At 62.7% G+C, this 230,686-nt stretch carries 191 protein-coding genes and 6 pseudogenes (1 of these 197 cut by a window edge); 114 read left to right on the forward strand and 83 right to left on the reverse strand.

Annotated features, from left to right (window positions below; genetic code table 11):
• The coding region (locus TRP66_RS00005) for an IS3 family transposase (protein ID WP_333399869.1) at window positions 1–94 on the forward strand (94 nt) is incomplete at its 5' end.
• Between the two features lie 659 nt (window positions 95–753).
• Here TRP66_RS00005 and TRP66_RS00010 read toward each other — a convergent pair.
• Genes TRP66_RS00010 through TRP66_RS00020 form a run of 3 tightly spaced genes read right to left on the reverse strand, consistent with a single transcriptional unit; the run spans window position 754 to window position 3,276 of the window.
• The gene (locus tag TRP66_RS00010) at window positions 754–1,467 is read right to left on the reverse strand and encodes an ABC transporter ATP-binding protein (protein ID WP_333399270.1); all 714 of its coding nucleotides are present in this window, start codon (window positions 1,465–1,467) and stop codon (window positions 754–756) included.
• Between the two features lies 1 nt (window position 1,468).
• Window positions 1,469–2,314 (reverse strand): ABC transporter permease, encoded by an 846-nt coding sequence (locus TRP66_RS00015; RefSeq protein WP_333399271.1) that lies wholly within the window; start codon window positions 2,312–2,314, stop codon window positions 1,469–1,471.
• Window positions 2,314–3,276: an aliphatic sulfonate ABC transporter substrate-binding protein gene (locus tag TRP66_RS00020; protein WP_333399870.1), complete on the reverse strand. Its 963-nt coding sequence runs from the start codon at window positions 3,274–3,276 to the stop codon at window positions 2,314–2,316. The genes TRP66_RS00015 and TRP66_RS00020 overlap by 1 nt, the downstream gene beginning before the upstream one ends.
• A gap of 527 nt (window positions 3,277–3,803) precedes the next feature.
• Here TRP66_RS00020 and TRP66_RS00025 point away from each other — a divergent pair.
• The 5 genes from TRP66_RS00025 (at window position 3,804) to TRP66_RS00045 (ending at window position 10,299) form a co-directional block, all read left to right on the forward strand.
• Window positions 3,804–4,487, forward strand: a complete 684-nt coding sequence (locus TRP66_RS00025) for a hypothetical protein (protein ID WP_333399272.1) — start codon at window positions 3,804–3,806, stop codon at window positions 4,485–4,487.
• 62 nt (window positions 4,488–4,549) lie between these two features.
• Window positions 4,550–5,167: a transcriptional repressor LexA gene (lexA, locus tag TRP66_RS00030; protein WP_333399273.1), complete on the forward strand. Its 618-nt coding sequence runs from the start codon at window positions 4,550–4,552 to the stop codon at window positions 5,165–5,167.
• Window positions 5,167–5,784, forward strand: coding sequence for a translesion DNA synthesis-associated protein ImuA (gene imuA, locus TRP66_RS00035; RefSeq protein WP_333399274.1), 618 nt, complete (start codon window positions 5,167–5,169; stop codon window positions 5,782–5,784). Before lexA ends, imuA begins: the two co-directional genes overlap by 1 nt.
• A gap of 7 nt (window positions 5,785–5,791) precedes the next feature.
• Window positions 5,792–7,207 carry a Y-family DNA polymerase gene (locus tag TRP66_RS00040; protein ID WP_333399275.1) on the forward strand — a complete coding sequence of 472 codons (1,416 nt, stop codon included), beginning with the start codon at window positions 5,792–5,794 and terminating at the stop codon, window positions 7,205–7,207.
• On the forward strand, window positions 7,204–10,299 hold the full coding sequence (locus TRP66_RS00045; RefSeq protein WP_333399276.1) for an error-prone DNA polymerase: 3,096 nt from the start codon (window positions 7,204–7,206) through the stop codon (window positions 10,297–10,299). Before TRP66_RS00040 ends, TRP66_RS00045 begins: the two co-directional genes overlap by 4 nt.
• 14 nt (window positions 10,300–10,313) lie before the next feature.
• Here the strand turns inward: TRP66_RS00045 and TRP66_RS00050 are convergent, their stop codons facing one another.
• The 4 genes from TRP66_RS00050 to TRP66_RS00065 all read right to left on the reverse strand — a co-directional run bounded on the left by TRP66_RS00050 (window position 10,314) and on the right by TRP66_RS00065 (window position 14,887).
• The gene (locus tag TRP66_RS00050; RefSeq protein WP_333399277.1) at window positions 10,314–11,573 is read right to left on the reverse strand and encodes a metal-dependent hydrolase family protein; all 1,260 of its coding nucleotides are present in this window, start codon (window positions 11,571–11,573) and stop codon (window positions 10,314–10,316) included.
• A complete protein-coding gene (locus TRP66_RS00055) occupies window positions 11,570–12,892 on the reverse strand; it encodes an MFS transporter (RefSeq protein WP_442965144.1) in 1,323 nt (440 codons plus the stop codon). Before TRP66_RS00055 ends, TRP66_RS00050 begins: the two co-directional genes overlap by 4 nt.
• A 182-nt stretch (window positions 12,893–13,074) precedes the next feature.
• Window positions 13,075–13,971 (reverse strand): LysR substrate-binding domain-containing protein, encoded by an 897-nt coding sequence (locus tag TRP66_RS00060; RefSeq protein WP_333399279.1) that lies wholly within the window; start codon window positions 13,969–13,971, stop codon window positions 13,075–13,077.
• Window positions 13,972–13,981: 10 nt separating this feature from the next.
• Window positions 13,982–14,887, reverse strand: a complete 906-nt coding sequence (locus TRP66_RS00065) for a LysR substrate-binding domain-containing protein (protein ID WP_333399280.1) — start codon at window positions 14,885–14,887, stop codon at window positions 13,982–13,984.
• A 182-nt stretch (window positions 14,888–15,069) separates the two neighbouring features.
• Between TRP66_RS00065 and ydiJ the strand changes: the two genes are divergently transcribed.
• The gene (ydiJ, locus tag TRP66_RS00070; RefSeq protein WP_333399281.1) at window positions 15,070–18,120 is read left to right on the forward strand and encodes a D-2-hydroxyglutarate dehydrogenase YdiJ; all 3,051 of its coding nucleotides are present in this window, start codon (window positions 15,070–15,072) and stop codon (window positions 18,118–18,120) included.
• A 118-nt stretch (window positions 18,121–18,238) separates the two neighbouring features.
• Entirely contained in the window at window positions 18,239–18,976 is a 738-nt protein-coding gene (locus TRP66_RS00075) for an SDR family oxidoreductase (protein WP_333399282.1), read from the forward strand.
• Window positions 18,977–19,574: 598 nt separating this feature from the next.
• On the opposite strand, the gene yghX is transcribed toward TRP66_RS00075, so the two are convergent.
• The 3 genes from yghX to TRP66_RS00090 form a co-directional block, all read right to left on the reverse strand.
• On the reverse strand, window positions 19,575–20,465 hold the full coding sequence (gene yghX, locus TRP66_RS00080) for a YghX family hydrolase (RefSeq protein WP_333399283.1): 891 nt from the start codon (window positions 20,463–20,465) through the stop codon (window positions 19,575–19,577).
• A 92-nt stretch (window positions 20,466–20,557) separates the two neighbouring features.
• Window positions 20,558–21,931, reverse strand: coding sequence for an MFS transporter (locus TRP66_RS00085; RefSeq protein WP_333399284.1), 1,374 nt, complete (start codon window positions 21,929–21,931; stop codon window positions 20,558–20,560).
• A gap of 68 nt (window positions 21,932–21,999) precedes the next feature.
• Window positions 22,000–22,938: a 2-hydroxyacid dehydrogenase gene (locus tag TRP66_RS00090; protein ID WP_333399285.1), complete on the reverse strand. Its 939-nt coding sequence runs from the start codon at window positions 22,936–22,938 to the stop codon at window positions 22,000–22,002.
• A 118-nt stretch (window positions 22,939–23,056) separates the two neighbouring features.
• On the opposite strand from TRP66_RS00090, the gene TRP66_RS00095 reads away from it, so the two are divergent.
• The 5 genes from TRP66_RS00095 to TRP66_RS00115 all read left to right on the forward strand — a co-directional run bounded on the left by TRP66_RS00095 (window position 23,057) and on the right by TRP66_RS00115 (window position 26,659).
• Window positions 23,057–23,962: a LysR family transcriptional regulator gene (locus tag TRP66_RS00095; RefSeq protein ID WP_333399286.1), complete on the forward strand. Its 906-nt coding sequence runs from the start codon at window positions 23,057–23,059 to the stop codon at window positions 23,960–23,962.
• Window positions 23,963–24,106: 144 nt separating this feature from the next.
• Window positions 24,107–25,159: a M20/M25/M40 family metallo-hydrolase gene (locus tag TRP66_RS00100; RefSeq protein WP_333399287.1), complete on the forward strand. Its 1,053-nt coding sequence runs from the start codon at window positions 24,107–24,109 to the stop codon at window positions 25,157–25,159.
• A gap of 77 nt (window positions 25,160–25,236) precedes the next feature.
• Window positions 25,237–26,082, forward strand: a complete 846-nt coding sequence (locus TRP66_RS00105) for an MBL fold metallo-hydrolase (RefSeq protein WP_333399288.1) — start codon at window positions 25,237–25,239, stop codon at window positions 26,080–26,082.
• A 26-nt stretch (window positions 26,083–26,108) separates the two neighbouring features.
• Window positions 26,109–26,423, forward strand: a complete 315-nt coding sequence (locus TRP66_RS00110; protein ID WP_333399289.1) for a hypothetical protein — start codon at window positions 26,109–26,111, stop codon at window positions 26,421–26,423.
• 80 nt (window positions 26,424–26,503) lie between these two features.
• Window positions 26,504–26,659 (forward strand): hypothetical protein, encoded by a 156-nt coding sequence (locus TRP66_RS00115; RefSeq protein WP_333399894.1) that lies wholly within the window; start codon window positions 26,504–26,506, stop codon window positions 26,657–26,659.
• Window positions 26,660–26,676: 17 nt separating this feature from the next.
• Here TRP66_RS00115 and TRP66_RS00120 read toward each other — a convergent pair whose 3' ends face one another.
• Window positions 26,677–27,576, reverse strand: a complete 900-nt coding sequence (locus TRP66_RS00120) for an AEC family transporter (RefSeq protein WP_333399290.1) — start codon at window positions 27,574–27,576, stop codon at window positions 26,677–26,679.
• Window positions 27,577–27,749: 173 nt separating this feature from the next.
• Here TRP66_RS00120 and TRP66_RS00125 point away from each other — a divergent pair, with 173 nt between their 5' ends.
• The 11 genes from TRP66_RS00125 (at window position 27,750) to TRP66_RS00175 (ending at window position 41,088) form a co-directional block, all read left to right on the forward strand.
• Complete coding sequence (locus TRP66_RS00125) at window positions 27,750–28,670, forward strand: LysR family transcriptional regulator (protein ID WP_333399291.1); 921 nt, start codon at window positions 27,750–27,752, stop codon at window positions 28,668–28,670.
• Window positions 28,671–28,784: 114 nt separating this feature from the next.
• Window positions 28,785–29,708, forward strand: coding sequence for an N-carbamoyl-D-amino-acid hydrolase (locus TRP66_RS00130; protein ID WP_333399292.1), 924 nt, complete (start codon window positions 28,785–28,787; stop codon window positions 29,706–29,708).
• 15 nt (window positions 29,709–29,723) lie between these two features.
• The gene (locus TRP66_RS00135; RefSeq protein ID WP_333399293.1) at window positions 29,724–30,578 is read left to right on the forward strand and encodes a D-amino-acid transaminase; all 855 of its coding nucleotides are present in this window, start codon (window positions 29,724–29,726) and stop codon (window positions 30,576–30,578) included.
• A gap of 121 nt (window positions 30,579–30,699) precedes the next feature.
• Window positions 30,700–32,298, forward strand: a complete 1,599-nt coding sequence (locus TRP66_RS00140; protein WP_333399294.1) for an ABC transporter substrate-binding protein — start codon at window positions 30,700–30,702, stop codon at window positions 32,296–32,298.
• A 21-nt stretch (window positions 32,299–32,319) separates the two neighbouring features.
• On the forward strand, window positions 32,320–33,261 hold the full coding sequence (locus TRP66_RS00145) for an ABC transporter permease (RefSeq protein ID WP_333399295.1): 942 nt from the start codon (window positions 32,320–32,322) through the stop codon (window positions 33,259–33,261).
• 8 nt (window positions 33,262–33,269) lie between these two features.
• Window positions 33,270–34,145 carry an ABC transporter permease gene (locus TRP66_RS00150; RefSeq protein ID WP_333399296.1) on the forward strand — a complete coding sequence of 292 codons (876 nt, stop codon included), beginning with the start codon at window positions 33,270–33,272 and terminating at the stop codon, window positions 34,143–34,145.
• Window positions 34,142–35,791 carry an ABC transporter ATP-binding protein gene (locus tag TRP66_RS00155; protein ID WP_333399297.1) on the forward strand — a complete coding sequence of 550 codons (1,650 nt, stop codon included), beginning with the start codon at window positions 34,142–34,144 and terminating at the stop codon, window positions 35,789–35,791. Before TRP66_RS00150 ends, TRP66_RS00155 begins: the two co-directional genes overlap by 4 nt.
• Complete coding sequence (locus TRP66_RS00160) at window positions 35,788–37,242, forward strand: N-acyl-D-amino-acid deacylase family protein (protein WP_333399298.1); 1,455 nt, start codon at window positions 35,788–35,790, stop codon at window positions 37,240–37,242. The genes TRP66_RS00155 and TRP66_RS00160 overlap by 4 nt, the downstream gene beginning before the upstream one ends.
• Before the next feature lie 34 nt (window positions 37,243–37,276).
• Window positions 37,277–38,524: a D-amino acid dehydrogenase gene (locus tag TRP66_RS00165; RefSeq protein WP_333399299.1), complete on the forward strand. Its 1,248-nt coding sequence runs from the start codon at window positions 37,277–37,279 to the stop codon at window positions 38,522–38,524.
• A 72-nt stretch (window positions 38,525–38,596) separates the two neighbouring features.
• Complete coding sequence (locus TRP66_RS00170; RefSeq protein ID WP_333399300.1) at window positions 38,597–39,817, forward strand: pyridoxal phosphate-dependent aminotransferase; 1,221 nt, start codon at window positions 38,597–38,599, stop codon at window positions 39,815–39,817.
• On the forward strand, window positions 39,817–41,088 hold the full coding sequence (locus TRP66_RS00175; RefSeq protein WP_333399301.1) for a Zn-dependent hydrolase: 1,272 nt from the start codon (window positions 39,817–39,819) through the stop codon (window positions 41,086–41,088). The genes TRP66_RS00170 and TRP66_RS00175 overlap by 1 nt, the downstream gene beginning before the upstream one ends.
• A gap of 4 nt (window positions 41,089–41,092) precedes the next feature.
• On the opposite strand, the gene TRP66_RS00180 is transcribed toward TRP66_RS00175, so the two are convergent.
• The 5 genes from TRP66_RS00180 to TRP66_RS00200 all read right to left on the reverse strand — a co-directional run bounded on the left by TRP66_RS00180 (window position 41,093) and on the right by TRP66_RS00200 (window position 44,876).
• Window positions 41,093–41,806, reverse strand: coding sequence for a GntR family transcriptional regulator (locus TRP66_RS00180; RefSeq protein ID WP_333399302.1), 714 nt, complete (start codon window positions 41,804–41,806; stop codon window positions 41,093–41,095).
• Window positions 41,807–41,944: 138 nt separating this feature from the next.
• The gene (locus TRP66_RS00185; RefSeq protein ID WP_333399303.1) at window positions 41,945–42,739 is read right to left on the reverse strand and encodes a transporter substrate-binding domain-containing protein; all 795 of its coding nucleotides are present in this window, start codon (window positions 42,737–42,739) and stop codon (window positions 41,945–41,947) included.
• A gap of 39 nt (window positions 42,740–42,778) precedes the next feature.
• Window positions 42,779–43,435 (reverse strand): amino acid ABC transporter permease, encoded by a 657-nt coding sequence (locus tag TRP66_RS00190; protein ID WP_333399304.1) that lies wholly within the window; start codon window positions 43,433–43,435, stop codon window positions 42,779–42,781.
• A complete protein-coding gene (locus TRP66_RS00195) occupies window positions 43,432–44,238 on the reverse strand; it encodes an amino acid ABC transporter ATP-binding protein (protein ID WP_333399305.1) in 807 nt (268 codons plus the stop codon). Before TRP66_RS00195 ends, TRP66_RS00190 begins: the two co-directional genes overlap by 4 nt.
• Window positions 44,235–44,876, reverse strand: coding sequence for an urea carboxylase-associated family protein (locus TRP66_RS00200; RefSeq protein WP_333399306.1), 642 nt, complete (start codon window positions 44,874–44,876; stop codon window positions 44,235–44,237). Before TRP66_RS00200 ends, TRP66_RS00195 begins: the two co-directional genes overlap by 4 nt.
• A 123-nt stretch (window positions 44,877–44,999) precedes the next feature.
• Here TRP66_RS00200 and TRP66_RS00205 point away from each other — a divergent pair, with 123 nt between their 5' ends.
• The 4 genes from TRP66_RS00205 (at window position 45,000) to TRP66_RS00220 (ending at window position 49,018) form a co-directional block, all read left to right on the forward strand.
• Entirely contained in the window at window positions 45,000–45,935 is a 936-nt protein-coding gene (locus tag TRP66_RS00205; protein WP_333399307.1) for a hydroxyacid dehydrogenase, read from the forward strand.
• Window positions 45,936–46,158: 223 nt separating this feature from the next.
• Window positions 46,159–47,184, forward strand: a complete 1,026-nt coding sequence (locus tag TRP66_RS00210; RefSeq protein ID WP_333399308.1) for a TRAP transporter substrate-binding protein — start codon at window positions 46,159–46,161, stop codon at window positions 47,182–47,184.
• An 8-nt stretch (window positions 47,185–47,192) separates the two neighbouring features.
• Window positions 47,193–47,726 carry a TRAP transporter small permease subunit gene (locus tag TRP66_RS00215; RefSeq protein ID WP_333399309.1) on the forward strand — a complete coding sequence of 178 codons (534 nt, stop codon included), beginning with the start codon at window positions 47,193–47,195 and terminating at the stop codon, window positions 47,724–47,726.
• The gene (locus TRP66_RS00220; protein ID WP_333399310.1) at window positions 47,723–49,018 is read left to right on the forward strand and encodes a TRAP transporter large permease; all 1,296 of its coding nucleotides are present in this window, start codon (window positions 47,723–47,725) and stop codon (window positions 49,016–49,018) included. The genes TRP66_RS00215 and TRP66_RS00220 overlap by 4 nt, the downstream gene beginning before the upstream one ends.
• Window positions 49,019–49,092: 74 nt before the next feature.
• Here the strand turns inward: TRP66_RS00220 and TRP66_RS00225 are convergent, their stop codons facing one another.
• Entirely contained in the window at window positions 49,093–49,866 is a 774-nt protein-coding gene (locus tag TRP66_RS00225; RefSeq protein WP_333399311.1) for a LamB/YcsF family protein, read from the reverse strand.
• Between the two features lie 158 nt (window positions 49,867–50,024).
• On the opposite strand from TRP66_RS00225, the gene pxpB reads away from it, so the two are divergent.
• The 6 genes from pxpB to cycA all read left to right on the forward strand — a co-directional run bounded on the left by pxpB (window position 50,025) and on the right by cycA (window position 56,917).
• A complete protein-coding gene (pxpB, locus tag TRP66_RS00230) occupies window positions 50,025–50,756 on the forward strand; it encodes a 5-oxoprolinase subunit PxpB (protein WP_333399312.1) in 732 nt (243 codons plus the stop codon).
• On the forward strand, window positions 50,753–51,718 hold the full coding sequence (locus TRP66_RS00235) for a biotin-dependent carboxyltransferase family protein (protein ID WP_333399313.1): 966 nt from the start codon (window positions 50,753–50,755) through the stop codon (window positions 51,716–51,718). The genes pxpB and TRP66_RS00235 overlap by 4 nt, the downstream gene beginning before the upstream one ends.
• A 28-nt stretch (window positions 51,719–51,746) precedes the next feature.
• Window positions 51,747–52,553 carry an N-formylglutamate deformylase gene (hutG, locus tag TRP66_RS00240; RefSeq protein WP_442965145.1) on the forward strand — a complete coding sequence of 269 codons (807 nt, stop codon included), beginning with the start codon at window positions 51,747–51,749 and terminating at the stop codon, window positions 52,551–52,553.
• Between the two features lie 43 nt (window positions 52,554–52,596).
• Window positions 52,597–53,115: an RNA 2',3'-cyclic phosphodiesterase gene (gene thpR, locus TRP66_RS00245; RefSeq protein ID WP_333399314.1), complete on the forward strand. Its 519-nt coding sequence runs from the start codon at window positions 52,597–52,599 to the stop codon at window positions 53,113–53,115.
• Window positions 53,116–53,223: 108 nt separating this feature from the next.
• Window positions 53,224–55,362: a hybrid sensor histidine kinase/response regulator gene (locus tag TRP66_RS00250; protein WP_333399315.1), complete on the forward strand. Its 2,139-nt coding sequence runs from the start codon at window positions 53,224–53,226 to the stop codon at window positions 55,360–55,362.
• A 148-nt stretch (window positions 55,363–55,510) separates the two neighbouring features.
• Window positions 55,511–56,917, forward strand: a complete 1,407-nt coding sequence (gene cycA, locus TRP66_RS00255) for a D-serine/D-alanine/glycine transporter (RefSeq protein WP_333399316.1) — start codon at window positions 55,511–55,513, stop codon at window positions 56,915–56,917.
• A 95-nt stretch (window positions 56,918–57,012) separates the two neighbouring features.
• Here cycA and TRP66_RS00260 read toward each other — a convergent pair whose 3' ends face one another.
• Window positions 57,013–58,170: a zinc-dependent alcohol dehydrogenase gene (locus TRP66_RS00260; protein ID WP_333399317.1), complete on the reverse strand. Its 1,158-nt coding sequence runs from the start codon at window positions 58,168–58,170 to the stop codon at window positions 57,013–57,015.
• Between the two features lie 211 nt (window positions 58,171–58,381).
• On the opposite strand from TRP66_RS00260, the gene TRP66_RS00265 reads away from it, so the two are divergent.
• From TRP66_RS00265 to TRP66_RS00275, 3 genes are all read left to right on the forward strand, one after another.
• Window positions 58,382–59,749: an erythromycin esterase family protein gene (locus tag TRP66_RS00265; protein ID WP_333399318.1), complete on the forward strand. Its 1,368-nt coding sequence runs from the start codon at window positions 58,382–58,384 to the stop codon at window positions 59,747–59,749.
• A 138-nt stretch (window positions 59,750–59,887) separates the two neighbouring features.
• Window positions 59,888–64,459, forward strand: a complete 4,572-nt coding sequence (locus TRP66_RS00270; RefSeq protein WP_333399319.1) for an AAA domain-containing protein — start codon at window positions 59,888–59,890, stop codon at window positions 64,457–64,459.
• 79 nt (window positions 64,460–64,538) lie between these two features.
• A complete protein-coding gene (locus tag TRP66_RS00275) occupies window positions 64,539–65,447 on the forward strand; it encodes a LysR family transcriptional regulator (protein ID WP_333399320.1) in 909 nt (302 codons plus the stop codon).
• On the opposite strand, the gene TRP66_RS00280 is transcribed toward TRP66_RS00275, so the two are convergent.
• From TRP66_RS00280 to TRP66_RS00305, 6 genes are all read right to left on the reverse strand, one after another.
• Window positions 65,433–66,209: a substrate-binding domain-containing protein gene (locus TRP66_RS00280; RefSeq protein WP_333399321.1), complete on the reverse strand. Its 777-nt coding sequence runs from the start codon at window positions 66,207–66,209 to the stop codon at window positions 65,433–65,435. The two genes, TRP66_RS00275 and TRP66_RS00280, sit on opposite strands and share 15 nt — an antisense overlap.
• Window positions 66,210–66,219: 10 nt before the next feature.
• Complete coding sequence (locus tag TRP66_RS00285; protein ID WP_333399322.1) at window positions 66,220–67,518, reverse strand: MFS transporter; 1,299 nt, start codon at window positions 67,516–67,518, stop codon at window positions 66,220–66,222.
• A gap of 126 nt (window positions 67,519–67,644) precedes the next feature.
• Window positions 67,645–68,124, reverse strand: coding sequence for a thioesterase family protein (locus TRP66_RS00290; protein ID WP_333399323.1), 480 nt, complete (start codon window positions 68,122–68,124; stop codon window positions 67,645–67,647).
• 10 nt (window positions 68,125–68,134) lie between these two features.
• A complete protein-coding gene (locus TRP66_RS00295) occupies window positions 68,135–69,100 on the reverse strand; it encodes an L-carnitine dehydrogenase (protein WP_333399324.1) in 966 nt (321 codons plus the stop codon).
• 16 nt (window positions 69,101–69,116) lie between these two features.
• Window positions 69,117–70,001, reverse strand: coding sequence for a 3-keto-5-aminohexanoate cleavage protein (locus TRP66_RS00300; protein WP_333399325.1), 885 nt, complete (start codon window positions 69,999–70,001; stop codon window positions 69,117–69,119).
• A 67-nt stretch (window positions 70,002–70,068) separates the two neighbouring features.
• The gene (locus TRP66_RS00305; RefSeq protein ID WP_333399326.1) at window positions 70,069–71,013 is read right to left on the reverse strand and encodes a choline ABC transporter substrate-binding protein; all 945 of its coding nucleotides are present in this window, start codon (window positions 71,011–71,013) and stop codon (window positions 70,069–70,071) included.
• Window positions 71,014–71,160: 147 nt separating this feature from the next.
• On the opposite strand from TRP66_RS00305, the gene TRP66_RS00310 reads away from it, so the two are divergent.
• Window positions 71,161–72,114 carry a GlxA family transcriptional regulator gene (locus TRP66_RS00310; RefSeq protein ID WP_333399327.1) on the forward strand — a complete coding sequence of 318 codons (954 nt, stop codon included), beginning with the start codon at window positions 71,161–71,163 and terminating at the stop codon, window positions 72,112–72,114.
• Window positions 72,115–72,213: 99 nt separating this feature from the next.
• On the opposite strand, the gene TRP66_RS00315 is transcribed toward TRP66_RS00310, so the two are convergent.
• The 4 genes and pseudogenes from TRP66_RS00315 to TRP66_RS00325 all read right to left on the reverse strand — a co-directional run bounded on the left by TRP66_RS00315 (window position 72,214) and on the right by TRP66_RS00325 (window position 75,271).
• Complete coding sequence (locus TRP66_RS00315; protein WP_333399328.1) at window positions 72,214–72,975, reverse strand: carbon-nitrogen hydrolase family protein; 762 nt, start codon at window positions 72,973–72,975, stop codon at window positions 72,214–72,216.
• Window positions 72,976–73,050: 75 nt separating this feature from the next.
• Complete coding sequence (locus TRP66_RS23490; protein WP_442965152.1) at window positions 73,051–73,584, reverse strand: methyl-accepting chemotaxis protein; 534 nt, start codon at window positions 73,582–73,584, stop codon at window positions 73,051–73,053.
• 12 nt (window positions 73,585–73,596) lie between these two features.
• Window positions 73,597–74,427: pseudogene (locus tag TRP66_RS23495) on the reverse strand (PAS domain-containing protein); the annotation flags it as partial.
• Between the two features lie 136 nt (window positions 74,428–74,563).
• Window positions 74,564–75,271 (reverse strand): FadR/GntR family transcriptional regulator, encoded by a 708-nt coding sequence (locus TRP66_RS00325; RefSeq protein WP_333399329.1) that lies wholly within the window; start codon window positions 75,269–75,271, stop codon window positions 74,564–74,566.
• Window positions 75,272–75,475: 204 nt separating this feature from the next.
• On the opposite strand from TRP66_RS00325, the gene denD reads away from it, so the two are divergent.
• Together denD and TRP66_RS00335 are read left to right on the forward strand one after the other, a co-directional pair.
• The gene (gene denD / locus TRP66_RS00330; protein ID WP_333399330.1) at window positions 75,476–76,432 is read left to right on the forward strand and encodes a D-erythronate dehydrogenase; all 957 of its coding nucleotides are present in this window, start codon (window positions 75,476–75,478) and stop codon (window positions 76,430–76,432) included.
• A 62-nt stretch (window positions 76,433–76,494) separates the two neighbouring features.
• On the forward strand, window positions 76,495–77,901 hold the full coding sequence (locus TRP66_RS00335; protein ID WP_333399331.1) for a GntP family permease: 1,407 nt from the start codon (window positions 76,495–76,497) through the stop codon (window positions 77,899–77,901).
• Window positions 77,902–78,034: 133 nt separating this feature from the next.
• Here the strand turns inward: TRP66_RS00335 and TRP66_RS00340 are convergent, their stop codons facing one another.
• The gene (locus TRP66_RS00340) at window positions 78,035–78,928 is read right to left on the reverse strand and encodes a LysR family transcriptional regulator (protein WP_333399332.1); all 894 of its coding nucleotides are present in this window, start codon (window positions 78,926–78,928) and stop codon (window positions 78,035–78,037) included.
• Window positions 78,929–79,086: 158 nt separating this feature from the next.
• Between TRP66_RS00340 and speB the strand changes: the two genes are divergently transcribed.
• From speB to TRP66_RS00385, 9 genes are all read left to right on the forward strand, one after another.
• Entirely contained in the window at window positions 79,087–80,046 is a 960-nt protein-coding gene (speB, locus tag TRP66_RS00345) for an agmatinase (RefSeq protein ID WP_333399333.1), read from the forward strand.
• Window positions 80,043–80,444, forward strand: a complete 402-nt coding sequence (locus TRP66_RS00350; RefSeq protein ID WP_333399334.1) for a nuclear transport factor 2 family protein — start codon at window positions 80,043–80,045, stop codon at window positions 80,442–80,444. Before speB ends, TRP66_RS00350 begins: the two co-directional genes overlap by 4 nt.
• A gap of 129 nt (window positions 80,445–80,573) precedes the next feature.
• Entirely contained in the window at window positions 80,574–82,085 is a 1,512-nt protein-coding gene (locus TRP66_RS00355; RefSeq protein ID WP_333399335.1) for a purine-cytosine permease family protein, read from the forward strand.
• Window positions 82,086–82,127: 42 nt separating this feature from the next.
• The gene (locus TRP66_RS00360) at window positions 82,128–82,988 is read left to right on the forward strand and encodes a sugar phosphate isomerase/epimerase family protein (protein ID WP_333399336.1); all 861 of its coding nucleotides are present in this window, start codon (window positions 82,128–82,130) and stop codon (window positions 82,986–82,988) included.
• Complete coding sequence (locus TRP66_RS00365; RefSeq protein WP_333399337.1) at window positions 82,985–84,022, forward strand: isopenicillin N synthase family dioxygenase; 1,038 nt, start codon at window positions 82,985–82,987, stop codon at window positions 84,020–84,022. Before TRP66_RS00360 ends, TRP66_RS00365 begins: the two co-directional genes overlap by 4 nt.
• Window positions 84,023–84,054: 32 nt before the next feature.
• Window positions 84,055–84,852, forward strand: a complete 798-nt coding sequence (locus TRP66_RS00370) for a transporter substrate-binding domain-containing protein (protein WP_333399338.1) — start codon at window positions 84,055–84,057, stop codon at window positions 84,850–84,852.
• Between the two features lie 137 nt (window positions 84,853–84,989).
• Entirely contained in the window at window positions 84,990–86,507 is a 1,518-nt protein-coding gene (locus tag TRP66_RS00375; protein ID WP_333399339.1) for an amino acid ABC transporter permease/ATP-binding protein, read from the forward strand.
• Entirely contained in the window at window positions 86,504–88,105 is a 1,602-nt protein-coding gene (locus TRP66_RS00380) for a 5-guanidino-2-oxopentanoate decarboxylase (RefSeq protein WP_333399340.1), read from the forward strand. The genes TRP66_RS00375 and TRP66_RS00380 overlap by 4 nt, the downstream gene beginning before the upstream one ends.
• Window positions 88,106–88,135: 30 nt before the next feature.
• On the forward strand, window positions 88,136–89,563 hold the full coding sequence (locus TRP66_RS00385) for an aldehyde dehydrogenase family protein (RefSeq protein WP_333399341.1): 1,428 nt from the start codon (window positions 88,136–88,138) through the stop codon (window positions 89,561–89,563).
• Window positions 89,564–89,639: 76 nt separating this feature from the next.
• Here TRP66_RS00385 and TRP66_RS00390 read toward each other — a convergent pair whose 3' ends face one another.
• Window positions 89,640–90,593, reverse strand: a complete 954-nt coding sequence (locus TRP66_RS00390) for a GGDEF domain-containing protein (RefSeq protein WP_333399342.1) — start codon at window positions 90,591–90,593, stop codon at window positions 89,640–89,642.
• Window positions 90,594–90,968: 375 nt separating this feature from the next.
• Between TRP66_RS00390 and TRP66_RS00395 the strand changes: the two genes are divergently transcribed.
• The gene (locus TRP66_RS00395) at window positions 90,969–93,620 is read left to right on the forward strand and encodes a GAF domain-containing hybrid sensor histidine kinase/response regulator (protein WP_333399343.1); all 2,652 of its coding nucleotides are present in this window, start codon (window positions 90,969–90,971) and stop codon (window positions 93,618–93,620) included.
• 113 nt (window positions 93,621–93,733) lie between these two features.
• On the opposite strand, the gene TRP66_RS00400 is transcribed toward TRP66_RS00395, so the two are convergent.
• Together TRP66_RS00400 and TRP66_RS00405 are read right to left on the reverse strand one after the other, a co-directional pair.
• On the reverse strand, window positions 93,734–96,448 hold the full coding sequence (locus TRP66_RS00400; protein WP_333399344.1) for a beta-glucosidase: 2,715 nt from the start codon (window positions 96,446–96,448) through the stop codon (window positions 93,734–93,736).
• 461 nt (window positions 96,449–96,909) lie between these two features.
• Complete coding sequence (locus tag TRP66_RS00405) at window positions 96,910–97,962, reverse strand: tyrosine-type recombinase/integrase (RefSeq protein ID WP_333399345.1); 1,053 nt, start codon at window positions 97,960–97,962, stop codon at window positions 96,910–96,912.
• Between the two features lie 100 nt (window positions 97,963–98,062).
• Here TRP66_RS00405 and TRP66_RS00410 point away from each other — a divergent pair, with 100 nt between their 5' ends.
• From TRP66_RS00410 to TRP66_RS23500, 3 genes and pseudogenes are all read left to right on the forward strand, one after another.
• Complete coding sequence (locus tag TRP66_RS00410; protein ID WP_333399346.1) at window positions 98,063–99,067, forward strand: DNA-binding protein; 1,005 nt, start codon at window positions 98,063–98,065, stop codon at window positions 99,065–99,067.
• An 888-nt stretch (window positions 99,068–99,955) separates the two neighbouring features.
• Window positions 99,956–100,729 carry a PAS domain S-box protein gene (locus TRP66_RS00420; protein ID WP_333399348.1) on the forward strand — a complete coding sequence of 258 codons (774 nt, stop codon included), beginning with the start codon at window positions 99,956–99,958 and terminating at the stop codon, window positions 100,727–100,729.
• 20 nt (window positions 100,730–100,749) lie between these two features.
• Window positions 100,750–101,940: pseudogene (locus TRP66_RS23500) on the forward strand (hybrid sensor histidine kinase/response regulator).
• A 60-nt stretch (window positions 101,941–102,000) separates the two neighbouring features.
• Here the strand turns inward: TRP66_RS23500 and TRP66_RS00435 are convergent.
• Both TRP66_RS00435 and TRP66_RS00440 read right to left on the reverse strand, forming a co-directional pair.
• Window positions 102,001–102,444, reverse strand: a complete 444-nt coding sequence (locus tag TRP66_RS00435; RefSeq protein ID WP_333399349.1) for a GNAT family N-acetyltransferase — start codon at window positions 102,442–102,444, stop codon at window positions 102,001–102,003.
• 229 nt (window positions 102,445–102,673) lie between these two features.
• Window positions 102,674–105,088 carry a DUF3772 domain-containing protein gene (locus TRP66_RS00440; RefSeq protein WP_333399350.1) on the reverse strand — a complete coding sequence of 805 codons (2,415 nt, stop codon included), beginning with the start codon at window positions 105,086–105,088 and terminating at the stop codon, window positions 102,674–102,676.
• A gap of 997 nt (window positions 105,089–106,085) precedes the next feature.
• On the opposite strand from TRP66_RS00440, the gene TRP66_RS00445 reads away from it, so the two are divergent.
• Entirely contained in the window at window positions 106,086–107,387 is a 1,302-nt protein-coding gene (locus TRP66_RS00445; protein ID WP_333399351.1) for a tyrosine-type recombinase/integrase, read from the forward strand.
• Window positions 107,388–107,406: 19 nt separating this feature from the next.
• Here TRP66_RS00445 and TRP66_RS00450 read toward each other — a convergent pair.
• Window positions 107,407–108,576 (reverse strand): annotated as a pseudogene (locus tag TRP66_RS00450) (XylR family transcriptional regulator); the annotation flags it as partial.
• A 164-nt stretch (window positions 108,577–108,740) separates the two neighbouring features.
• On the opposite strand from TRP66_RS00450, the gene xylA reads away from it, so the two are divergent.
• The 4 genes from xylA (at window position 108,741) to TRP66_RS00470 (ending at window position 113,998) form a co-directional block, all read left to right on the forward strand.
• Complete coding sequence (gene xylA / locus TRP66_RS00455; RefSeq protein WP_333399352.1) at window positions 108,741–110,057, forward strand: xylose isomerase; 1,317 nt, start codon at window positions 108,741–108,743, stop codon at window positions 110,055–110,057.
• Window positions 110,058–110,205: 148 nt separating this feature from the next.
• Window positions 110,206–111,207, forward strand: a complete 1,002-nt coding sequence (gene xylF / locus TRP66_RS00460) for a D-xylose ABC transporter substrate-binding protein (protein ID WP_333399353.1) — start codon at window positions 110,206–110,208, stop codon at window positions 111,205–111,207.
• Between the two features lie 97 nt (window positions 111,208–111,304).
• The gene (gene xylG / locus TRP66_RS00465) at window positions 111,305–112,861 is read left to right on the forward strand and encodes a D-xylose ABC transporter ATP-binding protein (RefSeq protein ID WP_333399354.1); all 1,557 of its coding nucleotides are present in this window, start codon (window positions 111,305–111,307) and stop codon (window positions 112,859–112,861) included.
• A complete protein-coding gene (locus TRP66_RS00470) occupies window positions 112,862–113,998 on the forward strand; it encodes a sugar ABC transporter permease (protein WP_333399355.1) in 1,137 nt (378 codons plus the stop codon).
• Window positions 113,999–114,483: 485 nt separating this feature from the next.
• Here TRP66_RS00470 and TRP66_RS00475 read toward each other — a convergent pair whose 3' ends face one another.
• Window positions 114,484–114,639 (reverse strand): DUF2986 domain-containing protein, encoded by a 156-nt coding sequence (locus tag TRP66_RS00475; protein ID WP_333399356.1) that lies wholly within the window; start codon window positions 114,637–114,639, stop codon window positions 114,484–114,486.
• 141 nt (window positions 114,640–114,780) lie between these two features.
• On the opposite strand from TRP66_RS00475, the gene TRP66_RS00480 reads away from it, so the two are divergent.
• Window positions 114,781–115,527: a phytanoyl-CoA dioxygenase family protein gene (locus tag TRP66_RS00480; protein WP_333399357.1), complete on the forward strand. Its 747-nt coding sequence runs from the start codon at window positions 114,781–114,783 to the stop codon at window positions 115,525–115,527.
• Between the two features lie 90 nt (window positions 115,528–115,617).
• Window positions 115,618–117,027, forward strand: a complete 1,410-nt coding sequence (gene mapR / locus TRP66_RS00485) for a GntR family transcriptional regulator MpaR (RefSeq protein WP_333399358.1) — start codon at window positions 115,618–115,620, stop codon at window positions 117,025–117,027.
• A 249-nt stretch (window positions 117,028–117,276) separates the two neighbouring features.
• On the opposite strand, the gene TRP66_RS00490 is transcribed toward mapR, so the two are convergent.
• Entirely contained in the window at window positions 117,277–118,218 is a 942-nt protein-coding gene (locus tag TRP66_RS00490) for a LysR family transcriptional regulator (RefSeq protein ID WP_333399359.1), read from the reverse strand.
• 251 nt (window positions 118,219–118,469) lie between these two features.
• Between TRP66_RS00490 and TRP66_RS00495 the strand changes: the two genes are divergently transcribed.
• From TRP66_RS00495 to codB, 6 genes are all read left to right on the forward strand, one after another.
• Window positions 118,470–119,789, forward strand: a complete 1,320-nt coding sequence (locus tag TRP66_RS00495; RefSeq protein ID WP_333399360.1) for an MFS transporter — start codon at window positions 118,470–118,472, stop codon at window positions 119,787–119,789.
• Window positions 119,786–120,970 carry an L-rhamnonate dehydratase gene (gene rhmD, locus TRP66_RS00500; protein ID WP_333399361.1) on the forward strand — a complete coding sequence of 395 codons (1,185 nt, stop codon included), beginning with the start codon at window positions 119,786–119,788 and terminating at the stop codon, window positions 120,968–120,970. The genes TRP66_RS00495 and rhmD overlap by 4 nt, the downstream gene beginning before the upstream one ends.
• 31 nt (window positions 120,971–121,001) lie before the next feature.
• Window positions 121,002–122,375: an MFS transporter gene (locus TRP66_RS00505; protein ID WP_333399362.1), complete on the forward strand. Its 1,374-nt coding sequence runs from the start codon at window positions 121,002–121,004 to the stop codon at window positions 122,373–122,375.
• Between the two features lie 75 nt (window positions 122,376–122,450).
• The gene (locus TRP66_RS00510; RefSeq protein WP_333399363.1) at window positions 122,451–123,260 is read left to right on the forward strand and encodes an HpcH/HpaI aldolase/citrate lyase family protein; all 810 of its coding nucleotides are present in this window, start codon (window positions 122,451–122,453) and stop codon (window positions 123,258–123,260) included.
• Window positions 123,261–123,281: 21 nt separating this feature from the next.
• Window positions 123,282–124,715 (forward strand): aldehyde dehydrogenase, encoded by a 1,434-nt coding sequence (aldA, locus tag TRP66_RS00515; protein WP_333399364.1) that lies wholly within the window; start codon window positions 123,282–123,284, stop codon window positions 124,713–124,715.
• Between the two features lie 216 nt (window positions 124,716–124,931).
• The gene (gene codB, locus TRP66_RS00520) at window positions 124,932–126,197 is read left to right on the forward strand and encodes a cytosine permease (protein ID WP_333399365.1); all 1,266 of its coding nucleotides are present in this window, start codon (window positions 124,932–124,934) and stop codon (window positions 126,195–126,197) included.
• On the opposite strand, the gene TRP66_RS00525 is transcribed toward codB, so the two are convergent.
• From TRP66_RS00525 to TRP66_RS00545, 5 genes are all read right to left on the reverse strand, one after another.
• The gene (locus TRP66_RS00525; protein WP_333399366.1) at window positions 126,198–127,799 is read right to left on the reverse strand and encodes a hybrid sensor histidine kinase/response regulator; all 1,602 of its coding nucleotides are present in this window, start codon (window positions 127,797–127,799) and stop codon (window positions 126,198–126,200) included.
• A 271-nt stretch (window positions 127,800–128,070) separates the two neighbouring features.
• A complete protein-coding gene (locus TRP66_RS00530) occupies window positions 128,071–129,828 on the reverse strand; it encodes an ABC transporter ATP-binding protein (RefSeq protein ID WP_333399367.1) in 1,758 nt (585 codons plus the stop codon).
• Window positions 129,829–130,974 (reverse strand): family 1 glycosylhydrolase, encoded by a 1,146-nt coding sequence (locus tag TRP66_RS00535; protein WP_333399368.1) that lies wholly within the window; start codon window positions 130,972–130,974, stop codon window positions 129,829–129,831. It abuts the gene before it with no gap.
• A 2-nt stretch (window positions 130,975–130,976) separates the two neighbouring features.
• A complete protein-coding gene (gene glf, locus TRP66_RS00540) occupies window positions 130,977–132,149 on the reverse strand; it encodes a UDP-galactopyranose mutase (protein ID WP_333399369.1) in 1,173 nt (390 codons plus the stop codon).
• Complete coding sequence (locus TRP66_RS00545; protein ID WP_333399370.1) at window positions 132,137–133,294, reverse strand: glycosyltransferase family 1 protein; 1,158 nt, start codon at window positions 133,292–133,294, stop codon at window positions 132,137–132,139. Before TRP66_RS00545 ends, glf begins: the two co-directional genes overlap by 13 nt.
• A gap of 392 nt (window positions 133,295–133,686) precedes the next feature.
• Between TRP66_RS00545 and galE the strand changes: the two genes are divergently transcribed.
• The 4 genes from galE (at window position 133,687) to TRP66_RS00565 (ending at window position 137,485) form a co-directional block, all read left to right on the forward strand.
• Window positions 133,687–134,715 (forward strand): UDP-glucose 4-epimerase GalE, encoded by a 1,029-nt coding sequence (galE, locus tag TRP66_RS00550; RefSeq protein WP_333399371.1) that lies wholly within the window; start codon window positions 133,687–133,689, stop codon window positions 134,713–134,715.
• Between the two features lie 100 nt (window positions 134,716–134,815).
• Window positions 134,816–135,325, forward strand: coding sequence for a ferritin-like domain-containing protein (locus TRP66_RS00555; RefSeq protein WP_333399372.1), 510 nt, complete (start codon window positions 134,816–134,818; stop codon window positions 135,323–135,325).
• Window positions 135,326–135,437: 112 nt separating this feature from the next.
• Window positions 135,438–136,316, forward strand: a complete 879-nt coding sequence (locus TRP66_RS00560) for an SRPBCC family protein (RefSeq protein WP_333399373.1) — start codon at window positions 135,438–135,440, stop codon at window positions 136,314–136,316.
• Window positions 136,316–137,485, forward strand: coding sequence for a zinc-dependent alcohol dehydrogenase (locus tag TRP66_RS00565; protein WP_333399374.1), 1,170 nt, complete (start codon window positions 136,316–136,318; stop codon window positions 137,483–137,485). Before TRP66_RS00560 ends, TRP66_RS00565 begins: the two co-directional genes overlap by 1 nt.
• Window positions 137,486–137,702: 217 nt before the next feature.
• Here TRP66_RS00565 and TRP66_RS00570 read toward each other — a convergent pair whose 3' ends face one another.
• From TRP66_RS00570 to TRP66_RS00580, 3 genes are all read right to left on the reverse strand, one after another.
• Complete coding sequence (locus TRP66_RS00570; protein ID WP_333399375.1) at window positions 137,703–138,251, reverse strand: cupin domain-containing protein; 549 nt, start codon at window positions 138,249–138,251, stop codon at window positions 137,703–137,705.
• A 73-nt stretch (window positions 138,252–138,324) separates the two neighbouring features.
• Window positions 138,325–139,137 (reverse strand): OBAP family protein, encoded by an 813-nt coding sequence (locus tag TRP66_RS00575; protein WP_333399376.1) that lies wholly within the window; start codon window positions 139,135–139,137, stop codon window positions 138,325–138,327.
• A gap of 78 nt (window positions 139,138–139,215) precedes the next feature.
• Window positions 139,216–139,464, reverse strand: a complete 249-nt coding sequence (locus TRP66_RS00580; protein WP_333399377.1) for a metallothionein — start codon at window positions 139,462–139,464, stop codon at window positions 139,216–139,218.
• 302 nt (window positions 139,465–139,766) lie between these two features.
• On the opposite strand from TRP66_RS00580, the gene TRP66_RS00585 reads away from it, so the two are divergent.
• Window positions 139,767–141,917, forward strand: a complete 2,151-nt coding sequence (locus TRP66_RS00585; protein WP_442965153.1) for a TonB-dependent receptor family protein — start codon at window positions 139,767–139,769, stop codon at window positions 141,915–141,917.
• A gap of 19 nt (window positions 141,918–141,936) precedes the next feature.
• Here the strand turns inward: TRP66_RS00585 and TRP66_RS00590 are convergent, their stop codons facing one another.
• Window positions 141,937–142,485 (reverse strand): cupin domain-containing protein, encoded by a 549-nt coding sequence (locus TRP66_RS00590; protein WP_333399378.1) that lies wholly within the window; start codon window positions 142,483–142,485, stop codon window positions 141,937–141,939.
• Between the two features lie 174 nt (window positions 142,486–142,659).
• On the opposite strand from TRP66_RS00590, the gene TRP66_RS00595 reads away from it, so the two are divergent.
• Window positions 142,660–143,217, forward strand: coding sequence for a sterol desaturase family protein (locus tag TRP66_RS00595; RefSeq protein WP_333399379.1), 558 nt, complete (start codon window positions 142,660–142,662; stop codon window positions 143,215–143,217).
• On the opposite strand, the pseudogene TRP66_RS00600 reads toward TRP66_RS00595, so the two are convergent.
• The 5 genes and pseudogenes from TRP66_RS00600 to fni all read right to left on the reverse strand — a co-directional run.
• Window positions 143,138–144,064 (reverse strand): annotated as a pseudogene (locus TRP66_RS00600) (phytoene/squalene synthase family protein); the annotation flags it as partial. The gene TRP66_RS00595 and the pseudogene TRP66_RS00600 sit on opposite strands and share 80 nt — an antisense overlap.
• Window positions 144,061–145,551, reverse strand: a complete 1,491-nt coding sequence (locus tag TRP66_RS00605; RefSeq protein ID WP_333399380.1) for a phytoene desaturase — start codon at window positions 145,549–145,551, stop codon at window positions 144,061–144,063. The gene TRP66_RS00605 and the pseudogene TRP66_RS00600, both read right to left, overlap by 4 nt.
• Window positions 145,548–146,720, reverse strand: a complete 1,173-nt coding sequence (crtY, locus tag TRP66_RS00610; protein WP_333399381.1) for a lycopene beta-cyclase CrtY — start codon at window positions 146,718–146,720, stop codon at window positions 145,548–145,550. The genes TRP66_RS00605 and crtY overlap by 4 nt, the downstream gene beginning before the upstream one ends.
• Window positions 146,717–148,027, reverse strand: a complete 1,311-nt coding sequence (locus TRP66_RS00615) for a glycosyltransferase (protein WP_333399382.1) — start codon at window positions 148,025–148,027, stop codon at window positions 146,717–146,719. Before TRP66_RS00615 ends, crtY begins: the two co-directional genes overlap by 4 nt.
• Complete coding sequence (fni, locus tag TRP66_RS00620; RefSeq protein WP_333399383.1) at window positions 148,024–149,067, reverse strand: type 2 isopentenyl-diphosphate Delta-isomerase; 1,044 nt, start codon at window positions 149,065–149,067, stop codon at window positions 148,024–148,026. Before fni ends, TRP66_RS00615 begins: the two co-directional genes overlap by 4 nt.
• 234 nt (window positions 149,068–149,301) lie before the next feature.
• Here fni and TRP66_RS00625 point away from each other — a divergent pair, with 234 nt between their 5' ends.
• Window positions 149,302–150,207, forward strand: a complete 906-nt coding sequence (locus TRP66_RS00625; RefSeq protein ID WP_333399384.1) for a polyprenyl synthetase family protein — start codon at window positions 149,302–149,304, stop codon at window positions 150,205–150,207.
• 12 nt (window positions 150,208–150,219) lie between these two features.
• Here TRP66_RS00625 and TRP66_RS00630 read toward each other — a convergent pair whose 3' ends face one another.
• A complete protein-coding gene (locus tag TRP66_RS00630; RefSeq protein WP_333399385.1) occupies window positions 150,220–150,684 on the reverse strand; it encodes a hypothetical protein in 465 nt (154 codons plus the stop codon).
• A 165-nt stretch (window positions 150,685–150,849) separates the two neighbouring features.
• Here TRP66_RS00630 and TRP66_RS00635 point away from each other — a divergent pair, with 165 nt between their 5' ends.
• Window positions 150,850–151,686 (forward strand): AraC family transcriptional regulator, encoded by an 837-nt coding sequence (locus tag TRP66_RS00635; protein ID WP_333399386.1) that lies wholly within the window; start codon window positions 150,850–150,852, stop codon window positions 151,684–151,686.
• Window positions 151,687–151,735: 49 nt separating this feature from the next.
• Window positions 151,736–152,329 (forward strand): LysE family translocator, encoded by a 594-nt coding sequence (locus tag TRP66_RS00640; RefSeq protein WP_333399387.1) that lies wholly within the window; start codon window positions 151,736–151,738, stop codon window positions 152,327–152,329.
• A gap of 72 nt (window positions 152,330–152,401) precedes the next feature.
• Here the strand turns inward: TRP66_RS00640 and TRP66_RS00645 are convergent, their stop codons facing one another.
• A complete protein-coding gene (locus tag TRP66_RS00645) occupies window positions 152,402–154,348 on the reverse strand; it encodes a putative bifunctional diguanylate cyclase/phosphodiesterase (RefSeq protein WP_333399388.1) in 1,947 nt (648 codons plus the stop codon).
• Window positions 154,349–154,557: 209 nt separating this feature from the next.
• On the opposite strand from TRP66_RS00645, the gene TRP66_RS00650 reads away from it, so the two are divergent.
• A complete protein-coding gene (locus TRP66_RS00650) occupies window positions 154,558–155,391 on the forward strand; it encodes a DUF1206 domain-containing protein (RefSeq protein ID WP_333399389.1) in 834 nt (277 codons plus the stop codon).
• Between the two features lie 55 nt (window positions 155,392–155,446).
• On the opposite strand, the gene treS is transcribed toward TRP66_RS00650, so the two are convergent.
• The 4 genes from treS to TRP66_RS00670 form a co-directional block, all read right to left on the reverse strand.
• Complete coding sequence (gene treS, locus TRP66_RS00655; protein ID WP_333399390.1) at window positions 155,447–157,507, reverse strand: maltose alpha-D-glucosyltransferase; 2,061 nt, start codon at window positions 157,505–157,507, stop codon at window positions 155,447–155,449.
• A 147-nt stretch (window positions 157,508–157,654) separates the two neighbouring features.
• Entirely contained in the window at window positions 157,655–158,224 is a 570-nt protein-coding gene (locus TRP66_RS00660) for a LysR substrate-binding domain-containing protein (RefSeq protein WP_333399875.1), read from the reverse strand.
• Entirely contained in the window at window positions 158,221–158,520 is a 300-nt protein-coding gene (locus TRP66_RS00665; RefSeq protein WP_333399391.1) for a LysR family transcriptional regulator, read from the reverse strand. The genes TRP66_RS00660 and TRP66_RS00665 overlap by 4 nt, the downstream gene beginning before the upstream one ends.
• A 158-nt stretch (window positions 158,521–158,678) precedes the next feature.
• On the reverse strand, window positions 158,679–159,284 hold the full coding sequence (locus tag TRP66_RS00670; protein ID WP_333399392.1) for a DJ-1/PfpI family protein: 606 nt from the start codon (window positions 159,282–159,284) through the stop codon (window positions 158,679–158,681).
• Between the two features lie 132 nt (window positions 159,285–159,416).
• On the opposite strand from TRP66_RS00670, the gene ftrA reads away from it, so the two are divergent.
• From ftrA to TRP66_RS00685, 3 genes and pseudogenes are all read left to right on the forward strand, one after another.
• Complete coding sequence (gene ftrA / locus TRP66_RS00675; RefSeq protein WP_333399393.1) at window positions 159,417–160,370, forward strand: transcriptional regulator FtrA; 954 nt, start codon at window positions 159,417–159,419, stop codon at window positions 160,368–160,370.
• Window positions 160,371–160,607: 237 nt separating this feature from the next.
• Window positions 160,608–160,742, forward strand: a pseudogene (locus TRP66_RS00680) (acyl-CoA dehydrogenase family protein); the annotation flags it as partial.
• Window positions 160,743–160,752: 10 nt separating this feature from the next.
• Entirely contained in the window at window positions 160,753–161,853 is a 1,101-nt protein-coding gene (locus tag TRP66_RS00685) for a sigma-54 interaction domain-containing protein (protein WP_333399394.1), read from the forward strand.
• A gap of 41 nt (window positions 161,854–161,894) precedes the next feature.
• Here the strand turns inward: TRP66_RS00685 and TRP66_RS00690 are convergent, their stop codons facing one another.
• Window positions 161,895–163,124, reverse strand: coding sequence for an acyl-CoA dehydrogenase family protein (locus TRP66_RS00690; protein WP_333399395.1), 1,230 nt, complete (start codon window positions 163,122–163,124; stop codon window positions 161,895–161,897).
• 828 nt (window positions 163,125–163,952) lie between these two features.
• Here TRP66_RS00690 and TRP66_RS00695 point away from each other — a divergent pair.
• Together TRP66_RS00695 and TRP66_RS00700 are read left to right on the forward strand one after the other, a co-directional pair.
• Window positions 163,953–164,195: a hypothetical protein gene (locus tag TRP66_RS00695; protein WP_333399396.1), complete on the forward strand. Its 243-nt coding sequence runs from the start codon at window positions 163,953–163,955 to the stop codon at window positions 164,193–164,195.
• Window positions 164,192–166,882, forward strand: coding sequence for a beta-glucosidase (locus TRP66_RS00700; RefSeq protein WP_333399397.1), 2,691 nt, complete (start codon window positions 164,192–164,194; stop codon window positions 166,880–166,882). Before TRP66_RS00695 ends, TRP66_RS00700 begins: the two co-directional genes overlap by 4 nt.
• Before the next feature lie 18 nt (window positions 166,883–166,900).
• On the opposite strand, the gene TRP66_RS00705 is transcribed toward TRP66_RS00700, so the two are convergent.
• Together TRP66_RS00705 and TRP66_RS00710 are read right to left on the reverse strand one after the other, a co-directional pair.
• Entirely contained in the window at window positions 166,901–167,485 is a 585-nt protein-coding gene (locus TRP66_RS00705; protein WP_442965154.1) for a TetR/AcrR family transcriptional regulator, read from the reverse strand.
• A 100-nt stretch (window positions 167,486–167,585) separates the two neighbouring features.
• Window positions 167,586–168,941, reverse strand: coding sequence for an MATE family efflux transporter (locus TRP66_RS00710; RefSeq protein ID WP_333399399.1), 1,356 nt, complete (start codon window positions 168,939–168,941; stop codon window positions 167,586–167,588).
• A gap of 227 nt (window positions 168,942–169,168) precedes the next feature.
• Between TRP66_RS00710 and TRP66_RS00715 the strand changes: the two genes are divergently transcribed.
• Both TRP66_RS00715 and TRP66_RS00720 read left to right on the forward strand, forming a co-directional pair.
• Window positions 169,169–169,660 (forward strand): GNAT family N-acetyltransferase, encoded by a 492-nt coding sequence (locus tag TRP66_RS00715; protein WP_333399400.1) that lies wholly within the window; start codon window positions 169,169–169,171, stop codon window positions 169,658–169,660.
• A gap of 76 nt (window positions 169,661–169,736) precedes the next feature.
• Window positions 169,737–169,946, forward strand: coding sequence for a DUF2945 domain-containing protein (locus TRP66_RS00720; RefSeq protein WP_333399401.1), 210 nt, complete (start codon window positions 169,737–169,739; stop codon window positions 169,944–169,946).
• A 194-nt stretch (window positions 169,947–170,140) separates the two neighbouring features.
• On the opposite strand, the gene TRP66_RS00725 is transcribed toward TRP66_RS00720, so the two are convergent.
• The 4 genes from TRP66_RS00725 to TRP66_RS00740 all read right to left on the reverse strand — a co-directional run bounded on the left by TRP66_RS00725 (window position 170,141) and on the right by TRP66_RS00740 (window position 174,747).
• Window positions 170,141–171,787, reverse strand: coding sequence for an acetolactate synthase large subunit (locus TRP66_RS00725; protein WP_333399402.1), 1,647 nt, complete (start codon window positions 171,785–171,787; stop codon window positions 170,141–170,143).
• 180 nt (window positions 171,788–171,967) lie between these two features.
• Window positions 171,968–172,627 carry a TIGR02466 family protein gene (locus tag TRP66_RS00730; RefSeq protein WP_333399403.1) on the reverse strand — a complete coding sequence of 220 codons (660 nt, stop codon included), beginning with the start codon at window positions 172,625–172,627 and terminating at the stop codon, window positions 171,968–171,970.
• 66 nt (window positions 172,628–172,693) lie between these two features.
• A complete protein-coding gene (locus TRP66_RS00735; protein ID WP_333399404.1) occupies window positions 172,694–173,356 on the reverse strand; it encodes a response regulator in 663 nt (220 codons plus the stop codon).
• A complete protein-coding gene (locus TRP66_RS00740; protein ID WP_333399405.1) occupies window positions 173,353–174,747 on the reverse strand; it encodes an ATP-binding protein in 1,395 nt (464 codons plus the stop codon). Before TRP66_RS00740 ends, TRP66_RS00735 begins: the two co-directional genes overlap by 4 nt.
• Window positions 174,748–174,898: 151 nt before the next feature.
• Here TRP66_RS00740 and TRP66_RS00745 point away from each other — a divergent pair, with 151 nt between their 5' ends.
• From TRP66_RS00745 to TRP66_RS00755, 3 genes are read left to right on the forward strand one after another with little or no spacing between them, the layout of a single operon-like run.
• Window positions 174,899–176,083, forward strand: a complete 1,185-nt coding sequence (locus tag TRP66_RS00745; protein ID WP_333399406.1) for an efflux RND transporter periplasmic adaptor subunit — start codon at window positions 174,899–174,901, stop codon at window positions 176,081–176,083.
• A 10-nt stretch (window positions 176,084–176,093) separates the two neighbouring features.
• A complete protein-coding gene (locus tag TRP66_RS00750; protein ID WP_333399407.1) occupies window positions 176,094–179,225 on the forward strand; it encodes an efflux RND transporter permease subunit in 3,132 nt (1,043 codons plus the stop codon).
• Complete coding sequence (locus tag TRP66_RS00755) at window positions 179,225–180,616, forward strand: efflux transporter outer membrane subunit (protein WP_333399408.1); 1,392 nt, start codon at window positions 179,225–179,227, stop codon at window positions 180,614–180,616. The genes TRP66_RS00750 and TRP66_RS00755 overlap by 1 nt, the downstream gene beginning before the upstream one ends.
• Window positions 180,617–180,680: 64 nt before the next feature.
• Here TRP66_RS00755 and TRP66_RS00760 read toward each other — a convergent pair whose 3' ends face one another.
• Both TRP66_RS00760 and TRP66_RS00765 read right to left on the reverse strand, forming a co-directional pair.
• Complete coding sequence (locus TRP66_RS00760; protein WP_333399409.1) at window positions 180,681–181,961, reverse strand: Y-family DNA polymerase; 1,281 nt, start codon at window positions 181,959–181,961, stop codon at window positions 180,681–180,683.
• Complete coding sequence (locus TRP66_RS00765; protein WP_333399410.1) at window positions 181,948–182,379, reverse strand: LexA family protein; 432 nt, start codon at window positions 182,377–182,379, stop codon at window positions 181,948–181,950. The genes TRP66_RS00760 and TRP66_RS00765 overlap by 14 nt, the downstream gene beginning before the upstream one ends.
• Window positions 182,380–182,489: 110 nt before the next feature.
• Here TRP66_RS00765 and TRP66_RS00770 point away from each other — a divergent pair, with 110 nt between their 5' ends.
• From TRP66_RS00770 to TRP66_RS00805, 8 genes are all read left to right on the forward strand, one after another.
• Window positions 182,490–183,233, forward strand: coding sequence for an SOS response-associated peptidase family protein (locus TRP66_RS00770; RefSeq protein ID WP_333399411.1), 744 nt, complete (start codon window positions 182,490–182,492; stop codon window positions 183,231–183,233).
• Between the two features lie 261 nt (window positions 183,234–183,494).
• A complete protein-coding gene (locus TRP66_RS00775) occupies window positions 183,495–185,882 on the forward strand; it encodes a TonB-dependent siderophore receptor (RefSeq protein WP_333399412.1) in 2,388 nt (795 codons plus the stop codon).
• An 80-nt stretch (window positions 185,883–185,962) separates the two neighbouring features.
• Window positions 185,963–186,697, forward strand: coding sequence for a response regulator transcription factor (locus tag TRP66_RS00780; RefSeq protein WP_333399413.1), 735 nt, complete (start codon window positions 185,963–185,965; stop codon window positions 186,695–186,697).
• Complete coding sequence (locus TRP66_RS00785) at window positions 186,694–188,031, forward strand: HAMP domain-containing sensor histidine kinase (protein WP_333399414.1); 1,338 nt, start codon at window positions 186,694–186,696, stop codon at window positions 188,029–188,031. Before TRP66_RS00780 ends, TRP66_RS00785 begins: the two co-directional genes overlap by 4 nt.
• A 162-nt stretch (window positions 188,032–188,193) precedes the next feature.
• A complete protein-coding gene (locus TRP66_RS00790; protein WP_333399415.1) occupies window positions 188,194–190,425 on the forward strand; it encodes a FepA family TonB-dependent siderophore receptor in 2,232 nt (743 codons plus the stop codon).
• A gap of 57 nt (window positions 190,426–190,482) precedes the next feature.
• On the forward strand, window positions 190,483–190,770 hold the full coding sequence (locus TRP66_RS00795; protein ID WP_333399416.1) for a DUF3649 domain-containing protein: 288 nt from the start codon (window positions 190,483–190,485) through the stop codon (window positions 190,768–190,770).
• Complete coding sequence (locus TRP66_RS00800; RefSeq protein ID WP_333399417.1) at window positions 190,767–192,344, forward strand: PepSY-associated TM helix domain-containing protein; 1,578 nt, start codon at window positions 190,767–190,769, stop codon at window positions 192,342–192,344. The genes TRP66_RS00795 and TRP66_RS00800 overlap by 4 nt, the downstream gene beginning before the upstream one ends.
• A complete protein-coding gene (locus TRP66_RS00805) occupies window positions 192,344–192,679 on the forward strand; it encodes a DUF3325 domain-containing protein (RefSeq protein ID WP_333399418.1) in 336 nt (111 codons plus the stop codon). Before TRP66_RS00800 ends, TRP66_RS00805 begins: the two co-directional genes overlap by 1 nt.
• Window positions 192,680–192,789: 110 nt before the next feature.
• On the opposite strand, the gene TRP66_RS00810 is transcribed toward TRP66_RS00805, so the two are convergent.
• A complete protein-coding gene (locus tag TRP66_RS00810; protein ID WP_333399419.1) occupies window positions 192,790–193,698 on the reverse strand; it encodes a LysR family transcriptional regulator in 909 nt (302 codons plus the stop codon).
• A gap of 136 nt (window positions 193,699–193,834) precedes the next feature.
• Here TRP66_RS00810 and TRP66_RS00815 point away from each other — a divergent pair, with 136 nt between their 5' ends.
• On the forward strand, window positions 193,835–194,236 hold the full coding sequence (locus tag TRP66_RS00815) for a RidA family protein (RefSeq protein ID WP_333399420.1): 402 nt from the start codon (window positions 193,835–193,837) through the stop codon (window positions 194,234–194,236).
• Between the two features lie 156 nt (window positions 194,237–194,392).
• Here TRP66_RS00815 and TRP66_RS00820 read toward each other — a convergent pair whose 3' ends face one another.
• The 3 genes from TRP66_RS00820 to TRP66_RS00830 are packed head-to-tail and all read right to left on the reverse strand — an operon-like array spanning window position 194,393 to window position 197,013.
• Window positions 194,393–195,067 carry a hypothetical protein gene (locus TRP66_RS00820; protein ID WP_333399421.1) on the reverse strand — a complete coding sequence of 225 codons (675 nt, stop codon included), beginning with the start codon at window positions 195,065–195,067 and terminating at the stop codon, window positions 194,393–194,395.
• Entirely contained in the window at window positions 195,067–196,539 is a 1,473-nt protein-coding gene (locus TRP66_RS00825; protein WP_333399422.1) for a M48 family metallopeptidase, read from the reverse strand. The genes TRP66_RS00820 and TRP66_RS00825 overlap by 1 nt, the downstream gene beginning before the upstream one ends.
• 33 nt (window positions 196,540–196,572) lie before the next feature.
• Window positions 196,573–197,013, reverse strand: a complete 441-nt coding sequence (locus TRP66_RS00830) for a hypothetical protein (RefSeq protein WP_333399423.1) — start codon at window positions 197,011–197,013, stop codon at window positions 196,573–196,575.
• A gap of 177 nt (window positions 197,014–197,190) precedes the next feature.
• Here TRP66_RS00830 and TRP66_RS00835 point away from each other — a divergent pair, with 177 nt between their 5' ends.
• Complete coding sequence (locus TRP66_RS00835; protein ID WP_333399424.1) at window positions 197,191–198,144, forward strand: AraC family transcriptional regulator; 954 nt, start codon at window positions 197,191–197,193, stop codon at window positions 198,142–198,144.
• Between the two features lie 115 nt (window positions 198,145–198,259).
• Window positions 198,260–199,366, forward strand: a complete 1,107-nt coding sequence (locus TRP66_RS00840) for a Gfo/Idh/MocA family protein (protein ID WP_333399425.1) — start codon at window positions 198,260–198,262, stop codon at window positions 199,364–199,366.
• A 49-nt stretch (window positions 199,367–199,415) separates the two neighbouring features.
• Here TRP66_RS00840 and TRP66_RS00845 read toward each other — a convergent pair whose 3' ends face one another.
• The gene (locus TRP66_RS00845) at window positions 199,416–201,170 is read right to left on the reverse strand and encodes a glycoside hydrolase family 15 protein (protein ID WP_333399876.1); all 1,755 of its coding nucleotides are present in this window, start codon (window positions 201,168–201,170) and stop codon (window positions 199,416–199,418) included.
• Window positions 201,171–201,448: 278 nt separating this feature from the next.
• Between TRP66_RS00845 and grxB the strand changes: the two genes are divergently transcribed.
• Both grxB and TRP66_RS00855 read left to right on the forward strand, forming a co-directional pair.
• Window positions 201,449–202,081: a glutaredoxin 2 gene (gene grxB, locus TRP66_RS00850; protein ID WP_333399426.1), complete on the forward strand. Its 633-nt coding sequence runs from the start codon at window positions 201,449–201,451 to the stop codon at window positions 202,079–202,081.
• A 24-nt stretch (window positions 202,082–202,105) separates the two neighbouring features.
• Window positions 202,106–202,858 (forward strand): SDR family NAD(P)-dependent oxidoreductase, encoded by a 753-nt coding sequence (locus TRP66_RS00855; RefSeq protein ID WP_333399427.1) that lies wholly within the window; start codon window positions 202,106–202,108, stop codon window positions 202,856–202,858.
• A 160-nt stretch (window positions 202,859–203,018) separates the two neighbouring features.
• Here TRP66_RS00855 and TRP66_RS00860 read toward each other — a convergent pair whose 3' ends face one another.
• Window positions 203,019–203,399: a RidA family protein gene (locus tag TRP66_RS00860; protein WP_333399428.1), complete on the reverse strand. Its 381-nt coding sequence runs from the start codon at window positions 203,397–203,399 to the stop codon at window positions 203,019–203,021.
• A 141-nt stretch (window positions 203,400–203,540) separates the two neighbouring features.
• Between TRP66_RS00860 and TRP66_RS00865 the strand changes: the two genes are divergently transcribed.
• The 3 genes from TRP66_RS00865 (at window position 203,541) to TRP66_RS00875 (ending at window position 205,850) form a co-directional block, all read left to right on the forward strand.
• On the forward strand, window positions 203,541–204,161 hold the full coding sequence (locus TRP66_RS00865; protein WP_333399429.1) for a LysE family translocator: 621 nt from the start codon (window positions 203,541–203,543) through the stop codon (window positions 204,159–204,161).
• A gap of 17 nt (window positions 204,162–204,178) precedes the next feature.
• Window positions 204,179–204,577, forward strand: a complete 399-nt coding sequence (locus TRP66_RS00870) for an ester cyclase (RefSeq protein ID WP_333399430.1) — start codon at window positions 204,179–204,181, stop codon at window positions 204,575–204,577.
• Between the two features lie 94 nt (window positions 204,578–204,671).
• Entirely contained in the window at window positions 204,672–205,850 is a 1,179-nt protein-coding gene (locus tag TRP66_RS00875) for an MFS transporter (protein ID WP_333399431.1), read from the forward strand.
• Window positions 205,851–205,873: 23 nt separating this feature from the next.
• On the opposite strand, the gene nikR is transcribed toward TRP66_RS00875, so the two are convergent.
• Window positions 205,874–206,293, reverse strand: coding sequence for a nickel-responsive transcriptional regulator NikR (gene nikR, locus TRP66_RS00880; RefSeq protein ID WP_333399432.1), 420 nt, complete (start codon window positions 206,291–206,293; stop codon window positions 205,874–205,876).
• Between the two features lie 89 nt (window positions 206,294–206,382).
• On the opposite strand from nikR, the gene nikA reads away from it, so the two are divergent.
• The 9 genes and pseudogenes from nikA to TRP66_RS00925 all read left to right on the forward strand — a co-directional run bounded on the left by nikA (window position 206,383) and on the right by TRP66_RS00925 (window position 216,972).
• Complete coding sequence (nikA, locus tag TRP66_RS00885) at window positions 206,383–207,969, forward strand: nickel ABC transporter substrate-binding protein (protein WP_333399433.1); 1,587 nt, start codon at window positions 206,383–206,385, stop codon at window positions 207,967–207,969.
• On the forward strand, window positions 207,969–208,910 hold the full coding sequence (gene nikB, locus TRP66_RS00890) for a nickel ABC transporter permease subunit NikB (protein ID WP_333399434.1): 942 nt from the start codon (window positions 207,969–207,971) through the stop codon (window positions 208,908–208,910). The genes nikA and nikB overlap by 1 nt, the downstream gene beginning before the upstream one ends.
• On the forward strand, window positions 208,907–209,749 hold the full coding sequence (gene nikC, locus TRP66_RS00895) for a nickel ABC transporter permease subunit NikC (protein WP_333399435.1): 843 nt from the start codon (window positions 208,907–208,909) through the stop codon (window positions 209,747–209,749). Before nikB ends, nikC begins: the two co-directional genes overlap by 4 nt.
• A complete protein-coding gene (locus tag TRP66_RS00900) occupies window positions 209,746–210,519 on the forward strand; it encodes an ATP-binding cassette domain-containing protein (RefSeq protein ID WP_333399436.1) in 774 nt (257 codons plus the stop codon). Before nikC ends, TRP66_RS00900 begins: the two co-directional genes overlap by 4 nt.
• Window positions 210,516–211,319, forward strand: a complete 804-nt coding sequence (locus TRP66_RS00905; protein WP_333399877.1) for an ATP-binding cassette domain-containing protein — start codon at window positions 210,516–210,518, stop codon at window positions 211,317–211,319. The genes TRP66_RS00900 and TRP66_RS00905 overlap by 4 nt, the downstream gene beginning before the upstream one ends.
• 106 nt (window positions 211,320–211,425) lie before the next feature.
• Window positions 211,426–211,929 carry an RNA polymerase sigma factor gene (locus tag TRP66_RS00910; RefSeq protein ID WP_333399437.1) on the forward strand — a complete coding sequence of 168 codons (504 nt, stop codon included), beginning with the start codon at window positions 211,426–211,428 and terminating at the stop codon, window positions 211,927–211,929.
• Window positions 211,926–212,876 carry a FecR family protein gene (locus TRP66_RS00915; protein ID WP_333399438.1) on the forward strand — a complete coding sequence of 317 codons (951 nt, stop codon included), beginning with the start codon at window positions 211,926–211,928 and terminating at the stop codon, window positions 212,874–212,876. The genes TRP66_RS00910 and TRP66_RS00915 overlap by 4 nt, the downstream gene beginning before the upstream one ends.
• Before the next feature lie 69 nt (window positions 212,877–212,945).
• On the forward strand, window positions 212,946–215,342 hold the full coding sequence (locus TRP66_RS00920; protein ID WP_333399439.1) for a TonB-dependent receptor: 2,397 nt from the start codon (window positions 212,946–212,948) through the stop codon (window positions 215,340–215,342).
• A 475-nt stretch (window positions 215,343–215,817) separates the two neighbouring features.
• A pseudogene (locus tag TRP66_RS00925) lies at window positions 215,818–216,972 on the forward strand (alpha/beta hydrolase).
• On the opposite strand, the gene surE reads toward TRP66_RS00925, so the two are convergent.
• The gene (gene surE, locus TRP66_RS00930; protein ID WP_333399440.1) at window positions 216,958–217,746 is read right to left on the reverse strand and encodes a 5'/3'-nucleotidase SurE; all 789 of its coding nucleotides are present in this window, start codon (window positions 217,744–217,746) and stop codon (window positions 216,958–216,960) included. The pseudogene TRP66_RS00925 and the gene surE overlap by 15 nt on opposite strands.
• 273 nt (window positions 217,747–218,019) lie before the next feature.
• Between surE and TRP66_RS00935 the strand changes: the two genes are divergently transcribed.
• Window positions 218,020–218,550, forward strand: a complete 531-nt coding sequence (locus TRP66_RS00935) for a glyoxalase superfamily protein (protein WP_333399441.1) — start codon at window positions 218,020–218,022, stop codon at window positions 218,548–218,550.
• A 52-nt stretch (window positions 218,551–218,602) separates the two neighbouring features.
• On the opposite strand, the gene TRP66_RS00940 is transcribed toward TRP66_RS00935, so the two are convergent.
• Entirely contained in the window at window positions 218,603–221,467 is a 2,865-nt protein-coding gene (locus TRP66_RS00940; RefSeq protein ID WP_442965155.1) for a PAS domain-containing protein, read from the reverse strand.
• Window positions 221,468–221,735: 268 nt separating this feature from the next.
• On the opposite strand from TRP66_RS00940, the gene TRP66_RS00945 reads away from it, so the two are divergent.
• Together TRP66_RS00945 and mqo are read left to right on the forward strand one after the other, a co-directional pair.
• Window positions 221,736–222,062 (forward strand): hypothetical protein, encoded by a 327-nt coding sequence (locus TRP66_RS00945; protein ID WP_333399442.1) that lies wholly within the window; start codon window positions 221,736–221,738, stop codon window positions 222,060–222,062.
• Window positions 222,063–222,307: 245 nt separating this feature from the next.
• The gene (gene mqo / locus TRP66_RS00950; protein WP_442965146.1) at window positions 222,308–223,972 is read left to right on the forward strand and encodes a malate dehydrogenase (quinone); all 1,665 of its coding nucleotides are present in this window, start codon (window positions 222,308–222,310) and stop codon (window positions 223,970–223,972) included.
• Window positions 223,973–224,201: 229 nt separating this feature from the next.
• Here the strand turns inward: mqo and TRP66_RS00955 are convergent, their stop codons facing one another.
• The 8 genes in view from TRP66_RS00955 to TRP66_RS00990 are tightly spaced (at most 18 nt apart) and all read right to left on the reverse strand, a layout consistent with a single transcriptional unit that may run on beyond the window.
• Window positions 224,202–224,552 carry a RidA family protein gene (locus TRP66_RS00955; protein ID WP_333399880.1) on the reverse strand — a complete coding sequence of 117 codons (351 nt, stop codon included), beginning with the start codon at window positions 224,550–224,552 and terminating at the stop codon, window positions 224,202–224,204.
• Between the two features lie 18 nt (window positions 224,553–224,570).
• Window positions 224,571–225,743: an NAD(P)/FAD-dependent oxidoreductase gene (locus tag TRP66_RS00960; protein ID WP_333399443.1), complete on the reverse strand. Its 1,173-nt coding sequence runs from the start codon at window positions 225,741–225,743 to the stop codon at window positions 224,571–224,573.
• Window positions 225,736–227,112 (reverse strand): FAD/NAD(P)-dependent oxidoreductase, encoded by a 1,377-nt coding sequence (locus TRP66_RS00965; RefSeq protein WP_333399444.1) that lies wholly within the window; start codon window positions 227,110–227,112, stop codon window positions 225,736–225,738. Before TRP66_RS00965 ends, TRP66_RS00960 begins: the two co-directional genes overlap by 8 nt.
• Entirely contained in the window at window positions 227,102–227,461 is a 360-nt protein-coding gene (locus tag TRP66_RS00970; RefSeq protein WP_333399445.1) for a (2Fe-2S)-binding protein, read from the reverse strand. The genes TRP66_RS00965 and TRP66_RS00970 overlap by 11 nt, the downstream gene beginning before the upstream one ends.
• Window positions 227,451–228,593 (reverse strand): NAD(P)/FAD-dependent oxidoreductase, encoded by a 1,143-nt coding sequence (locus tag TRP66_RS00975; protein ID WP_333399446.1) that lies wholly within the window; start codon window positions 228,591–228,593, stop codon window positions 227,451–227,453. The genes TRP66_RS00970 and TRP66_RS00975 overlap by 11 nt, the downstream gene beginning before the upstream one ends.
• Entirely contained in the window at window positions 228,590–229,387 is a 798-nt protein-coding gene (locus TRP66_RS00980; RefSeq protein WP_333399447.1) for an ABC transporter permease, read from the reverse strand. Before TRP66_RS00980 ends, TRP66_RS00975 begins: the two co-directional genes overlap by 4 nt.
• 6 nt (window positions 229,388–229,393) lie before the next feature.
• Window positions 229,394–230,266: an ABC transporter permease gene (locus TRP66_RS00985; protein ID WP_333399448.1), complete on the reverse strand. Its 873-nt coding sequence runs from the start codon at window positions 230,264–230,266 to the stop codon at window positions 229,394–229,396.
• A protein-coding gene (locus tag TRP66_RS00990; RefSeq protein ID WP_333399449.1) for an ABC transporter ATP-binding protein crosses the window boundary here: on the reverse strand, window positions 230,253–230,686 show its final stretch. It continues 640 nt past the right edge of the window; only the last 434 of its 1,074 coding nucleotides appear in the window; its start codon lies off the right edge, out of view — the gene reads right to left on this strand; the stop codon is at window positions 230,253–230,255. The genes TRP66_RS00985 and TRP66_RS00990 overlap by 14 nt, the downstream gene beginning before the upstream one ends.

Below are 230,686 nucleotides of genomic sequence, written 5' to 3' on the forward strand. Positions count from 1 at the left end.
GGATTACATCCACTACTACAACCATGAACGTATCAGCCTCAAGCTCAACGGCCTGAGTCCGGTACAATTTCGAACACAGGCGATGAATTTTTAACGTTTCTCGTCCAACTTTTGGGGGTCAGTCCAGCCATTGCTCCTGGCTTGGCCCTTCGGGTTCCCTCACTCCGGCGACGCTCCACCGGGCCGCACCCTGATGTGGATTGGGTGTGCCGTCCATGCGCCATTGGCGCCAGCCGGCGTCCTGCCTCGCTCCCCGGTTCCGCGTCGCCTGCGTTCGGCCTGCGCCCAAGTCGCGTTCGGCGGCGTCTGTGAGTCGTGCGTAAAAAGATCAAGATCAAGAGCTTTGGCTTTGGTTTGCCTTTTTCACGATGGTGCAGACGCCGCCAATCGCGACGTTGGTGCAGGCCGAGTGGAGGCGTTGCGCAGGGGGGAACGAGGCAGGAGCCGAGTTAGCGCCGCAGGCCATGGACGGCCGTTCGGCGCGACCCCCGGAGCAACGCCGGAGGGAGGGAACCCCGCAGGGGCCCAGCCCGGAGCAATGCCTTTGCCTACTTTGGGCGAAACCAAAGTAGGCCGGCCGTAAGGGCCGGAACCAGGAGGTCCAGCACACGCGGTAACGGATATGCCCGCAAGCCCAGGTCTAGCCGCCTCGAAGAACCAGCGTTGCCGCCATCATAGCCAAGTGAGATGACCATGTTTGCTGCGCGACAGCGCGGCGCCAGGGCGGCGGGTGGTCTCCTACAGGATACGTCGTTAGATGAGATGGGCCTGATGCAACTGCGTAAGCGCGCGGGTTTTGAGTGAACCCAGGCGGGGGTCGAGGCGGTCTCGGGGCCGGGGCAGGTCAACCGGCAGTTCGTGAGCGACGGTGCCTGGGTAATGATTCATCACCAGCACCCTGTCGCTCAGATACAACGCCTCATCGACGTCATGGGTCACCACCAGCAGCGTGATTGAATGACGCGCAGCCAATTGCAGCAGCAGGTCTTGCAGTTTCATGCGGGTCAACGCGTCCACGGCGCTGAAAGGCTCGTCCAGCAGCAACACTTGCGGGTGCGAATACAGGCCTCGAGCGATGGCGACGCGTTGGGCCATGCCGCCGGACAAAGCTTTGGGCAGGGCGTCGGCGAAGCCGCTCAGGCCGACTTCCTCGATCAGCTGTCGCACCCAGGTCCTGTCGTAACCCAGGTCATCGCTGAAACCGATATTCTGTTCGACCGTCAGCCACGGCATCAGCCTCGGTTCCTGGAAAACGAAAGCCACCTGACTGGCGGTACGCTGGACGCTGCCGCTGAAATCCTTTTCCAGCCCGGCGGCGATACGCAGCAGCGTGCTCTTGCCGCAGCCGCTGGGGCCCAGCAGACTTACGGTCTCCCGTTCTCTGAGGGTCAGCGAGACATTCTGCAGCACGGTCGTCCGGGCAAATGCCTTGCGTTCTACCAGTATCTCCATCAATGCAGGCGTCATCTCAATCCTCCCGGCCCTGGCCGCTGAAAGTGTCTCGCCAGGCGAGAAAGCGCCGCTCCAGCCCGGCCAGCAGGCCGTCGCAGGTCTTGCCCAACAAGGCCAGTACGATGATTGCCGCCAGCACGATGTCCGGCCGCGAGGTCTCGCGCCCATCGCTCAACAAATAACCAAGCCCTTTGGTCGCGGCAATGAGTTCAGCAGCGACCAGAAACATCCAGGCCAGGCTCATCCCGCTGCGCAAGCCGGTGAACAGGCCGGGCAGCGCGGCTGGCAACAGAATGCGGCGGATCAGCCGGCCGCGGCCGAACCCATACATCTGGCCGACTTCGACCCATTTGCGGTCGATCCCGCGAATGGCCGCGACCCCGTTGAGGTAGACCGGAAAGAACGCACCGATGGCGATCAGCACGACCTTGGAGGTTTCGCCGATACCCAGCCACAGCAGCAACAGCGGCACCCAGGCCAGGCTCGGGACCGAACGTAAACCGGCGAAAGTCGGCTCCAGGTAAGCTTCGGCTTCACGGCTTAGCCCGACCCAGGCGGCGAAGATCAGCCCAAGGCCGGTCCCGACGACAAAGCCGCTGAGGACCCGCAGCAGACTGGCGCCGATGTGTTTCCAGAGCGCGCCGTCGGCCAGCTCCGCGAGGGTCAGCGCAACTTCGCTAGGCGCCGGCATCTGGTAGGACGCCAGCCAGCCGATCCGCACGACGATTTCCAGGAGCACAACGATCACGACCGGCAAGGCAAGACCCTTCAAGGAAAGGCCATTGATGCGTCTTTTCAGGATGCCGGCGGTCGAGGCAGAGCGAGCGTTAACCGGCCAGGCCTTGCTTTTGCTCGTTTCCATCAGCGACCGATCACCTTCTGGGCGAATGAAGGGTCGATGAGCTCATCGACAACTTTCGACACGTCCACACCTTTGCGCACCAGCCCTTCGGACACCAGGATCGGGGCGGCGGCCTTGGAGGAGGCGACGTCCTTGTCGGTGAGACCGGGGTTGTCCAGGTCGGTGCGGGTCAGTTGCAGTCGTGCGACTTCCAGCGGCAGGCCGGATTCGGTCGCCAGCAACCGGGCGAGCTCTTCCGGGTGCTCACGCGACCAGTGGCGTGCCTGCTCATAGGCTTTGAGAACCGTAGCCACGGCTTGCGGGTGTTCCTCGGCATAGGCCTGGGTCACGCTGACCACGCCGTAGCTGTTGAAGTCCTTGTTGCGATACAGCAGACGCGAGCCCGCCTGGATTTCGCTGGCTGCCATGTGCGGGTCGAGGCCGGCCCAGGCGTCAACGTCGCCTTTTTCCAGAGCGACCCTGCCATCGGGATGCTGCAGGTGAAGCAGTTCGACGTCGTCTTTCTTCAGGCCCGCCTGTTGCAGCGCGCGCAAGGTGAACAGGTAAGGGTCGGTGCCCTTGGTGGCGGCGATTTTCTTGCCCTGGAGATCCGCCACGGTTTTCAGCGGCGAATCCTTGGCAACCACGAACGCCGTCCACTCGGCGCGGCTGTAAACGTAGACCGATTTGATCGGGCTGCCGTTGGCCCGGGCTAGCACGGCGGAGAGGCTCGCTGAGGATGCGAAATCGACGCTGCCGCTGTTGAGGTATTCCAGTGAGCGGTTGCTGCCCTGACTCAGGACCCAGGTCACTTTGGCTTGTGGAAGCGCATTTTCCAGCCAGCCGAAATGACGCAGCGCCAGGCTCACCGGCGAGTAGTAAGCGTAGTCCAGACGCACCTCCGATGGCGGGGCTTCGGCCGCCTGGGCCGCGCTGTGTGCGCCGAGTACGAGGGCGCAGGCCGTGGCAATCCGGCGGGCCATGCGTAGGGACGAGGTGAAATTCAATGCAGCAAGGGAAGCATTCATCAGGGACGGTCCGGATCAAAAGTGACAGGGCTGCTCGGTCCGCTTTTTTATATCTGAAAAGATTGGGAATGCGATGCGGACCCGCTGAAAAGGCATAATGCAGAGCTCGTGCCAGACCGGCATGCCTCCTATTTCGCACGGGATTTCAACCTGTTAGAGGAGAGCGGGCTGCCTTGGGCAAATCATTTTGTTGAAGTGCTGTTGTCCGGCAAACAGTGCAGTGGGCATGCACACCCAGACACATCCGCTCACATCTCACGCCAGCTTTATCAGCCAGCCATGCAACATCGTCGGATTTTGCTACTCATATCGTCGGATTCTTCATACCGAAACATTGGCGGACTAGCCTTTCGTGGTGATCAAGGGACTTGTAATCGATTGATCCTCAAGGAGACAGGGGCCGCGAACCCGCACATGGCAGGCACTCTCGCACGCGCGACTGCTGACTTCCGTCAACCGCAAAAAAACGGGTTCACAACACAATGACTTCAGACACTTCCGATATGGGACAGCGGCAACGCCGACTGGCCTGGCTGTTCTTTCCAGTACTGTTGATCGCTTCAGCGCTTTTCTGGTTTTCCATGGGGGGCGGCGTGCATGCCGAGCCCAAGGACGGAACCCAGACGCTGGTATTCATTCGCCATGCGGAGAAGCCGCAGATGGGGCTCGGGCAGCTCAACTGTCAAGGACTCAACCGCGCCTTGCAGTTGTCCGAATACCTGCCACGCGCATTCGGCAAGGCCGATTTCATTTTCGCCGCCGATCCCGGACGTCACGTGGAAGAGGGTGAGGGTGATCATTCCTACAGCTACGTAAGGCCGTTGATGACGGTAGGGCCGAGTGCGATCAAGCTCGGCTTGCCGGTCAATATCGATTTCGGCGCCAACGATACCGATGACCTGGCCGAAGAACTCATGCGCGACAAGTATCGTAACGCGACCGTTTATACCGCCTGGTCCCATGGGTATCTGCCGGAACTGATCAACGCCGTCGCCAAGGAGGCATCTGGGAAGTCGATGAAGCTGATCGATGACTGGACGGGCGAGGACTTCGACTCGGTGATCGTCGTGACCGTCAAATGGCAGGACGGCAAGGCACATGTTGACTACAGCAGCCAGAAACAGGGGCTCGACGACGGCGCGCAGCACTGTCCGAGCGCCGCTTGAGGTAAGGGATCGGGTCTTTCTCGACAAGCAGGGCTAGCCAAAGAGTACGTCATGGAGTACAAATGTACTCCATGAGCACATTATCTCCTCGCCGTAGCGCCATTCTCGACTTCATTCGCGAACGCATCGTGAATCAGGGTCAGCATCCCAGCCTCGCTGATATTTGCGAGGCTTTCGGCTTTGCGTCCCGAAGCGTTGCCCGCAAACACATTGTTGCCCTGGCCGACGCCGGCCTGATCGAAGTCATCCCCAATCAGGCCCGAGGCATTCGCCTGGTACAGGCCGGACCGCGTCCCGAGCTGCTGGAAATACCGGTCCTGGGCCGGGTAGCGGCAGGTGCGCCCATCGGGCCGGACCTCGATTTGCACGACACGTTGTTGCTGGATCGCGGGACATTCTCGCGGGTGCCCGACTACCTGCTGCGGGTGCGCGGGGATTCGATGATCGAAGACGGCATTCTCGACGGCGATCTGGTGGGGGTTCTGCGTAACCCCAACGCCCATGACGGGCAGATCGTCGTCGCGCGTCTGGATGGCGAAGTCACCATCAAGCGTCTGCAACGCAGCGCCGACACCTTCACCCTGCTGCCGCGCAATCCGGCTTACGCGCCAATTCTTGTCAGGCCCGATCAGGACTTCGCCATCGAAGGCGTGTTCTGCGGGCTGGTCAGGCGCGAGTGATGGCCGCCGTTGTCAGTCTTGATGCCCTGCTCGATGAACGCAGGGTCTGGAAAGGGCGCGCGACCGCAACGCCGGTCAGCCCCAATCCCACCGGCCACTCCCTGCTTGACCAGGCCTTGCCGACCGGTGGCTGGCCGGCTGCTGCCCTGACCGAGATTCTGCTGCCGGCCAATGGCAGCGGGGAACTGCGCCTGCTGTGGCCGACCCTGGCGCGATTGTCGGCCAGCGGCGAACGTGTGGTGCTGATCGCGCCTCCCTATGTGCCTTACCCCGATGCCTGGCATGCGGCAGGCGTCGACCTGAAATGGCTCGCCATGATCGAGGCCGGTCCGCGTGATGCGTTGTGGGCCGCCGAACAGTGCCTGCGCTCGGGCAGTTGCGGGGCGGTCGTCTGCTGGCCGGGCATGGCCGACGATCGTGCCATGCGCCGCTTGCAGGTCGCCGCCGAAACCGGCCAGACCCTGGCGTTCGCTTGTCGGCCCAGTCAGGCAGCCGCCAATCCTTCACCGGCGGCACTGCGCATCATGGTCGATACCTCGCCACAGCAACTCCGGGTGCTCAAGTGCCGCGGAGGACTCGCTCCCCATTCACCCATACCGTTCAAGACCGACTCCTGAGGTTTCTATGCTGTGGGCCTGTGTCTTGCTGCCGCAACTGGCGCTCGACGGTGTCATGCGCCGCCATCCCGACCCCGAACAACCGCTGGCGCTGATCAGCGGCAGCGCGCAGCGCCGGGTCCTGCAGACTGTCAACCCGGCGGCCCGCAAACTGGGGCTCAAGCCGGGCCAGAGTCTGACGGCGGCCTTGACCCTGGCACCGCAGTTTCTCGCGGTCGAATACGATCCAGCCGAGACCGACCGGCACCAGCAATTATTGGCCGCCTGGGCCTATGGGTTCAGTTCCCACGTAAGTCTTGAATACCCTCGGGTGCTGCTGATGGAAATCGAGTCAAGCCTCAAGCTGTTCGGGCCCTGGCCGGTCTTCGAAGCCAGGTTGCGCAAGGAGCTGACAGGGCTGGGGTTCAGTCATCGCATCGTGGTCGCGCCCAATCCGGTCGCGGCGCGCATGCTCGCCAATGCTCACGACAGCCTGGCGGTGGAGTGTGCGCAGGATCTTCGCGTCATTCTCGGGCAGATGCCGCTGGACCGGATCGGGCTTGGCAAAGAGGTGTCGACCGCACTGGCGCGGATGGGCCTGCATCGATTCCACGAAGTGCTGGCCTTGCCGCGCAGCACCCTGGCTCGACGTTTTCCCGCCAACGTACTGCGACATCTGGACAGATTGCTTGGCGAGCGCCCTGTGGCGATGGAGTATTACACCCCGCCGGACCGATTCGATCTGCGCATTGAACTGAACTACGACGTCGAGTCCAGCCAGGCACTGCTATTTCCCCTCAAGCGTCTGATCGCCGACCTGGCCGCGTTCCTTGCCGGGCGTGACAGCGGGGTGCAGCGCTTTGTCGTGCACCTGGAGCATGTAGAAGGTGCGCCGACGCTGATCACAGTGGGGTTGTTGAGCGCCGAGCGCGACGCGGGCATGTTGTTCGAGCTGGCCCGTGGCCGACTGGAGCCGGTGCAGGTCACCTCGCCGGTGCGCGCGGTACGACTGGCGGCCGAGGATCTCCCCAGGTTCGTGCCGACCCACCGGGAGTTGTTCGACGAGCGTGCGCACCAGACATTGCCCTGGGAGCAGTTGCGGGAAAGACTGCGCGCCCGTCTGGGCGATGAAGCGGTCAATGGGCTGTGCGCCGTGGCGGATCATCGGCCCGAGCTTGCCTGGCGTGCCGGTCCGGATGCCGGTGCCTCGACGCTTGCGGCCGGCATTCCGCGTCCCGGCTGGCTGCTGCGCGAACCTGAGGTGCTGCCCTGGCACAGCGCACAGATACTGGCCGGCCCGGAGCGTATCGAATCGGGATGGTGGGATGGCAATGACGTTCGTCGCGATTACTACCTGGTGCAGACCCTGGGCGGTCAACGCGGCTGGGCCTATCGAGAAGTAGGCGACGACGGCGAACTGCGGTTGCATGGCTGGTTCGCATGAGCACCGAGTACGCAGAGCTGCACTGTCTTTCCAATTTCAGCTTCCAGCGCGGTGCATCCAGCGCGCGGGAGTTGTTCGACCGCGCGAAACTGCATGGTTACACCGCGCTGGCGATCACCGACGAATGCACCCTGGCGGGCATCGTTCGGGCCTGGCAGGCGTCTCTCGATACCGGGCTGCCGCTGATCGTCGGTAGCGAGATTGCCTTGGAACAAGGTCCCAAAGTGGTCCTGCTGGTGGAATCACTGGCCGGCTATCAGGCGCTGTGCCGGCTGATCACACTGGCCCGGCGGCGTGCTCCCAAGGGCGAGTACCATTCGCTGCGCACCGATTTCATGATGTCGCTGGAAGGGCTGCTGGCCGTGTGGCTGCCCGATCCGGGACAAGACCCGCTGGACGTGCATGAGCAGGGTGAATGGCTGGGGGACATGTTCGGCGACAGGCTGTGGCTGGGCGTCGAATTACACTGCGGGCCGGATGATCAGCAGCGTCTGTCCCGGCTGCAGACCCTGGCGCGCAACCATGGCATCGCGGCCGTTGCCATGGGCGATGTGCATATGCATGCCCGTGGTCGGCGCGCCTTGCAGGACACCATGACCGCCATCCGTCATCATCTGCCTGTCTCGGAAGCCGGGCATCGCCTGTTTCCCAATGGCGAGCGTCATCTGCGCCAGCTGTCCGCGCTGGCCCGGATCTATCCTGCGGATTTGCTGGCAGAATCGGTGCGTATTGCCCGGCGCTGCCAATTCGCTCTGAGCCAGTTGCACTACGAATATCCTCACGAGCTGGTGCCCAAGGGACACACGCCCAGCACCTGGCTGCGTCAGATGACCGAGCAGGGCGCGCGTCGCCGCTGGCCTGAGGGTATGTCTCCACAGACTCGTGCGCAGATTGAAAAAGAGCTGTCACTGATCGCGGAAATGAAGTTCGACAGCTATTTTCTGACCGTGCACGACATCGTCGAATTCGCCCGCAGTCGGCATATCCTCTGCCAGGGCCGGGGATCGGCGGCCAACTCGGTGGTCTGCTACGCGTTGGGCATTACCGAGCTGAACCCGGAGAAGTGCAATCTGCTGTTCGAGCGCTTCATCTCCAAGGAGCGCAACGAGCCGCCGGACATTGATGTGGACTTCGAGCATGACCGCCGCGAAGAGGTCCTGCAGTATATTTTCAACCGCTATGGTCGGGGCAGGGCGGCGCTGACGGCCGTCGTCAGCACTTACCATGGGGCGGGAGCAGTCCGGGATGTCGCCAAGGCGCTGGGCTTGCCGCCTGACCAGATCAACGCCCTGGCCGACGCTTTCAGCCGCTGGAGCGACAAGCTTCCCGACGACAGCCGGCTTCGCGATGCAGGTTTCGACCCGCAGACCCCGATTCTGCGACGGGTGCTGACCCTGACCGGTGAACTGATCGGCTTTCCCCGGCATTTGTCCCAGCACCCCGGCGGGTTCGTGATTTCCGAGCACCCGCTGGACACCCTGGTTCCGGTGGAAAACGCGGCCATGGCCGACCGCACCATCATCCAGTGGGACAAGGACGACCTGGATCAGGTGGGGCTCCTGAAAGTCGATATCCTGGCCCTGGGCATGCTCAGCGCCTTGCGCCGCACCTTCGAGCTGGTCAAGCGCTACCGGGACGATCATTGGGAGCTGGCCACGCTGCCCCATGAAGATCCGGCCACTTTCGAAATGATCAGCCGCGCCGACACCATCGGCGTCTTTCAGATCGAGTCCCGGGCGCAGATGGCCATGCTCCCGCGCTTGCAGCCCAAAGAGTTCTACGATCTGGTGATCGAAGTGGCCATCGTCCGGCCCGGCCCGATCCAGGGCGACATGGTCCATCCCTACCTGCGCAGGCGCAAGGGCGAGGAACCCGTCACCTATCCTCCAGCGCTGGAAAAGGTGTTCAAACGCACGCTCGGGGTGCCGCTGTTTCAGGAGCAGGTGATGGAAGTCGCGATTCTGGCCGCCGACTACAGCCCCGGCGAAGCGGATCAGTTGCGTCGCTCGATGGCGGCGTGGAAGCGCCATGGCGGTCTCGAACCCCATCGCGAACGACTGGCGGCCGGCATGAAGCGCAATGGTTATACCGAAGCCTTCGCCAACCGCATCTTCGAACAGATCAAGGGCTTCGGCAGCTATGGCTTCCCTGAGTCTCACGCTGCCAGCTTTGCCTTGCTGACCTATGCCAGTTGCTGGCTCAAGTGTCATGAGCCGGCCGCCTTCACCTGCGCGCTGATCAATAGCTGGCCAATGGGTTTTTATACTCCGGATCAGCTGTTGCAGGACGCTCGCCGGCACCACATCGATATCCATCCGATCGACATTCGTTACAGCGACTGGGACTGCACGCTGGAGCCGGTGGATCATCCTGACTATCGGCGCAATCTGGCGATCCGGCTTGGCCTGAGGATGGTGCGCGGTTTTCGCGAAGAGGATGCACGACGTATCGAGGCGGCTCGCGCCGCAAGGCCTTTCAGCGATGCCACTGACCTGGTGCAGCGCGCGGGTCTGGACTCGCGGGCAGCGGAAGCGCTGGCCGATTCCGGTGCGTTGCGCGGGTTGATCGGCCACAGGCACCGCGCCCGCTGGGCGGTAGCAGGGGTGGAGGTGCAGCGTCCGTTATTTGCCGACCTGCCCGAAGACGAGCAACAAGTGGCGCTGCCGCTCCCCAGCATTGCCCAGGACATGCGTGCCGACTACGACATGCTCGGCACCACCCTTGGCCCGCACCCGCTGACGCTGCTGCGTCGTCAACTGGCCGCCCGGCGCTTTCGCAGCTCTCGCGACCTGCTGGAACTGCAGCACGAATGCACCTTGAGCGTGGCCGGCATCGTTGTCGGACGGCAACGCCCCGGTACCGCCAGTGGCGTGACCTTCGTGACCCTTGAAGATGAGTTCGGGATGATCAACGTGGTGGTGTGGCGCGATCTGGCCGAGCGCCAGCGCAAAGTGCTGGTGGGCTCGCAGCTGATGCAGGTCTTCGGGCGCTTTGAATCGAAGGAGGGCGTGCGTCACGTGATCGCCCGACGCCTCTACGACCTGACCCCGATGCTGGCGGGGCTGGACGTAAAGAGTCGGGATTTCCATTAGTCAGGTTGTGGAGTTCAAGCCAAGGTATTCTTGCGCACCTGCCCGGCCTGCAGAATCATCACCAGTTTTTCGCCCTGACCGACCAGGCAGGAAATGTCGGCCAGAGGATCGCCGTCGACCACCAACAGATCGGCCAGCGCTCCGGGTGCGACGCAGCCCAGTTCGCCTTCTCGTTGCAGGATCTGCGCCGCGACGCTGGTGGCGCTGCGCAGCGCAGCCAGATTGCCCAGCACTTCGGCGCGAATTTTCAACTCGTGGCTCTGGTACTCGTGCATCTCACCCAGCAGGTCCGAGCCATAGCCCATCGGCACGCCCGCGTCGGCGAACAGCTTCAAGGCGTTGCGTCCCGCCTGGCGGACGTCCTCGATCTTGGCAACCGAGTCGGCCGGCAGCCCGAAGCGCTCGCCATATTCGGCGAGCATCTCGTAGGTCACCTGGGTCGGCACCGCGAAGGCGCCTTTTTCAGCCATGAGTTGCGCGGTTTCAGCGTCCACCAGATTGCCGTGCTCGATGGTCCGCACCCCGCACTCGATGGCGCGGCGGATGGCCCGCGCTGTATAAGCGTGCGCCATGACGTAGGTATTGGCCGCTTGCGCCTCATCGACGATGGCGCGGATTTCCGCCTCGCTGTACTGAGTATTGGCGATCGGATCGGTCGGCGACGACACGCCACCGGAGGCCATGATCTTGATCTGGGACGCGCCTTGTTGCAGTTCCTCGCGTACCGCCAGGCGAACGTTGTCGACGCCATCCACCACTCGGGCGATGGCGCCGGCGCGGAAGCAGCACGAGCAGGGCTCGTTGAGCAGCAGTTCGCCACGGGCGCGCATGTCGCCATGGCCACCGGTCTGCGACAACGCCTTGCCCGAGGCGAAGATGCGCGGGCCGGGAATCAGCCCCAGCTGAATCGAGCGCGCCAACGCCCAGTCGGCGCCGCCGGCGTCACGCACGGTGGTGAAGCCGCGTTGCAGCATCGCCGCCAGGATCGGCAGCGCCCGGTACATGGTGATGGCGTTGGGTTGCAGCGCGTTCAGACCCAGGTTCGCATTGGAAGCCAGCACGTGCACGTGGCAGTCGATCAGGCCCGGCATCAACGTCATGCCGCCCAGATCGATGACCTGAGCGCCGGCCTCGGCCTGCGCGGAAGCAGGGCGGACCTCGACGATACGTTCACCTTCGATGACGACTTCCTGTCCGCTCGTCAGCTCGCCGGCTTCCAGGTCCAGCAAGCGCCCGTTACGCAGAATCAATCGGTCAGAAACAGCAGTGTTCATTGATAGGCTCCAGTCAAAGGACGGCTGACGACGGCGTTCCGGTCGCGAAACAGCATCGCGCCGGTGCCGCTGATCAAGGCGGCGAGCATGATGTAGAACGCCGGGGCGACATTGCTGCCGGTCGAGGCGATCAGCCAGGTGATGGTAAAGGTGGCGAAACCGCCGAACAGGGTGACGGCGAAGTTGTAGGCCACTGACAGGCCGGTCGACAGCACATGGGTGGGCAGCAGCTCGCCGAAGGCCGCCAGAATCGAACCGATGTAGCCGGAGATCATCAGACCCAGCACCAGCTCGAACACCAGCAGCGAAAACAGTCCCGGCATCTGATTGATGAACAGGAACATCGGATAAGCGCTGAAGAAGATCGCAATGGCCGATCCCAGCAGCCAGGGTCTGCGGCCATAACGGTCAGCCAGCGCGCCAACGATCGGCGTGGCGATGATCAACACAGCGCCGCCCATCATGCCGGCGCTGAAGCCCATCCAGGATGGCAGCCCGAGTACACGCTGCGCGTAGGAGGGGATGTAGAACAGGATTGCGTAGGTGCAGACCGTCCAGAGCACCACCAGCGAAAAGCTGATCAGCGTTTGGCGGGGATAGGTCTTGATGACCTCGCGCAGCGGCGATTCAACCGGCTTGGCAGCGCTGTAGGCTGGCGTTTCGTCGACACGGCTGCGGATATAGAAACCTACCGGGCCGATCAGGGTGCCGATCAGGAACGGAATCCGCCAGCCCCAGCTTTCCAGTTGAGCTTGGGTCAGGTAACTCGATAGCGCGGCGCCAAGCGCCGAACCCAGCAACACCGCGACGCCGATACTGGCCTGAATCCAGCTGGAGTAAAACGCCTTCTTGCCTTCCGGAGCGTGTTCGGTCAGAAACGCAGTGGCACTGCCCATCTCGCCACCCGCCGAAAAGCCTTGCAGCAGGCGCGCCAGCACGATCAGCACCGGCGCCATCAGACCGATCTGCGCGTAGCTCGGGGTCAGGGCGATGATCAGGGTGCCCAACGCCATGAGCAGGATGGTCAGCGACAACGCCGCCTTGCGCCCATGCTTGTCGCCATAGATGCCCAGCACGATGCCGCCGACCGGCCGCATGAAGAAGCCGACGCCGAAGGTCGCGAGTGCCATCAGGTAAGAGGTGAGTTCGCTGCCGCTGGGAAAAAAAACCTTGGCGATGATCACCGAGAAAAAGCTGTAGACCGTGAAGTCGAACCATTCCAGGCCATTGCCGATCACCGTGGCGGTGACCGCACGACGCGCCTGGCGATTGTGGCTCTGGCGGGGGTCAAGCGAAGTGTCTTGTTGTGTAGTGCTCACATTCGTCTCCTGCATGCGACACACGCAGGGACAACCCTGCATAGGACATGGGGGGCAGAGTTGAAGGGGTGAAACATCTCGCGGGTCTCGTGCCCGCTGACGGCGACATTACGAGCTGTGACGAAAATGTGAAAACGCTCTTTGCGAAGGTTTGCATGCTTGCCGCGCATGCAAGACCGAGGTCAACCAGGGACCTGCTCGGTCAGCCATTGCTCGAAGGCGCGGGCAGCGCGGCGCGGCAGCTGTCCGTTGGGCGTCAACAGGTGATAGCCGCCCTGATCGTCGACGCTCGCCTGGCAGGCCCGCACCAGCGCGCCGGACCGCACGTGCCGGTCGATCATCGGCGACCAGCCCAGCACCACGCCGTGTCCGGCAATCGCCAAATCCACCAATACGGGGTATGAATTGACCGTCATGCGCTTGCGAATGGTCGGCGCATCCACGCCCTGCCGGGTGAACCAGTCATGCCAGGACAACCACTGGCGCTGGCCGTCTTCCAGCATTAGCAGGCATTCGTCGAGCAGACGCGCCGGCTCCAGCAGGCGGCCGCCCAGATAGCCCGGCGCGCAATAGGCGCTGACCGACTCGGGAAACAGCAGGCGACTGTCGAGCCCTGCCGGCGGCGAGCCGCGCATGAAGTACACCGCCAGATCGAATTCGGCGCGAATCAGCGAATCCAGCCCGTCGATGACCCGCAGGCAGGTGTCGACGCCTGGAAATTCCTCGCGATAGCGCCCCAGCAGCGGGCCGAGCCACAGCGCCGCGACGCCGCTGGAGCAGGCCAGGGTCAACTGCTGTTCGCCACTGTGGGTGATGACTTGAGCGGTGGCTTCCGCACACAGGGTCAGGACCCGATGAATCTGCTCGGCATAGATCTGCCCGGCCACTGTCAGATGGATGCGCTTGTGCTCGCGGCGGAACAGGGCGCGGCCCAGAAATTCTTCAAGCTGGGCCACCTGACGGCTAATGGCGCTCTGGGTGAGGTGCAGCTCGGCGGCTGCGCGGGTGAAACTGCCGTGGCGGACGGTCGCTTCGAAGGCGATCAGGTTCGGCAAAGGTGGAAGCGGTTCGATGCGCACAGAAGCTCCGTCACAGACTGTCGGAAAAGGGGGTCGCTATCAGCCAGTCCCGGAATACACACAGTGCCGGAAGGTTCTGGAAGCGCGTGGCGTAGGCCAGCCAGTAATCCCGGCCGCTGTCCATGGGTTCGAACAGCGCCACCAGTTCTCCGGCGGCGAGCTCATCGCGGACCAGCACCCTTGGCACGAGCGCAATGCCGATGCCCGCGGCCACCGCCTGGATCAGGTGAGACGTCAGCTCGAAGCTGGGACCAGGGCGCATGGCATGATGGTCCAGCCCGTTGCGATCGAACCAGTCGGACCACGCAGCCGGCCGGGACACCACGCTGAGCAGCGAGTGCTGGGCGACCTGCGCGAGGGTCATCGAAGCATGGCCCGGCAGCGCGGTCGGGCTGGCGATCAGCACCAGCTTCTCGCTGAACAGTCGGTGCGCAATGTAACCGGGCCAGTTGCCGTTGCCGGCGCAGATGATCGCGTTCATTTCGCTGGCGGCCGGGGTGAGATCGGCGTGGACGATACGTGAATGAATATGCACCACGTAGCCGGGATGCCGAGCGTAGAAATCGTTCATGCGCGGCAACAGCAACTTGGAGCCGAAGGTCGGCAGCACCGCCAGATGCAGAGTGCCGCCCTCGGCCTTGTGCGCGATGGTCTGCAGGGTCGCGCTGCGGATTCGTCCCAGCGCGGCCGCCAGCTCATGCTGATAGAGCGCGCCGGCGGTGGTCAGCTCGATACGCCGGCCGTCACGCTTGAACAGTTCGACTTCCAGCTGGGCTTCCAGCGCTTGAACCTGGCGACTGACCGCGCTCTGGGTCAAGGCCAGTTCATCGGCGGCCTTGGTGAAGCTGACATGCCGGGCGGCAGCCTCGAAGGCGATCAGAAGCGACATGGAAGGCGTGAGTCGGCGAGGGTTCATTCATAAAACTCATGAAAAGATAACGGCTTTTGCGTTTGCACTCAGCGCCGGCACAGCCAAGAATCCGCATAAGCCTAGAGAAACGCGAGGCTTCGACGCGATTCGAAGCATACGTGTTCTGCATACTAAAAGCCCAGCGTCAGCCTGTTCTGATGTATGGACGCCGAGTTCTGGAAACCGCCATGATTGCCGTCTTGAAACCCACCGCCGAACCGGCGAACGCCTACAACCAGTTCCTGGAAGCTCTGACCGCCGCCGGTTTTGCTGGCGAAATCGCCCGCGATCACGGCTCGCGAACCGTGCTGGCCACCGACAACTCGATCTACCAGCGCCTGCCTCAAGCCGCGGTATTCCCCACCGGCAGCCACGACGTGGCGATCCTTGCCCGGCTGGCCGCCGAGCCGCGGTTCAAGCAGGTGGTCCTGACCCCGCGGGGCGGCGGCACCGGCACCAACGGCCAGTCTCTGACCGACGGACTGGTGGTGGATCTTTCGCGGCACATGAACCGCATTCTGGAAATCAACGTCGAAGAACGCTGGGTACGGGTGCAGAGCGGTGTGGTCAAGGACCAGCTCAACGCGGCGCTCAAACCCCATGGCCTGTTCTTCGCGCCGGAACTGTCGACTTCCAACCGGGCGACCATCGGCGGCATGATCAACACCGATGCCAGCGGGCAGGGCAGCTGCACCTACGGCAAGACCCGCGACCATGTGCTGGAGCTGTCCACGGTGCTGCTGGGCGGCGGATTCATCCAGAGCCACGCCATGGGCGCCGGGCAGGTCGCGACCGAGCAGGCCCGTGTCGACCGCGCCGGCGAGGTCTACCGCTGTGCGCAGGACATCGCCGACAGCCAGGCTGAGCTGATCGAGCAGACCTTTCCGCCGCTCAATCGCTGCCTGACCGGTTATGACCTGGCGCACCTGCGCGAGGCTGACGGGCGCTTCAACCTCAACAGCGTGCTGTGCGGCTCGGAAGGCTCGCTGGGCTTCATCGTCGAAGCCCGGCTCAACGTGCTGCCGATCCCCAGACACTCCATTCTGGTCAACGTGCGCTATGCCGGATTCATGGATGCGCTGCGCGACGCCAAGGCTTTGATGGCCCTTAAACCCTTGTCTATCGAAACCGTCGATTCCAAGGTACTGATGCTGGCGATGCAGGACATCGTCTGGCACGGGGTTGCCGAATATTTCCCGCAAGACCCGCAGACGCCGACCCTGGGCATCAACCTGATCGAGTTCAGCGGCGACGAACTGGCCGACGTCGAAACACGGGTGCAGGCCTTCATCGAACACCTTCAAGCCGACACCTCGGTGGTGCGTCTGGGGCACACCCTGGCGGTGGGCGCCGCAGCCGTGAACCGGGTTTACGCCATGCGCAAACGCTCGGTGGGTCTGTTGGGCAACGTCAAGGGCGAAGCCCGGCCGCAGCCGTTCGTGGAGGACACGGCCGTGCCGCCCGAGAATCTGGCGGATTACATCCAGGAATTCCGCGCCTTGCTGGACAGCCACGGCCTGCAGTACGGCATGTTCGGCCATGTGGATGCCGGCGTGCTGCATGTCCGCCCGATTCTGGATATGAAAGACCCGGCGCAGGCGGCGTTGATCCGCCCGATCTCCGATGCCGTCGCCGACCTGACCCGCAGGTACGGCGGGCTGTTGTGGGGCGAGCACGGCAAGGGCCTGCGCTCCCAGTACGTACCCGAGTATTTCGGCGAACTCTACCCATCGTTGCAGGCACTGAAAGCCGCATTCGACCCTTTCAACCAGCTCAACCCCGGCAAGATCGCCACCCCGGCCACATTGCCCGAGGCGCGTTTGACCCTGGTCGACGAAGTTCGCCTGCGCGGCGATCTGGATCGCACCATCGACGAACGTGTCTGGCAGAGCTATGACACCGGCATGCACTGCAACGGCAACGGCGCCTGCTACAACTATGATCCCGACGACGCCATGTGTCCGTCGTGGAAAGCGACCCGCGATCGGGTCCATTCGCCCAAGGGGCGGGCTTCGTTGTTGCGCGAGTGGCTGCGCCTGCAAGGCGATCAGGATGTAGACGTACTGGCCGCCAGCGCACGCGCCCGCAGTGCCAACCCGTTGAAGAGCCTGGCTGTCCGCACGGTCAATACGGTCAGCCGCGCCAGAGGTCAGGAGGACTTTTCCCATGAAGTCTACGACGCCATGGCCGGTTGCCTGGCGTGCAAATCCTGCGCGGGACAGTGCCCGGTCAAGGTCAACGTGCCGGAATTCCGCTCGCGTTTCCTTGAGCTTTATCACAGCCGCTACCTGCGCCCGCTCAAGGATTACCTGATCGGTTCGCTGGAGTTCAGCATTCCATATCTGGCGCGCTTCCCCAAAACCTACAACGCGGTCATGAGCGCGGCGCCGGTGCGCTGGCTGCTGGAACATGTGGCGGGCATGGTGGACAGCCCGCTGCTCGGCCTGACTGACTTCCGCGCCGCTTGCGCGCGCTGGAACGTGGGCATGGCGACTCCCGAGCGGCTCGCTGCGCTGAGCGCCGAGGAGCGCAAGCGCACGGTGGTGCTGGTGCAGGACGCCTTCACCCGTTACTTCGATACGGCGGTGGCCGCCGATTGGCTGGAATTGCTGACCCGCCTGGGTTATCAGGTCTACCTGGCGCCGTTCGCGCCCAATGGCAAGCCGTTGCAGGTCCAGGGCTTCCTGACCGCTTTCGAAAAAACCGCGCTGTTCAACAGCCAGGCACTGCGCAAACTCCAGGACAGCGGCATTGCGCTGGTGGGCCTGGATCCGGCCATGACCCTGGTCTACCGCCAGGAGTACAGCAAAGCGCTGGGCAGCGACAACGTGCCGACAGTGCTGCTGCCTCAGGAGTGGCTGGCAGCCGAGCTGGCCGAACGCGACGCGCTGCCGGGCGCCGATGCCACCTGGTACTTCCTGCCGCATTGCACCGAGAAGACCAACGAGCCGGGCAGCGTCGCGCTCTGGCAAAAAGTCTTCGCACGCCTGGGCATGAAGCTCGATGTACTGGCCAGCGGCTGCTGCGGCATGTCCGGGACCTACGGCCACGAGACCCGCAACGCTGAGAACTCACAAAAGATCTACCAGCAGTCCTGGCAGCCACTGGTCGCCCGGCATGGCGCGGATGATCGTCTGGTGGCGGACGGCTATTCGTGCCGCAGCCAGGTCAAGCGTCAGGATGGCAAGCATGTCCGCCATCCGCTGCAGGTTCTGCTGGAGCGGGTAAGGGCGGGCTGATTCCGGAGGATCGTGCAAGCGCTTCGGCGTTATGGATTATCGCGCCCCGACAAAGAGCTTCTAACCTTGAGTCACACCTTGAGGCACAGGGCCTCACTCTCGGAAACAGGAGCTCTTTATGCAAGCGATCCAGGACAAGGTCATTGCCATCACCGGCGCCAGTAGCGGCATCGGCGAAGCCACTGCCAGACTGCTGTCGGAGCAAGGTGCGCGGCTAGTACTGGGGGCGCGCCGAACCGACCGGCTCGAAGCGCTGGTCAGTGAATTGCGCGAGGCAGGCGGGGTTGCGGACTTCCGCGCGCTGGATGTGACCGACGCTGCCGACGTCCAGGCTTTCGTCGACTTCACCGTTGCCACCCATGGGCGTATCGATGTGCTGGTCAACAATGCGGGCGTGATGCCACTGTCCCGGCTCGACGCGCTGAAAGTCGACGAGTGGAACCGGATGATCGACGTCAATATTCGCGGCGTGCTGCATGGCATCGCGGCTGCGTTGCCGATCATGCAGTCGCGGCGTTCGGGGCAGTTCATCAACATCACGTCGATCGGTGCCTATGCGGTCAGTCCCACGGCGGCTGTCTATTGCGCGACCAAGTACGCGGTTCGGGCCATTTCCGAAGGGCTGCGTCAGGAAGTGGGCGGGGATATCCGGGTGACGACCATTGCGCCGGGCGTGACGGAATCGGAGCTGGCCGACAGCATTTCCGACGAGGGCGGGCGCAAGGAAATGCGCGAATTCCGCCGCATTGCCATCCCGGCCACGGCCATTGCCCGTGCGATTGCGTATGCCATCGGGCAGCCGGTGGATGTGGATGTCAGCGAACTGGTGGTGCGGCCTACGGCGAGTCCGTATTGAGGCGATCGCCAGCAAGCTGGCTCCCACGGGATATGTAGGAGCCACCTTGGTGGCGATTCAAGACGCCGCCTATATGCCAAACGAATCGCCAGCAAGCTGGCTCCTACGGGATATGTAGGAGCCACCTTGGTGGCGATCAAGGGCGCCGCCGATATGCCGAACGAATCGCCAGCAAGCTGGCTCCCACGGGGTGTGTAGGAGCCACCTTGGTGGCGATTCAAGACGCCGCCGATATGTCCAACGAATCGCCAGCAAGCTGGCTCCCACGGGATATGTAGGAGCCACCTTGGTGGCGATCAAGTGCGCCGCCGATATGCCGAACGAATCGCCAGCAAGCTGGCTCCCACGGGGTGTTTAGGAGCCACCTTGGTGGCGGTTCAAGACGACGCCGATATGCCAGACGAATCGCCAGCAAGCTGGCTCCCACGGGATATGTAGGAGCCACCTTGGTGGCGATCAAGGGCGCCGCCGATATGCCGAACGAATCGCCAGCAAGCTGGCTCCCACGGGGTATGTAGGAACCAGCTTGCTGGCGATCAAGGATGCCGCCGTTTCCCTGATCGCCACCAAGCTGGCTCCTACAGGTCCTGCGCAAGCTTCAGCCTCGGAGATACCGCCGAAACCACCCGATGGTCCTGTCCCACGCCAGCTTCGCATCCGCTTCGTCATACCGAGGCGTGGAATCGTTATGGAATCCGTGGTTCGCCCCCGCATAGATGAAGGCTTCGTAGGGGGTGCCGGCGGCCTTGAGCGCCTGCTCGTAGGCTGGCCAGCCTTCGTTGATTCGGGTGTCGAGTTCTCCATAGTGGATCTGCACCGGTGCCTTGATGCGCGGCACGTCCTCGGATCTGGGCTGACGACCATAGAAAGACACTGCCGCGCCCAGTTCTGGATAGGCCACGGCTGCCGCATTGGCGACGCCCCCGCCATAGCAGAAGCCGACGATGCCGACTTTGCCGGTCGAAGCGTCATGCTTCATCAGCCATTCGATGGCCGCGAAGAAATCGTTCATGAGCTTTTCCGGATCGACGCCTTGCTGCAATTCGCGGCCCTTGTCATCGTCACCGGGATAGCCGCCTACCGAGGACAGCCCGTCCGGCGCCAGGGCGATGAAGCCGGCCTTGGCAACGCGCCGGGCCACGTCTTCGATATAGGGATTGAGGCCCCGATTCTCGTGAACGACGACCACAGCCGGCAGTTTGCCGGTGGCTTTGGCCGGGCGGACCAGATATCCACGCACCTGGCCGTGTCCGTTCGGTGACGGGTAGTGGACGTACTCGGCGGTAATGTCAGGGTCGCTGGCAGGCACTTGCACGGCCAACGCGTAATCGGGAAGCAGCGCGCCGACCAGGGTGCCGACGGCAATGCCGCCCAGTGTCAGCCGGGCGGCACGGTCGAGAAACTCGCGGCGATTGATATGACCGTGTACGTAGAAGTCGTACAGTTCGAGCAGTTCTGGCGGGAAATCCTGTGCGGTGAGACGTTGCATCGAGCGGCTCCTCTGAATCGGGCGGTCAGGCGTCGGAGGTCAGTAAAGCAGATCTGCCTGCTCCTGCCCCCCGGCGCCTGACGTGCCTGTTGTCAGAGAGCGCTGCGCTCAGGCGCGACAGGGGCGATCTCCACTCGTTCGAAGCGTCCGGCCAGGACCAGATAGGCGAATATGCCGATCAGACCGTGGGCGGCGACGAACCAAAGCGCTGAGTTGAACGAGCCGGTCGAAGCGACGAAGAAGCCGATCACCACCGGGGTCACGATGCCGGCGATGTTGCCGATGCCGTTGAACACGCCGCCGCTCAGACCGACCATGCCTTTGGGCGCGGTATCGGACAGCACGGCCCAGCCCACGGCGGCCAGTCCCTTGCCGAAGAAGGCCAGCGCCATCAGCGCGATCACCATCCAGTTGGCGTCGACGAAGTTGGCAGCCACCAGTGTAGAGGCCAGACCCATGCCGACCACGAACGGCGTCTTGCGCGCCCGGGACGGATGCACGCCCTTGCGGATCAGATAGTCGGACACCATTCCGCCCAGCACGCCGCCCGAGAAGCCGCAAATCGCCGGCAGCGCCGCAACCCAGCCGGCTTCCATGATGGTCATGCCGCGGCCCTTGATCAGGTAGATCGGGAACCAGGTGATGAAGAAGTAGGTGAGGGCGGTGATGCAGTACTGACCCAGGTAAATCGCCCACAGCGTGCGGCTGGTGAACAGCTGCTTGACTTCACGCCACTGGGTCTTGGGTTTATTGGACTTGCGCTCGGACTCCAGGTCCACCAGCGCGCCACCTTCGCGCATCAGCTTGAGTTCGGCTTCACCCAGGCGCGGCGCGCTCAGCGGGTCGCGGTACAGGGCGAACCAGAAGAAAGTCGCGACGACGCCGAGTGCGCCCACCCACAGGAACACATGTTCCCAGCCCCAGGCGTGGGTCAGCCAGGCCATCAACGGCGCGAAGACCACGACCGCCATGTATTGCGCCGAGTTGAACAGTGCTGACGCGGTGCCGCGCTCGCGAGTCGGGAACCAGCAGGACACGATGCGGTTGTTGGCCGGAAACGCTGGCGACTCCACCAGCCCCAGCATGAAGCGCATGGCGAACAGCGCAATGGCGGCGCTGGCGCCTGCCAGACCCATCCAGCCGACGGTGCCCTGGAGCATGGTGAAGATCGACCACAGCAACAGGCTGCAACCGTAGACGCGACGCGCGCCGAACTTGTCCAGCAGCCAGCCGCCGGGTACCTGACCCAGCGCATAGGCCCAGGCAAAGGCCGAGAAAATCATGCCGAGCATCACCGGGTCCAGCCCCAGGTCCTTGACCACGCCGGTGCCGGCGATAGACATGGTGGCGCGGTCGGCGTAGTTGAGCACAGTGACGACGAAAATCAGTCCGAGGATGACGAAGCGGTGCCGGCCGACGCGGGTGTCGGCGACAGGCACGGCCATTGAAGCAGTCTTGGCGTTCATGGCGTTCTCCGGCCTTCCTCATGGGAAGGCTTTATTGTTGGAAGAGTCGGAACAGGAGTCGGAACGGGTCAGCAGGCGACGGCGGTCGGCAGCGGGGCGCCAGCGAAACAGGCCTCCAGGTTGGCGAGCACGATTTCGCCCATTTCCAGGCGGGTCTGCTCGGTGGCGCTGGCGCGGTGCGGTTGCAGTACCACATTGTTCAGGGCGCGCAAGGCCAGCGGCACGTTGGGTTCGTCGACAAAGACGTCGAGCCCGGCGCCGGCGATGGTCCGGGAACTCAGGGCAGAGATCAGCGCCGGCTCGTCCACCAGCTTGCCGCGTGCCACGTTGATCAGGTAACCCTGCGGGCCGAGCGCCTGCAACACCGGCGCGGTGATGATCGTCTGACCGTGATCGGCGGAAGCGGCCAGCATCAGCACGTCACATTCACGCGCCAGATCGATCAGATCGGCAAAAAAGGTGTAGCCGCTTGCGGGCTGTTCGTGCAGGTCGGTGTAGAGAATCGACATATTGAATGCCTGAGCACGACGGGCGATGGCGTGTCCCACCCGACCCAGACCGACGATGCCCAGCTTGATGCCGGTGACCTTGCGCGCCAGCGGCTGCGCCACCGCGCCCCATTGGCCGGAACGCACGATGCGCTCGCCAGTGGCGAGGTCGCGCAGGGTCATGATCAGCAGCCCCATGCCCATGTCGGCCACATCGTCGGTCAGCACGCCCGGAGTGGTGGTGACCTGCACGCCACGGCGCGCCGCATGCTTGAGGTCCACTGCGTCGGTACCGATGCCACTGATGGCGATCACTTGCAGCGCCGGCAAGCGATCCATGATCGAGTTACTCAAGCCCTTGGCCCCGCCGGTGACCACGGCCCGAATGGAGGCGCCATGGCGGCTCAGGAAGGCATCCTGATCAGGCATTTCATAAAGACGGTGAACGATGTACAGCGCTTGCAGACGCTGGTCGATGGGAGCGGGAACGGGTTGGGTCAGAAGAATATCGATGCTCATTGGGCCTTCCTAAATTGTGATTGTTCTATCAAGCAGGCTTGTCGATGGGGCTAGAGTAGGAAATACATCGATACCGGTCTAACATTGTTACTGAATCGGTCCATACAAGAATTGAATCGTGGAGCTCCACCAACTTCGTTGCTTCGTCACGGTCGCCGAGGAATTGCACTTCGGCCGCGCCGCCAAACGCCTGTTCATGACCCAGCCACCCTTGAGCCGGCAGATTCAGTTGCTGGAGCGTTCTCTGGGGGTGGAGTTGTTCGATCGCAGCAATCGCCAGGTCCGGCTGACCCTTGCCGGCCAGCATTTCCTGCGTGACGCCCGCCATGTGTTGACCTACACCGATCAGGCGGGCGCTTCGGCGCGGCGCCTGGCCCGTGGCGAGACGGGACAGTTGCTCTTGGGTTTTACGGCGGTCAGCGGCTACAGCCTGATTCCCGGCCTTTTGGAACACGCGGCGCGGGCTTTGCCCAATGTGGGTGTGGAGTTGCTGGAGATGGTGTCCGGCGCGCAGATGGAAGCGCTTGCCGCCAGCATGATCGACATCGGATTCGTGCGTCGCGCGGTATCGGGTGCCGGTCTGGATTACCGGCTGGTGTGCAGCGAGCCCCTGATGGTCGCCATGAGCGAGCGTCATCCGCTGGCGTTGCAAACCGACGTGGCGATCCGCGATCTGGATCAGCAGCCGTTCATCATGTATTCCCCGGATGAGGGTCGGTATTTTTACGACTGCATCGTCGGCCTGTTCGCCATCGCCGGGGTTTCGCCGCGTTATCTGCACCATCTGGGGCAGACGCATTCGGTGCTGGGGCTGGTGCGCGCGGGGCTAGGCGTTGCGATCGTGCCGGAGGCGTCGCGGGATCTGTATCCGGATCACTTGCAGTTCCGACCCCTGCGCGATGCCAGCCCACGGGCGGAGATCTACATGGCGACGCGCAAGGATAACGACAACCCGGCGCTCGGGCCGTTCTTGGAGATGGCCTGGGGTTATTTTCTCCAGCGCGACCGCTCTTTAGACCTGTAGGAGCCACCTTGGTGGCGATCGCTCTTGGGGCCTATCGCCAGCAAGCTGGCTCCTACGGCGGGATGGGGTGTTTGCACAACCCGTCTGAATGAACCCGCCACAATCCGGTCACAGCTTTATCTCTACCGTCGCATGAGGTATCGCATGACCGAGGTATCGCTCCTGGAACGCCTGCTCTACGCCCGTGGCCCTGGCGGTGAGGAAGATGAAGTTCGCAAGATCTGCCGGGCCGAGGTGGAAAAGCACTGTGACAAGATCTGGGCAGACGATGCGGGCAATCTCATCGGACTGATCGAGTCGTCACGCCCGGACGCCGGCCCGGCGACGCTGGTCATGGCCCATCTGGACGAAATCGCCATGGCCGTGCAGCTCATCAACGACGACGGCACGCTTCAAGTGACTGCGCTGGGCGGCATCAATCCGGTCAATTTCGGCATGTGCCCGGTCGATATCCTTGGCGATACGCAGGCCTGCCCCGGCGTGCTGTCGTTCGGCAGCATGCATTGCACCGCGCGCACACGGCAGGGCGCGGACGTGCAGAGTGGCAACGTGCATTGGGAAGACGTCCATGTGGTGACGCGTCGGTCCCGTGAAGAGCTCGCCAAGGCCGGCGTCCGCCCCGGCACACGAGTGGTGATGAGCCAGCACTGGCGCAAGCCGTTCGCCCTGGTGGACGCGACCGCCGCGCATTTTCTCGACGACCGCGCGCCCATTGCCGCTGTCCTGAGGGCGGCCCAGGCGCTGGCGTCCCGCAAGGCCGAACTGGCCGGGGACGTGTATCTCGCGTTTACCACCATGGAGGAGGAAACCAACGCTGGCGCGCTGTTCGCCGCGCGCCATCTGCCTTGCCGGACAGCGATTGCCGTCGAGGTCGGGCCTACCGCCGCCGAGTACGGCACAGAGCTGTCGGTCAATCCCATCGTCATCGCCGGCGACGAGAAAGGGCATTACACCCGGGCAGTGACGGACGATTTGATCGCGGCGACGCGCCAGGCTGGTTTCGAGCCGCAGGTGGCCTTGCCCATCGATTTCGCTTCGGACGCCAGCGCGATCCTCAGCGCCGGCGTGCTGGGGCGGACTGGCTGCATTGCCATCCCCACGGAGAACACCCACGGCTACGAAATAGTGCTCAATGACGCGATCGGCGCTTGCGCCGCTGCCCTGACGCAGTATCTGCTGGCTGGAAGCGATCGATAGCGCGCCGCCGGTCGCTCTGCCGGATCGATAAAGGCCGATGACAGTCGGTAGCTATGAATTCCAGCGGAGCGACTGCGATGCGCGTACATCATCTGGACTGCGGCTGCATGTGTCCGGTCGGCGGAGCACTGTTCGACGGTTTCAGCCGGGGCCTGACGGCTCATCTGACCTGCCACTGCCTGTTGATCGAAACCGATGCCGACGGCCTGGTGCTAGTGGACACCGGCTTCGGCATTCGCGACGTCGAACATCCCGAGCAGCGCCTGAGCCGGTTCTTTCGATACTTCAACAACATCCGTCTGGAGCATCGCTATACCGCCCTGGCGCAGATACGCGCGCTGGGTTTCCGGCCCGATGATGTGCGCCATATCGTGCTGACCCACCTGGACTTCGATCATGCCGGCGGCCTGGAGGATTTTCCCGGCGCGCTGGTCCACGTCATGCGCTCCGAGATGGACGCCGCCGCGAACGCCGCAGGATGGCGCGACACCCGGCGGTTTCGCGCCCGGCAGTGGGAGGGCGTCACGAACTGGGCGTTCTATGCGCCCGACGGTGAGAAGTGGCAGGGGTTCGATGCCGTTCGCACGCTGCGCGGCGGCAGCGACGACGACATTCTGCTGGTCCCGCTGCAGGGGCATACCGCCGGGCATGCGGGCATTGCCGTGCGCACAGCGGATGGCTGGCTGCTGCACGCTGGCGATGCGTATTTCTACCGCGGCGAAGTGGGCGAGGCGACACGCCGCTGCACGCCCGGCCTGCGGTTCTACCAGCGCATGATGGACCACGATCATCGGCAGAGAATGGCCAACCAGAACCGGCTCCGGGTCTTGTCGATGGCCGCGGATTTCAAACTGCGAATGTTCTGCAGCCATGACGTCAAGGAACTGGAGATGGCGCGCGGCAGCGCGGTGGTCCGGCCCTGAACCTGTGAGATTCAAGGAGTACTCGCATGCACTTGATAGAGATCTTTCTGCCGTTGGCCGACAACCAGGGCCAGCGACAGCCTTCGAAACTGTTCGAACAGGTTCGCCATGAACTGACCGAACAATACGGCGGCCTGACCGCCTTTACCCGCAGCCCCGCCAAAGGGGTGTGGCAGGACGACGGTGATAACCGGCAACAGGATGACATTGTGATTTACGAGGTCATGAGTCAGGCCCTCGACCGAGGCTGGTGGTCTGACTACAAGGCTGGGCTTGAGGCACGTTTCAAGCAGAAGGAACTGGTGATCCGGGTCCATCAAGTCGAGATTATCATCGATTGATCCTGACGCGACCGGCCTGAACGATCGTCTCCAGCGCTACTCGAATCCTGTGAATCCTCTATCAACGACCACAGGAGATCATGACCATGATCAGTGAGACCGAAGGCAACGAAGAGAAGGGGCCGAACCGCGTGCCTTTCATCAATGACCCGGCAAAACCTGCCAATCCGGAGCAAATCCGTGAGCAGGCCGAGGATGACGAAGAAATGCCGGACGACAGTTACCGGGACGCCTGACGTCTCGAACCGGTCGTTCAGATATGGTTGTTGATCCACATCCATAGCGGCAGCGTCGCCGCTGACAGGATCGTGGTCAGGCAGATCGCCGAGCTGGTCTTCTGGCTGTCTTCGGTCGAACGCGCGAACCCCAGGACGTTGACGCCACTGGGGTTGGCAGCCATCAGCACCAGCACTGCACGTGGCATCCCGCTCAGGCCGGTCATCAGGCAGGCCACCAGAACCAGCACCGGCAAAGCGACCAGCTTGGCGACGGTGATGCCGATGGCGTACGCGCTGGGTGTCAGCCGGTAACCCGAAAGATTGGCCCCCAGCACGATCAACGCACAGGGCAACGCAGCCTGGGCCAGCCAGTTCGCCAGTTGCAGGCTCCAGCCGGGCAGAGCCAGCCCGCTCAGATTTACGCCCACGCCCAACAGCAGACCTACAATCATCGGATTGGCAAGACTGCCGACCAGCGTCGAGGGCTTGAACGGCTCGCTGCCGGCGAAGCTGTTGTACAGGCTTTGAAAGCTGAACAGCAGCAAGCTGTGCACCGCCAGTACCGTAAACAGCAGGACTAGCCCGCTGGGGCCGAACAGCCCGGCGACGATGGGAATGCCCATCAAAGCGTTATTGCCGAAGGCCGCTGTCAGTCCAAAAGGGGTCGGACGACCGATGAAGCGATGAGTCGCCAGATTCACCACCGCGAAGACGATCAAGGCCGGCACGAAGTAGACGACCAGCACGGTCAGGTCCAGCCCGTCATGCAACGGCGCGTTGACCATGCCGGTGAACAGCACCATGGGCATGAACAGTTTGAAGGCCAGGTCAGTCAGCGCCTTGCGGGGTTCAGCGCTCAGCACGCCGCGTCGGGCCAATACATAACCAATGATGATCAGCAGGAAGATCGGCAAGATGATTTGCGGAACAGACACGGCGCGCCTCCTTGAAAGTGCGCGCATTATTACTGTCTGTTTCACGAATTGTCAGTCTAATCTTGCAGAAATTTCTACACTGGCACATAAATTGCTTAGCGCTTGCTATAGGTCGATAACACCAGGTTAAGGTCTGTGGGGTCTTGACCACGAATCGCAGGAGGGCAAGCGCAGTGCAGTCGTTGAATCTGCGGCAGATCGAAGTGTTCCGAGCGGTGATGATCACCGGTTCCATCAGTGGCGCCGCGCAGTTGCTGCTGGTTTCCCAGCCTGCGGTGAGCCGCATGCTGTCCCACACCGAGCTCCGGATCGGGTTCCAGTTGTTCGAGCGCATCAAGGGCCGGCTATACCCGTCGCCCGAGGCCAGACGGCTGTTCGGCGACGTCGAATCGGTGTATCGCGACATCCAGCGGGTCAATACGACCCTGCACGATCTGGTTCAGCAACGCCACGGCGTGCTGCGCATCATGAGCAGCCCGAGCCTGGGTCATCAGCTGGTCCCTGACGCCATCGCGGCGTTCCGGCGCGCCAACAGCGATATCCGCGTCAGCCTGGAATGCCTGCGTCACGTCTCACTGCGCGATCGCTTGCTGGACCTGCAGGCCGACCTTGGCATTTCCCTGTTTCCCATCGATCACCCGAACCTGCGAGCCGTGCCGGTCAGCGATATCCGGGTACTGGTGGTGTGCCCGGTCGACCATGACCTGACCAGGCTCTCGACGCACGAGCTGCCCCAGGCGCTGGCCGAGACGCCGTTCATTGGTTACCCCGCCGAAACGCCGTTCTGCGGTTTCGTGAAGCCGGCGTTCGAACGCGTGGCGTTGCCGTACCGGCCGGATATCCATGTCGATTCGCCGCACCATGCCTGTGCTCTGGTCAAGAACGGTGCAGGCTTTTCGGTCGTCGACGAAATTTCCTACGGGGCTTCCGGCGCCGAGCGCATGGCGGTGTTGCCGATTCTGCAAGAAGAACGCCTGACGGTAAGCCTGGTGCATTTGCGTCGCGAACCGCTGGCACAGTTTGCCCAGGGCTTTGTCGAGCAGTTGCGCAGTACCTTGGCCGATAACGGATTCAAGTTGCTGAACAGCGATTAACACCAGGTTAATGAGCGCCGACGTATTCGCATACGACAGCGGTCGACCGACCTTCCACAATGACCGGGACAGCAGGGGCACTGGCACCTGGCCGGACTTGGGGAAGACATCAGCATGCGGGAACTCATCATCGGCGGCGCGCAGCTGGGCGCCATTCAGAAAAGCGAATCCAGAGCGTCGGTCGTGCAGCGCATGCTGGCATTGCTGGAACAGGCTCGTGAGCGAGGCTGCCAGCTGGTGGTGTTTCCCGAGCTGGCGCTGACAACTTTCTTCCCGCGCTGGTACATGACCGATCAGGCCGAAGTCGACACCTGGTTCGAGCGTGAGATGCCAAGTAATGCGACCCAGCCATTGTTCGACTACTCCCGCGAGCACGGCATTGCCATTTCGTTTGGCTACGCGGAGCTGACCCCGGAAGGCCGACATTTCAATACTGCGATCCTGACCGACCGCCAGGGCAATATCGTTGGCAAATACCGCAAGGTGCACTTGCCCGGTCATGTCGAATTCGACACCGAGCGGGATTTCCAGCATCTGGAAAAACGTTACTTCGAGCCGGGCGACCTAGGTTTTCCCACCTGGGAAACACATGGCGCGGTGATGGGCATGTGCATCTGCAACGACCGACGCTGGCCCGAAACCTATCGGGTGATGGGCCTGCAGGGCGTCGAACTGATCACCCTGGGCTACAACACGCCGTCGATCAACTCCCAGAACCGGGGCGAAGGTGAAGAGCACCGCCTGTTTCACTCGGAGTTGTGCATGCAGGCCGGTGCCTACCAGAACGCAACCTGGGTGGTCGGCGTCGCCAAGGCCGGGGTCGAGGACGGTTTCCCGTTGATGGGCGGCAGCGTCATCGTCGATCCGAACGGCTTCGTCGTTGCCCGAGCCGTGGGGCAGGGCGACGAGCTGATCGTGCATGCCTGCGATATGGATATGTGCAACTTCGGCAAGACCACGATCTTCGATTTCGCCCGTCATCGACGCATCGAACATTACGGCATCATCACCCGCCAGACCGGCGTCGAACGCCCCTGACCTGGAGTCGTGCTCATGCGCACCCTATACCTCAACGGAAGCTTTGTTCCGGAAGACCAGGCGAAGATCTCGGTCTTCGACCGTGGCTTCATGTTCGCCGACGGCATTTATGAAGTGACCGCCGTGCTGGATGGCAAGCTGGTGGACTTCGATCTGCACATGGCGCGTCTGGCGCGCTCGCTCGACGCCATGGCACTCGACGCGCCACTGGACCGCGACGCCTTGCTGGCGATTCATCGCGAACTGATCGCCCGCAACGACCTGCAGGAAGGGCTGGTGTACTTGCAGATCACCCGTGGGGTCGAGGACCGCAACTTTCTGTTTCCGGCCAGCGGCAGTCCCTTGACCATCGTGCTCTACACCCAGGCCAAGGTCGTGCTGGAAAGCCCGCTCGCCAGACGCGGCATGAACATCATCGGGCTGCCGGACTTGCGTTGGGGACGCAGCGATATCAAGACCACTCAGCTGCTCTATGCGTGCATGGCCAAGGAGCAGGCGAAAGCGCAAGGCGCCGACGACGCCTGGCTGGTGAAGGACGGACAAGTGACCGAAGGCACCTCCAACAATGCCTTCATCATCACCCATGACGGGGCGGTGGTGACACGCGGGCTTTCGCCTGCGCTATTGCCCGGCATCACCCGGGGCGCGCTGATTTCGCTGGTCAGGGAACAGAATCTGCGCCTCGAAGAACGACCATTCACCCTCGAAGAAGCCGCGCAGGCCGCCGAGGCGTTCATCACCTCGTCGACTTCCTTCGTGTACCCCGTGGTAACGCTGGACGGCCAGGCGATCGGCGACGGTGCTCCGGGTCCGCTGACCCGCCGCTTGCGCGAACTCTATATCGAGCACGCCCGACAGGTTGCGCTCTAGCGAAAACCTCGCGCGCACAAGGCCCAGGCGTTCAGAGAAACGCCGGGCCCGCGACCCGCTTTTTTACGCTTCACAGCTGACTGCCAACACCCCACCTGGCCACTTGCAAGGACTGTTGCGCATGAACTCACGTCTGTTCCGAACACCAATCGCTCGTCTGCTGATGCCCCTGGGTCTTGCTGTCGCGCTCAACGCCCCCATGGCGTTCGCGGCCGAGAAAACGCTGCACGCTGTGATGTCTTCGTCGCTGCGGGTCCTCGATCCGATCTCGACCACCGCGCAGATCACCCGCAACCATGCGTACATGATCTATGACACGCTGATCGGCATGGACGAGCATTTTGTGCCCAGGCCGCAAATGGCCGACTGGACGATCTCGCCCGACGGACTCACCTACACCTTCAAATTGCGTGACGGGCTGCTCTGGCATGACGGCAAGCCGGTGACCGCAGCTGACTGCGTGGCGTCGCTCAAGCGCTGGGCGCGTTTCGACGTGGGCGGGCAGTTGATGATGAAATACACCGCCGGGATCGTCGCCAGCGACGACAAGACCATCACTCTGACGCTGTCGAGCCCTTTCGGCTATGTCCTGGAATTGCTCGCCAAGCCGTCGTCGGTGGCGGCGTTCATGATGCCGGAACGGGTGGCGAACATTGCCGACGGCCAGACCATCAGCGATTACACCGGCTCCGGGCCCTACGTTTTCGTCGCCAGCGAGTTCGATCCGGGCAACCGCGTGGTATACGAGAAATTCAAGCAGTACGTGCCTCGCGCCGAGCCGGCCAGTGGCACGGCCGGTGGCAAGGTGGTCAAGGTCGACCGCGTGGAATGGCTCAACATGCCGGACCGGATGACCGCGCTGAATGCGCTGTCGTCCGGCGATATCGACTTCATCGAACAGGTGCCCGTGGACCTGTTGCCGATGGTCGAGTCGGACGAACGCTTGAAGTCGGGCGTGCTGGGCAAGCTGGGGCTGATGACCGGCGGGCGCATGAACTTTCTCTATCCACCGTTCGATAACCCCGAAATCCGCCGTGCCGCCTTGCTGGCGATGAACCAGAAAGATGTTCTGGACGCGCTGGTGGGCAACCCGGAGTACTTCAAGCAATGCGCCTCGGTATTCGGCTGCGGCACCGTGCTGGAAACCGAAGCGGGGGGCGAGTCCCTGACCCATGGCGGCGATCTGGAACAGGCCCGTGCCTTGCTCAAGAAAGCCGGCTACGACGGCACGCCGGTGGTGATCATGCAACCGACCGACGTTCCCAGCCAGGCGCCGCAACCGGTGGTGGCGGCACAGGCCCTGCGCAAGGCAGGTTTCAAGGTCGACCTGCAACCCATGGACTGGCAGACTCTGGTGTCGCGCCGCGCCAGCCAGAAAACGCCGGCCGAAGGCGGCTGGAACCTGTTCTTCACCTACTGGAACGCCGAAACCATCTGGAACCCGGTGGTCAACCCGATGCTTGACGGAAATGGGCAGAAAGGCGCCTGGTTCGGCTGGCCGACCGATCCTGTCATCAACCAGCTGCGCGTCGATTTCGCGACCGCCACCGAGCCCGCGCAGCAGAAGGCGATTGCCGTGGACATCCAGAAGCGTGCCATGGAGCAGGTTGCCTACATCCCGTTGGGACAGTACTACGACGTCGCGGCCTGGAACAGCCGCATCAGCCACCTGATGACCGGACCCTCGACAGTCTTCTGGAACGTCGAGAAAGCCGACTGACGCCTGCCTGCGGAGATGTCCATGCTGGGTTATTTCTTTCGCCGGGTGCTGGCGGCCGTTCCGGTCATGCTGGTAGTCGCGCTCTTCGTGTTCCTGCTGCTGCGCCTGTCGCCGGGCGACCCGGCGGCGATCATCGCCGGCGACATGGCCAGCCCCGAGCAACTGGCCGCGATTCGTGAAAGCCTGGGGCTGAATCAGCCGTTGTACCGCCAGTTCTTCGTGTGGATCTGGCAGTTGCTGCAAGGCGATTTCAGCATGTCGCTGATGGCCCACACCCCGGTGCTGGGCATGATCGGTCAGCGTGTGGAACCCACTTTGAGTCTGGCGCTGGTGGCCATCCTGTTTACCGTGCTGATTTCGGTGCCGCTTGGCGTGCTGGCGGCCTGGAAGCATGGCAGCTGGATCGACAATCTGGTGATGTCCAGTTCGGTGCTGGGCTTTTCCGTGCCTGTGTTCGTGATCGGCTACGTGCTGATCACGGTCTTCGCCCTGGAGCTCAAATGGCTGCCGGTGCAGGGCTTTCGCAGCATCGGCGACGGCATCGGGCCATTCGCCCAGCGCATCGTGCTTCCGGCGCTGACGCTGTCGACGGTGTACGTCGCGCTGGTGGCGCGCATGACCCGGGCCAGCATGCTCGAAGTGCTGGGCGAGGACTACATCCGCACCGCCCGGGCCAAGGGCCTGGCCGAAACACACGTGCTGTTTCGGCACGCGCTGCGCAACGCGATGATTCCCATTCTGACAGTGATCGGCACCGGCTTCGCGCTGATGATTTCCGGCGTCGTGGTCACCGAAAGCGTGTTCAACATTCCGGGGCTGGGCCGGCTGATCGTCGACGCCGTGCTGGCCCGCGACTATCCGGTGATTCAGGGCATGATTCTGCTGACCAGCGGCGTCTATGTCGTCATCAACCTGCTGATCGATCTGTCGTACGCGATCAGCGATCCACGCATTCGCTACTGAGGCCCGGCATGAACGAACCGGTTTCACTGACCGTCCCCGGACCCCGACAGCGCTGGCTGCGGCTGCCGCGCATGCCGCTCACCTCGACGCTGGCGCTGCTGGTGCTCGTGATGATCCTGTGCATGGCGATCTTCGCGCCCTGGCTGGCCCACCATGACCCGGTCGCCCTGGCGCCCGCGGCGCGGCTCAAGCCGCCGAGCGCGGAATTCTGGCTGGGCACCGATGCCTACGGCCGCGACCTGTATTCGCGGATCGTCTATGGCGCGCGCATATCCCTGACCGTTGGGCTGGGCGTGACGGTGCTGAGCATCCTGATCGGACTGCCGCTGGGGCTGTTGGCCGGCTATTTCCGGCGTCTGGACGCCTTGTTGATGCGCGTGATGGATGGCCTGATGGCGATTCCCGGCATTCTTCTGGCGATTGCCATCGTGTCGCTGAGCAGCGCGGGGATCTGGACCGTAATGGTTGCAATCATGATCCCGGAAATTCCCCAGGTTGTGCGGCTGGTGCGTTCACGAGTGCTGTCGACCCGGGAGGAGCCGTTCGTCGAAGCCGCAGTGCTGTCCGGCACCTCGACCCTGCGGATTCTGACCCGGCATCTGATGCCGGGCACTCTGGCGCCGCTGATCGTGCAAGGCACCTATATCTGCGCCTCGGCGATTTTGACCGAGGCGATCCTGTCATTTCTCGGGGCGGGCATCGGCACCGAAATCCCCACCTGGGGCAACATCATTTCCGAGGGCCGGGTGTACTTTCAGCTCAAACCGTCGCTGGTGCTCTGGGCGGGCCTGGCGTTGTCACTGTGCATCCTGTCGATCAATCTGCTCGGCGACGCCGCGCGCGATGCGCTGGATCCTCGCATGAAAAAAAGGAGTGCGTCATGAACGCATTGATCTCCCAGACGCTGTGTGTCGACAACCTGAGCGTGGCGACCGCCGAGGGGCGGGCGATCCTGCAGAATGTTTCGTTCGAGATTGCCCCCGGCGAAACCCTGTGCCTGGTGGGCGAGAGCGGTTCCGGCAAATCCGTGACCTCGCTGGCGACCCTCGGCCTGTTGCCGGGTAACGCCCTGAATGTTACCGGCGGCAGGATTCTGCTCGGTGGCGAAGATGTGCTGCGGGTCAGTGCCGGGCGGCTCAAGGCGCTGCGCGGCAGCCGGATGGCGATGATCTTCCAGGAACCCATGACCGCGCTCAACCCGGTGCTGACCGTCGGCCGGCAGATCGACGAGGTGTTGCAGACCCATACCGGGCTGGGCGCTGCCGAGCGTCGCGCCCAGGTGATGAATGCCCTGGCGCAGGTACATCTGCCCGATATCGAGCGGGTTCATGATGCCTACCCGCACCAGCTCAGCGGCGGCCAGCGTCAGCGGATCATGATCGCCATGGCCTTGGTCCTGGAACCGCGCCTGCTGATCGCCGACGAACCGACCACTGCGCTGGACGTCACCACGCAACAGCAGATTCTCAAGCTGATTCGCGAACTCCAGCACAAGCACGGTACCGCCGTGTTGTTCATCACCCATGACATGGGCGTGGTCGTGGACATTGCCGACCGCGTATGCGTGATGCGTCAGGGCCAGGTCGTCGAGTCCGGGACGGTCGAAGCAGTTCTGTCGCGCCCCCAACAGGATTACACCCGCGCCTTGCTGGCCGCCGTGCCGGATCTCAAGCCACGCGCCGCGCGCGACGAGGCAGTCGGGGCGCGCGTGGTGCTGGACGTGAGCGAACTGAGCAAGGTCTATCCGCCCGCGGGCGGCAGCTGGCCCTGGCTGGGCAAGCGCCGCGCCGGCACCCATGCGGTGCAGGCGGTGTCGTTCAGCCTCAGGCGCGGGCGGACCTTGGGAATCGTCGGCGAAAGCGGCTCGGGCAAGTCCACGGTGGCGCGCTGCGTGATGCGCTTGCTGGCGCCGACCCAGGGCGCGGTCCGGGTCACCGGCAAGGATATTTCCGAGTTGTCGGCAGCCGGGCTCAAGCCCCACCGCAAACGCATTCAGATGATCTTCCAGGACCCCAATCGCTCGCTGAACCCGCGCATGAGCATTGGCAAGAGTCTGATCGAAGGGCCGATGAATCATGGCGTGCCCTTCGCCCAGGCCTGGGAACGCGGCCAGCAACTGCTCGAACTGGTCGGACTGCCTGCCGACGCCATCGACCGCTATCCGCACCAGTTTTCCGGGGGGCAGCGGCAGCGCATCGCCATTGCCCGGGCCTTGGCGATGGAGCCGGATGTGATCGTGGCCGACGAAGCCGTCTCGGCGCTGGACGTTTCGGTTCAGGCGCAAGTGCTGCAACTGCTCGATGACATCCAGCAGCGTACCGGCGTGGCTATCCTGTTCATCACCCATGACCTGCGGGTCGCCGCGCAAGTGTGCGACGACGTGCTGGTGATGCAGCGCGGGCAGGTCGTCGAGTACGGCCCGGCCGGGCAGGTTCTGGCCGACCCCCGGCAAACCTACACCCGACAGTTGATGGATGCGGTTCCCGGTAAAGGCTGGAACTTCAGTACAGGCCAGAGGATTTCCCCATGAGTTTCGATCTATTGTTTCTGGGCGTGACCATCGTCGACGGCACGGGCGCGCCGCCTTATGTCGCGGACCTGGGCACCCGCGGCGACCGCATCGTCGCCATCGGCGACCTGGCCGGGCAGGCCGCTCACCAGGTCATAGACGGCCACGGTCGCTGCCTGATGCCGGGCTTCATCGATGTGCATACCCACGACGACACCCATGTGATTCGCTCGCCTGAGATGCTGGCCAAGATTTCCCAGGGCGTCACTACCGTCATCGTCGGCAACTGCGGGATCAGCGCTTCCCCCGTAACCCTGCCGGGCGTGCCGCCGGACCCCATGAACCTGCTGGGCGACCGGGAAGCGTTCGTTTACCCCAGCTTCGAGGCCTATGCCGCTGCGGTGGAGCAGGCGACGCCCAGCGTGAATGTCGCGGCGCTGATCGGCCATACCGCGCTGCGCGCCAACGTCATGGATCGCTTTGACCGGCCGGCCGAAGAAACGGAGTTGCAAGCCATGGCCGATACCCTGGAGCGCGCTCTGGATGCCGGTGCCATCGGCCTCAGTACCGGCCTTGCCTACACCAATGCCCGGCAGGCGCCGACCGAGGAGGTGCAACGGCTGGTGGATGTGGTCGGCCGCCACGGCGCGCTCTATACCACGCACATGCGCAACGAGCATGACGGCCTGCTGGACTCTCTTGAAGAATCCTTCAGCACGGCCCGCAACGCCGGCGCCGACCTGGTGATCTCCCATCTCAAATGTGCCGGGGCCGGTAATTGGGGCCGCGCGCCGCTGGCGCTGGACGCACTGGAACAGGCCGCCGCCCGGCAGTCGTGCAACTGCGACTGTTATCCATACTCCGCCAGTTCCACCACGCTGGACGCCTGGCGGGTCGATGGTCAGATGGAGATTTATATCACCTGGTCCGATCCCCATCCCGAGATGGCCCGCCAGACCCTGGCGGCCATTGCCGAACAGTGGGGCGTGGACCAATGGCAGGCTACCGAGCGCCTGCGGCCGGCGGGTGCCATCTATCACATGATGAGCGAGGACGACGTGCGCCAGATTCTTGCCCACCCGTTGTCGATGGTCGGGTCCGATGGTCTGCCCAGCGATCCTAATCCGCATCCCCGGCTATGGGGCACTTTTCCGCGGGTCCTGGCCCATTACTGCCGGGACCTGAAGCTGTTCGACCTGCCCGAAGCGGTGCGCAAGATGACCGGTCTCTCGGCCCAGCGTTTCCGGCTGCACGATCGTGGCGTGCTGCGCGAAGGCGCTTTTGCCGATCTGACCCTGGTCGACATGGAGCGCATTCAGGACGTCGCGACCTACAGCGATCCGTGCCGACAGGCGCCGGGTATCGATCTGGTGGTGGTCAACGGCGTGATCGGCTATCAGGACGGGCAGCTACGCCAGCGTCAGGGCCGTTTGCTCAAGCGCCGGTCGAACGCGGGTCAGCCTTCGGCATGAATAGCGATCACACAACCGATAAAGGGAGAGGACTGTGCAGGTAGTCGTGATAGGCGCGGGCGTTGTGGGGCTTACCAGCGCCTGGTATCTGGCCAGACAGGGATTGCAGGTCACGCTGGTGGATCGGCATGCGGAGGTCGCCCAGGAAACCAGCTTCGCCAATGGCGCTCAGCTCAGCTATGACTATGTCACCCCGTTGGCCGGTCCCGAAGTGATCGGCAAGCTGCCGCAATGGCTGTTGCGCGCGGACTCCCCGTTGCGCTTCCGGCCGCGCATGGACCCGGTCCAGTGGCGCTGGTGCCTGCGCTTTCTGCGCGCCTGCAACCGGGCCATGGTGCAGCGCACCATTGGCGAGATGTTGAGCCTGTCCTACTTGAGCCGTGACGCGCTGGACAGCTTGCTGAGCGAGCATCCACTGGAATTCGAGCTGACCCGGACCGGCAAGCTGGTGGTGTATCGGGACCCGGCCGCGCTAGATGGCGCAATGCCCATGGTGGAATGGCAACGCGCGCTGGGCGCCGACCAGCGCATGCTTGACACCAGGCAATGCCTGGCGCTGGAGCCGACCTTGTCCGGCATGGGCGGGCAACTGGCCGGCGGGGTCTACACCCCCGGCGAGGCTACGGGTGATTGCCTGCGCTTCTGTCAGGGCATCCGGCAACTACTCGGGCAGATGCCAAACGTGCGGCTCGCGCTCGGTACTGAAGTTCAGGCGTTGGTCAAGGAGCGGCGACGCGTGGTGGCGGTGCGCAGCTCCCAAGGCGACATCGCGGCGGACGCAGTGGTGGTCGCCGCCGGAATGTTCAGCGTGCGACTGCTCAAGCCGCTGGGTATTGCCTTGCCGCTCTACGGCTTGCGTGGTTATAGCCTGAGCGTTGCCATGGACCGGTCCATGCGGGCGCCGCAGCTGAGTGTCACCGATGCTGCGCGTAAGGTGGTCTATGCGCCGCTGGGCAATCGACTGCGCATTGCAGCCATGGTCGACATGGGCGTGGACCGCGCCGATGTCGACCCGACCCGCATCGCTCTGCTCAAACAGCAGGTGACCGAGGTATTCCCACAGCTGGATCTCGCCCAGGCCAGCGCCTGGGCCGGGCTGCGCCCCAGCACGGCGGACAGCAAGCCGATTATTGGCAGGGCGGATGGCTTCGACAATCTCTGGCTGAATGCCGGGCAGGGTGCCTTGGGCTTTACACTGGCGCCCGGCTGCGCGGCACTGCTGACGGCGCAGATGACGGATCAGCCAGCGCCGATTGACCCGGCGCCGTTTCGGCTGCGCTGAATGAATCAACAGTAGGTGAATCGTATTCCGTTGGTATACCATCAGTATTCACCGAAATCGAGAGCCGTTGCCATGCCTGCTGCGTCGTCCGAACCGAGACTGTCCAAAGCCGTATCCCGTATTCGTCCGTCTTCCACCGCAGCCGTCGCTGAAGCGGCTCGCCGCCTGGCGCAGGAGGGCCGCAAGGTCATCAGCCTGAGCACCGGCGAACTGGATTTCGATACCCCCGAGCACATTCAGCAAGCGGCGATAGACGCGATGCGGCAAGGGGATACGCGCTACACCAGCGTCGCGGGCACCGCGGCCCTCAAACAGGCAATCATCGCCAAGTTCCAGCGCGACAACGGCCTGGAGTACACGCCTGACCAGGTGATCGCTTCTACCGGCGCCAAGCAGATCATTTTCAATGCGCTGCTGGCGACGCTGGAACCGGGCGATGAAGTGGTCTTCGCCGCGCCCTATTGGGTCTCCTATCCGGAAATGGTGCTGCTGGCCGGGGCCGAGCCGGTCGCGGTCACGCCCGGCGCGGCCGATGGATTCAAGCTCACTCCCGAAACCCTGGCCGCGGCACTGACACCCAATACTCGCTGGCTGCTGCTCAATTCACCGGGCAACCCGTCCGGCGCGCTGTACAGCGCCGAAGAGCTTCGGGCCCTGGCCGCCGTTCTCCAGCGATACCCACGGGTGCTAGTGATGTCGGACGACATCTATGAACACATCGTCTTCGACGGCCGCTTTGCCTCGTTCGCCCAGGCCGTGCCGGAGTACTTCGAGCGCACACTGACCATCAATGGTGTCTCCAAGAGCCACGCCATGACCGGCTGGCGTCTGGGCTTCGCCGGCGGGCCGGCGTGGCTTATCAAGGGCATCGAGCTGTTGCAGTCGCAGAGCACGAATAACCCGTCGTCCATCAGCCAGGCCGGGGCGGTCGCGGCGTTGAACGGCCCGCAGGATTTCATCGCCGACTGGTGCCGGCAACTGCGCAAGCGCCGCGACCATGCGTTGAGCGTGTTCGCCGAGGCCCGCCCGCTGCTCAAGGTCGAATGCCCACCGGCTTCCTTCTATCTGTACGTGGAATGTGGCGCGCTGATCGGGAAGAAAACCGCGCAAGGACAGCTCATCGAATCGGACGTCGATGTATGCGGCTACCTGCTGGAAGAGGCGGGGGTAGCCGTGGTGCCGGGCACCGCTTTCGGTCTGCCCCCGTATTTCAGGGTGTCCTATAGCGTGAGCGATGAACAGCTGGCGAACGCCTGCGCGCTGATTGTCGATGCGTGCAGGGCGTTGCGCTGATGAATGCCCGCAAAGTCCCGGAAGCGGACTGGGCGCTGGCCGACCGGCTGTTCGCCGATTTGCACGCCCTGAGCTTCGACGGCGTGGGAATCACCCGCGACAGTTATGGACCGGGCGAGCAACGCGCCCACCAGTTGTTTCGACGCTGCGCCGAAGAAGCAGGCTTGCTGGTCAGCGTCGATGCCGCGCTGAACCTGTATATGACGCTGCCCGGCGCCATCCGGAATACCGGCGTGGTCATGACCGGCTCGCACCTGGATTCGGTGCCCCGTGGCGGCAATTACGACGGTGCGGCTGGCGTGGTCGCCGGGCTGGCGGTGCTCAGCGGCTGGCGCCGAGCCGGCCATCAGCCCCGGCACGACGTAACCGTCATGGCGGTTCGCGCCGAGGAAAGCGCCTGGTTTCCGGTTTCGTACGTCGGCAGCAAGGCCGCTTTCGGCTTGCTGCCCCCCGAGGCGCTCGACGCACGCCGCGCCGATTCCGGGCGGACTCTTGGCGAGCATCTGCGGGAATGCGGCGGTGACCCCGAGGCCGTCGCTGGTGGCACGGCGGCGCTGCTGCCGGCGCGCGTCGACAGCTTCATTGAGGTTCACATCGAACAGGGACCGGTGTTGATCGAAGCCGGTGTTCCGCTGGGCATTGTCAGCGGCATCTGCGGCAGTCTGCGCTATCGCAAAGCGAGGGCGACCGGCTGTTACGCGCACTCCGGCGCAACGCCCCGCACCCATCGGCGCGACGCAGTGGTCGCGGTCAGTCGGCTGGTGATTGCCATGCAAGCGATATGGGCCGATCTGGAGCGGGCCGGGCATGAGCTAACCGTGACCGTAGGGCAGTTCTGGACCGATCCGGTCCAGGCAGATTTCAGCAAGGTCGCCGGTGAGGTGAATTTCTGCATCGACCTGCGTTCCCGGAAGCCATCGACCCTGGCGCTGATGGACGAGCACTTGCAGGCAGCTCTGGGCGAGATCTCGACGCAATCGGGAGTAAGCTTCGAGCTGGGGGAGCGCACCGGGAGCACAGCGGGCGTGATGTCCGCCGAAGTGGTCGACCTGTTGGGCGAGGCGGCTGGCGAGGCCGGCGTACAAACGCTGTCGATGCCCAGCGGCGCGGGTCACGACGCGGCGCTGTTTGCGGGGCAGGGCATCGACACTGCGATGCTGTTCATCCGTAATGCCAACGGCAGCCATAACCCCGACGAAGCGATGGATATGCAGGACTTCCGCAGCGCCGTTCAGGTGCTGGGCGTGGCGCTGGCGAAGCGCGCGGGGTAAGGCTTCAGAGCGCGCTGAACCGGTTGATGATCCCTTGACGCACGCTGTCGATATGCGCGGCGGCGGCTTTCTGGGCTTGTTCCGCATCACCCGCGCGCAAGGCGGCAATGATCGCCAGATGCTCGTGATAACCGACCTTCAAGGCCTGCACAATGGCCAGGTGTTCCTGGTGGGCGCTCTCGAAACGTTCGGGGGCCACGCTCAGGTTGAACATGCGGGTCTTGAGCCGCAGGGTTTCGATGTACTGGTTGAGCAGCAGGTTGCCGCTGTAATGCGAGACCATCTGATGCAGCTGGCTGTCCACCAGCCAGTCTTCCTCGGCGTTCGGCACTTCGGCTTCGAGCAGCCGGCGCACGCTGGCTTCCAGGTCGTCGAGTTCGGCGGCCGGCACCCGCCCCGCGGCCAGACGCGCCGCTTCGGCCTCCAGGGTGCGCCGCACATGCAGGGTTTCCACCAGTTCGCGGATCGAGAACTGCCGCACGACCAGGGTACGACCGGCTGCCCGGCTGACCAGCCCTTCGTTTTCAAGGCGCGTCAGCGCATCGCGAACCGGCGTGCGGGAGATGTTCAACAGCTCGGCGAGCCTGCGTTCCTGCAGGACAGTGCTGGGCGGCAGTTCGCGACGGATCAGCATCTGCAGTATCGCGTCATAGGCCTTGGCACTGAGGTTCTGTTCCCGCTCGCCGAGAAACTCGGCCGTGGATTTGATCGGTTCCATAAGTCACTCACGCCAGGGTGTATCAGACAATAGGGAGGCGGCAGTCAGAGAGGCCGCCGGAGACTGCGGCGGATTTTACGCTGTGTCGCCGCCCGGGCGATAGCCGGGATCAGCGGGCGCCGCAGCGCCCGGGGATCGTCACTGGGGCAGGGAGCGGACCGGGTCCTCGGGCGCCGGGTCATAACCGATCAGATCGGTGGTCAGCGCCGCGTAAGTGCCGTCGGCCTTCATATCGGCCAGCGCCTTGTTCACGGCTGCCACCAGATGCGGCTTGCCTTTCTTGAACGCGAAACCTTTTTGAATGTGGCTCACGTAATCGTCGGTCATGGCAATCGGCAATCCGACATGCTTGATCAGGTAGGCGCCAGTAATGGAATCGGTGATGACTGCATCGACGTTCTTGTTCGCCAGATCCTGAATGGTGTCGGCTTCGGACTTGTAGCTCTTGACCATCGCACCATGCTCTTCGGCCAGGACCGCGTAGGTGGACGACACCTGAGTGCCGACGCGCTTGCCCTTGAGGTCGGCGGCCGATTTGATCGGCGACTCGGGCGGCGTGAGGATACGCGCCCCGGACTCGATCCAGCCGTCCGAGAAAATGATCTGTTTCTGCCGGGCCGGCGTGATGTCCATGGCGGCGGTGCTGACGTCGAACTGGTTGGCTTCCAGCGCCACCAGCAGCGAGTCCCACTGCACCAGCACGGGTGCGTATTCCAGGTTCAGTCGCTTGGCGATCTCTTTCATGACCCGGATTTCCAGACCGTCGAGCTGACCATTGGGGCTGCGCATGGTGAACGGCGGGAAGGTGCCCAGGGTGGCGACCTTCAACTGGCCGGGCTTGAGCAGCTCCAGTTCTTCGGCGGCTGTGGCCTGAGCGCCGACGGACAGGGCCGACAGCAGGGCGAACGCTTGGACGATACGTTTGAAGTTCATGGCGGTTACTCGCAGGTGATGAAGGCCGTTGATAAAGGGTCAGCTCAGGCGCAGCTGGCGACGTTCCATCCAGGACGCCAGTTGGGTCAGCAGGGTGGTCAGCACCAGATAGATCAGCGCGGTGGCGATGAAGAACTGGAACGGGCGGAATGTGGCGGAGATGATGGTCTGGGCATAAAGCGTCAGGTCGACGACGGTGATGGTCGAAAGCAGCGAAGTGTTCTTGAGCGCCGCGATGGCCTCGTTGGTCAGCGGCGGCAGAATGATGCGGAACACCTGTGGCAGCACGATGCGCCCCATGGTTTCCTGATGGCTCATGCCCAGCGCCTGGGACGATTCGAACTGACCCCTGGGAATCGCCATCAGCCCCGAACGGATGATCTCGGCCACGTAAGCGCCGCTGTTCAGGCCCAGAGCAATCACCCCGGCCATGAAAGGTGAAGGATTGAGCCCGATCTGCGGCAGACCGAAGTAAATGATGAACACCTGAATCAGCGCAGGCGTGCCGCGAATGAACCAGACGTAGAAGCTGCCGACGGCGCGCAGCGGCAAGAACTCCGAACGTTTGGCGAGCACGGCCAGCAAACCGAACACCCAGCTCAAGGCAATGGTGGAAACGGTGATGCCCAGCACCAGCCACGCCGCTTCGAGAAATCCCGGCCCATAAAGGACGATGTCGTTGTACAGCTGGCTCATACCTGAGGCTCCACGGCTTGAGAGGTGATGTCCTCGTGCAGAATGCGCTGGAGAAACTGGCGCAGACGCTCGTTGCGGGGGTTGCGCAGCACCTCGGCGGGCGGGCCATCCTCGGCGATGCGGCCCTGGTCGAAATACAGCACGCGGGTCGACACTTCTCGGGCGAAGGCGATTTCGTGGGTCACCAGCAGCATGGTCATGCCTTCTGCGGCCAGCGACGCGATCAGCGCCAGGACCTCGCCGACCAATTCGGGGTCCAGCGCAGAGGTGGCTTCGTCGAACAACATGACCTTGGGTTTCATCGCCAACGCGCGGGCAATGGCGACCCGTTGCTGCTGGCCGCCGGACAGCTTGCCGGGATACTGGTCACGCTTGTCGAACAGCCCGACCTTGCCCAATAGCGCTTCGGCTTCGGCGATGGCCTGGGCCTTGGGGATTTTCAATACGCGCATGGGCGCTTCGATGACGTTCTGCAGCACCGTCTTGTGCGGCCACAGGTTATAGCTCTGGAACACCATGCCGATCTGGGCGCGCAGCGAGCGCAACTGTTCGGTGGTCGGTTGCGCGCGGGCGCCGTCGCGGAAATCGAAAGAGAACTCCTGGAACTGCATGAAGCCGTGCTGTGGCATCTCCATCACATTCAGGCAGCGCAGAAAGGTGCTCTTGCCCGAACCACTCGCGCCGATGATGGCGACCACCTCGCCCGGATACACGTCCAGCGCCACATCCTTGAGCACATGCAGGTCGCCATAACTCTTGCTCAATTCCTTGATGCGCAGCATCGGTTGGGCGGCGGTGCTCATCGTTCGGTCTCGCCGGCCACGGGATGGACCTGCCAGGCCACGTCGCTGGGCTGGCATCCTTTGCCATTGATCGGCGTGATGTCCTGCGGGCAGGCCGACAGCACCACCCATACGTCCATTTCCGCCAGCAGGGTCACGTAGTCGCCTGGCTTTGAGCGGGGCGGCGTGCGCTGCACGCCGCCGTCTTCGTTGACCGGCACAGGCATGAACAGGTTGAGCGATGCAGGGGTGTAACTGCAGCTCACGCCATGTTTGGCGAGTGCTTCATGGAAGTTGTCGGTGCAATTGCGGTGGTACTCGGTGCAGCCGAGTTGCTCGTAGATCGCAGCGTTGCAGGGGCAGAGCAGGGTGTCATGACGGCCAGGAGAGGTGTCCTCGATCAGGCGCAGCATCGGCCGGCGAAGATTGCTGACGATCGCCATGCCCGGTTCCACGAAGATGTGGCTGTTGATCGAGCGGGTATGTTCCAGGGCGATGCATTCAGTGGTGTCGTGGACATTGACCGCCCAGGCATCCACTACCTGATTGCCGTGCAGGTTGATCACGCTGATGGCCTCGCCCTTGCACAGCTTGATGGCAGCGCCACGCGTGGCTTCGAGAATCTGTCGGGCATCTGCGTCAGTTGCGTAACCGGTCATTTTGTTTCTCCTGGCTGGAACTCTTCGCAGAGCGCGCATCGTTCTGGTAGATTTCGGGTATACCAACGGAATGCAATGTAAATGCCATTGCGGATAGTTGTTCCGAAAACCAGTGAGGACGCCATGCAACAGTGCCTGATGCCGCAACCCATCCACCCCGACGGAATCGCCAGATTGCTGGCTGCGGGGATCGAACCTGTAATCGGCGATCACGCGCTGGATCTCGCCGACCCGCAACGGACGGTCGCCGGGATTTTTCGCAGCACGCCGTTTCGGCGCCCCGAGATGGAGCGCTTCCCCAACCTGCGCGTTATCGGGGTGCATGGCGCCGGCTTCGATAATATTGAGCTGCCAGCCGCCCGGGCTCTGGGCGTCAAGGTGTTCAACATTCCCGGCCGCAACGCTCACTCGGTGGCCGAGCATGTACTGAGCCTGATGTTCGCGCTCAGCAGACAATTGTTTGCCAGCGACAGCGCGGCCAGGGCTGGAAACATGGCATTCCGCTTTGGCGCACGGCTGCATGAATTGCGCGGCAGGACGCTGGGCCTGGTGGGTTTTGGCGCCATCGGACGGGCAACCGGCACCCTGGCCGTTGCGCTGGGGATGAGGGTCAAGGTTCTTGCTCGTAGCGTGACGCAGGAGCAGTTGAGCACTTTGGGGATGGAGCGGGTCGAATCACTCGAATCGTTGCTACGAAGCAGCGATATCGTCTCGCTGCACCTGCCGGCCGTGCCTGAGACTCGTCATCTGATCGGGCCACTGCAATTGAGCTGGATGAAACCGGACGCGCTATTGATCAACACCGGCCGCGCCCCGTTGATCGACGAACCGGCTCTGATCGAGGCCTTGCAGGCCGGCGTCATCGCCGGGGCGGGGCTGGATGTGTACGCCTTCGACGAGATGCCAGCGGATTATCCGTTGCTGCATATCCCTAACGTGATCCTCACGCCGCATACCGGCGGTTCGACCCAGGAAGCCCTGATTCGCATGGCTGCCGACGTTACCCAAGGCGTTCTGGATGTATTGGGTGGAGCGGAGCCTTCCGACCGACTGGCGTAGCTAGAGGACAGCACAAAATCCATGGCCACCGAATCGGCGTGTTGACAATATTCCATTGGTATGCCGAGACTATACCGGCGCGTGATGACCGTCCGCAGAGGCGAAAACCTGCGTCGCGAAACCCCCTGTAGTTTTACCTCCAGCTGCACCTTTCAGCTGTACCTGCCCGCTGCAATCTGCCGTATTCAGTCGCACCTCTACGACCAGAGAAAAGGATCAGGACATGCTGGAATCACGCCGTTTCACGCTTTCGCTCAACAAGATCGCGCTGGCCCTGGTGGTCAGCTCCGCCTGCGCGGCGCCAGCCATGGCCGAAACCCGGCTCACGCTGGTGTCCGTGTGGCCGGAAGCCAACTTTCACGTCAAGAACCTGCGCACCTTTGCCGAGGAGGTGAAAAAGGTCACCCAGGGCGAAGTGGTCATCGACGTTCACAGCGGCGGTGATCTGGGCATGAAAGGGCCAGAGCTGCTGGCCTCGGTGCGCGACGGCATCGTCGACATGGCCGACCTGCTGATGAGTCAGCAGGTCGGCGAAGAGCCGTTGATGGGCCTGCAAGGCTTGCCCTACCTGGTTCGCAACGCCGATGAGCAGGCAGCCATGGGCAAGGTGGCCGGGCCGTATTACGCGAAGATCGCCGAGCGCAACAACCAGAAATTTCTCTACACCGTGCCATGGCCGGGACAAGGCCTGTACACCAAGACCCCGGTCTTGACCCAGGCCGATCTCAACGGCTTGAAGATTCGGACAGTGGAGAAGAATGGCACCGACTTTTTTGGCGCTCTGAAGGCATCGCCGATCCAGATGCCCTGGGGCGAGGTGATTCCCGCGCTGGCGTCTGGTGCCCTGGATGGTGTCACGACATCCAGCACCTCCGGCGTGGACGGCAAGTTCTGGGAATTCACCGGTTTCTTCAACCAGATGAACTGGCAATCGGCACCGGACGTGGTGTCGATCAACCTGGATATCTGGAACGACCTGTCCGCCGCCCATCAGCAAGCGATTGCCGACGCCGCCCAACGCCTGCAGCCGCAATTCGAGGAGGTCTCGCAGCAGGAAGATCGCCAGGCCGAAGCCCTGTTGTTATCCAAGGGACTGAAGATTTCCCGCCCGACAGCGGCCTTCAACGATGAGCTGAGCCAGGCCGCCACGCCGATCTGGAAAGCTTTCATCGAGCAGGCCGGACCCGACGCGCAAGTCGTCATCAAGGCGTATCTGTCCCAGACCGGCCGCGCTGCCCTGATCGAGTGAGGTGAGTGATGAACACCGTATTCCTGAGGTCCATCGACACCCTCAGCCGCGTAACCGGCTGTATCGCCGGGGCCGGCATGGCGCTGTTGTTTCTGCTGATGATCGGCGAGGTTTTCTATCGCAACCTGACCGGGCGCAGCCTGGGCTTCACCTGGGAGCTGAGCGGCTATCTGTTTGGCGCCATCATTTTTCTGGGCAGCGCCTGGACCCTGCGCTGCGGCGGGCAGATTCGCATACGTTTCATGCTCGACATTTTGCCGCCGCGCTGGGCGCGGTGGCTCGACGTACTGGCCTGTCTGTGCGGCCTGTTCATCGCCGGCTATCTGTTCTACGCGTTGTGGGGCTTCACGCTGCAGGCCTGGAGCCGGGGCATCGTCTCCGGCACACCGGAAAAATTTCCCCTGGTGTACCCCCGCGCCTTGCTGACGCTGGGCTCAGGCATGCTCTGCTTGCAGATCCTCGCCCAGACCGTGTCCCTGGCGACAGGCCGTGAACCCTCCACATCCACACCCACCTCCGCCGCGAGTGTACAAGCCTCATGAGCATCGTCATTGGCGTAACCCTTATGTTGATGGTGCTGCTCTTGTCCATGGGCGTGTGGGTGGGCATTGCCTTGGGCGGGGTCGGCATCGTCACGCTGGAGATCTTCCGCAACATGCCGGTGGAGAAGCTGCTGGCCCAGACTGTGTCCAATGTGTCGATGTCGCCGGAACTGGTGGCGCTGCCCTTGTTCATCCTGATGGGCGAGATCCTGTTCCGCACCAAACTCTCCAAACTGCTGTTTGATGGTCTGTCGCCGTGGACCCGACACATCCCCGGCCGGCTGCTGCACACCAACGTGCTGGGCTGCACGCTGTTCGCCGCGATATCCGGCTCGTCGGCGGCGACCACCGCCACCGTCGGCCGGATCACCTTCAAGGAGCTGACGTCGCGCGGCTATGATCCGCGCATCGCGGCCGGATCGCTGGCCGGGGCAGGGACCCTGGGCTTTCTCATCCCGCCCAGCACCTTGATGATCGTCTACGGCGTACTGGCCCAGGTTTCGGTGCTGAAAATGTTCATGGCCGGCATCATCCCGGGGCTGCTGCTGGCGCTGGCGTTCATGATCTACGTCGCAGTCTGGTCGCTGTTCAACCCGGACCGCCTTCCGGCGGATGCCAGGCGCACCTCCTTGCGTGAACTGGCGACGGGGCTGCTGCAACTGGGACCGGTGGTGCTGCTGATCGGCTTCGTGGTCGGCTCGATGATGTTCGGCTTTGCCACCCCGACCGAAGCGGCGGCCATGGGCGTGCTGGGAGCCTTGCTGATCTGCATCGTGCAGCGCTGCTTCACCTGGCGCGGGCTGTGGGAAGCCCTGATGGGCGCGATGCAGACATCGAGCATGATCGGTCTGATCATCCTGGGCGCGGTGTTTCTGTCGGTGGCGATGGGCTTTCTGAAAGTGCCGGCTACCATCGCCGAATCGATCGGCGCGCTGGGCTTGTCGCCGTTCGCCCTGATCATGCTGCTGATCGTGTTCTACGTGCTGCTGGGGGCCGTGCTGGAAGGCATGTCGATCATCGTCATGTCACTGCCGATCACCTTGCCGCTGATCATGGCCGCCGGTTACGACCCGATCTGGTTTGGCGTGTTCCTGATCCTGGTGGTGGAGATGGCGCAGGTCACGCCGCCGGTGGGCTTCAACCTGTTCGTACTCAACGGGCTGTCGGGCATGCCATTGTCGACGCTGGCACGCGCAGCGCTGCCATTTTTCCTGATCCTGGTCGCCTTCACCGTGCTCATCACGGTCTTCCCGGAAATCGTGCTGTACCTGCCACGCACGCTGGAAAAATGAGCGGGGCCAACCACAGCGTTTGCCCTGTCACGGATACGGCCTGCTCGTATCCGTGGAGGCGAGCAACAGCACGATCAGGCGGCAATCACCGTCGCCATGGGCGCGATGCTGACGCCGCTGCCTTCGAGCAGGTTGCGCAATTGGCGCGCCATGGTGGTCGCGCCGGGGGTGTCGCCGTGGACGCAGACAGTGTCGATGCGCACCGGCATGCGCACGCCGTCGATGGTGGTGATGGCTTGTTCTTCGATCATTCGCAGCACGCGAGCGGCGGCGAGTTCACTGTCGTGAATGACCGCGCCTGGCAGCTTGCGCGATACCAGGTTGCCGTTGGCGGCATACGCCCGATCGGCGTAGATCTCCCGCGCCATGCGCAGCCCGAGCGCTTCTCCCGCGCGTTCGGTTTCCAGGCCTGGCATCACCACGAAGATCAAGTCCGGATCGACCGCCTTGATCGCCCGCGCCACCGCCAGCGCCAATTCAGCATCTTCATTGGCCATGTTGCCCAGCGCGCCGTGGGTCTTGACGTGTTGCAATGGCAGTCCGGCGGCCTCGGACAAGGCTTTGAACGCGCCGATCTGATAGATCAGCTGGCGCTCGATCTGCGCCGGGGAGTCGCCACGAATCTGCCGACGCCCAAAGCCGTGCAGGTCGTAGAAGCTCGGATGGGCGCCAACGGCGACGGATTTCTCAAGGGCGAGGGCGGCGGTGCTGAACATGATGTCCGGATCGCCGGCGTGAAAGCCGCACGCCACGTTGGCGGAGCTGACGATGTCGAGCATCGCGCTGTCATCGCCCATGGTCCATGCGCCGTAGCCTTCACCCATGTCGCAGTTCAAATCGATCAGCATAAGGTCACCCGCGAGGCGCTTGACGCCACTGTCTGATTAGTAGGCTCCGGCAGTATGCCGGGACGTTTAAGCCGTGCAAGAACTATTCTTGCCCCGGCCATAGTGACAGAATACCTCTGGTATTCCAAAAGCATTCCTGGATTTGGAGAGTAAGACTTGTGGTAACTCAAGCGCCGGAACCGGCTTACCGGATTGCCCCCATTGGCGATCACGCGATCTATATCGACTTCGGGGAAGTGATCGACATTGCGGTCAATCAACGCGTCACGGCGCTTGCCCGGCGGGTGGGCGAAGCGGGCATCCCCGGTGTGACCTGCCTGGTTCCGACCTACCGTGCGCTGACCGTCGCCTATGACTGCACGCGCATCCGCCAGTCACGCCTGCGCCAGCATCTGGAACGCCTGCTGGCGGAACCGGATGCCGAGGCAGGCCCGGTACGCCAGTGGGAAGTCCCGGTGGCATATGGCGGCGAGCATGGCGTGGATCTGGAGTGGCTGGCCGCTCAGCACGATCTCGATGCGCAGGCAGTGATCGCACTGCACAGCGCCGCCCGCTATCGGGTCTACATGATCGGCTTCATGCCCGGTTTCGCGTATCTGGGCGGACTGGACGAGCGCCTGCATACCTCGCGTCGCGAGTCGCCACGTCTGAAAGTGCCAGCCGGCACGGTCAGCATCGGCGGCATGCAGACGGCGGTCGCCTCCATCGAAGCGCCCAGCGGCTGGCACCTGATCGGTCGCACCCCGGCGCGCAGTTTCCGACCGGGCGGTGACGACCCCTTTCTGTTTCGGGCTGGTGACGAGATCCGCTTCGTCCCCATCGAGTCAGCCGAATTCGACGCCCTGGCGGCACAACCCGACTTCATCCCGCAATGGACCTGGCGCACATGAGCAGTTTGTACGTAGTAAACCCCGGGCTGCTGACCACACTCCAGGACCGTGGCCGCACCGGCTATGAAGACTGCGGTGTGCCGCCTTCCGGCGCACTGGATGAAATGAGTTTTGCCCTGGCCAACGCGCTGGTCGGCAACCCGGCCGGCACCGGCGCGCTGGAATTTACGTTGTTGGGCGGCACGTTCGAGGTCGGGGCGGGCGGTTGCGTGATCGCCGTCACCGGCGATGTGGAAGTGTTCATCGACGACCAGGCGGTCGCGGGTTATCAATGCCATGTGCTGCGCTCCGGCGGGGTTCTGAAGATCGGCCGCGTTCTGAGCGGCGCGCGGGGCTATCTGGCAGTGGCTGGCGGTTTCGCGGCGCTGCCGGTGCTGGGCGGCGTATCGACTCTGACACGGGCCGCGCTCGGCGGCTTCGCCGGAAGACCGCTGGCCGTTGGCGACGAACTGCCGTTGGCAGCGCCGTCCCAATACCTGCCGCTGGCGGCCAGGGCGCCGGCCCAGCGCTTCCTGCCGCAACGCGAACTGCGTCCGCTGCGCGTCGTACTCGGGCCGCAACAGGACTATTTCAGTGAGGTCGAGATCAGACGTTTTCTCAGCGAAACCTTCGAGGTTTCTCCTCAGAGCGACCGCATGGGCTACCGTATGACAGGGCCTGCCATTCGCCATCTGAAAGGTTTCAATATCGTCTCCGACGCCATCAACACCGGCAGCGTGCAGATACCGGGCAGCGGTCACCCGATCATCGCCATGCACGATCGGCAGACCACCGGCGGTTACCCCAAGATCGCGACTGTCATTCGCGCGGATCTCGCCCGGCTCGGGCAGCTCAAGCCGGGCGACCGCGTCGGGTTCGAGGAAGTGACCGTCGAGCAGGCCGAAGACCTCTGGTGCGAGCGCCAGCTGTTGATGGGCGCCTACCTTGACGAACTGCTGGCGCGCTATCGCCGCCGCGCTTGAAATGTCATTCACCGTATAAGGAATTTCCATGATCACGTCGCCCGTCAGCATTCTCCAGGGGCACACGCCGCTGGTGATCAGTATTCCCCATGCCGGTACGCGCCTGACCCCGGCCGTACAGGACGGGCTGGTGCCGGAAGCCCGGGATACGCCCGACACCGACTGGCACATCCCGCGTCTATATGAGATGGCGACCGGGCTGGGCGCCACGGTAGTGGCGGGGCAGTACTCGCGGTTCGTCATCGACCTGAACCGACCCGAGGACGATCAGCCGCTGTACAGCGGCGCAACGACCGGGCTTTATCCCGACGTGCTGTTCGACGGCGCGCCCTTGTATGTCGCTGGAAAACAACCTTCCGCCGCCGAGCGAGCGCTGTATCTGGAGCAGATCTGGCGCCCTTATCACCAGGCTCTGCGCCAGGCGCTGGACGCGACGCGGGACAGGTTCGGCTACGCACTCCTCTGGGACGCGCATTCAATCCGCTCACGGCTGCCGATGCTGTTCGAAGGCGCCTTGCCGGACTTCAATCTGGGCACGTTCAACGGCGCCAGTTGCGCGGCAGAACTGGCGCAACGCCTGGAGTCGATCTGCGCGCAAGCCGCCGGCTATACCCATTCGCTCAATGGCCGTTTCAAGGGTGGCCATATCACCCGTCACTACGGCAAACCTGAAGCCGATATCCATGCCGTGCAACTGGAACTGGCCCAGTGCACCTACATGGATGAGACCCGACCCTTTGCTTATCGCGAGGATCGCGCAGGTTCCGTGCAGGCCGTCATCGAACGTCTGCTTCGCGAGACACTCACATGGGGAAGCGAGCGGTACGGCGTCTGAAGCGGCGTCTACCGTCGAGACAAACGAACCATGAGACACGGAAATGAACGATCAGCCGTTCAAACGACTGTTCTTCGCCCTGGAATGCGCGCCGGAGCAACGGCGCGCCATTGCACGCTGGCGCGGCGAGCTGGCACTGCGCACCGGACGTCCGGTGCCTTCCGAGAACTTCCACGTGACCCTGGTCTTCCTCGGCGCCGTAGAAGTCGCGCAGATCGCCGAACTGTGCGCGGCGGCGGCGAAGGTGCGCATGCCCACCGGAACGATCAGCGTGGCGCTGGACAAGCTTGAAGCCTGGCGCCAGGCGGGCGTGCTGGTGCTGACTTCACAAGAGACGCCCCCGGGACTGCTGCGTCTGGTCTACGCCCTGGAACAGGCAATCCTGCCGTTCGGCTTCGCGCAAGTGTCTAGAGAATACCGGCCGCATTTGACCCTGATGCGGGACTACCAGGGACAGCCACCCGAAGCGGGCACCGCACCCGAGTTCTGGCTGCGCGCCAGCCGGGTCGTGCTCTACGAATCCCATAAAGGTCGCTACCGGGAGTTGGCGAGTTGGTCATGAATACTGTCGTTCACGTGCTTGAGTCATCAAGCCTCATGAATATCTTCGCCTTGCTCGACTGTGCAGGTATGCTCGGCGCCAATTGTCAGACGGAGCCCGAGATTGAGCATGGATCGAGATAGCCCTGAGTCGCCCGAAGGGAAGGCGGACACTTCGCCAGAGGGTCAGGCTCTGGAGTTTCCGACCCATACTTCCGAACGCCTGCAGCTTGCGCTCGACGCAGGAGCCATTATCGGCACTTGGGTCTGGGACATTCCGGATGACTGCGTAACCGCGGACGAGCGTTTTTCGCGTTCGTTCGGCCTGCCGGCGGAAAAGTGCAAGGCCGGGATTCCGATTGCCGAAGCCTTTTCTTCCATCCATCCCGAAGACCTCGACCGGGTCGCCTCGGAAATCCGGCAGACCATGGCCCGCGGAGGCGCGTTTCGGTGCGAGTACCGGGTGCGCCAGCACGATGGTCATTATCGGTGGGTGGAGGCCAACGGCCACGCCGAGCTGGACGCAGGCGGGCAGGCAGTACGCTTTCCGGGCGTGCTGATGGATATCGAGTCCCGACGGGCCGCGGAAGCCGAACGGGATCGGATGTCAGCGCTGTTGCGTACGTTTACCGCGGCGGTCCCCGGCGTGGTGTACGCCAAGGATCGGCAAGGGCGGATGCTAGTCGCCAACCGTGGCACGACCGAGCTGATCGGCAAGCCGCCGGAATTCTACCTGGGCAAGACCGATATCGAGTTTCTGGAGGACAAGGACCAGGCACGCCAGGTCATGGAAACCGACCAGCGCATCATGCGCAGCGGCAAGGCCGAACAGGTCGAAGAACGGGTCGACATGCCTGACGGGTCCGCGGCGCTGTGGCTGTCGGCCAAGGCGCCTTTGTTCAGCGACACGGGGGAGGTCATCGGTCTGATCGGCTCCTCCATCGACGTGACTGCCCGGAAAACAGCCGAAATGGCGCTCGTGGAACTCAACCGCACGCTCGAAGCGCGTATCGAGCAGGCCCTGGCTGAAAACGAGGCTGCTCAGGCCGCGTTGCGCCAGTCGCAGAAGATGGAAGCGGTGGGCCAGTTGACCGGTGGCATCGCCCACGACTTCAACAACCTGCTGGCCGGGATCACCGGCAGCCTGGATCTGATCAAACTGCGCTTGAACCAGGGCCGTACCGCCGACGTCGAGCGCTACGTCGCGGTGGCCTATGGCGCCGCCGAACGAGCCGCGGCACTCACCCACCGGCTGCTGGCATTCTCTCGTCGGCAGACACTGCTTCCGGTCCACACCGATGTCAATGCGCTCATCGGCGGGATGGAGGAGCTGATCCGGCGCACGGTAGGGCCTGCCATCGATTTGAAGGTCGAGCTGACGGCGCCGCTGGGCACCTGCCTGGTCGATCCGGCACAGGTTGAAAATTCGCTGCTCAATCTGTGTATCAATGCCCGGGACGCGGTCGCCGGCAGCGGCAGCATTTCCGTCAAGACCTTCAATCAGACCCTGTACCACGGCCCGGAGCTGGATCCGGAGCTGGCCGCGGGTTCCTACCTGACCATCTGCGTCAATGACGACGGCACAGGCATGGACGCCGAAACCCTGGCCAAAGCGTTCGAGCCGTTCTTCACCACTAAACCCGTGGGGGCAGGAACCGGACTCGGCCTGTCGATGGTTTACGGTTTCGCCCGACAGTCGGGCGGACAGATCAAGATCGAGTCCGAACCGGGCCAGGGCACCAGCGTCTATCTGCAGCTGCCCTGTCAACAGCAGCAAACCTCAGCGCCCGCCGGTGAACCGGCGCAGACCGACCGGTCGATATCACAGAGGGTGTCGTCTGGAGAAGTGCCGCTTCACTTGCCAGCCTCGCAGAACGAGACGGCGCAAACAACCGGGCCGCGTGGCACGGTGCTGGTGGTCGACGACGAGTCGTCGGTGCGCATGTTCGTCACCGAGACGCTGGAAAGCTTCGGCTATCGGGTCATCGAGGTGGCCGACGGCCTGGCGGCGTTGCAGATTCTGCAGTCCGACACACCCATCGACCTCCTGATCACTGACATCGGCCTGCCGGGCGGGCTGGACGGCCGGCAGCTGGCGGCGGCCGGGCGCGAATGCAGGATCTTCCTGCCGGTGTTGTTCATGACCGGTTATGCCCGGCCTTCCGTACTGGACGAGTACGCATCGCAACCGTCGACGGCGCTGCTGACCAAACCGTTCGCGCTGGAAGCGCTGATCCCGGTGCTGGACGACCTGCTCGGCACCGCCTGAGAGTTCCAAGACAGCCATTGGCCTCACATCAATGCTGGCAGACAGGTATTATTGAACGCGGCAAGACCGACTCCTCGCCTGGACACCAGCCAGGCGGGGAGTTTTCTTTTGGTATCGAATTGTTTTCACAAGATCAGGATGTTTTTTAATGGTGGTGCAAAAAAACCTGTCCCCAGGTGAGCCGGGTGATCAACATTTACAGCGTAATCTGTCCAACCGACACATTCAGCTGATTGCCATCGGCGGCGCGATCGGCACAGGTCTGTTCATGGGCTCGGGCAAAAGCATCAGCCTCGCCGGACCTTCCATCCTGTTCGTGTACCTGATCATCGGATTCGTGCTGTTTTTCGTGATGCGCGCGCTGGGCGAGTTGCTGCTGTCCAACCACGAGTACAAGTCGTTCATCGACTTTGCGACCGACTTGCTCGGACCCTGGGCGGGGTTCTTCACTGGCTGGACCTACTGGTTCTGTTGGATCGTGACCGGGATGGCCGACGTGATCGCGATTTCCGCTTACGCGCAATTCTGGTTTCCCGGATTGCCGCAGTATTACCCGGCGATTGCCTGCGTAGGCCTGTTGCTGTCGCTCAATCTGCTGACGGTCAAGCTGTTCGGCGAGATTGAATTCTGGTTCGCTCTGATCAAAATCGCCGCGATCATCGGTCTGGTGCTCACTGGCGGATACTTGCTGATCTATGCGACCCCGTTTTCCCTGGGACGCGCGCCGAGCGTGACCAACCTCTGGGCCGACGGGGGCATGTTCCCCCATGGCCTGACCGGTTTCCTCGCCGGTTTCCAGATCGCGGTATTCGCGTTCGTGGGCATCGAGCTGGTCGGCACCGCTGCGGCAGAGACCAAGGACCCGAGCCGGACCCTGCCACGGGCCATCAACTCGATTCCGGTGCGCATCATTCTGTTTTACGTGCTCGCGCTGGCCACGATCATGATCGTGACCCCCTGGCGGGAAGTGGCGGGGGACAGGAGCCCCTTCGTCGAGCTGTTCGTCATTGCGGGCCTTCCAGCCGCGGCCGGGATCGTCAACTTCGTGGTCCTGACATCGGCGGCTTCGTCAGCCAACGGCGGCATCTTTTCCACCAGCCGGATGTTGTTCGGCCTTGCCGCCGAAGGCCACGCGCCAAACGCCTTCAAACGCCTGTCGAAGCGTTCGGTCCCGGCCAATGGCCTGCTGTTCTCGGTCGGTTGCCTGGCGCTGGGCACCCTGGTGATGTATCTGATCCCCAACCTCATGGAAGCCTTCACGCTGATCACAACGCTGTCGGCGATCCTGTTCATCTTCGTTTGGTCGATCATCCTGACCTCGTATCTGGCCTACCTGAAGAAACGTCCCGAACTGCATGCCCGGTCGAAGTTTCCGATGCCGGCGGGGAAACTCATGAGTTGGGTGGCCCTCGGTTTCTTCGCGCTGCTGCTGGTCATCCTGACGTTCAAGGAAGACACGCGGGTGGCGCTGTACATCGCGCCGATATGGTTCGCGGTGCTGGGCGTCGCTTACCTGTTCATCCGCAAGCGCGCCGCTGCGCTGTCGGCGGCCTGATGCACTTGCCGTGGGAGCCGTACATGCCTCCCACGACTCTCGGGACGGCCCGCCCGGACCATTTGACAGACAAGGCGCCTGCCGGGGGCATCCGGTTATGCTTCGCCTTTCTCCAGCTCTGGTTCCAGCTTGACCTTGATCCAGCCGGGTTGGTGTTCATCGAATTTCTTGAAAGCACTGATGGCATCGGTCAGGGGCTCGTGCTGAGTCAGCACCTTGCCCGGGTCGACCCGCCCGGCCAGCGTCATCTCGATGAGTTTGGGAATGTATTTGCGGTGATGGCAGTTGCCCATGTTCATGCGGATATTCTTGTTCATGGCCGCGCCAATCGGAAAACTGTCGAAACCGGCCGGGTATACGCCGATGATCGACAGAACTCCAGCCTTGGCCAACCCTTGCACTGCCCATTGCAACGCTTGGGACGGCTCGTCGCCTGGCTGCCATTGAACCGGATGCGCGTGGCCGTGATGGGCGTGGTTGGCATCGATACCCACCGCGTCGATAGCGCAGTCCACGCCGATTCCCGCCGTGAGCCGCTGAAGCGTCTCCACCGGATCCTCCTGCTCGAAGTCGATGCATTCGGCGCCAAGTTCCCTAGCCCGGTCCAGCCGATCCTGGAGGCCGTCGATAGCGAACACCCGGCCAGCCCCCATCAGCTTTGCGCTGAGGATCGCGAACAGCCCCACCGGCCCACAGCCGAAGACCGCAACGGTGTCGCCATCCTTGATTTCGGCCATTTCAGCACCAAACCAGGCGGTCGGGAAAATATCCGACATTGCGATCGCCTGGTCGTCGGTGATGGCATCGGGCAGCTTGATCAAACCGATGTGCGCAAAGGGGATGCGAGCCTTCTCGGCTTGCAGTCCGTCGAACGAACCGGTGGTCTTCGGGCCGCCGAAGAACGAGGTACCCGCGGCCTTGCCGTTGGGGTTTGCTACGTCGCATTGGGCAAAATAGCCGGCCCGGCAGTACGAACAGTTGCCGCAAGCGATGGTGGACGGGATCAGCACCCGGTCGCCCACCCTGAGGTTTCGCACATCGTCGCCCAGCGCTTCGACGATTCCGACCGCTTCGTGACCCAGAATAGTGCCAGGCTCCATGTCCGGCGCGCTGCCGCGGATAAAATGCAGGTCGGTGCCGCATATGGCCGATGCGGTTATCCGCACTATGGCGTCGGTCGGCGCCTGCAGGACAGGGTCGGGTACTTCGTCCAGACGAATATCGCCGACGCCGTGAAATACGATTGCTTTCATTGTTCACCTCGCAAGATCTGTCCAGGGGTGAAGTGTAGAGAAACCGCCGTCGGCAAAGGTTTAATCCCCCGTGCGAACAGCTCGACAGACGGGCGGCTGGCGCGTTGAAGGGCCAAGGTGGCGCGACCATACCTGTCGGTCGTGTGCTTTGAACATCCGCGCACTCCACGGTGTCCGCTTTGTATCGAAGGCCGTAGTGGAAGGGTGGAGCATGACTTCTTCACAGAAAGATCGTCCTGAACCTGATGCCGCGCAGGGTCTCCATGAGACCGTCCAGGATTTGCCCGGTCTGTTGCGCCAGTATGCCGAGCGATTGCCTGAGATCGACTCGCCGGCGTTTGGCGAATTGTTCGACCGTTACGGGGACGCCAGGGTGGTGCTGATCGGCGAAGCCAGCCACGGGACCAGCGAATTTTATCGAACCCGCGCAGCGATCACCCGGCGTCTGATTGAGCAGCACGGCTTCAACATTGTTGCGGTGGAGGCCGACTGGCCGGACGCCGGGCTTATTGATCGTAAAGTACGCGCGTTGGCACCCGCCCGACAGCCAGAACAGGCTTTCACTCGTTTCCCGACCTGGATGTGGCGTAACACCGACGTTGTCGAGTTCACCGACTGGCTCACGGCTTACAATCAGAGCCTGGGACCGGCCGGGAGGGTCGAATTCCGGGGGATCGACATCTACAGCTTGCGCAGTTCGATCAGTGAAGTGCTTGGCTACCTGGACCGCACGGACCCGGAGCTGGCCCGGGATGCGCGCCGCCGCTATGGCTGCCTCATGCCATGGCAGGACGACCCGGCCCTGTACGGTCACTTTGTCGAGCGACAGCGGCATATACCCTGCGAAAAGGCTGTGGTCGACCAGCTCAATACCCTCTTGGGTGACCGCTTGAAGGATTTCGCTCAAGACAGCGAAGCCTTCTTCAATGCCACTCAAAACGCCCGGGTGATACGGTCCGCCGAGCAGTATTACCGCGCCATGTATCGAGGCGGCTCGGCGTCCTGGAACCTGCGCGACCGGCATATGTTCGACACCTTGCAGGCATTGCTCGCCCATCGGGGCCCGAATGCCAAGGCCGTGGTATGGGCGCACAATTCGCATATCGGCAATGCCGCCGCAACCGCCATGGGCTGGAACGGCGAATTCAACATCGGCGAACTGTGTCGCACCGCGTACGGCCGCGATGCCGTGCTGATCGGTATGGCGACCCACACCGGCCAGGTGGCAGCCGCCGACAACTGGGACGGCGAAGTGCGGATCAAGGAGGTCCGGCCGTCCCGAAGCGATAGCTGGGAATACCAGTTCCTGCAAGCCGGCGTTCCGGCTTCGCTCACCGACTGGCGGGCTGCCGACCGTCAGGCCCTGCGCGAGGCGCTGGCCGGGCCTTTGCTGGAGCGAGCCATCGGGGTGATTTACCGTCCCGAGACCGAGCGCTGGAGCCATTACTTCGAAGCGGTACTGGCCGAACAGTTCGACGCACTGATATGGCTCGAACACACCCAGGCCGTGACGCCGCTGGCGACCACGTCGGCTGAAACGCCCAGCCACGAAGAAGACACCTTCCCCCGCGGGCTGTAAGCAATCAGCCAGAGCCGGCCAGGCACTGTGACGCAATCCTGCAGAAAGCTGGCCGGCGCACCGTACAATCATGAAATATGGCATCCTTGACCCCGTTTTCTGCCCCGCCTGCAATCGCAGCAAGATCTGGAGTGTGACATGCAACGGACGCCCGGCGAGCTGCTCAGCCGCCTGTTCGAATACGCCGAAGAGAGCCTCATGGAGTTCGAGGCCTCACGTTATCAACTGGCAAGCTCGAAGAACGAGGTGTTCACCCCGGCGCAGCTGACTGCCTTGCCGGGTTTGCGTTTCGATCTGCAGCTGCCGGGCGACAGCATCTGGCTGCAGATTGAACGTCTTGAGGAAACCCGCAGCCCGTCGCTGCCCCAAGGGGCGTGCCGCTCGCTGATCAAAGCCAGTGATCATCCCGACAAACCGCCGGCGCTAATAGAGCCGGCGCTGCTGCGGCAGATCGAAGAACAACTGGCGGCTGATCCCGAGCGCGATCCGGACTCGCTCGCCCGGCAGGTCCGAAAAGCCGCCGAGGCGGCGCTGCAGGAGTATCTGATCGTCTGGCAAGACTGGGCCGATGCCGAGCAACCCCGGCGCAGGACGATCAACCTGTACGGCGAGCTCTTCGCACTGATGCGCGAGATGGAAACCGGCAAGGCGGCGCGCGAGCTGGTCTGGGGAATTGGTGTCAGCACCTGGTCGCTGGTGATCGATGACGCTGCGCAGACTTTCCATTACCCGCTACTGACCCAGGCCATGGACATCAGTCTCAACGAGACGACCATGGCCCTGGAAATCCGGCCTCGCGCCACCCAGCCGCTCGTCGAACTCGATGCCATGATCAACGCCGGCATACCGGGCGCCGGCGCGTGCGAGAGGATGGTTCGCGATCATTTGGCACTGAACAGCGAAATGCCAGTCAGCCCCTTCGTGCCGGCCTCGTTCAGCGAGATGCTGCAGCGCGTGGCGACCAGCCTGGACAGCCGAGGCCGCTACGTTCAGTGGATGGCAACCGATCACCCGGCGGTCGAGGCCGGGGAGACATTGCAGGTCAGCTCCAGCTGGGTCGTGCTGGCCCGGCCCCGACCCAGCAACTGGCTGATCAATGACCTGCGCAACATTCGCCAGCATCTGGGCGACGGCCAGGACATTCCACCCGGCCCGCTGGCGCTGGTAACACCACCGTCCGATTTTGCGGTCGAGTCCGAAAGCGTGAACTTCCGTGGACTGTCCAGCCGGAGCATGGACGGCTCGACGGCGGAGCCAAAGGAGCTGTACTTCCCGCTGCCCTACAACGACGAACAGGTCACCATCGTGCAGCGGCTGGAGCACTCGGCTGGCGTTGCGGTTCAGGGCCCTCCGGGCACCGGCAAGACTCACACGATTGCCAACATCGTTTGCCATTATCTGGCGACCGGCAAAAGGATTCTGGTGACCTCGCGTGGCGAACAGGCGCTCAAAGTGCTGCAAGCCAAGATCCCCCAGGAGGTGCGTCCGCTGACCGTCGCCCTGCTGGCCGGCGACCGGGAGGGGATACGCCAGTTTCAGGGCGCCATCGAAGCGATCCAGCACCAGGTCTCGCAGATCAACCCGTCGCTGGCGCGAGCGGAGATCGAGCGCCTGCATCAATCCATCGACCTGGCGCATGCCGACCTGATTCGCCTGGATCGGCGTGTGAACGAGATCGCACTGGAGCAGTTGGCCGAGATTGAGCTCGACGGCGCGAGATACCGCGCCGAGCAGCTGGCCGAAATTCTGGTGCGAGACAGTGATCAGTATCGGTGGTTCGACGATGAGCTGTCGCTCAAACCTGAGCATGCGCCTCCCCTCGACGACGCTGCTGCACAGGCTCTGCGTCAGGCGCGCCGGACGCTGGCCGACGACCTGATCTATGTCACCGCTCGCGTGCCGGATCCCGCGCATTTGCCCGAAACCGGGGTCATCGGCAAGCTCCATGAGGCTTTGTGCCAGCTCAAGACACTGGACAAGGCTTTCGATCAGGGCGGTATTCTGGCCCTGAAATCCGACGACGACGCGGTGATCGTGTTGGCAAGGTCGCTGGACCAGGAACTGCAGACCTGCGCCGAGATGCTTGCCGGGCTCCGGGACGCAGCCGGCGGCGAAAGCGACTGGCCGGCGCAGCTTCACCACAAGTTGGCCGGGAAGCGCTTTGACAGCGAGATTGCCGTGCTCAAGGCGCGACTCGCCGAAGCCCAGGGTCTGGTCCATCGCCGCAGGGCATTGCTGAACAACCACGTCGAGTTTCCGGACGAAGGGCTCGACTGCGAGAAGACTCACGAAGCGGTTGAGCGGGCGGCGCGAACCGGCAAACCGTTCGGCCTGATGAGTTTTGGATCGGGGCAGGCCCGGGACCATGTGGAGCAGGTGAAGGTCAACGGTTCAGCGCCCAGAACCGAGCAGCAGTGGGAGCCGGTTCTCCACTATCTGCAACTGCACGCCGACGTAAAGGCGCTCGCCGCGCGCTGGAATGCTCTTGCACAACTGCTGGAGATTACCGAACTCAAAGGCGGCATCGCCCACCTCAGGCAGCTGGAGTTGACGACCAATGCCGTGCAGATGCTGCTGGGCTACCACGAGCGGCTGACAGATCGAGTGATCCCGTTGTGCGACGAGGTATTCGACAACGCCCAGGTTCACGCACATCAAATGGATCTGCCGGCACTCGGTGCGCTTCAACGGCAAGTCCGGCATCACCTGACGCGTTTCGATCTGGACAGGGCTCAGACAATGCTGGCAGACCTGTACACCCGGATCGCCGGCCATAGTGGGCCGGTCGTCGAACAGCTGTCCGGATTCCTTCGCCAGCAACTGGGCAATCCCGACCACGGCGCGGAGCAGATTACCGGTGCTTACGTGGATCTGCTCGCCGAACTGCGGCGTGTTCAGGGTCTGGAACCGCTGCTGGAGGCAGTTCGCGCCGGGGCCCGTCGCCTCAGCGCCGCGGGCGGTGAGAAGCTGGCCGGGCGTGTGCTGAGCATGCCTGTCAGCAACGGCGCCGAAGACACCGCGATGCCGTCTTCATGGAGAGAGGCGTGGCAGCACGCGCGCATCCGCTCCCACCTTGAGGGCATCGAGGCACGTCACGAACTGATGAGCCTCAACGCCCGGCGTACCGAGCTGGAATCCGGTCTGGCACGCATGTACCGCGAGGTGGTCGGTCAGGCGGCCTGGTTGTCCACCAAGTCCGGTGCCAGTCCCAAGGTGCTGCAGGCACTGGCCGGCTATTCGACGGCGGTGCGCAAGATCGGCCAGGGCACAGGTCCCAACGCCGAGCGCTATCGCCGCGACGCCCAGCAGTGTATGCAGGACGCCGCGGGCGCCGTGCCGTGCTGGATCATGAGCCATGCGAAGATTTCCGAGTCCATGCCCGCCGACATCGGCGCCTTCGATCTGGTGATCGTCGACGAGGCCAGTCAGTCGGACCTCTGGGCGCTGCCGGCCATCGTTCGGGCAAAGAAGGTGCTGGTGGTCGGCGACGACAAGCAGGTTTCGCCGGACGGCGGTTTCAAGTCCGGCAAACGCATCGGCGAACTTCGCGAACGCTTCCTGAGCGACCAGCCATACGGCGCGGACATGACGCCCGACAAGTCCCTCTACGATCTGGCGGCGCGAGTCTTCGCCGGCCAGATGGTCATGCTTCGCGAGCACTTCCGCTGCGTGCCGCCGATCATCGGCTACTCCAACCGCTTCTATAACGGCGCCATTCAGCCGCTGCGCATTCCGCGTCCCTCCGAACGTCTGGACCCTCCGCTGGTGGACATCTACGTCCGGGGCGGCGTGAAAGACAAGAAAGGCTGCAACGCGCTCGAAGCCGAGGCCATCGCCCAGGAAATCCGCTCGCTGATCGACGACGAAAGATACGCCGGTCGCAGCATTGGCGTCGTCACCTTGCTTGGCGGCATGGAGCAGGCCAAATACATCGACGGGCTGGTGCGCGAGCGCTGTTCGGCCGCCGAGCTGCATGCCCGCGAGTTTGCCTGCGGCGATGCCGGCACGTTCCAGGGCAGCGAACGTGACATCATCTTCGTGTCGCTGGTGGCCGACCCTGAAAACTGTCATCCCTTGTCGGGTGTCGGGGCCGAACAGCGTTTCAACGTCGCCGCCAGTCGCGCGCGGGACCGTATGTATCTGGTTCGCTCGGTGACGCTGGAACACTTGTCGCCCAAGGATCTTCGTCGCTCGTTGCTGGAGTACTTCGCCAGACCTGTCGTCGAGGAGCAGGTGGATCAGGACGGGCTGATCAAGCTGTGTGAATCCGAGTTCGAGCGCCAGGTGTTCAGCCGGCTGGTCGAGCGCGGCTTCAAGGTCATCCCGCAGGTCAAAAGCGGCTCGTTCCGCCTGGATATGGTCGTGGAAGGCGGCAACGATAATCGGCTGGCAATCGAATGCGATGGCGACGCTTTCCACGGCCCGGACCGCTGGGAGGCGGACATGAACCGCCAGCGCATCCTGGAGCGGGCCGGCTGGACCTTCTGGCGCTGCTTCGCTTCTTCCTGGAACCTGCACAAGGACGAGATTTTCGAGGAATTGCTCCAGCGTCTCGCTGAACTGGGTATCGAACCCACAGGCGCGCTGGACCAGTTGCCGACGCTGGTGGAATTCAGGGAGTGGACGAATCCGTCCAGAGATGAGGCGTACCCGCCGACGGGCGAGGAAGGAGCACCGACCGAGGATACGCAACCAGCCGCTACGGCCTGAACCCGAAGCCGGCGGATGGCCTGCAGGCGCTTCACCGAATATCATTGATGCACATCTTCGATCAAACCATGGTAGTCCGGTGAGCATCAACTTCGACTTGAACGACCTGCAGGCCTTTCGTGCTGTATTCGAGACCGGCAGTTTTCGTCGGGCGGCGGATTCGATACGCATCACTCAGTCCGCGCTGAGTCGTCGTATCGACAAGCTGGAAACGGCATTGGGAGTCAGGCTCTTCGAGCGGACCACGCGCAAGGTGTCGTTGACCAATGTCGGTCGGGCCTTCCTGCCTCAGGTCGAACGGCTGCTCGACGATCTCGATCTGGCGCTGCTGAGTATCGGCGACGGCGGAGCGGGGCGGCGGGGTACGCTGACCGTAGCGTGCGTGCCCTCGGCGGCCTATTACTTCATGCCACAGGCGATTCGCGATTTTCACAGCCAGTACCCGCGGATCAGGATCAAGCTGATCGATGCTTCAGCAAACGAAGTGAGCGTCGCCGTCGCCTCAGGGGAAGCGGATTTCGGGGTGAGTTTCGACAGTAATCTGCCGTCGGAAGTGGAGTTCCTCCCGCTCCTGGAGGAGCGTTACGTGATCGCCTGTCGCAAGGACCATCCGCTGGCGGGCAAGACGTCGGTTACCTGGTCGCAGGCCTGCGAATACGATTACATCACGTTGGATAGGTCTTCGGGCAATCGCCTGGTGCTGGACCGGGCGTTGTCCGGGACGCCGAGCGACCGGGAAAGCATCTGCGAAGCCCGGCATGTCACCACCGTACTGGGTCTGATCGAGGCAGGTCTTGGTATTGCGGCGGTGCCGTCGATTGCCATGCCGGCGACGCCGCATCCGATCCTGGCCAGCGTCGCGCTGGTCGAGCCGGAAATCGCCAGGCACATGGGATTGCTCAGGCGCCGCGGGCGTACGCTCACGCCCGCGGCACTTGAACTGGAGCGTCTGATCAGGACGCTGCCGGGTACTTTATCGGGCGACTGAGTCCAGCCCGGTGGCGCGAACTTCGTCTTGCACCTGAGGGGATGACAGGTACTCGAGCAGTTTCTTCGCTTCGGCGGGATGCTGCGCTGTCTTGGGGATACCGGCAGCGAATCGGGTCACCGATTGCAGATCTTCCGGGATCTTGCCGACGAAACTGACGCCCTCCACCGGCAGCAGCTCGGCGACCTGCTGGAACCCAAGCTGGTAATCGCCCTTGGCAACCACCGAGCCGACCGGAATCCGCTCGATCATTTTGCTCTTGGGGACCAGCTGCTGCTCGATACCCAGCTTCTTGTACAGCTGCTGTTCGATATAGACGCCGCTTGCGCTGTCGGAGTACGCGACGGAGCGGGCGTCCAGCAAGGTCTTTTTCAACTCCTGCCCGGTGCCGATCGCAGGCTTTTCAGCCCCCGCCTTGACCACCATGCCGATCCGCGAGTCGGCGAGTTCGACCCGTGAAGCGGGGTCGACCTTGCCCTGGCGAATCAGCTCGTCCAGGGCGTAACCCACCATGATCACCACATCGGCATGCTCGCCACGCGCCAGCCGATTGGGAATCGCTTCGGGCGACTTGCCCATCGAAGGGCCGCGTACCGTGTTCAGCGTGTCGCCGGACTTCTGCTCGTATTGCGGGCCCAGCTTCTGGTAGGCCGCGGTGAAACCGCCGGATGTCATCACCGTCAGGTCTTCGGCCTGGGCGAGATGGGAATATGCGCAGCTGGCCAGCGCCAGGATCGACAAGGGTTTGAACAGTTTTTTCATCACAACATCCTTAGGCGGTAGCCAGAGCCCGAGTGGAAAGACGACGATAGAGCACGAAGGTGGCGGTGAATGCGCACAGCGCGGCGAAGATCATCCAGTAAGCCGGCGCGGCCTTGTCGCCGGTCGCGTGGATCAGCCAGGTCGACACGGCCGGAGTAAAGCCGCCGAACACGGCGGTTGCCAGGCTGTACGCCAGCGAAAAGCCCGCCACCCGCACTTCCACGGGCATGATCTCGGTCAAGGCCGGAATCATCGCGCCGTTGTACAAGCCGTACAGGAAGGAAAACCACAGCAGCACTTCGAGCATGTGAGCGAAGCTGGGCGCCTGGGCCAGGAACGACAACGCCGGGTAGGCGCTGACGACCGTCAGCAGCGACATGGCCGCCAGCAGCGGCTTGCGGCCGAACCGGTCGCTCAGGGCGCCGCCGATGGGCAGCCAGACGAAGTTCGAAATACCCACCAGCAGCGTGACGATCAGCGCATCGCTGGCGCTCAGTTGCAGAACGGATCTGCCGAAGGTCGGCGCGTAGACGGTGATCATGTAGAACGCGGTAGTGGTCATCGCAACCATCAGCATGCCGAGGATCACGATGCTCGCGTTGCTGTAGAGCGTGCCGAACACCTGTTTCATGCTCGGCCGATGTTTGCGCGTCGAGAACTCTTCGGTTTCCTGCAGGCTGCGGCGCAGCAGAAAGATGAACGGAATGATCAGGCAACCGACCGCAAACGGAATCCGCCAGCCCCACTCGGACAGTTCCGCGGGGGCCAGCCACTGGTTGAGTCCATAGCCAAGACCGGCGGCGACCACGATGGCCACTTGCTGACTGGCCGACTGCCAACTGGCATAAAAGCCCTTGCGCCCTGGCGTCGCCATTTCCGCAAGGTAAACCGACACGCCGCCCATTTCGGCCCCGGCCGAGAAGCCCTGGAGCAGCCGGCCAAGCAACACCAGCGCGGGCGCCCACAAGCCGATGCTCGCATAGCCCGGAACCAGCACGATCAGCAGCGTCCCGCTGGCCATGATTGCCAGGGTCACGATCAGGCCTTTGCGTCGTCCCACATCATCGATATAGGCGCCGAGCAGCACAGCGCCGAGCGGCCGCATCAGGAAGCCCGCGCCGAACACGGCGAAGGTCATCATCAATGAGGCAAATTCATTGGTGGAAGGGAAAAATGCCGCAGCGATCTGAGTGGCGTAGAAGCCGAACAGAAAGAAATCGAACTGCTCGAGGAAGTTTCCCGAGGTGACGCGCAGGACCATACCGGCCTTGGACTTCCCGCCTTTCGACGGGGTCGTGTGCTGATTCATCTTGTTCTCCAGCGTTTTTTTAGAGTGTTGTAAGCGCTTGTTGCTGGAGATTCTGTGACAAATCATTGCTGAGGATAAACGTTCATTTCTCATCGATTGATGCAGGTTTGCGATCAATCGGGATCATCAGGGTCTCTGTTGGGGCAGGCTGATGACCCGGCCGCTGAATGGCGGTGCCGGCTGATCTCCCTGCAGCACCATCAGTTCGCGCAGCGCTTCCAGGCTGCGCGATCCGAATGCCGCCGATCTAGGCCCCTCAAGATCCACGTGCAACAGCATCTGCTCGCTGGCCGACAAGGCTTCGTCCAGACCATCGCGATGCAGGCTGTGATAGAGGTGCAGCCGCTTGTGATCGAAGCCGATGATATGGGTCTGTACCCAGACTTCGGTGGCGAGTTTGACCTCATGCAGAAAGTTGAGGTGGCATTCGAGGGTGTACAGCGAATGCCCGCTCTGCGCGCGGCTCTCGCTGTCCAGCCCGATGCGGTCCATCAGGGCATCGGTGGCGTAACTGAAGATCAACAGGTAATACGCGTCGCGCAGATGGCCGTTGTAGTCGACCCAGTCGGCCTGAATGGGCGTTCGGTAAGTGATCAGCGCAGGCATCTGCCCGTCCCTATTCGTCGAAAGCCATACCGTGTCTGGTCTTGACCTGTTTGACGGCATCGAGCACGGCCAGCAGGCAGTCATCTCTATAGCGTTCGAGTTGCGCGATGGAGCGCTCGCCTTGCTGGACAGACGTACCCTGGACCACGTCATCGATCAGCCGGTCGGTCAGCGTCGGCGCGGGCAAATAGGTCCAGGGCAGTTGCAGCGCAGGGCCGAACTGGCCCATGAAATGGCGCATGCCGGCGTCACCGCCTGCCAGCGTGTAGGTCAGGAAAGTCCCCATGAACGACCAGCGCAGGCCGGCGCCGAAGCGGATGGCGTCGTCGATCTCGCCGGTGGTCGCAACGCCGTCGTTCACCAGATGCAACGCCTCGCGCCAGAGTGCTTCGAGCAGTCGGTCGGCGATGAAACCGGGGACTTCCTTGCGCACGTGCAGCGGTCGCATGCCGAGCCGGGTATAGACCGCCTTGGCGGCCTCGATGGCCTCGGGCGCGGTACGCTTCCCGCCAACGATTTCCACCAGTGGTAGCAGGTAAACCGGATTGAAGGGATGACCGACCAGACAACGCTCCGGATGGGTCGCCGACTCGTAGAACTCGCTGGGCAAGAGGCCGGAGGTGCTGGAACCGATGACCGCATCCGGTCTGGCGGCAGCGCTGACACTGGCGTGCAGCGAAAGCTTGAGGTCCAGCCGTTCGGGGGCGCTTTCCTGAATGAAATCGGCATCGCGCACGCAGTCTTCCACCGTGTCGGCGAAGCGCAGACGGTCCTGCGACGCGCCGGCCGCCAGGCCTTGTTTGTCCAAGGCTGGCCAGGCGTTGGCGACGCGCTGGCGCAAAGCCTGTTCGGCGCCGGGTGCCGGGTCCCACGCAACGACGTCCAGTCCATGGGCGAGGGCGCGTGCCACCCAGCCGCTGCCGATGACGCCGCTACCGAGCGCGGCGAAGGTCTTGATCTCGGTGATGAAAGTCATGTCAGCGTCCTTTGAGTCAGTGGCGGGTCAGGTTCATTTTTTCCCGACCTTCGGCCGGGGTCAGTGCCCGGGCGCCCAGGCGGTTGATGATTTCCACTGCGCGCTCCACGAGTTGACCGTTGCTGGCCAATACGCCACGGTCCAGATACAGGTTGTCTTCCAGACCGACCCGCACGTTGCCGCCGAGCAACACCGCCTGGGCGGCCATGGGCATTTGCATGCGACCAATGCCGAAGCCGGCCCAGGTGACGCCCGCCGGCAGGTTGTCGACCATGGCTTTCATGGTCCCGGTGTCGGCCGGTGCTCCCCATGGAATTCCCAAACACAGCTGAAACAGCGGGTCGTGCAGCAGGCCTTCCTTGATCATCTGTTTGGCGAACCACAAGTGACCCGTGTCGAAGATTTCCAGCTCGGCTTTCACGCCCAGCTCGGTGATGCGCCGGGCGCCGGTGCGCAGCTGATTCGGAGTCGACACATAAATGCTGTTGCCGTCGCCGAAGTTGAGCGTGCCGCAGTCTAGCGTGCAGATCTCCGGAAGCAGCGCTTCGACATGGGCCAGTCGCTCCAGCGGGCCGATCAGGTCGGTCCCTTCGCCAAAGGCCATGGGGTTCTCGCCGGGGCCAATCTCCAGATCGCCGCCCATTCCCGCGGTCAGGTTCACGATAATGTCCACATCGGCTTCACGGATGCGCTCCATGACTTCCCGGTACAGCGCGACGTCGCGGCTGAAACGGCCGGTGCGCGGGTCGCGTACATGGCAGTGGACCACCGTGGCTCCGGCCCTGGCCGCTTCGACGGCGGCAGCGGCGATCTGCTGAGGAGTCACCGGTACCAGATGGCTCTTGCTGGCAGTGTCGCCGGCGCCGGTCAGGGCACAGGTAATGATGACGTCGTGATTCATGTCGTTATCCTTGAGGCGTGTCGATGCACTCCGCGGCCATGGCGACGGAGTGCGAGGGTTCGAAGAGTCAGTTGGCGGTCAGCCGCAGGTTTTCGGCCGCCGGCTTGCCATCGAAGGTGGTCACGCCTTCGAGCCAGCGCTTCTGATCCTGCGGGTGATCCTTGAGCCACTGGCGGGCCGAATCGAGCGGATCCTTGTGGTCGAGCAGCGGCTGCATCATGCGGCTCTCGTCCTCGGCGCTGAACTTGAGATTGGTCAGCAATCGGTGGGCGTTCGGGCAGCGCTGGGCATAATCCGGCGCGGTGACCGTCCAGACCGTTGCCCGTCCTTCATCAGGCCCCAGAGCGTCCTGGCTGCCCGAGAGGTAGGTCATGTCCACATTGACGTTCATCGGGTGCGGCGCCCAGCCGAAAAACACCACCGCCTGCTTGCGCCGCACGGCGCGATCCACTGCCGCCAGCATGCCGGCCTCGCTGGATTCGACCAGCTGGAACTTGCCCAAGCCGAACTGATTCTTGTCGATCATCGCCTTGATCTGGGTATTGGCGCCCGAACCGGGCTCGATGCCGTAGATCTTGCCGTCCAGTTCCTTCTCGAATTTATGTATGTCAGCGAAGGTTTTCAGGCCCTTGTCGGCCAGGTAGCGGGGCACCGCCAGGGTTGCGCGGGCATCGTCCAGACTGGGCGCGTCCAGCACTTTGAGCTGATTGGCCTGGATGAACGGCGTGATGGTCCGGGTCATGATCGGATTCCAGTAGCCGAGAAACATGTCCAGGCGGTTGTCGCGAATCCCGGCGAAGATTATTTGCTGCGAGGCGCTGGTCTGCTTGGTTTTGTAGCCCAGTCCGTCGAGCAGTACCTGGGCCATGGCGCTGGTGGCAATGACGTCGGTCCAGTTGACCACGCCGAGCCGGACGTTCTTGCAGGCGTCCGGCTCGGCGGCCAGCAGCGGCGTGCTGAAAGTGATGCTGACGGCGAGCGTCAGCAGACTGCGACGGATCATGCTGTGCATGATGCTTCTCCCAGGCGGAAGTTATGGTTCTGGAGATCAGAGGGTGGACTTCGCTGAATAATCTACGCCGTCGGCGTGGTGGAAAATCGCACGGCGGCGACCCACACTGGCACTGTGGCGACCACTGCGTGCACAGAGGCCTCAGCGATGCCCGAAACGATTCACTTTTTACTGCTGCCGGGGTTCTCGGCGATGGGCTTCATCTCGGCACTGGAACCTTTGCGGGTCGCCAACCGTTTTCGCGAGGGCCTGTATCGCTGGCACATATTGAGCCTGGACGGTGGCCCGGTTGCGTCCAGCAACGGCATGTCGGTGAGCGCCGATGCGCCGTTGGGAGTGCTGGGGCAGGGCGCAGTCCTGTTGGTGGTGGCAGGCTTCGATCCGCTGGCCGGGTACAACGCGATACTGCAGCGCAGCCTGCGTCGCCTCGATCACGACGGCGTCGTGCTCGGCGGCATCGATACGGGCGCACAGGTGCTGGCCGAGGCTGGTCTGCTCGACGGGTACAGAGTGACGTTGCACTGGGAAGCTTTAGCGGCCTTCAAGGAGCGCTATCCAGGGTTGGAGGTAACGCAAGAGCTGTTCGAGATCGACCGCCGACGCATTACCTGCGCAGGCGGCACCGCGTCGATCGACCTGATGCTGCATCTGATCGCCGAGGCCCACGGCCCGCAACTGGCGGTGCAGGTTTCGGAACAGTTCGTGCTCGGCCGGATTCGCCCGCGCCAGGATCACCAGCGCATGCAGATCGCCAACCGCTACGGCATCAACAATCGCAAGCTGGTACGTGCCATCGAAGATATGGAGAAACACACCGAGCCGCCTCTGGGCACCCTCGAGCTGGCGTCCCGGATACAAGTGACCCGGCGCCAGATGGAGCGGCTGTTTCGCGAGCACCTGAACGAAACGCCGAGCCGCTTCTACCTTGCGCTCAGGCTCGACAAGGCCCGGCAACTGCTGCGCCAGTCGGACATGACCGTGACCCAGATCAGCGTCGCCTGCGGGTTCGAGCTGCCCTCATATTTTGCCCGGAGCTACAAGGCCCGGTTCGGCCGATGCCCGCGTGAAGAGCGGCGGGCCGGTCGTACGCTTCGCGGATGAATCCGCTCCTACAGAAGCAGCGCGAATCCGGCTGATCGACACCGCCCCGTAGGAGCGGATTTATCCGCGATCGGCTGCGTAGCAGTCGCATCTGCCGGATCAGCAACTGGCGGATACCGGGGTTCCGAATCCCTGCCAACCGTCCGGTCGTTTCGAGACTACGAGCAGCCGGTTCCCCGTCCCAACCGTGGATGCCACGCGGCGACCTTGCTCGTCCCAGAACGTGCTCTGACCGGCAGCAGACCACCCACCTGTCGGGCCGCCGTGATTTGCCATGAGGATGGCCATTCCATGACGCTCCGAGTGGCTCTGCAACAGCGAGCTGTCATGGGGATAGCCCCTGTCACCGATGAGCACGCTGGTGGCATACACCTGCGCACCACGTTGCGCAGCCTGCGCCAGATGCTCCGGGTGACTGAAATCGGCGCAGACCGACAAGGCGATGCGGGTGTCGTCGATCAGCAGCAAATCCCCGCCATCACCCGCTTCGAAGTATTGCTCTTCGCCGAGGTGCAGGTGCTGCTTGGTGTAGACGCTCAGCGAACCGCTCTGATGGAATACGAAAGCGGCGATCAGCGGTTTGGAGTGGCCGGGCCTGCGCAACGGCAAACCCACCACGGTGGTCATGGAAGTTTCTTGCGCCAATTGTCGCAACGGCGAAAGCAGCGGGCTGTCGCTCTCCTGAGCCAGCGCCTCGGCGAGGCTCGGCTCATATCCTGTAAGCGACAGCTCCGGGAACAGCAGCAGTTTCACGCCTTGCTCGCGAGCGTGGCGCATGAAGGCCATGTGCAGGGCCAGATTACTACTGATATCTCCAGCCCGAACGGCGCATTGGGCAGCTGCAAAGGCGGGTGCCAGCATGGCTATCTCCGAAAATAGCCCGATCCTAACCCGGCCCTGCCCAATGTGCTATCTGGCGCGTTGAAGTAGACAGGCTTAACCATTCAACCGGTTGGCGAACTGCTCCACAGCCTTGACCACTTTCTGAGCACCATCCTGAATCTCCAGGATGACCGAGCCGGCCTGATTCGCCAGGTCGAGACCCGCCTCGGCCTGGCGTCGGCCGCTGCCGATGACCGTGACCGCGTCCGAGGCCAGGCGCTGGTTCTGCTGAACGACGTCGGCGATTTCCGCCGTGGCCTTGGTGGTGCGCGAAGCAAGCTGGCGGACTTCGTCGGCCACGACCGCGAAACCCCGGCCTTGCTCTCCGGCGCGTGCTGCCTCGATTGCGGCGTTGAGCGCCAGGAGGTTGGTCTGTTCAGCGATGCCGCTGATGGTCTTGATGATGGTGCCGATCACCTGGCTCTGTTGATCCAGCGCCTCGATGCCCTGGGCCGCTTGCTGCATATGGCCAGCCAGTTCGTGCATGACGGCCACGGTCTTCTGCACCACGTCGGCACCGCCCTGGGCGGCGGCATCGGTGTGTACCGAAGTGGAGTAGGCGACGGTGGCCGCCTCGGACACGGCCATTTCCTGGTTGACCTGATCAGTGATCACCGTGGCGAACTTGACGATTTTGACCAGACGGTCGCAAGCATCGAACACCGGGTTGTAGGAGGCCTCCAGCCAGACCGTGCGGCCCGCGGCATCCACACGCTTGAAGCGGCTGGCGATGAATTCGCCGGTGCGCAGCCGGTCCCAGAACTCCAGATATTCTGGTGAGCCGGCATCTTCCGGTGTGCAGAACTGGCGGTGGTGCTTGCCGCGGATCTGCTCCAGGCGAAAGCCCATGGCTTGCAGAAAGCGATCATTGGCCGCCAGCACATGGCCTTGTAGATCGAATTCGATGACGGCGGTCGAGCGCATCAGCGCCTTGATCAGGCTTTCCTGCTCGCGGGAGCTCTCGATGGTGCGGGTCAGGTCGCTGGCGTAGATCACGAATGCCGTCAGTTGCCGGTCCGCGCTGCGGATCGGGTGCAGCAGTACGCGAAGCCATGCCTCACTGTCGTCCTTGCGCAGGATTCGCAGGGCACCGCTGAAGTTGTCGCCGCGTTGCAGCGCGGACCAGATGCGGCGGTGAAACTCGTCCTGGCGGACCGCTTCGGGTACCAGTTTCATCAATGGCCGGCCCTGCAACTCGGCCGTGCTGTACCGCAGCTCGCGCTCGAAGTTGGCGTTTACGTGCTCGATCCGGCCGGTTGCGTCCAGACGGACCACGATCATGTCCTCGTCCAGGCCCTCACGGACCTGTTCGACTGAGGCCAATTGGTCGCGAAGGGCGGCCAGTTCGGATTTGATTGAATTGTTGAACAACATGTCGCGCACCTGAATGGAGTGCCAGCCGTTAGAGGGATCGCCTGGCCAGACATTCATCACTCACGCATAGTAACGAATGCGGCCATTTGCCATAACGCTATCGGCCGTCATCAGCAGTTCAACAGTAGGCGGTGACTATCGCCTCGATAGGTCCTGTACTTCTGTCGGAAACCACGCAATAAAAGGCGCTCGTTCAAGAGGTCGGTGGTTCGCTTTGCGCTTCGCGCAAACGGGCCGCAGCGTTGTGCAGATGAGTCGAGGCTGCCTGGCGCGCAGCTTCGCTGTCGCCCGCTGCGATTGCATCGAGCACTGCGTGATGCTCTTGGTCGACCTGGCGCATGTACTGGGCATTGCGCGCCTCGTTACGTCGGGTAACGATGATGGTCTGCTGAAGCAGTTGATGCAGAAAATCGATCGTTTCCAGAAAATGCTGGTTGCCGGTGGCCGCCACGACCGAGCGGTGGAACGCGAGGTCTTCGCGAACGCCATCCTCACCTCGCTCGACCGCCTCGTCGAGTTCGGCCAGCGCATTGCGCATACTCCGCAGATGAGCGTTGCTGCGCCGCGCGGCGGCCAATTCCGCCGCTTTGATTTCAAGCGCGCCGCGCAACTCGAGAATTTCCACCACGGCTTCGAAATCGCCTTGCGGCGGCGACAGCCGCAGCGCGAGAGAAGGGTTGGCCACGACAAACGTGCCACTGCCTTGACGAGAGGTGAGCATGCCTTCGCGTTTGAGCATCGAGATGGCCTCGCGCACCACTGTACGACTCACTCCATACTGTTCGCATAACGCCTGCTCAGTAGGCAATCGCGTGCCCCGGGCGAGCCGGCCATCATGTACCGCCATGCTCAAGCGCTCAGCCAGGCGCTCGGCAAGTTTCGGGGCGTCATCGTCCAGCATTTCCAATAGAGTCTCCTGACAACCAAAACGCTGTGGGGTACACGGCCAGGACCGGGCATCCCATGAACGGTTGCGTTAAACGAAAATTCATCATACAACATGACAACCAGCTATCTGACAACCAGCTGTCAACTGAGTCCTCCAACAAAAACACGGGGCCAGTCAGAGCGCCCCATCATATTCTCCTCAAGCGGAGTGCGATGCATGAATATCCTGGTAACCGGGGGCGCCGGCTTTCTCGGCTCCCGTTTGATCGAGGCGCTGCTTGCGCCCACCGCCAACGACCTGCTCCCCGCCAACGGCAAGATCATTTCAGTCGATCTGGCCGCCAGCCCTGTCAATGACCCGCGCGTGATTTCGCGCACGGGCGACATTTCGGACTCCGATTTTATAGCGACTCTGATCGACGGGCAGACGTCTGTGGTCTATCACCTGGCGGCTGTGGTCAGCGGGCAGGCCGAAGCGGATTTCGATCTCGGCATGCGGGTCAACTTCGACGCCACACGGGCGCTGCTCGAAGCCTGCAGACATCAGGCTCAAACGCCACGTTTCATATTCGCCAGCTCGCTGGCCATATTCGGGGGACCCATGCCCGAGCAAGTCCCCGAATCATTGGCCCCGCTGCCGCAATCCTCCTACGGTGCCCAGAAAGCCATGGCCGAGCTGCTGATAAACGATTACTCCCGCAAAGGTTTCGTCGAGGGTCTGGTGTGTCGACTGCCGACAATTTCCGTACGCCCCGGCAAGCCCAATGCAGCAGCATCGTCGTTTGCCAGCGGCATCCTGCGCGAGCCGCTGGCGGGTGAACCCAGCAATTGTCCTGTTCCGTTCGACACCCGCCTGTGGTTGTCATCACCTCGGACCGTCATCGACAACCTGGTGCATGCAGCCCGGCTGGACACGCAGGCGCTAGGTCTGCGCCGGACGCTGAACCTGCCGGGTATCAGCGTGCAGGTCCGCCAGATGCTCGACAGCCTCGCGCGAGCTGGAGGTGAAGCGGCGACTTCGCTGGTCAGCCATGAACCGGACGAGCGCGTGCAGCGCATCGTCTGCAGTTGGCCTGGCGACTTCGATATTCAACGCTCGTTGCAGCTGGGCTTTGTGGTCGACCAGGACTTCGACGGCATCGTCCAGGCTCATCTGGAAGACATGAACCCTTAACCCAGGACGGCGCCCGACGGGCGCCGAAGTTCCATTCCAATAACAACAAGAGGGAATTTTCAATGGACGCAGCTTCTATCGCCGGTCCGCAGCTGATGGTCGGGCTGGTCTTGGCCATCGTCGTACTCATCGTGCTGGTTCTCAAGACTCGTATCCACGCGCTCCTGGCGTTGATCATCGCCGCATCGATCTCCGGACTGGTCGGTGGCATGGCCCCCGACGCGCTGGTCAAATCGGTCACCACGGGTTTTGGCGCCACGCTGTCCACCATCGGCCTGGTGATTGGCTTCGGCGTGATGATGGGACGTCTGCTCGAAGTATCCGGGGCCGCCGAGCGCATGGCGTACAGCTTTGTCCGCTGGCTGGGCAGCAAGCGTGAAGAGTGGGCCATGATGGTGACCGGCTACATCGTGTCGGTGCCGATTTTCTGCGACTCGGCATTCGTCATCCTCAACCCCTTGGTCAAAGCCCTGTCGCGCAATACAGGCAAATCCGCGCTCACCCTCGGCATCGCTCTGGCCAGCGGCCTGATGCTGACCCACCACGCCGTCCCGCCGACCCCGGGCCCCTTGGGAATCGCCGGCATCTTTAATATCGACGTTGGGCTGATGATTTTCTGGGGCGTGGTATTCACCCTTCCGGCGACGTTCGTGCTGGTGGCCTATGCGCGCTTCATGGGGCCGCGAATCGAAGCGATGATCGCTCAGAGCGGCCAGGCACCGGTCGAACCTGCGGCTGCCTATCGCCAGGTCATGGACCGCGCCGATGCGCGCGAAGCCGAGCTCCCGCCGTTGTGGCTGTCGATGTTGCCGATCCTGTTGCCGATCCTGCTGATCTTCGCCAATACGCTGGTCCTGGCCCTTGCCAAGCTCGAGGGTAACGGCGATCTGACCCGAAGCGTGTTCGGCCAGATCATCGCGTTCATCGGTAATCCGGTGATCGCTGTGGGCCTGGGTGTCGTTGTCGCGCTCTACGGACTCGTGCCGCGTCGTCCTCGTGACGAGGTCATCGCGGAAATGGAAAAGGGCGTCGAGAGCGCAGGGATCATTCTGCTCGTCACCGGTGCCGGCGGCGCGCTGGGTGCGGTGCTGCGCGACAGTGGAGCAGGTCAGTACATGGGTGAGTGGGTGGCTACGCTGCCGTTGCCGGCGGTCCTGATCCCGTTCGTGATTGCCTCGCTGGTGCGTCTGATCCAGGGCAGCGGCACGGTCGCAATGATCACCGGCGCTTCCATTGCGGCTCCCATTCTGGCGTCGATTCCCGACGTCAACATGGTATTCGCCGCCCAGGCCGCAGCCATCGGCTCCATGGTTTTCGGCTACTTCAATGACAGCTACTTCTGGGTCGTCAACCGTATGCTGGGCGTCAGGAGCGCCAAACACCAGCTCTTGACCTGGTCTGTCCCCACTACCCTCGGGTGGCTGACTTCGTTGCTGACGCTGTTGGTGTTCAACGCCATTCTGGGCTGAGAGCACTTTCTGGCCGCTCGGGAAGCAGTTGCCTGATGTCGGTGACTTGCATTCCCGATGCCGGCTCGAGGGTGCAGAGAGCATGCGCATGCGCTGGTATCGATTTCGAACCGCGCATGCTTCATTTCAGCGGTCAACCGCCTTCGAACCATCCCTTCAGGCGGTCTCGAAAACTCTGGATCAGCGGCTCTCTGGACCGTCCGCGTCGCAGAGCGAGGGAAAACGGCGCCTGATAGCCGAAGGTCGCCGGCAGCAATACCTTTAGCCGCTTCTGATCCACCCAAAATTGCGCGTAGTGCTCCGGCAGATAGCCGATATAGGCGCCGGACAGGACCAGAATCAGCTGGGCTTCCATCGACTCGACCGTCGCCGCGCTGTGCTTGAACCCGTGCCGCGCCAGTTCCGCCTGGCTCCAGTAGCCACGTCCGACCATGCGCTGCTGGGTGATGATTTCGGCCGGAATACGCCGCTGCTCGAAGAGCTCATGACGGTCGCTGCAATACAACCAGTGCTGTTCGCGGTACAGCGCCTGATACATGAGGCCGTTCATGCGCACGGAGAAGGCGCCGATGGCCAGGTCCAGTCGGTTTTCCTGCACGCCCAGTTGCAACTGCGCCGGGCTGAGCACCGAGAGGTGCAGGTGCACGGCGGGGTGCTCCTTGCTGTACGCGCCGATGACGTCCGCGAGGGGCAGGGCCGGATCGCTCACAGTGGAATCCAGTACGCCGAGATTTAGGGTCCCGCGCAGTTCGCCCTTGAGCGCGGCGCTGTACCGCTCGAAACCTTCAAGTTCGGCCAGCAGCCGCAGGGTTTCCTGATGAAAGAGTTCGCCTTTGCTGGTGAGGCTGAAGCCCCCGCGACCGCGGTGGCAGAGCACCAGGCCCAGCTGCGTTTCCAGCTGGCTCATGTAGGTGCTGATCGCCGACGTGGAGAGGTTGAGTTCCTGCTGCGCGGCGGCGAAACCCTGATGGCGTACTACGCAGGCGAAAATGCGCAGCAGTTTGAGGTCGGGCAGGGCAGTGGACATCGAGAGGGCTCCGGGCAAGGGCAAGACGATTCGTGCGGCAGTCTATCCGCTGTTAGTTCAGAAATCTCTGAACTAAGTATTTGCCGCCAGCGATTCTTCCGCCAACAACCGCGCACCAGAATCGGGCCACTTCAATGACTTCAAGATGAGGCCACCTAGTGGACACGACTTTCCACCAGCCCCTGGGCGGCAACGAGATGCCCCGTTTCGGCGGTATCGCCACCATGCTGCGCTTGCCCCATGTGCAAGCGCCTGAAGAACTTGACCGTCTGGACGCGGCATTCATAGGCATTCCGCTGGACATCGGCACCTCGCTGCGCTCCGGCACCCGCTTCGGACCGCGCCAGATCCGCGCCGAGTCGGTGATGATTCGTCCCTACAACATGGCGACCGGCGCTGCGCCTTTTGACTCGCTGAACGTGGCGGACATCGGCGATGTGCCCATCAACACCTTCAACCTGCTCGAAGCGGTGCGCATCATCGAGCAGGAATACGACCGGATCCTGGGGCACGGCATCGTGCCGCTGACCCTGGGCGGCGACCACACCCTGACCCTGCCGATCCTGCGCGCCATCCACAAGAAGCATGGCAAGGTCGGCCTGGTGCACATCGATGCGCATGCCGACGTCAACGACCACATGTTCGGCGAGAAGATTGCGCACGGCACCACGTTCCGCCGTGCGCAGGAAGAAGGCTTGCTGGACAGCGACCGCGTGGTGCAGATCGGTCTGCGGGCGCAAGGCTATACCGCCGAGGATTTCAACTGGAGCCGCAAGCAGGGCTTCCGTGTGGTGCAGGCAGAGGAATGCTGGCACCGCTCGCTGACGCCACTGATGGCCGAGGTGCGCGAGAAAGTGGGCGGGGGACCGGTGTATCTGTCGTTCGATATCGATGGCATCGATCCTGCTTGGGCTCCGGGCACCGGCACGCCGGAAGTGGGCGGTCTGACCACCATTCAGGCGCTGGAAATCATTCGTGGCTGCCAGGGGCTGGATCTGATCGGTTGCGATCTGGTCGAGGTGTCGCCTCCGTATGACACCACCGGCAACACCTCGTTGCTGGGCGCGAACCTGCTGTACGAGATGCTCTGCGTGCTGCCCGGCGTGGTGCGTCGATGAACGTCGCGACCCAGAGCCGTGAAACCGAAGTTCTGGAGGCGGCGCGGAATCTGGTGAGTGCCTTTGCCAGCAATGACACGGCCCGATATTTCGACTGTTTCAGCGAGAACGCCAGCTTTGTGTTTCATACCCTGGCCGAGCCGCTGACCTCGCGGGCGGCTTACGAGGCTTTATGGCGCCAGTGGCAGGCCGACGGTTTTGCGGTGCTGGGTTGTGAGTCGAGCAACGCACACGTCGACGTGCACGGCGATGTGGGAATTTTCATTCATGACGTGGCGACCCATGTGCGAGTCGGCAACGAGGAGCTGCGCCTCAAAGAGCGCGAGACAATCGTGTTTCGCCTCGAAGGCGAGCGCTGGCTGGCGTGGCATGAGCATTTGTCTGAGGTACTGAGCTGAGCACTGGTGAGTGCCAGCCGCATAACAATAAATCGCTTTAACCCTCCGCCCGGGGTCAACGGGCGGCCATAAAGGGTCAGCGTGCCTGCGCTGGCCTTACAACAACCGTGACAGGCGCTGGAGCAACACATGAGTCATTCGACGCGTACTCAAACCCGGATTGAAACCTTCGGTGTCGAACAGATACCCGACAGTCAACGCCACGCTTCCCCTATCGATCTGTTTCGGCTGATTTTCGGCGGTGCGAATACCTTCGCCACGGCGGTACTGGGCAGCTTCCCGGTGCTGTTCGGATTGTCGTTTCAGGCCGGCGCCTGGGCGATCATCCTGGGCGTGACGCTCGGCGCACTGATCCTCGCGCCGATGGGCCTGTTCGGCGCCATCAACGGCACCAACAATGCGGTTTCTTCCGGCGCGCATTTTGGTGTGCACGGGCGCATCGTAGGCTCGTTCCTGTCGCTGCTGACCGCAGTGGCGTTCTTTTCCCTGTCCGTCTGGAGTTCCGGCGATGCACTGGTAGGCGGCGCGCAGCGGCTGGTGGGCCTGCCGGAAACTGACTTCAGCCTGGGGCTGGCGTACGGGTTGTTCGCGGTGCTGGTGCTGGCGGTCTGCATCTTCGGCTTCCGCTTCATGCTGTGGGTGAACAAGATTGCGGTCTGGGCATCGAGCCTGTTGTTCCTGCTGGGCATCCTGGCGTTCGGCGGCGCGTTCGACGCCAGCTATGCCGGTAGCGTCAATCTCCAGCAGCCCGGCTTCTGGGCAGCGTTCATCGGCGCGGCGTTACTGGCGATGAGCAACCCGGTGTCGTTCGGTGCGTTTCTGGGCGACTGGTCGCGCTATATACCGCGTGACACCTCTAAGACCCGCATCATGTTGGCGGTACTCGCCGCTCAGGCCGGCACGCTGATTCCGTTCCTGTTCGGGCTGTGCACCGCCACCCTGGTGGCGACCCAGGCGCCGCAGTACATCGAGGCCAACAATTATGTCGGCGGCCTGCTGGCGATCTCGCCGGTCTGGTTCTTCCTGCCGGTCTGCCTGATCGCCGTGATCGGCGGCCTGTCGACCGGCACCACCGCGCTGTATGGCACCGGCCTGGACATGTCGAGCATGTTCCCACGCTTGCTCAGCCGCGCCGGCGCGACCTTGCTGATCGGTGTGGCGGCGATTGCCTTCATTTTCATCGGCCGCTTTACCTTCAACCTGGTGCAGAGCGTGTCGACCTTCGCGGTGCTGATCATCACCTGCACCAGCCCGTGGATGATGGTGATGATCCTGGGGATGATCAGCCGTCGCGGTTTCTACCATGCCGATGACTTGCAGGTCTTCAGCCGTGGCGAGCGAGGCGGGCGCTACTGGTTCCACCACGGCTGGAACTGGCGCGGCCTGGGCGCGTGGATTCCAAGCGCGGCGGTGGGTCTGTGCTTTGTCAATCTGCCGGGGCAGTTCGTCGGACCGCTCGGCGAACTGGCCGGTGGTATCGATATCAGCCTGCCGATTACCCTGGGCCTGGCGGCGCTGCTTTACCTGACCCTGCTGCGCACCTTTCCGGAGCCTGCGTCAGTGTACGGCCCCAAAGGCGCGCACCCGATGCTCGGCCGCAAGGCCCTGAACGCCACTCAGCCAGCCACCGCCCATCCGTGATCCGCGCCGTGCCCAGGCGGGCACGAACGCCGAGGCTTGCCCATGAAACTTGAAATATTTCGTACGCTCTGGGGATATCGCGGCACCTGGCAACAGGCGCTGCTGGAGACTCGCACGGCTGGTTTCGACGGTTTCGAAGCCCGCATTCCCGACGATGCCGCCGAGCGCGCGGCGTTCGCGGCGTTCCTGCGGGACAATCAGGTGCCCTACATCGCGATCCTATTCACCTCGGCCGCCGTCCTGCCGGTGCAGTCGGCGACGCCGGCCGAGCACTTGGCCGACTTTGCCCGCAAGTTGCAACTGGCGGCTGAGCTGGAACCGCGTTTCGTCAATGTGCTGGCGGGCAACGACCGTTGGCCGCTGGCCCGGCAGGTGGATTTCTTCGGCGAGGCACTGGAGATCGCACACCGCAGCGGCATGACCTGCAGCTTTGAAACCCATCGGGCGCGGTCGCTGTTCAATCCGTGGCTGACCCTGCAATTGATCGAACAGGTCCCGAATCTGCGTTTCACCAGCGACATCAGCCACTGGGTGGTGACCTGCGAGCGCCTGCTCGACGATCCGGCGGACGACCTGAGTGCCTTCGTCGAACGCGTGCATCACATTCAGGCCCGCGTCGGCTACGACCAGGGGCCGCAGGTGCCGCATCCCGGTGCGCCTGAACACGCGGCCGCGCTGGCGTTTCACCAGCGGCACTGGGAAGCGATCTGGCGCTCGCAACAGGCCCGAGGCTTTACCGGCACCACGCTGACGCCGGAATTTGGCCCCGATGGCTATTTGCAGCATTTGCCGTTCACCGATGTGCCGGTCGCCGATCTGTGGAGCCTCAACGCCTGGATGGGCCGCACCGAGCGCGAACATTTCACCGCTTTTTCCAACCGCGCGGAGAGGGTGCTTCCATGACTGAACGTGCTGCTTTCACCCGCATCCCCGTCGTCGACATCCAAGGACTGTTCAGCGAGCGCCTGGAAGACCGCCAGGCCGTTGCCGGAGCGCTGGGCGAAGCCGCCCGGCGCGTGGGTTTTCTGTACATCACCGGCCATGGCATCGCGCCAGAGCTGATCGACGATCTGCATCGCGCCGCCGAGCAGTATTTCGACCAGCCGCTGGACGCCAAGATGCGTCATTACATCGGCACCTCGCAGACCCATAAAGGCTTCGTCCCCGAGGGCGAGGAGGTGTACGGCACCGGCAAACCGGACCGCAAAGAGGCGTTCGACATCGGCTTCGAAGTCCCCGCCGACAACCCGCTGGTGCTGGCCGGAACGCCGCTGCTCGGGCCGAACGACTGGCCGACGCTGCCAGGTTTCCAGCCGGCGGTGCAGGCTTACTACCAGGCGGTATTCGCGCTGGGACACCAGTTGTTCCGGGGGTTCGCGCTGGCGCTCGGGCTGGATGAGCACGCGTTCGATGACATGGCCCGGTTCCCGCCCTCCAAGCTGCGCCTGATTCATTATCCGTTCGACGGCGATGCGCAGGACGCGCCGGGTATCGGCGCACACACCGATTACGAGTGTTTCACCATCCTCAAGGCCGACCAGCCGGGGCTGGAAGTGATGAACGAGCAGGGCGAGTGGATAGACGCGCCCCCGGTAGACGGCGCTTTCGTGGTCAATATCGGCGACATGCTGGAAGTGATGACCGCCGGCGCCTTCGTCGCCACTGCCCACCGGGTGCGCAAGGTCCGGCAGGAGCGCTATTCGTTTCCACTGTTCTACGCCTGCGACTACCACACCGAGATCAAACCCTTGCCTCAGTTCGCGGACAGCGAGCAGAGCTACGCGCCCATCACCATTGGCGAACACATGTGGGCCCAGGCCCTGCAGACCTATCGATACCTGCGCCAGCGTGTGGCGGACGGGCAGATTGCCTTGCCGCAGCACGCCAGAAAGCCTTCAAGCTTCGGGCACCTGAAAAACCAGAACGTGACTTCTTGACCTGCCTTTTCCCTCAATCTGGAATGACGACTATGCCAAGCACCACGTTTTCGAGCCTTGCCGCTGCCCTGATCCTGGGCGCGACCCTGTCCGCGGGCAGCGCCCAGGCTGCTCTCACCGCCACGCCCGGCACACTCAAGGTCGGCATGGAGATCTCTTATCCGCCGTTCGAATCCTACGACGGCGACAAGGTAGTCGGCTTCGACCCGGAAATATCGGCCGCTCTGGCCAGGCAACTGGGTGACCTCAAGGTCGAGTTCGTCGACACACGGTTCCCCAACCTGATCCTGGGTCTGAACGCCAACCGCTTCGACACCATCATTTCCGGAATGTACATCACCGAGGAACGTACCAAGCAGGCGGAAGCCATTCCGTACGCGCAGGTTGGCGCAGCGATCATGGTGCGCGGTGACAGCACCGCCAAACCGCAGCAACCCGAGGACCTGTGCGGCCTGAAAGTCGGCCTGCAGCAGGGCACCAACTGGATCAACCAGCTCAAGGCGGTATCGGCCGATTACTGCGTCAAGCAGAACAAGAGCGAAATCGCGATCAGTGAGTTCCCGACCACGGCTGAAGCCTCCCAGGCGTTGATGTCCGGCAATATCAAGGCGCACCTGGAAATTTCCGCCGCCGCGAAAATGATCGTCGACAAGGCCCGCGGCAGGATCGTGATCAGTTCGGAGAAATCCCTCTATCCCCAGACGCTAGGCATCTACGTGAAACGTGGCAATGCCGAGCTGCTGGAAAAACTGCGCAGCGTCGTCGAGACCTACAAGCAGAGCGGCGAGTACGGCGAAATGCTGAAGAAGTACAACCTCGAACCGGCTTGATCCGAGGCAGACAGACAAACGTGGCGGGAGCCCGTGGGATGAAGATCCGCCTCGCGCTCCCGCACGGCCTGTATACCGGCGCACGCTAGCGCCGCACGGTACAGGCTTCGCCAACCATCTGCTGCGCCGAGGTCATCATGGCATTCGAATGGGCCTATTTTTTCTCGCTGTTTTCCGTCCAGGCGTTCTGGCAAGCCTGCCTGACGGTGATTCAACTCAGCACGCTGTCCTGGACGCTGGGCCTTGCGCTCGGCTTTTTGCTGGCCAGCGCCAAGTTGTCGACCCATGCCTGGCTGCGCGTGCCGGCGAGCCTGTATATCTGGCTGTTTCGCAGTATCCCGCTGCTGGTGCTGCTGGTATTCGTCTATAACCTGCCGCAGCTGTTTCCGGCCGCTGGCGGCGTGCTTTCGCAACCTTTCTATTCAGGACTGATCGCGCTGGTGCTGACCGAAACCGCGTACATGGCCGAGATTCACCGGGGCGGTCTGCTGTCGGTGCTCAAGGGCCAGCGTGAAGCAGCCAAGGCGCTTGGCATTCGCGGACTGGGCGCGCAGCGTCTGGTGATCATTCCCCAGGCAATCCGTATCTCGTTGCCGACCCTGACCAACGAATACGTCACCATCGTCAAACTCACTTCACTGGTCTCGGTCATTTCGCTCAGCGAGTTGCTGCTGGTCGGCCAGCGCCTGTACGCGCAGAACTTCCTGGTGCTGGAAACTTTGGCAGCGGTGGCCGTGTATTACGTGCTGATTGTCACTCTGTTCGGGTGGCTGTTGCAGTGGGCCGAGCGTCACCTGGACCTGTCGCGCAAGAATGCGCAGACCCTGGACGGCGCGCAGACACAGGCTCTGCGTCAGCCGGCCGGCGCGGGCAAGCCCCGTTGCGAGCCGGTGGCCGGGCAGCCCGACGCGCTGATTTTGCGCGACATTCACAAGCGCTACGGCAACCATGAAGTGCTCAAGGGCATCGACCTGACCGTCAGACCTGGCGAAGTGATTTCCATCATCGGCCCGTCCGGTTCAGGCAAGACGTCGCTGATCCGCACCATCAATAGCCTGGAGAGCATCGATCGCGGCGAAATCGTGCTGTTCGGCGACGAGTACATCACGGCAGGCCGGCGCGACGACGCCGCCGTGGTTCGCCAGGGCATCAGGCGGATAGGCATGGTGTTCCAGAACTTCAACCTGTTCCCGCATCGCACCATCCTCGATAACGTCATCCTCGCGCCGCGTTATCACGGGCTGGCGAGCGCGGACCAGCTGCGCCGCAAAGGCCATGCCTTGCTGGACCGGGTCGGGCTGCTGGCCCACGCCGACAAGTATCCGCACCAACTGTCCGGTGGTCAGCAGCAGCGGGTGGCGATCGCCCGCGCGCTGGCGATGGAACCGGACATCATGCTGTTCGACGAGCCGACTTCGGCACTGGACCCCGAGTTGGTAGGCGACGTGCTCAACGTGATTCGCGACCTTGCGGCCGAGGGCATGACCATGCTGATCGTGACTCACGAAATGGACTTCGCGCTGTCGATTTCCGACCGCATCGTGTTCATGGAAAACGGCCATGTGGTCATTGACGCTTCCCCTGCGGCGATCCGTCATCAGGGCGACCCTCGGGTCCGGCGCTTCATCGGTCTGGAACAGGAGTGCGCAGCATGACGACCTGCGGAGAGTTTCTCGTCAGGCAACTGCATGCCTGGGGCGTCGACACGGTGTTCGGCATTCCCGGTGTGCACACCGTCGAACTGTATCGCGGGCTGCCCGACAGCGGCATCCGCCATATCACACCGCGCCACGAGCAGGGCGCGGGCTTCATGGCCGACGGCTATGCGCGGGTCAGCGGTCGGCCCGGTGTGTGCTTCATCATCACCGGCCCCGGCATGACCAATATCCTCACCGCGATGGGCCAGGCCTATGCCGACTCGATTCCGATGCTGGTCATTTCCAGCGTCAACGAACGCAGCCGGCTGGGACTGGGCAACGGCTATCTGCACGAGCTGCCGGACCAGCGCGCGATCGTCGCCGGAGTCAGCGCCTTCAGCCATACGCTGATGAGCGTCGATGAGCTGCCCGCCGTTCTGGCCCGCGCCTTCGCCGTATTCGACAGCCTGCGGCCGCGCCCGGTACACATCGAACTGCCGCTGGACATCATCACCGCCAGCGCCGCGCATCTGGCGGTGTCGCCACGCCGGCTCCTCGCCCGGCCATCACCCGACCGAGCTGCAATCGCAGAAGCGGCGGCCCGCCTGCGCGCGGCACAACGCCCGCTGTTGTTGCTCGGCGGCGGGTGCGTCGAAGCCATGGAGGAAGCACGAGAGCTGGCGCTGCGCCTGGATGCGCCGACTGCCCTGACCATCAATGCCAAGGGTCTGCTGCCGGCCGGCCACCCACTGCTGGTGGGCAGCAATCAGTCGCTGGTGCCGGTTCGAGAGCTGGCGCTGGACGCCGACGTGGTGCTTGCCATCGGCACTGAACTGGGCGAGACCGATTACGACGTCGTGTTCGACGGCAATTTCAGCATCGGCGGCGAGTTGATTCGGATCGATATCGACGCCGGACAGTTGACCCGCAATCATGCGCCGAGCCTGGCGATTCTCGGCGACGCGGCCCAGGCGATGCGTGCGTTGATCGCCGAATTGCCGGTGCGCGCCGTTCAGGCTGACAGCGCCGGCGCACAGCGGGCAGCGCAAGCTCGCGGCCAGCTGGCGGAGGCGTTCAGCGGCTGGGCCCATTATCAGAAGCTGTTCAACTGCGTGCTGGAGGTGCTGCCCGATGCGCGCTTCGTCGGCGATTCGACGCAGACGGTGTACAGCGGCAATCACCTGGTCGAGCTGGACAGCCCGCGTCGCTGGTTCAACGCGTCCACCGGCTACGGCACGCTGGGCTACGGCTTGCCCGCGGCGCTCGGTGCCCGACTGGCCGATACCAGCAGGCCGGTGATCAGCCTGATGGGCGACGGCGGCATTCAGTTCACCTTGCCGGAACTGGCGAGCGCCGTGGAAGCGCGGATCGCGATCATCGTGCTGCTGTGGAATAACCAGGGCTATGGCGAGATCAAGCGCTACATGGAGCGCCGGGACATTACGCCGCTGGGGGTGGACATCTACACCCCGGACTTCCTGGCAATCGCACGCGGGTTCGGCTGCATGGCCGAACGCGCCCGCGATCACGCGCACCTGCAGGCGTTGCTGCGTGAAGCGCCGGATGACCGGCCGCTGATCATCGAGATCGACGAAGCAGCGCCGTTTGCGCCTTGACCGCGCACAGATTTCAGAGGGAGCTTTACCATGAACACCCCGCACTACATCAACGGCACCTGGCAGGCAGGAGAGGGCAGCGACGTGCTGACCGTTCACAATCCTGCTCTCGGCCGGCCGTTCGCCGAACTGATCGCTGCGAGCAGCGCGCAGGTCGATCAGGCCGTCCGCGCAGCTCGTGCCGCGCTGCCTGGCTGGAAAACCGTCTCGATTGGCGAGCGAGCCACCTTGCTGCGCGGCTTTGCCGACGGGCTGACCCAGCGCCGTGAAACGCTGATCGAGCTACAAATGCGCAATAACGGCAAGCCCCGGCACGAGGCCGAGGTGGACCTGGACGACGCGGTGGCGACGTTCATGTACTACTCGCAACTAATCGAAAGGCAGCCCGCCGACCGCGAGGTCGAACTGTCCGCGCCTGGCTTCACGTCCCATACCCGCCTGGAGGCGGTAGGCGTGGTCGGGCTGATCGTGCCGTGGAATTTCCCGCTGGTCACCAGCGCCTGGAAAATCGCCCCGGCGGTGGCCGCCGGTTGCACTCTGGTGTTGAAGCCTTCGGAAGTCACGCCGCTGATCGAGCGGCTGTACGGCGAGATTGCCGACGATCTGGGCCTGCCCGCCGGCGTACTGAATATCGTCAGCGGAAAAGCCGACACCGGAGCGGCGCTGAGCAATCATCCGGGGCTCGACAAGTTGTCGTTCACCGGCAGCAACGGCGTCGGCCGCGAGGTGATGCGCAGCGCGGCCGAATACTGTCGACCGGTGACCTTGGAGCTGGGCGGCAAGTCGGCGTTCATCGTGTTCGACGACTGCGACCCGGATCAGGCTGTGGAATGGATCGTCGCCGGCATCTGCTGGAACGCCGGGCAGATGTGCTCGGCCACCTCGCGGCTGCTGATCCAGGACGGGATCGCCGACGCACTGGTTCCCCGGCTACAGGCGGCCTTCGAAGCGCTGCGGGTGGGCAACCCGCTCACCGAAGAAACCGACATGGGTCCGCTGACCAGCGAGGCCCAATGGCGCAAGGTACGCGAGTATTTTGCAATCGCCGAACAGGAAGGCCTGCAGCGCCTGACCGGTGGCGCGGCCCTTGCCCGAGACGGCTGGTTCGTCAGCCCGACGCTGTACCAGGATGTGCCGGCGACCAGCCGTTTGTGGAACGAAGAGATCTTCGGCCCGCTGCTGTGCACCCGACGCTTCAGCACCGAACAGGAGGCTATCGACCTGGCCAACGACAGCCGCTTCGGTCTGGTCGCGACTGTCGCGAGCCGCGATGTGGCCCGGGCCGAGCGGGTGGCCGATGCGCTGGAGGTCGGCCATGTGTGGATCAACTCGATTCAGGCCGTGTTCGTCGAAACCTCATGGGGCGGAACCAAGGCCAGCGGTATTGGACGAGAGCTGGGGCCGTGGGGATTGTCGGCGTATCAGTCGGTGAAACATGTGACGCGGAGTACGGGATGAAAAACCCGTAAGCGCTTTCGGGTCTGGGGCCAACGCGCGTCCTGGAACCGAAGCCGCGGCGGCCGTTTAGGCAGCGCTATGGATCCATGGCGCTGATTTGCGCCTCATAGATCTTGATCTGCGATCTACCGGCGCGTTTGGCCTGGTAGAGCGCCTCATCCGCATGGCGCAGAAGCGAGTGAACGTCATTACCGGCCTCAGGATAGAACGCGATCCCGATGGATGAGGTCGTGTGAATCCGCTGACCCTTGAGACACCACAAACGGCTCAAGGCGTCGCATAACCGCCTGGCGACTGCGAGTGCCTGGCCCCGATCCGTATGAGGCAGGAACGCAACGAACTCGTCACCGCCGATGCGCCCGAACAGATCGTTATCCCGCAGGCAGCGCCGCGTTCTCCCGGCAAACGCGATCAGCAGCTCGTCACCGATCTCGTGGCCCATCTCGTCATTGATCGTCTTGAACCGATCCAGATCCATATAGACGAGCGCCGAATACGCGGGGTGAGCGGGATTCATCGCAGCTGCGTCGAGCGCGGACGAGATCAGATCGAGAATCCCGCGCCGGTTCGGGATCCCGGTCAGGACGTCCATGTGCGCAAGGCTTTTGAACCGCTCCTCGCTCGCTTGCAAAGCCGTTTCGGCAAGCTTTCGCTCGGTGATGTTGCGGCTGACGATGATGAGACGGTGGCGAGTCCCGTCAGGGTTGAAGGAAGGGGTCTTTATCACCTCCCAGGTATTGATCCGCCCATCCGGCCCCGTGAACGACTTTTCGATCAGAGTGGCCGATCGGTTTTGCCACGCAAGGGCATCTGTCTCGATATTGCGTGCAAACCCGTCCGCAAATCGCGGACGCAGGGTAAGCAACTCAAGATCAGTGACCCCCAGATAGTCAAATCCATCCATTTCGTAGGCTGCCAGGGCAGTCTGGTTGCAGAAAAGCCACCGGCCGTGTCCATCCTTTACGACGATGAATTCCTGGATAGAATCCAGGAGCGCCGTGAAATCAACGTGATCAGAGTGGGAGGGCATGACGGGCGTCACCGGTGAGGCGCAGGTTGCAGTGCCCTGTTATCGGCTGGTTGTGTACAGGCTGTATGCCGACTGTCGAAGGCTTCTGTAGTGGGCAGGGGGGCTGGTTCCCACAGGGCGGCGGTAACCCGAGATAAGGGCGTCACTGCGGTGCACCGTTGAGGCCTCGTACGGAACCCTGCAACCCGGAGTCATTATGTTGTGCATCTTGCATATGCGATGATTGCGGCACAGGCCGCGAGTACGGGCGCAAGGAGCTGCGAAACAGCGCTCCGGCCAGCGCTTGCACCCGTCCACCGGCACTCTGTAAACCCCGAACCTATTGCCAACAACCTGGGTAGCTATTGACGCTGCCCGGCTCCCGAGACGTCGCTCATGAAGCTGGACACCACTGAAATCGGATCTTTGGAGTTTCTGTCGGGCGGCGGCGACATGGGGGAACGGATCCGGGGCCACGACTGGAGCGCAACAGCTCTCGGGCACCCGGCGGGTTGGCCGCAGTCACTGCGCTCGGCTGTAAGCATCTGTCTACACTCAAGCTTCCCTACCGCGATTTATTGGGGTGATGAGCTTTGCCTCATCTACAACGACGCATGGGCACCGATTCCAGCAGAAAAGCACCCACTGGCCCTGGGGCGTCCCGCGAAAGAGGTATGGGCAAGTATCTGGCATGTAGTGGGTCCTCAAATGGAAACCGCGATTGAGAATGCCGAAGGCTTTTCGGTATACGACCAGATGCTGCCAATGGATCGGGGCGCCGTAGTTCAGGAAACGTACTGGAACTACAGCTTCACCCCTATCCGTGGCGAGAATGGGCGCGTTGCGGGAATTCTCAATCAAGGCCATGAGGTCACCGATCGCATTCTGGCTGAGCGGCGACGGGCAGAGGAACTGATCCGACAGAGACGGATGTTTGAACAGGCGCCGGGATTCATCACGATCCTGAGCGGCCCGGAACACCGGTTTGAGTTCGTGAATCAGGCATATATTCGATTGTTTGGCGACCGGGCATTTATCGGAAAAACGATTTACCAGGCTTTTCCCGAGCTCGCCGGACAGGGGTTTTATGAGTGGCTGGACACCGTTTATCAGTCAGGTACACGGCTTGTGCAGCAGGGGACGCCCATCAGGCTGGAGCATCCCGGCTCGTCAAAGGAAGAGCGTTATCTGGACTTCATTTATGAACCGCTTCTGGATGAGTCGGGAACGGTTACCGGGATTTTCTGCGAAGGGTACGACGTTACCGAAGCTTACCTTTCTCGCGCAGCGCTGGAGGCGAGCGCCGCAGCTCTGCGCGAGGAAACTCATACCCTCGAAACGCTCAACCGTGTAAACGCCGCGCTGGCTGGGGATCTGGATCTCAAGCGGCTGGTTCAGACGGTCACCGATGCCGGGCGAGAGATGACGGGGGCCCGGTTCGGGGCATATTTCCATAATGTCGCAGGCGACAACTTTGATCTCTTCACGCTATCAGGGGCCCACGCCCGCGACTTCGCTCATTTGCCGGCCCCGAGAGCCACACCCGTTTTCGCTCCAACGTTTCTCAACCAGGGAGTTATTCGATCCGACGACATCCTGGCTGATCCGCGTTATGGCAGGGCTTCGCCCTACCATGGGCTCCCGGCGGGGCATTTGCCGGTCCGTAGCTACTTGGCCGTATCCGTTGTGTCCCGTTCAGGCGAGGTTCTGGGGGGGCTGTTCTATGGTCATCCTGAACCGGGGTGCTTCACACCGCGCCACGAAAAGCTGATGTCAGCCCTCGCGTCTCAGGCCGCCATCGCAATTGATAACGCGCGGCTTTTTCAGGAAGTGCAAAGAACCAACGAGACGCTGGAACAGCGCGTGGAGACCCGTTCGCAAGAGCTTGCGTTGGCCCATGCTGCATTGCAGCAAGCTCAAAAGATGGAAGCGGTAGGCCAGCTTACTGGCGGAATTGCCCACGACTTCAACAACCTCCTTGCTGGAATCATCGGCAGTCTGGAAATGATTGAACGGCGCGTCAGCCAAGGACAGCCAGGTGATCTTGATCGATATGTGGGCGCAGCCCGCGACTCCGCCAATCGAGCGGCCGTACTGACCCAGCGCCTGCTGGCGTTTTCTCGACGACAGACACTCGACCCAAAACCTACAGACGTCAACCGACTGGTAATGGGCCTGGAGCAGCTAATCTCCACAACGATTGGCCCCTCCTTCAATCTGAAGACCATTATGGCCCCCGATCTGTGGTTAACCAGGATCGATGCGCCCCAGCTTGAGAGCGCTCTGGTGAACCTGGCCATCAACGCCCGCGATGCCATGCCTGAAGGCGGCGAGATCATCATTGAGACGTCGAACCTCAGCGCTCCCAGCGTGGCTCATCCAGACGCGCATCTCCCTGAAGGGGAGTTTGTGAAAATCAGCGTGAAAGATTCAGGGACGGGGATCGCGCCCGAAATTCTGGACAGGATCTTCGAGCCGTTTTTCACGACCAAACCCATCGGCCAGGGAACCGGGTTAGGGCTCTCGATGATCCATGGATTCGTAAACCAGTCGGGGGGCCGGGTACATGCGGAGTCGGCGCTCGGCCTGGGAACCAACATTTCGGTTTACCTGCCGTGCTACAGTGGCATGATTGAAACGGCTGCTGCACCGGTGCCAGAGGAAACCCTGCACAAAGGGTCCGAGACGATCTTGCTCATCGACGACGAAGCTAATGTGCGAATGCTCATGGCTGATGCTCTCGCCGAGCAAGGGTATGCGGTGAAGGCTGCGCAAGATGGCGCCTCCGGGATTCGCGTTCTGGAGTCGCTGGAGTCGATTGACGTGCTGGTGACAGACGTCGGGCTGCCGGGTGGCATGAATGGAAGACAGGTCGCCGATATGGCCCGATCCATGTTTCCAGGCCTGAAGGTGCTCTTCGTTACCGGGTATGCCGAAAAAGCGGCCCTGGATGCCGGGCACCTGGAGCAGGGCATGGCCGTGCTGGCTAAACCTTTCAGCATGTCCGGGTTGACGACAAAAGTGCGGGAGATGCTTGATGACGCCTAAACGACACCGGGTGGACGGCGCCCGGAGGCAGGGCGTCCGAGCGAGGTAGCGTCTCCAGTTCCTGAGTAACGCGGAGTAAGGCATCCGTGTCCTCCGGATGCCTTGCCCTCACATCAATATGCCAGCGTCGGATCGACCTGAACTGCTTTCTGTACGGGTCTGGGCAGTGGGTTGGAGGTGGTCGTGTCCAGCGTGGTCGGGAACAGCGAAAAGGCCACACGCGATAACGGCAGCTCATCGGATGAAGGTCCAACCTTGATATCGAACTTGTCCGAATCAAGCTCCCACTGGTTCGTCTGCGAGCTGAAGTAGGTAAAGGATCGTGCGTCCAGCGCGATCTCTATCGTTCTGGTCTGCCCAGGCTCCAGATACACCTTCTGGAATCCCTTCAGTTCCTTGGATGGCCGATCCACTTCCGGATCGCGCGGGCTGACATACAGTTGCGCGATTTCCTGACCGGCAACAGTCCCCGTATTGGTGACCTTGAACCTGGCTTCTATGGTCTTTCCCGGAATCAGGACAGGGGAGGAGAGCTCGAGGTCGCTGTACTCGAAGGTCGTGTAAGACATGCCATACCCAAACGGGTACAAAGGCTTGGTCGAGCTGCGGTCATATCCCCGATACCCTGTATACAGACCTTCGCTATAGGTCATTTCGGTAGCAGCATTGCTTCCTCTGTAAGCTTCGATATCCGGATAGCTGGCATAGGCGGGGTTATCCTGGACATGCCTGTCGATGCTGATCGGCAATTTTCCTGAAGGGTTGATTTTGCCGTAAATGATCTCCGCGATGGCCTGGCCTCCATTTTGTCCCGCATACCAGGCTTGCAGGACAGCTCCGGTGTTGTCCACCCAGGGCGTCATGTACTGGGCGCCGCCGCCACTGAGCACCACCACGGTTTTACCATTGGCCGCGCTGAGGTTATTAATCAGATCCGTCTGAAACTCAGGCATCTCATAGGGATGGTCGAAGCCTTCCCCCTCGTAATCGCCGTCGAGGCCGGCCGCGATCACGACCGCGTCATACTGGCTGAGGTTATTGGAAGGCGACAGCGCGGCCCAGCTCATGCGTACACCCGAAATGCCGCCATTGAAGGTGACAAAGTCGGCACGAAGGCGGCGATACTCCAGCACCACGTCGTACCTGGTGCCTGCCTCCAGCCGCATCACCCTGGCCGATTGCGGTGGCGCATAGACGAGGTCGAGTGCAACAGGTTCCCCGTCGTGTTCGAGCACCAGTTCACCGTTCACGAATAGCCTGTACGCGCCGTCGGCGTGCACCTTGAATACCTGATCGCCGGTGATGGTCGGTGTCATCTGGCCGGTAAAGCGCGCCGAAAAGTTGCCCGGTTCAGGCGTCAGATCGGGCTGAGGCACGTACCCGCCACCCTCTGGAGTCGGCACATCTATGCCGGCAATGGAGGTGGCGCCACGGGAGGTCACATTGGTCCCTCTGACCCAGCTCCAGTTCACTCCCGGCTCGCGACGCGTCACGACCGGGTCTCCGGCCAGCTCCGAGTTACTGAAATATTCGGCCTGGATACCCGTCTCATTGCCGCTGCCGGGGAGGTACCAGAGGGCATCCTCGGCTCGCAAAGAATACTGTTCAAGGAAATCGACGCTACCGCCTGCCGCCTGCTGGCGCAAGCCAGACAGGATGTTGGTGTAGGTGGTAGGAGGCGAGTAGTGGGAGCCGAAAGGCGATGGCGTAAGGTCCGCCGCCAGCCGGCCCACGACCGCGATCCTTGCGCTCGGGTTCAGGGGTAACAGGGCCGTTCCAGCGGAAGACTGATTGCGCAATAACACTGTTCCTTCACGGGCCATGTTCAGCGCCGCCGCGCTGCCACGGCCCGGATCGTCGATGCCGTTGCTTGCCGGGATGCCCTGGTCGTACCGATAACTGACCAGCGCCCGGAGATTGCGGCGCACTTTATCTCGCATCAGCTCGGGACTGAGTTCTCCGGATTCAATGTAGGGCAGCAAGTTTTCCTGAGTGAAGAATTGTCCGCCTCCGATCTCCATGTCGGTGCCGGCAAGGGCTGCTTTCAAAGGGCTTGCCAGGCCTTGAAAGTCAGTCATGACGAAGCCGGGAAATTCCCATTCACCCTTCAATATCCCCGACAAAAGATTGAAGTTCTCGCAGGCGTAATCGCCATTGAGCTTGTTGAAGCTGCACATGACCGAAGTGGGGTTCGAGTTCTTTACCACGGACTCGAAGCCGGGCAGATAGAGTTCGCGAAGTGTACGTTCGTCGACCTTGATGTCGATGTCATGACGATTGGCTTCTTGATCGTTCGCTACAAAGTGCTTGGCTACGGTCTGCGTTCCTTGCACTTGAATGGCATTGGCGACCGCGACCCCCAGAACGCTGCCTATGAAGGGATCTTCCCCGGTCAGGTATTCCCCTGCGCGGCCAGCGTAAGGCAGCCGGTAAAGATTCAGGCCTGGCGCAATGAGTTGTTGTCCGCCCAGTTCTCGGGTTTCATAACCAACGGCAAGCCCGTACTCCTTGGCCCGCTCTATACTCCATGACGCTGCCAATGCTGAAGGAGACGGAAATTGAGTGCCGGCTATAGGGTCGGAGGTGTGAACGGCCATTGATGAGTCGTAAGTGACCGTGCCGGGCAGTCCGAGTTTAGGCAGGGGCGGGATCATGTACCCGTTTTCGGACCTGGTGTAGTCGATCATTTCGGGGATGGTGAATTGCTGAAGATACTGGTCAACCTTCTGCTCAACCTCCGGGCCCGTATCTGGAGGCGCGGCGGAGGCTACACAGGCTTGAAACAGGCAATATCCTATGACGCATTTGTTTGCGAAGTATCTGGCCATGACTACCCACCGGACTGCTTGATGCCGTTTATTGGATATGCCGACGGTGAGCCGCAATACGCTGTTGCTGATTATCAAGTATCATCGGCTGGCGCTATGCTTATTTATTAAGGGCAGAGCGCTATCTCCCAGCTTCGGCATATTTATTCGCGCGATCTTGAAACTTTTACATCATTCTCTTTACGTGGACATCATTAGCAATATTGAGAATTTTCTTGAATGTTTAGCGTCTTGAAGACCGCTGTTGGTATTAGCGCCCCGTTATCTATGCGCGAGACCAATGCCAGCCCACCTCATATATCCCAGGGTAATTTGAGACTATCAGATATAAATCGGTTTTTCTGGGTATGAAGTGCACAAGCGATAAGCGGTGACTCAGGAGTCGGCAGGGAGTTAACAAGAAGTTCTTTATTACGCTTTGCACTGGAAGAGTCGTTGTCCTCCCACACCGGTGCTCTTCCTCACTCCAGTTGCGCGTCTGCAACCCGTTTTCCCGCCGCCGGAATTGAGAGCCCAGCGAAAGAAACACCCGCATCAACGTAGCGCAGGGCAGATTTCATGTCTTTCCAACCGACGTAGTTCATCAGCCCTTTAATGTCCCATCCATTCGCAGACGCCCAGGTCGCAAACCCACGGCGGAGCGAGTGGCTGGTATACAGAGACTCGGGAAGTCCTGCCTCTGCGAATATCCGCCGCAACATCGGGATCAAGCTATGGGGCCGGATAGCCTCGTCGCCCAGACGACCCCAGCGATCCAGTCTACGGAACACGGGCCCGGTCGAGATTCCCGCCACAGTAATCCAGGCGAGGTAGGCTTCCACAGGACAAAGTCTGGTCAGAGCTGGCGTATGGAAGGTCGTGCCCTCACGCTGACGGTCGCCCTTGGTGTGATGAAGAAAGAATGTGATGCCTTCCCCGCGGGATGCCTGAGTGTTGTCGACAGTAAGGCTGGTCAGCTCATCACCTCGGAATCCCCGCCAGAATCCGATGAGCACGAGCGCAATCGATCTTCGATGGCGCAGCAAGCATTTGTAGTCGCCACGCTGCGCCGCAGCCTTGGCCTCGTTCTCCAGCCAATGGACCGCTTGCTCAAGATGTCCCAACGAGACCGGGGCCGCTTGCTTGACCCTTGTAGGGTGAACTGCCCGAATGCCTTTGATCATCTGCCGAACGGTCGGCGTCTTGGTGGGGTCGGGGAACCCTTGAGTGATATGCCACTGCGCCAATGCGGCCAGCCGCAGCTTTAGCGTGCTGATCGCGTGCTTGTCGGCGTACTCCGCCAGATAACGAACGATGCCGTCGCCCGTCGTGGGCAGATAGCCGCCCCACGTCACCTCGAAGTGTTCAATAGCGGCGCGATAGCTTTTGCGCGTGTTTTCCCGGGTTCCCGCCGCGAGGTACCGATCTGCCTTGCTTACCATGCTCCACCTCGAAATCCAGCCCCGGCGGCAATCGCCGGCATTTACGGCTGTGTCGGTCGCTTCAATAATCATCAAGAAGCCATAAGACTGCATTATATCTTCTGGTGATCGATTAAAAGACAAGCGTCTGATATCTTATGTGTGGTACGAATATGCGTAGTATGTAACACGGTACGAAATCGTAGGAGCGTTCATGGCACGGGGTGGCGTCAACAAGGCGGTGGTTCTCAAAGCACGGCAAGCGCTGCTAGCCAAAGGGATCAATCCCAGCATCGACGCGGTACGGGTAGAGCTGGGAAATACCGGCTCCAAGACCACGATCCTGCGTTATCTGAAAGAGATCGAGTCTCACGACCCGCGACCGACGTCGTCCCGGGAACGGATAAGCGATGAGCTCAACGCTCTGGTCGAGAGTCTGGCCGAGCGGCTTATGGAGGAGGGCAGTGAGGCGGTAGCCGAGGCCAAAGCGGAGTTCGAAGGACAGCGGACGAAGCTCGAGTCAGAGGTCGCCGGGCTTCAAACCGAGCTCGCAGCGGCACAGCGCCAGATCGCAACTCAACACTCGGCACTGGAAAGCCAGACAGCCGAACTTGCGACGACTCACTCGTCGCTGCAGACCGAACTCACTCGCAATGCCGGCATTGGTCAACAATGCGTGGATCTTGAGCTGCGCGTGCGGGAGAAGGATGCGCAGATCCAGTCGCTGGAGGAAAAACACGTACATGCGCGGGCTGCCCTTGAGCATTACCGTGACGCGGTGCGCGAGCAGCGGGAGCAGGATCAACGTCGTCACGACTCACAGTTGCAGCAGGTTCAGGTAGAGCTTCGAAAGCTGCAGGAAACGCTTGTAGTGAAGCAGGATGAATCGACCCGGCTCAATCGAGACAACGAGCGACTGCTGTCAGAAGCGCGTCAACAATCCAGACTGGCTCTCGAACGCGCCGACACCATCGAGCGCCTGACTGGAGAAATCAAACTGCACGAGATTGCGATGGCCAAAGCGCATGGCTCCAGGGAGCTGTTGCAGACTCAGTCCGAAGAGCTCAGACAGCAACTCAGAATCCTGGAACAACGGCTGACGGCCTGCTCAGTCCGCACAGCGGATGCGGAGGAAAAGCTGGGCGTTCTGGAGGCCGAGAATGAAACGTTGCGCCAGCAGTTATCCGACTTTAGCGAGCAGGAACAGCCTGGGGGCTAGTCAACGGCATCTGCGCGCCCGTCGATTGGAGGCAGGCTGCAAGATATCCTGTGACTACCTGCCGAACCCGTCCAACTGACCGAGCCGGTACGGCTGTCACTGGCCACACCGGCCTCGTTTCCTGTCGTGCTTGCTGCACTCTTGATCGCGTTGACGTTCCCGGTCGCTTCGCTTCCATGCGGAGGCTTTGTCCGGCTCACAACTGGAATGGCCGCGAGCCCAGCCTTTACGGTAGCGGCCTTGGAGGTGTGAACGAGCGTCGGCGTCTCTGGCCTGGTAGTTCGAGTCACGCTTACGTGCATTACAACCGGCTTTGTAACCGTCTTCATAAGCCCCAGCCGGCGCAGTTTTGATAAACATGCATGAAGCCTGAAGCATGCAGGCGACGAGCAGGGCGCATATCTTCGCAGTCTTGCCAATCCTTGGCCGTCTCATCTGTGTCGCTACCTGATTATTGTCGGATTCTGACTTTCTGGTCGTGCGTTCCTAAACAGACACGAACTGTTTCAGTACTGCCATCATGACGATCGTCAGCACGGCCAAGCCTGATCCCGTCGTCCATTGCGCCTTTGGCGTTGAGGCAAACCAGGACCCTCTGGAGGGATATTTCCCTAGCGTGATGAGTTTCACAAGGGGCCAGCCAACTGGAAAGCAGATGGCCCGACAAATTATCTCAATCAGCACATCCACAGTGGTCCGAGGTCCTTTTGGTAGGGGGAGCCCATTATCCTAGCCGTATGATGGGCCAGATGTTGAATTGTTTTGATATCAAAGACCCGCATAAGCCCAGCGATCAAGACGCGTCTCGATCGGCTTGGTACAGTAGCGCTACATAACAATCCAATGCTGGCGCGGTATCTCAAACGCGCACTCCAAGATGCCCAGACCATGACTTCTGAAGTTTCAGTTTCTGAACAGCCGTACACTAGTGACCGGGAATATCGCTTTTTCTTCGAGCATTGCGCCCTGGGCATGGCACGAGCGCGGTTTGCCGATGCTCGGTGGCTGGATGCCAACCCTGCTTTGTGCAAGATGCTCGGCCGTTCTCGCCAGGAAATGATTTCCATGCCCTGGCCGGACATGACCCATCCGGAGGACGTCCGCCCGGATCTGGATCTGTTCCATCAAATGGCTGCAGGGGAACTGGACTCGTACTCGGTTGAAAAGCGATTCCTGCACAAGCAAGGGCATTACATCTGGGCGAGACTGACTCTTTCTTTGGTGCGTGACGAGGAAGGTAACCCGGACTATGAGGTCGCAATTATCGAAAACATAGGCGAACGCAAGGCTGCCGAGCAAAAGCTTGCCGCCAGTCGATCTGAACTGGAAGCGCAGCGCGCCTGGCTTCAGACGACGGTCGATACGATACCCACCGGGCTGATCATGCTTGATGAAGCAGGGCAGTTGCTTCTGGAAAACGCGGAATGGAAGCGCACATGGGCAAACGATTCCGAGCTGAACGTTGCAGTGGATTACGACAGCTACAAAGGATTCAGGCCTGATACGGGAGAGCGGATCGCGGCACACGAATGGCCGTGTGCAATTTCTCTGAAACAAGGGATCCGTACACATGATGTCGTCCTGGATATCGAGCGTTTCGACGGAACTCGCGGGACCATCGTCGTATCAAGCGCGCCGATCCATGACGGCACGGTCGCGTGATCGGTGCCGTGGCCGCAAACATGGATATCTCCGAGTTGCGTGCCACCCAACAGCAGTTGGTCGCCGCCGACAAGCGCAAGGATGAATTCCTGGCGATGCTCTCCCACGAAATCCGCGGGCCGCTTTCCGCTATGCTGATGTCTGCGCAGTTGCTCGACCGTTGTACCGCCGATCCCAGGGCCCAGCGTTATCTCAACGTGCTCCATCGCCAGGGCCGGACCCTCCGGTCCCTGGTGGATGACCTTCTGGATGTTTCACGAATTACCCGGGGATTGGTCGAGCTGAAAAAAGAACGTCTCGATCTCGGTACGGTTATCGAGAGGGCTATTGAAAGCGTTCAGCCGCTGATGATCGAAAAGGAGCATCACCTTAGCGTTGCGCTTGCTCCTGAGCCGGTCGAAGTGGTGGGTGATGTTGTCCGCCTGGAGCAGGTGCTGGTCAACCTCCTGACCAATGCCGCTAAATATACCGATGCCGGCGGGGCTATATCCTTATGCCTGGCGAATCTGGAAGGACATGCGCGGATCAAGGTCTGCGACAACGGCATCGGCATGACCGAGGAAGTACGCGGCCGCATTTTCGAACTGTTTGGTCAGGCGTAGCGTGGGCTGGCGCGCTCCCAGGGCGGCCTCGGGATCGGGCTGACGGTTGTGAAAACTCTCGTTGAGCAGCATGGGGGAACGGTCGAAGCGATCAGCCCAGGCCTGGGCGAGGGAGCCGAATTTGTCGTCACCCTGCCGTTGGCCCCGGCTGATGCCACATTTCAGCCCACCGACCTGGCCGCTTCGCCAAACGCTTCGCCAGCAATGTGTCAGTCAATCGCTGATCCTGACCTTGCTGGCAAGCGCGTACTCATCGTCGAGGACGCCGTCGACATCGTTCAAGCGCTCGCATTGCTGCTTGAGGACGCTGGACACGCGGTGACGGTCGCTCACAACGGTCCTGATGCGCTGGTGAAAGCGCGCGAGTGGGATCCGGAGGTGATTCTCATGGATATCGGGTTACCTGGGATCGATGGATACGAGGTGGCGCGGCAACTGAGAAACAATCCTCGTATGCAGACAAAGACCCTGGTTGCCATCACTGGCTATGGCCACGAAAGCGACCGGCAACTTGCGTTTGAAGCCGGGTTCAACCGGCACTTCACAAAGCCTGTAGACGTCGACGCCTTGAATGCTTTCATTCGGTCGCCCGGCACGGATCCAGCGTAGCTTTGAGGGTTGCTGTCGAACTGAACCGGTCCCCGATGAGTCAGCAGAAGCGCCCAGTCATCATTCATTGCGCTCGTAGCTCAGATAGTCGTGTGCACCCAGACCGGTATACACGAAGCCGGCTGCTTCGTACATGAGCTTCGCGGGGTTGTCGGGCCGCACACTCAAACGCAAGCGGGTGAAGCCCTTTTTCGCCGCTTCCACTGTGTATGCCTCAAGAAGCATCCTTCCGATCCCGCGTCGCCTGTACTCAGACGCAACGCTGATGGTGCACAATTCTGCATACCCTGATTCGGCGAGCCATAACGAATAACCGACCAGGTCATCGCCCATGACGGCGACAGTCAGTCGTTCAAAATTCTCCACCCAGCAGGTCAGATGTCGTTCAAGCTGGCTGCGCCACGCGGCTTCGTGTAAAGGCTCCCAAGTCTGGATGTAGCTCTCTTCGCCTCGGTAGATGGCGGGAAGATCCGTGACACATGCCTGCCTTAAGTACAGTTCCATCCGTGCAGTCTCCGATCAATTCAGTGCAGGGTTGGCTGAGCAATGGTGGAGCCTGCTATAACGCCAAGCGTTCCAGATAGCTGGGCACTTCGGGCTCCGGGAGCACGGAGAGCACCTTGAGTCGTTGCAGCGTTCTATCTTGCAGGGGAGCCGACGGTTTACCACGTCGAGGGCCCGGCTTTCCCGGGATCCCCCGTCTTTCACGACGGGGGAGGAGGCCGCACCAACCCTAGCGTATCACCGGCTCATCCGTAGCCTCTTTACCCAATCCGTCACTGATCAACACCATGCTCTGCGGCGCTGACAGCGCGATGCCCATTTCCCGTAGACGTCCCAGAACGGTAAACAGCAGGTCACTCCGCGCACCACCCACGGAACGAGGGCTGTTGACGTAGCCGCTGGCGCTGATGATCAGGCCGGTGTTGGTAAGGTCTTTGAATGTCACGGACGGCGCGGGTGCATCGAGCACTGCTTCGTGCTCATTGAAGGCTTGCAGCAGCAGTTCGCGGATTTTCAGGACATCCGTTTCCAGCGGCAGGGTCAGGGTAATGCCGACGACGCCCAGGGCATTGCCCATGGTGACGTTGCGCACGTTCTGTGTGATGAACTGCGAGTTCGGCACGATCACCGTAGAGCGGTCGGACATCTGTATTTCGGTCGCACGCACGTTGATCCGGCGTATGTCGCCTTCGACACCGGCCAGGCTGACCCAGTCCCCGACTTTGACGGGACGTTCAGTCAGCAGAATCAAGCCGGAAATGAAGTTCTGCACGATGGCTTGCAGGCCAAAACCGATACCCACCGACAGGGCGCTGACGACCCAGGTCAGGTTGGTCAGGCTGATGTGCAGAGTAGACATCACCACGGCGACAACCAATACGAAACCGATGTAACCGATCAGGGTCACCAGCGAGGCCTGCATGCCTGCATCCATGGTGGTTTCGGGCAGCAGGCGCTGTCCGAACCAGTCCTTGAGCACGCGCACAGCCAGCATGCCGACGACCAGACAGGCCAATGCCAGGAGAATATCGCCCGGTACGATGTTCAGATTGCCCAGGGATTTATTGGTCACGTCCAGCTGGGCAAAGCTTTCGAGCAGTTCGGCCGGGCTGGAGCCCGATGGGAGGAAGGCGAGGAGCAGGGCGGTGAGCAGCAGCAAAGTCCGACCGATGCCCGCCAGAACGGTACTGGCCTGGGCCTGGTGGCGCGCGGAGAGTCCCAGCGCCGAACCCAGCGCCATCCCGCCCGGCTGCTTGGGCGACAGCAGGGTTTCACAGACGTCGCCGTAACAGGCAATCAGGAGATAGGCAGTGGACGCGACCACGCTGATCCAGAGCAGCTTGACCGCCAGATAGTACGCCAGCGTCAGGTAGCCGCTCAGCAACGCCAGCAGACTCAGCCCGACCCAGACCGCGATGATGAAAGGAATCAGCCCGGCGAAGCCTGGCAGACGTTCCAGTCCGAAGCGGCGACGAGTTCGGCGGTAGCGCACCAGCGCGAAGCAGAAGATCAGCGACACTGCCAATGCAGTCAGGCCATTGACCGCCACCGTGAGCGCCAGGCTGCTGGCGATCACGTTATTGACCCGCTCTTGGGTGCCGATGATCATGAGTGCCAGCGCAAGGATGGGCGGAAAGCGACCCATGGCCGTGGCGATCTGGTCGGGAATCTGCGGCAGACGCCACGAAGGGTGCGGCAGCATCAACAGCGCGCGGCCCAGGCCAACGATGAAGGCGCAGAACGTGATCAGCGTCTGTAGCTGGTCGAGCAGATTGACCACGTCGTTACTGAGCACCGTCTTGCTGACGATTCCCCAGCGCAGCAATGAAGTGGCAACGGTGATGGTGACGACTGTCGAGAGGCCGACCGCCAGCGCCAGCGCACTGCGACGCAGACGACCGTCCGGCAGCCAGCGGATCGTCAACCAGATGAACAGGCGCTCCAGCAAGCGCCGGACCACCACCCATATCAGGAACGCCCCGAACACCACGCTGATGAACTGAGCGCGATTGCCGGGCGCCATTGCGCTGGCAAATACGCCCCGGACGTCAACCCAAAGCCGGTTCAGGCGGCCAAGGTCGTCATCGGTGGGGCGAATCAGCGTGGACCAGAAGGCTGAACTGAGCGGGCTCGCGGTGCGGCTGCTGAGCTGAGAATCGAAAAGGCTGCGGCGCAGGCTGAAGATCTGCGTAGCCAGATCACGGGCTGACTGGCTTAGCGTATTGGCCTGACGCTCCTCGCTGACCAGGGCGTTTTTCTGAGCGGTCAGCGTCTTGCGCTGGCTGGTCAGACTGGGCGCCTCATCAGGTTGCGCCGGACCGATGATATTGAGCTGATCATTCAGGTGTTCGATGTCCACGGCTTGCCGGGCAGTCAGGTCATCGGCTTGCTTCTGTACCTGCAAAGCGGCCTGACGAAGGTTTGATAACAAATCACCATTGGCGCTGACCGTAACCTCCTGGCGGATCTTGTCGAGCTGGTCATTCAAGTCATCCAGGCTGGGGGCTTCCACCGCGGGCGATACGCTGGTGGCGTCATCCGCTTGGGCTGCGGGCGCTGCGTGAGCCAGAGCTGGCAAGGTCATGCACAGCAAGAGCAGGACCAGCGGGCCGCAACATAAACGGTTCATTGAAGCGTGCTGCATTCTTTTTCCTTCATTACGTCAAGCGTCAGTCGAAGATCGTTCGCGTGATCATGGATGCGCTGGTATTTGCATTATTTAACATAATATACATTATGCGTAACATCGTGTTATGAGTTCTGACCCAAGGGCAGTACGCTGCAACGTGCGATGCGCTACCGGAGCTGGCCAGGATTGCCAACAACCCAATAAGCTGCCGACTCTACCTCAGGATCCGCCTGATTGTTACTTCGCGAACAAGCCATCTGGTTTGTTTACGGATGGATCATGTCGTGCATTCTTGGCGTCGCGCTCTGCGGCATCTATATACCGCCAGCATCAATGGCATAGGCAAGATCCGTTACGGTCGCCCATTGCCAGGCAGGTTCACACGCCGTGCGATGTTTCGCTTGTTGCGAAGTCCTGGCGTGCACCTCAAGCCTCAACGACGCGCCGCAATGCCGTGGCAGACAACGCGAGGTGCCTCTAGATCACTGCGCCGTGGACAACGACGCCGACCGCAGCAGGTTGCGGGAATGTATCAGGCCTCGCAGACGCATCAGTGACGATGGTCGTAAATAGATGAAAGGCCTTTGACCGGGCCTGCCATTGGAGCTTGCTATCGCAAGGACAAGGGCCTGGCAAGGCTTGGAGCGCTCGAAGCGCCTCAAGCGATCCGCGAATGCCGGAAGCGTCAGCAAATACAGGGTTGCCGCTATGCACGCTGGAGAAGCCGATGTTGACTGATCGACTCTACCCCGCTGTACGGCAGGGTTACATTCCAGCGATAACATTCACGACCGTTTACCTGAGCGGAAGGGCTTAGCGGAGCAGATATATCCGGTCCGTTGACGCACCCAAGCCTGATTGTACTTATTGACCATTATCCAAACGCCTCAGACACGGTAGACCCGGCAAAATCCAAATGTAATATCCGATAACTGTCAGACCCGGATATTGCACATCCAGGCGTTTGCTAGGATCATGTCGGCACTTTCAGATGTCTGTCCAAGCGAATTCCATGTCTGTATCCGCCGTTCCTCATCCGCTGTTTGAAATCTACTCGCGATTTGGCGAGCTCAATTTCAGCTCGCTCAAAGAAGAAAACCCTGCCGTCGTCCAGTATCTTGGGCAGTTTCCCGAGCACGTTCAGGCTCTTGACGGCTACCGCTCGGTGCGCGGTTTCCTCAAGTCTTACGCGGGCAACGAGGCTACGTTCAACTCATACCGGACCCACGTGGAACGGCTGCTGTTATGGACGCTGCTCAAGGCGCGAATCCCTCTCCTTGAAATGCGACGCACCCATGCGGAAAGCTTCATGGAGTTCTGCCTGGCGCCTGATCCTGCCTGGGTCGGTCCGGTCGTCAAGTCCCGCTTCAACCGGGTCGGAGCCCGCAAAAGAACGGCGACCGATACCTACGTGGTGAACCCCGATTGGCGGCCGTTCAATCAGACCATTTCCAAGGAAGAACGCAAGCGCGCCAAGGAGCAGAACCGCCCCGCTCTGCCTGACGCCTATAAACTTGCCCAAGGCAGCATCGCGCAGATCTTTGCGGTGTGCGGCAGCTTTTTCCAGCATGCGATCGACGAAGGATTTTGCGAGCAAAATCCATTTCGGGCGGTCAAGCAGAAAAGTAAGTACAAACAGCGCAATACCGACGATCAGGACACGCGGATTCTGACGTCCCTACAGTGGGACTTCGTGCTGGAAACCGCGGAGAATCTGGCGGCCGAGGACCCGCGATACGAGCGCACGCTGTTCATTGTGGCAACGATATTCGCCATGTATCTGCGGGTCTCCGATCTTGTCGGGCGTGACAACTGGCAGCCGACCATGGGCGATATGCGCAAGGACAGCGCCGGCAACTGGTGGTATCACGTGGTGGGCAAAGGGAACAAGGCCGGCAAGATCAGCGTGCGCGACGATTATGTGGAAAATTACCTGAAACGCTGGCGGCTGCATCAGGGGCTGTCTCCCCTACCCGGGTTCCGTGAAACCACGCCGCTGATCGCTACCCAGCGCGGTCGCGCCGGGCTTTCGGATCGGCATATTCGCGTGCTGCTTCAAGAGGTGTTTGATCGCGCGCTGGCACGCATGCAGGACGAAGGCTGGTCCGACGAAGACGTTGGCCGCCTGCGGGTCGCCTCACTTCACTGGTTGCGGCACACCTCGGCGACGTTCGATGCACCGCATCGGGATATGAAGGATCTCCAGGTGGATCTGCGCCATAATAGCCTCAGTACGACGCAGAACGTCTACTACAACTCCGAAGATGAGAAACGGGCGTATTCGGTAAAGCGCTTGCCGATGAAAGAGCGTTAAGTGCCGGAGCAGCTTCACTTGCTTGTTGCTGAAACTTCCGGGGCGTACAGCCGAACTCACGGCGAAACACAGTGTGAAGATACTGCGCGGACTTGAAGCCGCATCGGAGCGCCGTGTCGGCAATGGTCGCCTCTGTGTTCTCGAGCGCACTGGCTGCTGCCGCCAGCTTGAAGCGCAGAATCTCGTCATGGACGCTGCAGCCTCGTGCCTTGCGAAAATGCGCTTCCAGGGAGGAGCGCGATACGCCGACGTAAGCCGCGACCTGCGCAGTCTTGATGCCTTGGCAGGCGTATTGGCGGATAAACAGCAGGGCCTGCATCACGTAAGGATCGCCCAACGGCTGATGAAGGCTGGACACCTGCACGTTGATTGCTTCGGGAGGGATCAGAATCTGGGTGCCCGTCGACGGCATGCCGTGCAACATCTGATGCAGCAAATGCGCGGCGGTACGGCCCATGGTTTCGGTGCCCTGCACCACCGAACTCAAGGGCACCCGGGTCAGCGTGCGAGTCAGCGGGTCGTTGTCGATACCGATCAAGGCGACCTGCTCCGGCACGGCGATCCCGGCCGTCAGGCACGCCTGCAGCAGTTGTCGGGCGCGGGCATCGCTGACGGCGATGATGCCAACGGGCTTGGGCAGGCTTTGCAACCAGGCGATCTGTTGTTCCACCGCACTGTCCCATAGCGGCGCGCTGGTGCCCATGCCGCGGTAGATCTCGACCGGCAGACCGTCGCGCCGCATCAGCCGGCGGAAGGCCTTCTCCCGCTCCTGCGCCCAGCGATTAGCCTGTGCTTCCGGCAGACTGAAGCAGGCGAAACGCGTCAGTCCGGCTTCTGTCAGGTGCTCGTAGGCCAGGGTGATCAGGGCGTCGTTGTCGGTCGCCACGTACGGAATGCCTTTGGGATAGGCACGTGCGTCCTGATACGAGCCGCCCACCGCTACCACCGGCAGGCTGATATCGACCAGCGCTTCGCCGATCAGCGGGTCATCGAAGTCGGCAATGATCCCGTCCCCCTGCCAGCGTTCGATCCCGTTCAACCGGCACAGGAAGTCCTCCTCCAGAAATAGATCCCACGAGGCGCGCGTGCTGCTCAGGTAATTGCCGATGCCGGTGATGATGCCGCGGTCATAGATCTTGCTGCCGTTGAACAGCAGCGCAATGCGGTGAACAGGCGGTATGGTTTTCATTGTTATTGTCCTTGGTCGTTCGAACGTAACGACCCGGTCAGCCTAGTACACGCAGGAAACTCTCAACGCAAAATCGCACGCCGGGTTGGTGATTTTCGTAATCAGCGGCAACAGGCCCGTTGCTAGTATCGAGACACCGCCAAGAACAACAAAGGACATGACCGATGTCGTACTTTCCCGCTGTCGACAGGATTCGCTATGAAGGCCCGAACAGCGAATCGCCCCTCGCCTTCCGCTACTATGACGCCGACCGGATCATCCTCGGCAAATCCATGCGCGAGCATCTGCGCCTGGCTGTCTGCTACTGGCACACCTTCGTCTGGCCGGGCTCGGATGTATTCGGCGCCGGTACGTTCAAGCGCCCGTGGCAGCAGACGGGAGAGCCAATGGAAGTCGCCATTGGCAAGGCCGAGGCCGCATTCGAGTTTTTCACCAAGCTGGGCGTCGATTACTACTGCTTTCATGACACCGACGTAGCGCCCGAGGGCAGCTCGCTGAAGGAATACCGCCACAATTTAGCGCAGATGGTCGACCATCTGGAGCGCCATCAGGAACAGAGCGGCATCAAGCTGCTGTGGGGCACCGCCAACTGCTTCAGCCACCCGCGCTTCGCCGCCGGCGCGGCCAGCAATCCGGACCCGGAAGTCTTCGCCTGCGCTGCGGCCCAGGTGTTCAGCGCACTGAACGCGACACAGCGCCTCAAGGGCTCGAACTATGTGCTGTGGGGTGGCCGCGAAGGTTACGAAACCTTGCTCAACACCGACCTGAAACGCGAGCGTGAGCAGTTGGGCCGGTTCATGCGCATGGTGGTCGAGCACAAACACAAGATCGGCTTCACCGGCGATCTGCTGATCGAACCCAAGCCGCAGGAACCGACCAAGCATCAGTACGACTACGACACGGCTACCGTCTTCGGTTTTCTCCAGCAATATGGCCTGGAAAAGGAGATCAGGGTCAACATCGAGGCCAACCACGCAACCCTGGCCGGGCACAGCTTTCATCAAGAGATCGCGACGGCGACTTCGCTGGGGATCTTCGGCAGCATCGACGCCAACCGCGGTGATCCGCAAAACGGCTGGGACACCGATCAGTTTCCCAACAGCGTCGAGGAAATGACCCTCGCCACTTATGAAATTCTCAAGGCTGGTGGCTTCACCCACGGCGGGTTCAACTTCGATTCCAAGGTTCGTCGCCAGAGCCTGGACGAGGTCGATCTATTCTACGGGCACGTTGCAGCGATGGATGTGCTTGCGCTATCCCTGGAGCGCGCCGCGGCAATGATCCAGGACGATCGCCTGCAACAATTCAAGGATCAGCGCTATGCCGGCTGGCAACAACCGTTGGGCCAAGGCGTGCTGGCGGGCGACTTCAGCCTGGAATCACTCGCGGAACATGCGTTCGCCCAGGAGCTGAACCCGCAAGCCGTCAGCGGCCGGCAGGAGATGCTCGAGAACGTCGTCAATCGGTTTATCTATCCCTGAGGACAGGCACGGCGTGCGAGCACGGTTTCGCGGTTACATTCGCGCGACAAATCTGTGCTCGCGGCTGCGTGCAACCTCCTACAGTTCAACCGGCACGATAAACATCGTCAGGCAGTGTCTTCGAACAACAATAAAAGGACGCACCACCATGAACAGATTCAAACTCACGCTATTGGCCGGCGCCCTCACCCTGCTCTCGCTCCCGGCCATGTCCGACCCCGCAAACCCGAAAATCGGGTTTTCCATTGACGACCTGCGGCTTGAGCGCTGGTCACGGGATCGGGACTACTTCGTTGCAGCGGCGGAAAAGCTCAACGCCAAAGTCTTCGTCCAGTCCGCCGACGCCAACGAGCAGAAGCAGATTTCGCAAATCGAAAACCTCATTTCCCGTGGCGTGGACGTGATCGTCATCGTGCCTTTCAATGCCACTGTGCTGACCAATGCGGTGCGCGAAGCCAAGAAGGCCGGCATCAAGGTCGTGTCCTATGACCGCTTGATCCTCAATGCCGACATCGACGCCTACATCTCCTTCGATAATGAAAAGGTTGGCGAGATGCAGGCCAGCGGCGTGCTCAAGGCGGCGCCCAAGGGCAACTACTTCCTGCTCGGCGGCGCGCCGACCGATAACAACGCCAAGATCCTGCGCGAAGGCCAGATGAAAGTGTTGCAACCGGCCATCGACCGGGGCGACATCAAGATCGTCGGTCAGCAGTGGGTCAAGGAATGGAACCCCACCGAAGCCCTGAGCATCGTGGAAAACGCCCTGACCCGGAATGACAACAAGATCGACGGCATCGTGGCCTCCAACGACGCCACGGCGGGCGGTGCGATTCAGGCACTGGCCGCGCAGAAACTGGCCGGCAAGGTGCCGATTTCGGGTCAGGACGCGGACCTGGCGGCGGTCAAGCGTGTGATCAGCGGCACCCAGACCATGACCGTCTATAAGCCGCTCAAGCTGATCGCCTCCGAGGCCGCCAAGCTGTCGGTGCAACTGGCGCGTGACGAAAAACCGGCCTACAGCTCGCAGTACGACAACGGCAGCAAGAAAGTCGACACCATCCTGCTCACCCCGACGCCGCTGACCAAGGACAACATCGACCTGCTGGAGCAGGACGGCTTCTACACCAAGGCGCAGATCGCCGGGCAATAAGCCACCGCAAACCCTCCGCGTTCCTGATGTGGGCGAGCTGGATGGCTCGCCTGCGCAGGTCCCGCGGCTGCCCGCCTGCCACGTGTGAGTCGTCACCATGTCCGACTACCTGCTGCAAATGAACGGCATCGTCAAAACCTTCGACGGCGTCAAGGCCCTGAACGGCATCGACATTAAGGTCCGGTCGGGGGAATGCGTCGGCCTGTGCGGCGAGAACGGCGCCGGCAAATCCACGCTGATGAAAGTGCTTTCGGCGGTTTACCCCCACGGCACCTGGGACGGTGAAATCCTATGGGACGGCCAGCCGCTCAAGGCGCAGTCGATCAGCGAAACCGAAACCGCCGGCATCGTCATCATCCATCAGGAATTGACGCTGGTCCCTGATCTGTCGGTGGCCGAGAACATATTCATGGGCCATGAGCTGACGCTGCCAGGCGGGCGGATGAACTACCCGGCCATGACCCGGCGCTCTGAAGCGCTGATGGCCGAGCTGAAAGTCCCGGACATGAACGTGTCACTGCCGGTTTCACAGTACGGCGGCGGTTATCAGCAACTGGTGGAAATCGCCAAGGCCCTGAACAAGCAGGCGCGGTTGCTGATTCTCGACGAGCCGTCCTCGGCGCTCACCCGATCCGAGATCGAGGTGCTGCTCGACATCATCCGCGACCTCAAGGCCAAGGGCGTCGCCTGCGTCTACATCTCCCACAAGCTCGATGAAGTCGCCGCTGTGTGCGACACCATTTCGGTGATACGCGATGGCAAACACATCGCTACCACTGCCATGGCGGACATGGACATTCCAAGGATCATCGCCCAGATGGTCGGCCGCGAAATGAGCAACCTCTACCCCACCGAGCCCCACGAGGTCGGCGATGTGATTTTCGAGGCGCGGCACATCACCTGCTACGACGTCGACACGCCGAAACGTAAAAGAGTCGACGACATTTCGTTCGTACTCAAACGCGGCGAGATACTTGGCATCGCCGGGCTGGTCGGCGCCGGACGCACAGAACTGGTGTCGGCGCTGTTTGGCGCCTACCCGGGGCGCCACGAGGGTGAAGTCTGGCTCGATGGCAAGCCCATCGACACCCGCACGCCGCGCAAATCGATTCAGGCCGGCCTGTGCATGGTGCCGGAAGACCGCAAACGGCAAGGGATCATTCCGGACCTCGGCGTCGGTCAGAACATCACTCTGGCGGTGCTGGAGCAGTACGCCAGACTCAGCCGCATCGATGCCGAGGCCGAGCTGAACAGCATCGGCAAGGAAATCTCGCGCATGCACCTCAAGACCGCCAGCCCCTTTCTGCCGATCACCAGCCTGTCCGGGGGCAATCAGCAGAAAGCCGTACTGGCGAAAATGCTGCTGACCCAGCCTCGGGTGCTGATCCTCGACGAACCCACGCGCGGCGTGGATGTCGGCGCCAAGTACGAAATCTACAAACTGATGGGCGCGCTGGCCGCGCAAGGCGTGTCGATCATCATGGTGTCGTCGGAGCTGGCCGAAGTGCTTGGGGTCTCCGACCGGGTGCTGGTGATCGGCGAAGGCCAGTTGCGCGGCGACTTCATCAATCAGGATCTCACCCAGGAGCAGGTGCTCGCCGCCGCGCTCAGCCAGCCCGTCGTCTCTAATGATAACGATCGGAAGTCCGCGTAGATGAACCAGGTCAAACAACTCTTCACACGCTACAAGATGCTTACACTGGTGATCGCAGTGGCGATCATCTGGCTGTTTTTCAGCTGGCAGACCGAGGGCGGGTTTCTGACGCCGCGCAACCTTTCCAACCTGCTGCGACAGATGTCCATTACCGGGATTCTGGCCTGCGGCATGGTGCTGGTGATCATCAGCGGCGAGATCGATCTGTCGGTCGGGTCGCTATTGGGTCTGCTGGGTGGACTGGCGGCGATTCTGGATGTCATCTATCACATTCCGTTGCTGGCGAACCTGAGCATCGTCGCCTTGTGCGGGCTGATGATCGGCCTCGCCAACGGCTACATGACCGCCTACCTGCGCATTCCGTCGTTCATTGTCGGACTGGGCGGCATGCTCGCGTTTCGCGGGATCCTGCTGGGCATCACGGACGGCACTACCATCGCGCCGGTATCGCCGGAGCTGGTCTACTTCGGACAGGGGTATCTGCCGCATTCGGTGGGCGCTGGCCTGGGTATCGTACTGTTCGCCTTGACCCTGTTCCTGACCTGGAAACAACGCCGCAACCGCGCCTTCCATGGTTTGAGCGCGCATCCACTGGCGCGTGACGTGCTGCGTGTCGTGGCGATCGGTGCGGTATTGGCCGGGTTCGTCTACACGCTCAACAGCTACGATGGCATTCCGGTGCCGGTGCTGCTGTTGTTGATCCTGCTGGGGGTGTTCAGTTACGTGACCAGCCAGACCGTGTTCGGCCGCAGGGTTTACTCGGTGGGCAGCAACATGGAAGCCACGCGCCTGTCCGGGATCAACGTACAGGCCGTCAAACTGTGGATCTTCGGCATCATGGGCCTGATGTGCGCGCTCGCGGGCGTGGTCAACACCGCACGCCTCGCCGCGGGCTCGCCCTCCGCGGGCAGCATGGGCGAACTCGACGCCATCGCCGCGTGCTTCATCGGCGGCACCTCCATGCGCGGCGGCTCGGGCACCGTCTACGGCGCCCTGCTCGGCGCGCTGGTCATCACCAGCCTCGACAACGGCATGTCCATGCTCGATGTAGACAGTTACTGGCAGATGATCGTCAAAGGCAGCATTCTGGTGCTGGCGGTCTGGGTCGATGTGAGCACACGGGCCAGCCGGCGTTGAAGGATGCAAAAGGCGCTGCTGGTCTTCGCTAAAGCGATCGCCGATGCAGATCACCTACGAGGTGCGCGGCGGTACGAGGGCTGGCCTTTATCCATTTGCATACCTCCTTTTGAATATTTATCCGGCGCCTGCAAATGGCTACTCTGGCCTCCTCACTTGTGACCGCGAGGAGCGACGCAGTTCATGGACCCGAACATTCAACGACTCATGTTTTGGAGTGCCACGTTTGTATTGATGGGCGGTGCCGTTGTATGCGCCGGATGCAAGACCGCCCAGTCGCTCGTCGACAACCACGAGGATTTTCCGCACGCTGATGGCTGCCGCTACGCCGGCGAACATACACGACGCCCGTGGGATGACCTCCACGCTATCCTGCGTTCGGCGCAAGACTAGCCTCGCAGAGCCATGCGCGCTCGATGCCCGAATCCGTCTTCAAGCTGTCCCGCCCGCGCCTGTCAGACATGCCCCTTTGACCGACAAACCGGCTAGTCGATCGAGGTCGATTCAGCGCTCGCTTCGGCGGCCATTTTCAGTCGGTCAGCTTTGCAGATGTATTTCGGCTTGCTGCGCGGCGCGAGTTTGGCACTGGCCTTTTTGGCGTGAGCCTGCAGCAACTGTTTGATCTTTTTACGACGGTTCATGATTCGCTCGGATGTTGGGTTTGATGGCGCCGACGGTATCTTACCCGTTCTATGGGACAAGCTGGATTCCTCGAGGGCCTGTCAGCAAACATGCGAGTAACATCTGGTTGTCCGACCGATTCAAATCCAGAGGCCTCGATCATGAGCGAAATACAACACATTCAGGCGCTCCATCGGGACGGCTATACCCTCTTGCCCTCGTTGATTTCCCCTGATCAGATCCGCGCAGCCCGCGCCGCCATCGACGCCTTGCGCCCCTTCCACTGGGACTACCAGGGCGTACTCGACCATTACAAGTGTGTATTCAACCGACACCCGTTCTGGCTGCCCTTCCTTGACCTGCCAGGTGCCATCGATCTTGCGGAAAGCGTGCTGGGTGCCGACTGTCATGTGATCGGCCAGACGGCCTGGCGTTGCCATCCCGGTTTCGTCGGCAGTGACCTGCACGTGGATTACCTGGCGATGGCTCTGCCCTCTGCTGTGCTGGAGGATCCGGAGTTCGAGCTGCCAATGTACATCTGCACCCTGCAGCTGTATCTGGACGATATCGATGAAGCGCTGGCTCCTACCCGGGTCCTCCCCGGCAGTCATCGCGCCGGACGCGTGCCTCGGCCGGGCGAGCAGGACTGGCGGGGAATCAGTCCGCGTGCTATCCATTGTCGCGCTGGCGATGCACTGATGTTTCGCAGCGAGCTCTGGCATGGCGGGAGCCCCAACCTCGATCCGCTGCGCAACAGGTACATGCTCCAGGTGCATTACGGGCGCCGCATGATTGCCCAGAAATTCTCGCCTTACCTTGAGTGGCAGTTCAATCCGGACGTGCTGGCAGCGGCGACACCCCGACAACGCAGGTTGCTGGGCGACCATGCCGAAGCGGAGTACGACTGACATCTGATACGTGATTTCTGCAAGAGCGTGCGTCTGTTTTCGTACCGGCATTTGTTGCATGATGCGCGTTCCCGGATGCCCAAGCCGCCCATGAAACGTTACGAGAAATTCGCTGCCGATATTGCCGAGATGATTCGCAGCGGAATACTGCCGGCCGGCTCCAAAGTCCCATCGGTGCGGGTTGCCAGCCGGACTCATTCGGTGAGTCCTTCCACCGTCTTCAAGGCCTACTATCTGCTCGAAGACCGCGGACTGATCCAGGCGCGGGCCCGTTCCGGCTATTACGTGCGCGACAACTCCGCCAACACTATGGTCGAGCCGGAGCTGGTCCGGCATGCCAGCGAAGGCACCGATGTCGATGTCAGCGAGCTGATCTTTTCCGTGCTCGCCTCGCTGAAAGACCCGGACACCGTGCCGTTCGGATCGGCCTTTCCCAGTCCTCATCTGTTTCCTCTCCCGCGTCTGGCCAAATCCATGGCGGCTGCGGTCAAGACCATGCGGCCCGCGGCGATTCTCAGCGACTTGACCACCGGCAATCCCGAGTTGCGCAGGCAGATTGCACTGCGCTACATGCTGAACGGGATGCGCTTGGCTGCCGACGAACTGGTCATCACCAACGGCGCAATGGAAGCCCTGAACCTGTGTCTGCAATGTGTCACCCAGCCGGGCGATCTAGTCGCTATCGAAGCGCCTGCTTTCTACGCCTGCCTGCAAGTGCTGGAGCGGCTCAAGCTCAAGGCCGTGGAGATACCGGTGCATCCGCGCGACGGCGTGGATTTCGAATCTCTCGCGGACAGTCTGCGGCGGCTGCCGATCAAGGCCTGCTGGTTCATGAGTGGTCTGCAGAATCCGCTCGGAGCCAGCATGCCCGAGGCCAACAAGGACGCGCTCTACGAGCTGCTGGCCGCGCATGAGGTTCCGCTGATCGAAGACGACGTCTACGCTGAACTGTATTTCGGGGCGCGGGCGCCCTCGCCGGTCAAAAACCGGGATCGCAAGGGGCTGGTAATGCACTGCGGCTCGTTCTCCAAGAACCTCGCGCCGGGCTACCGGGTCGGATGGGTCGCCGGGGGACGCTACGCCGAGCAGATCAATCGTCTCAAGCTGATGACGACCCTGTCGCCATCCGTCCCGGCGCAAGCCGCGATTGCCGACTACCTCAAGCATGGCGGTTACGACCGCCACCTGCGCAAGCTGCGCGATAGCCTCCAATTGCAGCAGGACGCCATGCTGGCCGCAGCGGCCCGGTATTTCCCGGCCGAAACCCGGGTCACCAAACCGGTCGGTGGCTACTTCCTGTGGTTCGAGTTCCCCGAGCGGGTCGACTCGCTGCAGCTGTTCCAGTTGGCGCTGGCGCAGGGTATCAGCCTGGCGCCGGGGCCGATTTTCTCCCCAACCCGACGGTTCCGGAACTGTGCGCGGCTCAACTATGGAAGCCCCTGGGACTCGCGTTGCGAAGAGGCCATGGAAACGCTGGGGCGCATATTGACTTCATTCTGACCTGCCATCTGATCCGCTTTTTTCCTTGTCTTCTGAATCTGTATTGCAAAGCCCCCACAGCCGATAATTATTTCGTCATCCGGCGGCAATGAGCCGCGACACACTGTCAGAGGTTCGTATGGGCAAGCTTGCACTTTATATGTTGGGATTCCTGGCGTTGGCGATCGGTGTCGGACTGCTGGGGACCATACCGCCTAATCTCTGATTGGCCCGGCCAGGTGCATCAGGGCGCAAATCGGTTCAGGCGCTTTACCGACCACGACTGCGTTTGCGCAACAGCTCAATGAATTGCTGGAGTTCGCGGCTCACCGGCTCGGTAGTGCGACGCAGCATGCCGAACGGCGCCATCCGTGCGCCCAGTGCCACGGGCAACGGTTTTACCAGGCCCATCTTCAAGTAGTCGCGCAGCGCGGATTCCGATAACACCAGAATGGCGCTGGTCAGTTGCACCAGTTGCTGCATCGAATAGATCGAACTGCACTCGATGACGTCGGCAGGCGCCGGCAAATCCAGCCGCTCCAGCGCTTGATCGAAGGCGATTCGCGCCGGACTGGTGTCCGGTTGCAGTATCCATGGCCACTCGCGGACCAGCTCCCGCCATTCCGGAGTGTCGCGCTCCAGCAACGGGTGGTCGCTGCGCACGACGGCCAGTAGCCGCTCGTTGCCCAAGGGTTCGAACTCGTAATGATCTCGATCACTGGCTCGGCTGCGGCGGGTGATCGCGATGTCTGCCTGACCTTGTTCAAGCAACTGCACGACCTGGTCGCTGGTGTCGCCCATGATCCGGATACGCAGTTGCGGATTGAGCGCCTTGATCTCCGCCACCACATTCATCACCAGATCCGGCGCGGCACCCATGATGGTCGCGATCGACAGGTAGCCGTAGCCGCCCTGCTTGCGCGCGGTCAGGTCGGCGGCGCAGCGGTCAAGGCCGCTGAGCGCGGACTCGGCGAAACGCAGCAGCTCGCGTCCCAATGCCGTCGGCTGCATGCCCCTGGGCAGGCGTTCGAACAGCTCGCAGCCGAACATGTCTTCGATCTCTTGCAACATCCGGCTGGCTGCTGGTTGCGACATGTTCATGGTCAGCGAGGCGCGGTGCAGGTTGAGGCTCGATCCGAGCACGGTCAGCATCTGCAGGTGCTTGTAGCGCAGGCGGCTGAACAAGTGTTGCGGTGTGCGCTCGATCGCCATGGTCCGATCATCCCTCCGATACCCTGAAGGTATCGACTATAAGCTTAAATCGATTAGTCGAGCATCAAGCTTGGCAGTAGAGTCTGGGCAACAATAAAAACCACCCACGAGGTGTCCGTCATGAGCCGCACAGCCCTCCTCCTGTCCCAGTCGCTTCTTGCGTATGTCCACTCCCCCGGCGTCCCCGATCTCGGCTGACCGTTTCGCACTCATTCGTTACGCAGTTCAACAATTCCAATAAGGAAACTGCCGTGAACACTCTTCCTGCGTCCTTGCTGGCCAAGGTCTCCTGGCGGCTGCTGCCGTTTCTGTTGTTGATGTACATCATGGCGTTCCTCGACCGGGCCAACGTAGGTTTTGCCAAACAGGCCTTCCAGGCCGATACCGGTATCAGCGACGCGGCCTTCGCGTTCGGAGCCGGTGTGTTCTTCGCCGGCTACGCGCTGCTCGAAGTGCCCAGCAACCTGATCATGCACCGGGTCGGCGCCAAGCTCTGGATGTGCCGGATCATGGTGACCTGGGGGCTGGTGTCGGCGGCGATGATGTTCGCCCATGACGTCACCACCTTCTACGTGCTGCGCTTTCTGCTCGGCGTTGCTGAAGCAGGCTTCTTTCCGGGCGTGATTCTGTATCTGACCTACTGGTTCCCCAGCGCCGCGCGGGGCAAGGCCATGGGTTTCTTCTATTTCGGCGCGCCGCTGGCATTCATCTTCGGCAGCCCGTTGTCCGGCCTGTTGCTGGAGCTGGACGGGCTGCTGGGCGCCCACGGCTGGCAGTGGCTGTTCGCGGTGGAAGGTCTGCTCGCCTCGGTGGTCGGCGTCTGGGCGTACTTCTACCTCGATAACCGTCCGCGTGACGCGAAATGGCTGACCCTGCAAGAGCGTCAACAGCTGCAAGCCGTGCTGGACGCCGAAGACAGCCAGAAGCAAGCCCACGGCTCTTTGCTCAAAGTCCTGTGCCAGCCGGCGGTGTTGTACCTGTGCCTGATCTACCTGCTGATTCAGGCCAGTGTCTACGGCGTAGTGTTCTATCTGCCCACGCAAGTGGCCGGGTTGCTGGGCACCAAGGTCGGGCTGCTGGTAGGCGTGGTCAGCGCCCTGCCCTGGGTCTGCGCGCTGTTCGCGGCCTGGAAAGTCCCAGGGCTGGCGGACCGCACCGGTCAGCGCCGGACGGTAGCGGCGCTGACCCTGGTGATTTCAGGCCTCGGAATCGCGGCGTCGGTGACCTTTTCCAGCCCGCTGCTGGGCATTCTCGCCCTGTGTTTCGCGGCGTCGGGCTTTATCTCGGTGCAACCCGTGTTCTGGACCTTCCCCGGCAGTTTCCTTGCGGGTTCCGCCGCCGCGGGCGCCATTGCCTTGATCAACTCGTTCGGCGCGCTCGGCGGATTCATCGCGCCGATCATCAAGAACTGGGCTGAGGGCGCCTTTCAATCGCCGGCGGCAGGTCTGTACCTGCTGGCCTTCACCACCCTGATCGCCGCCGCGCTGGTCATGGGCATACGGGCGCCACGTCGACAAGCATCTGACGCACAACCGAACTATTCCGCTGCCAATTCGAGGAACCTGTCATGAGCATTCCGACCATCAAGCATGTCCGCGCCTATGTCTTGCGAGGCGGTGGCGCGGATTACCACGACCAGGGCGATGGTCACTGGATCGACGACCACATCGCCACGCCCATGAGCAAATACCCCCAGTACCGCCAGAGCCGTCGCAGCTTCGGCATCAACGTGCTGGGCACGTTGGTCGTCGAGGTCGAGGACTCCCAGGGCAATGTCGGTTTTGCGGTCACCACCGGAGGCGAGCCCGCGGCCTACATTGTCGAAAAGCACCTGGCGCGCTTCGTCGAGGGCGCCCGGGTCACCGACATCGAGCGCATTTGGGACCAGATGTACTTCTCTTCCCAGTACTACGGCCGCAAAGGGCTGGTGATCAACACCATTTCCGGGATCGACCTGGCGCTATGGGACCTGCTCGGCAAGGTCCGCCAGGAACCTGTGCATCAATTGCTCGGCGGCGCGGTGCGAGACGAATTGCAGTTCTATGCGACCGGTGCCCGGCCGGACCTGGCGCAGAAGATGGGCTTCATCGGCGGCAAGCTGCCACTGCATCACGGGCCGGCTGAAGGTGAGGAAGGCTTGCGCCGCAATCTTGAAGAGCTGGCGACCATGCGTGAGCGGGTCGGCAAGGACTTCTGGCTGATGCTCGACTGCTGGATGAGCCTGGACCTTAATTACGCCACCCGACTGGCGCAAGGCGCGCACGAGTTCGGCCTCAAGTGGATCGAGGAAGCGCTGTCCCCGGACGACTACTGGGGTTACGCGGCGCTGAAGAAAAACGTGCCCACCGGCATGCTGGTGACCACCGGTGAACACGAGGCGACCCGCTGGGGCTTCCGCATGCTGCTGGAGATGGGCTGCTGCGACATCATCCAGCCGGATGTCGGCTGGTGCGGCGGCATCACCGAGCTGATCAAGATTTCCGCGCTGGCCGATGCGCACTCCGCCATGGTCGTACCGCATGGATCGTCGGTGTACAGCTACCACTTCGTCGCGACCCGCACCAACAGTCCGTTCGCAGAATTTCTGATGATGGCCCCCAAGGCCGACCAGGTGGTGCCCATGTTCCACCCGCAACTGCTTGGCGAACCGGTGCCGGAGAACGGCCGCATGCGTATCTCCAGGCTCGATCAGCCCGGTTTCGGCGTTTCCCTCAATCCCGAATGCGAGCTGGCCAGGCCCTACCAGCATTGACCCTCGACGCGACGTGCACATGGAGTGAAGCATGAACACTGATAACAGCGTTTTGAAGGATACGCGGGTGACCTCGGGTTCGGGCGTCCTGCTGAGCAAGAGCCCGCGTTTGCGGCGCATCCAGTGGGTTGCCCTGACCCTGCTGGTGCTGGCCGGCTTCGTCAATTACCTTGACCGCAGCACACTGGCGATCGCCAACCAGACGATCAGCCAGGAACTGCATTTCACGCCGACCGAAATGGGCCTGTTGCTCTCGGTATTCTCCTGGGCCTACGCCATCGTGCAGTTGCCGATCGGCGGCATCCTGGACCGCTTCGGCGCGCGACTGACGCTCGGCGTCGGCATCTGTCTGTGGTCCATTGCCCAGGGAGTGCTCGGTCTGCTCAGTTCCCTGCAAGCGATGATCATGGCCCGGATCGCGCTGGGCGTGGGCGAAGCGCCACAGTTTCCGGCCGGGGCCAAGGTGGTCAGCGAGTGGTTCAACATCAAGGAGCGGGGCCTGCCGTCCGGGATCTTCAACATGTCCTCGTCGCTGGGGCCGGCGATCTCCCAGCCGATCCTGACCGCCCTGCTGCTCTGGCTAGGCTGGCGGCAGATGTTCATCACCATGGGCGTGCTGGGTGTGATCGTGGCAATCGTCTGGTACCTCAGTTACCGCAACCGCAGCGAGGTGCAGCTGACCCAGGCCGAACAGGACTATCTCAATGAGGGCATCCGCGAGCAGGACCGCGAAGGCAAGCTGAGCTTCGCCGAATGGCGTGGGCTGTTTCGCCTGCGGGTGACCTGGGGTGTGGTGTTCGGCTACATCGGCATCATCTACATGCTGTCGCTGTTTTTGACCTGGATGCCCGCCTACCTGGAACGCACCCACCAACTGACTCTGGCTCACGCGGGCTGGGTCGCGAGTCTGCCCTTTCTTGCCGGCGCGTTCGGGGTGATCAGCGGCGGGCTGCTGGTGGACCGGGTGATCCGGCGCGGCGCCAGTGTGAGCGCGAGTCGTCGCTGGCCGATCTGCACAGGCATGGTCATGGCCGCGCTGTTCACCCTGGCCGCGGCCTATGCCACAGGCGTGGTCCCCGCAGTGGCGTTCTTCTGCGCCGCCATGTTCTCGCTCAACGTCGCCATCGCCGGGACCTGGTCCTTGATCAGCGTGGCGGTCCCGTCGCGCATGGTCGCCTCACTGGCGAGCATTCAGAACTTCGGCGGCTACTTTGGCGGCGCGTTCGCTCCGGTGGTCACCGGAATCATCGTGCAACAAACCGGAGCCTTCACCCATGCACTCGTCATCAGTGCCTTCATTGCCCTGGTCGGGGCCGCTTGCTACTTTTTTCTCGCCAGACTGCCGGACTTGCCGCAGTCGGCATCCGGCAGCGACAACGCTGCGTTCAGCGCCGAGGTCCAGTGACATGACCCGGTTCCGGATACCACTTTTCGCATCGACAGGGCCGGCCTCCAGCGCCGGCTCCACAGGGAGTGTCTTATGAAGTTGCCAGTCAATCCATTCAAAAAAAGCCTCGCCGGCGGCGCAACCCGATTTGGGATCTGGGCAGGCTTTGCCAACGGCTATGCGGCGGAGATCACGGCCAGCTTCGGTTACGACTGGATGCTGATCGACGGCGAGCATGCACCCAACACGGTGCCTTCGATCCTTGCCCAGCTACAAGCCGTGGCGCCCTATGAAACCGCACCCGTGGTTCGCGCTGTGGGCCATGATCCGTTACTGATCAAGCAGCTCCTGGACATCGGCACGCAGACGTTGATGATCCCCATGGTCGACACCGCCGAACAGGCGCGAGCGCTGGTCCGCGCCATGCGCTATCCCCCGCACGGCATGCGCGGCGTCGGCGGGGGCCTGACCCGGGCCACGCGCTGGGATGCTGTACCGGATTATCTGCAGACCGCGCATCAGGAGTTGTGTCTGGTCGTGCAGATCGAGTCGCGGGCCGGTGTGGAGAACGCGGCCGAAATCGCGGCTGTAGAAGGCGTCGATGCGGTCTTCATCGGTCCGGTGGACCTTTCGACGGGTCTGGGATACCCCGGAAACCCTTCGCACCCCGAGGTACAGGAGAAGATTCGCCACGCCATTGACGCCACCCGCGCCGCTGGCAAGGCCTGCGGCATTCTCGCTCCCGCCGAAGAAGACGCGCGCCGTTACGAAAGCTGGGGTTGCCAATTCATCGCAGTGGGCATCGATATCAGCCTGATGCGTCGGGCTGCGCTCGACAACCTGGCGCGTTATCGCCCAAGCGAAGCATCCGGCAAAGGCCGGCCGGTATCACGTACCTACTGAACTCCATTTGAGGACCCGTTCATGGCATCCGTCCCTGTGTACGACAATTACATCAACGGCCGATTCGTCGCTGCCGCCGAGCATCTCGACGTATTCAACCCCGCTACCGGTGCGTTACTGGCCAAGGTTCCGGCCTCTGGCGCCGAGCAGGTCGACAGCGCCCTGGCGGCAGCGCGCGTCGCGCAGAAGGACTGGGCGCGCCGGCCGGCCATCGAGCGTGCCGGCTACCTACGCAAAATCGCAGCCAGGCTTCGGCAGAACGTGGCGCATCTGGCCCGTACCATCACTCTGGAGCAAGGCAAGATCAGCGCGCTGGCCGAGGTCGAGGTCAACTTTACCGCAGACTACCTGGACTACATGGCCGAGTGGGCAAGACGCATCGAAGGCGAGATCATCACCAGTGACCGTCCGGGCGAAAACATCTTCATGTTTCGCAAGCCGCTGGGCGTGGTCGCCGGCATCCTGCCGTGGAACTTCCCGTTCTTCCTGATCGCCCGCAAGATGGCACCGGCTCTGCTGACCGGCAACACCATCGTGATCAAACCCAGCGAGGAGACGCCCAACAACTGCTTCGAATTCGCCCGTCTGGTCGCCGAGACCGACCTGCCGCCGGGGGTTTTCAATGTGGTCTGCGGCGACGGTGCCGTGGGCGCGACCCTGTCCGCTCACGCCCAGGTCGATATGATCAGTTTCACCGGCAGCGTCGAGACCGGGTCACGGATCATGAGCGCGGCAGCCGGAAACCTGACCAAACTGAACCTGGAACTGGGCGGCAAGGCCCCGGCCATCGTGCTGGCCGACGCGGATCTGGATCTGGCGGTCAAGGCGATTCGCGATTCACGGATCATCAACACCGGCCAGGTGTGCAACTGTGCCGAGCGGGTGTACGTGGAGCGCGCCGTTGCGGATGAATTCATTGGCAGGATCAGCGCCGCCATGGCCGCAACGCGCTACGGCGATCCGCTGGCCGACGCCTCGGTCGAAATGGGCCCGCTGATCAACCGCAAGGGGCTGGATGGCGTGGCGGCCAAGGTCAAGACGGCGATCGCCCAAGGCGCGCAGGTGACCACCGGAGGCGGGATCGCTGACCTGGGCCAGGGCTTCCATTACCAGCCAACCGTGCTCGCCAATTGCAAGGCCGATATGGAAATCATGCGCAAGGAAATCTTCGGTCCTGTACTGCCCATTCAGATCATCGATGATCTGGACGAAGCCGTCGCGCTTGCCAACGACTGCGAGTACGGTCTGACTTCATCGCTGTACACCCGGGACCTGAACAAGGCGATGTACGCCATGCGCGAGATCGATTTCGGCGAAACCTACATCAATCGGGAAAACTTCGAAGCCATGCAAGGCTTCCATGCCGGTGTGCGCAAGTCCGGTGTCGGCGGTGCCGACGGCAAGCACGGGCTTTATGAGTACACCCACACCCAAGTGGTCTATCTCCAAGCCTGATTCACCCTCACCCAACCAAAGATGCACCTTCGCGGTGCATCTTTGCGCCGTGCAGATCGCATGAGGACGCTGTCGATCCGCGTTGCTGCCCAGACCGTCAAGCCTCTACCGCGCAACGCAAGGCTGCGCGCAGCCGGCCTGATTCTTGCTGAAAGACCGCAAGAACAAAGACGGCTTCGCAAGCCGTTCCCAACCGCGAGCACGAGGAGAAGGCCAATGAGCGCACCCGGTGAACACCCCCTGAGCGAAGCCCCGACCGAGGGGCGCAAAGGACTCTTGTCGATTTCCATGGTGCTGATCAGTTTCACCTTCTTCACAGGCACCATGTTCGCCGGCGGCAAACTGGGAATGGCCTTCAACTTCATCGACATGCTTTGGATTGCCACCATCGGTAACGTCCTGCTGGCGATCTATGCCGCCGCGTTGGCGTTCATTGCCTCGCGCAGTGGTTTGAACACCGTATTGATGGGCCGGTTCTGCTTCGGCGAGGCCGGCAGCCGCTTGTCCGACTCCCTGCTGGGCTTCGCCGAGCTGGGCTGGTATGCCTGGGGCACGGCGACCGTCGCCATCGTGCTGGTCAAGATGCTCGGGCTCGCCGACGGCTTCACCGTGCCGCTGATGGTGTCCTTCGGGCTCGGTTTCAGCATCACCGCCATCGTCGGTTACAAGGGGCTGGATATCCTGTCGCGGGTATCGGTTCCGCTGATGTTCGTCCTGCTGCTGGTCTCCATTTACCTTGCCACCCGCCACGTCGGCGGCTTCGCGCAACTGGCCGCTGTGGTCCCCAAGGAAAGCATGAGCTGGTCGGCGGCGATCACCATGGTATTCGGCACCTTCGCCAGCGGCGCGACCCAGGCCACCAACTGGACTCGCCTGTCGCGGACCGGACGCATCGCGATCATTGCCAGCGTCGTCAGTTTCCTGCTCGGCAATGGCCTGATGGTGGTGGCTGGCGCTTGGTGCGCCATCGTCTATCAGCAGGCTGACATCGTCGAAGTCATGGTTCTGCAAGGGCTTTCGTTCGCAGCGGTTGTCATGCTCTGCCTTAATCTCTGGACCATCCAGGGGCCCACCATCTACAACGTGTCGGCCGCCGCCTGCCACCTGGTACGCACCGAACGCCGGCGCACCATGACGCTGGTTGCCGCCGCGATAGGCATCGTGCTCGCTATCGGCGGCATGTACGAGATGCTGATTCCGTTCCTGGTGCTGCTGGGGTCGATCATTCCACCGGTGGGCGGCGTGATCATGGCCGATTTCTGGTACCGCCATCGCGGGCACTATCCGAAGCTCTCCAGCACAAGCCTGCCGCGTTACAACCTGCGAGGCCTGAGCGCCTACGCCGTGGGCGCGCTGCTGGCGTATTTCTCACCGTTGATTGCCCCGCTGGTCGGCATCGCCGCCTCGGCGGCGTGCTACATCCTGCTGCTCCAGATCAGCCCGTCCCGCGCACCGGCGGTGACGCTTCAGGAAAAGTCCTGATCAGGCAATGCCGTTCGGTCCGTCCAGCACTTGCCGCACTTTCCTCGCCAGATCGTGCGGCATGCAGGGTTTGGAGACCACCTCGAACTCTGAGCCGCCGATGTCGGTGCGCTCGATGGAGTTTTCCGCGTACCCGGTCGTGAGCAGCACTTTGACTTTAGGATGACGGCGCCGCACTTCACGGGCCAGCATTACGCCGTTCATCCCGCCCGGCATGATCAGGTCGGTGAACAGCAGATCGTAGGTGCTGCCCGATTCGAACTTCTTCAAGGCTTCCCTGGCGTTGAGCACGATTTCGGTCTCGTAGCCATAGTCGTCGAGTACCATCTTGGCCAGCTCCGCCACGTCGGGACGATCCTCGACAATAAGAATGCGTTCGGTGCCTTGGCGGCGCTGGGTGGCCTGCGGGGCCTCGGTGTGAGCGAGGCTGGCGTCGTCGGTCGGGAAATACAGGCGGAGCGTGGTGCCGACGCCTTCCTCGGTATAGATGCGCGCCGCGCCGCCGGACTGCCGGGCAAAACCATAGACCATCGACAAGCCCAGCCCGGTGCCCTTGCCCTCCTCCTTGGTAGTGAAGAACGGGTCCATCACCCGGTCGCGAATACTGGCCGGCATGCCGACCCCGTTGTCCGTGATCGCGATGCTGACGTAACGCCCCGGCAGCAGTCCGTCATAGGACCCGCTGGACAGCTCGGTGACCAGCACGTTGCGCGTCTCGATGAAGATCCTTGGGTCCGGGCGACCGATCAGTGCGTCGCGCGCGTTGATGAAGATATTGAGCAGCGCGACCTCCGCCTGGGTCGGGTCGATACGGCAGTTCTTCAGGTCTGCGGCAAGATCGGTCTCGATGCACACGCCCGAGCCGAAGGTACGTCCGATCAGCGCATCGCTCGCCGTAACCAGGTTGTTGAGATTGAGCACCCGGCCATGCAGCTTCTGTTTACGAGCAAAGGCCAGCAATTGCTTGGTCAGGGTGCTGGCGCGGTCGACCGCGGCCTTGGCGTGATAGACGCTGCGCTGGACGCGCTGCACATCGACCACGGGCTTTTCGGCCGCGCTACCGATCAGGTCGATGTAGCCGCCCATCACCTGCAGCAGATTGTTGAAATCATGCGCGATACCGCCGGTGAGCTGTCCCAGGGCCTCCATCTTCTGCGCCTGGCGCAACGCGTCTTCCGCATCGCGCCGCCGGCTGACATCCAGCTGGGAGGCGAAGAAATAGATCAGATCGCCGGCGTCGTTGAGGATCGGTGAAATGAACAGGGCATTCCAGAAGCTCGAACCATCCTTTCGGTAATTGAGAATTTCGGTCGAGATGTCGGTACGTGCCTCGACGGCTTCCCGCACCGCCTGGACTGCGGCCGGGTCGGTGTCCGGCCCTTGCAGGAAGCGGCAGTTGGTGCCCAGGATCTCTTCGTTGCTGTAGCCCGTCATCTCCAGAAACGCGCGATTGGCAAAGATGATCGGGTTATCTTCACGATTCGGGTCGGTCACGATCATGGGCATTCGCGTGGTTTCGACCGCCGCGAAAAAGATGTCCTTGCCACGACGGTTGATGACGCCGGTGGCCTGGTTATCGACGCGGGTGGGGTTATCCGGCACTGACTGACTCCGAGATGAACGTTGACAGGAATGCTGCTTAGAAGCGCATGGCTATCAAATGTTTCATGCCCCCAGCCACAAAATCCCATCTTGTGCTAACTGAGATCGCGATCCATGGCCTGCGCCAACGCCGCTTTCTGCGGCGTCTGCACTATCGCTGTAGGAGCCAGCTTGCTGGCGATGAACGGCGACGCGGTGTGCCTGAAATCTCGCGGCGTCTTTGCGCTTGATCGCCAGCAAGCTGGCTCCCACAGTGCAGGCTCTCACAGGATCAATCGTCTGCCAGCGTCTGCGCCATCCACAAGGACTCGTATACGCCGCCCTGGCTGCGCAATTGTCGCGGCGGCCCGTCCTCGATGACGGTCCCCTCATGGAGCACGATGACCCGATTGAACTGGGCGACGGTCGCCAGACGGTGGGCGACCACCAGGACCGTTCGACCTTGCATGAGTTTGGCGAGCGCTGCCTGGATCACCGCTTCGGAATGCGAATCCAGTGCCGAGGTGGCCTCGTCGAGAATCAGGATGGGCGCATTCTTCAGAAATGCCCGGGCCAGCCCGAGGCGCTGGCGCTGACCGCCCGACAGCTTGACGCCACGCTCCCCTACCAGGGTGTCGTAGCCTTCGGGCATCTGCCGGATGAATTCATCGCAATAGGCATTGCGCGACGCACGGATGACATCTTCCGGGCGCGCATCCGGTTGACCGTAGGCGATATTGTCGAAAATGGTGCGATTGAACAGCGTCGGCTCCTGCGGGACCACGGCTATTTGCCGCCGGAGACTGTCCTGGCTGACCGACCTGATATCCCGGTCGCCGATCAAAATCGCCCCGCCGGTTACATCGTCGAGCCGTTGCAGCAGGCTCAATAGCGTGGACTTGCCGGCACCTGAGGAACCGACGATACCGACTCGCTGCCCGGCCGGTATCGTGAGGTTCAGACCGTCGAACACGGTACGACCGTCCGGATAGCTGTAGGTCACATCGACGAAGCGGATCTCGCCCCGGTGCTCGGACAACTCGGCCTTGCTGTCCGCCAGGCTGTAAGGCTGCACGATGATGCGCAGGGTTTCGGCGATCACGCCGATCTGTTGTGAGGTGTCGACCAAGGCCAGCGCAAGATCGCGAGAGCCATGCAGGATACGGAACGTCAGCGCGCTGATCATGACCACATCGCCTGCCGTTACCGCCGAATCCCGCCAGAGCATGATCGCCCAGCCCAGCATGCCGCCCGCCATCACAGAAAGACACACGTCGTGCAACAGCCGGGCCTTTTCCAGATAGATCCAGCTGCGACGCTGCGCCTTGGCTTCGACCCCGATGGACTGTTCCAGACGCTGGCGTTCACGCTCGCGCGCGGAAAACGCCTTGATGGTCCAGATATTCGACACCTGATCGACGATCTCCCCGCCGACCCGCGCCGCCTGGGCCGCGAAAGCCACGTGTTTCTTGTTGCCCAGCACGCCAAACACCATGATCAACAGCCCGGCGAACAGCACGCAGCCGACCAGGGCCAGGGCCATGCTGACGCGCACGGTGCACAACACCACCACCGCGCCGAGAAAATCCACGCAGGGCGGAATGATCTTCCAGGCCAGCCCGCCGTAGATGGACCCGGCGGCGGCACCCGCGGACGAGATGCGGTTGGCGAGGGAGCCCGAGAAGTGCTGGGAAAAGTAACGCATCGGGTGGCCAGTCAGGTGATTGAACAGATCCACCCGCAGATCCGCGCAACTGGCGACCACGGTGCGGCATCCCAGCCAGCCGCCGAGTCGCCAGAACAGGTTCTCCACCACGATCAGGCCCAGGAACAGGAAGAATGGAAACCAGATATGCTCGCTGGCCCGGTCGCCCAGCGTCATGACGTCCACCAGCATTTTCATCCCGTACTGGACCGCCACCGCGCAGCTGGCGGCGCCGACGATCAAGACCAGCATCGTGCCGAAATGCCACGGACGTAGCCTGACGTAACGCAGCAGGAAGCGGATCGGCCCCGAGGGCAGTCCGGTCGCCGGGCTTGAGTCAGTCATTCAAATGCCCCGGCCCGCGCCCGCGGGTGCCAGACGCATGGATTCGAGTTGCTGCGCGCCGCGCAGGATTTCCGCCTGCAAGGGATGGAAAGGTGCCCGCCGCCCCTCACCGTCGGCGTACCCCAGCAGCCCTGCCGGGCAATATCTGCCGTCATCCCAGCCCGGATAATCAAGAATGGGGTACCAGCAGATCCCCTCGATTGGCACACCGCCGGACACCGCGGCCATCACTTGCTCGTGGACGTAACGCAGCCAGGGCACGCGCTGCTCGTTTTCCGCACCGGTCTCGGAAATCAGGATCGGGCGTTTGTAGCGGGCGTACAGCTCGCGCAGCATGCCGCAAAACGGACGATAATTCTTGTCGCCGCGGTTGATCCGAGGGCCATTGAACACCCATTGGTTATGCGGGTAGAAATTGGCGCCGATGATGTCCAGATACTCGGGCCGCCCGCCGAGACCGGGCCAGGCCCGGCCGCTCAGCAGGTCCCAGGCTTCGAACTGCGCCTGGCGGTAGTTTTCCGCAGCCTCGATCTCGTCGTTGCGCCGCGTGCCGGGCACAACGTGAATCAGCGGATCGGCCTGCACGAAACGGGCCTTGGGCTCCACCTCGCGTACTGCATCGATGGCCGCGATGCTGGCGCGTACCAGCTGGTGCTTGAGCTCCATGCCGCGCCGCTCGCAGGTGGGATTGAAGTAGGCGACATCGCCGCCAGCCCAGCTCCAGAACGAAATCTCGTTGACTGGCGAATAGAACGGTACCTTGACCCCTTCCTCCTGCATCAAGCGCGCAGCCGCGCGGGCAAAACGCGCGAATCGCTCGACGAACCGGGGTCGCCAGATGTCCAGATCGTCGGGGTAACCGTAATGGCACAGGTCCCAGATCACCTGGGTGCCCTGACGCTGCGCTGCGCGCAGCACCGGCAGCAGGCTGCTCCAGTCGTAGACGCCGGGCTGTTTCTCGATCAGATGCCAGCGCAGGCCGTCGCGCACCGAACGTATCCCGCAGTCGGCCATGGCCGCGAAATCCTGATCGGCCCAGCGCCCGTGGCCCGTGGACTGCACCAGGTCCAGGCGCACGCCGTCGCGACGCCTGTGGCTGGAGCACTCGAAACCACCCAGATAGAACGTCTTGAAGGTTCCCGACATGGTCAGTCTCCCGCGGGGGTAAGCGACGCGTGTTCCTGCTCGAGTCGCTGATACAGGGCGAGCGCCTGACCGACTACCTGATCCATGTTGTAGTACTTGTAGGTTCCAAGACGACCGAGAAAGGTCACGCCACCGGACTGGTCGGCCAGCGCCTGATAGCGTTTGTACAGTTCAGTGTTTTCCGCGCGGGGGATCGGGTAATACGGATCGCCATCTGCGCAGGGGTACTCGTAGGTCACGCTGGTTCTGGCGTGGGTCTGCCCGGTCAGATGCTTGTATTCGGTGATCCGGGTATAGGGCACCGCCTGATCGGGATAGTTGACCACCGCTACAGGCTGGAACTGCGCCTGGTCGAGGGTCTGGTGACGAAACTCCAGCGAACGGTACGGCAGCCGCCCGTAGCAATAACCGAAGTACTCGTCGATAGGTCCGCAATACACCAGATGCCGGTATTGCACTTGCTGACGAACGGTCGTGAAATCGACGCCGAGCAGGATGTCGATCAGCTCATGGTCGAGCATGCGCTCGAACATCTTTGTGTAACCGTGCAGCGGCATGACCTGATAGCGGTCGCCGAAATAGCGGTCATCGGTATTGGTCCGTGTCGGCACCCGCGAGGTGACCGACTTGTCCAGCTGGGACGGGTCCAGCCCCCACTGCTTGCGCGTGTAGCCACGAAAGAACTTTTCATAAAGCTCGCGGCCGATCTGATTGATCACCACGTCTTCGGAGGTGCGAATGTGCTCCACCGGCTCCGCCCGGCTGGCGAGAAACTGCTCGGCCTGAGCCTCGTCCATGTCCAGGCCGTAGAGTTGATTAAGGGTGTCGAGGTTGATCGGAATCGGCACCAGCTTGTCGTCTACCCGGGCCAGTACCCGGTGTTCGTACTGGCGCCACTCCGTGAACCGCGACAGGTAATCGAAGATCCGCTCGGCATTGGTGTGGAAGATATGCGGCCCGTAGCGATGGACCAGCACGCCCGCGTCGTCGAAATGATCGAAGGCGTTACCGCCGATATGCTCGCGACGGTCGACGATCAACACTTTCTTGCCCAGGCCCGCCGCGAGCCGCTCGGCGAGCACACTCCCGGCAAATCCCGCGCCGACGATCAGGTAATCGTAGACATCTCCCTGTCCGGCATTGTCCCTGGCTTGTTCAGCGGTTATCTGAGGCATTCGATCTGCTCCTTCATACTGGCGCAGGTCGCGTCCCAGGACATGCCGGCCAGAGCCGCGTCGGCTCGCTGCAAGAATTCGGGGGTCCCTTTGCTACCCAGCACTTCGCGCACTGACTCAATGAAGACTTCAGGGCTCGCGGCGATGCTCACCACGCCGCTGTCGCCGTAGGTCCTGACCACATCGGTGATCGGCGTCGACACCACCGGGCAGCCACCGGCCAGATATTCGGGAGTCTTGGTGGGGCTGATGAAGCGCGTGGACTCGTTGAGCGCGAACGGCATCAGAGCCACATCCCACCCGCTCAGATACGCCGGAAGCTCGTCATAAGTCTTGCCGCCCAGATAATGAATGTTGTCGAGTCGCGGCAGAGTGGCCGGGTCGATCTTGACCACCGGTCCGATCAACACCAGTTGCCAGTCTGGCTGCGCGGCAGCGACCGCATGGACCAGTTCGATATCGAAGCGCTCGTCGATCACCCCGAAGAATCCCAGGCGCGGATGAGGAATCGCCTGCTGATCGGCCGGATCCTCCAGTCCGTTGCGCGCCTGGGCGAAATGGGCGATATCGACACTGCTGGGCATCGAGTGGGCGTTGGTGTGCTGCTTGCTCTTGGCCTCCCAGAGGCTGTAGCCGCCAGTAAACACGACATCGGCGCGATCAAGCAGCTCCTGTTCCATTTCCCGCAAACGGGGCGGCGCGCCTTTGAACGCGGACAGCTCATCCATGCAATCGAACACGGTCACGCTGGCCCACAGATGGTCCGTGAACGCCAGGCTCATGGGCGTGAAATACCAGAGGATCAGCTCTTCCGGCGCTCGCTCGTGCAGCCACGCGTCCAGCAATGTCCTTTGCTCGTGGGCGGCCTGTTCGGGTGACAACGAATGCGGCAGGTGCGGCACCAGAAGGGTCACGCCCTGGGGCTGAGGCAACTGTTCCAGCCTGGCCTTGGTCGTGTCATCAAAGACCGGTTCTTCAAAGAACGCGACGTCGTAGTCCCGGGCCATTCTGGACATGACGTGTTGCGGACGCTGATAGACGAACCCCCAGCGCAGATGGGACAAGCACAACAATACGGGGCGGGCCTCGGAATTCGAGGTTTCCCGGCGGGCTGAATCGGACGGACTCGTCGCTTCGAGGGTCATGCAGTTCCCCTTTTGTCTATGGAAAAGGTGTCCGGACGAATCTGAAGGCCTCGGATAGCGGCGCGACTTCGACTGCATTCATGTGGAGGTGAGGCGCGCGCAGCCAAGGGCAATGCGCGCTCTGGAGCTATTGAGAGGCTTAGCACATCCGTCGTTCCCTGCCACCCGATGAACTGCACATGCCGTTTGGCTGAATTCCGGGAACTCGTAGCCCGCCCCGCGCCCCTTAGTCTTAAGCGAAAGCTTTTCTCGCACCTGGGGTACGTCGACCCTTCTGGCCGACAGGTCCTGATTTTCGCTTGCAAAGGCTCCCCATTCGATCTGCCGGTCCGGCAACGATGGAGTCGTCAGCCTCGTCCAGAGGCAGCGAAAAAAAGGAAGGAAGGATAACCATGATCCTAGTGACCGGTGGTGCGGGATACATTGGCGCGCATATCGTGTTGGCGCTGCTGCAAAACGGCAAGAACGTAGTCATCCTGGATAATCTGTGCAACAGCTCGCGCGAAACCCTTGAACGTATCACCAGGATCAGCGGCCGTACGTTTCATTTCGTGCTGGGGGATGTGCGCAGCAAAACGACGCTCAACAGCCTGTTCGCGGAATATCCCATCAAAGCCGTGGTGCACTGCGCGGGGCTCAAGGCCGTTGGTGAAAGCGTGCGCGAGCCGCTGCGCTATTTCGAAACCAATGTCAGCGGCAGCGTCAACCTCTGTCAGGCCATGGCCGAAGCCAGGGTGTTCAACCTGCTGTTCAGTTCCTCGGCGACCGTCTACGGCCAGTGCGCGCGCATGCCGCTGGACGAGCAATGCGCGCTGGCTCAGCCGACCAACCCTTACGGTCATTCCAAACTGATGGCCGAGCATGTGATGAAGAGCGTGGCCAGTTCGGACCCGCGCTGGTCCATCGGACTGCTGCGCTACTTCAACCCCATCGGGGCGCACCCATCCGGGCTGCTGGGTGAGTCGCCACGTAATACGCCCAACAACCTGCTGCCATTCCTGTTGCAGGTCGCCACCCGGCAACGCCCCGCCCTGCATGTGTTCGGCAACGACTACCCCACGCCTGACGGCACGGGCGTGCGCGATTATCTGCATGTCGTGGATCTGGCCGAGGGTCATCTCAAGGCGCTGGAAAAGAATGCACATCAGCGTGGGGTGTCGGTCTGGAACCTTGGCACGGGGCGCGGCTATTCGGTGCTGGAGGTGGTGCGCACCTTCGAGCGGATCAGTGGTGTAAAGATACCGCTGGTGTTCGAACCGCGCCGCTCCGGCGATGTGGCGCAATGCTGGTCCGACCCCGGCAAGGCCTTGCGCGAATTGAACTGGCGCGCCCGCTATGACCTGGAAACCATGTTGCGTGACGCCTGGCGCTGGCAGAGCCTCAACCCGCTGGGTTACGAACTGGATGTCCTGGTCGGATGAGACGGCATCCGACCGCTCGTCAAGTCGACGGATAAAGCGCTGAACCCGAGCCCGCGCGGTTTTTCTATCCCTTACCACTCACTGGTATAAGGAACCCATCATGGCTACTAAACAGGACAACCTGCTGGACTGGCTGCGTGACGCTCACGCGATGGAGCAACAGGCCGAGAGCATGCTCAAGGCCCAGGCAGACCGGCTGGAACATTACCCGCAACTCAAGGCGCGCATCGAGCAACACATCCAGGAAACCCTGGGTCAGCAGCAGTTGCTCAAGGCGGCCATTGATCGGCTGGGCGGCAGCACTTCCACGCTCAAAGACATGGGCGGCAAGCTGATGGCGTTCGCTCAAGGCATGGGCGGCATGACCATGCCGGACGAAGTCGTCAAGGGCGCCATGAGCGGCTACGTGTTCGAAAACCTCGAAATCGCCACCTACACCGTGCTGATCCAGGCGGCCAAGGACGTCGGCGATACCGAAACCCAGCGAGCCTGCGAGCAGATCCTGCCTCAGGAAGTGGCAATGGCCGACTGGTTGCGCGAGCATCTGCCGGAGATCACCTCCGCGTTCCTGCAGCGCTCTCAGGATCCCGACGCAGTCGCCAAGCGCTGATGGTCTGCAACAAGCCGTGAGCGTCGTGCAACGATGCATAGCGCAGTAGTCGAGTCCGCAGCCTGAGGTCGCGGCTCGACGCACCTGATATTCCGGTCCGACGAGGTCTTCCATGAGCGACTACCCCCTGATTGCGACTAAAACCACCACCTACCGCCTTCACCATCCTGATATCGGACCGCCTGAGCGTACCCTCTCGGCGCTGGCAGGTGGGGCTCTGCTGGTCAATGCATTGCGCAGCGGCGGCGTGAGCGGCGCGTTGCAGGCGGTGCTCGGCGCCTACTGCCTGTACCGAGGGGCGTCGGGGCACTGCATCATTCAGCGCAAACTCAAGCCGACGCCGTTCGAGCAGCAGTTTCAGCGCAGTCACGGCTGGCAGGCCAGCGAAGCGATTACCCGAAGCGTGACCGTCGCCAAGCCACTGGAAGAAGTACTCGACTTCCTCAAGCAGCCGGTGAACATCGGGCCGCTGATTCCCTGGGTCGACACCATCGAAGCCATCGACGAACGCACCAGCAAATGGACCGCCCACGGGCCGATGGACCAGACGCTGACCTGGACCCTGCAAATGGAGGACACCGACGATACCGCCTCGCTGCAATGGCGCACCCTCCCCGAAGGCAAGTGGCAACATGTGGTCACCGCCCAGCTGAAAAAGGCGCCGGGCAACCGGGGTACAGAGGTCAAGCTGGTAGTGGTCTGCGAGCCTGCCGGTGGCAAGTTCGGTTATGCACTGGCCTCGGCCATCAGCGCGTTCAGCGACAAGGCTGTACTCAACTTGCTGGGCAGCCTCAAGCAGCAGCTGGAAACCGGCGAAGTCAGCACCAATCAGATGCGCTCCACCGAAACCCGGGATTTCATGTTCCTGCATGTTCCAGCTTCGGCTCACGAACAGTCGGGGCCCGCGAATCCGGGCAACGACCATCCGCCTGTGGCCAAGACCACGCCGACATCCGCGGCGGCCGCCAATCTGCAGCGAGGGACCATCTGATGCGCGCACTGACCTGGCAAGCCCCTAACCTGTTGCAGGTGGATACCGTTCCTGACCCGGGCATCCTCAATCCCCGTGACGCCATCATTCGCGTCACCCTCTCCTCGGTCTGCGGTTCGGATCTGCACCTGCTGGGCGGTTACGTCCCGGCGATGAAGCCCGGCGACATCATCGGCCACGAGTTCATGGGCGAAGTGGTTGAAACCGGCTCGGGCGTTAAGTCGATCAAGAAAGGCGACAAGGTCATCACTATTTCCATTGTCGGCTGCGGTGAGTGCGAGCCTTGCAAACGCACTGACTTCTCCTGCTGCGACAACTCCAACCCCAACCCGTCCGCCACCGACATTGCCTACGGCCAGCCGTGCTGCGGCATCATCGGCTACAGCCATGCGTTCGGCGGTTACTCGGGCAGTCACGCGACCTATATCCGCGTGCCGTTCGCCGACGTCAACCTGTTCCCGGTCCCGGAAGGCGTGACCGACGAACAGGCGATCTTCGTTTCCGACGCGGCGCCGACCGGCTACTTCGCGGCCGACAATGCCGATATTCAGCCCGGCGACATAGTCGCAGTATGGGGTTGTGGCGGTGTCGGTCAGATGGCGATCCGTAGCGCGTACCTGATGGGCGCCGAGCAGGTCATCGCCATCGATCGTTTCCCGGACCGCTTGCGCCTGGCCCAGCAGAAAGCCGGAGCGAGCATCATCAATTACGAAACCACTGACGTGCACGAAGCCTTGCTGGAGTTGACCGGCGGTCGCGGTCCGGATCGCTGCATCGATTGCGTTGGCATGGAAGCCCACGGCACGGAGATCGACTACGCCTACGACAAGGCCAAGCAGATGCTGCGCCTGCATACCGAGCGTGGCACTGTGCTGCGTCAGGCCATCCGCGCCTGCCGCAAAGGCGGCACGGTTTCAGTGGTGGGCGTCTACGGCGGTCTGTTGGACAAGTTTCCCATGGGCGCCATCGTCAACAAGGCCTTGACCCTGCGATCCGGGCAGCAGCCGGGACAACGTTATGCCAACAAGCTGTTCGAGCACATTCAGAAAGGCGAACTGGATCCGTCCTACCTGCTGACCCATCCGATGAGTCTCGAAGAAGCGCCGAAGGGATACGCGATGTTCAAAGACAAGATCGACAACTGCATGCGTGCGGTCTTCAGACCCTGAGCCGATCTCGTATGGGCGGATTCATCCGCGATGGGTTGCACGACCGCAACATGTTCATCGCTTTGTGAATTGCTTCGCGGATGAATCCGCTCCTACACATGTCGCTGGTCCTGTAGGAGCGGATTTATCCGCGATAGGGTCGCACAGGCATCACATCATTATCGTCTGGTCGATGGAGTTCGCGGATGAATCCGCTCCTACGAGAAAGAGCCGGTCATCAGTTGATCCAGGTCTGCACCAGAAACCCGCCCTCTCCGGCCACCGGGTCGCGCTCGGGAAAAGGTACCTCGGCAATCCTGCGCAACGATGCGGCATGGTCGGCTTGCTCGGGGCACTGGATGTCGTAATCCTCCTGACCTTGCGGGTAGGCACCTACCACGACGAAATCGTCGCTTTGACGCCACCGCCTGTGGCCGGTGCCGGCGGGCAGCACCAGAACATCGCCCGCCTTCACGGCGATATCCTGTCCCTGATCGCCCCCCAGCCGCAGCAAGGCTTCGCCGCTTGCGACCCCCAGTACTTCGTGGGCGTTGGAATGGTAATGGGTGTAGTCGAACACACCGTCACGCCACAGGGGCGGCCAGCCGTTGCGTGCGAAGAGCGCCTCGAATGCAGCGGGGGCATCGGCGCTCTCGGTCAGCTCCAGGTGATAGACCAGCACCGGAAACCGGCTATTGGGGACGGCGCCGTCATCGGAGAACAATAGAGCCTCGGGGACGGCGAGGGCCAACTCCTGAGCCTGGAAATCGGGATTGGGGTGGGTCATGGATGATGAACTCCTTTCAGTACTGCTGTTGCTCGGCGGATCGCCAGCGAACTGGCTCCTACAGGGGGCGGGCTCAGGGTGCGGGGGAACGGCTGTTGGTGTTCTGTTCCTGGTTGCTGCCATGCGGATGATGCTTGGCCGTGCCGGTTGGATCGGGGATCTGGATCACCTTGCCGGTCATCCACGCATCCGCGCCCGGCAGAACGGGATCGGGCTTGATGTCCTTGCGCGATTCGCGCTCGGCAGCCGAATCCAGTCCCATCCGCTGATCCCTGGACTTGAGCATCGCCTGGTCGATCTGGCCGTCGGCAGTAAAGCCCATCATCAACTGCGGCACGCCCAGCGGCAGGCCCTTGTCCTTGTCGGTGTGCCAGGTATGCCAGGTTTTGCCGTAGGTGTTGGCCAGTTTGCTCATCAGCGCATGTTCGGCTGGCTCAGGCACTCCGGGCGCGATCAGCGTGCCGGACTTCACTTCATGGGCATGACTGTGCCAGTAGCCTTTTTCTTCCTCGGGCAGCTCACTGAACAACCGGGCGCTGATGATGTACTCGACGCCCATCAGATGGGATTCCTTGACATTTCCGTCGAAGATCACGCACTGGATCACTTCTTCGTTCAGCAATGAGCAATAGTGATGGGCCTCCATTTGCGAATGGATCGCGCCGTTGTAGAAGTGGAAGCCATCCAGATAGGTATTGAGCTGCTCCAGCGGGGGCTTGTCCTGGAGCAGGTCGGCGCCGGTTTCCAGTACCTTGGTCGAGGTCTGTTTCTCGGCGCCGGGTGATTCGACATTGGGACGCGTGTCGTCGCCCCCGCAACCCGCCAGGGCAGCTGCCAGGAGCAGCAAGGCGGTACGGGTCAAAGGTTTGGGGTCACGGGTGATCATGGTCGACTCTTCAAGAAGGCTTGTGAACGTCGGCGTCTTGGCGGCAGCAAAGACGCCGTCAGCTGGCTGGACCGGCAGTCAAGGCGAGATCGGGTCGCTGGCCGGGAAGGTTTCTTCGAGCGCATCGTCCAGGGTCGAATTGGTAACCGGACGCCCCTCGACTTCGCCAATCTGTTCGCATTTGCAGCCCTCGTGCGGGCAGTGTTCGCCGTTGGCGTGGCGATTGGCGCACGCTTCACTGCAGAATCGCTGGCCGTCCCGCTCGACGGCCTGGTCGCCGGAAGTGCCACAGGTGCAGTCGGGACAGGCGCAGGTCTGGTCGCTCATGGGTATCTCCTCATACAGTCCGGGAAGCAGCCGCGCTTGCGCGCAGCCCATGCAGGTTGGAAGCGGCCGGTTTTGGATAGTTGAGGGAAATCCTCGGATGGGCGACCGGCGGTCACTCGAAAGCGGACGTGACGCAGGGCAGGAATCCGGCATCGAACAAGCTGTCATCGGTGGCAGCGACGCCGCCTTCCACATCCCGCGCATGGCTTCAGGCTTTGCGACAGCCTTCGCATGCCCGCTGGCGAAGGCAAAGCCATGAGGTTCAGTACGTGCCCCACTTCGCACCTTTTTCCCTGTCTGCCCTGAGTCTTGCCGGCCGTGGCCGAGGTTACCGCTGGTCTCTGCTTGGCCTGTCTCCCCTGCTGTTGTGCGCGGGGCTGGCACGGGGCGACGACGTTCAGACGCTGAACCTGTCCGATATCGAAGTCCAGGGAGCGCCGGCTACACCCGCTGAAATGGCGCAGGACGCTGTGCGTCGGGTACCCGGCGCGACCAACGTCGTTGACATGAACGATGTAAGCCGGGGCCGCGTCGCCACCAACGAAGACGTGTTCCGTTATCAGCCCGGCATCTATGCCAAGGCGGCCAATAACGAAGGCGCGAAGATTTCCATTCGGGGTTCGGGCCTGAATCGCGCGCCGGGCTCCCACGCCTCTGGTCTGTTCGAGACCCTGGACGGTCTGCCGCTGACCGGCCCCGGCGGCACACCTTACGAACTCAAGGAGCCGCTCTGGCTCAGCCATGTGGAGGTCCTGCGCGGCGCCAACGGATTCGACCGCGGATCCCTGGCACTGGGCGGCGCGGTCAACTACGTGACGCACACCGGCCATGATGCGCCTCGCCTGCAATTGCGCTACGAAGTCGGCAGCCATGGCTATGCAAAGCGTGAGATCAGCTCCGGCCAGGTGCTGGGCGATCTGGATTACTACCTGAGCCTGACCGACTCCAGCTACAACGGCTTCCAAGATCAGGCTTCGGGCAAGAGCAAAGGCATCGCGGCGAACGTGGGCTACCGGTTCAGCCCGGATCTGCAGACCCGCTTCTTCTTTCGCTATCGCCAAACCGACAACGACACGCCGGGCCGCCTGACCCGCGAGCAGATCCGCCACGACCCGCGGGCCGCCAATGCCCTGAACGTTGCCCGCGATTCCAAGCGTATCCAGCCGGGCAGCACCTGGCTGGGCAACACGACCACGCTCTATCTGGACGATGACACGCGCATTGAAACCGGTCTGGTCTACCACGATTACCCTATGGACCTGCGTGAAGGCACCAACCGGCTGCAAGTGGCCTACACCGACATCAGCGGGACCTTCAAATACATCCACAACCACACGCTGTTCGGTCGCCAGAGCACCACTACTCTCGGTCTGCGCAGCACCAAGGGATTGCCCAATAACGGCGGCTCGGAGCATGTCCGTATACCCACCGGCAACACTGCAGGATATCCGGTGGGAACCAAGACTCGCGACTACAGCTATCTGGGCTCGGATTCGGTATTGCAACTGTCCAACGAGCTGGAGCTGTCGCCCGACCTGTGGCTGACCACGGGGGTTGCAGCGATCTACACCCGGCGCGAAACCAGCGTCGCTTATCCGCGTACTGACGAGTTGACCAGCACCCATGCGTGGGACTATGCAACACGCGTCGGTCTGCGTTACGAGCTGACACCGGACACGCAAATCTACGGCAATCTCAGTCGCTCGGTCGAACCGCCCCATGCCTGGTCGATGATTTGGGGTTCGAACCGCTACTTCCCGGCCGGCAGCGGAGCCGCCACCGGCCTGCAACGCGCCGGCGTGAAGCTCGATAACCAGACCGCGACTACTCTGGAACTCGGTGGTAAGGGTGAGGCGTGGTTTGGCCAATGGGATGCGGGTTGGTATTACTCACAGGTGCGCCGTGAGCTGCTGACGGTCGAAACCCAGGCGGCGACGGCCACTTCCTCTTCGATCGTCGCTGAATCGAACGCCAGCCCTACGGTGCATCAAGGTATTGAACTGGGCCTGAGCAGCCCGCTCTGGGACGGAGGTGCGGCCGGCTGTCTCGCACTGCGTCAGGCCTATACCTGGAGCGATTTCCACTATCGCGATGACAAGCGTTTCGGCGACAATAGCCTGCCTGGCATTCCCGAGCATTACTATCAGGCCGAACTGCGATACAGCCATCCGACCGGTTTTTACGCGGGTGTCAACACCGAGCACGCGTCGCGCATGGCCGTCGATTATGCAAACTCCTTCCATGCCGACGCCTATACCCTGCTGGGCGCAACGCTGGGCTATGACTCGGCGGACAAGCAGTGGAAGACCTGGCTGGATCTGCGCAACCTCGCCAACAAGCGTTACGCCAGCACCGTCACCCCCGGCTATGACGACGCGGGGCAGGACATCGCCCGCTCCACCCCTGGCGATGGCCGCGGAGTGTATGCCGGCGTGTCCTGGAGTCTCTGGTAGCCGTACGGGTTAGAGCGGGCTAGAAGTTGGCCGGGGTATTGGCGCTGATGATTTCAGCTTCATCCTGGCCGATATTGCGGAAGCGATGCGGCAACGTGGTCGGGAAGTAATAGCCGTCACCGGGACCAAGGATGTTGATCTGGCCGTCGATGGTCAGCTCGATGGTGCCACGGGTCACCAACCCGCACTCCTCGCCTTCCCCATGGACGATCAGCTCTTCGCCCGAATCGGCGCCCGGCGCGTATTGCTCACGGAGGAATCGCATCTGCCGTCCCGGCAGGGTCGCGCCGACCAGCAGCAGGCGCACGCCGTTGCGACCCAGATCCGGCTGGTCGCCGATGCGGAAAACATACTGATCACCGCCTGGCGGCTGATCGAAGGTGAAGAACTCCGCCAGGGTCATCGGAATGCCCTCCAGCAGCTTCTTCAATGAGCTGACCGAGGGGCTCACACGATTCTGTTCGATCAGGGAAATGGTCGCGTTGGTCACGCCACTGCGTCTGGCAAGTTCGCGTTGTGAGAGTTTGTAGCTTTCGCGCACCAGCTTGAGTCGTGCACCCGTGTCCATAGTCGCCTTTTTGAGTGGAAAATTCGGAAACCGGCCCGGTCGGAGCCTTGCCGCGAAAGGCGGACATTAAATCACGTTTGCCGTGGTGATGTGACGCGCCCGCGGGTCGGTTATGCTTCGAACGATCCGGCCCCGTGGGCAGTCCTATGCCGGGTCTGGCCTGGAGGTTCGAAAATGCTCGTCAATACATTGGTGTTCCTGCTGACCCTCGCCGGGATGGAAGCCTTCGCCTGGTTCGCCCACAAGTACATCATGCATGGCTGGGGCTGGGGCTGGCACCGCTCGCATCATGAGCCGCGCACTGGCTGGTTCGAGAAGAACGACCTGTACGCCGTGGTTTTCGCGGCGCTGGCGATCGTGCTGATCGCGCTGGGGACTCAAGGCATGCACCCGCTGGAATGGATAGGCGCGGGCATGACGGCCTACGGCTTTCTGTATTTTCTGGCCCATGACGGCCTGGTACACCGGCGCTGGCCTTTTCGCTACGTGCCGCGCAGTGGCTACTTCAAGCGGCTGTACCAGGCGCACCTGATGCATCACGCGGTGGAAGGCAAGGACCGCTGTGTGTCCTTCGGTTTCCTGTATGCGCCCTCCACCGCCCGACTCAAGGCGCAGTTAAGGGCGATGCATGACGGTCCGCTACGCAAGTCCGGCCCGGGCGATTCCACAGACCCGGATCGCGCGAAGGCCAGCTCCGCCCCCGAAAAGCCAGTGCCTGCCAGCCACCGCTGAGCACCAGCCGCAATTTGTCCGCTTTCGAGGTGGAAATGCGCTGGTCCCATGCTCCAGCGCCGGCGGCCTTGACCTTGACGCCGATCTCTCGATAAACGTCCTTGGCGGTCGCGACAGCCCAGGCCGAGCGGCGCGGCAAGGCGGCGATCCCTGCCTCCGCGCTCTGGTAATAGGGTTCGGCCAGATCCACCAGACGCGCGCCCAGCACCCCCAGCCGCTCCCGATATTCGCGGTCGGCGATGCGCTCGCGGGGTATGCCCAGTTCATCCAGCCATTGCCTCGGCAGGTAACAACGCCCGATGGCGGCGTCTTCGACGATGTCCCGGGCAATGTTGGTGAGCTGGAAGGCGACGCCCAGATCGCAGGCCCGGTCGAGGGTCGGCTCATCCTTGACGCCCATGACTTGCGCCATCATCAGACCCACCACACCGGCGACGTGGTAGCAATATTCCAGCAGGTCATCCAGGGTCAGGTACTGGCGATCGTCCACGTCCATTGCAAAACCGGCCAGGTGATCGAGGGCGTAGGCCTGGCGCAGATCGTGGCGTCTGACCACATCCTGGAACGCGGCGAAGGCCGGGATCCCGGCGGGACGCCCTGCGTACACCGCATGAGTCTGCTCGACCAGCCCGGCCAGTCGGGCCCGTGCGTCGTCGCTGTCCAGTGGCACGGCATCCCGCCCGCCTTCCTGGCCGTCGACCACGTCGTCACAGTGTCGGCACCAGGCGTACAGCATCACCGCACTGCGCCGGGTCTGCGGGTCGAACAGCCGGGAAGCGGCGGCAAAGCTCTTGGAACCCACTTCGATGCTCTGGATTGCGTGGTCCATCAAGGTCTCGTCATTCACCCGTGGATGCCCTCCAACATCAATCCCGCCGTGGCCTTGGCCGAGCCGATCACGCCCGGCACGCCGGCGCCGGGATGCGTGCCGGCGCCGACCAGATACAGATTGCTCAGCTGCGCGTCGCGATTGTGCGGACGGAACCAGGCGCTCTGTTGCAGCACCGGCTCCAGCGAAAACGCCGATCCCAGGTGCGCATTGAGCTCATCGCGGAAGTCGTGAGGTGTGAATATCCGGCTGGTCACCAGGTCTTCCCGCAGGCCGGGCATGTAATGCTTTTCAAGATAAGCGAAGATCCGGTCGCGGTAGCGCGGACCTTCGACCGTCCAGTCGATATCGGCATTACCCAGATGCGGGACCGGCGACAGCACGTAATGGCTGGAGCAGCCCGGTGGTGCGAGACTCGGGTCAGTCACACAAGGCGCGTGCAGGTACAGCGAAAAATCCTCGGCCAGCGACTGGCCCTTGAAGATCTCCTGAATCAGCCCCTTGTAGCGGTTGCCGAAACAGACCGTGTGATGTTGCAACTGAGGTTGCGGCCGCTTGAGTCCGAAATGGATGACGAACAGCGAGTTGCTGAAGCGCTTGCCCTTGAGCCGCTCGCTTTCCTGACGACCCCGCGGGTGGCCGCCGAGCAGGTCGGCGTAGGTGTGCACCACGTCGGCGTTCGACGCCACCATGTCCACGGTCCAGCGCCGACCGTCGAGAGTCCTTACCGCACTGGCGCGGTTTTCCACGACTTCGATATCAGCGACTTCCGCATTGAGCTCAACGCGGCCACCCAGATCCTCGAACAGTTTCACCATGCCGTTGACCAGTGCGCCCGTGCCTCCTTTGGGAAACCACACGCCCCATTGCCGCTCCAGCGCATGGATCAGGGTGTAGATCGAGGACGTGGCGAACGGATTGCCGCCCACCAGCAGCGAATGGAACGAGAACGCCTGACGCAGCTTGTCATGCTCGATGAAGCTCGACACCATCGAATAGACGTTGCGCCATGCCTGCAATCGCGCGAGCTGCGGACCGGCGCGCACCATGTCCCTGAACGACAGGAACGGCACGGCGCCCAGCTTGAGGTAACCCTCGCGGAACACCGCCTGGGAATACGCCAGGAATCGCTGGTAGCCCACGACGTCTTTCGGGTTCAGAGCATGAATCTGCCGGTCCAGCTCGGCCTGATCGTTCGCGTAATCGAATACCGTGCCGTCTTCCCAGGCCAGCCGGTAGAACGGCGACACCGGCAGTAGCTCCACATATTCGGACATGGGCTTGCCGGCCAGCGCGAAGAGTTCCTCGATGGCACTGGGATCGGTGATGACCGTGGGGCCTGCATCGAAGGTGAAGCCCTGGTCGTGCCAGACGTAGGCACGGCCGCCGGGTTTGTCGCGTTTTTCGAGCAACGTAGTTTGTACGCCGGCGGCTTGCAGGCGGATCGCCAGGGCCAGGCCGCCAAAGCCCGCGCCTACCACTACGGCTGTTTTCGGTGAAGTCATTCGGTTGTCTCGAAATGTCGGGGAGATGAACGCAGTGCCGCGTGCATGGCTTGTGCAAGCGGGACCGGGGGTTTGCCCACCAGAACCCGCAAGCGATCAGGCCAGTGGCTCTGTCCTGCATAGAAGCGTTCGATGAGCCCGGCGGGTAGATGGTAGAACCGCTGCATGACGCGCCAGCGATCTTCCGGCCGGCCGGCAAGGAACAGCATGCGATTGAGCAGGCGGTAGAAGCCTTGTTTCCGCCATTCGCGTTCAGCGTAGTCGCGCATGGCGGGGGCCAGCGTCGCGGCAGCCAGGTCCGAGACCGGCGTGCGCGCCAGCCAGTCGGCAAGCCGCACCGCGTGGGGCAGCGAGTAACCGGTGGTGCAGTGGAAAAGCCCGGCGCGCAGGCCGGACTTGGGTTGTCCCGCGCTGCTGTCCCAGAACGCGGCGAAATCGCCGGCCAGGGTGATCGGCAACACGCCCTGCTCTTCGCGCAGGCAGCGGCGGATCGACCAGCCTTGAGCAGCGGCGTACTGAGTAATGTGCTCGCGCAGCGTCGCGGCGCTATGAGTCTGGCGCTCGACGTAGTGCGTGTCTTCGATCAGCAGGGTATCGGCAGTAAACGGCAGCACATAGATGAAGCGGTAGCCCTGCCCCTGCGCGACCCTGGCATCCATGATGATCGGGTTCACCAGCCCGTGCGGGCGTTCGAGTTCCAGCAGCTGGCCGAGGAACGCCTGTTGCCCGAGCGCCATGTGGGGGCTGAGCTGGATGCCGCGCCCGTCGATCACCGCCGCGGCTTCCAGGGTGCGCCCGTCAGCCAGCGTCAGCCGGGTTGGCTGTACCTGAGCGATGCGCTGACCCAGCCACAGGTTTTCACCCAGCGCCGGACCGACAATTTCCGCGAAACGCTCGGACGTCACGCTGGCGTAACCGCTGGGCATATGCCGCGACAGGCCGGGGAAATGCACGTCGTAGCCGGCCCAGCGCTGCGCAATGAGCGGCGCGAGCCATTCGCGCTGTTCGCTGTCGAGATCGCCGTCATGGAACGACCACGTATGGTTGCCGCCCAGCGATGTCTGCTCGTCGACACAGAGCACGCGCAGTTCCGGCCTCGCCTGGCGAAGTTTCCAGGCAATCAGACCGTTGGCAAGGCCCGCACCGGCCAGAATCAGGTCGTAATTCATGATCGGACTCCGGCTGGGCATGGCCGCTCTGGCTGTTCGATGTCGAACGCCGGCACTGCCTGCCGCGTTGTGACGGCCCTTTCGACGATATCCGCCGCGCGCTGGACGCCGCCGGCATGGCTCAGGTTTTCTGCGAGCGCGTCCAGTCGTTCGAGCGGATGGTCCATCAAGCGCTGAAGCTGGGTTGCGATGCGTGAGGCGCGCGCCCTGCGGCTCAGTTGCAGGCCGACTCCGGCGTGGGCGACCCGCGCGGCCACACCGGGTTGATCGAAGGCGATGGGCATCACCAGCATGGGCGTGCGCGCCGCGATAGCATCCATGACCGTATTGAGGCCGCCGTGGGTCACCGTGATAGCGGCTTGCTGCAAAGCCCAGCGCTGCGGGGCGAAATCGGTCACCCAAGTGGCCCCAGCCTGCAGCAGCAAGCGTTCCTCGATACTGCCCAGTCCGCCGCAGTGGGCCACCAGCAGTTGCGCATCGATACGCCGGCAGGCCGTGGCAATCTGCCGAAACATGCCTAATCGCGAGCCCTGCAAGGTGCCCAGGCTGGCGAACACCAAGGGCCGTTGCGGGTCGATCGGCCAGAGTCCCTGCTCATCCTGCTGCGCAGCACGCAGCGGGCCGACCCCATGAAAATGCTCGGGTAATCGCTGCCGGGGGAAATCAAATCCGGCAATGGTCTGGCTGATCTGCGCCAGTGGCGAGAGACATTCGTGGAGCGCGTCCCGCGCCGGCACACCGAGCTTTTGCGACTTGTCGTGAAGCACCCGGCGCAATGGCTTCATCAGCCAGTCATAGACTTGGGTACTGCCCTGATACATCCGTTGACTCGACTCATCCGTGGCGTAGGCGAACGGCATGACCGGCAGCGGCACGCCCGGCTCGCGATTGACCGGCAGCGCACAGGCCACCGACACGAACGGCAAACCCATGCCTTCGGCCACCAGGCCGCCCGCCGCCTCCATCTGGTCGCAAAGCAGGGCATCTATCCGCTCTTCGGCAAGCGCGGCGGGCAGTTCGTCGCAGAGCATCGCCGTGGTTGCGCTCAACTGGCGAATGATCGCTATCAGGCCCAGCGGCCCCGAAGGGTTCGCGGCCTGCCGCAACGCGCCTTGCAGGCTGCCGGCGGGATGGGTGTCCTGCCCCAGCGCATGGAAGCCGATACGGGTATCGGTCAGCCAGCGCCTGGCGTCGACCTGATGAAAAAACGTTACTCGATGGCCGCGCTCGATCAGTGTCTGGGCCAGAGCCTGCAACGCCTGGAAATGGCTGTAGAACGGCGGCGCTACGACGCCGAAGTGGCTCATGAGCCGAGTCCTGAGGTGAGCAGGCGCGCGGTGCGCAACGCCGCGAGATCCGCCGAACCGGTGCAGAAACAGGCGATGCGTAATTGGCGAATCATTACCGTGAAGTGTTCGATGACGGCTTCGGTCGACAGCGTGGCGCCGCTCAGCGCGCCGGCAGCCTGTCCCACCAGATCAGCACCCAGGCGGATAGCCTTGGCGGCGTCCACGCCGTCGCGGATGCCTCCCGAGGCGATCAGCTTCACGTCCGGCAGGGCCTGACGTACCTCGCGTACACAGATGGCGGTCGGGATACCCCAATCGGCAAACGCCATGGCGACCGCCCGGTCGGCAGGATCGCGGGCACGTTCGCCCTCCACCGCCGCCCAACTGGTGCCGCCCGCCCCGGCGACGTCGATGACTTGCACGCCGGCTTGCACCAACTGGCGGGCAACCACGGGCGAGAGCCCGGCGCCGACTTCCTTGGCAATGACCGGCACATGCAGCCCGGCCGCGACCCGGCCAATGGCTTCGACAACCCCACGCCAGTCACGGTCGCCCTCATGCTGGACCGCTTCCTGCAGCGGATTGATATGGACGATCAGGGCGTTGGCTTGCAGGCTGTCCACCGCGCGACGCGCCAGGTCGAGGCCGCCGGCGCCTGTCAGCTGCGCGGCGCCGATATTGCCGAGCAGGGGAATATCTGGCGCGAAACGGCGCAGCTCCCGGGTCAGCCCCTGGTGGTTGTCGTCTTCAAGACTCACCCGTTGTGACCCCACGCCCATGGCGATCCCCAGCGCCTGGGCCGCTTCGGCCAGATGACGATTGATTGTAACCGCGCGTTTCGCGCCGCCGGTCATGGAACTGATCAGGAAGGGTGCGCGCAGTGGCATGCCCACCAGGGATGCGCGCAAATCGATGTCGTCCAGCCGCAACTCGGGCAAGGCACAGTGCTCGAAGCGCAGATCGGCAAAGCCTGAAGCCGTCCGGGTTCCGGCCCTTGCCGGATCGAGCACGATGTCCAGATGATCATCCTTGCGCCGACTCAGGTCGCTTTGGGTCATGACGGCTCCATTGTCAGGAATCATTTCGGGCTCTTGATGGTCTTTAATCAGCTTATCCTTGTACATCACCCGCCTGAGTGCATAAGTTAAGTACAGGACAAGGCGTTTCATGAGGCAGTAAAGAACACCAGTCGTTCCGTTTTGCCCGACGTTTCTCGGATACCGTCGGAAAATGAGAGGACGCACCCTTCTGGCCTCGCGAGAGGCCCGCGTCAGAACAAGGTAGAGTGAACGATGACATCGATTTCGGCCGCAACACTGGAGATGGATTTCGCGGGACGAGTGGCAGGCGTACGGGAAGAGATCGACCTGCGCCTGGCCGCCTTGCTGCCCGAAGCCGGCAACGAACGTGACCTGGTGGCGATCGCCATGCGCGACTGCACGCTGGCCCCCGGCAAACGGGTCAGGCCGATCCTGCTGATTCTGGCCGCCGAAGGTCTGGGCCACACCGGTCATCAGGCTGTGGACCTGGCCTGCGCGGTGGAGATGGTGCATGCCGCGTCGCTGGTACTGGACGATATGCCCTGCATGGACAATGCGCGACTGCGCCGGGGCCGGGAGACCGTGCATGTCCGATTCGGTGAGGACGTGGCGATACTGACCGCCGTGGCCTTGCTGAGCCGCGCATTCGGCCTCGTGGCGTCGATTCCCGAGCTGCGTCCCGAGGTGCGTACGCAGCTGGTGGAAATCCTTGCCAATACCGTGGGCATGAAGGGGCTGGTGCGCGGTCAGTTGCAGGATCTGCGCGAGGGCGCCCATGCCCGTTCCGCCGATGAGATCGCTCAGACTAACGAACTCAAGACCGGGGTACTGTTCGGCGCGGTGATGGACATGGCCTGGCTGGTCAGTGACGCGCCGGATGCGGTACGCCCTTCCCTGCAGGGATTCGCGGTGGAGTTGGGTCAGGCGTTCCAGCTGTTCGACGACTTGCAGGACCACTGCACCGACACTGCCAAGGATCAGGGCAAGGACGACGGCAAGTCCACGCTGGTGGCGCTCTACGGCAAGCACAAGGTGCGCGAGCGCCTGCATGCCCATCTGTCCAGCGCCGATCTGCATCTGCGCCACGCTTTTCAGGGCGAACAGTGCATCAACGGCTTCGTCGCCTCCATTTTCGCCAAGGCCGCATCGCTGGGCTGACGCGGCGCCTTGCTAGCGCGCCAGGGTCTGCAGCGCTCGCTGCAGAGTCGGCGCGTCTGTGTAGTGATGCTCGCGCACGACCGCGCCATTTTCCAGGTCGATCCACTGCACGCTTTCCCGGTCATCCCCGAAACGCGGCGCCACGCTGCCGGTCTGGTCGAGCATGATCCGGTATTTGGCCGAGCGCATCGCCGGCACCATGACCATTTTTGCCAGCGACGGCAGCTTTTCGATGTCTGCGACATACACCACGTTGCGTGCTTCCAGGTAACCCTCAGGCTGATCTTCCAGCGCTGCGTTGACCAGCTTGGCTGTCGACATGCTGCGCGCGATCAGCAGCACCCGGGCTTTGCTGTCGAAGGTGTAGGCACGCTCGAACTGATCGAGCAATGTCCAGGCAGGAACGGTGCGCGGGGTTTCGGCGGCCATTATCTGGGTCGAGAGCAGACAGGCCAGCAATGTAACGGGCAACTTCATGGATGAGCGCCTTGTGAGAGAGGGATTGGGTGGTTGCTTGGGCCGTGAGTAAAGCAGACAAGTTCCATCGTGGCAGCCGCCGAGGTGACGCGACCTGCACAAACGTTCTAGCATCCTGCCTTGCGACACGCGATAACGCCCTTTTTCAGCCCCGGACGCTTACCCATGCCGACAGCCCACTGGATCGATCTCGCCCAGGACCGGGACACCGGCATCGAGACCCTGCGCGCGCATTTCACCGGGCACGCCTACGACCCGCACTGGCATGACAGTTACCTGGTCGGTGTTACCGAACAAGGCGTCCAGCAGTTCACTTGTCGGCGACAGCGGCATGCCAGCACACCGGGGCACGTATTTCTGCTTGAACCGGGGGAGATTCACGACGGAGACTCCCCCACCGAGGACGGCTTTACTTACCGCATGCTTTACCTTGATCCAGGGTGGATCGCCGGCAATCTGTCGGGGCTCTTCGAGCATGCGCCCGATAGCGTCCAGCCGGGATTCGCCGACACGCTAAGCCGCGATCCGCGCCTGGCAAGCGCGATCTGGTTCGCGTATTCAGCGCTGCGTGAGGGCGAGCCACGCATGGTCCGGCAAGGCGCGCTGGACACCCTGCTCGAACGCTTGACCGACCAGCTCGCCTGGCGCGTCCGTCATACGCCTGACCCCCGCCTTCCCGTGGTCGCATTGAGAGCGCGCGAGTACCTGCAGGCGCACTACCGGGAAGACAACGGGCTACAAGAGCTTGCCCTGGCCTGCGGTGTCGACCGCTTCCGGTTGAGCCGGGCGTTCAAGTCCGCATTCGGACTCCCGCCCCACGCCTACCTCGTGCAACTGCGGCTTGCCCACGCGCGACGCCTGCTGGCCCAGGGCGGCTGGCCGGCCCAGGTCGCCATCGATGTCGGTTTCGCCGACCAGAGCCATCTGGGTCGCTGGTTCATGCGAGCCTATGGAATGACGCCCGCAGCCTACCGGAGACGCTGCACGGGCCTTCCAGACTGACACTGCCGTGAAGCGGAAAATGAGGCTTTCGAACTTTGGAGCTTCTTTCATGATGTCGTATCTGCTGTTTGCATTTGTGGCTTCGATCACGCCCGGCCCGACCAATATCCTGGTCCTGTCCAACAGTGCGCGCTATGGGCTTTATGCAAGTCTTCCGGTCGTACTCGGGGGCTGCATTGGCGCTTCAGGGCTGGTATTACTGGTGGGTATGGGTGTCGGTACCTCATTGATGGACAGGCCGATGGTTCGTCATGGCATGGCGCTGGCAGGTGTGCTCTGGCTCAGCTGGCTGGCGTGGAAGATCTGGCGCAGTTCCACGGCCTCGATCCAGCCCGGCGCGGATGAACGCCGGTTCGGATTCTGGAGCGCGGCCGGCTTGCAGGTGGTCAATCCCAAGACCTGGATGATGGCGCTGGCGGTCGTCAGCGTTTTCAGTCAGGGCGCGATCGCGCCTCTGGCGTTGGCTTTTCTGCTGGTGTCCCTGCCCTGCATGAGCTTCTGGGCGCTGCTGGGCGCCGGATCGGCGCGCTGGCTATCGTCCCCGGCGCGGATGCTGTGGTTCAACCGAAGCATGGCTCTGCTCCTGCTCGCTTCTGCATGGAGCGGCTTTCTTGCCGGCATGCCGGCCCCGGCAGGGTTCTGACTGCGCGCCTCACCGACCATCGAGAGCACGCAGTTAGAATATAGGGGTGGTATTTTGGCACCGAACACGAGATCAGCAGTGTCCGGCCTCGACTTCCGCAACCCGCAGCCAGTCCAGCGTGGCTTCAAAGCGGATCGGCGGGCTGAAGTAGTAGCCCTGCACCATGGTGCACCCCAGGGTTCTTAGCGAGTTCAATTCCTGCTCGGTTTCGACCCCTTCGATCACGCACCCCAGCTCCATATCCTGACTCAACGCCACCAGCGATTTGACGATCTTGTAGCTGGCCGGATTGGCATGCACGCCGGTGACGAAGCTGCGGTCGATCTTGAGCTTGGTCAGGGCCAGGGCATGCAGCTGGCTTAAGCTCGAATAGCCGGTCCCGAAATCGTCCAGCGATACGCCGCAACCCAGCTCGCGAAACTCACCGATTGCCCGTTGCACCTGCGCCAGGTCTTGTATGATGGCGGTTTCGGTAATCTCCAGGTCCAGCCGGCCTGCATCAAACCCGCTGCGCCGGATCACCTCGACGATGCGCTGCACGTTTTCCAGCGTCGCGCAGTCATGGGCGGAAAGGTTGAACGACAGCCTGACTGGCGCAGGCCAGGCCAGCGCATGGTTCAGCGCCTTGGCCAGCAGCGGCAGCGTCAGACGACTGATCATGCCGCTGCGCTCGGCAATCGGGATGAAGCGTACTGGCGACACTGGCCCCAGCTCGACGCTGTGCCAGCGAGCCAGGGCTTCGAAGGCCACCGTGCGTCTTGAGCAGGCGTCGATGATCGGCTGGAACAGCACGTAGAATTCGGCATCCAGGTCGGCACGACGCAGCGCTTGCTCGGTGAGCCCGTCGTTGAACAGCTGATCGCGATGCCCCAACGAAAACAGGCAGGTGCTTCCCGGGCTCTGGGCCTTGCCCTGATACAACGCGTAATCCGCGTATTCGAACAGCTGAGTGGCGCTTTCGGCCGTGGTCGGGAAGGTCGCGACGCCCAATGTAGCGCCGATCTGTATCGGCATGTCAGGCAACGCGAAACTTGCCCGCAACTGCTGGCACAGCTGATTGCCGAACGCCAACAGCGCTTCATCGGCAAGATCGCCCTTGATGACCAGGGCGAATTCGTCACCGCCCAGGCGCGCCACCAGCACGCTGTCATTGACAATGGTCTTGAGCCGCTCGCCGACCTGCATCAGTACTCGGTCGCCGACGCTATGACCGTAAAGATCGTTCACCGGCTTGAAGCCATCCAGATCCAGCACGCCCACCGCCAGCCCGGTGCGGTGCTCCACCGCCTCGCTCATGGCCTGCTCCAGGGTCTGGAAGAACTGCCGGCGATTGGGCAACCCGGTCAGGCTGTCCTGATTGGCAAGGCGCAGGTTTTCATTGCTCAGCCGCTCGGTTTGCGCCTGGGCGTTCACCAGCCGGGTGAAGTCCTGGTATTGGTGCTGAAGAATGATCAGCATGCCCGCCGAGACCAGCAGGATATTGACCGCCGTGGCGATGAAGGTCGGGTTATTGGTGGAGGCGAAAAAAATCACGAACACCAGGTTGACGACCACGGTGGTGGTCAACGCTGCGGGCCGCAAGTGCATCATGCAGAAAATGCAGACGATCACCGTGATCCCCATGAAGAATGCCACATGGGCCTGGGAATAAGGGTCGCCGTAGGGAAACAGCGCCAGCGACCAGGCGGTGAAGGCCGCCGCGATCACGCCGGACAGCCCGTTCGTACGTCGCAGCGTCGCCAGTATGACAGGTGCGGCCGGCAGTGACCGACCGGCGCGCAGCCACATTCGGGCACGGACCCCGCACCCCGCGGTCATCAGCGCGGGTATCAGCACGGTCAGCCACAGCGGCGCGCTGTGCCGGTGGGTAAAGGCCAGAATCCAGGTATTGACCAACAGTACGAAGTACATCAGCGGTAATTGCCGAGACAATGCTTTGTACTGCGCCTGGAGCAACCTCGGGTTGTCGCGGGGCACCGACATCAATGTCTCCAGTGCCCCCAGCAGGTTTTTCAGCATCGCAAAGCTTCTCTCTTGCCACAATCAGACAGCAGCAACTCATCAGGAAGGCCGGAACGCGCCCACTCCATGGCAGTATCTCGGCCGTCTGTGCGTTTTCTTGAACAATGGGCACGCCCCATTCGATTATGAGCGCACCGGCAAAAAATCGAACCCGCGGACTGACGACAGGTCTGCCTGATTGAGTCTTTACAAAGGAACCAGTCAGCATGTCCGGTAAACGTGGTCTTGTTTTGCTCGCTCGAGGCGGTTACGCCGCTCGCGGCGTGGTTTATCTCATCATCGGCATTTTCGCCTTGCTCGCCGCTCAAGGTGCCGGTCAGCCGGCGGACAGCCACAGCAGCCTCCAGGCCCTGCTCGCTCAGCCGTTTGGCAATGTGCTGGTGGGTATCGTGATCGTGGGCCTGCTGGCTTTCGCGGCGTGGCGGGTACTGCAGGCCACTCGCGACGTTGACCATCATGGCAAGGAGTTCAAAGGCCTGGTGATCCGCAGCGGCCTGCTTGCGGGCGCGGTGACCTACGCGCTGCTGGCTTTCTTCGCACTGGGTCTGCTGGTCAGCGGTCTCAAACGCTCTGGTGGGTCGGGCGACGGCCAGACCAATGACCTGCTCGCCCATTTGCTGTCCTGGGACCATTCCAATCTGCTGGTCTATCTGGTGGCGCTGGTGCCGCTGGGGCTGGGCATCGTGCATATCATCAAGGGCTGGAAAGCATCGTTCGAAAAGTATTTCGAAGCGGACGAGGATGTGATGCGCTATGTAACGCCCGTGTCGCGTTTCGGTCTGATCGCCCGCGGTGTCGCCTTCATCGAAATCGCCGCGCTGCTGGTGCTCAGCGGGTCGAGCTACCAGGCGATGCATCCGCCGGGCATGAAGGAAGCGCTCAACGGCCTCGAAGACCTTCCCGGTGGCGGCCTGATTCTGCTGGTGGTTGCCCTGGGCCTGATCGCATTCGCCGCCTACAGTTTTGCCGAAGCGGTATGGCGACGCATCAATATGGATGTCCCGGATGCACCGGACGCCCTGAAACGCCACTTGCGCTGAGCAGCCGCCTGCCCGCCCCGCGCGATTGCGGGTGGGCAGGCAGCGCGCCGCGCTGTCAGACGATCGCACTGACCACGCGCAGCGCCAGCCCCTCGTAAGCATCCAGAGTGATAGTGAATTCGCCCTGATCGGTCAAATCCCCTTCAACACGCTCATTAATGATATCCACCACGGGGCCCGGCGCGATGCCCGGCAGATGGAGCGTCTCGACCAGTGTTTCGTTGCTGAAGTTGAGCGCGGTGATCTGGGTGCCCTTGCCCGCCGGCAACTCATGAACCATCACCAGCAGCCCCGGATGCTGGACGTCAGGGATCAGGATCTGGCGACTGGCGGCAATGTCGTAGGCCCGGCGCACGGACAGGATCTTCTTGAGCTGCGAAGCGAACGAGTCCGGACGCTGCAATTGTTCGACCAGACTGCCGTAGAGCGCCTTGGGCCGCGGCATCCCGCCGGCGGACACCTCGGCATCGGGATCCAGGTCGACCAGGTCATAGGCCCCGCGATGGATCCAGCGGGTGTCCCCGTCCTGCATCAAGTGCTGCACCTGTTCGGCAGGCAACGTAAGCGCGCCGACCAGGTCCCAGCCAGACAAGGCGAACACGCCCGGCTGCATGGCATTGAACATGACCAGCAGCAAGTGCACATGCTGGATCTGTTTCACGTCAGCCTCGGTAATGGCGTCGAGATCGCGAATGCCGAGCGCGGCTGTGATGATGCTGGCGCTGGTGCACGAGACCCCGTTGGTCACGAACTTGAGGTTGTAAGGCGCGTGCTCGCCGGCCAGATGCTCGTACATTTCCTCACGGATATGCTCGCGCAGGATGTTCCCTGGGAACGTCTGACCCTGGTAGTGATAGGTGTCGTGGGCGTGCAGCGTCCAGAAGTGCACCAGCTCCAGGGTCAGTTCATCGTGGTTCTGCATCGCGTGGATCAGGGAAGCGGGATCGATACCGAAGGCATGCACTTGCCGCAGCATCAGGCGCAGGAACTCGGTGGTGCCGGTAACCAATGCGTGCTGGTATGCCGGACGGGTGATGAAGTCGTAGGACAGATCCGCGCCGCCATGGCCCATGGCCGCAATGTCGTCCAGCGTCAGATTGAGCTCCTGGAAACTGAACCCGCCGGCCTTGCGAATCGCCCCGCCGAGCAACTGGTTGCCGGTGATCGACAGCGGGTGGCTTTCCGACCACGCCGTACCCTCGGCCTTGCGTTCGACGCCGAGAAAGCCGTTGGCGTCCAGCCGCAGGACCCGAGCGCCCATGACGTCGATCGCGTGCAAGGCGTCGCCGATGATCATCTGCTGCGCGGCAAAGCTTGGGTCCAGCCAGTTCAGGGAAGGTTGACCTTCCTTGAAGTAGTGCAGGTACACCCAGCGCCGGGCCTTGCCGTCCACGCCTTGAACGACGGTCGTTGCGCTCCAGTCGGTTTCCTTGACGCCAGGCTCGAAAAAGATCACCCGCTGCAACTGGCCGACGATGTAGTGCTTGTCCTTGAGCTGATCGACCACTTCGGGCATCAGGTTCACCGAATCGCGTCCGGGCGGCACGTCCGGGAGCAGCGGCCAGTCTTCCTCGCGGATTTCGACCATGTGGTACAAACCGGGATAATCTTCGTACGCCAGCTCTGCGAGCCGGAAATCCGCGCCCTTTCCGGTATGGGACGGAATAACGTCGTCGATGACCACGGCGTTGTGCGCCGCCGCGATCCGCGACAGGTTCTGCAACTGCGCCTCGGTGCCCAGCTCCGGGTCGATGCCGAAGCTGATCCGGTCGAAGTTGCCGTCGACACTTGGCGTGCGATTGCGCCCCTGCAACCCGCCGGACAGCTTCAGCGGCCCATTGTGAATGCCCTGGATACCGATTTCCGAAAGCGCGTGCCACAGCTTTTCGTCACCCAGCGCTTCGAGCACCGTGCCGCCCTCGCGGGTGATGATCGAGGCGGGATACGCCGTGAACCATACCGAAGCAATGGCCGAGGCATCACGTGGCCGTGCCTGGGCGAAGGGCCGCTGCCAGAGCCTGCCCTGACCCGAATAGGTTTTCGAGCGCTGGCGCGCGGCATTGAGCATCGATTGTTCGACCAGCCAGTCTATATATTGCTTGTCCGGTATCGTCATACGTCCCTTCATCCTTCTGATCAGGTGGCGAGTCGTCGGCCCTGGCGGCGCTGCCGCCGCCGGGCGTTCGTGCTTATGGGTATGAGCCCGGCGAAGGAAAAACGTTGCATCGATCTACCGGCGTCCATGTCTGCCCCGCCGATCTGCTCAAAGCGACTGGACGGCCCTGAGCGGTGGCTTCTTCAAGGCTTGAATGACGACGCTGGCGGCGTTGGAGAGCAGCGAGGTCGGCCGCGCGATCACGCTGATCTGGCGTGGCACGTTAAACGGCAGCGGCACCTGCTCGATGTCTCTGAAATGTCCGGGGAGCAACGAAGCGGGCACGATCGACATGCAATGCCCCTTGCCTACCAGGTCCAGCAAGGTGTCGATGCAACTCAATTCGCCACGATGGCTGAAGCGCATCTGCGATGCGTGTAGCTGAACGTGCAAATGATCCAGGCCGGCATGGCGCCAGGCGACGTAACGCGTGGTCTGTGACAGCTCCCCCAGGCTGCGCGGCATTGCGCTGCGGCTTCGGGCCGTTACCAATGTGTAGTGATCGGACCAGCGATGGTGTTCGACGAACTGCCCGGCGCCAAGGCTGGCGGGCACTATGAGAATGTCGGCGGTCTCTCGCCGCAGCGCGTCCAGCGACGGAGAGGTGTCGCTGCCGTGCAGCACGCTCAGGTGAATGTCCGGGTAGGTTCGGGCGATGAAGTCCAGCGAGTTGCTCAGGCTGGTTTCACGAATGTGCGTGTAGTACTGCAGATTGACGCTGCCGCTGACCCCATTTTTTTTAGCTGTTCGAGGGTTGCGAGCATGCCGCCGAGGGTCTGGGCGATCACGGCCCCTTCCGGGGTCAGGGTGCAGCCGGTGCGACTGCGGATGAACAGGCGCTTCTCGAAGAAATCTTCCACTTCCTTGATGGCGTAGCTGATGTTGGACTGGCTGCAGCCCAGGACAGCCGCCGCCTCCGAGAACGAACCGTGCAGGGCGACGGTTTGCACGACTTTGAAAAAATGGGTTTTCATGTTTCCTGTACTCTGAACGGGCAATGGCCTGCGCGACCTGCCTGTGCAGACCGGGTGATGGGTGAAGGAAAGACAGGAACCCCCGCGAGCAGGCTGGCGTACGGTCGGCCGACCCGGAACTGGCGGGGGGAATGCAGAACGCTTGTGCAGCCGGAGACTCAGTCGTTTTCCGTCCAGTCGAAATCCAATTGCAGCGCAGTGCGCTCGGCCAAGGGTCGGCTGTGCATGCGCTCGACCATGTGCAGACACATGTCGATACCGGCTGAAATGCCCGCCGAGGTCACGAAGGCGCCTTCATCGACCCAGCGCAGGGTGCTCAACACGTCGATTGTGGGAAACATTTCCTTGAGGTCGTCGATGTCTTCCCAGTGGGTGGTGACCTGCTTGCCGTGCAACTTGCCGGTCTTGGCCAGCATGAAGGCGCCGGTGCAGACCGAGGCGACCACACGTCCCGGAACCGACTGCTCGCTGATCCAGCGGATCACCTCGGGCTTTTCCATTTCGGCGGTGACTACGCCGCCTGGCACGATCAGACAGTCCAGGGCCGGGTGATCGTCGAACGCGTAGTCGGGATCGACCTTGAGGCCAGCGCGAGCACGGACCGATGCCTTGGTGGCGCCGATGGTGAAAACGTTGAACAGAGGCTGCGCATCGCGGCTGGTGCGACCATGCATGCGGGTCGCGGTAGTGAACACTTCGTAGGGGCCGGCGAAGTCGAGCACTTCGACTTCGTCAAATACGTAGATACCGATATTGAGTGACACGAAAATGGCTCCCGGGGCTGATGGCAGGCCCTGCTGCAGATTGAAGTTGCACCGTGGTGACAGGCAGCAGATTACTGAGTAGGATCAGGCCGGACCACTGTCCGAAATGCCAATATTCGGTAACATCCCGCCATGAAAAACCACCTCGTCGTTGCCCTCATCTACAACCAGTTGTGTACCTTCGAATTCGGCTGCACGGTGGAAGTTTTCGCCCTCAAGCGCCCGGAGCTGGGCGTGAGCTGGTACGAGTTCGCGACCTGCGCGGTGGACGACGGGCCGATCACGGCGGCGGGCGGCATCACCATCGTGCCAACGCCCGGCGACGCGCTGCTGGAGAATGCCGATACCATCATCGTGCCGGGCTGGCGTGGCGTCGAATCGGCGGTGCCGCCGCGGCTCATCGAACAGCTGCAGGCGGCCCACGCCCGTGGCGCGCGGATCTGCTCGATCTGTACAGGGGCGTTCGTACTGGCCGCCGCCGGGCTGCTCGAGGGTCACAAGGTGACGACCCATTGGCGCTACACCGATCTGCTGGCGACCATGTATCCGGGGCTCATCATTCAGCCCAACGAGCTGTACGTCGATGAAGGCGACATCGTCACCGCCGCCGGTTCCGCCGCAGGCCTGGACATGATGTTGCATCTGGTGCGCAACGATCACGGCTCGCGGGTCGCCAATATGGTGGCCCAGCGCATGGTGATTCCGCCCCACCGCGAGGGCGGCCAGTCACAGTACGCCTCACGGCAACTGGTCGCGGCAGCAGACGGTCCGATTTCCAACCTGACGGACTGGGTCCGCAGCGACCTGCAACGACCGCACACGATTAAGGAAATGGCATCACGCGCGGCGCTCAGTACCCGCACCCTGCATCGCAGCTTCATGGAAAGCACCGGGCTGACCCCCTACGAGTGGCTGCTGGGCGAACGCGTGGCCTATGCCAAAGAGTTGCTGGAGTCCTCGAAGCTGCGCCTCAATGACGTCGTGGACCGCGCCGGTTTCGGTTCCGAAGAGTCGTTCCGGCGTCACTTTCGCAATATGGTCGGCGTCAGCCCGAGCACTTATCGCAAACAGTTCGCCCGCGCCTGAGGCCGGCTCATCACAACGTTTGTAGGAGCCAGCTTGCTGGCGATCAATCGCAAATGGAGCGGCATATCTGACATACCTTGTCATCGTTCATCGCCAGCAAGCTGGCTCCTACAGCACCTGTACCTGCCCTGCCCGCCGACCGGTCATAAGCTAATAAGCTTTCGGTATTTATCCATCGTTTTTTAGATCATTTAGTATCAAGCCCAGTCGCCTGCTGGCACTCGCTGACCTGTGAAGAGCGCGGTCGGGCTGGATCGTCACTGGCGCAACCTGCGCACTCAGAGCCTGCATGACCCGCTGGACTACAAAATTCACGAGCTGGGCGAATGGGCACTCAATCGCTCGCATCCCGTCCCCACTTTCTATTCATGAGGCTCAGACCATGCAGCTGTTGACCTTACCCCCCTCCCCGGCGCTTGCCACCTCGATCCGCGCGACGGCGCAAGTGTTCGAGGACCCCAAGTCCAAAGCGTTGCTGGCCCACCTGCATCAAGTCGCGCCCAGCGACGCCAGCGTCCTGATCATCGGCGAAACTGGCACCGGCAAGGAGCTGGTGGCCCGGCACATCCATAACCTGAGTGCGCGGCGCAACAAGCCCTTCGTGGCCGTCAACTGCGGCGCGTTTTCCGAATCGCTGGTGGAAGCCGAGCTGTTCGGCCATGAAAAAGGCGCCTTCACCGGAGCGCTCGCCGCCAAGGCCGGCTGGTTCGAGGAAGCCAATGGCGGCACGCTGTTTCTCGATGAGATCGGCGACCTGCCGATTCCGATCCAGGTCAAGCTGCTGCGCGTTTTGCAGGAACGCGAGGTGGTGCGTCTCGGCTCGCGCAAGAGCATTCCGATCGATGTCCGGGTACTGGCCGCGACCAACGTGCAGCTGGAGAAAGCCATCAATGCCGGGCATTTCCGCGAGGATCTGTACTACCGGCTCGATGTGGTGAGCCTGGAACTGCTGCCGCTGCGCGACCGTCCCGGCGATATCCTGCCGCTGACACGGCATTTCATCGACTTGTATTGCAAGCGTCTGGGCTACGGCGCCATCACCTTGTCGCCCGACGCTGAGCACAAGCTTCGCCACTACAGTTGGCCGGGCAATATCCGCGAGCTGGAGAACGTCATTCATCACACCCTGCTGATTTGCCGCGACGGCGTAATCCAGCGCGACGATCTGCGTCTGTCGAACATGCGCATCGAGCGTCAGGACGATTCGCCCACGGTGGACGAATCCGCCGAGGCTGCGCTGGACCGTCTGTTTCAGCGCCTGTTCGAAGAGCAGGCCGGCGCGTTGCACGATACGGTTCAGGACCTGCTGTTGCGCTCGGCCTACCGTTTCAGCCATTACAACCAGGTGCACACCGCCAATCTGCTGGGCCTGAGCCGCAACGTCACCCGCGCGCGGCTGATCAAGATGGGCGAACTGGCCGTCAACAAGCGCCGGCGTGGCGACGCGACCCAGGACGAGCGGGTCCTCAAACTGTCGATCTGACTTTGGACGCCGCTGCCGGTCTGGCAGCGGCGATGCTCTGTCTAGAACAGTCCGGACGTCGGCGGCGGCGTGCCTTTCAGCTGCCAGGCGCCGACCGCGGCGGCCTTCCAGTCTCGCGGGTTGTGGTTGGCAACGGTGCGCGCATTGCGCCAGTGGCGATCCAGATTGTGTCCGCGCCCGGTGGTGGATGCGCCGCCCACATCGAACACTCTCTCGGACGCTTTCAATGCCGATTCGGCGGCGATGTATTGTGCCTGGGCCACTTCGATGGCTGCCTGATCCACGGCCGCTGGGTCCAGACCCGATGCCCAGGCGCGGTCGATGGCGTCAGCGGCACTGAGCACCACGGCCTGCGCGGTGTAGGCCCGCGCCGAGATCTCTCCGACGCTTAGTTCTACATAAGGATCATCCACCGAGCGCGTGGCGCTGCTGTGTTTGATCGGCCGGGCATGTTCGCGGGCGAAGCACACCGCGTCGTTCAAGGCATTACGGGCGATCCCCGCCTGCACCGCGGCGAGGAACAGTTGCAGAAAGGGGGTGACGATGGTCCGCTTGCCCTCTTCCACGGTCCGGGTGCGTATTTCGTTGGCGTACACCTTGACGTCGTTGAGCCGAGTGGTGCCGCTGGCCGTGAGGCGCTGGCCCATGGCGTCGAAATCGTCCAGCAGTTCCAGCCCCTCCCGGCCGCGCGGCACCACGAAGGACACCGGCTGATCGTCCTTGTCCAGCGCCACGGCACTGACCCAGTCGGCGTACAGCGAGCCGGTGCTGTAGAACTTGCTGCCGGTGGCGCGATAATGCTCGCCCTCGGCGACGATACGCGCACTGATCGCGCCGTTCGCTCCGCCGACCTCCCAGCCGGCATTGCCCAGCACCGCGCCTTGCAGATAGCGCTCGAACCAGCGCAGACGCTCCTGTTCGGCGCCCTCGGCCGTCGACGCCAGCAAGCCCTCGACGAAGCCATAACCGGGGCGCAAGGCCTGGGCGACATTGGAGTCCACCGAGGCGATGCGGATCAGCAGCCCGATCACGTCGCGAACCGAGCCACCGGGGCCGCCGTAGCGCACCGGAATGCGCACGGTATACAGCAACGCGTCGGCGATCTGGCGTACTGCGTCGAACGGCAGCTGGCGCTCACGTTCGCGGGTCGCCGAGCCTGTGCCGATCTCGGGCAGGAGCCGTTCGGCACGGGTCAGCAGGGTTTCGACGCTAAGAGCTGAGGCAGGCGCCGAAGAGTGCGAAGAAGGCTTCAGGACAGTTGATTGGGTCATGCGTCGGTTCCCGTATCAGAAGGCAATGTTCCAGAGTCGGGAGTCATCGAACAGACCGGCCAGGCAAGACCATTGGCGGAAAACACAACGTAGGCAGAGGTACTGCGCAGCTTGACGAACATTGATGAGGCTCCCGAACACTCACGAAAAGAAATGGAGCCTCTACTCGTATAGTCGCGCTCGGTAGTGACAGAGCATCTATCGTGCCAGCCCGGCGGTGCCTGTTTTCAGGGCCGAAACGGCTGCCCGATGCCGGCGATTCTCAGCAAGTTGCGGTTCAAGTGTTCGTGGGGCAACAGTTTCGCCCGATTTTGATATCTCTTATCGCCAGCAAGCTGGCTCCTACAGGGGAAGGCGTAGGAGCCAGCTTGCTGGCGATACTCAACAGAGCATCAGACTTATGGCTGAAGGGCGATTATCCAACATATCCACGCCCTATCAACGAACAACTTATCCAGAGCGGAACCGATGCATAAGGCAAGCATATCAGAGCACAAAACCTAATTGCAACTAGGTTTTTCGAGCATCAATAAAATTGCGGTTATCCGCGATTTTTCGCTATACATAACTGGCTTACAGCCACGTACTGGTGTTTTTACGCTTCTTGAGCACAGACAAAGCAATTAGTTGTTTATTTTCAAGTTGTCTCGACAATCAAATAACCCCTCACTCCAGAAAACCCATAAACTTCTGCCCGGATATTTTCCGAGGCACTGAACTTTTCGGCTCAACGCCACACTTAGTCACCGGCTCTGTCAGATCAGAGCATCTGATATGCCGTGAAACTCCATTTCCATACTTATCGAGAATTGATCGATGACTAGACCCATGCTGTCTGTTTTCAGCGCGATGGTTCTCTGCGCCAGCACTTTTACCGTGATGGCCGCGGACTCCGACTCTGCACAGGCCTCCTCCGACCAGCAGACCCGCCTCCAGATCGACGCCAAGCGCGAGCAGATCACCGGCGCCGACAAGGTCGAGCTGCCTGCGGCGAAAACCTCTTCCGCGCTGCTCGACGCGCCGATGGCGACTGACGACGCGCCTGACCAGACCCAGGAGGAGCAGCCATGAGCGCCCTGAAACACACCTTGAGCCTGAGCCTGCTGGCCTTGAGCGTTTCCCAGGCTAGCCTGGTGCTGGCAGCGGGTCCTGTAAGCGGCAATGAAGTCGAAGCCCGGGTCAGCTCGACCCTGGACAACATGAATATCTCCGAGAAGATCAATTTCATCCGCGTCGATGACGGCCGGATGATTCCGCGTCTGGCCAAATGGGGCATGGAAGGCACAGTCGCCTACGACTCCTCGATGGGCGTGCACGTCAACAACGCAACATTCGGCGCCCAGTACCCGTCGCAGTCCGCGCTGGCGGCGACCTGGAGCATCAACCGCGCCAAGGAATTCGGCCTGGCGATCGGCTATGAAACACGCATTTCCGGCGGTCAGCAGATGCTCTCCCCCGGCATGAATATGTACCGCACGCCGCTCAACGGTCGCAGCGCCGAACACGTCAGCGGCGAGGATCCATTCCTGGGCGCGGTGCTTGGGCCGGCCATCGTCAACGGCATCCAGGCCCAGGGCATTCAGGCCGGCAGCAAGCATTACCTGGCCAACGAGCAGGAAGCCAACCGCCACTATCTGAACGTGATCGCCGATCAGCGCACCCTGCGCGAGCTATACCTGCCGGGCTTCGAGTCGCTGGTCAAGAACAGCAACATCGCGTCGATCATGTGCGGCTACAACAAGATCAACGGCGACTACGCCTGCGAAAACCATCATCTGCTGACCGACATCCTCAAGGGCGAATGGGGCTTCCAGGGCTTCGTGATCAGTGACTTCAACTCGGTCACCGACGCGTTCAAAGGCGCTTGGGCCGGCACTGACATCGACATGCCGTCCGGCCTGCAATTCACCGAAGCCAAGCTGCTGCCGTACCTGTGGAGCGGTCAGCTGACCCAGAACGTCATCGACGACAAGGTCAAACGCAACCTGCGCGGTCTGGTCAGCTACGGTTTCGACAAGAGCATCAACAAGGCCCAGACCCTGGAGCATCCGGAATACGGTCAGCGCGCCTCGCTGAACATGGCGCGTGAATCCATCGTCCTGCTGCGCAACGAGAAGACTTCCAGCGGCAAGCCGCTGCTGCCTCTGGCGCGCGACGCCAAGATCGCCGTGATCGGCAATCTGGCCTACGACGTGCCGGCCTCGCCGTTCGGTACCGCCAGCTCCGAGCCCACCACCTATGTCACCGAGCTGAGCGGTCTGCAGCAACTGGCGTCTTCGAGCAGTAACGTCGAATTCATCAAGGAAATGTCGCTCAATCCGAAGACGTCGGTCTGGTATCAGCCGGCCAGCGGCCAGAACGGCATTCACAACAGCGGCGTGAAGGCCGAGTACTTCTCTAACACCGAGCTGTCCGGTGATCCGGCCCTGACCCGCGTCGAACCGGGCGTGAACCTGAACTGGACCACCAGCACCAACATCACCGACGGTGGCACCACGACCGTTTCGGGTTTCAACCCGGCAGCGGGCGCGTTCTCTGCGCGCTTCACTTCCACGATCAAACCAACCATCAGCGGCGAGCAGATCTTCAAGGTACGCGCGGACGGCCCTTACAAGCTGTGGGTCAACGATGAACTGGTGCTGGAAAGCGACGGCAAGTCGCCGTCCACCGACCTGGTCAAGGCAGTCGCCCATTCCGGCAAGACCGCTCGCCTCCAGGCGGGCAAGGAATACAGCGTCAAGCTCGAATACCGTCGTCTGGAAGGCTCCTTCATCCCGACCCTGGGCGGCCTGACCGGCGTGCAGATGAGCTGGGCGTCGCTGCGTCCGCCGAAGGATCTCTCCAAGTACGATGCCGTGGTCATGGCCACCGGCATGACCGCCGAATACGAAGGCGAAGCCAGCGACCGCAGCAACGATCTGCCTGAGTATCAGGCCGAGCAGGTCACCTGGGCGACCAAGGCCAACCCCAACACCATCGTGCTGATGCACAGCGGTGGCGGTCTGAACATGCAGCCGTGGGCCAACAAGGTCGGCGCCAGCCTGCAGACGTGGTTCGCCGGTCAGCAAGGCGGCCAGGCCATCGCCGAGATCCTGTTCGGCAAGGTCAACCCGTCAGGCAAGCTGCCGATCACTCTGGACAAGAAGTTCGAAGACAACCCGACCTACGCGTCCTATAACGATCCGTCCTTGTACGTCGGCGACAACGCGCTGACCGAGATGACCTACAGCGAGGGCCTGTATCTGGGTTATCGCGGTTACGACAAGAAACACGCCAAGCCGCTGTATCCGTTCGGCTACGGAATGTCCTACACCACCTATGAGTACAGCGACCTGAAGCTGTCGACCAATGTGATGACGCCGGGCACCACCATCAAGGCTTCGTTCAAGGTCACCAACACCGGCGACAAGGCAGGCTACGAAACGGCGCAGCTGTACGTGCGTCCGATCAAGCCGGCGGTGGATCGCCCGGAGAAAGAGCTCAAGGGCTTCACCAAGGTCTGGCTCAAGCCGGGCGAAAGCAAGACGGTCACCATCCCGCTTGATTCACGCTCGCTGGCCTACTACGTCGACAACACCGCCAGCTGGGATGTCGATGCCGGCAAGTTCCGCATCCTGGTAGGTCCGGACTCGGAAAACCTGCCGCTGGATCGCACGCTGGTGACCCTGTACCCGGAGAAACTGACCACCCGCGACAGCAACCCGCTGCCTAAACCGCTGCAGAAGGCTGTGCAAGTCAGCGACTCCCAGGCTTACTAAGCCCACCAAGCGCCCGGCTCAGGAATGAGCCGGGCGTATCGCCAGATCCTTCCCCAAACGATGCAGATAACGGTCGAAGACCCGCATGACGTCCACCGTCTTCGGGCTTCTCAGCCACTGGATCTGCAGGCCGTCCATCACTGAAAACAGTTCCTGCGCCAGCAGCGCCACCTCGACATCCGCGCGAATCTGCCCCTGCTCGATCAACATATTCAAGTGGGCCTGCGCATGGCGATGGGTCGCGTCGAACCGGTCTTTGTACCACTCCCACGCGGGATGGGACTTGGCGAGACTTTCGGTATTCATCACCATCGACGCCTGACATTCGGCGGCGTCTTCGATGCTGAACTTCATGCTCTCCCGGGCAAATCGCAGAAAGCCCTCCAGCGTCGGCTCCATCACCAATTGCTCGAAGCGCGAGACCACCCGCTGGTCCCGCCGCTCAAGCAGCGCTGTCAGCAACGCGACCTTATTGGGGAAGTGATGCAGCAGGCCGACGGTGGTGATCCCGGCGATCTGCGCCACATCCCTCATCGACGCGCTGGAATAGCCGTCGCGGGCGAACACCTGGGTCGCCGCGTCCAGCAGCGCGGCTCTGCGCATCTCGCCCTTGGGCGCCTTGCGCCGCTTGGTCGCCGGCGTCTGCGTGTCGCTTTCTGGTCCATCGAGAGGCATAAATCGTCCATTCACCCTGTCGTTCGAATCATTGGAAAGTTGCGGTGCCGCACGGGCGCTGGAAGAAGCGCCGCGCCGCCAAGGATGCGGCAAGGGTCGACGCCATGGCAATCAGAGCGTTGCCGGCGAGCATCCCCAGCACCGCCCCGCCGCTGCCGAACCAGTGCGCTCCTGCCCAGATAAAAGGGATGGCGCCCACGGTCACCCGCAGCCAGGCGAATAGCGTCAGCAGCCACGGACGGCCCAGGGTGACGAATACCGCCTGACTCACGAAGTCCAGGCTGATCAGCGCCCACAACAGCCCGCCGTACTGGCAAAACATCCGCAGCAGCGCCAGGCCGGCTCCATCGAGATGATAGTACGCGGCGAGCGCGGGTTGTGCGCAGGCGATCATCGCCCAGGCCAAGAGACCGTAGCCCAGCGCCAGCCTACGGGTGAAAGACACCGCCGCCAGGCTTCGCCCTGCCAGCCCGGCGCCCACGTTCTGTCCAAGCACCGGCGCCAGGGCGCCCGGAATGGCGAAGAACACGCAATAAGCGAACTGGGTGATGCGGTCGACGACGGTCATGGCCGCCAGCGCCTCGACGCCGAACGACGCCACCGAGGCCATCAGATAAGCGATGGCGACCGGTGTCGCGAGGCTGGCGATCACCGCCGGCAGTCCGATGCGCAGCGTTTCCGCCCAGTGAGCGCGGATCGATCGGACATCCGGCGCCCAGCGCAGGCCGACCTTGTCGCGCACCCAGTAGACACCCAGCGTGGCCGATACTATCGCCGAAAGTGCATAGGCCAGTCCCGCGCCCCGCAATTGGAGATCTAGGACAAAAATCAGCAACGGATCGGCAATCGCCAGGGTCGCCGCGCCCGAGAGCATGACCCATAACGCCCGACTGCTATGTCCGGCAGCGCGCAGAATCTGCGCCGCCATTTGCATCGCAGCCTGCAGGACGGTGGCTGGAAGCGCCAGCAGGATAAAATCACGGGCCGCCTGTGCCGTGTCCTGATCGGCGCCGAGCACATGCATAAGCGGTGCTGAAAACACCAGTTGCAACGCGGCGGCGACTGCCGACACCACGGTGACCAGCAACAACAGACTGAAGGTCCGCCCGGCGATCGCGCCGTTGCCGTGCCGACCGATATGCCGCGACAGCACCGAAGTGCCGGCGATGATCAGTCCCGATACCAGCGCGGTATTGCTGAACACCAGCACCTTGGCGATGCCCACCGCCGCCAGCAGCACCGGGGCGTGCAGCATGGCGACGTAGACCAGGGTCAGGATGTCCACGAGAAACACCGCGAACAGGCTGACGGCGCTGGTACTGATCATGACCGTCACATGTCGCGCCACTGCCCCTTCGGTAAACCTTGCGCCCAACTGCCTCACCTCTGACGACCGACCGTGCGTGGAACACGGCCCGCCCGGAAAAGCGCGGCAGTCTACCTGCACGGGCACGCACTCGCCATGCCTTTGCGCCCGCTGAGCCCCTGTCGCGACGTCCGGACTCGAAGGGTCGGTCGCGCCTGAAAGGCTTTTGATGGAAAATAGCGCGCATCACGCGGCTGCCCGCGTCATCCCGCACCTGCCCGCCCGGGCCAAAAACGGAACCCGTAATGATCCCTCGCCACTTTCGCAACGCCACGCCTGACGATACCGCCCGCTGCTTCCAGATTGAGATCAGCGCCTACGAAGGTGACGAAGCCGCCACCGAGCAGAAAATCGCGACGCGCATCGCGCAGTACCCGCAGGGCTTTCTGATTCTGGAGGTCGAGGGTCGCATCATTGGCTTCATCAACGCTGGTTGCGCCCACGAGGTGGTGATGTCCGATGAAGCCTTCAAGGAACTGATTGGCCATGATCCAGAGGCGCCGAATGTGGTGATCATGTCGGTGGTGGTCGATCCGGCGCACCAGGGCCAGGGCCATGCCGGCGCGCTGATGACAGAGTTTGTCGAGCGCATGAAACGCATGGGCAAGCGCAGCATTTCTTTGATGTGCAAGGAGCGTCATGTGCCGCTGTACACCCGGATGGGCTATCGCTACGTCAGGCCTTCGGCCTCCGACCATGGCGGGATGGCGTGGCATGAGATGGTGATGGAACTGTAAGAGGAATTTTCTCCCCTCGTCAGGCTCATTACTGGACCGACCATCACAGCAGCGAGCCGCGCTGCGGGAGATTGCAATGACCACCAGGTTCAAGACGGGCGATGCCGTACGCTGGAATTCCGAGGCGGGCGAGATCCACGGCAAGGTCACCAAGGTGCACACCAAGGACGTGGAATTCATGGGCAAGCATCGTCCTGCCTCCAAGGACGAACCGCAATACGAGGTCAAAAGCGACAAGACCGGGCATCTGGCTATGCACAAGGAAGGCGCGTTGCATAAAGGATGATTTGCTGCCGCTGCGCGGCAGATCGCCAGCAAGCTGGCTCCTACGCCCAATCTGTAGGAGCCAGCTTGCTGGCGATGGAAACAACGCGGTTCATCTTAAAACCGCTTTGCCTGTTTTACTGCCGCAAAGCGGCAGATCGCGGATGAATCCGCTCCTACGCAGAGGCAAGATCCATAGGCGATGGGCGTTCAGCCTTACACCAGCGAACTTCTTCTCTTCAGATCGACGTTCAGGATGAAGTCGTTCTCCGAATAGTCGACCGGGCAGTCCACCACGTGCACGCCTGGGGTGCTCAGGCAACGTTCCAGCAGCGGCAGGAACTCTTCGGCGCTTTCCACGCGATGGCCTTGCGCGCCGTAGCTCTGGGCGTACTGCACGAAATCCGGGTTGCCGTAGTCCAGGCCGAAGTCGGTGAAGCCCATGTTCGACTGTTTCCAGCGGATCATGCCGTAGCCGTCGTCACGCAGGATCACCACGGTCAGGTTCATCTTCAGGCGAACCGCGGTTTCCAGCTCCTGGCTGTTCATCATGAAGCCACCGTCACCGCACACCGCGATCACCGGACGGTCCGGGTACACCAGGTGCGAGGCCATGGCCGATGGCAGGCCGGCGCCCATGGTCGCCAGGGCGTTGTCCAGCAGAACGGTGTTGGGCTTGTGCGCCTTGTAGTTACGGGCGAACCAGATTTTGTAGATGCCGTTGTCCAGCGCCACGATGCCTTCGGACGGCAATGCGCGACGGATGTCGGCGACCAGACGCTGCGGGTAGACCGGGAAGCGGTTGTCGTCGGCGCCTTCGACGATCTGCGCTTCGTTGGCTTCGCGAATGGTCAGCAGACGGGTGAAGTCCCAGTGCGCCGGATTCTCGGTCAGCGCTTCGCCGATCTGCCAGACGGCGTTGGCGATGTCGCCGATCACTTCGACCTGCGGGAAGTACACCGGATCGACTTCGGCGGAGCGGAAGTTGATATGGATGACTTCAGTGCCGCCACGCACCATGAAGAACGGCGGCTTCTCGATCACGTCGTGGCCGATGTTGACGATCAGGTCCGCGGCTTCGACGGCGCGGTGCACGAAGTCGCCGGCCGACAGCGCGGCGTTGCCCAGGAAACGCGGGTGACGCTCGTCGACCACGCCCTTGCCCATCTGGGTGGTGACGAACGGGATGCCGGTCTTGTCGATCAGCTGCTTGAGAACCTTGGCGGTCATCTTGCGGTTGGCGCCGGCGCCGATCACCAGGATCGGGCTGCGGGCATTGCGGATCTTGTCGACGGCGGCCTGGATCGCCTTGTGCTCGGCCAGCGGACGACGGCTCAGGCTCGGGGTGATCGGCAGGCTGTCGGTCTGCTCGGCGGCGATGTCTTCGGGCAGTTCCAGGTGCACGGCGCCCGGCTTTTCTTCTTCGGCCAGACGGAAGGCCTCACGCACGCGCGACGGGATGTTGTCTGCCGACGCCAGCTGATGGGTGTACTTGGTCAGCGGCTGCATCATGCCGACCACGTCCAGGATCTGGAAACGGCCCTGCTTGGATTTCTTGATCGGCTTCTGGCCGGTAATCATCAGCATCGGCATGCCGCCCAGGTAGGCGTAGGCGCCGGCGGTCACCAGGTTGGTCGCGCCAGGACCCAGGGTCGACAGGCTGACGCCGGTCTTGCCGGTCAGGCGGCCATAGGTGGCGGCCATGAAACCCGCGGACTGCTCGTGACGGGTCAGTACCAGCTTGATCTGCGACTTGCGCAGCGATTCCAGAAGATCGAGGTTTTCCTCGCCGGGGATGCCGAACACATACTCGACCCCTTCGTTCTCCAGGCACTGCACAACGACATCGGCGGCCTTGGCCATCTTTGTTTCTCCTATCGGGCTAGATGTGTTTTCGAAACGTCATGAACCGGGCCACGTTTAAGGCCCGTTCACATCGCTTGAACGGGCGACATGAAATTTCGGACGCCACTTTCCCACATCAGGGCACGTCTGTGTGCCAATCGATTCGATATCTTGTGTGATTCGCAGGGTCCGTGGTAGTCAGACGCCGAAATTGAACGCTATGGAAATCCGAGGCCGGCTTCCGCGGTAGGTTGCCACTGAATGTTTAAACCATGAGGGAAACATGACAAAGGTGCCCGCTTCAGGCTGTACGGAAGTGCTGTAACCCGCCGTCAGACAGCCCTCGATACGCATTCGCAGGGCGGGGTTGTAGACCGAAGGCACCATTCCACGGGGATCCGGGAATTCCAGGTCGCCGCCCACCGACGGATCCGCCTGGCGGCCACCATCGTCCACCCAGTAAACGCCGGACCAGTATGCGCCAGGATGGCCATGCAGCGCATTCGAGTGCCCTGCAAAATTCACGTTCGCCCAGGCGGCATGTTTCCACTGGAAAGCCGGCTCGATCAGGCCATCCGACGGGCTCTGTACCGCGGTCAGCTGATTCGCGAATGCCAACCCGAAATCCAGAAGCAAACGCGCCGCCTCGCCGCCCCACTCTGCGAAGTCTGCGCTGGACTGCCACCCACCCTCGTTGCTATGAGATGTGCCCTGATCGGTTTGCATCCGTTCATATATCACCCTTCGCAGCTGCTCGTTCAAGAGCTCTGCCTGGGGATGTACCGCACTCGCCACGGGCGTGACGAACAGTCTGGCTATTTGTATGGCGTCTGAATCGAAATGTTGTTGCGGCTGCATCGAGGTGTTCCCGGTCGCTTACCATGGGTAGAGAATCATTGGCGTCACAGAGCGTTCAGCCGGCTTTTATTCCAGTTCCAGGCTGTATCCCACGCCGTAAAGCGACCGCAGCGGATCATGTCCCGGCGCGATTGCCGTGAGCTTGCGCCGCAGGTTCTTCACGTGACTGTCAACGGTACGGTCGGCCACCACCCGGTGGTCCTGGTAGATGTGGTTCATCAGCTGGTCGCGGGACAGTACCTGGCCTGGACGTACGGCAAGGGCCGCAAGCATGCGGAACTCGACGGGCGTCAGGTCGAGCAGTACGCCCTTGTAGCGCGCCTGAAACGTGCGCGCGTCGAGCTCCAGCCCCAGGCTGGGCCCCTGCTGGCCGCTGCGGCGCAGCACGGCCTTGACCCGGGCGACCAGTTCGCGGGGCGAAAATGGCTTGCAGATATAGTCGTCGGCGCCCAGCTCCAGCCCCAGCAGCCGGTCGATCTCATCGACCCTGGCGGTCATCATGATCAACGGCATCTGGGTAAAACTGCGCAATTCGCGGCAGATGTCCAGACCATCGCGGCCGGGCAGCATCAGGTCGAGCAGGATCAGGTCGTACTGCCCCTGACGGATCGCCGGGATGACGGCCAGACCTTCGGCCAGATGATCGACGCTGTAGCCGCCGACGCGCAGGTAGTCACCCACCAGGGCGGCAAGCTTGGGTTCATCTTCCACCAGCAGAATCTGGCTCATGCAGGATCTCCAGCAGCCGGGAGTGTGAGGGTCAGCAGCAATCCGCCCATGACCGAAGCCTTGGCCGTGAGCTCGCCGCCATGTACTTCAGCGATGCCACGGCAGATCGCCAGGCCAAGCCCTGTACCGCCGCTGGCGCGATTACGCGAGCGCTCGGCGCGGTAGAAACGTTCGAACAGCCGGGCCAGCGCGACGTCGTCGACACCGGGCGCGGTGTCTTCGCACTGCACCAGCACTCGCCCGCCGCTCTGCAGCGCCCGCAGCACGGTGTGGCCCCCAGCGTCTGTATAACGACGGCTGTTCTCCAGCAGGTTGTGCAGCAGCTGGCCAAGTCGCGACTCATCACCCAGCACCCACAGTGGCTGATCCGGCAGTTCCAGGCGCAGCGCAAGGCCGCGCTCGGCGAAGCCGGCCTGGAAGGCCTCGGCCACCACTGGCAGCAGCACACACAAGTCGATGCTTTCACGGCGATAGGTCGGGCCACCGACCTCCGCCAACGACAGGTCGAACAGGTCATCGACCAGTTTGCTCAGCGCGCCCACCTCGCCTTGCAACGAGCGCAGCGAATTGCCGTCGACCGGGCGAATGCCGTCTTCCATGGCTTCAAGCTCAGCCCGCATGACTGCAAGCGGCGTGCGCAGCTCGTGAGAAATATCGGCCATGAAATCGCGCCGCATGCGTTCATTGCTGGCAAGAGTGGCGGCCATACGGTTGAAGTCACCGGCCAGTTGCCCGGCTTCGTCGGCCGAGCGTACCGGCAGCTGGATCGCATAATCGCCCGCCGCCAGGCGATGCGTCGCGCGGGCCACTTCGCGGATGGGTCGCAGCAGTGTGCGGGTCAGCCACCAGGCAATCACGGCCGTGGCCAACAGGCAGGCCAGGCCAATCAACAGGCTGGAGCGCAACTGATTGAGCTGGAAACGCCGGTCGCCGACGCTGGTGACCGACTGCAGCGGCGCCAGGGCCATCCAGCCGACCATCTGGCCTTGATAGCGGATCGGGCGCAGCAGCATGTCGCTGCTGGCCGTCTGGTAACCAATGATCGGCTGGCGCTCGGCATCGAGCAATGCGAAGCGCACGAAGGCGCCGGTCAGGTCCGAGACAGTCAGCAGGCTGGGGTCGAAGGTCTTGTCCGGCGGGGTATCGTCCGGACGCAGCAGTTCGAACCACTGGTCCTTGTCACGGCGAATGAAGTCCCAGCTGCCATGGCGCGCATAGGCCTGTTCGATACGCGGCACGATGCGATCCATGCGCTCCTCGGCCTGCTGGTTGAGGTAGCCGAGAAAACCGTACTTCAGGCTCAGGTACGCAGCGAACACCATACCCAGCACGGCGAACGCACAGACTGCGAGCATGGCAAAGAAGAACTTGCGCGTAAGACTGACTCTCATGGCACCGCCGGCACATCGAAATGACGGCTATTGAACCGTGCAGACCCTGATGCCGCAAGGCGCTGCGGACAATCTCCACGCTTTCTGCACAATGCCTGCACAATTGCCGCGCACGCTTGGCCCATCGAAATCATTTGGGTCGGAGCTTGCGATGCCTACGTTATTCCACTCTCTGTTGTTTGCGCGTTCGCCTCTGGCGCGCGCTCTGCTGCTCGGCGCCGGCCTGCTCGTCATCAGCGGTTGCCGCGAGGCCGAAACCGATGCCGGCGCCCCGCCGGTGCAAGAAGTGGCGGTGTATGAAGTCACCACCACGGCCCAGGCGCTTGAAACCACTCTGCCCGGCCGCGCCAGCGCACACCTGATCGCCGAGATCCGTCCTCAGGTCGGCGGCATCATACAGAAGCGCCTGTTCAACGAAGGCGATACGGTCAAGGCCGGGCAGGCACTCTACCAGATCGACCCGCAGCAGTATCAGGCAACGCTGGCTCAGGCCAAGGCCACCGTCAGTTCAGCCCGTGCCACGCTCAAGGCCGCCGAACTGAAAGCCAGACGCGATGCACAGTTGGTAAAAATCGACGCCATCAGCGCCGAAGACAATGAAAGTGCCCAGTCGTCCCTGCTTGAGGCGCAGGCCAGCCTGCAATCAGCTCTGGCCGAGCAGCGCACGGCGCAGATCAACCTCGATTACACCCGTATAAATTCGCCGATCGACGGCCGTACCGCTACCTCGACGGTCACCCCGGGCGCGCTGGTCACCGCCGAACAGACTACAGCGTTGACCACTGTCCAGCAGCTGGATCCGATCTACGTCGACTTCACCCAGCCGAGCAGTACTCTGTTGCGCCTCAAGCGCGAGCTGGCCGAAGGCAAGCTCGCCCGCAGCGGGCAGGCAGATGCCACGCGCGTCAGCCTGGAGCTCGAAGACGGCAGCACTTACGCCCACGCCGGCACCCTGACCTTCAACGGCGTCAGTGTCGACGAGAGCACCGGAAGCGTGACCTTCCGCGCGGTGGTGCCCAATCCGGATGGCCTGTTGATGCCAGGCATGTACATCAAGGCGACGTTGCAGGAAGGCGTACAAAAAGACGCCATTCTGGTGCCGCAGCAGGCGGTGAGTCGCGACGAGCGCGGTGGCGCCACCGCACTGGTGGTCGTCGACGGGAAGGTTCAGCAGCGCGAACTGACCCTGGCCCGGGCGGTGGATAACCGCTGGTGGGTCAGCAAGGGACTGGCCGCGGGTGAAAAAGTGATCGTTCAGGGCCTGCAAAAGGTTCGCGTCGGTCAGCAAGTGCAAGTGCGGGACAGTGCCCTGACCGCCCATAACGACAGCAACTGAGGCGCATTACATGGCACGCTTTTTCATCGACCGGCCGATCTTTGCCTGGGTCATCGCGATTCTCGTCATGCTCGGTGGCGGTCTCGCCATCTTCAAATTGCCGCTGGCACAGTATCCCAACATTGCTCCGCCGCAGATCAGCCTCAGCGCCACCTACACCGGCGCCTCGGCCAAGACCATGGAGGACTCGGTGACCCAGGTCATCGAGCAGCAAATGACCGGCCTCAATGGCCTCACCTATATGTCTGCCACCAGCAGCTCGTCCGGAAGCGCCAAGATCACGCTGACTTTCGAGGCGGGGACCGATGTCAACACCGCACAGATGCTGGTTCAGACCAAGCTGGAACAGGCCAAGGCACGCTTGCCCGAAACGGTCCAGCAACAGGGTATCCAGGTCAACAACTCGTCCAGCGACTTCCTGATCATCATCTCCCTGGTATCGGGCAACCCCGATGTCAGCGCCACCGATATCAGCGACTTCATCTCCAGCACCCTTTATGACCAGATCAGCCGGGTCAGCGGCGTGGGCGATGTGACGACCCTGGGCTCAAGCTATGCCATGCGCATCTGGCTGGATCCGGACAAGCTCAAGCAATTCTCGCTGATGCCGTCGGACGTCAGCAGCGCGCTGGAAGCACAGAACGTCGACACCTCGGCCGGACAGCTGGGCGCCCTTCCCGCCCGCGCCGGCCAGCAGCTGAACGCCAGCATCAATGCCCGCAGCAAGCTGCAGACCGCCGCACAGTTCCGTGAACTGGTGCTCAAGTACGCCAGCAACGGCGCCGTGGTGACCCTGGCCGACGTGGCCCGGGTAGAGCTTGGCAGCGAAAGTTACGATGTAGTCGCCGAGCATAACGGCCGGCCGTCCGGCGGCCTGGCGGTGAGCCTGGCGACTGGCGCCAATGCCCTCGACGTGTCCGAAGCGGTGCAGGCCAAGCTGGCGGAACTCGAGAAGTTTTTCCCCAGTCAGCTTCAGCTGCGCAGTGAAGTGGCCTACAACACGGCGCCCTTCGTGAAGATCTCCATCGAGGAAGTGGTCAAGACGCTGTTCGAAGCCATCGCCCTGGTGGTGCTGATCATGTACCTGTTCATGCAGAACCTGCGCGCCACCTTGATTCCGGCGATCGCCGTGCCGGTGGTGCTGCTCGGTACCTTCGGCGTGCTGTCACTGCTTGGCTACTCGATCAACACCCTGACCATGTTCGGCATGGTACTGGCCATCGGCTTGCTGGTGGACGATGCCATCGTGGTGGTGGAGAACGTCGAGCGCATCATGGCCGAAAAAGGTCTCGCGCCCCGGGAGGCAACGCGGCAGTCGATGGGCGAGATCAGCGGCGCGCTGATCGGTATCGCCGTGGTGCTGTCGGCCGTGTTCATTCCCATGGCGTTCTTCGGTGGTTCAACCGGGATAATCTACCGCCAGTTCTCGGTGACTCTGGTGGCGGCGATGGCCCTGTCCGTACTGGTGGCCATGACCCTGACCCCGGCCCTGTGCGCCACCCTGCTCAAACCGTCGACAGCCCATAGTGAAACGCGGCGCGGCTTCTTTGGCTGGTTCAACCGCAACTTCGAGCGCACCTCGCAGCGCTACCAGCAGGGCGTCGGCAAGGTGCTGGCGCGGCCATTGCGCAGCCTGCTGGTCTACGCCCTGGTACTGGGCGGCGTGGCGCTGATGTTCGAGAAGTTGCCGACGGCGTTTCTGCCCGAGGAAGACCAGGGCATGTTGATGATGCAGATGACGCTGCCGGTCGGCGGCACCGACGAGCGCCTGCAGGCGGTCAGCCGCGAGGTTCAGGCCTACATGCTGCAACAGCCGGAGGTGGCGTCGATCCTCACTGTGCGCGGCCTGGGCAACGGTGGTAATGCACAGAACTCCGGACGCGGCTTCATCAAACTCAAGGACTGGAGTGAACGCCAGGGCGACGAGCACAGCGCCACGGCCGTGGCGCGGCGGGCCAATATGGCGCTGTCGAAAGTCCTCGATGCCAACGTATTCGTCATCGCTCCGCCCGCTATCCAGGGCCTGGGCCAGAGTTCCGGCTTCGACGTGCAGCTGCAGGACCTTGGGGGCCTTGGCCACGCCGAGCTGCTCAAGGCTCGCGACCAGTTCATCAGCCTGGCGGCCAAGGATCCACGCCTGGCCAATGTCCGTGCACAGGGGCTGGAAGACACGCCGCAGCTGGATGTGAGTATCGACGACCGCAAGGCCGGCGCCATGGGCGTTGCGGCCAGCGACATCAACGACACCTTGAGCACGGTGATGGGCGGCAGCTACGTCAACGACTTCATCGACGCCGGCCGGGTCAAGAAAGTCTACCTGCAAGGCGAGGCCGACAAGCGCATGCTGGCGGAGGACATCGGCGCCTGGTACGTGCGCAATGACAGCGACGCGATGGTGCCATTGTCCGCTTTCACCAGCAGCACCTGGAGCACGGCCTCGCCATTGCTGGAACGCTTCAACGGCTTCGGCTCGTACGAGCTGGTGGGCGAGCCTGCCAGCGGCGTCAGCTCCGGCGACGCCATGACTGCGGTCGAGGAGATCATGGCTCAGCTGCCTGAAGGTATCGGCTATGCCTGGGCCGGCCAGTCCTACCAGGAGCGGCTGGCCGGCAACCAGGCACCGCTGCTGTACGCAATCTCGATCCTGTTCGTCTTCCTGTGCCTGGCCGCCCTGTACGAAAGCTGGTCGGTACCGTTCGCGGTGATGCTGGTGGTCCCGGTAGGTATCCTCGGCGCATTGCTGCTGACCGGCCTGCGTGGCCTGGCCAACGACGTGTACTTTCAGGTCGGTCTGCTGACCACCGTGGGCCTGGCGGCGAAGAATGCGATTCTGATCGTAGAGTTTGCCAAGGAAGGCTACGAGCGTGGCGAAGACCTGCTTGGCGCCACCCTGGAAGCGGTACGCATCCGCCTGCGCCCGGTGTTGATGACCTCGCTGGCCTTCATTCTCGGGGTATTGCCACTCGCCGTCAGCAGTGGCGCGGGTGCAGGGGGCCGGCAGGCAATCGGCACTGGCGTGCTGGGCGGCATGCTCACCGCCACCGTGCTTGGCCTGTTCTTCATTCCCTTGTTCTATGTACTGGTGCAGCGCGTGGCCGGCCGACGCCCCAGCACTGCCGATACCGTTGCAGGAGAAGCCTGATGCGACTGTCCCCTCTTTTGCTGGCGCTGGCCCTGGCCGGCTGCGTCAACCTGGCTCCCGACTACCAGCGCCCTGCGGCGCCGGTGGCGGCACAGTGGCCGACCGGCCCTGCCACCGGCACCGCAAACGCCGATATCGGCTGGCAGTCCCTGTTCATCGATACTCGCCTGCGTGATACCGTCGCCCTTGCGCTGACCAACAACCGCGACTTGCGAGTGGCAGCGCTGAATGTCGAGTACCAGCGGGCACAGTACCGCATCCAGCGCGCCGAGCTTTTCCCGACCGTTTCGGCAACGGCCGACGGTACCCGGCAACGCGCGGTGTCCAACGGCAGTTCGGCGCTCAGCAGCCAGTACAGCGCAGGGCTGGACGTCAGCTACGAGCTGGACCTGTTCGGTCGCCTGGGCAACCTCAAGGACGCTGCTCTGGAACAGTACCTCTCGCTGGAGCAGACCCGTCGTAGTACGCAACTGAGCCTGGTGGCCGAGGTGGCCACCGCCTGGATGACCCTGGCCGCCGACCAGCAGCTGTTGAAACTGGCTGACGACACCTATGCCAGTCAGCAGAAGACCTACGCACTGGTGCAGCAGAGCCACGGGCTGGGCGGCGAATCTGGCGTGAGCCTGGCGCAGGCGCGCAGTACCGTCGAGTCGGCCCGCGCCGATGCAGCCAACTATGCCAGCCAGGTCGAGCAGGACCGTAACGCTCTGGAGCTGCTGGTGGGTCAACGGCTGGACGACCGGATGCTTCCGGGCGACGAGCCACTCGACACCACTGTGCTGGTAAGCGTGCCGGGAGGCTTGCCATCCAGCCTGCTGCAGCGTCGCCCGGATGTGCTGGCCGCCGAACATACGCTCAAAGCGGCTAACGCCGACGTAGGGGCGGCACGGGCTGCATTCTTTCCAAGCATTACGCTCACCGCCAGCGGCGGCAGCGCCAGTAGCGAGCTGTCCGGGCTCTTCAAAGGGGGCAGCCGTGCCTGGAGTTTCGCGCCTTCGATCAACCTGCCGATCTTCAACGCCGGCAGCAACCGCGCCAGCCTGGATGCAGCAAAGGTCAACACTGAAATCGAAGTAGCGACCTATGAAAAGACTTTGCAAACCGCGTTCAGTGAAGTGGCCGATGCGCTGTCAGTCCGTGCCCATATCAGAGAGCGGCTCGATGCCCAGAGCAACCTGACCGAGGCCACTGACACCGCCTACCAGCTGTCTTTGGCACTCTACAAGCAAGGCTCAGAGAGTTTTCTGGACGTGCTTGACGCCCAGCGCTCCCTGTACTCCGCGCAGCAGTCGTTGATCAACCTGAAATTGACCGAGCAGACCAACCGAGTGACTTTGTATAAAACCCTCGGCGGCGAATGGCAGGCTGGTCCCGTCGAGCCATCGGCGTGATGTGCGCGGCCGCGGCCACCCCTGGCAGCAGGCACATCATTGGTGTTGACGCCTTGACTCCAGCTCAGTCCGCTCTTGCCACCCACAGCTGATCCAGCCGCGTCGTATAACTCTGGCTCATCAGGTTGCGGCGCATCGCCCAGTGCGGATCGGCGGGCACGCTGGCCGCGCGCAGCGTGCCCCTGCCCCAGCGGGCGTTGATCTGATCGAGGACGTCCATGATCCTGTCCGCCGAATCGGGTTGCGAAGCGGTGAACAGGTCTTCGGTGTACTCGCCGGCACGGCACAGATCGAGCAACAGCACCTCGGCCTTGCTGTAATGAAAGCCGGAGCGGAACAGGCGATTGACTGCCGCGACGGCTGCCTTGGTCAGCAGCCGCACGTCATTGGACGGGTAAGGCAGCTCCACCAGCGCACCGTTGGCGTAACGCGCTTCATCAGGGTTGAACATCCCGGTGCGAATGCTGACCCGCAGTTTCTTGCACAACGAGTCCTGCTCGCGAAGCTTTTCCGCGGCTCGCTGGGTGTAGGTCGCGACGGCTTCGCGAATCGGTTCCAGGCGCGTCTGCCGTTCGCCGAACATGCGGCTGCAGCAGATTTCCTTCTTTGGCGGATAAGCTTCGCTCAGCTCCAGACACGAAGTGCCGCCCAGCTCACGGGCGGTTTTTTCGACCACCACGCTGAATCGCTCGCGCAGTGTGCGGGGGTCGGCTTTTGCCAGGTCCATGGCCTTGTGAATGTCCATCGCCTTGAGGTGCGCGGCCATTTTCTTGCCGATGCCCCAGACCACGGACACATCCATGTTGCGCAGCACCCAGTCGCGCTTGAACGGATCGCGAATATCAGCCACGCCTCCGGTCACCTCGATCAAGTGCTTGGCGACGTGATTGGCCAGCTTGGCCAGGGTCTTGGTCGGCGCGATGCCGATCCCTACCGGGATGCTGGTGCGCTTGATGATGTCATGGCGCAACTGGCGACCGAACTCGGTCAGGTCACCCGGCATGCCGGTGAGGTCGGCAAAGGCCTCGTCGATGCTGTAGACCTCGACGGCCGGAACCCTGGACTCGATGATCCCCATGACCCGCGCGCTCATGTCGCCGTACAGCGCATAGTTGCTGCTGAACACTTCCACGCCGGCACGGCGCAGCGCTTCTTTGACCTGAAAATACGGCGCGCCCATTTTCGCGAACGGCTTGGCGTCGTAGCTGCGGGCAATCACACAGCCGTCGTTGTTGCTCAGGACCACAATCGGCTTCCTCGCCAGGTCCGGGCGGAAGACCCGCTCGCAACTGGCGTAGAAGCAATTGCAATCGATCAGCGCGAAGACCGGATCACGCCCCGCCATGTTGGCGCACGCTGAATTTCACTACGCCCCAGATCATCAGGTCGTCTGACTCAGTCACATGCCTTTGCGGGTAATGCTTGTTTTCAGATTGCAGGATGACCGTCTGCCCGCGCATGTACAGGCGCTTGCAGACCGGTTCGCTGTTGAGCGAAGCGACCACGATGTCGCCGTGCTCGGCGTACAGGCTGCGGTCCACCACCACCAGATCCCCGTTGTAGATGCCGGCCCTTTCCATGCTGTCGCCCTCGACTTTTACCAAATAGGTATGCGGGGCACGGATATCGAACATCTCGTCGAACGAGACATGTTTTTCGATGTGATCCGCAGCGGGCGACGGAAAGCCCGCGGAAACCAGCGAGGAAAAATACGGGAGCTTGACGCCGCCCGGCAACAGAGGTCCGAGGAAATTAACACTCATGGTGTGAGCCTTATTAGAATGACTGTACGTATATACAGTTAACTCTGCAGCTCGTCCGCGGTCAATGTTGCATGTAGGAAATTTCGACGAGTGACATCACAGGTGACATCATGTGCGGACGTTATTCGATCTATGAACCCATGGATCATTACCTCAAGACGCTGGCGCCACAGCAGCTGATCATCAACGGCTACGATGAATGGCCGATCGAGCGCTACAACGTCGCGCCCACCACTCGCGTCGAGATCATCCGGCCCGCGGCCGAAGGCTTGAGCATCGACAAGGTGCGCTGGGGCTGGGCACCGTTCTGGGCCACCGGCAAGCGCCCGGCACCGATCAACGCGCGGGTCGAAACCGTCACCACTGGCAAATTCTTCAAGGAACTCTGGCCCCATGGTCGCGCGTTGGCACCGGCCAACGGCTGGTTCGAATGGGTGGCCGATCCGGGCGACGCCAAACGCAAGCGGCCGTACTACATCCACCTCAAGAGCGGCGAGCCAATGTTCTTCGCCGCCCTCGCCCAGGTTCGCCCGGGATTCGAGCCCCATGACGGCGACGGCTTCGTGGTGATCACCGCAGCGAGCGATGCCGGGATGCTGGACATCCACGACCGGCGGCCAGTGGTGCTGACCCCGGAAATGGCCAGGGAATGGATCGATCCGGACTTGCCCGCCGAACGCGCGGAGCAGATCGCCCGCGATGCGTGCCGGCCGGTGGAGGACTTCCAATGGCACGCGGTAGGCAAAGAGGTCGGCAACGTGAAGAATCAGGGCAGGTCGTTGATCCTGCCGGTTGAATCGGAACCACAGGCTAATCCAGGCATCTTGGGTCGGTTGGACCCGGACGGCGCTTGAAAGCCTGTAGGAGCGGATTTATCCGCGATCGTGCCGAATCGCGGATAAATCCGCTCCTACGGGCACGCGGACAGCTTCGCGATCCTTTCGTGCGGGCATTCTGTAACGTAAAGTAAAAAAGATAATTAATACGAACAATTACCATTAACTATTTTGTGAAAATTTTGTTAGCATCCGCAGCCGTGTAGTCCGTTTCCTACTCGTCCGCGCGATTCTTCCGATTTCGGCGCGGGCTCTTATCCGATTCCAAGGAACCCGAAGATGCTGCGTCCCGTCCTGCCTGCTCTGGCCACTGCGATTGCGCTTGGGCTGTCTACGTCCACCTTTGCCGCCCCGGTGCGCATCGACTTGCCGGCTCAACCGCTGGCCACTTCTCTGGCCCAACTGGGGCAAACCAGTGGCATGCAGGTCGTCTTCGACTCCCGGCAGGTGACCGGCAAGCAAGCGCCAACGGTCCGCGGCAATCTTGAGCCGTCGCAGGCGCTGGCCCAATTGCTCGCCGGTAGCGGTCTTACGGCGACTGTCAACGGCAATACCGCCCGTGTCGTTCAGGTAGCACAGTCTGCGCCGGCCGCCACGGGGGCGATCGCTCTGGACGGCGTGAACATCAACGCCGACGCAGGCATTGCAGGCGTCGCGACGACCGAGGGCACCCGCTCGTACACCACGGGTTCGATGAACACCGCGACCAAGCTGCCGTTGTCCATTCGCGAAACTCCGCAGTCGGTCAGCGTCATCACCCGCCAGCGGATGGAAGACCAGGGCATGAACGACCTCAACGACGTGGTCAAATATGCGCCGGGCGTCACACTGCACAAAACCGCGTCAGACCGGCAGGAGTTCCTGTCGCGCGGCTTCAAGATCGACAACATCATGTACGATGGCTTGCCGACCAGTATCAGCACCTTCACCCAGGACGTGATTTCCAGCGCCGACCTGAGCATCTACGACCGGGTTGAAGTGGTGCGCGGCGCGACCGGCCTGATGACCGGCGCCGGCAGCCCCGCCGCTACTTTGAACCTGGTCCGCAAGCGTCCGACCGCGACGCCACAGGTCACCATTACCAACAGCGCGGGCAGCTGGGATCGCTACCGTACCGAGATCGACGCGTCCAACAAGCTCAACGATTCGGGCACTGTCCGCGGTCGAATGGTCGCCGCCTATCAGGACGACCACAGTTTCGTCGACGTGCGGGAAAACCAGCGCCAGACCTTTTACGGCATCATCGAAGCGGATCTGAACGACGCCACCACCTGGACCATCGGCGCCTCGAAACAGCGCGACGACAACACCTCGGACTGGGGCGGCCTGCCCAGCGGCCCCAATGGTGAAGACCTGCACCTCAAGCGTTCCAGCTTCATGAGCAATGACTGGTCGTACTGGAACAAGGACAACTACAGCCTGTTCACCGACTTGACCCATCGCTTCGACAACGGCTGGACCGGCAAGGTGGCCGCGGCCAAGATTTGGGCCAAGGCGGATACCTTCTCTACCTACCTTGGCAACTACGATGGCCTGGGCTTCCAGCAATACGCGGGCAAATATCGCGACGATGACGAGCAGACCAACTTCGATGCCTCCCTGTCCGGCCCGTTTCAGCTGTTCGGTCGCGAGCACGAGCTGGCCGTTGGCCTGAGCCATCGCCAGGAGAAGTTCGATCAATGGGGCGGCTGGACCGACGGGACGCCAATCGATATCTACAACCCCAACCACAACCTGACGGCCAAGCCAACCGTCGACACCAGCCTGTATGAGTTGCGCAATACCGCCACCGAAAAAGGCGCTTACGCAGTCGCCCGCTTCAACCCGATCGACCCGTTGAAAATCATTATCGGCAGCCGGGTTACCTGGTATGACTTCAATGATCGCTCCGGGGATACCGACTACAGCGTTACCCGGGAAGTCACACCGTATGCCGGCGTCATTTATGATCTCAACGAGACCTACTCGGTGTACGCCAGCTACACGGAGATATTCAAGCCTCAGACGGAAGTAACGGCAGGCGGTGGCGCTCTGCCTCCAATGACCGGCAAGAATTATGAAATAGGCTTGAAAGGCGAGTACTTCGACGGTGCACTCAATGCATCTGTGGCGCTGTTCGATATGGAGCAAAAGGACCGCGCCTATGAACTGGCAAATCAGAGTACCTCTTGCCCGTCGTTCCAAAGCAACAAGTGCTACGCGGCCGCAGGCGAGGTTCGCAGTCGCGGGATCGATGCCGAGCTCAGCGGCGCGCTGACGCCGAACTGGCAGTTCTCGGCCTCTTATACGTATGTGCTGAGCCAGTATGTGAAAGACGAAGACGAGACCAACGAAGGCAAACTGTTTGCTCCCGATCAACCCAAGCACTTGTTCAAGGCCGCAACCAGCTACGATCTTCAGGGCGACTTGAATAAATGGCGCGTGGGGGCAGACGTATTCGCACAAAGCAAAACGTTTGAGCGCGTTGGCAATGGAACATCGGATCAGGACGCCTACGGCATCGTCGGCTTGATGGCAGGCTACCGCTTCGACGAGCACTGGGATGGCCGCGTCAACGTCAACAACCTGTTCAATACCCGCTACTGGCAGGGCATCCCGAACGCCAGCGGTGCCGGCCAGTACGGTGATCCGCGCAACCTGATGTTCACCCTGAAGTGGTCCCTGTAAGGTCAGCCGCTTTTCGCTGAATATGACGCAACGCCCGGATCGTTCGATCCGGGCGTTGCAGCATCACTGGTTGGAATCTTATGTCTGCCACCCTCTGCTCACGGACCGAGTCGCGCATTCTCGCTATCGAGGATGATTCACTGCTGGCTGAACATCTTGCCCGCCATCTTCAACAGCGCGGTTTCGCCGTCACCCTGCGCCACGACGGAGAACATTTCCTCGACCTGATTCATTCCCAGGCGTTCGACCTGGTTCTGATGGACATAACTCTGCCGGGCACCAGCGGCCTGGATCTACTTGCCCGGTTACGCGAGCATCAACGCGTGCCGGTGATCCTGATGTCGGCGCTGGGCGCGGAACAGGACCGCATCGTCGGCTTCAGCCAGGGCGCGGACGATTATTTGCCCAAGCCGTTCAGCATGCTGGAAATGGATGTGCGCATCGATGCCGTGCTCAGGCGCGTTGCCTACGAGCAGGAGTCGAGCCGGCTACTCAGGATAGCGTCCGCGCAGCACCCCGCCGACCGCCTGCAAAGAGACACGCAGCGTTGCGACGTATCCCATGATGGAAGCTGGGCCGACCTGAGCACTACCGAGTATCGGATTCTGGATGTGCTGCTCGATCACACGGGCGAGGTCATGAGCAAGGCGTTCCTGTATCAGCAAGCCATGCACCGTGCCTATTCCCAACATGATCGCAGCCTGGATATGCATGTCAGCCGTATCCGCCGTAAACTCCAGGCCGTCGGTTTCAACGGCGCGCGGATCGAAACCGTACGTGGCGCGGGCTATGTGCTGACGCGTCCGGTCCCATGACAGTGCCCGGTCGACACTCGCTGCTCTGGAAGCTGATCGCTGTGCTGGCCGTGCTGTGCCTGCTGGTTGTCAGCCTGCAGGTCGATCTGAACAAACGGCTGCACGATGCCACCGCCCGGCTGGGCGAACCGGCCAGGCGCGGGCTTTCGGAGTTTGCCACCCAGGCCGAACAGGCCTGGAAAACCGACGGCACCCGGGGCATCGACCGCTTTCTGGCGAATCTGCGCGAACGCGAGCAGGTCTGGGCGGCAGTGGTCGACGAACGCAACAAGTCGCTGGGCTCGACCGCGCTGACCGACGAGGAGCGGGAAAAACTCAACTTCGTGCGTCGGCTCGACTGGCTGATCGGTCGCCCGAGCGGCTGGCCGACGTTCTACGTTCCTTTCCGCGATACGCAAGCTCGATTGGTGATGGATTTGCCGCGACGCTTCCATCCGCGCCAGCACCAGAAACTCTGGGAAACGCTGTTGCAACGCGTGCTGCCGGCCAGTCTCGCGCTTTTGCTGGCGGTGTTGCTGTACCGAGCACTGATCTCGCCGATCGCCATTCTGCGCAGTCAGGCCAATGCGCTGGGAACCGGCAACCTTGCGGCGCGGGTGGGGCCGGACATCGCCGGTCGCCGGGACGAGTTGGGCGAGCTGGCCCGGGCGCTGAACCACATGGCCGACCGGGTCGAAGACACGGTCGTGTTCCAGCGCCAACTGTTGCGCGCCCTCTCCCACGAATTGCGCACGCCGCTGAGCCGATTGCGGGTCGCCGGCGAGCGGGAGCTGGACATCGACGCGCTGCGCCAGCGTCAGGAACGCGAAGTGCAGAGCATGGAACGGCTGATCAACGACACCCTGGAACTGGTCTGGCTGGACACTGAGCGCCCTGCGCTGCCGGCCGAGCCGATGCTTGTTGGCGAGCTTTGGGAGCTGCTGCGCGAAGACGCCTGTTTCGAAACCGGCTGGCCGCTGGAGCGTCTGCCATGCGACCTGCCGGTCGACTGCGCGGTACTGGGCAATCTCAACGGCTTGGCGCAAGTGCTGGAGAACGTCCTGCGCAATGCGATTCGCTACTCCCCGCCCGATGGCAGCGTGCGACTGAGCGGTCGACGCGAAGGAGACTTCTGGCACTTGTGGGTCCAGGACCAGGGCCCCGGCGTCGAGCCCGGCGAGCTGGAACGGATTTTCCAGCCGTTCACACGGCTTCAAGCGCCGCGCCCGGGTGGCGAAGGCTTCGGGTTGGGACTGTCGATCGCTCGCAGCGTGGTGCGTTCGCTGGACGGCGATATCTGGGCGGAGAACGCCGGCCCAGGGCTGCGCGTGCACCTTCGGCTGCGAAGTGTATAAAATGTAAAATATATTTACTCCCATTTGAGAATGACTACCATCTTTGCCATCCAGGGAGTCGGATGGGCCGAGAGACCGGCTGGCAGCGAGACGCCCTCGCCTTGCTCCCCTGATTTCATCGAAGTGTTCAAGCCGTGTGTCCAGGCAACAGGAGTGTCGTAGATGCAACCGCAATTCAAGCTCAGCCACCTTTTCATGGCCGTCGTGGCCGCCTGCCCGTCGTTCGCGCTGGCGCAGACCGTCGACGTTCAGGGCGTCCAGCCTGAGGAAAACGCGCTGGAGCTGTCCGATACCCACGTGGTGGCCACCGCCGAACAAGAGCTGAAACAGGCATCGGGCGTCTCGCTGATCACCGCCGAAGACATCAAGAAACGCCCGCCGGTCAACGATATTTCCGACATCGTGCGCAAGATGCCCGGCGTCAACCTGACCGGCAACAGCGCCAGCGGCACCCGTGGCAACAATCGCCAGATCGACCTGCGCGGCATGGGCCCGGAAAACACCCTGATCCTGATCGATGGCAAGCCGGTCACCTCGCGTAACTCGGTGCGTTACACCCGCTCCGGCGAGCGCGACACCCGCGGCGACAGCAACTGGGTGCCGGCCAGCGAAGTGGACAGCATCGAAGTGCTGCGCGGCCCGGCAGCGGCTCGCTACGGTTCCGGTTCCATGGGCGGTGTAGTCAACATCATCACCAAACGTCCGACCGACAAACTGTCCGGCTCCGTCACTGCCTACACCAACATGCCCGAGGACGACGCCGAGGGTGTGACCAAGCGCACCACTTTCAGTCTGTCCGGCCCATTGACCGACGCGCTGACGTTCCGGGTCTACGGCAACCTCAACAAGACCGACGCCGACGACGCCGACATCAACCAGGACCACACCGCATCGGGCGCATCGCTGGCGGCAGGCCGTGAGGGCGTGCGCAACAAGGACATCAATGCGCTGCTGAGCTGGGCCCTCGACCCGCAGCAGACCCTCGACTTCGAAACCGGCTACAGCCGCCAGGGCAATATCTACGCCGGCGACGTGGGCACCGGCGCCACCGATTCTCTGGTGCCAGACAGCGTCATCAACCGCTGGCTGGGTCGTGAAACCAACACCATGTATCGCCAGAACTTCTCCGTCATCCACCGCGGCGACTGGGAATTCGGCACTTCGCGCCTGCTGGCCCAGTACGAAAAGACCCGCAACAACCGCTTGCTGGAGGGCCAGACCGGTTCGGTGGACGGCGATATCAGCGCCGCCGCCGACAAGAGCACCAGCACCTACGACAGTTACCTGCTGCAAGGCCAGCTGGATATCCCGCTGGAGATCCTCGCGCCGCAGACGCTGAGCCTGGGCGCGGAATGGAACCGTCAGGAGCTGGACGACCCCAGCACCATGGACCGCGCCATCGGCAGCAGCCTGCCCAACTCGGCCGCAGGCTCGCGCGCCACCGACATGGACGCGACCATCATGGCGGTGTTTCTCGAAGACAACATCGAGCTGACGCCCAAGTGGTACCTGACGCCGGGCCTGCGCCTGGATCACCATGACCAGTTCGGCGCCAACTGGAGCCCGAGCCTCAATAGCTCCTACAAGCTGACCGACGACATCACCCTCAAGGGTGGCATCGCCCGCGCCTTCAAGGCACCGAACCTGTACCAGTCCAACCCCAATTACCTGTACCGCAGCAACGGCAACGGCTGCGCGCCGAGCCTGAGTTCCAGCGGCTGCTACGTGCTGGGCAACGAGAACCTCGATCCGGAAATCAGCATCAACAAGGAGCTGGGCATCAGTTTCGCTCGCGACGGCTGGAGCGCGGGGATCACCTATTTCCGCAACGACTACGAAAACAAGATCGTGTCGTCCAACGATCTGGTCGGTCGCACCTCGATCAACGAAGCGATCTTGCAGTGGGACAACGCCAAGGATGCGGTGGTCAAGGGTTGGGAAGGCAACCTGGGCGTGCCCCTTCTGGGCGATAACGGCGAGACCCTGAGCTGGAACACCAACTTCACCTATATGGAAGAAAGCGAAGACGGCGACGGCAACCCGTTGTCGGTCACGCCCGAGTACACCGTCAACACCATGCTCGACTGGCAGGTCGACGAAGCGCTGTCCCTGAGCCTGACTGGCACTTACTACGGCAAACAGGAACCGCGCCAGGTCAACCCGCTGCGCGATGCGCCGGTGACCGCCGCCAACGAATTGCGCACGCTCGATCCCTACCACGTATGGGGAGTCGGCGGGACCTACAAGGTCAACGACAATCTGTCGTTCGGCGCGGGCATCAACAACCTGTTCGACAAACGCGTGTACCGCGAAGGCGCGGGCACCAGCGCCGGCGCGGCCACGTACAATGAACCGGGGCGCTCCATCTATGCCTCCATTACCACCTCATTCTGATCCCGATGCCCGGCCTTTGCGCCGGGCTTTTTCAGGGGTCGTCACTGGATGACAGACATGAACACAGGATCCGGCGTCTGGCCGATGGTCTCCCGAATCTGCGCCGCCCTCCTGGGCGGCTACTGCTTTACGTATGCCTTCACGGCGGCGCTGGCCCGGCTGCTGCCGTTGGACAGAGTCGACGCACTGGTGACGGCCAGCCTGGCGTCGTTTCTGGTCTACACGCTGGCGATCTTATGGGCGTTCATCTGTCGTAGCGCCACTCGCGCTTGGGTCGGCATGGCGCTGGCGGTGCCTTTGAGCATCATCGGCTTCTGGCCGCAATGGATGGAGCGTCTGGGATGAAGCACAAGACCATCACCCAATCGCTGTCCTGGCTGCACACCTGGAGCGGGCTGATTTTCGGCTGGTTGCTCTTCGCGATTTTTCTGACCGGCACGCTGGCAGTCTTCGACAAGGAGATCGACGGCTGGATGCGTCCGGAAATCCCGGCCCACACCCTTGACCAGGCTCAGGCGGCGCAAACCGCGCTGGCTTACCTACAGGCCAATCACGCTGACGCCAAGGCCTGGAATATCGGCCTGCCTACCGAGCGCTCGCCTGCCCTCAGCGTATCGGCGGGCGAACAGCGACGTGGCGGAGGTACCTACCTGGACCCGTCGAGCGGCGAGAGGCTGGATGTGCGCGAAACTGCGGGCGGAAGCTTTTTCTTCCGTTTTCACTTCACCCTCCATCTGCCGCGCAGCTTCGGTATCTGGGTCACGGGGCTGGCCGCAATCGCGATGCTGGTGGGTATCATCAGCGGCATCGTCATCCACAAGAAGTTCCTCAAGGAATTCTTCACCTTCCGCCCGGCCAAGGGCCAGCGGTCGTGGCTGGACGCGCACAACGCCACTGCGGTGCTGGTGCTGCCCTTCCACCTGATGATCGCGTACACCGCGCTGGTGATTTTCTATCTGATCTACATGCCGGCCGCCATGGACGCACTGTTCGACGGCGACCGAGACGCCGCGAGCCGCGCCATCCGTGGCGCGCCGGGGCAGCATCAGGCCGCCGCCCAGCAGCCTGAACGCGGCGCGCAGCATGGCGGGCAACGCCGTGGCGCTGACAACGCCGCGACGCCCGCGCCGCTGACGGCGCTCGGCCCACTGCTCGCCGAAGCGGAGCGGCAGATCGGGCCGGTGGCGAGCCTGTCGATCCAGAATCCCGGGCGCAGCGATGCACGCATCGAAGCCCGGCCCGTGCTGGGCAATCGCATCGAGCTGACCAAGGGCCTGAGCATGACGTTCGACGGGGTGAGCGGCCAGGTTGTGCGGCCGCCCGCCGAGAGCCGGCCCAGCATCCTGACCCAGAAAGTGATGTCGGGCCTGCATTTCGCGCAGTTCGGCGGCTACCCCATGCGCTGGCTGTATTTCGTCTGCGGACTGGCCAGCTGCGCGATGCTCGCCACCGGCGTGGTGCTGTTCACCGTCAAGCGCCGTCGCCGACAGGATGCGGAAGGCCCGATCGCCGCTGTGCTTTATCACGCCGCGGAGCGGATCAACGTGGCGATGGTCGCCGGCCTGCCGCTGGCCTGCGTCGGTTTCATGTGGGCGAACCGACTGCTGCCGGCGGATCTGGCGCACCGCGCGGGCCGTGAAGTGCAGGCGTTCTTCCTGATCTGGCTGGCGAGTCTTGCCCACGCCATCATCAGGCCCCGGATGGCGGCCTGGCGCGAGCAGTTCGGCCTGGCCGCCCTGCTCTGCCTGACCTTGCCGTTGCTGGACATGTTTGGCGTCGATCGTGGCGATCCGCTTTACCTGCATGCCAGCGCGGTGCTTATTGGCGCGCTGCTGGCGTGGCTGACCTGGAAGCTGGGCAAACCGGCCACGCCACGCCCGACCCGCCGCACCGCCGGCAATACCGCGGAGGCCAGCTGATGAGTCTTCCTCTGTTGAGCGCGGCGCTGCTGGCCTTCAGCGGCATGCTCGGGCTGTGTCTGGGTCTGGAGCGTCATTACAAACAGTTGTTGAACGCCAAGCCCAGCGTCGCTTTGCTCAAGGCGCTGCGAACGCTGGGCTGGCTAGCGCTGGCTGCAAGCTTCGCTGCCTGCGTGACGGCCTGGGGCTGGGCGATGGGCCCGGTGGGGTGGTTCGGCATGCTGTCGCTGGCCGGGCTGGCGCTCGCGTTCTGGTCGACCTATGCGATTCGCACCCTGATGGCGATGGCCGGCGTTGGCTGGTTAGTGCTGGGGATATTGGCGCTGGTTCGCTGATCAAGGTCCTCTGGTTTTCAGGTGGATCGCGTCGTTTGCATCGCCAGCAAGCTGGCTCCTACGGCCCCGTGTAGGAGCCAGCTTGCTGGCGATCAGCCACGACTCAGATGTCAATGCGGCACATGCTCGGCCATCAATTCAATGACCCAATCGACAAACACCCGCAGCTTGAGGCTCATGTGACGGTTGGGCGGAAAGGCCACGAACATGGGCATGCTTTCCAGCTGCCAGTCCTCGAACAGCGGCACCAGCCGGCCTTGCGCCGCGTGGGCAGCAGCCATGTAGTCCGGCAGCCACAGCACTCCCAGCCCCGCGAGTCCGGCCGCCAGGTAAGCGTTGCCGTCGTCCACCGCCAGAATGTGCCGTCCGTGGATGTTCAGGGTTTCCTCACCCCGGCGCATGGCATAGGGCAACGCCCTGCCGGTCCGCGCCCAGAGAAAACCGACGATGTGATGGGCCTCGCCTTCCAGCTCTCTGGGGTGCTCCGGCACCCCCATGCGCCGCAGGTAGTCCGGCGCCGCGTAGACCCCGAGGCGCAGCTCGCCGAGCCGTCGCGCGACCAGTGACTGATCAGTGATGACGCCGCCGCGTATCACGCAGTCGACATTCTCGCCGATCAGATCGACCACCCGGTCGCTGACCCCCAGGTCAATGCGGATATCCGGATAGCGCACGTGAAAATCCGGCAACGCTGGCACCAGGATCATGCTGGCCCAAGGGCTGGGTACATCCACGCGCAATCTGCCCCTGGGCGCCACAGCCGCGGCGGACAGGCTGGTTTCCGCGTCGTCCAGATCCCCCAGCAAACGTACCGCCCGGTCGTAGAACACCGCGCCATCGGCGGTGATCCTGACCCGGCGGGTCGTGCGATGCAGCAGTTTGACCCGCAGGCGCGCCTCCAGCTGCTGCACCAGCTGGGTCACGGTGGTCTTGCTCATGTGCAGGGTTTCCGCCGCTTTGGTAAAGCTCCCCGCTTCCACCACGCGCACAAAGGCCTGCATCGCATCGAATCGGTCCATGGGGATTTCCGCGCTGGATTGTTCGGGATTCTCAAACAGTGATGGACAGCTTTGCGCGTTTATCGCGCCGACGCCAGCTCTTACAGTCACTCCATCACTGAACGAGGCCGACCGGCCTCACGACCCGGAGAAGCACATGACTATTCGCGACGCCGTTTTCCCGCCTGGACGCCAGGCGCTCTATGAACGCAACCGGTACTCGCCGGCGATTCGCTCCAACGGTTTTCTGTTCGTGTCGGGACAGGTCGGCAGCCGTGAGGATGGCTCACCGGAGCCGGGCATCGAAGCCCAGGTAAGACGGGCGTTCACCAATCTCAATGCAATCCTCGCCGAGGCGAGCGCCGGCTTCGAGGACGTGGTGGACGTGACTTTGTTCATCGTCGACCCCGAGCAACGCTTCGAAGCCCTTTGGGAGGTGGCCCGGGATTACTGGGGAGAAGCGCCCTATCCCACCGTAACGGCGGTCGGCGTCACCTGGCTGTACGGGTTCGATTTCGAGATCAAGGTCATCGCCAGGTTGCCCGAGGGCGACAGTTGACAGGTCGGATTTGAGGTTGAGGCTTGTCACGACTTGCAGGAGCGGGCGGCGATCCGTCTTGCTGGCGAAGGGGAAGACCGCGTCGTCCTCTATCGCCAGCAAGCTGGCTCCTACAGCGCCCGGTCACTGACATTCAATGGCAGTGGCGTGAGCCAATCAACCGCGCTGGCGCGCCTGGCGGGCCAACAGGGTCTGCAGGTGCTGCTCGGCGTGGGCGACCTGTATGTATAGATCGAACAAAGCGACGATGTCCTCACCGCTCAGCTTCTTCTCATCGACCCGCATGCCGGCGCTGGTGACCACGACCCGGGTGCCGCGGAAACGCTGAATGACGCCCTGCGACGGCAGGAACGCGATGCGCGCCTTGTGACGCGGCACCTCGGCGCCCTCACGCAGGCCCAGCTTGAGGCTCATGATCCAGTCATCCTTGACCGAGATTTCGGTGATATCCAGCAGGCTGACCGGCGCCGAGAGGTTGTGAACCCATACCGACTTGCGGTTCAGACGCATGAACACGTCCTTGCCGGCGTTGCGATGGCTCCAGCCACCGGCAAGCAGGATCATAGCGATCACCAGCCCGAACACCACGGCGCCCGTGCTCCCGCCCTTGGACACCATCATCCAGGTGATCAACAGCATGAAAGCGCCGCCCAGCGGTGCCCAGATGCGTACGTTGCGGCCGCTGGTGAAGCCGACTTCCTCGGGCGCGCTGTTGATGAACGCGCAGACTTCGGCGATTTCCGTCTCCAGCTGGTTGCTGCTGGCCTGGTTGTAGTCGGCGGTAAGGCCTTCGGCGAGGTCGGCCGGATCAAAGGACGAAGCCGTGGTCATCAATATGTCTCCTGCGGATGTGGGGCAACTTGGGGGGTGGCGAGCAAGCCGCCGAACCAGTGGCGGTCTTCAGTCGTCGGCGTGCGGGTGGCACGCTCGAACAGGTCCTTGTCCAGCGCCACCGACAGACTGGCGAGACGCGCAGCGGTCGGCGGATGGCTGTCGAAGGGGTGAGTCAGGGTGTGGTCCAGCTGGTCTTCGCCCAACTGCAACGGGTGATGCTCCAGGTAATCGGTCAGCGCGCGGACCAGATTGCCCTGATGCGGGCCGGCCAGTTGCGCGCAGATCAGATCGCCCAGCGCGGTGACGCGCAGCAGGGCCGAGGCAAACACCTGCTCGCTGCTGACCTGGGCGCCAACCTTGTCCGCGGCCAGTTCCTGGCGACGGCTCCAGTGGTAATACGCGGTGTCGAACACGGTCATGAAGTGCCCGTGCAGCCAGAGCACCGGCAGGTTCAGGCGGCTGGGGTCCTCGGCGTGGTGTTCGGCCAGCTCGGCCAGGCGCTGGCGCATCTGTTCCCAGAACGGCCCCAGGCGGCTGCCGCGCGCGGTGTCGGCATTGGCAAAGTGCCCCAGTTCGTGGCCGATGATCGAGCCGGCCTCGGACTGGCTGAGAACCGAGCAATACGTCAGCGGCATGTAGAGCGTACGCCCTGTCAACCGCTCACCCGAGGGCTGCAGCGTGACCGGTACTTCCGTAACGAAAAATCCCTGATCGACGCCCATTACCACATGATCGGGCATCGGCGCGCCGATCCGCCGGGATATCTCGCCGACCCAGCGCCACAGCTCGGCAGCCCGGGCGGCGGGCAGCGAGCGGCCCAGCAGATTCAGGCCCGGCTCCGGCAGTGCGCCCAGCTGGCTACGCAGCCGACGCAGCAGATAAATGCCGCTGCTGAGCAACAGCCAGGCCGGCAAGCTGACCAGGATCATGACGGCGCCGCCATTGTCCCAGTGGCTGTGAATCCAGCTTGCTTCGTACAAAGCGATGCTGGCGCTGGTCAGGGTCATCAGCAAGGTCTGCAATTGCGCGAGCTTGCCGAGCCGCTGCCACCAGCGCGGCAGCTGTTCAAGCAGGTAGTCCCGCGAGGCACGGGCGCGCAGACCGGCATAGCGCAAGGTCAACCAGGTCCCGATGGTCAACAGGATGGTCGACAGCGCCAGCAACTGACCAACGCCTGCAATGAAAGCGCGCAGGCGCAGTCCGGAGCGATCGGCATCGACCAGACCGGTCTCGTGCTTGAAGCGCGAAACCAGTACTTCGACCGGCGCGCGCCCAGGCTTCAGGAAAGACGGAATGGGTGGAGGGTTCTGCGGATCGGCCTGCATCTGTTCGACCAGTCGATGCTTCAGCGCATTTTCCGAGAGGGTCCAGTCGACCCGCCAGCCCTGGAACGAGCTCCAGAGCAGCAGGCCCAGCGGCAGCAGGAACAGCACAGCCAGAAGACGCAGCTTGGCAGTGAAAGTTTTCATGAATCGGTTTTCCGGGATATCTCGAACTGCGGGTTACTGTGCGTCGCTCTGGTTCAGGTAGTCGGTCAGGAAATACTGAGCATTGCCCTGCTCACCCAGGCTGCTGTCCGAATACACGCGCACGGCTTGCGATTCGCCCGGCAGGTACAGCTCGCCGTAGCCATCCTGCACGCTCAGGGCCACGAAACGCTGGCCGTCCACTTCGGTGGCGTAACGGGTACCCCTGGAAGACTTCTCGACGTCCATCTTGCGGATTTTCATGTTCCAGTCGTGGTCGACGCCTTCTACCTGAACCAACGCCTGATTGGCCGAGCGTTCGCCGATACGCAGAGTCCAGACCTTGACTCCGCCCTCGCCCTGATACGCAACCACCTTGTCAGCCACCGGGGGGCGTTCTTCAGCACCGACCGGTGCGCTGCCCAGGGTCGTGGCCAGAAACAACGTGCAGGCAAGGGTCTTGAATAGAGTCTTCATGTAAGCGGTTTCCTGTATGGTCATGCGGTGTTGCACCAGACCCGCCAGTTTTCCGCCCGCGCGGCCCTTGAACAACTGACATGGCCGCCGCACACAACAATCGGCCGCCGCTCACAGCTTTTGGTCGCTTCAAGGTATGATGGCCACTTGTTTTCGTGCTCACGGATTGCCTTGTCAATGCCCAGGTGGACCCCTTATCGCAACGTCGCGGTGAACTTCGACGGCAGCCAGACCCTGCAGCGCGCGGGCATCCTCGATGCGCGTCAGGTGAGTGGCGGCCTGCTGGGGCATTATCAGGCGCAGAGCGTGCGCGACGGCATGCAGAGCTTCACCTGCGATCTGCGCCTGACCGAGCCGCTGCACATCGCCAAGGTGCTGCCGGAAAGCCTGTGCCTGGTGCAAGTGCTGGATGGCGAGTGGACTCACCGGATCAAGGGCCGCGATCATCATTACCGCCCCGGCGCGCCATTGGTGCTGGGTCTGGATGAAGCGACCGAGGCCATCGACCGGCTGCCGGCCAATGCCCGAGCGCGCATGGCCGGGCTACGGGTCTCCGCCAGCCTGCTGCGCGAGCTGGACGATCACGAACAAGGCTCGCTACAGGCGCTGCTCGACCTGCAGCGCTCGCCCACCCGTACTCATCGATTCGAACGCTGTCAGGCACTCGGCTCGCTTCTGCACTCGCTGTATCACAATCCCTACGAAGGCGCGCTAGGCCGGCTGCATCGGGAAAGTCTGGCGCTGGGCATGCTGGTCGAACTGGCGACGCATCTGCGCGAAACACCTGTCCGGGCCGCCCCTCCGCACCGCGCCGGGCGCGACCTGGCCCATGAAGCACGCAATCTGTTGGACAACCATCTGGACGAGCCGCCATCCAGCGAGGAACTGGCGCGCCGGCTCGGCGTCGGCCAGACTACCCTGCGCCGCCTGTTCAAGGCCGAATTCGGATTGACCATGCTCGATTACCTGCGTGACCGACGCCTTGAAACGGCACGCTTGCTGCTGCGTGAAGGCCGCCTGCAGATCGCCCAGATTGCCTGGCGGGTCGGCTACCGCTGCCCTACCAACTTCGCCCATGCCTACAAGGCACGCTTCGGCTGTTCACCGCGACAGGAAACGGGCGTCCGCTAAGGCCAGACCGCCCTGAAGCGTCTAGGACGCGCAATTCGATTGAACTCAGGCGTACGCGCAAGGCTCACTTTACCGAGGGCAGGCAAACGACTGCCCACCGACAGGAGGCTTTGGAATGCCCAGTTCAGACGGCAAAATCCGCTACGGCGTGGTAGCGGGCGGATCCATTTCCCAGGGTGCTTTCATGCCCGGCGTCGGCCAGACGCAGAACTCTGTCATGACCGCGCTGGTGACCGGCGATCCGGTAAAAGCCGACAAACTCGCTCAGTTGTACGGACTCAAGAGCTACAGCTACGACGACTACGCCAGCCTGCTCGCTTCCGGAGAAGTCGATGCAGTCTATGTCGCGACGCCCAATTTCCTGCATCGGCAGTTCGTGGTGCCCGCGCTCGAAGCCGGTATCCATGTATTGCTGGAAAAACCCATGGCCACCAATGAAGCCGATTGCCAGGCGATGATCGAAGCCTCGAAACGCTCGGGCGCCAAGCTGATGATCGCTTACCGGCTGCACTGCGAACCGGGAACCCTGGAGATGATCGAGCGGGTTCACAACGGAGAATTCGGCGATCCGCGGCTGTTCACCTCGACCTTCACGCAGACGGTCAAGGCCAGCAACCATCGCACCGAGCACGGCTTCGCCGCCGGTCCCGTGCCCGACATGGGGCCTTACCCGCTGAACATGGTGCGTCAGTTGTTCGGTGCCGAGCCGATCGAAGTCAGCGCAATGGGTACGCATACGCCGGGCAGCAAGATGAGCACGCCGGACACCGTGACCGTCTCCCTGCGTTTCCCTGACGAGCGCCTGGCGCAGTTCACTGTGAGTTACAGCCTGCCGAGCAGCGAGCGCTTCCAGCTTCTGGGCACCGAAGGCCAGATCGATGCGACACCTTGCTTCGGCTTTGGCGACGGCGTCGCCATCACCTACACCGCAACCATCGGGGATCAGACTCAGGTGCACAAGCATCCTGTGGTGGATCAGTTCGCCGGCGAGACGGCCTACTTCTCCGACTGCATCCTCAACGACCAGGCGCCCGAGCCGGATGGCGAGGAAGGCTGGCGGGACGTGCGAGTGATCGACGCCATCGAGCGCGCGCTGACTTCGGGCCAGCCGCAGAAGCTCGATCCCTTGCCGGCCAAGCGCCCGGTGAGCCGCGCGCAGCGGCGTGATTACCCGCTGGCCGAGGTGCCGGACTTTATCGACACTGAATCGCCGACAGAATAATCCGTCGAGGGTGCGCGCTTTGCCAGAGATGCAAGCGCGCACCGCTGGATCAGCGCAGCGGCTTGCAGCCTGACAGCGCGGTAGCCGCGCACATGAGTGTCAGATGGGTCAGCCCTTGCGGCAGATTCCCCAGGTATTGTCGGTTGTGCGGATCGACCATTTCCGAGTAGATGCCGACACCGCGATCCAGGCCATTGATAGCCGCCAGGAATATTTCGGTCGCTGTGTCATGGTGATCGAGCAAGGCCCACGCCTCGGCCATCCAGAAGGTGCAGGCCAGGAAACAGCCTTCCTCCTCATGCACCTCGCTGTAGCGATAGTGGAACGCGCCACAACCCAGCTCGTCCTGGATCGCCTTGAGCGTGCTTTTCAGCCGGTCCGTGCGCGGAAAGCCGAAACGTACCGCCAGCGCCAGCGACGCATCGAGCCGTTCTGTTCCCGCATGGAACACGTAAGCCTGACGTTTCTCGGACCAGCAATGCTCATCGATCCAGTCGGCGATGCGCTGGCGCTCGCGATCCCAGCGCTCGCAACAGGTGGTAGGCAAATGCCCGGCTTTTGCCAGTTCCACTGCCCGGCTCAGCGCCTGCCAGCAACTGACCTTGGACATCGTGTAATGCTGCTGCTCGGGCAACTCCCAGATGCCGCTGTCCTTGCGCCGCCAGCTGTCGGCGCACTGGTCGGCCAGGTTCGATAGAACGGTAGCGCTCGGCGCATCGAGAATGTTCCCCGAATCGACGAAGCACCGCGCGGTTTCGAAAATGTCGCCGTAGATGCCGTGCTGCGCCTGTCCCGCCGCGTCGTTGCCGACCACCGGCGGTGACTGTTTGTAGCCGGGCAGATCGATCTGCCGCGACCCGCTGGCCAGCGCACCGTCCAGGGTGTAGCAGACGTGTGGGCCGTGCTCGCCCAGGCGGTGGATCAGCCAGGTAAAAGCGGCCTTGGCTTCAGGCTGCGCGCCGATGCTGAGAAAGGCGCCTATGGTGTAGCTCGCGTCGCGGATCCAGGCGAAGCGGTAATCGTAATTCTTGTCGCCGCCGATGCGTTCGGGCAACGAGGTGGTGGCCGCGGCCATGATCGAACCGCTTGGCGAAGACAACAGCAGCTTGAGCGCCAGGGCGCTGCGCGACACCAGCCCCTTGTATTCGCCATCGTAGGTCAGGCTTTCCGTCCATTGCCGCCATTCGCGGTCCGAGCCGTCGATACGGGCATCGATCAGGTCCAGCGGCGGAACCACCAGAGGCTCGTCGCGGCCAGCGATGATCGCCAGGATCTCGCGCTGACCCTCGCTCACCGTCAGGGTCGCAACGACGCCCAGATCGCCCTCCTCCTCAATATCGAGGTTCTCCCCGTGCAGGAACATGCCCAGGATCCGGCCGGCGTGGAACACTGTGCCGTTGCCGGTCGGCGCCAAGTACGGGCAGACCGTGTCGGCCTGGGTGCCGAAGCAGATGCGCACCTCGAAGCTCACCTGGCCTGCGACACCCTCGACACGTCGCGCCAGCTCCGCCCAGGGCAACCGGCCCGCCGGGCCGCTGTTGAGCGATTCGGTGACACGGGCACGCCCGTCGGCAGTGATGAATGTCGTCTCCAGCACGTTGCTGTCAGGCAGGTAGCGGCGCTCGACGGTATAAGGCTGTTGCGGCGTCACGGAGAAGTATCCGCCGGTGTCGGGCGCCAGCAGCCGATCAAACAATGGCGGCGAATCCATGTGCGGCACGCACCACCAGTCGATGGAACCGTCCCAGCCCACCAGCGCCACCGAGCGTCCGTCGCCCAGCGCACCGTAGTTTTCCAGCGGCAGGTAGCCCTGTTCGTCACGCACAGGCGTGCCCTGTTGTTGGGTAACGACTAGCGGTTTATTCATGAGCCCCCACAGCGCAAGTAAAGATGAAAGAGCGCCGATCCATTCGCCGCCCGTTAGCTACCGACTGCTCTAAACCGGTATCGTTCGGGGTAATTGCATCGTTTGATTGATGGTCCGGATTCATCGACCGATGAAAATAAACCCTTTGTAAAACCCCCGCGCATTCCCTAAAAACAGGGTTCGCAAGCGCGACCGTTCATGAAAAGAGGAACTCGATGAAGCTGTATATCTACGAACATTGCCCTTTCTGCACCCGCGCGCGGATGATCTTCGGCCTCAAGGGGCTGCCCGTCGAAACACAAGTGATCATGGAAGGCGATGCCGACACCCCGACGCGGCTGATCGGCAAGAAAGCCGTACCTATCCTGACCAGAGAAGACGGTAGCCATATGGGCGAGAGCCTGGACATCGTGCGTTATATCGACGGTCTGGGCACGCCGATGCTGACTGCGCCGCAGGATCCGGCGCTGGATGCCTGGGGCAAGGACGCGTGGTCCCCTGCCCTCAAACTGTTCATTCCGCGCTTCACCCAAGGCGACTTCGCCGAACTGGCGACCCCGCAAGCCCGTGAAGCCTATCGCCTGCGTGAAGAAAAAGCCTTTGGCGACCTCGACGCCCTGCGCGCCCGGACGCCGGAGCTGCTGGATGACGTCAACGGTCGGCTGGAGGCGCTCGCGCCCCTGCTGGAAGGTCGAACCGCCGTTGGCTACTCGGACATTACCTTGTGGCCGATCCTGCGCTCACTCTCGATTGTTGCGGGGCTGCGCTTCCCGACGGCGGTGCGCGCTTATATGGATCGCCTGGCTCGACAGACCGGCGTCCCGCTGCTGTTCGATCAGGCCAAATGACTTCACACCGATAAGGAGACAACCATGGATCTGGGACTCAACCAACGCCGCGTGCTGGTCAGCGGCGGCTCGCGCGGTATTGGCCGGGCCATCGTGCAGACCTTTCTCGACGAAGGCGCGCAAGTCGCCTTCTGCGCCCGCAGTGCCGACGGCGTGGCGAGCGCCGAAGCCGTATTCGGCGATATGGCGTTCGGCTCGGTCGTGGACGTGACCCAGCCTGAACAGGTTGCCGGCTGGGTCGCTTCTGCGGCTGAGCGCATGGGTGGTATCGACATCCTGGTGCCGAATGTCAGTGCCCTGGCGGGAGGCAGTGACCTGGAGACCTGGCGCCGGGCGTTCGATACCGACCTGCTGGGCAGCGTCAGCATGTTTCAGGCGGCTCTACCATTCCTGCGGAAGTCGGACGCCGCTTCGGTGGTGATGATTTCCAGCGTGTCCGGGCGCGAGGTGGACATGTTCGCCGAGCCTTACGGCGTGCTCAAGGCCGCGCTGCTGCACTACGCCAAAACGCTTTCGGCGCGCCATGCGCCGGACGGCATCCGGGTCAACACGGTGTCGCCGGGCAACGTCTATTTCGCCGACGGCGTGTGGGGCGATATCGAGCGCAACGATCCGGATACCTTTGCCCAGTGCCTGGCGGCCAACCCGTTGGGCCGCATGGCGACCCCCGAAGAAGTCGCCCGTGCCACGGTATTCCTCGCCAGCCCCGCGGCCAGCTTCACCACCGGCACCAGCCTGCTGGTCGATGGTGGCCTGACCAAGGGCGTGCAGTTCTGATGCCTTTACACCGCTGAAAAGCCTCGGGAAGGGCTGCTCGCAGCCGGGTTACCTGACAGACCGTGTCGCCTTCGTCGCGAGCATGCTCCCTCCCACACGCTCGGCTCTTGTGGGAGGGAGCTTGCTCGCGACTGAACGCATGAAGCCACACATCGGCGTATCAGGCTTTGGCAGCCATCGCAGTGACTTCCACGCGCATGCCTTCGACCGCAAGCGCGGAGACGCCCACCGCCGCGCGGACCGGCCAGGGCTTGGCGAAAAACCGCTGATACACCTCGTTGAACGCGGCGCGGTCTGCCATGTCGGTCAGGTAGATGGTCAGGTGCAGCACGCGATCCATGGAACTTCCCGCCCGCTCCAGCGCATCCTTGAGTGCACGGAGGGTGCATTCGCTCTGCGCGACGATATCGCCCAGTTCCAGACTGCCATCAGGACGGGTCGGGATCTGCGTGGAAACCAGCAGGCTGCCGAAGCCGGCGACATCGGAGGAGATGGAATCGGAGTCAGGGTCCGGAATGAACGTAATATCGGAATTCGCCATGGGGCCTCTCGGTTGAAGTGAATACAGAGTTGCAAAGTCGGATCCGGAGTCTACCGCGCCTGGCCGGCTTTGCGGACATTGCGTTCGCCGAATCGGCGCCTGTGCTAACGTGCAACCACATCCACTTCAAGCCTCGCCGCCATGTCCATCGCCGACAACCTGATCGCCTACACCTTCGCCGCCACCCTGCTCACGTTGACGCCTGGACTCGACACCGCGCTGGTGCTGCGAACCGCTACGGTCGAAGGTCGGCAACAGGCGCTTCGTGCCGCCATGGGCATCAACGCCGGATGCCTGATCTGGGGCGCCGCGGTGGCATTTGGCCTGGGTGCGCTGATCGCCGTGTCGGAGCTGGCGTTCAGCGTCCTCAAATACTGCGGCGCGGCGTACCTGTGCTGGCTGGGCGCGAACATGCTGCTACGACCGCGCACCTCGCTGGGTGCCGCGCAAGCCGAAGGCAAGCCGGACAGCAACTGGTTCGTCAAGGGAATGACCGGCAACATCCTCAACCCCAAGATCGGCATTTTCTACGTGTCCTTCCTGCCCCAGTTCATTCCTCAAGGTGAGCCGCTGGTGGCCTGGACGTTCAGTCTTGTCGCCATCCACGTGCTGATCGGCATGCTCTGGTCGATCACCCTGATCACCGCGACCCGTCCCTTGGCCGGCGTGTTGCGTCGCGAGAAGGTCATCACCTGGATGGATCGGACCACCGGCATGATCTTTGTCCTTTTCGCTGCGCGCCTGGCGCGGAGCAAACGTTGAAAACGTGGGAGGCCGGCATGTCATCCGCTCAACAACTGGCCGGTTTCTATCGGGCCTACATCGATTGCCTGAATGCCCAGGACTGGGACCAGCTCGGGGATTACGTCGCGATCGGTGTAACGCATAACGCCCGGCCACTGGGTCTGGACGGTTACCGGGCGATGCTGTGTCAGGATTACCGGGACATTCCCGATCTGCGCTTCAACATTGAGCTGCTGGTCTGCGAAGGCGCAAACATTGCCAGCCGCCTGCGGTTCGACTGCTCGCCGGTCGGAGCCTTCCTCGGGCTGCCGGTGAACGGCCGCCGCGTGTGCTTTGCTGAAAACGTTTTCTACGAACTTCACCAGGGCCGCATCGCCAGGGTGTGGTCGGTGCTGGACAAAACGGCCATCGAGGCCCAGCTCGGCGCCTCCTGACTCGCCTCCGCGCGCGGCTCCGACCCCAATGCTGATTTGACCATTCGTGAAACAGTCCCTAGGCTGGCGGGTTTTGCTTTGCCTGAGGCACCTGATGACCACCCGCTCCAAACTGCCTTCCACTGTCTACCTGCTGGGGTTGACGATCTTTTCCCTGGTGACCGCCGAATTCATGGTCGCCGGCATGATGCCGGCGCTCGCCGCGGCCTTTTCCGTAAGCCTGGCCAAGGTCGGCAACCTGATCGCGCTGTATGCGCTGGGCATGGCCCTGGGCGGCCCGCCGGTCACCGTGATGCTGCTGTCCCGCGGCATCAGCAACAAGCGCGCGCTGGTGGGGCTGCTGGCGATGTATGTCGCCTCCGGAGCGCTGGCCGCGGCCGCGCCGAGTTACGAAGTGCTTGCCCTGGCGCGAATTCTGATGGGTGTTTCCAGCGCCGCCTGCATCGGGCTGTGCATGACCCTCTGTGCCGGTCTGGTCCTTCCGAAAGACCGGGGCCGGGCGATTGCCATCGTGCTCGCGGGCCTGATGCTGTCGCCGGTCGCCGGCGTGCCGATGACTGCCTGGGCCGAGCAGCATTACGGCTGGCGCGCCAGCTCCTGGCTGGTGGTGGCGCTGGCGTTGTTGTGCACCGCACTGGTCGCCAGCCGTCTGCCCGCCGCCGAAGCGGGTAGCGAGCCGGACCTGCGCCGCCAGTGGGCAGCGCTGCGCAACCGCAGCCTGTGGGGCGCGTATATCACCAGCGGCCTGATCATCGGCGCGACCTTCGCCGCGTTCAGTTACTGCACGCCGATCCTGATCCAGGAGGTCGGCATCGCGCCGGCGCACATCGCCCCGCTGCTCGCGCTGTACGGCGTCGCCAACCTGCTGGGCAACATGATCGTGGGCCGGGTGGCCGACAGTCACACGATCCCGGCGGTGGCCTGGGGTCTGGCGGTGATGGTGCTGGCGCTGGGCGGATTCGCCCTGGCTGGAGACCACCAGTGGCTGAATCTGGCGTGCTTCATCCTGCTGGGCCTGACCGGGGTCGCGCTCAACCCGGCGATGGTCGCGCGCGTCATGAAAGCCGCCGAACCGGCGGCGCTGGTCAACACCTTGCACACGTCGGTGATCACTGCGGGTCTGGCATTTGGCAGCTGGGCGGGCGGTAGCGTGATCGACGCCGGCTACGGTCTGCGCGCTCCGCTGTGGGTTGGCGCCGGCATGGCCTTGCTGGGCCTGCTGAGTCTGGCGCGTCCCTGGAGACAGCGAGAAATGGCGCGCGGCTGCGCCTGAGCCGCCTCGCTTGCTCCGATTCCTCAGTCGTGCCGGTGCTCTCCCTTCTCCACCGGAATGATCTGAACATGGCCGTGGCGCACGCCGCGCTCGGCCGTGATGTGACGGGCCAGTTCACTCACCCGGCCGGTCGGCCCCTTGAGCACCGAGACTTCCAGGCAGTTGCCGTGATCCAGATGCACGTGCAGCGTCGACATCGTCAGGTTGTGATGGGCGTGAAAGGTGTTGTTGAGCCGCTTGGACAGTTCCCGGGTGTGGTGATCGTAGACGTAAGTCAAGGTCGCCACGCACTCGGCCCCGGGGTCGCCCGCCGCGGGCTCCAGCAACCCGGCCCGCAACAGATCGCGAATCGCTTCGGAGCGTCCCTGGTAGCCATGCTCTTCCACGCGCCGGTCAACGGCGGCCAGCAGATCTTCATCCAGAGTAATGGTGACTCTTTGCATCGTTGACGCCCTGCAGGTATGAGGTTTTTCCGTAGACATCATACGCTCTGATGAATATTCTATGCCGCCATCATTTGGGGGATGTGAGTGTGAAGCAGTCACCGACGAAACGAAAGCCGGGCGGCTGGATGCTGGCCGCGTGGCTGAGCATCGGCATCGGCATCGGCGGCCAGGCGCATGCCGACGACGACCGCACGACCCTGACCTATTCGTGGCCGGTCAACGCCGGTCCGCTCGATCCGCGCGGCTATTCCCCGAACCAGATGTACGCCCAGGCCATGGTCTACGAACCGCTGGTGCGCTACACCGCCGAGGGCAAGGTCGAGCCGTGGCTGGCAACGCACTGGAACGTGTCGCCGGACGGCAAGACCTACACCTTCACACTGCGCGACAACGTCATGTTCAGCGACGGCACGCCCTTCGATGCAGCCGTTGCCAAAACCAATCTGGATGCGGTGCTGCAAAACAGTCAGCGTCACCAGTGGATGGAACTGGTCGCCACGCTCGACCGGGTGGAAGCACCCGACGCCCACACCCTCATTCTGAAACTCAAGCATCCCTATTACCCGACCCTGCTGGAATTGGCTCAGGTGCGCCCGTTGCGTTTCGCCGCGCCCGGAGCAAAGGCGGGGCGGCCAGTCGGCACCGGGCCCTGGAAGCTGGCGGACAGCCGGCGCGGCGAATACGACCTGTTCCAGCGCAACGAACATTACTGGGGACAGCGCCCGGCCTATGACCAGGTGCGCGTGCGGGTGATTTCCGATCCGGACAGTCGCGCCATCGCCCTGCAAACCGGCGAACTGGACCTGATCCAGGGTTCCGAAGGCGAGATTTCGTCCGGCACCTTCGTCCGCCTGCGTGACGCTGGCTTCGCCACCGCCATTTCTCCTCCGCTGGCGACCCGCGCCGTCGCGATCAACACCGGCCTGGCGCCCACCAACGAACTGGCAGTACGCGAGGCGATCAATCAGGCCGTCGACAAGGATACTTTGATCGCCAAAGTGCTGCACGGGCTCGAACCGCGGGCCGATGCCCTGTTTTCCAGCAACATGCCCTACGCCGACCTGGACCTGAAGCCACTGCCCTACAACCTGGCTGCGGCCCGGGAAAAACTGGCCGCCGCAGGCTGGAAGACGATTAACGATCAGGGCCCTCTGGTGAAGAACGGCCAGCCGCTGCTCATCGAACTGTGTTTCCTGGGCACCAGCGCTCTGCAGAAAAGCCTGGCCGAAATCATTCAGGGCGAGCTGGCGAAAGTGGGCATCGAGGTGCAGCTGCGCGCTGAAGAAGAAGGCGCGCTGGTGCAGCGCCAGCGCGACGGCCGTTTCGGCATGATCTTCGGCGACACCTGGGGCGCGCCCTACGACCCGCATTCCTTCGTCAGCTCGATGCGCTACGCGGGCCATGCCGACTACATGGCCCAGCGCGGCCTGCCGATGAAAGACGCCATCGACCGGCGGATCGGCGAGGTGCTGGCCAGCACCGAAGAACAGGCGCGGGTGGACGGCTACCGCGAGATTCTCACCACGCTGCATGAACAGGCAGTGTATCTGCCGATTTCCTATCTTACCGCCATTAGCGTCAGCGCGCCCGCCGTCAAGAACGTCGAATTCGGCAGCACGCTATTCGACGTGCCGTTCGAGCGGATGCATCCGGCAGCGGAAGGCGCTCGCTGATGTTGCGGTATATCCTGCTGCGCCTGCTGGCGCTGATCCCCGTGCTGCTCGGCGTGTCACTGATTGTCTTCGCCCTGCTGCATCTGGGCAACGGCGATCCCGCGCTGGACTACCTGCGGCTGTCGCAGATACCGCCCACCGATGCGGCTCTCCATGAAGCCCGCCAGACACTGGGCCTGGACCGCCCTTTACCCGAGCAGTATCTGACCTGGCTGTGGAACGCCCTGCATCTGGACTTCGGTACGTCCTATGTCACCGGCCGCCCGGTGCTGGACGATCTGCTGTATTACCTGCCGGCCACTGTCCAGCTGGGCGGGCTGGCGCTGGCGATGACTTTGCTGATGAGCATCCCGCTGGGTCTGGCCGCCGCCCGCTGGCGCGATCGCTGGCCCGATCATCTGGTGCGGCTGGTGACCTTCATCGGCGTCTCGATGCCCAATTTCTGGCTGGCGCTGGGGCTGATCGCGCTGTTCTCGCTGTGGCTGGGCTGGCTGCCGCCGCTTGGCCGGGGCGGCGCGGCGCATCTGGTCATGCCGGTCCTGGCGATCGCGCTGATGTCCATGTCGATCAATGCGCGTCTGTTGCGCGCGAGCCTGCTGGACGCCAGTCAATCGCGTCACGTGCTCTATGCCCGCGCTCGCGGGCTGGGCGAAGGCCAGGTGTGGCGTGGACACATCCTGCGCAACGCCTGGATGCCGCTGATCACGGCCACCGGCATGCACATCGGCGAACTACTGGGCGGAGCGCTGGTCATCGAAACCATCTTCGCCTGGCCAGGCATCGGTCGGTTCGCCGTCGGCGCGGTGCTCAACCGCGATTACCCGGTCATGCAGTGCTTCACCCTGCTGCTGACCGCGCTGCTGGTGGTCTGCAATCTGCTGGTCGACATCTGTCATGCCTGGCTCGACCCGCGCACCCGACTGGCAGGCGTTCCCGCATGAGCACCATGACCTTGGGCCGAGCGCCCGCACTCGGACTGAGCATCGGCTGCGCGATGGTCGGCGTTCTGCTCCTGCTCGCACTGCTGGGCCCATGGCTGGCGCCCCACGACCCGACTCTGGTCAGCCTCGACCAGCGCCTGCTGCCGCCTGACGCCAGCCATTGGCTGGGCACCGATCACCTGGGACGCGACGTGCTGTCACGGCTGATGGTCGGCACCCGCCTGTCGCTGGGCAGCGTGCTGATGGTGCTGATCCTGGTGCTGGCGCTCGGGATCGGGGTCGGCGGATTGGCCGGGATCCTGGGCGGCAAGGTGGACGCAGTGCTGATGCGCCTGTGCGACATGTTCCTGACCTTTCCGACACTGGTGCTGGCGTTTTTCCTGATCTCGCTGCTCGGCACCGGCCTGACCAACGTGATCATCGCCATCGCCCTCTCCCACTGGGCGTGGTATGCGCGCATGGTGCGCGGCATGGTGATCGCCCAGCGTAACCGCGACTACGTACTCGCGTCACGGCTGGCCGGCGCCTCGCGCCTGGCGCGCATGCGTCAGCACATTCTGCCGACGGTTGCCGGGCAACTGCTGGTCCTGGCCTCCATGGACATCGGCCATATGATGCTGCACGTCTCCGGCCTATCGTTTTTGGGCCTGGGCGTCAGCCCGCCCACCCCGGAATGGGGCGTAATGATCAATGATGCCCGTGAGTTCATCTGGACGCAGCCGCAACTGATGCTGTGGCCCGGCCTGATGATTTTCTTTTCGGTGATGGCCTTCAATCTGCTGGGCGACGCGCTGCGCGACCGCCTCGATCCGGCCCTGCATGCAAAGGTCCGGGAATGAACAGTCAACTGAGCTTGCAGGCACTGCGCATTGCCCATGGTTCGCGAATGCTGGTCGACAGTGTCGATCTGACCCTGGATGCCGGGCGCATCAGCGCGCTGGTGGGCTCCAGCGGGTCGGGCAAATCCCTGACCTGCCTGGGCATGCTGGATCTGCTGCCAGACAGCGTCCGCCGGGTGTCCGGCGCATTGAGCATCGATGGCCGGGTTGTATCGCCCCGCCAGGTTCGCGGCACGGAGGTCGCGCTGATCCTGCAGAACCCGCGCAGCGCGTTCAATCCGGTACGAAGCATGCGCCAGCACACCATGGAAACCCTCAAAGTACGAGGTATCAAGGGCAGCGAGGCGCGCGACCGCACAGACCATGCGCTGCGCGCCGTGGGCTTCGAAGAGCCTGAACGCCTGCTGGAAGCCTACGCCTTCCAGCTCAGCGGCGGCATGCTGCAACGCATGATGATCGCCCTCGCCTTGCTTGCCGAGAGCCGTTTCCTGCTGGCGGACGAACCGACGTCCGATCTGGACGTGGTAGCGCAGGCGCGGCTTCTGGAATTGCTTGAACGTCTGGCCGCCGAACGGCAACTGGGCGTATTGCTGGTGACTCACGACATGGGGGTGGTGGCCCGCTGCTGCGACCATGTCTCGGTCATGGAACATGGCCGTGTCATCGAACAGTGTGAAGTGCGGCAACTCTTCGAGGCACCGCAAAGCGCCGCTGCCCGGGCCTTGTTGCACGCCCACCGAACACTTTCCGGAGGACGCGCATGGCGATGAGTCTGTTGCGCGCGCAGGACCTGGCTCACGGCTACACCCGAGGGGGTCTGCTGAGCAGAAAGCAGCGCGTGCAAGTATTGCGGGACCTGGACCTCGACCTGCGCGAAGGCGAGTCTGTCGGCCTGTTGGGCGCGAGCGGCAGCGGCAAGAGTACCCTCGCCCGCCTGTTAATGGGCGTCGAGCGCCCGGAGCAAGGTCGGATTCTGTTCCGGGACGGCCGCGCCGAGGCCGGTGGCCAGGCGTTCCTGCGGGCTGTTCAGATGGTCTTTCAGGATGCGCCGAGCGCCTTCAACCCGAGGTTCAGTGTAGGCTGGAGCATTGCCGAGCCGCTGCGTCACCTGCGCGGCCTGGACGTGCAAGCGTGTGCACAGCGAGTCGCCGGGCTGCTGGAACAGGTCCAGCTCGATCCCGCGGATGCCGACAAGCTGCCCTTGCAGCTCAGCGGCGGCCAGTTGCAACGCGCGGGCATCGCGCGGGCGCTGGCGGCAGAGCCACGGCTGATCATCCTCGACGAAGCCCTTTCCAACCTGGACCGCACGCTGCAACTGCACATGCTTGAACTGCTGACAGAGCTGCGCGAACGATTGGGCACGGCGTTTCTGCTCATCACCCATGACCTGAGTCTGGTGCGGTACTTCTGCCAGCGGGTGCTGCTGCTTGCCGACGGCAGCATTGTCGAGGATCGAGCGGTCACGCCAGGCATGCGCTTCGCCCACCCCGCCGGGCAATTGCTGGAGGCGGCGGTGCTGCCAGGCGAGCCTGCCGACATCAAGCGACATCGCACCGCAAGCTACGCTTGATTAACAAGAATGATTGCTGTTTACTTTCGCATCCCGGGAGAGCGCCTGGCCTCTACTGGCTGCACGGCACTATCTAGATCAACCCTTCGCGCCGTGTGCCCATACCTTGCAAAGCGTCATCGATGACCTTCTAGCGCAGTACGCCGACCTGCGTCACTACCTCACCGCGCGCCTGCGGCACCGCGACGACGCCGCCGATATCGCCCAGTCCAGCTTCGCGCAGGTGTACGCTTATGCGCTCACCTCGCCCGTGGATAACCCGCGGGCACTGCTGTTTCAAGCCGCCCGCAACCTGTGCATCGACCAGTTCCGCAAGCGCCGGATCGAGCAGACCGTTTTGGAAGACTGGTGGTTGCGGGCTGCACTGGCCACACCGTCGATGGAGACCCTGGCCATCGCTCGCCAGCAATTGCAGCAATTGATCGAGCATATCGAGCGCATGCCGCGTCTGCGCCGAGAGGTGTTCGTGCGGGTCCGCCTGCATGGCCAGAGTCACCGGGAAGTCTGCGCGGCCCTGGGGCTGTCCGCCAAGTCGGTGGAGCTGCATATCGCCAGGGCCGTCTTCGATCTGGCCGAGTTGCGCATGGCGACCATGGAAGCATGCCCATGAAGCATGTCCGTCAAGTCCAGCAGGCGCTGGTCTACCTCGCGGCTCTGCATAGCGGCGACCCGCAGCGCGAGCGGCAGGCAGCGGCAGAGATCGCCCAGTGGCGCGAGCGCAGCGCCAGTCACGAGCAGGCCTGGCAAGACGCGAGGATGCGCTGGCAGATGGTTCACGGTCTGGGCGACGCGCTGCGCGAGCAATTGTCGCCGTCGCCACCCCCCATCAGTCGTCGCGCTCTGCTACAACGCTCCGGCGCACTGCTTGGGGTATTGGCGGTGGCGGGCTGGGCGGGCCTGTCGTGGCGCCGGGAGGTTTTCGACCGGCAACTGATCACCGGGCATGGGCAGACGCCCTCTCCGGTCACGCTGGCCGACGGCACCCGGCTGATCCTCGCCGCCGAAAGCAATCTGCAGGTGAGCTACGGCCTGACGCAGCGGAGCGTGTTTCTGGTGCACGGCAATGTTTATTTCGACGTGGCTCACGAGCGGTTGCGGCGGTTCGTGATTCGCACGCGCCTGGGCGAAGTGGAGGTGATCGGCACGGCTTTCAGCGTCTCGGATCGAGGATTCGGGGTCCGGGTCGAGGTCAGCCGCGGCCGGGTGAAGGTACGCAGCAGTCACGGCGTCGAGCGTCTGCTGGGCGCGGGTCAGGCGCTGACCCTCGACTCCACCGGTCAGCCAGGCCAGATCGAGCCCACTGTCGCTGCAGCGGACGCCCTCGAACAGTGGCAGCAAGGCTGGTGGATGTTTACCAACAAGTCTTTGCCGGAAGTGATAGCCGAGCTCAACGCTTACCTCGATCAAGAGGTGTTCTGCGATCCGGCCCTCTCCGGCATGCGCTTTACCGGCAGCTTTCCCGGCGACCAGCCACGCCAGGTGCTCGACACCATCACCCGGGTATTGCCGGTGCGGCTGACCTTGGGCGACGGCCAGCAGCGCCTGATCGCCCGCTGAATTATTTTTGAGGGGTAAAGCCCTGGTCCCACGTCCTCGTATATGACTTCACCATTACAAGGACTGATCATGCTGTTTTCGCGTTATGCCGACCGCCCATGCTCGCACCCGGGCACTCGCCTTCGTCATCTGGTGCTGGCGTGCGCTCTTGCGGGCAGCTCATGGATGCCATTGCCGGCGCTGGCCGAGGGCGCGCTGAACAGCGCCCGGACCCTGGAACTCGATCTTGCGGCCCAGCCTCTGGCCGCGGCGGTGCAGAGCCTGACCCGGGCCTGGGGCATCCCGATTGCGGCCGACGGCCAGATTCTGCAGGGTCGCCAGGCGCCACCACTGCACGGTTCGTACAGTCTGCAGCAGGCCCTTGCGGTGATGCTGGGCAACAGCGGCATCATCGCCAGCGAAGAGAACGGCGTGATCATCCTGCGCGGCAATGCCGACACCCTGGACGCCACGCAAATCGGCGCGCAGCTGTCCGGGCAGCCTTCCGAGGCGTACAGCGGCGGACAGGTTGCGACGGCCGCGCGCCTTGGCGTGCTGGGCGACACCGACATCATGGACGCGCCGTTCAATATCACTGCCTACACCGCTCGGCATATCGAAAATCAGCAGAGCGGCACCCTGGGCGCGCTGCTACGCAGCGACCCTTCGGTGCGCTTCAGCACCGGTGAAGGCCATGCCTATGAAAATTTCATGGTGCGCGGCTACCCGCTCAACTCGACCGAGCTGGCGGTCAACGGCCTGTACGGGATGGCGCCTGACGGTCATGTGCCTACAGAGTTTCTCGAACGAGTCGAGGTGCTCAAGGGGCCGAGTGCCTTGCTGTCCGGAATGTCGCCGGGCGGCAACGTGGGCGGGATGATCAACCTGGTGCCCAAGCGCGCGGCCGCCGAGCCCCTGACTCGGTTGACCACCAGCTATGAAAGCGATGGCTATGTCGCCGAGCATCTGGATCTGGGCCGCCGGTTCGGCGAGCAACAGCAATTCGGCGTGCGCTTCAATGGCGTGTACGGCGACGGCAAGGCCGGCGTCGAGGACGAGTCCAAGACCCGCAACCTCGTGGCGCTCGGCATGGATTATCAGGGCGAAGGCTGGAAGCTGGACCTGGACGCCTACGAGTCCCACGAACATACCGACAACGGCAGCCCCATGATGGTGGGGTTCGCCACCCTGGGCCGGGTGCTGAAAACTCCTAAAAACGATACCAACATCCTGCGCGGTATCCATTCCAAGCAGGTGACCCAGGCAGTGATGCTGCGCGGCGAGTACGAGCTTGGTGATCGCTGGTCGGCGTATGCCAACGTCGGCCACGCCAAGAGCTCGTATAAGGGCTTTCTCAACGGCACCCGGCTGCGGGTGACCAATGCCGCGGGCGATGCCACCGGCGAGACCTACAATCAGGCCGGCTATACCCGCAGCACGACGGGGGAAGCCGGAGTGCGCGGCAACTTCGACACGGGCTCTGTGAACCACAACATCACGCTAAGCGCCTCGCTGCTGCAACAGGACATCGGCCGGGCCGCCACCGTGACCGGTCCGTCCTACGCCAGCAACATCTACCAGCCCAGTGATCCGCTGGTCGCCGGCAGCACCGGCTCGACCTCGCGCACTGGCGACAACACCCTGTCCAGCTTCGCGGTCACCGACACCCTGGCGATGCTCGACGACAAAGTGAAACTGACATTGGGTGTGCGCTCCCAGCGCGTCCGCCAGAAGCTGAGCAAGCCCACCTACGACGAGACCGCCTTGACGCCTGCGGTCGGCATTGTGGTCAAGCCCTGGGACGCGAGCATCTCGTTGTACGCCAACTACATCGAAGGCCTCGCTCAAGGCGGCACAGTAAGCGATACCAGCGCGGCCAATTACGGCGAACAATTCGCCCCGTACAAGACCAAACAGCTGGAAGTGGGCGCCAAGTGGGACGCTGGCACCTTCGCCCATACCTTGAGCCTGTTCCAGATCGAACAGCCGAGCCTGATGCTCGACACCGGCAGCAACCGCTACAGCGACAGCGGCGAGCAGCGCAACCGGGGTGTGGAGTGGAATGTCTTTGGCAGCCTGACACCTACAGTGCGCCTGCTGGGCGGCGTGACCTTCACCCGCGCGGTGCTGACCCGCACGGCGGACGGCAAGTATGACGGCCATACTGCCCACGGCGTACCCGACTGGACCGCCAACCTGGGCGCGGAATGGGACACGCCCTGGATCGACGGTCTGACCCTGACCGGGCTGGCCATCCACACCAGCTCGCAGTATCTGGACGACGCCAACCGGCTGAAAATCCCGCACTGGACCCGTTACGACCTGGGCGCACGCTATGCGACGCGGGTGCTAGGCAAGGATGTGACCCTGCGCACCAGCCTGGAAAACGTCGAGAACCGCAGCTACTGGGCCGGCGTGTTCAACGACGGTTTTGCCACCATCGGCGAGCCGCGCACTCTCAAAGTCTCGGCCAGCGTGGATTTCTGATATGTGGACAAGATTTCTGGTCATGGCCCTGGCAATGACTCCGCTGGGCGCGACCGCTGCTGACAACGTACTGAATCCTGACTCGACGGTTCGGGGCGATTACCGGCACCCTCAGACATGGCGACTGGCCGTGCATGAAGGCGACTTCGTGCAGGGAAGCCTGAGCGGCGGCTCTCTGCGGTTGCTTGACGGTAGGGGTGACGCCGTGCGATTGCTGGTAGACGGCGAAGGCTTGTCGCGCGACTTCATGTTCGTCGCCGAGCGGGACGAAACCGTTTTGCTTCGACCTGAACCGGCGAACGACTCCGACACTTCCGAGTATGAGCTGCACATCAGCCGGCTGATACCGCGCTCGACCCCGTCCATTGCGGCACCTGAACCGGCAAGCCCTGCGCTGCGCGAACTCTTCACGCAAATACGCGACGGCGGCAATACCGACCGTTTCTGGGCCGAACGCGCGCGCCTGGGCACGCCGATGATCGAGCAGAGCGATCCGGTGGGCAAGACCGCATTGGTCACCTTTCTCTGGCGCGGCGCCGAGCGCAACGTCAAGCTGTTCGGCGCGCCGTCCGGCAATCACGATGATCTGGCGCGTTTGCCGGGAACCGATGTCTGGTACCGGAGCTACCGGGTGCCTACCTCGACCCGGATCAGCTACCAGCTGGCGCCGGACGTCCCCGCGCTTCCCGAAAGCTTACCGGACCGGCGACGCGCGCTGCTTGCCACGGCACAGCGGGACCCGCTGAATCCTTCGGTCTTTGCCGGGCAACCGGGCGACGACCGATGGCAGCAGAAGTCGCTGCTGACCCTTCCCGATGCCCCGCAGCATCCCGAGCTGCTGCCGGACGCATCGGTGCCCGCCGGAACGATGCAGCGCCAGGTCCTCGAGAGCGCGCTATTGGGCAATCAGCGAGCGGTGTACCTCTACCGCCCCGCCGGCTGGCAGCCCAACGCTGACGAGCGAGGCCTGCTGGTGCTGTTCGATGCCCATGCCTATCTGCGTCAGGTGCCGACCGCCACACTGCTGGACAACCTCATCGCGCAGCGGCGCATCATCCCCACCGCAGCGCTGATCATTGCCAACCCGGACGCCGCCGCCAGAGCCCGGGAACTGCCGCCGAATCAAGACTTCGCCCGCTTTCTTGCCCAAGAATTGCTGCCTTAGGCGCGTACGCAGGGCATCTCGGCCAGCGCCGCGAATACCGTGATCGCCGGTTCCAGTTATGGCGGCATCGCCAGCTCTTATGCGGCGCTGCGCTACCCGGACCGGTTCGGCAATGTGCTGTCTCTGTCCGGATCGCTCTGGTGGAGTCCGCCCCACGCGGAGTCGCAATGGCTTACGCGGCTGGTGCGAGACGGCGACAGGCTGCCCGTCCGGTTCTTTCTCCGGGCCGGGCTGTTCGAACCAGGAAAAGCCAGCCAGGCCGGCATTCTGGACACCAACCGGCACTTCAGGGATGTGCTTAAAGCCAAAGGTTATCAAGTGGACTATGGCGAGTTCGCCGGCGGCCACGATTATGCACAATGGGGCCCAGAGCTGAGCCAGGGTCTGCAAGTGCTGCTTGGCATGGAGTCCCGGCGCGAAGCTGCAACCGGCCAGGCGGCCAGCGTGCAGTCACTCGCCCGCTGACAGCCGGGCGCGCATCTGCGCCAGCGCCGCCGAATGGGTACGTTCGAACATCAGCGGCGTCGCCGTGACATGGCCCTGGCGCAGGCAGGCACCTTCGGCGTCATCGGCATCGACAGGGTCCTGGCGATTGAGCCTCAGCCAGTAGTAATCCAGATCGCGCGGGTCGGTTCGGGTCTGCACTTGTATGTCCTTGAGATGCCCCCGGCCTTGTGTGGTCAGTTTCAGCGGCTTCACCTGCTCAGGGGCGCAAGCCGGGAAGTTGAGGTTGATGCAGGCATCGGCCGGCCAGTCCAGTTCCAGCACCCGCCGAACGCTCGTAATGCCATGGGCTTGCGCGACTTCCCAAGGCACCGCCGCGCGGTCGACGAACGCCTGGCTGAGGGCGATCGACTTGACGCCGAACATCAGCGCCGTCATCGCGGCGCCGACCGTTCCGGAAAATACCGTTTCCAGTCCCAGATTCGCGCCGCGGTTCACCCCGGACAGCACCAGATCCGGCAGCCCGTCGCGCATCAGATGCCCCAGCGCCAGGGCGACGCAATCGCCCGGCGTGCCGGAGACCGCCATCCGGCGCTCGCCGTGGTGACTGATCCGCAAAGGATCGTGCAGACTCAGGGAGTGGGAGGTGCCACTCTGGTCCAGCAGCGGCGCGACCACCCAGACCTCTCTGGCAATCTGTGCCGCGATCTCCTCCAGCACCCGCAGACCGGGGTCGGCGATGCCGTCGTCGTTGGTGAGCAATACGCGCTCGAACAGGTAACCGGATGTACTCAACGCCACTCTCCTTCATGCAGGGGCTGGATGCTCGGTCGACGGGCGGCCGTTCGACGGTCCGCCAGTAGACGTTGCCACGTCCCGGCAGTTCCTGGCGGCGTCTTCCTCTGCCGCACGCTGCACGGTAAGATCCGCGTCGGCCTCTGCTGCCCGCCGCTCGCGCCCTTTGGGTCTGGTGAAAGCAGGTTTCTTATTCTGTGCAAACCCCGTCGCTCTCTTGAACGTCCGGTTTGGCAACGCGAGCACCCGCAGGTCCGGACCACAGGAGTCACGATGTCTTCCATTGCACACGCCAAGCAAATGGCCAAGCGCCTGCGCGCCTCTCTGGCCTCGCGGCAGCACGAAATCTCTCACAGCGCCGCCCTTGAACTGGTAGCGCAACAGCTGGGCCACAAGGACTGGAATACTGCGGCGGCCACCTTGCCGGCGGACACGCCGTCGCAGCGCATCAATTTCGACCGACCGGTCCCGATCCTGCGCATGTTCGATGAAGCCAAGGCCCGCGAGTTCTATCTGGAGTTTCTCGGCTTCGGCGTCGAGTTCGAGCATCGCTTCGCCGCAGACCTGCCGCTGTACCTGGGTATTGATCGCGCCGGCCTGAAGCTGCATCTTTCCGAACACCACGGCGACGCCAGCCCCGGCTCGACCGTGTTCGTCCCGATGCAGGGCATCGAGGCGCTGCGGGACGAACTGGCGACCAAAGGCTATCGCTACGGCCGCCCGGAAATCGTCGAGCAGGACTGGGGACGGCTGCTGGAGGTCTACGACCCGTTCGGCAACCGCATACGTTTCTGTCAAAGCTGAGCAGTGCGCGGACGGTCACGACTGCCCGCGCTTCGGAGCCCTGAGCGAGTCGTCAGGGCGCCATCAATTCCCTGACCCTGGCGGCCAGCACGTCGACCTTGAAGGGCTTGGTCAGTACTTGCATGCCATGCCCCAGCGCATCGCCGCTCAGCGCGGCGTTCTCGGCATAACCGGTGATGAACAGCGTGCGCAGATGCGGCCGCACTTCGCGTCCTGCGTCGGCCATCTGTCGTCCGTTCATGCCGCCGGGCAGGCCGACATCGGTGATGAGCAGGTCGATGTGCACGTCCGAGCGCAATACCTTGAGACCAGCGACGCTGTCCACGGCCTCGATCAGGGTGTAGCCAAGGTCGCCGAGCACGTCTGCCAGCAGCATCCGGACTGTGGGTTCGTCGTCGACGATCAGGATGGTTTCCCCGGTTTGCTCGAACGCTGCCGGTGGCAGGGCCGCCTGAGCTTCGTCCGCGGTCGCGTCCCCGAAATAACGAGGCAGCCAGATGCACAGGCTGGTGCCCTGCCCCAGCTGCGAATTGAGCCGCACCTGACCGCCGGACTGCTTGGCGAAGCCATAGATCATCGACAGACCGAGCCCCGTTCCCTGGCCGATGGGCTTGGTGGTGAAGAACGGGTCGAAGGCGTTGGCGAGCACATCGGGAGTCATGCCGGTGCCGGTATCCGTGACACATAACGACAAGTACTGGCCTTCGGGCAGGTCGTAGGTCCGGGCCGTCTCGCGGTCCATGCACAGGTTGGCGGTGGTCAGCGTAATGCGCCCGCCGTCGGGCATCGCGTCGCGGGCATTGATGCATAGATTCAGCAGGGCGTTTTCCAGCTGGCTGACGTCCACCAGCGCCGGCCACAGCTGTGGGTCGGCGATGGTCTCGACGGCGATACCCGGCCCTACCGTGCGCTGGATCAGGTCGGTCATGCCTTCCATCAGCGCATTGACGTCGGTGGGGCGCGGGTCCAGGGTCTGGCGCCGGGAGAAAGCCAGCAGACGGTGGGTCACCGCCGCCGCGCGCCTGGCCGCGCTTTGCGCGGTCGTCATGTACTTGTCCATCTCGCTGAAACGGCCTTGCTTGAAGCGCTTGTCCATCAGCTCCAGCGATCCGGAAATGCCGGCCAGCAGGTTGTTGAAGTCGTGGGCCAGACCGCCGGTCAACTGCCCCACCGCCTCCATTTTCTGCGACTGACGCAGTTTCTCCTCGGCCTGCATCAGTTCGGCGGTCCGGGTGGCAACGCGCTGTTCAAGGGTGTCATTGAGGGCGCGCAACGCGGCGATCGCGCGGTCGCGCTCGGCTTCCACGGCCCGGCGCTCCTCGACGTCGATCAACACGCCGGGCAGGCTCAACGCGGTGCCGTCCGGGGCGAGATCGACGCGGCCATTCGCTTCCAGCCAGTAATACTCGCCGTCGGCGCGCCGCACCCGATACTGATGCGCATAGGCACCGCCCCGGACAATCGCTTCATTGATGGCCGCCGACAACCCGGCCCGGTCCTCCGGATGCACCGACGCGACGACCTGTTCAAGGGTCAGGCCCTGGCGACCCAGCGCCGGGTCCAGCCCGAACGACCGGGCAAAACCCTCGTCCACAGTAAAACAGTCGCTGGGTATATCCCAGTGCCAGGTGCCGATGATTGCGCCGGCGGCGAGCGCCAGCTGGACGCGCTCCACGCTTTCACGGGCCAGGGCCTCGCTGGCGAGCAAGCGTTCCTGGGCATTGCGCCGCTCGGTCACGTCGCTGAAGAAGATCGCCAGCTGGCGGTCCGCCGGATCGCCCACGCTCACCGCGCGTACATCGAACCAGCGCTCGAAGTGCGAGGCGTAGCTTTCGAAGTTGGCGGATTCGCCGGTCTTGGCGACATGGCCGTAGGCGTCGAACCAGAATTGCTCCAGGTCCGGCGCGAACTCGGTCACCCATTTGCCGCGCAGGTTGACCCCGGAATGGCGCTCGAACGCCGGGTTGGCTTCCAGAAAGCGATAGTCGATCGGACGGTCGTCGGCGTCGAACTTGACTTGAACGATGGCGAACGCCGCTTCGATGGTTTCCAGAATGGTGCGAAAGCGTTCCTCGGTACGGCGCAAGGCCGTCTCGGCGGTTCGCAGACGGGTCAGGTCCAGCATGGCGCCGATCATGCGTACGGCGCGACCATCAGGCGCGCGCAGGACATGGCCCCGGTCGAGCACTTCGGCCCAGGATCCGTCAACTCTTTTGAAACGGTATTCCTCGGTCCAGGCACTCCCGTCACCGTCGATCACTGCATGGATCGAGGTGTAGACCCGAGGACGATCATCGGGATGGATCTGGCTCAGCCACCACTCGCCAGTATTCTCGACGCTGGTCGGCGAGTGGCCGTAGGCCTGCTCCAGCGCGTCGTTCCAGAGCACGTGATTGCCCGGCAGATCCCAGTCCCATATCGCATCGCTGGTGGCCTTGGCGACCAGGCGATAGCGCGTTTGGGTTTCTTCGAGCGCACGACCCGCCAGGTGCTCGGCGGTCCTGTCGCGCAGGATCTTCACGAAACCCAGGTGCCCACCTGACTGGCCATGCAGCGGCATCATCTCGCTCGACGCCCAGAATCGCCCCCCGTCCCGGCGCAGATGCCAACGCTTGTCCAGCGCGCGCCCTTCGCGCAACGTATCGCGCATCTCCTGCTCGATACGTCCGCAAGCACGATCCTCGGGGGTGAAGAAGCGCTCGACCGTCTGCCCGCGCATCTGCTCGGCCGACCAGCCCAGCAGATGCTCCGCGGCAGGGTTCCAGTCCGTAATGATGCCGTGGGGATTTGTCACGATCATGGCAAAATGCGTTGCGCACTCGAAGATCGCGCGATGTCCGGCGTCGCGCCATGCCTGGGGACAGGCCGCGCTCTGCTGCGGTGCGTGGTTCTGGGCCAGAGCCGCACGCAAGCGCAATACCTCAGCTTCGAGCGCTTCGCGGCTCAGATACTTCAGCTCGTTTCCACTCACGTGTCGTCATTCCTAGGTCGCGGGGCGGGTGGCCGCCTGCTCAGGCCGCAATCAGATCAGAAATACTGGCAATTTGCACATCGAAACGCATCTGCCCGGCCAAAATTGTGGCTGGCTGGCTTTACTCAACCTTTACCCAATCCAGACCCGCGTTTACACCGCCCCGGTGTTCAATAGATCCATGGCGAATTCCACAGCCGCCAGAGGAGATACCATGTTCGCGAAAATGACCCAAGCCCTGCTTCTGACCGGATGCCTGATCGGCGCCGGGACCGCTTCGGCGAGCGACCGCAATGTGGTAGTGCCGGTCATCGCCGGCGCCGCCGTCGGCGCTGTGCTGGCCACAGCGCTCAGCAACGCCGGGCAGGATCACCATCATCGGCCCGCCCCGCGATACCGGGAAATGGCATATGCCCCGCGCTTCGAAGACCGCAGGCCCGTGCCCCCGCCGCGTCACTATTATCGGGATGATCGCCGGATCGACTTCCACGATGACGGTCGATACGTCAACCGGCATCACGACGATCATCGCCGCTGGTAATGCAAATCCCGCTGATACCGCCGCAAGAACATTGCGGCGGTTTTTCGTTATCAAGCGTTACCTCTTTCGCGCCCTTTTCAAATCGTGCCTGGTTCCTGTCAGCGCACCATCCGTCGATCTCGTCGCACCGTAGCGCAGCCAGAGTGTCCGAACTGGACAAGGCTGTGAAGCCAGGCGCGCCCGCGCGGCGAAACGTCGTCGGTCAAGGCATTAGAAAAGAAGCATTACTGCTCGGGAGTAACGATATGAAAGGCGCGATCTGGATGGCCATTGCCATTGCAGGGACGGTAACGCTGAACGGCGCACAGGCGGCCGAAACCAAGAAGGTCGATGTACTGCTGGTCGGCGGAGGCATCATGAGTTCCACCTTGGGCATCTGGCTCAAGGAACTGGAGCCGGGTTGGTCCGTGGAGATGGTCGAGCGTCTGGATGCAGTTGCCGAAGAGAGTTCCAACGGCTGGAACAATGCCGGGACCGGACACTCCGCTCTCGCCGAGTTGAACTACACCCCGGCCGATCCCGACGGCAAGATCAACATCACCAAAGCCATCGAAATCAACGAAGCTTTTCAGATCACCCGTCAGTTCCTGGCCTGGCAGGTTCAGAACGATGTTCTGAAGAACCCGCGCTCATTCATCAATACCACGCCGCACATGAGTTTCGTCTGGGGCGACGACAATATCAGTTTCCTTAAAAAACGTTACGAAGCCTTGCAGGCCAGCCCATTGTTCCGGCCAATGCAATTTTCCGAGGATCACGAGCAGATCAAGAAGTGGGTGCCACTGATGATGGAGGGTCGCGACCCCAATCAGAAACTGGCCGTCACCTGGACGCCGATCGGTACCGATGTGAACTTCGGCGAGATCACCCGGCAGTTTGTGGGATATCTTCAGAAGCAGCCCAATTTCTCCCTCAAGTTGTCCAGTGAAGTCCAGGACATTACCCGCAATGACGACGGGTCCTGGCATGTGGAATATGAAAACCTCAAGGACGGGACCAAATCGGCCACCGACGCCAAATTCCTGTTCGTCGGCGCCGGCGGCGGCGCCCTGCCACTGCTGCAGAAATCCGGCATCCCCGAAGCCCGTGAATACGCAGGCTTCCCGGTCGGCGGATCCTTCCTGGTCACCGAGAACCCGACCATTGCCCAGCAGCACATGGCCAAGGCATACGGCATCGCTTCGACCGGCGCGCCGCCCATGTCGGTCCCGCACCTGGATACCCGCGTGCTGGACGGCAAGCGCGTGATCCTGTTCGGACCTTTCGCGACCTTCTCCACCAAGTTCCTCAAGGAAGGTTCGTACCTGGACCTGTTCGCGAGCATGACCACGCACAACTTCTGGCCGATGACCAAAGTGGGCATCGATCAGTTCGACCTGGTGCAGTATCTGGCAGGCCAGTTGATGCAGTCCGATGACGACCGCTTCAACGCCCTCAAGGAATATTTCCCGCATGCCAAGAAGGAAGACTGGCGTCTGTGGCAGGCCGGTCAGCGGGTGCAGATCATCAAGCGCGACAAGGACAAGGGCGGCGTGCTGAAACTGGGCACCGAGGTGGTGAGCTCCCAGGATGGCACCATCGCCGGTTTGCTGGGCGCTTCGCCGGGTGCGTCCACCGCAGCACCGATCATGCTTGAGGTGATGCAGAGAGTCTTCAAGGACAAGGTCGCCAGCCCTGAATGGCAGGCAAAGCTCCATCAGATCATTCCCAGCTATGGCACGCGCCTGAACGACGATCCCAAGCGTGTGATGGAAGAATGGACCTATACGGCTCGCGTGCTGCAACTGGCGCCACCGCCTGATATCTCGGAGCAACCGGCGCAAGTCAAACCGGCAACCGATCCGATCGGTCAGGAGAACAGCAATTCCGATCCCGACCTGAATCCCGAACCGCTCAAGCCCAAGGATTGATGGCTCGTTGACCCGCGAGATCGCGTCTGCAAGCTAGCTCTCACAATACCCGTGGGAGCCAGCTTGCTGGCGATCAATCCGACAATCATCGCCACCAAGGTGGCTTCTACAGGGCCGTGCGCAGCCCGTAGGAGCGGCTTCAGCCGCGAAGCGATCAAACGCGCAATAGACATTCGGCGTCTGTCCAATCCATCGCGGATAAATCCGCTCCTACGGGGTCGGCGGGATATCAACCGGCCGCGACGACGGCAATTTCCACCAGCAGTTCCGGCGCGGCGAGGCGTGACTCGACGGTTGCGCGGGCCGGGGCGTGGCCTTCCGGCGCCCAGGCATCCCAGACCTCGTTCATGCCGGCGAAGTTGGCCTGGATATCCGACAGCCACACCTGCGCGCTGAGAATGCGGGTTTTGTCCAGTCCGGCCTTGTCCAGGTAACTGTCGATCTTTTCCAGCACCTGCGCAGTCTGGCCTTTGATATCCAGGCTGCGGTCGACTGCCGTCTGGCCGCCGATAAAAGTGAAACCGTTGCACTGCACCACGCGACTCATGCGTTGATTGGTTTCGATACGTTTGATTTCCAGCATGTGAACTCCTTGGGGTTACGGGATGGTTGAAAACTGTTGCACCGGCGACGGTTGCGAGGCCGTCGCGGGGTTGAAACGGTCGATGGCGAAGGCATCCAGCAGAATGTCGGAATGCTCGCCGAGAATCTGTTGCGCCAGCCGCTGGCCAGTGCCCGGCCCCATCTGGAAGCCGCTGCCGCAGAAGCCGAAGGAATAACTCAGGTTCGAGGCCTTGCGACTGGCGCCGATCACCGGCAGATCGTCTGCGGTGAAGGCTTCGACGCCCGCCCAGACCCGATTCACTCCCAGATGCCGCAAATGGGGAAACAAATCCGTGACGGTTCGTGCGCTGGTGCCCAGCCGGGTCATGTCGACCTCGCCGTGGCGTGCGGCGAAGTCCAGAGAGCCGATCAGCTTGCCGCCGATTACCACGGTGCCGTTGGCGAACTGCTTGAACGACAGCGCCCGGCCGGTCGCACCCAGCACCGGCGCGCAAAACGGCGCGACCCGGTGGGTGACCATCAGCATCAGGCCCTCGGGATGCACCGGCACCGGCTCGCCCACTTGTGCCGCCAGCTCTCCCGCCCAGGCACCGGCCGTCACCACCAGATGCTCGGCGCTGAACAGACCGCGCGGGGTTCGAACCCGCCACAGGGTTCCGCTCTGTTCGATGTGCAGCGCCGCCGTCTGCTCATGGACCTCTACGCCCAGCCTCTGCGCCGCTAGCCGAAAGGCCGTCACGGTCCGGTACGGCACTGCATAGCCATCGTCTTTCACCCAGATGCCGCCCACAACATGCCGGGCGACGGTCGGAATGATCTCCAGCACCTGATCCCGGTCGACCAGCAATTCATGGTCAAAACCGAGCGCCTGCAGTTCCTCGACCCGAAGCCTGCAAGCCTCCAGTTCGGCCGGATTCTCTGCCAGTTTCAGCTGACCACTGGGCACGAAGCCGCCGTCGTCGCCCAGCAGTGCGCCCATCTGATGCCAGAGCGCCCGGGACGCCAGCGCCAAGGGGATTTCCGGCGCATGCCGGCCAAGCGTCCGCACGCCGCCGGCGTTGACGCCCGAGGCATGGCGGCCGCAGTAATCGGCTTCCAGCACCCTGACCCGGACGCCTCGGCGGGCGAGATGGAAGGCCGTGCTCATCCCGTGGATGCCGCCGCCGATGATCAGGACATCGCTTTGTTGTCCGCGCGGGTCAGTCACCGGCCAGTTCTCCCAGGGTGATGGGCTTGATCGGCGGACGAATCCGGTAGTAGCCGACCTCCTGAGCCGACACGCCGCGCGCCTGGGCAATGACTTCGGTCACGGTCAGGCCGCACATCCTGCCTTGGCAAGGCCCCATGCCGCAGCGACCGAACGACTTGGCCTGATTCGGACCGCTACAGCCAAGCTCGACGAAGCGGCGCAGTTCACCAGCCGTGACTTCCTCGCAACGGCAGACCACGACGTCATCGGCCGGAATCCGGTTCTGTTCCTTGGGCTCATACAGGGCATCGAGAAATGGCCGGATGCGCAAATTGCTGTCGAGCGCTGTGCGCGGCGCGACGGCTCGCTGATCGCGATCGGCACCGTCGATCACGCCCAGTCGCGCGCCGATGCCCAGTGCCGCCAGTTCGCCCTGCAACGCAGCAGCCTGCGCGCCGCCGATGCCGACGCCGTCACCCGCCGCGTAAACACATGGCACATCCAGCTCGCCCCAGGCATCGGTGACCGGCCTGAAGCACAGTTGATCCTCATCCCACTGATGGCGTGCGCGCAGCGACTGGCTGAACTGAATATTGGGCACCACGCCCTGATGCAGCAGCACGCAACGCGTGGCAATACGCTGCGCCTTGCCCCCGACCATGAAGGTCAACGCCCGCGCCGCATCATCACCTTCGATTGCCAGTTGCTCGGCGCCGGTGAAGTGAGGCGTGCCCGCGCTACGCAGGCTGCGCATCAGCTCCAGCCCCTTGCGCAGGTAGGGCCAGGCGCGCAGCGCGGCGAACAGGTGACGCCGCGCCCGCCAGTAGTCTTGCGGCAAAGTGGTATCGACCAGCGCTTTGATGGTCACGCCAGCGCGCAGGTATTGCCAGCCCAGCAGATACAGCAGCGGCCCGCAACCAGCCAGCACCACCGGTTCTCCAGGCGCAAGCCCCGAGCTTTTGAGCAGAATCTGCGCCGCGCCGGCGGTCATGACGCCTGGCAGCGTCCAGCCCGGAATCGGAAACGGGCGCTCCATGGCGCCGGTCGCCAACAGTACGGCGCGCGCGTCGAGGGTTTGCAAACGTCCGCCCCGCAGATAGCTGACCTGATGCTCGCGGGTCACCTGCCACACGGAGGCGCCCTTTTCGTAGCGTACCGACGAAGCCTTCAACGCCTGCGCCAGTTCATTGCCCCGCGCATAATCGGGCCCCAGCATGTCGCGGCGCGCCAGCGGCGCCAGGGTGATGCCCCGGTAAATCTGCCCGCCCGGACTGGCCTGCTCATCCAGCAGCACGACCTCGAGCCCCATGGCCGACAAGGCCACCGCGCCGCTCATGCCTGCCGCTCCGGCTCCAATGACCACCACGTCCACGCTCTCATGATTCATGCTGCACCTCCATGACCTGCACCGTTGCCGCTTCGAACAACAAATCCCGCGCGCCTTCCTGGGAACGGATGCGCATGCCTTCTGCGACTTCGATCAGGCAACTCTGGCGATTCGGCACGCCGTCAATGTCCACCAGACACTCGAAGCACACGCCCATCATGCAGTAAGGCGCGCGCGGTGCTTCGCTGACCGGGGTGGCGCGAAAGCGGTTCACCCCGGACATGAGCAAGGCAGCGGCGACGCTGGTGCCGGCCGGCACGCTGAGCGGCTGTCCGTTGAACGTCAGGGTCACAGTACGCGCCGTTCCGGCTTCGCTGGCAACGGGTTGAAATAACGGATCAGTGCGCATGGGAAAACACCTTGTCGGTAAGAAAACGCTCGCCGGTAAATACGGACAACTCGTCAGGCCGGGCGCCCCCCAGAATCCAGGGCGCGATGCGCAGCGCATGCGCGGCGGCCAGGGTCACGCCGCTGTGGCAGGTGACCACGAATGCGCCGGGGTAGGTCTCGGATTGCTGATAGATCGGATAGCCGTCCGGGCTCATGACCCGCAACGCGCCCCAGGCCCGAACCAGCCGGACATCGCGTAGCAGCGGGAAGGTCGACACGCCACGCCGGGCAATGGCGGCCAGTACCTCGGTGGAGGTGCTGTCGTCAAAGCCCACCTCCTCCATCGAATCCCCCAGCTGCACCGTGCCTTCGTCGGTCTGGCGCACGTTGATGGTCGGGTACTCCAGAAAGGGACGAACGCGCTCGCTGATCAGCACCTGTCCGCGGTTGGGCGCGACCGGCGCATGCAGGCCGACCTGACGGGCCAGACCCGGATTACCCAGCCCGGCCGCCAGCACAATGCGCGGTGCGACGAACCGGCCTCGCGCTGTCGTGACACGGAATTCACCGGCGCCACATTCGATTCGCTCGACGTGCAGGCCGCCATGCAGCCGTGCGCCCTTGGCCTGCGCGGAAGCGTGCAAAGCGCGCAGAAGCTTGAGCGGATTGACGTGGCCGTCCTGAGGCGTGTAGCTGGCGCCAACCACCGCCGGGCCAATCAGCGGCAGCCTCGCCTTGAGTTCGGCCGCATCGAGCATTTCAAACGGGTAGTCGCCGACAGCGTCCTTGAGGGTCTGCAGGCGTGACTGGCGTTCGATCAACTCCTGATCGCTGAAACACATGTGAAAACCGCCGGGCTGGCGCAGTTGCACGTCGACGCCACTGTCGGCCAGCAATTGCCGAGCGAAGCCGGGCCAGCGGCTGGCGGAAGAGCGGGTCCAGCGCGAGTAGTCCGGCAGGTCGTGTCCCTTGCCTTGCACCCACACCAGCCCGAAATTGCCGCGCGAAGCCCGGAATGCATCGTCGCCCTGATCGAGCACGACTGTCTGCGCGCCGCTGCTCGCCAGCCCGTAGGCCACGGCCATCCCCACCAGTCCGCCGCCGATCACGATTGCCTCGGCGTGCACGTCATTGTGTGTGCTCTGATTCATTTGCCCTCTCCGATCAGTACCCGGTCCAGGCCGACCATGCGGTCGAGGATCAGCATCAGCAGCAGGGTCCCGACGATCAGGACCGTGGAGACCGCGGTGATCAACGGATCGATGGTCTGCGAGATCTGGTTGTACATCGCGACCGGCAAGGTGGTCGTGCCAGGCGTGGCGACGAACACGGTCATGGTCAGTTCGTCGAAGCTCTGGATGAACGCCAGCATCCAGCCACCGATCACGCCGGTGCGGATACGCGGCAGCACCACCCGGTAGAACGCGGTCCAGCGGCTCGCGCCCAGAGACAGCGCCGCCTGCTCGATGTCGCGCTCAAGACCGATGGTCGAGGCCAGCGTCAGCCGCAGCGCATAAGGCAGTACCACGATGACGTGGGTCATGGTCAGCGCCCAGAACGAGCCACCGATCTGCGCCAGGGAAAAGAACCGCAGAAAGGCGATGCCCAGTACCACCGACGGGATCATCAGTGGCGACAGCAGAAACCCGGTCAACGCGCCGCGGCCTGGGAAGTCGTAGCGACTGATCGCCAGCGCCGCCGGTATCGCCAGCAATGCCGCGATGGTCGCCGACGCGAGTCCCAGCTGAAGAGACAGGACGAAGGCGTCGATCATTTCGCGGTTGTCCAGCAGCGCTTCGAACCAGCGCAGCGACAGGCCATCAGTGGGCAACGACAGGTAGCCCTTGTCAGTGAAGGCCATTGCCATGACCACCACCAGCGGCGCGACAATGAAAGTGACGAAGGCGATGTGGTACAGCAGCGAGAAAAATCCGTTCTTGTGCATGGCGGCTCACTCGAATACTTGCTTGAAGCGGCGCTCGGCCAGCTTGCTGCAACCTAGGATGATGATCAGGTTCGCCACCAGCAGGAGCATGGCGATAGCAGCGCCAAGGGGCCAGTTGAGGGTGCCGAGGAACTCGTCGTAGGCGGCTGTCGCGACCACCTTGAGGCGGCGCCCGCCGATGATCGCCGGGGTGGCGAACGCCGAGGCGGCGAGAGCGAAGACGATGATCGAGCCGGACAGTACGCCGGGCATGATCTGCGGCAGGATGATGCGGCGGAACACCGTGGGTCGCGAGGCGCCCAACGACAGGCCCGCCCATTCCACTTGCAGGTCCAGGCGCTGCAGGGTCGCCCATACCGCGATCACCATGAAGGGCACCAGTACGTGGGTCAGGGCAATCACCACGCCGACCTGGGTGAAGAGCATTTTGACCGGCTGGTCGGTGATCCCCAGCGCTTGCAGTGCGTCGTTGATCAGGCCGTTGTTGCCCAGCAGGATCGCCCAGCCCAGGGTGCGCACCACCACCGAAATCAACAGCGGACCAAGCACGATCAACAGAAACAGCGAGCGCCAGCGCGGCGCCATACGGGCGATGATGATGGTCTCCGGCACACCGAGCAGCACGCAGAGCACGGTCACCGCCAGCGCCATGCCGCCGGTGCGCAGGAATATCTGATGGAAGTAGTCGTCCTTGAATACCTCGATGTAATTGCCCAGGCTATAGGCCGGCAGCACGCCTTCGGTGTCGCTGAACAGATTGAGTGACAGCACCCCGGTCAGCAGCAACGGCGCCAGCAGCAGCGCAACGAAGACCAGCAGCGCCGGACCGCTGAGCAGCCAGGGCGCCGCGCCGACATGCTCGGCATCATACCTGGCCATGGGCGACCTCCCGGTCCAGCAGGCGCAGGTCATCATCGAGCCAGTCCAGCCCGACCTCGCTGCCCTCCTCCGGCGGCGGCGCGCCCAGATTGGGCTGGGTCATGTGCACCAGACCCAAGTGGCTTTCCACAGCGATCAGCCACAGGTTGCCGAGAAACACCCGCAGCCGGACCCGACCGTCGAGCCGGCCCGCGCCTACCTGCGTCAAACGGATTTTTTCCGGCCGGATATAAACGTTGACGTCATTGCCCAGCGAGCGGTCTTCGTGGGGTACATGCAGCAGCGTGTCGCGCACCTGAACGTGGCAGCAGCGCGCATTGCGCAACTGCACCGCGCCGGCGAAAGCATTGGTCTTGCCAAGGAACGCCGAGGCAAAAGGTGAATGCGGCCGCTCATAAGCCTCGAACGGTGTATCAATCT

It is taken from the genome of Pseudomonas sp. JDS28PS106 (assembly GCF_036706555.1).
In the GTDB taxonomy this organism is placed as follows: Bacteria; Pseudomonadota; Gammaproteobacteria; order Pseudomonadales; family Pseudomonadaceae; genus Aquipseudomonas.

Bases quoted from the DNA above. Each gene is read 5' to 3' on its own strand.
- TRP66_RS00010 (WP_333399270.1), bottom strand. From the start codon at position 1,467: ATGACGCCTGCATTGATGGAGATACTGGTAGAACGCAAGGCATTTGCC.
- TRP66_RS00015 (WP_333399271.1), bottom strand. From the start codon at position 2,314: ATGGAAACGAGCAAAAGCAAGGCCTGGCCGGTTAACGCTCGCTCTGCC.
- TRP66_RS00020 (WP_333399870.1), bottom strand. From the start codon at position 3,276: ATGGCCCGCCGGATTGCCACGGCCTGCGCCCTCGTACTCGGCGCACAC.
- TRP66_RS00025 (WP_333399272.1), top strand. From the start codon at position 3,804: ATGACTTCAGACACTTCCGATATGGGACAGCGGCAACGCCGACTGGCC.
- lexA (WP_333399273.1), top strand. From the start codon at position 4,550: ATGTACTCCATGAGCACATTATCTCCTCGCCGTAGCGCCATTCTCGAC.
- imuA (WP_333399274.1), top strand. From the start codon at position 5,167: ATGGCCGCCGTTGTCAGTCTTGATGCCCTGCTCGATGAACGCAGGGTC.
- TRP66_RS00040 (WP_333399275.1), top strand. From the start codon at position 5,792: ATGCTGTGGGCCTGTGTCTTGCTGCCGCAACTGGCGCTCGACGGTGTC.
- TRP66_RS00045 (WP_333399276.1), top strand. From the start codon at position 7,204: ATGAGCACCGAGTACGCAGAGCTGCACTGTCTTTCCAATTTCAGCTTC.
- TRP66_RS00050 (WP_333399277.1), bottom strand. From the start codon at position 11,573: ATGAACACTGCTGTTTCTGACCGATTGATTCTGCGTAACGGGCGCTTG.
- TRP66_RS00065 (WP_333399280.1), bottom strand. From the start codon at position 14,887: ATGAACCCTCGCCGACTCACGCCTTCCATGTCGCTTCTGATCGCCTTC.
- ydiJ (WP_333399281.1), top strand. From the start codon at position 15,070: ATGATTGCCGTCTTGAAACCCACCGCCGAACCGGCGAACGCCTACAAC.
- TRP66_RS00075 (WP_333399282.1), top strand. From the start codon at position 18,239: ATGCAAGCGATCCAGGACAAGGTCATTGCCATCACCGGCGCCAGTAGC.
- yghX (WP_333399283.1), bottom strand. From the start codon at position 20,465: ATGCAACGTCTCACCGCACAGGATTTCCCGCCAGAACTGCTCGAACTG.
- TRP66_RS00085 (WP_333399284.1), bottom strand. From the start codon at position 21,931: ATGAACGCCAAGACTGCTTCAATGGCCGTGCCTGTCGCCGACACCCGC.
- TRP66_RS00090 (WP_333399285.1), bottom strand. From the start codon at position 22,938: ATGAGCATCGATATTCTTCTGACCCAACCCGTTCCCGCTCCCATCGAC.
- TRP66_RS00100 (WP_333399287.1), top strand. From the start codon at position 24,107: ATGACCGAGGTATCGCTCCTGGAACGCCTGCTCTACGCCCGTGGCCCT.
- TRP66_RS00105 (WP_333399288.1), top strand. From the start codon at position 25,237: ATGCGCGTACATCATCTGGACTGCGGCTGCATGTGTCCGGTCGGCGGA.
- TRP66_RS00110 (WP_333399289.1), top strand. From the start codon at position 26,109: ATGCACTTGATAGAGATCTTTCTGCCGTTGGCCGACAACCAGGGCCAG.
- TRP66_RS00115 (WP_333399894.1), top strand. From the start codon at position 26,504: ATGACCATGATCAGTGAGACCGAAGGCAACGAAGAGAAGGGGCCGAAC.
- TRP66_RS00130 (WP_333399292.1), top strand. From the start codon at position 28,785: ATGCGGGAACTCATCATCGGCGGCGCGCAGCTGGGCGCCATTCAGAAA.
- TRP66_RS00135 (WP_333399293.1), top strand. From the start codon at position 29,724: ATGCGCACCCTATACCTCAACGGAAGCTTTGTTCCGGAAGACCAGGCG.
- TRP66_RS00140 (WP_333399294.1), top strand. From the start codon at position 30,700: ATGAACTCACGTCTGTTCCGAACACCAATCGCTCGTCTGCTGATGCCC.
- TRP66_RS00145 (WP_333399295.1), top strand. From the start codon at position 32,320: ATGCTGGGTTATTTCTTTCGCCGGGTGCTGGCGGCCGTTCCGGTCATG.
- TRP66_RS00150 (WP_333399296.1), top strand. From the start codon at position 33,270: ATGAACGAACCGGTTTCACTGACCGTCCCCGGACCCCGACAGCGCTGG.
- TRP66_RS00155 (WP_333399297.1), top strand. From the start codon at position 34,142: ATGAACGCATTGATCTCCCAGACGCTGTGTGTCGACAACCTGAGCGTG.
- TRP66_RS00160 (WP_333399298.1), top strand. From the start codon at position 35,788: ATGAGTTTCGATCTATTGTTTCTGGGCGTGACCATCGTCGACGGCACG.
- TRP66_RS00170 (WP_333399300.1), top strand. From the start codon at position 38,597: ATGCCTGCTGCGTCGTCCGAACCGAGACTGTCCAAAGCCGTATCCCGT.
- TRP66_RS00175 (WP_333399301.1), top strand. From the start codon at position 39,817: ATGAATGCCCGCAAAGTCCCGGAAGCGGACTGGGCGCTGGCCGACCGG.
- TRP66_RS00180 (WP_333399302.1), bottom strand. From the start codon at position 41,806: ATGGAACCGATCAAATCCACGGCCGAGTTTCTCGGCGAGCGGGAACAG.
- TRP66_RS00185 (WP_333399303.1), bottom strand. From the start codon at position 42,739: ATGAACTTCAAACGTATCGTCCAAGCGTTCGCCCTGCTGTCGGCCCTG.
- TRP66_RS00190 (WP_333399304.1), bottom strand. From the start codon at position 43,435: ATGAGCCAGCTGTACAACGACATCGTCCTTTATGGGCCGGGATTTCTC.
- TRP66_RS00195 (WP_333399305.1), bottom strand. From the start codon at position 44,238: ATGAGCACCGCCGCCCAACCGATGCTGCGCATCAAGGAATTGAGCAAG.
- TRP66_RS00200 (WP_333399306.1), bottom strand. From the start codon at position 44,876: ATGACCGGTTACGCAACTGACGCAGATGCCCGACAGATTCTCGAAGCC.
- TRP66_RS00205 (WP_333399307.1), top strand. From the start codon at position 45,000: ATGCAACAGTGCCTGATGCCGCAACCCATCCACCCCGACGGAATCGCC.
- TRP66_RS00210 (WP_333399308.1), top strand. From the start codon at position 46,159: ATGCTGGAATCACGCCGTTTCACGCTTTCGCTCAACAAGATCGCGCTG.
- TRP66_RS00215 (WP_333399309.1), top strand. From the start codon at position 47,193: ATGAACACCGTATTCCTGAGGTCCATCGACACCCTCAGCCGCGTAACC.
- TRP66_RS00220 (WP_333399310.1), top strand. From the start codon at position 47,723: ATGAGCATCGTCATTGGCGTAACCCTTATGTTGATGGTGCTGCTCTTG.
- TRP66_RS00225 (WP_333399311.1), bottom strand. From the start codon at position 49,866: ATGCTGATCGATTTGAACTGCGACATGGGTGAAGGCTACGGCGCATGG.
- TRP66_RS00235 (WP_333399313.1), top strand. From the start codon at position 50,753: ATGAGCAGTTTGTACGTAGTAAACCCCGGGCTGCTGACCACACTCCAG.
- hutG (WP_442965145.1), top strand. From the start codon at position 51,747: ATGATCACGTCGCCCGTCAGCATTCTCCAGGGGCACACGCCGCTGGTG.
- thpR (WP_333399314.1), top strand. From the start codon at position 52,597: ATGAACGATCAGCCGTTCAAACGACTGTTCTTCGCCCTGGAATGCGCG.
- TRP66_RS00250 (WP_333399315.1), top strand. From the start codon at position 53,224: ATGGATCGAGATAGCCCTGAGTCGCCCGAAGGGAAGGCGGACACTTCG.
- cycA (WP_333399316.1), top strand. From the start codon at position 55,511: ATGGTGGTGCAAAAAAACCTGTCCCCAGGTGAGCCGGGTGATCAACAT.
- TRP66_RS00260 (WP_333399317.1), bottom strand. From the start codon at position 58,170: ATGAAAGCAATCGTATTTCACGGCGTCGGCGATATTCGTCTGGACGAA.
- TRP66_RS00265 (WP_333399318.1), top strand. From the start codon at position 58,382: ATGACTTCTTCACAGAAAGATCGTCCTGAACCTGATGCCGCGCAGGGT.
- TRP66_RS00270 (WP_333399319.1), top strand. From the start codon at position 59,888: ATGCAACGGACGCCCGGCGAGCTGCTCAGCCGCCTGTTCGAATACGCC.
- TRP66_RS00280 (WP_333399321.1), bottom strand. From the start codon at position 66,209: ATGAAAAAACTGTTCAAACCCTTGTCGATCCTGGCGCTGGCCAGCTGC.
- TRP66_RS00285 (WP_333399322.1), bottom strand. From the start codon at position 67,518: ATGAATCAGCACACGACCCCGTCGAAAGGCGGGAAGTCCAAGGCCGGT.
- TRP66_RS00290 (WP_333399323.1), bottom strand. From the start codon at position 68,124: ATGCCTGCGCTGATCACTTACCGAACGCCCATTCAGGCCGACTGGGTC.
- TRP66_RS00295 (WP_333399324.1), bottom strand. From the start codon at position 69,100: ATGACTTTCATCACCGAGATCAAGACCTTCGCCGCGCTCGGTAGCGGC.
- TRP66_RS00300 (WP_333399325.1), bottom strand. From the start codon at position 70,001: ATGAATCACGACGTCATCATTACCTGTGCCCTGACCGGCGCCGGCGAC.
- TRP66_RS00305 (WP_333399326.1), bottom strand. From the start codon at position 71,013: ATGCACAGCATGATCCGTCGCAGTCTGCTGACGCTCGCCGTCAGCATC.
- TRP66_RS00310 (WP_333399327.1), top strand. From the start codon at position 71,161: ATGCCCGAAACGATTCACTTTTTACTGCTGCCGGGGTTCTCGGCGATG.
- TRP66_RS00315 (WP_333399328.1), bottom strand. From the start codon at position 72,975: ATGCTGGCACCCGCCTTTGCAGCTGCCCAATGCGCCGTTCGGGCTGGA.
- TRP66_RS23490 (WP_442965152.1), bottom strand. From the start codon at position 73,584: ATGGCCGTGTCCGAGGCGGCCACCGTCGCCTACTCCACTTCGGTACAC.
- TRP66_RS00325 (WP_333399329.1), bottom strand. From the start codon at position 75,271: ATGCTGGACGATGACGCCCCGAAACTTGCCGAGCGCCTGGCTGAGCGC.
- denD (WP_333399330.1), top strand. From the start codon at position 75,476: ATGAATATCCTGGTAACCGGGGGCGCCGGCTTTCTCGGCTCCCGTTTG.
- TRP66_RS00335 (WP_333399331.1), top strand. From the start codon at position 76,495: ATGGACGCAGCTTCTATCGCCGGTCCGCAGCTGATGGTCGGGCTGGTC.
- TRP66_RS00340 (WP_333399332.1), bottom strand. From the start codon at position 78,928: ATGTCCACTGCCCTGCCCGACCTCAAACTGCTGCGCATTTTCGCCTGC.
- TRP66_RS00350 (WP_333399334.1), top strand. From the start codon at position 80,043: ATGAACGTCGCGACCCAGAGCCGTGAAACCGAAGTTCTGGAGGCGGCG.
- TRP66_RS00355 (WP_333399335.1), top strand. From the start codon at position 80,574: ATGAGTCATTCGACGCGTACTCAAACCCGGATTGAAACCTTCGGTGTC.
- TRP66_RS00360 (WP_333399336.1), top strand. From the start codon at position 82,128: ATGAAACTTGAAATATTTCGTACGCTCTGGGGATATCGCGGCACCTGG.
- TRP66_RS00365 (WP_333399337.1), top strand. From the start codon at position 82,985: ATGACTGAACGTGCTGCTTTCACCCGCATCCCCGTCGTCGACATCCAA.
- TRP66_RS00370 (WP_333399338.1), top strand. From the start codon at position 84,055: ATGCCAAGCACCACGTTTTCGAGCCTTGCCGCTGCCCTGATCCTGGGC.
- TRP66_RS00375 (WP_333399339.1), top strand. From the start codon at position 84,990: ATGGCATTCGAATGGGCCTATTTTTTCTCGCTGTTTTCCGTCCAGGCG.
- TRP66_RS00380 (WP_333399340.1), top strand. From the start codon at position 86,504: ATGACGACCTGCGGAGAGTTTCTCGTCAGGCAACTGCATGCCTGGGGC.
- TRP66_RS00385 (WP_333399341.1), top strand. From the start codon at position 88,136: ATGAACACCCCGCACTACATCAACGGCACCTGGCAGGCAGGAGAGGGC.
- TRP66_RS00390 (WP_333399342.1), bottom strand. From the start codon at position 90,593: ATGCCCTCCCACTCTGATCACGTTGATTTCACGGCGCTCCTGGATTCT.
- TRP66_RS00395 (WP_333399343.1), top strand. From the start codon at position 90,969: ATGAAGCTGGACACCACTGAAATCGGATCTTTGGAGTTTCTGTCGGGC.
- TRP66_RS00400 (WP_333399344.1), bottom strand. From the start codon at position 96,448: ATGGCCAGATACTTCGCAAACAAATGCGTCATAGGATATTGCCTGTTT.
- TRP66_RS00405 (WP_333399345.1), bottom strand. From the start codon at position 97,962: ATGCAGTCTTATGGCTTCTTGATGATTATTGAAGCGACCGACACAGCC.
- TRP66_RS00410 (WP_333399346.1), top strand. From the start codon at position 98,063: ATGGCACGGGGTGGCGTCAACAAGGCGGTGGTTCTCAAAGCACGGCAA.
- TRP66_RS00420 (WP_333399348.1), top strand. From the start codon at position 99,956: ATGACTTCTGAAGTTTCAGTTTCTGAACAGCCGTACACTAGTGACCGG.
- TRP66_RS00435 (WP_333399349.1), bottom strand. From the start codon at position 102,444: ATGGAACTGTACTTAAGGCAGGCATGTGTCACGGATCTTCCCGCCATC.
- TRP66_RS00440 (WP_333399350.1), bottom strand. From the start codon at position 105,088: ATGCAGCACGCTTCAATGAACCGTTTATGTTGCGGCCCGCTGGTCCTG.
- TRP66_RS00445 (WP_333399351.1), top strand. From the start codon at position 106,086: ATGTCTGTATCCGCCGTTCCTCATCCGCTGTTTGAAATCTACTCGCGA.
- xylA (WP_333399352.1), top strand. From the start codon at position 108,741: ATGTCGTACTTTCCCGCTGTCGACAGGATTCGCTATGAAGGCCCGAAC.
- xylF (WP_333399353.1), top strand. From the start codon at position 110,206: ATGAACAGATTCAAACTCACGCTATTGGCCGGCGCCCTCACCCTGCTC.
- xylG (WP_333399354.1), top strand. From the start codon at position 111,305: ATGTCCGACTACCTGCTGCAAATGAACGGCATCGTCAAAACCTTCGAC.
- TRP66_RS00470 (WP_333399355.1), top strand. From the start codon at position 112,862: ATGAACCAGGTCAAACAACTCTTCACACGCTACAAGATGCTTACACTG.
- TRP66_RS00475 (WP_333399356.1), bottom strand. From the start codon at position 114,639: ATGAACCGTCGTAAAAAGATCAAACAGTTGCTGCAGGCTCACGCCAAA.
- TRP66_RS00480 (WP_333399357.1), top strand. From the start codon at position 114,781: ATGAGCGAAATACAACACATTCAGGCGCTCCATCGGGACGGCTATACC.
- mapR (WP_333399358.1), top strand. From the start codon at position 115,618: ATGAAACGTTACGAGAAATTCGCTGCCGATATTGCCGAGATGATTCGC.
- TRP66_RS00490 (WP_333399359.1), bottom strand. From the start codon at position 118,218: ATGGCGATCGAGCGCACACCGCAACACTTGTTCAGCCGCCTGCGCTAC.
- rhmD (WP_333399361.1), top strand. From the start codon at position 119,786: ATGAGCATTCCGACCATCAAGCATGTCCGCGCCTATGTCTTGCGAGGC.
- TRP66_RS00505 (WP_333399362.1), top strand. From the start codon at position 121,002: ATGAACACTGATAACAGCGTTTTGAAGGATACGCGGGTGACCTCGGGT.
- TRP66_RS00510 (WP_333399363.1), top strand. From the start codon at position 122,451: ATGAAGTTGCCAGTCAATCCATTCAAAAAAAGCCTCGCCGGCGGCGCA.
- aldA (WP_333399364.1), top strand. From the start codon at position 123,282: ATGGCATCCGTCCCTGTGTACGACAATTACATCAACGGCCGATTCGTC.
- codB (WP_333399365.1), top strand. From the start codon at position 124,932: ATGAGCGCACCCGGTGAACACCCCCTGAGCGAAGCCCCGACCGAGGGG.
- TRP66_RS00530 (WP_333399367.1), bottom strand. From the start codon at position 129,828: ATGACTGACTCAAGCCCGGCGACCGGACTGCCCTCGGGGCCGATCCGC.
- TRP66_RS00535 (WP_333399368.1), bottom strand. From the start codon at position 130,974: ATGTCGGGAACCTTCAAGACGTTCTATCTGGGTGGTTTCGAGTGCTCC.
- glf (WP_333399369.1), bottom strand. From the start codon at position 132,149: ATGCCTCAGATAACCGCTGAACAAGCCAGGGACAATGCCGGACAGGGA.
- TRP66_RS00545 (WP_333399370.1), bottom strand. From the start codon at position 133,294: ATGACCCTCGAAGCGACGAGTCCGTCCGATTCAGCCCGCCGGGAAACC.
- galE (WP_333399371.1), top strand. From the start codon at position 133,687: ATGATCCTAGTGACCGGTGGTGCGGGATACATTGGCGCGCATATCGTG.
- TRP66_RS00555 (WP_333399372.1), top strand. From the start codon at position 134,816: ATGGCTACTAAACAGGACAACCTGCTGGACTGGCTGCGTGACGCTCAC.
- TRP66_RS00560 (WP_333399373.1), top strand. From the start codon at position 135,438: ATGAGCGACTACCCCCTGATTGCGACTAAAACCACCACCTACCGCCTT.
- TRP66_RS00565 (WP_333399374.1), top strand. From the start codon at position 136,316: ATGCGCGCACTGACCTGGCAAGCCCCTAACCTGTTGCAGGTGGATACC.
- TRP66_RS00570 (WP_333399375.1), bottom strand. From the start codon at position 138,251: ATGACCCACCCCAATCCCGATTTCCAGGCTCAGGAGTTGGCCCTCGCC.
- TRP66_RS00575 (WP_333399376.1), bottom strand. From the start codon at position 139,137: ATGATCACCCGTGACCCCAAACCTTTGACCCGTACCGCCTTGCTGCTC.
- TRP66_RS00580 (WP_333399377.1), bottom strand. From the start codon at position 139,464: ATGAGCGACCAGACCTGCGCCTGTCCCGACTGCACCTGTGGCACTTCC.
- TRP66_RS00590 (WP_333399378.1), bottom strand. From the start codon at position 142,485: ATGGACACGGGTGCACGACTCAAGCTGGTGCGCGAAAGCTACAAACTC.
- TRP66_RS00595 (WP_333399379.1), top strand. From the start codon at position 142,660: ATGCTCGTCAATACATTGGTGTTCCTGCTGACCCTCGCCGGGATGGAA.
- TRP66_RS00605 (WP_333399380.1), bottom strand. From the start codon at position 145,551: ATGACTTCACCGAAAACAGCCGTAGTGGTAGGCGCGGGCTTTGGCGGC.
- crtY (WP_333399381.1), bottom strand. From the start codon at position 146,720: ATGAATTACGACCTGATTCTGGCCGGTGCGGGCCTTGCCAACGGTCTG.
- TRP66_RS00615 (WP_333399382.1), bottom strand. From the start codon at position 148,027: ATGAGCCACTTCGGCGTCGTAGCGCCGCCGTTCTACAGCCATTTCCAG.
- fni (WP_333399383.1), bottom strand. From the start codon at position 149,067: ATGACCCAAAGCGACCTGAGTCGGCGCAAGGATGATCATCTGGACATC.
- TRP66_RS00625 (WP_333399384.1), top strand. From the start codon at position 149,302: ATGACATCGATTTCGGCCGCAACACTGGAGATGGATTTCGCGGGACGA.
- TRP66_RS00630 (WP_333399385.1), bottom strand. From the start codon at position 150,684: ATGAAGTTGCCCGTTACATTGCTGGCCTGTCTGCTCTCGACCCAGATA.
- TRP66_RS00635 (WP_333399386.1), top strand. From the start codon at position 150,850: ATGCCGACAGCCCACTGGATCGATCTCGCCCAGGACCGGGACACCGGC.
- TRP66_RS00640 (WP_333399387.1), top strand. From the start codon at position 151,736: ATGATGTCGTATCTGCTGTTTGCATTTGTGGCTTCGATCACGCCCGGC.
- TRP66_RS00645 (WP_333399388.1), bottom strand. From the start codon at position 154,348: ATGCTGAAAAACCTGCTGGGGGCACTGGAGACATTGATGTCGGTGCCC.
- TRP66_RS00650 (WP_333399389.1), top strand. From the start codon at position 154,558: ATGTCCGGTAAACGTGGTCTTGTTTTGCTCGCTCGAGGCGGTTACGCC.
- treS (WP_333399390.1), bottom strand. From the start codon at position 157,507: ATGACGATACCGGACAAGCAATATATAGACTGGCTGGTCGAACAATCG.
- TRP66_RS00665 (WP_333399391.1), bottom strand. From the start codon at position 158,520: ATGAAAACCCATTTTTTCAAAGTCGTGCAAACCGTCGCCCTGCACGGT.
- ftrA (WP_333399393.1), top strand. From the start codon at position 159,417: ATGAAAAACCACCTCGTCGTTGCCCTCATCTACAACCAGTTGTGTACC.
- TRP66_RS00685 (WP_333399394.1), top strand. From the start codon at position 160,753: ATGCAGCTGTTGACCTTACCCCCCTCCCCGGCGCTTGCCACCTCGATC.
- TRP66_RS00690 (WP_333399395.1), bottom strand. From the start codon at position 163,124: ATGACCCAATCAACTGTCCTGAAGCCTTCTTCGCACTCTTCGGCGCCT.
- TRP66_RS00695 (WP_333399396.1), top strand. From the start codon at position 163,953: ATGCTGTCTGTTTTCAGCGCGATGGTTCTCTGCGCCAGCACTTTTACC.
- TRP66_RS00700 (WP_333399397.1), top strand. From the start codon at position 164,192: ATGAGCGCCCTGAAACACACCTTGAGCCTGAGCCTGCTGGCCTTGAGC.
- TRP66_RS00705 (WP_442965154.1), bottom strand. From the start codon at position 167,485: ATGCGCAGAGCCGCGCTGCTGGACGCGGCGACCCAGGTGTTCGCCCGC.
- TRP66_RS00715 (WP_333399400.1), top strand. From the start codon at position 169,169: ATGATCCCTCGCCACTTTCGCAACGCCACGCCTGACGATACCGCCCGC.
- TRP66_RS00720 (WP_333399401.1), top strand. From the start codon at position 169,737: ATGACCACCAGGTTCAAGACGGGCGATGCCGTACGCTGGAATTCCGAG.
- TRP66_RS00725 (WP_333399402.1), bottom strand. From the start codon at position 171,787: ATGGCCAAGGCCGCCGATGTCGTTGTGCAGTGCCTGGAGAACGAAGGG.
- TRP66_RS00730 (WP_333399403.1), bottom strand. From the start codon at position 172,627: ATGCAGCCGCAACAACATTTCGATTCAGACGCCATACAAATAGCCAGA.
- TRP66_RS00735 (WP_333399404.1), bottom strand. From the start codon at position 173,356: ATGAGCCAGATTCTGCTGGTGGAAGATGAACCCAAGCTTGCCGCCCTG.
- TRP66_RS00740 (WP_333399405.1), bottom strand. From the start codon at position 174,747: ATGAGAGTCAGTCTTACGCGCAAGTTCTTCTTTGCCATGCTCGCAGTC.
- TRP66_RS00745 (WP_333399406.1), top strand. From the start codon at position 174,899: ATGCCTACGTTATTCCACTCTCTGTTGTTTGCGCGTTCGCCTCTGGCG.
- TRP66_RS00750 (WP_333399407.1), top strand. From the start codon at position 176,094: ATGGCACGCTTTTTCATCGACCGGCCGATCTTTGCCTGGGTCATCGCG.
- TRP66_RS00755 (WP_333399408.1), top strand. From the start codon at position 179,225: ATGCGACTGTCCCCTCTTTTGCTGGCGCTGGCCCTGGCCGGCTGCGTC.
- TRP66_RS00760 (WP_333399409.1), bottom strand. From the start codon at position 181,961: ATGGCGGGGCGTGATCCGGTCTTCGCGCTGATCGATTGCAATTGCTTC.
- TRP66_RS00765 (WP_333399410.1), bottom strand. From the start codon at position 182,379: ATGAGTGTTAATTTCCTCGGACCTCTGTTGCCGGGCGGCGTCAAGCTC.
- TRP66_RS00770 (WP_333399411.1), top strand. From the start codon at position 182,490: ATGTGCGGACGTTATTCGATCTATGAACCCATGGATCATTACCTCAAG.
- TRP66_RS00775 (WP_333399412.1), top strand. From the start codon at position 183,495: ATGCTGCGTCCCGTCCTGCCTGCTCTGGCCACTGCGATTGCGCTTGGG.
- TRP66_RS00780 (WP_333399413.1), top strand. From the start codon at position 185,963: ATGTCTGCCACCCTCTGCTCACGGACCGAGTCGCGCATTCTCGCTATC.
- TRP66_RS00785 (WP_333399414.1), top strand. From the start codon at position 186,694: ATGACAGTGCCCGGTCGACACTCGCTGCTCTGGAAGCTGATCGCTGTG.
- TRP66_RS00790 (WP_333399415.1), top strand. From the start codon at position 188,194: ATGCAACCGCAATTCAAGCTCAGCCACCTTTTCATGGCCGTCGTGGCC.
- TRP66_RS00795 (WP_333399416.1), top strand. From the start codon at position 190,483: ATGAACACAGGATCCGGCGTCTGGCCGATGGTCTCCCGAATCTGCGCC.
- TRP66_RS00800 (WP_333399417.1), top strand. From the start codon at position 190,767: ATGAAGCACAAGACCATCACCCAATCGCTGTCCTGGCTGCACACCTGG.
- TRP66_RS00805 (WP_333399418.1), top strand. From the start codon at position 192,344: ATGAGTCTTCCTCTGTTGAGCGCGGCGCTGCTGGCCTTCAGCGGCATG.
- TRP66_RS00810 (WP_333399419.1), bottom strand. From the start codon at position 193,698: ATGGACCGATTCGATGCGATGCAGGCCTTTGTGCGCGTGGTGGAAGCG.
- TRP66_RS00815 (WP_333399420.1), top strand. From the start codon at position 193,835: ATGACTATTCGCGACGCCGTTTTCCCGCCTGGACGCCAGGCGCTCTAT.
- TRP66_RS00820 (WP_333399421.1), bottom strand. From the start codon at position 195,067: ATGACCACGGCTTCGTCCTTTGATCCGGCCGACCTCGCCGAAGGCCTT.
- TRP66_RS00825 (WP_333399422.1), bottom strand. From the start codon at position 196,539: ATGAAAACTTTCACTGCCAAGCTGCGTCTTCTGGCTGTGCTGTTCCTG.
- TRP66_RS00830 (WP_333399423.1), bottom strand. From the start codon at position 197,013: ATGAAGACTCTATTCAAGACCCTTGCCTGCACGTTGTTTCTGGCCACG.
- TRP66_RS00835 (WP_333399424.1), top strand. From the start codon at position 197,191: ATGCCCAGGTGGACCCCTTATCGCAACGTCGCGGTGAACTTCGACGGC.
- TRP66_RS00840 (WP_333399425.1), top strand. From the start codon at position 198,260: ATGCCCAGTTCAGACGGCAAAATCCGCTACGGCGTGGTAGCGGGCGGA.
- grxB (WP_333399426.1), top strand. From the start codon at position 201,449: ATGAAGCTGTATATCTACGAACATTGCCCTTTCTGCACCCGCGCGCGG.
- TRP66_RS00855 (WP_333399427.1), top strand. From the start codon at position 202,106: ATGGATCTGGGACTCAACCAACGCCGCGTGCTGGTCAGCGGCGGCTCG.
- TRP66_RS00860 (WP_333399428.1), bottom strand. From the start codon at position 203,399: ATGGCGAATTCCGATATTACGTTCATTCCGGACCCTGACTCCGATTCC.
- TRP66_RS00865 (WP_333399429.1), top strand. From the start codon at position 203,541: ATGTCCATCGCCGACAACCTGATCGCCTACACCTTCGCCGCCACCCTG.
- TRP66_RS00870 (WP_333399430.1), top strand. From the start codon at position 204,179: ATGTCATCCGCTCAACAACTGGCCGGTTTCTATCGGGCCTACATCGAT.
- TRP66_RS00875 (WP_333399431.1), top strand. From the start codon at position 204,672: ATGACCACCCGCTCCAAACTGCCTTCCACTGTCTACCTGCTGGGGTTG.
- nikR (WP_333399432.1), bottom strand. From the start codon at position 206,293: ATGCAAAGAGTCACCATTACTCTGGATGAAGATCTGCTGGCCGCCGTT.
- nikB (WP_333399434.1), top strand. From the start codon at position 207,969: ATGTTGCGGTATATCCTGCTGCGCCTGCTGGCGCTGATCCCCGTGCTG.
- nikC (WP_333399435.1), top strand. From the start codon at position 208,907: ATGAGCACCATGACCTTGGGCCGAGCGCCCGCACTCGGACTGAGCATC.
- TRP66_RS00900 (WP_333399436.1), top strand. From the start codon at position 209,746: ATGAACAGTCAACTGAGCTTGCAGGCACTGCGCATTGCCCATGGTTCG.
- TRP66_RS00905 (WP_333399877.1), top strand. From the start codon at position 210,516: ATGAGTCTGTTGCGCGCGCAGGACCTGGCTCACGGCTACACCCGAGGG.
- TRP66_RS00915 (WP_333399438.1), top strand. From the start codon at position 211,926: ATGAAGCATGTCCGTCAAGTCCAGCAGGCGCTGGTCTACCTCGCGGCT.
- TRP66_RS00920 (WP_333399439.1), top strand. From the start codon at position 212,946: ATGCTGTTTTCGCGTTATGCCGACCGCCCATGCTCGCACCCGGGCACT.
- TRP66_RS00935 (WP_333399441.1), top strand. From the start codon at position 218,020: ATGTCTTCCATTGCACACGCCAAGCAAATGGCCAAGCGCCTGCGCGCC.
- TRP66_RS00945 (WP_333399442.1), top strand. From the start codon at position 221,736: ATGTTCGCGAAAATGACCCAAGCCCTGCTTCTGACCGGATGCCTGATC.
- mqo (WP_442965146.1), top strand. From the start codon at position 222,308: ATGAAAGGCGCGATCTGGATGGCCATTGCCATTGCAGGGACGGTAACG.
- TRP66_RS00965 (WP_333399444.1), bottom strand. From the start codon at position 227,112: ATGAATCATGAGAGCGTGGACGTGGTGGTCATTGGAGCCGGAGCGGCA.
- TRP66_RS00970 (WP_333399445.1), bottom strand. From the start codon at position 227,461: ATGCGCACTGATCCGTTATTTCAACCCGTTGCCAGCGAAGCCGGAACG.
- TRP66_RS00975 (WP_333399446.1), bottom strand. From the start codon at position 228,593: ATGAATCAGAGCACACACAATGACGTGCACGCCGAGGCAATCGTGATC.
- TRP66_RS00980 (WP_333399447.1), bottom strand. From the start codon at position 229,387: ATGCACAAGAACGGATTTTTCTCGCTGCTGTACCACATCGCCTTCGTC.
- TRP66_RS00985 (WP_333399448.1), bottom strand. From the start codon at position 230,266: ATGGCCAGGTATGATGCCGAGCATGTCGGCGCGGCGCCCTGGCTGCTC.